General features: G+C 66.2%; 190 protein-coding genes, 3 tRNA genes, 1 other RNA gene, 2 pseudogenes and 1 riboswitch (1 of these 197 only partly in view). Of the genes and pseudogenes, 74 read left to right on the plus strand and 122 right to left on the minus strand.

Going from position 1 to position 230,686, the window contains the following annotated elements; translation table 11 throughout:
- Positions 1-1,125 carry the 5' portion of an MMPL family transporter gene (locus tag EJO69_RS04385; protein WP_211331490.1) on the minus strand. The gene continues 1,113 nt to the left of window position 1, outside the view, so 1,125 of the gene's 2,238 nt are visible here — the first part of the coding sequence; the start codon lies at positions 1,123-1,125; its stop codon lies beyond the left edge, outside the window.
- Between the two features lie 76 nt (positions 1,126-1,201).
- On the opposite strand from EJO69_RS04385, the gene EJO69_RS04390 reads away from it, so the two are divergent.
- The 7 genes from EJO69_RS04390 (at position 1,202) to EJO69_RS04420 (ending at position 7,786) form a co-directional block, all read left to right on the plus strand.
- Positions 1,202-1,777, plus strand: coding sequence for a MarR family winged helix-turn-helix transcriptional regulator (locus EJO69_RS04390; protein ID WP_126039671.1), 576 nt, complete (start codon positions 1,202-1,204; stop codon positions 1,775-1,777).
- Positions 1,770-3,578: an AMP-dependent synthetase/ligase gene (locus EJO69_RS04395; RefSeq protein WP_211331491.1), complete on the plus strand. Its 1,809-nt coding sequence runs from the start codon at positions 1,770-1,772 to the stop codon at positions 3,576-3,578. The genes EJO69_RS04390 and EJO69_RS04395 overlap by 8 nt, the downstream gene beginning before the upstream one ends.
- A gap of 87 nt (positions 3,579-3,665) precedes the next feature.
- Positions 3,666-4,547 carry a DUF1295 domain-containing protein gene (locus EJO69_RS04400; protein ID WP_211331492.1) on the plus strand — a complete coding sequence of 294 codons (882 nt, stop codon included), beginning with the start codon at positions 3,666-3,668 and terminating at the stop codon, positions 4,545-4,547.
- A 25-nt stretch (positions 4,548-4,572) separates the two neighbouring features.
- On the plus strand, positions 4,573-5,019 hold the full coding sequence (locus tag EJO69_RS04405; RefSeq protein WP_126039673.1) for a pyrimidine dimer DNA glycosylase/endonuclease V: 447 nt from the start codon (positions 4,573-4,575) through the stop codon (positions 5,017-5,019).
- A gap of 149 nt (positions 5,020-5,168) precedes the next feature.
- A complete protein-coding gene (locus EJO69_RS04410) occupies positions 5,169-5,825 on the plus strand; it encodes an HAD family hydrolase (RefSeq protein WP_164519868.1) in 657 nt (218 codons plus the stop codon).
- A gap of 90 nt (positions 5,826-5,915) precedes the next feature.
- The gene (locus EJO69_RS04415; RefSeq protein WP_211331493.1) at positions 5,916-6,875 is read left to right on the plus strand and encodes an aminoglycoside phosphotransferase family protein; all 960 of its coding nucleotides are present in this window, start codon (positions 5,916-5,918) and stop codon (positions 6,873-6,875) included.
- 62 nt (positions 6,876-6,937) lie between these two features.
- The gene (locus tag EJO69_RS04420) at positions 6,938-7,786 is read left to right on the plus strand and encodes a DUF1206 domain-containing protein (protein WP_164519869.1); all 849 of its coding nucleotides are present in this window, start codon (positions 6,938-6,940) and stop codon (positions 7,784-7,786) included.
- A 120-nt stretch (positions 7,787-7,906) separates the two neighbouring features.
- On the opposite strand, the gene ssrA is transcribed toward EJO69_RS04420, so the two are convergent.
- The 6 genes from ssrA to prfB form a co-directional block, all read right to left on the minus strand.
- Positions 7,907-8,276, minus strand: a transfer-messenger RNA (tmRNA) gene (gene ssrA, locus EJO69_RS04425).
- A 68-nt stretch (positions 8,277-8,344) separates the two neighbouring features.
- Positions 8,345-8,866 (minus strand): SsrA-binding protein SmpB, encoded by a 522-nt coding sequence (gene smpB, locus EJO69_RS04430; RefSeq protein WP_126039681.1) that lies wholly within the window; start codon positions 8,864-8,866, stop codon positions 8,345-8,347.
- A gap of 115 nt (positions 8,867-8,981) precedes the next feature.
- Entirely contained in the window at positions 8,982-10,403 is a 1,422-nt protein-coding gene (locus EJO69_RS04435; RefSeq protein ID WP_245993769.1) for a M23 family metallopeptidase, read from the minus strand.
- 3 nt (positions 10,404-10,406) lie between these two features.
- Positions 10,407-11,324 carry a permease-like cell division protein FtsX gene (gene ftsX / locus EJO69_RS04440; protein ID WP_126039683.1) on the minus strand — a complete coding sequence of 306 codons (918 nt, stop codon included), beginning with the start codon at positions 11,322-11,324 and terminating at the stop codon, positions 10,407-10,409.
- Entirely contained in the window at positions 11,321-12,016 is a 696-nt protein-coding gene (gene ftsE / locus EJO69_RS04445; RefSeq protein WP_126039685.1) for a cell division ATP-binding protein FtsE, read from the minus strand. Before ftsE ends, ftsX begins: the two co-directional genes overlap by 4 nt.
- Before the next feature lie 81 nt (positions 12,017-12,097).
- The gene (gene prfB, locus EJO69_RS04450; RefSeq protein WP_126039687.1) at positions 12,098-13,231 is read right to left on the minus strand and encodes a peptide chain release factor 2; all 1,134 of its coding nucleotides are present in this window, start codon (positions 13,229-13,231) and stop codon (positions 12,098-12,100) included.
- A 94-nt stretch (positions 13,232-13,325) separates the two neighbouring features.
- Here prfB and EJO69_RS04455 point away from each other — a divergent pair, with 94 nt between their 5' ends.
- Positions 13,326-14,300 (plus strand): phosphotransferase, encoded by a 975-nt coding sequence (locus EJO69_RS04455; protein ID WP_126039689.1) that lies wholly within the window; start codon positions 13,326-13,328, stop codon positions 14,298-14,300.
- Here EJO69_RS04455 and EJO69_RS04460 read toward each other — a convergent pair.
- Together EJO69_RS04460 and EJO69_RS04465 are read right to left on the minus strand one after the other, a co-directional pair.
- Complete coding sequence (locus EJO69_RS04460) at positions 14,275-17,607, minus strand: ATP-dependent helicase (protein ID WP_126039691.1); 3,333 nt, start codon at positions 17,605-17,607, stop codon at positions 14,275-14,277. The genes EJO69_RS04455 and EJO69_RS04460 overlap by 26 nt on opposite strands.
- A complete protein-coding gene (locus EJO69_RS04465) occupies positions 17,604-20,636 on the minus strand; it encodes a UrvD/REP family ATP-dependent DNA helicase (protein WP_126039693.1) in 3,033 nt (1,010 codons plus the stop codon). Before EJO69_RS04465 ends, EJO69_RS04460 begins: the two co-directional genes overlap by 4 nt.
- 102 nt (positions 20,637-20,738) lie before the next feature.
- Here EJO69_RS04465 and EJO69_RS04470 point away from each other — a divergent pair, with 102 nt between their 5' ends.
- Together EJO69_RS04470 and EJO69_RS04475 are read left to right on the plus strand one after the other, a co-directional pair.
- Positions 20,739-20,963 carry a DUF3107 domain-containing protein gene (locus tag EJO69_RS04470; RefSeq protein ID WP_126039695.1) on the plus strand — a complete coding sequence of 75 codons (225 nt, stop codon included), beginning with the start codon at positions 20,739-20,741 and terminating at the stop codon, positions 20,961-20,963.
- Between the two features lie 161 nt (positions 20,964-21,124).
- Positions 21,125-22,684, plus strand: a complete 1,560-nt coding sequence (locus EJO69_RS04475) for a DEAD/DEAH box helicase (RefSeq protein ID WP_126039697.1) — start codon at positions 21,125-21,127, stop codon at positions 22,682-22,684.
- A gap of 124 nt (positions 22,685-22,808) precedes the next feature.
- On the opposite strand, the gene EJO69_RS04480 is transcribed toward EJO69_RS04475, so the two are convergent.
- Together EJO69_RS04480 and EJO69_RS04485 are read right to left on the minus strand one after the other, a co-directional pair.
- Entirely contained in the window at positions 22,809-23,429 is a 621-nt protein-coding gene (locus EJO69_RS04480) for a MarC family protein (protein ID WP_126039699.1), read from the minus strand.
- Positions 23,426-24,262 (minus strand): PHP domain-containing protein, encoded by an 837-nt coding sequence (locus EJO69_RS04485; protein ID WP_126039701.1) that lies wholly within the window; start codon positions 24,260-24,262, stop codon positions 23,426-23,428. Before EJO69_RS04485 ends, EJO69_RS04480 begins: the two co-directional genes overlap by 4 nt.
- 78 nt (positions 24,263-24,340) lie before the next feature.
- Here EJO69_RS04485 and EJO69_RS04490 point away from each other — a divergent pair, with 78 nt between their 5' ends.
- The 3 genes from EJO69_RS04490 to EJO69_RS04500 are packed head-to-tail and all read left to right on the plus strand — an operon-like array spanning position 24,341 to position 27,652.
- The gene (locus EJO69_RS04490) at positions 24,341-25,837 is read left to right on the plus strand and encodes an aminopeptidase P family protein (RefSeq protein WP_425454738.1); all 1,497 of its coding nucleotides are present in this window, start codon (positions 24,341-24,343) and stop codon (positions 25,835-25,837) included.
- 2 nt (positions 25,838-25,839) lie between these two features.
- Positions 25,840-27,096 (plus strand): magnesium transporter MgtE N-terminal domain-containing protein, encoded by a 1,257-nt coding sequence (locus EJO69_RS04495; protein WP_126042335.1) that lies wholly within the window; start codon positions 25,840-25,842, stop codon positions 27,094-27,096.
- Entirely contained in the window at positions 27,089-27,652 is a 564-nt protein-coding gene (locus EJO69_RS04500) for a DUF1003 domain-containing protein (protein WP_126039705.1), read from the plus strand. The genes EJO69_RS04495 and EJO69_RS04500 overlap by 8 nt, the downstream gene beginning before the upstream one ends.
- Positions 27,653-27,720: 68 nt before the next feature.
- On the opposite strand, the gene EJO69_RS04505 is transcribed toward EJO69_RS04500, so the two are convergent.
- Entirely contained in the window at positions 27,721-29,643 is a 1,923-nt protein-coding gene (locus tag EJO69_RS04505; protein ID WP_164519870.1) for an acyltransferase family protein, read from the minus strand.
- 132 nt (positions 29,644-29,775) lie between these two features.
- Here EJO69_RS04505 and EJO69_RS04510 point away from each other — a divergent pair, with 132 nt between their 5' ends.
- Positions 29,776-30,903 carry an Mrp/NBP35 family ATP-binding protein gene (locus EJO69_RS04510; RefSeq protein ID WP_126039708.1) on the plus strand — a complete coding sequence of 376 codons (1,128 nt, stop codon included), beginning with the start codon at positions 29,776-29,778 and terminating at the stop codon, positions 30,901-30,903.
- A gap of 163 nt (positions 30,904-31,066) precedes the next feature.
- Here the strand turns inward: EJO69_RS04510 and EJO69_RS04515 are convergent, their stop codons facing one another.
- Positions 31,067-31,561: a twin-arginine translocase TatA/TatE family subunit gene (locus EJO69_RS04515; protein ID WP_126039710.1), complete on the minus strand. Its 495-nt coding sequence runs from the start codon at positions 31,559-31,561 to the stop codon at positions 31,067-31,069.
- A gap of 187 nt (positions 31,562-31,748) precedes the next feature.
- On the opposite strand from EJO69_RS04515, the gene EJO69_RS04520 reads away from it, so the two are divergent.
- The gene (locus tag EJO69_RS04520; RefSeq protein WP_126039712.1) at positions 31,749-32,378 is read left to right on the plus strand and encodes an O-methyltransferase; all 630 of its coding nucleotides are present in this window, start codon (positions 31,749-31,751) and stop codon (positions 32,376-32,378) included.
- A 46-nt stretch (positions 32,379-32,424) separates the two neighbouring features.
- Here the strand turns inward: EJO69_RS04520 and EJO69_RS04525 are convergent, their stop codons facing one another.
- From EJO69_RS04525 to EJO69_RS04535, 3 genes are all read right to left on the minus strand, one after another.
- Positions 32,425-32,592 (minus strand): DUF3117 domain-containing protein, encoded by a 168-nt coding sequence (locus EJO69_RS04525; RefSeq protein WP_126039714.1) that lies wholly within the window; start codon positions 32,590-32,592, stop codon positions 32,425-32,427.
- Positions 32,593-32,660: 68 nt separating this feature from the next.
- On the minus strand, positions 32,661-33,440 hold the full coding sequence (locus EJO69_RS04530) for an LOG family protein (protein WP_126039716.1): 780 nt from the start codon (positions 33,438-33,440) through the stop codon (positions 32,661-32,663).
- A 10-nt stretch (positions 33,441-33,450) separates the two neighbouring features.
- Positions 33,451-34,986 carry an NAD(P)H-quinone dehydrogenase gene (locus EJO69_RS04535; protein ID WP_245993771.1) on the minus strand — a complete coding sequence of 512 codons (1,536 nt, stop codon included), beginning with the start codon at positions 34,984-34,986 and terminating at the stop codon, positions 33,451-33,453.
- Positions 34,987-35,070: 84 nt separating this feature from the next.
- Here EJO69_RS04535 and EJO69_RS04540 point away from each other — a divergent pair, with 84 nt between their 5' ends.
- Positions 35,071-35,880: a purine-nucleoside phosphorylase gene (locus tag EJO69_RS04540; protein WP_126039718.1), complete on the plus strand. Its 810-nt coding sequence runs from the start codon at positions 35,071-35,073 to the stop codon at positions 35,878-35,880.
- Complete coding sequence (locus EJO69_RS04545; protein ID WP_126039720.1) at positions 35,877-37,544, plus strand: phospho-sugar mutase; 1,668 nt, start codon at positions 35,877-35,879, stop codon at positions 37,542-37,544. Before EJO69_RS04540 ends, EJO69_RS04545 begins: the two co-directional genes overlap by 4 nt.
- Before the next feature lie 202 nt (positions 37,545-37,746).
- On the opposite strand, the gene EJO69_RS04550 is transcribed toward EJO69_RS04545, so the two are convergent.
- The 12 genes from EJO69_RS04550 to glyA all read right to left on the minus strand — a co-directional run bounded on the left by EJO69_RS04550 (position 37,747) and on the right by glyA (position 50,837).
- Complete coding sequence (locus EJO69_RS04550) at positions 37,747-38,355, minus strand: hypothetical protein (RefSeq protein ID WP_126039721.1); 609 nt, start codon at positions 38,353-38,355, stop codon at positions 37,747-37,749.
- A 2-nt stretch (positions 38,356-38,357) separates the two neighbouring features.
- Positions 38,358-39,638, minus strand: a complete 1,281-nt coding sequence (locus tag EJO69_RS04555) for a thymidine phosphorylase (protein ID WP_126039723.1) — start codon at positions 39,636-39,638, stop codon at positions 38,358-38,360.
- The gene (locus EJO69_RS04560; RefSeq protein WP_126039725.1) at positions 39,631-40,038 is read right to left on the minus strand and encodes a cytidine deaminase; all 408 of its coding nucleotides are present in this window, start codon (positions 40,036-40,038) and stop codon (positions 39,631-39,633) included. The genes EJO69_RS04555 and EJO69_RS04560 overlap by 8 nt, the downstream gene beginning before the upstream one ends.
- Complete coding sequence (locus EJO69_RS04565; protein WP_211331494.1) at positions 40,035-41,318, minus strand: ABC transporter permease; 1,284 nt, start codon at positions 41,316-41,318, stop codon at positions 40,035-40,037. The genes EJO69_RS04560 and EJO69_RS04565 overlap by 4 nt, the downstream gene beginning before the upstream one ends.
- Entirely contained in the window at positions 41,315-42,487 is a 1,173-nt protein-coding gene (locus tag EJO69_RS04570) for an ABC transporter permease (RefSeq protein ID WP_245993773.1), read from the minus strand. The genes EJO69_RS04565 and EJO69_RS04570 overlap by 4 nt, the downstream gene beginning before the upstream one ends.
- A complete protein-coding gene (locus EJO69_RS04575; protein WP_126039727.1) occupies positions 42,484-44,013 on the minus strand; it encodes an ABC transporter ATP-binding protein in 1,530 nt (509 codons plus the stop codon). Before EJO69_RS04575 ends, EJO69_RS04570 begins: the two co-directional genes overlap by 4 nt.
- 117 nt (positions 44,014-44,130) lie before the next feature.
- Positions 44,131-45,303: a BMP family lipoprotein gene (locus EJO69_RS04580; protein ID WP_245993775.1), complete on the minus strand. Its 1,173-nt coding sequence runs from the start codon at positions 45,301-45,303 to the stop codon at positions 44,131-44,133.
- A gap of 162 nt (positions 45,304-45,465) precedes the next feature.
- Positions 45,466-46,539 (minus strand): mannose-1-phosphate guanylyltransferase, encoded by a 1,074-nt coding sequence (locus EJO69_RS04585; RefSeq protein ID WP_126039729.1) that lies wholly within the window; start codon positions 46,537-46,539, stop codon positions 45,466-45,468.
- Positions 46,536-47,735, minus strand: coding sequence for a YihY/virulence factor BrkB family protein (locus EJO69_RS04590; protein ID WP_126039731.1), 1,200 nt, complete (start codon positions 47,733-47,735; stop codon positions 46,536-46,538). The genes EJO69_RS04585 and EJO69_RS04590 overlap by 4 nt, the downstream gene beginning before the upstream one ends.
- 168 nt (positions 47,736-47,903) lie before the next feature.
- Positions 47,904-48,698: an exodeoxyribonuclease III gene (locus EJO69_RS04595; protein ID WP_126039733.1), complete on the minus strand. Its 795-nt coding sequence runs from the start codon at positions 48,696-48,698 to the stop codon at positions 47,904-47,906.
- Entirely contained in the window at positions 48,695-49,567 is an 873-nt protein-coding gene (locus EJO69_RS04600; protein WP_126039735.1) for a bifunctional methylenetetrahydrofolate dehydrogenase/methenyltetrahydrofolate cyclohydrolase, read from the minus strand. The genes EJO69_RS04595 and EJO69_RS04600 overlap by 4 nt, the downstream gene beginning before the upstream one ends.
- Position 49,568: 1 nt before the next feature.
- A complete protein-coding gene (gene glyA, locus EJO69_RS04605) occupies positions 49,569-50,837 on the minus strand; it encodes a serine hydroxymethyltransferase (protein ID WP_245993777.1) in 1,269 nt (422 codons plus the stop codon).
- A 117-nt stretch (positions 50,838-50,954) separates the two neighbouring features.
- Between glyA and purU the strand changes: the two genes are divergently transcribed.
- Both purU and EJO69_RS04615 read left to right on the plus strand, forming a co-directional pair.
- Positions 50,955-51,797 carry a formyltetrahydrofolate deformylase gene (purU, locus tag EJO69_RS04610; protein ID WP_126039737.1) on the plus strand — a complete coding sequence of 281 codons (843 nt, stop codon included), beginning with the start codon at positions 50,955-50,957 and terminating at the stop codon, positions 51,795-51,797.
- Positions 51,798-51,849: 52 nt separating this feature from the next.
- The gene (locus EJO69_RS04615) at positions 51,850-52,713 is read left to right on the plus strand and encodes an ABC transporter ATP-binding protein (protein ID WP_126039739.1); all 864 of its coding nucleotides are present in this window, start codon (positions 51,850-51,852) and stop codon (positions 52,711-52,713) included.
- A 65-nt stretch (positions 52,714-52,778) separates the two neighbouring features.
- On the opposite strand, the gene EJO69_RS04620 is transcribed toward EJO69_RS04615, so the two are convergent.
- The 3 genes from EJO69_RS04620 to EJO69_RS04630 form a co-directional block, all read right to left on the minus strand.
- Positions 52,779-53,765: a malate dehydrogenase gene (locus EJO69_RS04620; protein ID WP_126039741.1), complete on the minus strand. Its 987-nt coding sequence runs from the start codon at positions 53,763-53,765 to the stop codon at positions 52,779-52,781.
- A 63-nt stretch (positions 53,766-53,828) separates the two neighbouring features.
- Positions 53,829-55,502 (minus strand): glucose-6-phosphate isomerase, encoded by a 1,674-nt coding sequence (gene pgi / locus EJO69_RS04625; RefSeq protein ID WP_126039743.1) that lies wholly within the window; start codon positions 55,500-55,502, stop codon positions 53,829-53,831.
- Positions 55,503-55,573: 71 nt separating this feature from the next.
- Positions 55,574-56,986, minus strand: a complete 1,413-nt coding sequence (locus tag EJO69_RS04630) for a hypothetical protein (RefSeq protein ID WP_126039745.1) — start codon at positions 56,984-56,986, stop codon at positions 55,574-55,576.
- Positions 56,987-57,136: 150 nt separating this feature from the next.
- On the opposite strand from EJO69_RS04630, the gene EJO69_RS04635 reads away from it, so the two are divergent.
- Entirely contained in the window at positions 57,137-59,380 is a 2,244-nt protein-coding gene (locus EJO69_RS04635; RefSeq protein ID WP_425454739.1) for a 6-phosphofructokinase, read from the plus strand.
- A gap of 47 nt (positions 59,381-59,427) precedes the next feature.
- Here the strand turns inward: EJO69_RS04635 and EJO69_RS04640 are convergent, their stop codons facing one another.
- Together EJO69_RS04640 and EJO69_RS04645 are read right to left on the minus strand one after the other, a co-directional pair.
- Entirely contained in the window at positions 59,428-60,078 is a 651-nt protein-coding gene (locus tag EJO69_RS04640) for a response regulator (protein ID WP_126039749.1), read from the minus strand.
- Complete coding sequence (locus EJO69_RS04645; RefSeq protein WP_126039751.1) at positions 60,075-61,217, minus strand: ATP-binding protein; 1,143 nt, start codon at positions 61,215-61,217, stop codon at positions 60,075-60,077. Before EJO69_RS04645 ends, EJO69_RS04640 begins: the two co-directional genes overlap by 4 nt.
- A 113-nt stretch (positions 61,218-61,330) precedes the next feature.
- Between EJO69_RS04645 and EJO69_RS04650 the strand changes: the two genes are divergently transcribed.
- A complete protein-coding gene (locus tag EJO69_RS04650) occupies positions 61,331-62,677 on the plus strand; it encodes a PspC domain-containing protein (protein ID WP_164519871.1) in 1,347 nt (448 codons plus the stop codon).
- The gene (locus EJO69_RS04655; protein ID WP_126039755.1) at positions 62,674-63,219 is read left to right on the plus strand and encodes a hypothetical protein; all 546 of its coding nucleotides are present in this window, start codon (positions 62,674-62,676) and stop codon (positions 63,217-63,219) included. Before EJO69_RS04650 ends, EJO69_RS04655 begins: the two co-directional genes overlap by 4 nt.
- A 123-nt stretch (positions 63,220-63,342) precedes the next feature.
- Here EJO69_RS04655 and EJO69_RS04660 read toward each other — a convergent pair whose 3' ends face one another.
- Together EJO69_RS04660 and EJO69_RS04665 are read right to left on the minus strand one after the other, a co-directional pair.
- On the minus strand, positions 63,343-66,750 hold the full coding sequence (locus tag EJO69_RS04660; protein WP_126039757.1) for a proline dehydrogenase family protein: 3,408 nt from the start codon (positions 66,748-66,750) through the stop codon (positions 63,343-63,345).
- Between the two features lie 15 nt (positions 66,751-66,765).
- A complete protein-coding gene (locus tag EJO69_RS04665; protein ID WP_126039759.1) occupies positions 66,766-67,038 on the minus strand; it encodes a DUF3017 domain-containing protein in 273 nt (90 codons plus the stop codon).
- A gap of 29 nt (positions 67,039-67,067) precedes the next feature.
- Here EJO69_RS04665 and EJO69_RS04670 point away from each other — a divergent pair, with 29 nt between their 5' ends.
- Positions 67,068-68,111 carry an FAD-dependent oxidoreductase gene (locus tag EJO69_RS04670; RefSeq protein ID WP_126039761.1) on the plus strand — a complete coding sequence of 348 codons (1,044 nt, stop codon included), beginning with the start codon at positions 67,068-67,070 and terminating at the stop codon, positions 68,109-68,111.
- Between the two features lie 15 nt (positions 68,112-68,126).
- Here EJO69_RS04670 and purH read toward each other — a convergent pair whose 3' ends face one another.
- The 4 genes from purH to EJO69_RS04690 all read right to left on the minus strand — a co-directional run bounded on the left by purH (position 68,127) and on the right by EJO69_RS04690 (position 72,924).
- On the minus strand, positions 68,127-69,707 hold the full coding sequence (gene purH / locus EJO69_RS04675) for a bifunctional phosphoribosylaminoimidazolecarboxamide formyltransferase/IMP cyclohydrolase (RefSeq protein WP_126039763.1): 1,581 nt from the start codon (positions 69,705-69,707) through the stop codon (positions 68,127-68,129).
- 22 nt (positions 69,708-69,729) lie between these two features.
- Positions 69,730-69,812: riboswitch (ZMP/ZTP riboswitch) on the minus strand.
- 4 nt (positions 69,813-69,816) lie between these two features.
- Positions 69,817-70,656, minus strand: coding sequence for a PT domain-containing protein (locus EJO69_RS12665; protein ID WP_211331496.1), 840 nt, complete (start codon positions 70,654-70,656; stop codon positions 69,817-69,819).
- A 106-nt stretch (positions 70,657-70,762) separates the two neighbouring features.
- On the minus strand, positions 70,763-71,383 hold the full coding sequence (purN, locus tag EJO69_RS04685; protein ID WP_126039765.1) for a phosphoribosylglycinamide formyltransferase: 621 nt from the start codon (positions 71,381-71,383) through the stop codon (positions 70,763-70,765).
- Positions 71,380-72,924 carry a cell division protein PerM gene (locus tag EJO69_RS04690; protein ID WP_126039767.1) on the minus strand — a complete coding sequence of 515 codons (1,545 nt, stop codon included), beginning with the start codon at positions 72,922-72,924 and terminating at the stop codon, positions 71,380-71,382. The genes purN and EJO69_RS04690 overlap by 4 nt, the downstream gene beginning before the upstream one ends.
- 130 nt (positions 72,925-73,054) lie before the next feature.
- On the opposite strand from EJO69_RS04690, the gene EJO69_RS04695 reads away from it, so the two are divergent.
- The gene (locus EJO69_RS04695; protein ID WP_126039768.1) at positions 73,055-73,426 is read left to right on the plus strand and encodes a hypothetical protein; all 372 of its coding nucleotides are present in this window, start codon (positions 73,055-73,057) and stop codon (positions 73,424-73,426) included.
- 114 nt (positions 73,427-73,540) lie between these two features.
- Here EJO69_RS04695 and sucD read toward each other — a convergent pair whose 3' ends face one another.
- The 8 genes from sucD to EJO69_RS04735 all read right to left on the minus strand — a co-directional run bounded on the left by sucD (position 73,541) and on the right by EJO69_RS04735 (position 84,011).
- A complete protein-coding gene (gene sucD, locus EJO69_RS04700; protein WP_126039769.1) occupies positions 73,541-74,455 on the minus strand; it encodes a succinate--CoA ligase subunit alpha in 915 nt (304 codons plus the stop codon).
- Between the two features lie 11 nt (positions 74,456-74,466).
- Positions 74,467-75,630 carry an ADP-forming succinate--CoA ligase subunit beta gene (gene sucC, locus EJO69_RS04705; RefSeq protein WP_126039770.1) on the minus strand — a complete coding sequence of 388 codons (1,164 nt, stop codon included), beginning with the start codon at positions 75,628-75,630 and terminating at the stop codon, positions 74,467-74,469.
- Positions 75,631-75,737: 107 nt separating this feature from the next.
- Positions 75,738-77,678, minus strand: a complete 1,941-nt coding sequence (locus EJO69_RS04710; protein WP_126039771.1) for an acyltransferase family protein — start codon at positions 77,676-77,678, stop codon at positions 75,738-75,740.
- A gap of 91 nt (positions 77,679-77,769) precedes the next feature.
- Complete coding sequence (locus EJO69_RS04715; protein WP_126039773.1) at positions 77,770-80,316, minus strand: UvrD-helicase domain-containing protein; 2,547 nt, start codon at positions 80,314-80,316, stop codon at positions 77,770-77,772.
- A 20-nt stretch (positions 80,317-80,336) separates the two neighbouring features.
- Positions 80,337-80,672, minus strand: coding sequence for a hypothetical protein (locus tag EJO69_RS04720; protein ID WP_126039775.1), 336 nt, complete (start codon positions 80,670-80,672; stop codon positions 80,337-80,339).
- Between the two features lie 249 nt (positions 80,673-80,921).
- Positions 80,922-81,419 (minus strand): aromatic ring-opening dioxygenase LigA, encoded by a 498-nt coding sequence (locus EJO69_RS04725; protein WP_126039777.1) that lies wholly within the window; start codon positions 81,417-81,419, stop codon positions 80,922-80,924.
- Positions 81,420-81,998: 579 nt separating this feature from the next.
- Positions 81,999-83,537, minus strand: coding sequence for a glutamine-hydrolyzing GMP synthase (guaA, locus tag EJO69_RS04730; protein WP_126039779.1), 1,539 nt, complete (start codon positions 83,535-83,537; stop codon positions 81,999-82,001).
- 6 nt (positions 83,538-83,543) lie between these two features.
- Positions 83,544-84,011 (minus strand): DUF3817 domain-containing protein, encoded by a 468-nt coding sequence (locus EJO69_RS04735; protein WP_211331497.1) that lies wholly within the window; start codon positions 84,009-84,011, stop codon positions 83,544-83,546.
- A gap of 189 nt (positions 84,012-84,200) precedes the next feature.
- Here EJO69_RS04735 and EJO69_RS04740 point away from each other — a divergent pair, with 189 nt between their 5' ends.
- The 7 genes from EJO69_RS04740 to EJO69_RS04770 all read left to right on the plus strand — a co-directional run bounded on the left by EJO69_RS04740 (position 84,201) and on the right by EJO69_RS04770 (position 91,741).
- Positions 84,201-85,964 (plus strand): ABC transporter transmembrane domain-containing protein, encoded by a 1,764-nt coding sequence (locus EJO69_RS04740; protein ID WP_164519872.1) that lies wholly within the window; start codon positions 84,201-84,203, stop codon positions 85,962-85,964.
- On the plus strand, positions 85,961-87,706 hold the full coding sequence (locus EJO69_RS04745) for an ABC transporter ATP-binding protein (RefSeq protein ID WP_126039785.1): 1,746 nt from the start codon (positions 85,961-85,963) through the stop codon (positions 87,704-87,706). The genes EJO69_RS04740 and EJO69_RS04745 overlap by 4 nt, the downstream gene beginning before the upstream one ends.
- Positions 87,707-88,090: 384 nt before the next feature.
- Positions 88,091-88,708 (plus strand): hypothetical protein, encoded by a 618-nt coding sequence (locus tag EJO69_RS04750; protein ID WP_164519873.1) that lies wholly within the window; start codon positions 88,091-88,093, stop codon positions 88,706-88,708.
- The gene (locus EJO69_RS04755; protein WP_126039789.1) at positions 88,705-89,589 is read left to right on the plus strand and encodes a hypothetical protein; all 885 of its coding nucleotides are present in this window, start codon (positions 88,705-88,707) and stop codon (positions 89,587-89,589) included. The genes EJO69_RS04750 and EJO69_RS04755 overlap by 4 nt, the downstream gene beginning before the upstream one ends.
- Complete coding sequence (locus EJO69_RS04760) at positions 89,586-90,146, plus strand: signal peptidase I (protein ID WP_126039791.1); 561 nt, start codon at positions 89,586-89,588, stop codon at positions 90,144-90,146. Before EJO69_RS04755 ends, EJO69_RS04760 begins: the two co-directional genes overlap by 4 nt.
- Positions 90,139-90,879 (plus strand): hypothetical protein, encoded by a 741-nt coding sequence (locus EJO69_RS04765; RefSeq protein WP_126039793.1) that lies wholly within the window; start codon positions 90,139-90,141, stop codon positions 90,877-90,879. Before EJO69_RS04760 ends, EJO69_RS04765 begins: the two co-directional genes overlap by 8 nt.
- A gap of 163 nt (positions 90,880-91,042) precedes the next feature.
- Positions 91,043-91,741 carry a VC0807 family protein gene (locus EJO69_RS04770; protein WP_126039795.1) on the plus strand — a complete coding sequence of 233 codons (699 nt, stop codon included), beginning with the start codon at positions 91,043-91,045 and terminating at the stop codon, positions 91,739-91,741.
- Between the two features lie 29 nt (positions 91,742-91,770).
- Here EJO69_RS04770 and EJO69_RS04775 read toward each other — a convergent pair whose 3' ends face one another.
- On the minus strand, positions 91,771-92,634 hold the full coding sequence (locus EJO69_RS04775) for an SURF1 family protein (RefSeq protein ID WP_126039797.1): 864 nt from the start codon (positions 92,632-92,634) through the stop codon (positions 91,771-91,773).
- A 100-nt stretch (positions 92,635-92,734) separates the two neighbouring features.
- Between EJO69_RS04775 and pta the strand changes: the two genes are divergently transcribed.
- From pta to EJO69_RS04790, 3 genes are all read left to right on the plus strand, one after another.
- The gene (pta, locus tag EJO69_RS04780; RefSeq protein ID WP_245993779.1) at positions 92,735-94,306 is read left to right on the plus strand and encodes a phosphate acetyltransferase; all 1,572 of its coding nucleotides are present in this window, start codon (positions 92,735-92,737) and stop codon (positions 94,304-94,306) included.
- Between the two features lie 17 nt (positions 94,307-94,323).
- Positions 94,324-95,508, plus strand: coding sequence for an acetate/propionate family kinase (locus EJO69_RS04785; protein WP_126039799.1), 1,185 nt, complete (start codon positions 94,324-94,326; stop codon positions 95,506-95,508).
- Positions 95,509-95,661: 153 nt separating this feature from the next.
- A complete protein-coding gene (locus EJO69_RS04790; protein ID WP_126039801.1) occupies positions 95,662-96,807 on the plus strand; it encodes an acyl-CoA dehydrogenase family protein in 1,146 nt (381 codons plus the stop codon).
- 108 nt (positions 96,808-96,915) lie between these two features.
- Here EJO69_RS04790 and EJO69_RS04795 read toward each other — a convergent pair whose 3' ends face one another.
- Positions 96,916-101,250, minus strand: a complete 4,335-nt coding sequence (locus EJO69_RS04795; RefSeq protein WP_126039802.1) for an acyl-CoA dehydratase activase-related protein — start codon at positions 101,248-101,250, stop codon at positions 96,916-96,918.
- Positions 101,251-101,420: 170 nt separating this feature from the next.
- On the opposite strand from EJO69_RS04795, the gene EJO69_RS04800 reads away from it, so the two are divergent.
- A complete protein-coding gene (locus tag EJO69_RS04800) occupies positions 101,421-102,035 on the plus strand; it encodes a TetR/AcrR family transcriptional regulator (protein ID WP_164519874.1) in 615 nt (204 codons plus the stop codon).
- Here the strand turns inward: EJO69_RS04800 and EJO69_RS04805 are convergent.
- From EJO69_RS04805 to EJO69_RS04815, 3 genes are all read right to left on the minus strand, one after another.
- Complete coding sequence (locus EJO69_RS04805) at positions 102,013-102,483, minus strand: GNAT family N-acetyltransferase (RefSeq protein ID WP_126039806.1); 471 nt, start codon at positions 102,481-102,483, stop codon at positions 102,013-102,015. The two genes, EJO69_RS04800 and EJO69_RS04805, sit on opposite strands and share 23 nt — an antisense overlap.
- Positions 102,480-103,604: a glucose-1-phosphate adenylyltransferase family protein gene (locus EJO69_RS04810; RefSeq protein WP_126039808.1), complete on the minus strand. Its 1,125-nt coding sequence runs from the start codon at positions 103,602-103,604 to the stop codon at positions 102,480-102,482. Before EJO69_RS04810 ends, EJO69_RS04805 begins: the two co-directional genes overlap by 4 nt.
- 117 nt (positions 103,605-103,721) lie before the next feature.
- Positions 103,722-104,825, minus strand: a complete 1,104-nt coding sequence (locus EJO69_RS04815; protein WP_126039810.1) for a threonine synthase — start codon at positions 104,823-104,825, stop codon at positions 103,722-103,724.
- A gap of 99 nt (positions 104,826-104,924) precedes the next feature.
- Between EJO69_RS04815 and EJO69_RS04820 the strand changes: the two genes are divergently transcribed.
- Positions 104,925-105,248 carry a carboxymuconolactone decarboxylase family protein gene (locus EJO69_RS04820; protein WP_126039812.1) on the plus strand — a complete coding sequence of 108 codons (324 nt, stop codon included), beginning with the start codon at positions 104,925-104,927 and terminating at the stop codon, positions 105,246-105,248.
- A 64-nt stretch (positions 105,249-105,312) separates the two neighbouring features.
- Here the strand turns inward: EJO69_RS04820 and tsf are convergent, their stop codons facing one another.
- From tsf to EJO69_RS04835, 3 genes are all read right to left on the minus strand, one after another.
- Positions 105,313-106,155, minus strand: coding sequence for a translation elongation factor Ts (gene tsf / locus EJO69_RS04825; protein WP_126039814.1), 843 nt, complete (start codon positions 106,153-106,155; stop codon positions 105,313-105,315).
- Between the two features lie 13 nt (positions 106,156-106,168).
- Complete coding sequence (gene rpsB, locus EJO69_RS04830; RefSeq protein WP_126039816.1) at positions 106,169-107,119, minus strand: 30S ribosomal protein S2; 951 nt, start codon at positions 107,117-107,119, stop codon at positions 106,169-106,171.
- Positions 107,120-107,489: 370 nt separating this feature from the next.
- A complete protein-coding gene (locus tag EJO69_RS04835) occupies positions 107,490-112,979 on the minus strand; it encodes a DUF5979 domain-containing protein (RefSeq protein WP_164519875.1) in 5,490 nt (1,829 codons plus the stop codon).
- Between the two features lie 431 nt (positions 112,980-113,410).
- Between EJO69_RS04835 and EJO69_RS04840 the strand changes: the two genes are divergently transcribed.
- Together EJO69_RS04840 and EJO69_RS04845 are read left to right on the plus strand one after the other, a co-directional pair.
- Positions 113,411-116,011: a LuxR C-terminal-related transcriptional regulator gene (locus EJO69_RS04840; RefSeq protein WP_126039820.1), complete on the plus strand. Its 2,601-nt coding sequence runs from the start codon at positions 113,411-113,413 to the stop codon at positions 116,009-116,011.
- Between the two features lie 179 nt (positions 116,012-116,190).
- A complete protein-coding gene (locus EJO69_RS04845; RefSeq protein ID WP_126039822.1) occupies positions 116,191-116,670 on the plus strand; it encodes a M23 family metallopeptidase in 480 nt (159 codons plus the stop codon).
- Here the strand turns inward: EJO69_RS04845 and EJO69_RS04850 are convergent.
- From EJO69_RS04850 to EJO69_RS04860, 3 genes are all read right to left on the minus strand, one after another.
- Entirely contained in the window at positions 116,657-117,595 is a 939-nt protein-coding gene (locus tag EJO69_RS04850) for a class C sortase (RefSeq protein ID WP_211331498.1), read from the minus strand. The genes EJO69_RS04845 and EJO69_RS04850 overlap by 14 nt on opposite strands.
- 119 nt (positions 117,596-117,714) lie before the next feature.
- Positions 117,715-119,187, minus strand: a complete 1,473-nt coding sequence (locus EJO69_RS04855; protein ID WP_126042350.1) for a SpaH/EbpB family LPXTG-anchored major pilin — start codon at positions 119,185-119,187, stop codon at positions 117,715-117,717.
- 99 nt (positions 119,188-119,286) lie between these two features.
- A complete protein-coding gene (locus tag EJO69_RS04860) occupies positions 119,287-122,802 on the minus strand; it encodes a DUF5979 domain-containing protein (RefSeq protein ID WP_245993827.1) in 3,516 nt (1,171 codons plus the stop codon).
- Between the two features lie 1,265 nt (positions 122,803-124,067).
- Between EJO69_RS04860 and EJO69_RS12825 the strand changes: the two are divergent.
- Positions 124,068-125,957 (plus strand): annotated as a pseudogene (locus tag EJO69_RS12825) (helix-turn-helix transcriptional regulator); the annotation flags it as partial.
- Here the strand turns inward: EJO69_RS12825 and EJO69_RS04870 are convergent.
- The 15 genes from EJO69_RS04870 to EJO69_RS04940 all read right to left on the minus strand — a co-directional run bounded on the left by EJO69_RS04870 (position 125,902) and on the right by EJO69_RS04940 (position 142,067).
- Positions 125,902-126,972 carry a tyrosine-type recombinase/integrase gene (locus EJO69_RS04870; protein ID WP_126039827.1) on the minus strand — a complete coding sequence of 357 codons (1,071 nt, stop codon included), beginning with the start codon at positions 126,970-126,972 and terminating at the stop codon, positions 125,902-125,904. The pseudogene EJO69_RS12825 and the gene EJO69_RS04870 sit on opposite strands and share 56 nt — an antisense overlap.
- Positions 126,969-128,054 (minus strand): DNA-processing protein DprA, encoded by a 1,086-nt coding sequence (dprA, locus tag EJO69_RS04875; protein WP_126039829.1) that lies wholly within the window; start codon positions 128,052-128,054, stop codon positions 126,969-126,971. The genes EJO69_RS04870 and dprA overlap by 4 nt, the downstream gene beginning before the upstream one ends.
- Positions 128,055-128,166: 112 nt before the next feature.
- Complete coding sequence (locus EJO69_RS04880) at positions 128,167-128,481, minus strand: DUF2469 domain-containing protein (RefSeq protein ID WP_126039831.1); 315 nt, start codon at positions 128,479-128,481, stop codon at positions 128,167-128,169.
- Positions 128,474-129,133, minus strand: a complete 660-nt coding sequence (locus EJO69_RS04885; protein ID WP_342769227.1) for a ribonuclease HII — start codon at positions 129,131-129,133, stop codon at positions 128,474-128,476. Before EJO69_RS04885 ends, EJO69_RS04880 begins: the two co-directional genes overlap by 8 nt.
- A complete protein-coding gene (gene lepB / locus EJO69_RS04890; protein WP_126039833.1) occupies positions 129,130-129,897 on the minus strand; it encodes a signal peptidase I in 768 nt (255 codons plus the stop codon). Before lepB ends, EJO69_RS04885 begins: the two co-directional genes overlap by 4 nt.
- A gap of 85 nt (positions 129,898-129,982) precedes the next feature.
- On the minus strand, positions 129,983-130,333 hold the full coding sequence (gene rplS / locus EJO69_RS04895) for a 50S ribosomal protein L19 (RefSeq protein ID WP_126039835.1): 351 nt from the start codon (positions 130,331-130,333) through the stop codon (positions 129,983-129,985).
- 143 nt (positions 130,334-130,476) lie between these two features.
- A complete protein-coding gene (trmD, locus tag EJO69_RS04900) occupies positions 130,477-131,874 on the minus strand; it encodes a tRNA (guanosine(37)-N1)-methyltransferase TrmD (RefSeq protein WP_126039837.1) in 1,398 nt (465 codons plus the stop codon).
- Between the two features lies 1 nt (position 131,875).
- Entirely contained in the window at positions 131,876-132,457 is a 582-nt protein-coding gene (rimM, locus tag EJO69_RS04905) for a ribosome maturation factor RimM (protein ID WP_126039839.1), read from the minus strand.
- Between the two features lie 59 nt (positions 132,458-132,516).
- On the minus strand, positions 132,517-132,756 hold the full coding sequence (locus EJO69_RS04910; RefSeq protein ID WP_126039841.1) for an RNA-binding protein: 240 nt from the start codon (positions 132,754-132,756) through the stop codon (positions 132,517-132,519).
- A complete protein-coding gene (gene rpsP, locus EJO69_RS04915; protein WP_126039843.1) occupies positions 132,756-133,217 on the minus strand; it encodes a 30S ribosomal protein S16 in 462 nt (153 codons plus the stop codon). The genes EJO69_RS04910 and rpsP overlap by 1 nt, the downstream gene beginning before the upstream one ends.
- A gap of 169 nt (positions 133,218-133,386) precedes the next feature.
- The gene (locus EJO69_RS04920; protein WP_126039845.1) at positions 133,387-134,481 is read right to left on the minus strand and encodes an amidohydrolase family protein; all 1,095 of its coding nucleotides are present in this window, start codon (positions 134,479-134,481) and stop codon (positions 133,387-133,389) included.
- Positions 134,478-136,025, minus strand: a complete 1,548-nt coding sequence (gene ffh, locus EJO69_RS04925) for a signal recognition particle protein (protein WP_126039847.1) — start codon at positions 136,023-136,025, stop codon at positions 134,478-134,480. The genes EJO69_RS04920 and ffh overlap by 4 nt, the downstream gene beginning before the upstream one ends.
- Before the next feature lie 191 nt (positions 136,026-136,216).
- Positions 136,217-137,398 (minus strand): signal recognition particle-docking protein FtsY, encoded by a 1,182-nt coding sequence (gene ftsY, locus EJO69_RS04930; RefSeq protein WP_211331499.1) that lies wholly within the window; start codon positions 137,396-137,398, stop codon positions 136,217-136,219.
- A 107-nt stretch (positions 137,399-137,505) separates the two neighbouring features.
- Entirely contained in the window at positions 137,506-140,067 is a 2,562-nt protein-coding gene (locus EJO69_RS04935) for a DEAD/DEAH box helicase (RefSeq protein ID WP_126039851.1), read from the minus strand.
- 2 nt (positions 140,068-140,069) lie between these two features.
- Entirely contained in the window at positions 140,070-142,067 is a 1,998-nt protein-coding gene (locus EJO69_RS04940; RefSeq protein ID WP_126039853.1) for a site-specific DNA-methyltransferase, read from the minus strand.
- A gap of 211 nt (positions 142,068-142,278) precedes the next feature.
- On the opposite strand from EJO69_RS04940, the gene tdh reads away from it, so the two are divergent.
- Together tdh and EJO69_RS04950 are read left to right on the plus strand one after the other, a co-directional pair.
- Positions 142,279-143,352 (plus strand): L-threonine 3-dehydrogenase, encoded by a 1,074-nt coding sequence (gene tdh / locus EJO69_RS04945; RefSeq protein WP_126039855.1) that lies wholly within the window; start codon positions 142,279-142,281, stop codon positions 143,350-143,352.
- The gene (locus EJO69_RS04950; protein WP_126039857.1) at positions 143,349-144,536 is read left to right on the plus strand and encodes a glycine C-acetyltransferase; all 1,188 of its coding nucleotides are present in this window, start codon (positions 143,349-143,351) and stop codon (positions 144,534-144,536) included. The genes tdh and EJO69_RS04950 overlap by 4 nt, the downstream gene beginning before the upstream one ends.
- 40 nt (positions 144,537-144,576) lie before the next feature.
- Here EJO69_RS04950 and EJO69_RS04955 read toward each other — a convergent pair whose 3' ends face one another.
- The 4 genes from EJO69_RS04955 to EJO69_RS04970 form a co-directional block, all read right to left on the minus strand.
- Positions 144,577-145,212 (minus strand): nucleoside/nucleotide kinase family protein, encoded by a 636-nt coding sequence (locus EJO69_RS04955; RefSeq protein WP_126042354.1) that lies wholly within the window; start codon positions 145,210-145,212, stop codon positions 144,577-144,579.
- A 232-nt stretch (positions 145,213-145,444) separates the two neighbouring features.
- Entirely contained in the window at positions 145,445-145,684 is a 240-nt protein-coding gene (locus tag EJO69_RS04960; protein WP_126039859.1) for a thioredoxin family protein, read from the minus strand.
- Positions 145,685-145,718: 34 nt separating this feature from the next.
- Positions 145,719-146,759 (minus strand): permease, encoded by a 1,041-nt coding sequence (locus EJO69_RS04965; RefSeq protein WP_126039861.1) that lies wholly within the window; start codon positions 146,757-146,759, stop codon positions 145,719-145,721.
- Positions 146,759-147,136, minus strand: coding sequence for an ArsR/SmtB family transcription factor (locus EJO69_RS04970; RefSeq protein WP_126039863.1), 378 nt, complete (start codon positions 147,134-147,136; stop codon positions 146,759-146,761). The genes EJO69_RS04965 and EJO69_RS04970 overlap by 1 nt, the downstream gene beginning before the upstream one ends.
- A 225-nt stretch (positions 147,137-147,361) precedes the next feature.
- Between EJO69_RS04970 and EJO69_RS04975 the strand changes: the two genes are divergently transcribed.
- A complete protein-coding gene (locus tag EJO69_RS04975) occupies positions 147,362-148,114 on the plus strand; it encodes a metalloregulator ArsR/SmtB family transcription factor (protein WP_126039865.1) in 753 nt (250 codons plus the stop codon).
- 16 nt (positions 148,115-148,130) lie between these two features.
- A complete protein-coding gene (locus tag EJO69_RS04980) occupies positions 148,131-148,745 on the plus strand; it encodes an arsenate-mycothiol transferase ArsC (protein WP_126039867.1) in 615 nt (204 codons plus the stop codon).
- A gap of 45 nt (positions 148,746-148,790) precedes the next feature.
- Here the strand turns inward: EJO69_RS04980 and EJO69_RS04985 are convergent, their stop codons facing one another.
- Positions 148,791-149,024 (minus strand): hypothetical protein, encoded by a 234-nt coding sequence (locus tag EJO69_RS04985; protein ID WP_126039869.1) that lies wholly within the window; start codon positions 149,022-149,024, stop codon positions 148,791-148,793.
- A gap of 66 nt (positions 149,025-149,090) precedes the next feature.
- Positions 149,091-152,666 carry a chromosome segregation protein SMC gene (gene smc, locus EJO69_RS04990; RefSeq protein WP_126039871.1) on the minus strand — a complete coding sequence of 1,192 codons (3,576 nt, stop codon included), beginning with the start codon at positions 152,664-152,666 and terminating at the stop codon, positions 149,091-149,093.
- A 259-nt stretch (positions 152,667-152,925) separates the two neighbouring features.
- On the opposite strand from smc, the gene gltB reads away from it, so the two are divergent.
- The 3 genes from gltB (at position 152,926) to EJO69_RS05005 (ending at position 160,437) form a co-directional block, all read left to right on the plus strand.
- Positions 152,926-157,422, plus strand: a complete 4,497-nt coding sequence (gltB, locus tag EJO69_RS04995) for a glutamate synthase large subunit (protein ID WP_126039872.1) — start codon at positions 152,926-152,928, stop codon at positions 157,420-157,422.
- Entirely contained in the window at positions 157,415-158,869 is a 1,455-nt protein-coding gene (locus tag EJO69_RS05000; RefSeq protein WP_126039874.1) for a glutamate synthase subunit beta, read from the plus strand. Before gltB ends, EJO69_RS05000 begins: the two co-directional genes overlap by 8 nt.
- Positions 158,870-159,192: 323 nt before the next feature.
- Positions 159,193-160,437, plus strand: coding sequence for an ammonium transporter (locus tag EJO69_RS05005; protein ID WP_126039876.1), 1,245 nt, complete (start codon positions 159,193-159,195; stop codon positions 160,435-160,437).
- Positions 160,438-160,573: 136 nt separating this feature from the next.
- On the opposite strand, the gene dhaM is transcribed toward EJO69_RS05005, so the two are convergent.
- The 7 genes from dhaM to ileS form a co-directional block, all read right to left on the minus strand.
- Positions 160,574-161,263, minus strand: a complete 690-nt coding sequence (gene dhaM, locus EJO69_RS05010; protein WP_211331501.1) for a dihydroxyacetone kinase phosphoryl donor subunit DhaM — start codon at positions 161,261-161,263, stop codon at positions 160,574-160,576.
- Positions 161,260-161,889 carry a dihydroxyacetone kinase subunit DhaL gene (gene dhaL / locus EJO69_RS05015; RefSeq protein ID WP_126039878.1) on the minus strand — a complete coding sequence of 210 codons (630 nt, stop codon included), beginning with the start codon at positions 161,887-161,889 and terminating at the stop codon, positions 161,260-161,262. The genes dhaM and dhaL overlap by 4 nt, the downstream gene beginning before the upstream one ends.
- 2 nt (positions 161,890-161,891) lie before the next feature.
- Complete coding sequence (gene dhaK / locus EJO69_RS05020) at positions 161,892-162,893, minus strand: dihydroxyacetone kinase subunit DhaK (protein ID WP_126039880.1); 1,002 nt, start codon at positions 162,891-162,893, stop codon at positions 161,892-161,894.
- Positions 162,894-163,130: 237 nt separating this feature from the next.
- A complete protein-coding gene (gene ndk, locus EJO69_RS05025) occupies positions 163,131-163,538 on the minus strand; it encodes a nucleoside-diphosphate kinase (protein ID WP_126039882.1) in 408 nt (135 codons plus the stop codon).
- A 51-nt stretch (positions 163,539-163,589) separates the two neighbouring features.
- On the minus strand, positions 163,590-164,027 hold the full coding sequence (locus tag EJO69_RS05030) for a DUF4233 domain-containing protein (RefSeq protein WP_126039884.1): 438 nt from the start codon (positions 164,025-164,027) through the stop codon (positions 163,590-163,592).
- Positions 164,027-165,610 carry a bifunctional folylpolyglutamate synthase/dihydrofolate synthase gene (locus EJO69_RS05035; RefSeq protein WP_245993785.1) on the minus strand — a complete coding sequence of 528 codons (1,584 nt, stop codon included), beginning with the start codon at positions 165,608-165,610 and terminating at the stop codon, positions 164,027-164,029. Before EJO69_RS05035 ends, EJO69_RS05030 begins: the two co-directional genes overlap by 1 nt.
- Positions 165,607-168,810, minus strand: a complete 3,204-nt coding sequence (ileS, locus tag EJO69_RS05040; protein WP_126039886.1) for an isoleucine--tRNA ligase — start codon at positions 168,808-168,810, stop codon at positions 165,607-165,609. The genes EJO69_RS05035 and ileS overlap by 4 nt, the downstream gene beginning before the upstream one ends.
- Positions 168,811-169,133: 323 nt before the next feature.
- Here ileS and EJO69_RS05045 point away from each other — a divergent pair, with 323 nt between their 5' ends.
- The 3 genes from EJO69_RS05045 (at position 169,134) to EJO69_RS05055 (ending at position 172,493) form a co-directional block, all read left to right on the plus strand.
- Positions 169,134-170,306, plus strand: coding sequence for a hypothetical protein (locus EJO69_RS05045; protein WP_126039888.1), 1,173 nt, complete (start codon positions 169,134-169,136; stop codon positions 170,304-170,306).
- Between the two features lie 29 nt (positions 170,307-170,335).
- Complete coding sequence (locus EJO69_RS05050; RefSeq protein ID WP_126039890.1) at positions 170,336-171,232, plus strand: cation diffusion facilitator family transporter; 897 nt, start codon at positions 170,336-170,338, stop codon at positions 171,230-171,232.
- An 88-nt stretch (positions 171,233-171,320) separates the two neighbouring features.
- Complete coding sequence (locus EJO69_RS05055) at positions 171,321-172,493, plus strand: glycosyltransferase family 4 protein (RefSeq protein ID WP_126039892.1); 1,173 nt, start codon at positions 171,321-171,323, stop codon at positions 172,491-172,493.
- Between the two features lie 69 nt (positions 172,494-172,562).
- Here EJO69_RS05055 and EJO69_RS05060 read toward each other — a convergent pair whose 3' ends face one another.
- The 3 genes from EJO69_RS05060 to EJO69_RS05070 all read right to left on the minus strand — a co-directional run bounded on the left by EJO69_RS05060 (position 172,563) and on the right by EJO69_RS05070 (position 175,425).
- Entirely contained in the window at positions 172,563-174,002 is a 1,440-nt protein-coding gene (locus EJO69_RS05060; RefSeq protein WP_126039894.1) for a 4-hydroxyphenylacetate 3-hydroxylase family protein, read from the minus strand.
- Positions 174,003-174,010: 8 nt separating this feature from the next.
- Positions 174,011-174,550 (minus strand): flavin reductase family protein, encoded by a 540-nt coding sequence (locus EJO69_RS05065; RefSeq protein ID WP_126039896.1) that lies wholly within the window; start codon positions 174,548-174,550, stop codon positions 174,011-174,013.
- Positions 174,551-174,687: 137 nt separating this feature from the next.
- A complete protein-coding gene (locus EJO69_RS05070) occupies positions 174,688-175,425 on the minus strand; it encodes an SDR family NAD(P)-dependent oxidoreductase (protein ID WP_126039898.1) in 738 nt (245 codons plus the stop codon).
- 40 nt (positions 175,426-175,465) lie between these two features.
- Between EJO69_RS05070 and proC the strand changes: the two genes are divergently transcribed.
- Positions 175,466-176,287 (plus strand): pyrroline-5-carboxylate reductase, encoded by an 822-nt coding sequence (gene proC / locus EJO69_RS05075; protein WP_126039900.1) that lies wholly within the window; start codon positions 175,466-175,468, stop codon positions 176,285-176,287.
- A 66-nt stretch (positions 176,288-176,353) separates the two neighbouring features.
- Here the strand turns inward: proC and EJO69_RS05080 are convergent, their stop codons facing one another.
- The 6 genes from EJO69_RS05080 to EJO69_RS05105 form a co-directional block, all read right to left on the minus strand.
- Positions 176,354-177,259 carry a siderophore-interacting protein gene (locus tag EJO69_RS05080; protein ID WP_126042358.1) on the minus strand — a complete coding sequence of 302 codons (906 nt, stop codon included), beginning with the start codon at positions 177,257-177,259 and terminating at the stop codon, positions 176,354-176,356.
- Between the two features lie 2 nt (positions 177,260-177,261).
- Positions 177,262-178,062: an ABC transporter ATP-binding protein gene (locus EJO69_RS05085; protein ID WP_126039902.1), complete on the minus strand. Its 801-nt coding sequence runs from the start codon at positions 178,060-178,062 to the stop codon at positions 177,262-177,264.
- Positions 178,059-179,150 (minus strand): FecCD family ABC transporter permease, encoded by a 1,092-nt coding sequence (locus tag EJO69_RS05090; RefSeq protein ID WP_126039904.1) that lies wholly within the window; start codon positions 179,148-179,150, stop codon positions 178,059-178,061. Before EJO69_RS05090 ends, EJO69_RS05085 begins: the two co-directional genes overlap by 4 nt.
- Positions 179,147-180,196 carry a FecCD family ABC transporter permease gene (locus EJO69_RS05095; RefSeq protein ID WP_245993787.1) on the minus strand — a complete coding sequence of 350 codons (1,050 nt, stop codon included), beginning with the start codon at positions 180,194-180,196 and terminating at the stop codon, positions 179,147-179,149. The genes EJO69_RS05090 and EJO69_RS05095 overlap by 4 nt, the downstream gene beginning before the upstream one ends.
- The gene (locus tag EJO69_RS05100) at positions 180,183-181,232 is read right to left on the minus strand and encodes an iron-siderophore ABC transporter substrate-binding protein (RefSeq protein WP_126039906.1); all 1,050 of its coding nucleotides are present in this window, start codon (positions 181,230-181,232) and stop codon (positions 180,183-180,185) included. The genes EJO69_RS05095 and EJO69_RS05100 overlap by 14 nt, the downstream gene beginning before the upstream one ends.
- Positions 181,233-181,442: 210 nt before the next feature.
- On the minus strand, positions 181,443-181,949 hold the full coding sequence (locus EJO69_RS05105) for a coenzyme F420-0:L-glutamate ligase (RefSeq protein WP_126039908.1): 507 nt from the start codon (positions 181,947-181,949) through the stop codon (positions 181,443-181,445).
- Between the two features lie 60 nt (positions 181,950-182,009).
- Here EJO69_RS05105 and valS point away from each other — a divergent pair, with 60 nt between their 5' ends.
- The gene (valS, locus tag EJO69_RS05110; protein ID WP_126039910.1) at positions 182,010-184,646 is read left to right on the plus strand and encodes a valine--tRNA ligase; all 2,637 of its coding nucleotides are present in this window, start codon (positions 182,010-182,012) and stop codon (positions 184,644-184,646) included.
- Between the two features lie 31 nt (positions 184,647-184,677).
- Positions 184,678-186,516: an AMP-dependent synthetase/ligase gene (locus tag EJO69_RS05115; RefSeq protein ID WP_126039912.1), complete on the plus strand. Its 1,839-nt coding sequence runs from the start codon at positions 184,678-184,680 to the stop codon at positions 186,514-186,516.
- Between the two features lie 221 nt (positions 186,517-186,737).
- Here EJO69_RS05115 and EJO69_RS05120 read toward each other — a convergent pair whose 3' ends face one another.
- The 6 genes from EJO69_RS05120 to EJO69_RS05145 all read right to left on the minus strand — a co-directional run bounded on the left by EJO69_RS05120 (position 186,738) and on the right by EJO69_RS05145 (position 191,780).
- Positions 186,738-187,037: a chorismate mutase gene (locus tag EJO69_RS05120; protein ID WP_126039914.1), complete on the minus strand. Its 300-nt coding sequence runs from the start codon at positions 187,035-187,037 to the stop codon at positions 186,738-186,740.
- Positions 187,038-187,044: 7 nt separating this feature from the next.
- Complete coding sequence (gene clpX, locus EJO69_RS05125) at positions 187,045-188,301, minus strand: ATP-dependent Clp protease ATP-binding subunit ClpX (protein ID WP_126039916.1); 1,257 nt, start codon at positions 188,299-188,301, stop codon at positions 187,045-187,047.
- Between the two features lie 118 nt (positions 188,302-188,419).
- Positions 188,420-189,070 carry an ATP-dependent Clp protease proteolytic subunit gene (locus tag EJO69_RS05130; protein WP_126039918.1) on the minus strand — a complete coding sequence of 217 codons (651 nt, stop codon included), beginning with the start codon at positions 189,068-189,070 and terminating at the stop codon, positions 188,420-188,422.
- Between the two features lie 11 nt (positions 189,071-189,081).
- Entirely contained in the window at positions 189,082-189,693 is a 612-nt protein-coding gene (locus EJO69_RS05135) for a ClpP family protease (RefSeq protein WP_126039920.1), read from the minus strand.
- A 149-nt stretch (positions 189,694-189,842) separates the two neighbouring features.
- Positions 189,843-191,456, minus strand: coding sequence for a trigger factor (tig, locus tag EJO69_RS05140; protein ID WP_126039922.1), 1,614 nt, complete (start codon positions 191,454-191,456; stop codon positions 189,843-189,845).
- Between the two features lie 248 nt (positions 191,457-191,704).
- Positions 191,705-191,780: transfer RNA gene (locus EJO69_RS05145), tRNA-Pro, on the minus strand.
- A gap of 87 nt (positions 191,781-191,867) precedes the next feature.
- Between EJO69_RS05145 and EJO69_RS05150 the strand changes: the two genes are divergently transcribed.
- From EJO69_RS05150 to arfB, 3 genes are all read left to right on the plus strand, one after another.
- A tRNA-Gly gene (locus EJO69_RS05150) sits at positions 191,868-191,938 on the plus strand.
- Positions 191,939-192,125: 187 nt separating this feature from the next.
- Positions 192,126-192,605, plus strand: coding sequence for a flavodoxin family protein (locus EJO69_RS05155; RefSeq protein WP_126039924.1), 480 nt, complete (start codon positions 192,126-192,128; stop codon positions 192,603-192,605).
- Positions 192,606-192,726: 121 nt separating this feature from the next.
- On the plus strand, positions 192,727-193,164 hold the full coding sequence (gene arfB / locus EJO69_RS05160; RefSeq protein WP_126039926.1) for an alternative ribosome rescue aminoacyl-tRNA hydrolase ArfB: 438 nt from the start codon (positions 192,727-192,729) through the stop codon (positions 193,162-193,164).
- A gap of 5 nt (positions 193,165-193,169) precedes the next feature.
- Here arfB and EJO69_RS05165 read toward each other — a convergent pair whose 3' ends face one another.
- The 10 genes from EJO69_RS05165 to rpsN all read right to left on the minus strand — a co-directional run bounded on the left by EJO69_RS05165 (position 193,170) and on the right by rpsN (position 200,107).
- Complete coding sequence (locus tag EJO69_RS05165) at positions 193,170-193,904, minus strand: glycosyltransferase family 2 protein (protein ID WP_126039928.1); 735 nt, start codon at positions 193,902-193,904, stop codon at positions 193,170-193,172.
- The gene (locus EJO69_RS05170) at positions 193,901-194,458 is read right to left on the minus strand and encodes a DUF2238 domain-containing protein (RefSeq protein ID WP_126039930.1); all 558 of its coding nucleotides are present in this window, start codon (positions 194,456-194,458) and stop codon (positions 193,901-193,903) included. The genes EJO69_RS05165 and EJO69_RS05170 overlap by 4 nt, the downstream gene beginning before the upstream one ends.
- Entirely contained in the window at positions 194,448-195,335 is an 888-nt protein-coding gene (locus EJO69_RS05175) for a prenyltransferase (protein WP_126039931.1), read from the minus strand. The genes EJO69_RS05170 and EJO69_RS05175 overlap by 11 nt, the downstream gene beginning before the upstream one ends.
- Positions 195,332-195,640 (minus strand): lycopene cyclase domain-containing protein, encoded by a 309-nt coding sequence (locus EJO69_RS05180; RefSeq protein ID WP_126039933.1) that lies wholly within the window; start codon positions 195,638-195,640, stop codon positions 195,332-195,334. Before EJO69_RS05180 ends, EJO69_RS05175 begins: the two co-directional genes overlap by 4 nt.
- Positions 195,637-195,963 carry a lycopene cyclase domain-containing protein gene (locus EJO69_RS05185; RefSeq protein WP_126039935.1) on the minus strand — a complete coding sequence of 109 codons (327 nt, stop codon included), beginning with the start codon at positions 195,961-195,963 and terminating at the stop codon, positions 195,637-195,639. Before EJO69_RS05185 ends, EJO69_RS05180 begins: the two co-directional genes overlap by 4 nt.
- Positions 195,960-197,513: a phytoene desaturase family protein gene (crtI, locus tag EJO69_RS12295; RefSeq protein ID WP_164519876.1), complete on the minus strand. Its 1,554-nt coding sequence runs from the start codon at positions 197,511-197,513 to the stop codon at positions 195,960-195,962. Before crtI ends, EJO69_RS05185 begins: the two co-directional genes overlap by 4 nt.
- Positions 197,510-198,376, minus strand: a complete 867-nt coding sequence (locus EJO69_RS12300; RefSeq protein ID WP_164519877.1) for a phytoene/squalene synthase family protein — start codon at positions 198,374-198,376, stop codon at positions 197,510-197,512. Before EJO69_RS12300 ends, crtI begins: the two co-directional genes overlap by 4 nt.
- The gene (locus tag EJO69_RS05195) at positions 198,376-199,410 is read right to left on the minus strand and encodes a polyprenyl synthetase family protein (RefSeq protein ID WP_126039937.1); all 1,035 of its coding nucleotides are present in this window, start codon (positions 199,408-199,410) and stop codon (positions 198,376-198,378) included. The genes EJO69_RS12300 and EJO69_RS05195 overlap by 1 nt, the downstream gene beginning before the upstream one ends.
- Before the next feature lie 180 nt (positions 199,411-199,590).
- On the minus strand, positions 199,591-199,752 hold the full coding sequence (rpmF, locus tag EJO69_RS05200) for a 50S ribosomal protein L32 (protein ID WP_126039939.1): 162 nt from the start codon (positions 199,750-199,752) through the stop codon (positions 199,591-199,593).
- Positions 199,753-199,801: 49 nt separating this feature from the next.
- Positions 199,802-200,107: a 30S ribosomal protein S14 gene (gene rpsN, locus EJO69_RS05205; protein ID WP_126039941.1), complete on the minus strand. Its 306-nt coding sequence runs from the start codon at positions 200,105-200,107 to the stop codon at positions 199,802-199,804.
- Between the two features lie 239 nt (positions 200,108-200,346).
- On the opposite strand from rpsN, the gene EJO69_RS05210 reads away from it, so the two are divergent.
- The 3 genes from EJO69_RS05210 (at position 200,347) to epsC (ending at position 202,711) form a co-directional block, all read left to right on the plus strand.
- On the plus strand, positions 200,347-200,964 hold the full coding sequence (locus EJO69_RS05210) for an IMPACT family protein (RefSeq protein WP_126039943.1): 618 nt from the start codon (positions 200,347-200,349) through the stop codon (positions 200,962-200,964).
- A 229-nt stretch (positions 200,965-201,193) separates the two neighbouring features.
- Positions 201,194-202,129, plus strand: coding sequence for a cysteine synthase A (cysK, locus tag EJO69_RS05215; RefSeq protein WP_126039945.1), 936 nt, complete (start codon positions 201,194-201,196; stop codon positions 202,127-202,129).
- A gap of 3 nt (positions 202,130-202,132) precedes the next feature.
- Entirely contained in the window at positions 202,133-202,711 is a 579-nt protein-coding gene (gene epsC / locus EJO69_RS05220) for a serine O-acetyltransferase EpsC (RefSeq protein WP_425454742.1), read from the plus strand.
- 78 nt (positions 202,712-202,789) lie between these two features.
- Here epsC and EJO69_RS05225 read toward each other — a convergent pair whose 3' ends face one another.
- Positions 202,790-203,233, minus strand: coding sequence for a ribose-5-phosphate isomerase (locus EJO69_RS05225; RefSeq protein WP_126039949.1), 444 nt, complete (start codon positions 203,231-203,233; stop codon positions 202,790-202,792).
- Between the two features lie 65 nt (positions 203,234-203,298).
- Between EJO69_RS05225 and EJO69_RS05230 the strand changes: the two genes are divergently transcribed.
- Positions 203,299-205,281, plus strand: a complete 1,983-nt coding sequence (locus EJO69_RS05230) for a M13 family metallopeptidase (RefSeq protein ID WP_126039951.1) — start codon at positions 203,299-203,301, stop codon at positions 205,279-205,281.
- A 114-nt stretch (positions 205,282-205,395) separates the two neighbouring features.
- On the opposite strand, the gene EJO69_RS05235 is transcribed toward EJO69_RS05230, so the two are convergent.
- Positions 205,396-206,019: a hypothetical protein gene (locus tag EJO69_RS05235; protein WP_126039953.1), complete on the minus strand. Its 624-nt coding sequence runs from the start codon at positions 206,017-206,019 to the stop codon at positions 205,396-205,398.
- Positions 206,016-206,621: a mycothiol-dependent nitroreductase Rv2466c family protein gene (locus EJO69_RS05240; protein ID WP_126039955.1), complete on the minus strand. Its 606-nt coding sequence runs from the start codon at positions 206,619-206,621 to the stop codon at positions 206,016-206,018. The genes EJO69_RS05235 and EJO69_RS05240 overlap by 4 nt, the downstream gene beginning before the upstream one ends.
- 118 nt (positions 206,622-206,739) lie before the next feature.
- Between EJO69_RS05240 and pepN the strand changes: the two genes are divergently transcribed.
- The gene (gene pepN, locus EJO69_RS05245; RefSeq protein WP_126039957.1) at positions 206,740-209,265 is read left to right on the plus strand and encodes an aminopeptidase N; all 2,526 of its coding nucleotides are present in this window, start codon (positions 206,740-206,742) and stop codon (positions 209,263-209,265) included.
- Here the strand turns inward: pepN and EJO69_RS05250 are convergent.
- Genes EJO69_RS05250 through malQ form a run of 3 tightly spaced genes read right to left on the minus strand, consistent with a single transcriptional unit; the run spans position 209,262 to position 212,056 of the window.
- Entirely contained in the window at positions 209,262-209,684 is a 423-nt protein-coding gene (locus EJO69_RS05250) for a PTS sugar transporter subunit IIA (protein WP_126039959.1), read from the minus strand. The two genes, pepN and EJO69_RS05250, sit on opposite strands and share 4 nt — an antisense overlap.
- Positions 209,681-209,905: a PTS sugar transporter subunit IIB gene (locus tag EJO69_RS05255; RefSeq protein ID WP_126039961.1), complete on the minus strand. Its 225-nt coding sequence runs from the start codon at positions 209,903-209,905 to the stop codon at positions 209,681-209,683. The genes EJO69_RS05250 and EJO69_RS05255 overlap by 4 nt, the downstream gene beginning before the upstream one ends.
- A 15-nt stretch (positions 209,906-209,920) precedes the next feature.
- Positions 209,921-212,056, minus strand: coding sequence for a 4-alpha-glucanotransferase (gene malQ / locus EJO69_RS05260; RefSeq protein ID WP_211331506.1), 2,136 nt, complete (start codon positions 212,054-212,056; stop codon positions 209,921-209,923).
- A 153-nt stretch (positions 212,057-212,209) separates the two neighbouring features.
- Here malQ and EJO69_RS05265 point away from each other — a divergent pair, with 153 nt between their 5' ends.
- The gene (locus EJO69_RS05265) at positions 212,210-213,112 is read left to right on the plus strand and encodes an acyl-CoA thioesterase (RefSeq protein ID WP_245993789.1); all 903 of its coding nucleotides are present in this window, start codon (positions 212,210-212,212) and stop codon (positions 213,110-213,112) included.
- A 79-nt stretch (positions 213,113-213,191) separates the two neighbouring features.
- Here EJO69_RS05265 and ettA read toward each other — a convergent pair whose 3' ends face one another.
- The 4 genes from ettA to EJO69_RS05285 form a co-directional block, all read right to left on the minus strand.
- The gene (gene ettA / locus EJO69_RS05270; RefSeq protein ID WP_126039965.1) at positions 213,192-214,874 is read right to left on the minus strand and encodes an energy-dependent translational throttle protein EttA; all 1,683 of its coding nucleotides are present in this window, start codon (positions 214,872-214,874) and stop codon (positions 213,192-213,194) included.
- A gap of 49 nt (positions 214,875-214,923) precedes the next feature.
- Positions 214,924-215,313 (minus strand): single-stranded DNA-binding protein, encoded by a 390-nt coding sequence (locus EJO69_RS05275; protein ID WP_126039967.1) that lies wholly within the window; start codon positions 215,311-215,313, stop codon positions 214,924-214,926.
- Between the two features lie 98 nt (positions 215,314-215,411).
- The gene (locus EJO69_RS05280; protein ID WP_164519878.1) at positions 215,412-216,872 is read right to left on the minus strand and encodes a GTP-binding protein; all 1,461 of its coding nucleotides are present in this window, start codon (positions 216,870-216,872) and stop codon (positions 215,412-215,414) included.
- Positions 216,872-218,425 carry a GTPase domain-containing protein gene (locus EJO69_RS05285; protein ID WP_126039971.1) on the minus strand — a complete coding sequence of 518 codons (1,554 nt, stop codon included), beginning with the start codon at positions 218,423-218,425 and terminating at the stop codon, positions 216,872-216,874. Before EJO69_RS05285 ends, EJO69_RS05280 begins: the two co-directional genes overlap by 1 nt.
- A gap of 86 nt (positions 218,426-218,511) precedes the next feature.
- Between EJO69_RS05285 and EJO69_RS05290 the strand changes: the two genes are divergently transcribed.
- From EJO69_RS05290 to EJO69_RS12555, 3 genes are all read left to right on the plus strand, one after another.
- Positions 218,512-218,584, plus strand: a tRNA-Arg gene (locus EJO69_RS05290).
- Between the two features lie 143 nt (positions 218,585-218,727).
- Positions 218,728-219,522, plus strand: a complete 795-nt coding sequence (locus tag EJO69_RS05295) for a type II secretion system F family protein (RefSeq protein WP_211331510.1) — start codon at positions 218,728-218,730, stop codon at positions 219,520-219,522.
- A complete protein-coding gene (locus EJO69_RS12555; RefSeq protein WP_164519879.1) occupies positions 219,519-220,154 on the plus strand; it encodes a prepilin peptidase in 636 nt (211 codons plus the stop codon). Before EJO69_RS05295 ends, EJO69_RS12555 begins: the two co-directional genes overlap by 4 nt.
- Before the next feature lie 405 nt (positions 220,155-220,559).
- On the opposite strand, the pseudogene EJO69_RS12700 reads toward EJO69_RS12555, so the two are convergent.
- A pseudogene (locus EJO69_RS12700) lies at positions 220,560-222,293 on the minus strand (BNR repeat-containing protein); the annotation flags it as partial.
- A gap of 283 nt (positions 222,294-222,576) precedes the next feature.
- On the opposite strand from EJO69_RS12700, the gene orn reads away from it, so the two are divergent.
- From orn to EJO69_RS05355, 10 genes are all read left to right on the plus strand, one after another.
- On the plus strand, positions 222,577-223,221 hold the full coding sequence (gene orn, locus EJO69_RS05310) for an oligoribonuclease (RefSeq protein WP_126039975.1): 645 nt from the start codon (positions 222,577-222,579) through the stop codon (positions 223,219-223,221).
- A 14-nt stretch (positions 223,222-223,235) separates the two neighbouring features.
- A complete protein-coding gene (gene def, locus EJO69_RS05315; RefSeq protein WP_126039977.1) occupies positions 223,236-223,775 on the plus strand; it encodes a peptide deformylase in 540 nt (179 codons plus the stop codon).
- Entirely contained in the window at positions 223,772-224,290 is a 519-nt protein-coding gene (locus EJO69_RS05320; RefSeq protein WP_211331511.1) for a fluoride efflux transporter FluC, read from the plus strand. Before def ends, EJO69_RS05320 begins: the two co-directional genes overlap by 4 nt.
- Positions 224,287-224,658: a fluoride efflux transporter FluC gene (locus EJO69_RS05325; protein ID WP_126039979.1), complete on the plus strand. Its 372-nt coding sequence runs from the start codon at positions 224,287-224,289 to the stop codon at positions 224,656-224,658. The genes EJO69_RS05320 and EJO69_RS05325 overlap by 4 nt, the downstream gene beginning before the upstream one ends.
- A gap of 345 nt (positions 224,659-225,003) precedes the next feature.
- Positions 225,004-227,763 carry a DUF4040 family protein gene (locus tag EJO69_RS05330; RefSeq protein ID WP_126039981.1) on the plus strand — a complete coding sequence of 920 codons (2,760 nt, stop codon included), beginning with the start codon at positions 225,004-225,006 and terminating at the stop codon, positions 227,761-227,763.
- Positions 227,760-228,128 carry a sodium:proton antiporter gene (locus tag EJO69_RS05335; protein WP_126039983.1) on the plus strand — a complete coding sequence of 123 codons (369 nt, stop codon included), beginning with the start codon at positions 227,760-227,762 and terminating at the stop codon, positions 228,126-228,128. Before EJO69_RS05330 ends, EJO69_RS05335 begins: the two co-directional genes overlap by 4 nt.
- Positions 228,125-229,639, plus strand: a complete 1,515-nt coding sequence (locus EJO69_RS05340) for a monovalent cation/H+ antiporter subunit D family protein (RefSeq protein WP_126039985.1) — start codon at positions 228,125-228,127, stop codon at positions 229,637-229,639. Before EJO69_RS05335 ends, EJO69_RS05340 begins: the two co-directional genes overlap by 4 nt.
- The gene (locus tag EJO69_RS05345) at positions 229,636-229,989 is read left to right on the plus strand and encodes a Na+/H+ antiporter subunit E (RefSeq protein ID WP_126039987.1); all 354 of its coding nucleotides are present in this window, start codon (positions 229,636-229,638) and stop codon (positions 229,987-229,989) included. Before EJO69_RS05340 ends, EJO69_RS05345 begins: the two co-directional genes overlap by 4 nt.
- The gene (locus EJO69_RS05350) at positions 229,989-230,246 is read left to right on the plus strand and encodes an MrpF/PhaF family protein (protein WP_126039989.1); all 258 of its coding nucleotides are present in this window, start codon (positions 229,989-229,991) and stop codon (positions 230,244-230,246) included. Before EJO69_RS05345 ends, EJO69_RS05350 begins: the two co-directional genes overlap by 1 nt.
- On the plus strand, positions 230,243-230,605 hold the full coding sequence (locus EJO69_RS05355; RefSeq protein ID WP_126039991.1) for a cation:proton antiporter: 363 nt from the start codon (positions 230,243-230,245) through the stop codon (positions 230,603-230,605). Before EJO69_RS05350 ends, EJO69_RS05355 begins: the two co-directional genes overlap by 4 nt.
- Positions 230,606-230,686: the final 81 nt, after the last annotated feature.

A 230,686-nucleotide genomic window follows, 5' to 3' on the forward strand; every position in this document is an offset into this window, starting at 1 on the left:
AACGAAGCGGACTGTCCTGCCCCAGATGCCGCCGTAGGAGAACTGGGACTCGCTATCTGCGCTCGCGTCGTAGGCGGGCACGCGGGGCCAGAATGCCCTCCTGCCGACCAGTCCGAGGACTGCGGGCAGGAGGGTGAGTGCGGCGAGGATGGCGAAGATGATGCCGACGGAGGCGACGGGTCCGAGGACGGAATTCGACTCGAGGTCGGACAGGAGCAGGGTCAGGAGACCGGCGATGACGGTGCCGCCGGAGGCGAGGACCGGCTCGATCGTCCCGCGCCACGCCCTCCTCGTCGCCTGCCACACGTCCTCGTTCTGCAGCAGCTCCTCGCGGTACCGCGAGACGTACAGCAGGGAGTAGTCGGTCGCGGCACCGATGACGAGGATGAAGAGAATGCCCTGAACCTGGCCGTTGAGGAGGAACACGCCCCAGTCGGCGAGGTTCCACACGACGAGGATCGCGCCTGCCAGCGCAAGGACGCTTGTCGTGAGGACGGCTAGGGGAAGGAAGATCGACCGGTAGACGATGAGGAGAATGATGAGGACGGCCGCGAAGGCGACAGCGAGCAGAAGTCCATCGACGCCGGCGAACGCCGCGCCGAGGTCGGCGATGAGCCCTCCCGGCCCGGTCACGTAGGCGGTCAGGCCGCCCGGCAGTTCATCGGCGATCGTCTGCCTGAGGGTCTCGACACCATCGGCGACCTCGACGCTGGAGTCGATGGGCACGAAGAGCTGAACGGCAGCACCATCCTCTGACGGGATCGGTGGCGAGACAGCACCCGTGACATCGAGGTTCGCGATCGTCTGCGCGAGACCGTCGATCGCCTCCATGTCCGCTCCGTCGAGCGTCCCGTCGTCGGCGACGATGACGACGACGGTCGGCACGTCCTCGGAATCATAGAAGTCCCGCGCCAACTCACCGACCGTGGCGGATTCCGACTCACTGGGCAGATAGGCGTTCTGATCGTTGGACGAGACCTCGTCGATTCGCCCGAACAGGGGGCCACCAGCGCCAGCCGCACCGAGCCAGGCGACGATGATGAGCGCGGGCAGAATGACCCGAGCCCACCAGCCTGCGCCGCGACGTGAACTGACTACTCGTCCCTCAGACTCTTCTGTCTTCACAGATGCTTTCCTTTGCCTGTATTCTCACGAATACTTTCGGTTTAATATTATTTACAAGGTGTAGTAAGCTGGCGACATGGTAAACAGCAAACGAGCGACGGCGCAAGGACGGCGCGTCGAGATGTACGCGGTGGGGTCGAACGACCCCGAGGGCAGGCTGCTCGATACGTCGGGGGTGAGCGAGTCCGATATCGATCAGATCAATCGGATCATGCAGGCCTTCAGCGCCCTCCGTGACGCCGAGCGCGCTGCCAGTGAGGCATCCGCAAAGTACATGGCGCTGAGCGAGACCGACATGAGGGCCCTCCACTTCATCATCGTCAGCGAGAACCAGCAGCGGATCGTCACCGCCAGCCTGCTGAGCGGCCACCTCAAGATCTCGCCGGCCACGACGACGAAACTGCTCGACCGGCTTGAGCGCGGTGGCCACATCATCCGCAAGCCGCACCCGACGGACCGCCGCTCCCTCCAGATCCAGATCGCCGAAGAGACCCGGTCCTCCGCCTACGAGACCGTCGGCAGGCTGCAGTCCCGGCGTTTCCATGCCGCCGCCCGCCTCACTCCCGATGAGCGCGAGGTTGTCATCCGGTTCCTGCACGACATGGCGAACGAGATCGACATGAAGAATGCAGATTGGGCGCACCATGACTGACACGCTCGGCGCCATCGACGATGTCTCCACGCCGCTCCTGCAGGAGCTGGGTCACCGCCGCAGCGTCACCGACCTGCTAGTTGACCGCGCGGCCGAGGCCCCCGACCACGTCGCCTTCCGCATCAGGAGTGCTCCCATCACGACGCGGGAGTTCGAGGCGACGGTCAAGCAGGTCGCCAAAGGCCTCATCGCCCACGGCGTCACGGCCGGCGACACGCTCGCCATCCACGGAGCAACGGCCTATGAATGGGCGGTCGCCGACTTCGCAGCGACCTGGGTCGGGGCCATTGTTGTCCCGATCTTCGACTCCGCATCCCCGACCCAGGTTCGCCACATCATGGCCGATGCCAAGGTCCGCTGGGCGTTCGCCGATTCGGAGGAGAAGCGTCAGACCATCGCCGACGCGATCGGCAGGCCCTTCCACGAGACCTGGCAGCTTGACGATGCCTCGATCCGTGCCCTCATCGAGGACGGCGCCCACGTGGCAGAGGACGAACTCGACACCCGCCGCGCCGCCGCGGGTCCCGATGACATCGCGACGCTCGTCTACACCTCGGGCACCGAGGGTCTGCCCAAAGGCGTGATCCTCACCCATCGAAACCTCATCGGCCAGATTCTCAACATCGGCGCCGACTATGCCGAGATCGTGCACGACCAGGGCTCGACCATCATCTTTCTCCCACTCGCCCATGTCCTCGCCCGAGCCCTGCAGCTCATCTGCATCGCGCAGGGCATGACGATCAGCTACGAAGCCGATCCGAAGAACGCGATCGGCGCGCTCGCGGAGGTCCGACCGACCTTCCTCGTCGTCGTTCCCCGCATCCTCGAGAAGATCAGAGAGCGCCTGGCCGGGGCGGCCGACGCGAAGCGGCTCGGCTGGCTGTGGCGGGATGCGGAGGCGACGGGAATAGCCTGGGGGCGCCACCTCGAGCGCCGCCAGACCGACTCGACCCTGACTCCGCCGCGCACGCTCGCGGTGAAGCACCGGCTCTACGATCGGCTGTTCTACCGAAAGGTTCGAAGCCTGCTCGGCGGCAGGATCGACTACCTGCTCAGTGGCGCGGCCCCGCTGGGAGCGACCGTCAATCTGCTCTTCCGCGGCATGGGTATCGAGGTCATCGAGGGCTACGGCCTCACAGAGACGACCGCGCCGCTCGCAGGCAATCGCCCGGGCAACAACTATGCGGGGACGGTCGGCCCTCCGAGCCCCGGCCACACCATCCGGATCTCCCCCGACGGGGAAGTGCTCGCCCGCGGAATCGGGGTCTCTCCGGGGTTCTTCCGCGAGGAGCACAACCGCGACGCATTCATCGACGGCTTCCTTCGAACTGGGGACCTCGGGCGGCTCGACAAGGATGGTCGACTGACGATCACGGGCCGCATCCGCGACACAATTGTCACAGCGGGCGGTAAGACCATCGCGCCGCTGCGCTGGCAGAGCATGGTGGAGGAGAATCCGCTGGTCGCACACGCCCTCGTCGTCGGCGACTCCCGGCCCTATCCCGCAGCCCTCATCCTTCTCGACCCGGACGAGGCCGCCTACCTCGACATCGTTCCCCCGTCGGGTGAGGCGACGATCGTGGATCGGGAGGATCTGGTCGCCCGGATCCTCCCCTCGATCCGCCACGCCAACCTCGACGTCTCGAGCCCAGAACGGGTCAAACGCTTCGCTCTCATCGCGGCGGACCTCAGCCCTGGCAGCGACTTCGTCACGCCGACGATGAAGCTGCGTCGATCTCGAGTTCTGCAGGACCTCGCGCCCCTGATCGAGACCCTCTACACGCACGGCCACTCCGTCTGACCGCAGCCGGTGACAGCCTCACCAGCGCACTCTCCACCTCCGACCGAGTCTCGGGCACGTTCCGCGGCTCCCTCACATGGGATACACGTGAAAAACAGAACCTCCATCATCGTCATCGCTGTCGTCATCCTCCTCGGCGCCTTCATCGCCTGGGCTGGCAGCCAGAATGGCGCCACCCTTGGCGCCATTCCCCTCTTCGCGCTCGTCGTTGCGATCGCCTTCATCATTCAATGGATCGTCTACATCCATGCGCAGCTCAATCGCACGGAGAAGTACTTCGATCTCACGGGCAGCATCACCTACACATCCATCTCGCTCTTCCTTCTCTTCGCTGTGCCTGACCTCAGCACGCGCTCCCTCATCCTCGGCCTCATGGTGATGACGTGGGCGCTTCGCCTCGGCCCGTTCCTGTTCCTGAGGATCAGGAAGGACGGCGGGGATTCGCGGTTCGATGAGCTGAAGAAGACCCCGATCCGTTTCTTCAACGTGTGGAACATTCAGGGCCTGTGGGTCACCTTCACCGCATCGGCGGCATGGATCGGCATGACATCCGCCGACCAGGAGCCGATCGGCTGGCTGTTCTTCGTCGGGGCCGCGCTCTGGCTCGTCGGGTTCACCATCGAGGTGACCGCCGATATGCAGAAGCGGATCTGGCGGAGGAAGCCTGAGAATAAGGGCCGCTACATCACGAGCGGCCTGTGGGCCTGGTCGCGCCACCCGAACTACTTCGGGGAGATCACCCTCTGGCTCGGCATCGCCCTCATTGCCCTGCCCAACCTGTCCGGATGGCAGTACATCGGCCTCCTCTCCCCCGTCTTCGTCGTCATCCTCCTGACGAGAATCAGCGGGATCCCACTGCTCGAGAAGCAGGGCGAGGAGCGCTGGGGCGACGAGGAGGGCTACCGGGACTATGTCGCACGGACCCCCACCCTCATCCCCCTCCCGCCGCGCCGCTCCCCGCAGCGATGACGAACCATCTGACAGGGCACTTCTCATGAGAATCTGGTCGCTTCACCCCCGCTACCTCGACCGGCAGGGCCTGCTGGCGGGGTGGCGGGAGGGTCTGCTCGCGCAGGCCGTCCTTCTCGGCAACACGAAGGGGTACACGAACCACCCTCAGCTCGTCCGGTTCCGCCAGTCCGCAGACCCGCAGGGCACGATCGGCAGCCATCTCCAGGCCATCGCCGAGGAGGCCGGACGCCGCGGCTACCGCTTCGACTCCACCAAGATCATCCGATCGGCAGATCCGGGCATCCGTCTCACCGTGACCGACGGTCAGCTCGACTTCGAGCGACGCCACCTGCTTGCCAAAGTGCTCGCGAGAAACCCGGACGATGCGGAGCGCATCGCATCCCTCCACGCACCGGTCGACCCGCATCCGCTGTTCGATGTGGTCCCCGGAGGCATCGAGGCGTGGGAGCGCGGAACACTCGACCCCTGACCCACCGAACGACGATCGTCATAAGCCCGTCGGAGTGAGGGATAGAGCCGCGCTGTCCCTCGCTCCGGTCAGCGGTTCAGCCGAACTGGCCTCGCAATCCCCATAGAATGGCAGAGGGCTCAACGGACGAGCCCATGTGAGGAGTGAACGTGGTCAAGCTGGGTCAATGTGAAGCGGTTGTCTGGGATCTCGACGGGGTCCTGGTCGATACGGAGCCCGATCTCAAGGCGAGCTTCCGGGCGGCGGCGCGTGCTGTCGGCTACGGGGAGCTCACCGAGGAGCAGGTCTCGAACAGGATCGGCGGGGGAGCGAAGAGGGCTCTCGAGCTGATCTTCGGAGGCGAGCATGCCGAGTATGTCGAACCCGCCCTCGCCCATTTCAAGGATTACTATCCGCGCCACTCCGCTGTGCACTCGGTCCTCTACCCGGACGTGAAGGAGACACTCGAGTCGTTGCACGGTCATGTGAGGTTTGCGGTCGCGACGGCGAAGATCCGCACCGCGACGCTCGAGATCCTCGACACCCTCGGCATCATCGACCTCTTCGACTACATCGTCACGGCTGACGATATGACGCGAATGAAGCCGGACCCCCAGTCCATTCAGATGGTCCAGGCGAGGTTCGGGGTCGCACCCGAGAGCGTCGTCATGATCGGCGATATGGCGACAGATATTCAAGCCGCACACGCTGCGGGCTCGACCGGAATCGGCGTCACGTATGGCTACGGCAGAGAAGAGGATATCCGTGCTGCTGGGGCCGACCTGATCATCTCCACCCCGAAGGAGATTATCCCCCTCATCCGCTGAGCACCGCGCAGCGGCCCACGCCCCGGCAGCGATCGCATGCGACAGGATCCGCACGGACGCGGGATTCAACCAGAACGGCATGGCCTCGACTTGCTCATTCCCGATGATTTCGCCGCGCTCCTCAGGGACCGCCCAGCCGACCGCCTGCTCTCCCCTGCTTATCCACGGCATGGGACAACGGGCGCTGAGTGGCTCGAAGTCCTGCCGGCGATCGTCGCGAAGTCCATGCGGCGCTGGGATCTCATGCTCGATGGCTCCTCGTCGACACCGGTGCGGACCGGGCAGACGGCACTCGTTCTCGATGTGCTCACGCAGTCAGGCGCCCCCGCCATCCTCAAGATCTCGTGGCCGTTCGTCGAAGCTGCCTTCGAGCACCTGGCATTGAGAGAATGGGACGGCCGCGGCATGGTCCGCCTTGAGGCCGCCGAGCCGAAGGACTACGCTCTCCTCCTTGAGCGGCTCGATGCCGACCGCGAGCTCTCGGCGATGGGCATCCTCGAGTCCTGCGAGGTGATCGGCACCCTCATCCGCACCCTCGATCGGCCGGCACACGCCAGATTCGAATCCCTCGTCGAGCGATCTGTCCGCTGGGAGGACGAGATGAAGGCTGCGAACCCTCGCGTGCCCCGCCGCCTCATCGCGCAGGCGCGCTCGCACATGACCGATCTGATCGCTGATCTCACCTCGGGCTCAGCCGACGGCGGGCGCCTCATCGACACCGACCTGCACGATCGGAATGTTCTGGCGCCGCTCGATTCTGGGCGGGGTGACTGGCTCGCCATCGATCCGCAGGCAGCCGCAGGCGAGCCCGCCTTCGCAGTCGCCCCTATGATGTGGAACCGGTTCTCGGAGACGACCCGCGCGCACAGTCCGCGCGCCCACGTCCGCATGAGGGCCGGCATCATCTCCGATGCGGCGGGGCTCGATGAGGACCGCGTACGAGCCTGGACCTTCGTCAGACTCGTACTCAACGCCATCGACGTCGCACACGAGGGCGACAACGAGACGCTCACCCGCTCGATAGCGCTTGCGAAGATGTTCGACCAGTAGGTCCCGACTTCGCTGAAGCAATTCCGTCTCGACAAATGGCGACGTCGGTCTACTCTGATCCTATGGATATCCCCGGGGGAAGCGACTCGCTCGAGCGAGCGTTCAATAAAGCGCACGATGCTGTCGAGGACGCCGCCGACAACCGATGGTTCGAGTACGTCTCCCGCGTCGGCTACGTCATGTCAGGCCTGGTCCACGCAATGATCGGATGGATCTGTCTCCGCCTCGGACTATGGGGGAATTCAGGCGAGTCGGCCGATCAGTCGGGCGCACTCGCATCCTATGCCGAGGCCCCCGCCGGCGCCGCGATTCTCATCATCGGCGGTGTTGCCATGGCAGCACTGTCATTCATGTACCTGCTCGACATCCCCTTCGGCACAGTGGGACGAGCGGGGCGCAAGGCGTTCGATATCGCCAAGGCTCTGGGGAAGTCAGCCGTCTATGCGGCACTTGCGCTGACCGCGCTGAGCTTCGGTCTGGGGGGCGGATCCGAGTCGGGGTCCGCTGCGGAGGAGGCCGCCGCGCCATTCCTCAGCTCGATGCTCGGCAGGGGCCTCGTGCTCGCCGTTGGGCTTGCGATCATCGCCATCGGCGTCTATCACGCCCACAAAGGTGTGACACGTGGGTTCAGAAAGGACCTCGACCCCGCGGGCGACCATCGCGTCAGCGCGGTGATCGACAAGACAGGGCTCGTCGGTTATGTCGCCAAGGGAATTGCCCTCGGCGGGGTCGGCATCATGGTCGCCTGGGCGGCGATCAGCGCCGACTCGGATAAGGCTCGCGGTATGGACGCGGCGTTCGATGAGATGCGGAGCCTGCCCGCCGGCGGGATCCTCCTCGCCGCGGTCGGCATCGGTTTCATGCTCTACGGCATCTACTCAGTACTACGGGCCAAGTATCAACAGATGTGACGCCTGGGCCGGGCGACGACCTGAGCCTGCCTCTCGGCGCCCACGAAATCGAGTGGCGTGTAGGCGCGGACACGCAGAGCCTGGAAAAAGAAACACCCCGGCGCTGAGGCCGGGGTGTTGTGGTGGAGGCGCCGGGAATTGAACCCGGGTCCAACGACGTCGATCAATGACTTCTCCGGGTGCAGTCTGGATAACGCTGTTTTCGGCCCCAGTGCTTGTACAGACTTAACACTGACAGACCTAGCATGCTAAGTGTTCCTCTTACCCCACATACAAAGGTAAGAGGCAGTGGCTCTTAAAACGACGTCAGATCCTGCAGCAAGAGCAGGCTACAGGCTGACGGATTTCGAGGCTCGCTTAGGCAGCGAGGGCGAAATCGGTGCGCTTAGAGTTGGCACCTATTGGTTTGCACAGAATCGTTTACGAGATGACTGTGCATCCTCGACCCGCTTCTCATCAATCTCGACCGTTGTCGAAACCGATCGCCCCCTATTCTGTTATTCAACAGCTCCACCCACGACGGGGTGGACATTGAGTATAACCCACGAACGGTGGCGTTTATTCCCTGCGACCCTTGCGGTAGTCCGACATCGCGCGCCTTGCCTCGCGATCGTCCTGCTGGCGACGGAGAGTCTCGCGCTTGTCCCATTCCTGCTTACCGCGCGCCAAAGCGATCTCGACTTTGGCGCGGCCGCGGATGAAGTAGAGTTCGAGGGGCACGATTGTGTGGCCCTTCTCTCGCGACCGCTGGCCGAGCCGAAGGATCTCGTCGGCGTGGAGAAGCAGCTTCCGCTTCCTTGTCGGCGCGTGGTTCGTCCACGTCCCCGCGACATAGACGGGGATCGTGGCGTTCTGCAGCCATGCCTCACCCGAGCGGTCGATCTCGACCCACGCTTCGGTGAGGGATGCTCGACCTTCGCGCAGCGACTTGACCTCGGTGCCGGTGAGCACGAGGCCCGCCTCGTAGGTCTCGTCGATGAAGTACTCGTGGCGAGCCTTCTTGTTCCGGGCGACGACCTGCCTGGCGTCAGCCTTCTCCTTGTTCTTCAACGCCTGGGATGTGGCGCCTGCTTTGGCCATGATTCCTCCTCAGACACTGGCATATCATCTTAGCGCACGCAGATGGGCGCTGCCATGACAACCCTGGCTTCTGGACCGAGTGCGAGTCCGCGCTCCCCCGGCGAACGCTCTTCCCTCAGTTGCGGCGAGTGAAGCCGGCCTGGGTCATCGGGTCGATGACGGAGCCGTCCCTCCAGATCTCGAAGTGGACGTGGCAGCCTGTCACCTGGCCGGTCTGTCCGGTGAAGCCGATGACCTGGCCCTGAGAGACACTCTGACCCGGCGAGACGGCGAACCCTCCGAGGTGGTTGTAGACCGAGACGTAGGATGAGCCGTTGATGATGCCGTGGTTGATCATGACCTGGTTGCCGCTCGTCCCCGTCAGGTGGGGAGGGCGCGTGGCGGTCACGACGCCGGCAGCAGTTGCAACCTGACCCTCGCCGCAGACAGACCGGAGATCGACGCCGTTGTGCATCCAGTAGCCACCGGTGATCGGGTACCACCGCATGCCGAATGGTGAGGTGACGTAGACGGGCGCGGGAACGGGCGGGACGAAAGCTGTCCTCGCCGGGGCTGGTGCCGGCGCCGGAGCTGGCGCAGGTGCAGGGCCGGGTGCTGGAGCGGGTGCCGGGGCGACGTTCTTCCGAGCCTCCTCCTCGGCCCGTGCACGGGCGGCGGCGTCCCTGGCGTCGGCCTCGTCACGTGCCCTGCGTGCCGCCTCTTCGGCGAGGCGCCTATTCTCCTCATCGATCTCGGCGATGCGGGCGGCGGTCGATTCCCTGTCGTCCTCGATGCGGGCCATCGAGGCTTGGAACTCACTGCGCCGTGCCTCCAGCTCCTCGGCGTGCTCGGCTTCGCTCTGCTCGAGGGCCGTCAGCTTGTCCGCCCGCTGCTGGGCGACCGCCTCCTTCGTCTCGAGCTCTGCGACGATGGCGTCCGCCTCTGCCTGGAGGTCGACGATGTCATCCTCGACGGCGGTCTGGCGGACGAGTCGGTTCTCGTTCATCGCGACCTGCGTCTGCGCCTCGAGGATGAGGGCCGATTCGGTTCGGGCGATGGAATTCGTTGCCGCGAAGGCGCCGAGCAGATCGTCGTTCGAGGCGACCGTCAACCACATGTCGACGCGGCTGCCGACCGTCTCCCCCCGGTATGCGGAGCGGGCCAGCTCGTTGAGCGAGGACTGCGTGTCATCGGAGAGCCGGCTGTCGGCGAGGATCTGATCCTCGATGATGAGAAGCTCTGCGCGGGCCGCCTCGAGCTGGCCGGTGATCCGCTCCTGCTCGCGCTGAGCGGCCGACAGCTCTGAGCGCGCCGTGGCGAGTTCCGCCTGCGCGCCGGGGATCTGGTTCCGGATGCCCTCGAGCGCGAGATAGGCCTCCTGCAGGTCGACGTCAACGCCTTCGAGGGAGGACTGCAGCTCCTCCAGCTGCTGCTCGCTCTGCTCCTGCTGTTCGACGAGACGCTCTCTCTCATCTTCACTGTCAGCGGTTGCCGCTGTACCGGACACGGCGAGCAGGAGGGCACTGGCGGCGGCGATCAATGCGGTGCGGATTCTCATGGATCAGACTTTCGTGTAGCGACGCAGGGCGACGTAGGAGGCGAAAGCAGTGACGACGAGCGCGCCGCCGACCAGCCACGGCGCGAGGCCGATGACATCGTTGGAGTCGATGAGGCGGATGAAGCGGATGGCCTCATCTGCCCCGGAATCGTCGAAGAAGTAGCGGACGGCGCCGTAGAGAGTGCCGACGGAGAGGAGGGACCCGATGAGGGCGGCAAACACGCCCTCAAGGACAAACGGTGTCTGAATGATGCCGTTCGATGCGCCGACCATGCGCATGATGCCCGTGTCCTTCTGCCGGAACATCGCCGACAGCCGGACCATCGTCACGATGAGGAGAAGGGCGGTGAGGATCATCGTTCCGGCGAGCACGGCAGCGATGATCGTCGCTCCGTTGAGGACGGAGAAGATCGACTCCAGCTGCTCTCTCTGGTCGATGACGTACTCGACGCCGGGCTGGCCGCGCAGCTCGTCGGCCACAATCTGGAACTCCTCCGGATTGACGAGCTTGACCCGGAACGACACCTGCATCCCGTCCTCATCAATGGCGTCGACCCAGGTCGTCCCCGCCATGATCTCCCTGAAGTTCTCCAGCGCGTCGGCCTTCGACTCGATATAGATCTCCTCCACGTACGGCGCCATCGCGTCCGACTGAAGGAAGCTGTCGACGGCGTCGATCTGCTCCTGTGTTGCCTCGCCGCCCGCGCACTGCGCGGTCGTGGGATTGGCCGGGCACATGAAGGCGGTGACCTCAACCTTGTCGTACCACTCGTTCTTCATGTTGCCGACCTGCGTCTGCAGGAGCGAGGCCGCGCCGAGGAACATGAGCGAGACGAAGGTGACGAGCGCGAGTGACGCGACGACAACCCTGTTGGACCGTATTCCTTTGAACGTCTGCGAGAGGATGAAGCCGATTCTCACGCTCTGCCTCCCCTGCCGTAGATGCCGCGCTCCTGGTCCGAGATGACGACGCCCTGATCGAGGGTGACGACGCGCTTGCGCATCTCATCGACAATGTCATAGGCATGGGTCGCCATGACGATCGTCGTCCCTCTGCGGTTGATGCGGTCGAGGAGTGCCATGATGCCGCCGGCGGTCTTCCTGTCGAGGTTGCCGGTCGGCTCGTCCGCGAGAAGGAGCTTCGGCCTGTTCACCATGGCGCGGGCGATGGCGACGCGCTGGAGCTCGCCACCGGACAGCTCGTTCATCTTCCGCTTCTCTTTGCCGGCGAGACCGACCATGTCGAGTGCCTCGGGCACCGCTGACTTGATGTGGTGCCGCGGGCGGCCGATCACCTGCATGGCAAGTGCCACGTTGTCGAAGACATTCTTGTCCTCGAGCAGGCGGAACTCCTGGAAGACGCGGCCCACCTGCCTCCTGAGCTTCGGCGTGCGCCTCGGGGAGAGCTCTGCGAGATTCTTGCCGAGGACAGAGATGCGACCAGAGGTCGCCTGTTCCTCGAGAAGGCAGAGCCTGAGGAAGGTGGATTTACCGGAGCCCGAGGGCCCCACGAGGAAGACGAACTCGCCCCGCTGGATGTCGAGACTCACGTCGTCGAGCGCTGGGTGGGCGCCCTTCTGGTAAATCTTCGTAACGTTCTCAAATGTGATCATGCGTCGCCAAGTTCGGTGGGCTGGAATTCAGATTTCAAGCTACCTGAACCCCGTCGACCCATCGGCAAGGCACGCCGTTATCTAATTGTCATCTTCCGAATGCTGGCCCACCCGCCAGCGGATGCCGGCGTCGATGAATCCGTCGATCTCACCGTCGAACACAGCATCCGGATTGCCCGACTCGTATCCGGTCCGCAGGTCCTTGACCATCTGATAGGGATGCGTGACGTAGGACCTCATCTGGTCACCCCAGGAGGCCTTGACGTCGCCGGCGAGCGCCTTCTTCTCGGCGGCCTCCTCCTCCTGCCGGAGGACGAGCAGGCGCGCCTGCAGCACGCGCAGGGCCGCCGCCCTGTTCTGGATCTGCGACTTCTCGTTCTGCATGGAGACGACGATGCCGGTCGGAAGGTGGGTCATACGGACCGCGGAGTCGGTCGTGTTGACCGACTGCCCGCCGGGGCCCGAGGAGCGGAAGACGTCGACCTTGATGTCCGCCTCCGGGATGTCGATGTGGTCCGTGTGCTCGGTCACGGGAATGACCTCGACGGCGGCGAAGGACGTCTGGCGCCGGCCCTGGTTGTCGAACGGAGAGATCCGGACGAGCCGGTGCGTGCCGGCCTCGACGGAAAGCGTGCCGTAGGCGTAGGGGGCGTTGACCTCGAGGGTGGCGGACTTGATGCCGGCCTCCTCTGCGTACGAGGTGTCGAGGATCTTCGTCGGGTACCCGTTGCGCTCCGCATATCGCGAGTACATGCGCAGGAGCATCTCCGCGAAGTCGGCGGCGTCGACGCCGCCCGCACCTGCCCTGATGGTGATGACCGCCTCGCGGGCGTCGTACTCACCGGACAGGAGTGTCTTGATCTCGAGGTCGTCGAGGTCACGGTGGATCTTCGCGAGGTCCGCATCCGCCTCCGCGTAGAGGGCCGCGCCGCTCTCGCCGTCGACGATGGACTCCTCCTCCGCCATCTCGACCATCGCCTCGAGGTCCTCGATCCGCGCGCCCATCGCCTCGATCCTGTTGAGCTCGGACTGGGCGTGAGAGAGCTTCGACGTGACCGCCTGGGCCTTCTCCTGGTCGTCCCACAGGTCTGGGGCTCCCGACAGCTCGGTCAGCTCAGCGATCCGCCTCCTCAGACCCTCGGGGTCTGTCACGAGTCGGATCTGTTCGTACGTCGAGCGGAGCTCAGCGATTTCGGAGGAGTAATCAGTAGCCACGCTTTCCAGGCTACGGCAAAACCTCGCCGTCGGCGTAGCCATCTTCACGGAGTGTGATCTGGCAGGTATCGGCTGTTTCGCCTAAGTTGATCATGTGACTCAGACATCCCTCTTCCTTGCCGCCATCGCCGTTTCAGCGCTGGGGGATGTCGAGATCGTCGCCACCCGCCCACCGTTCGAATCGACCCCCGACTACCACGTCGGCGGTGTCCTCGACTCGCAGGGCCGGCATTGGGTCGTCAAGTACCCGCGCCACCAGCTCGCGGGGACGGCGCTCGAGGCCGAGGCCTCACTGGCCGGTGGGCTCATCGACGCCGTCGATCGAGGAGCGCTCCCCTTCGATGTCATCCGCCCCAAGGCGTTCAGCACGGTCCGCGACGGCGGGCGGGCCATGGTGTACCGCGAGCCCTACGGCCGCAGCATCGACCTCGATGCCCTGACGAAGCAGGGGGCTCAGTCGATCGGGCGTGCGCTCGGCGCCCTGCATGAGCTCGACCCCCAGATCTACGCCTCAGCAGGCGTTCCCATCTATGACGCAGAGGGTCTTCGCCGCCGTCTTCAAACGGAGCTTGAGGACGTGGCACTCACGCGCATGGCCCCGAGCAGCCTGCTGGGCCGCTGGGATGCATGGATCGCCGAGGACCTGCTGTGGCAGATTGAGACGGTTCCGGTCCACGCAGACATGGACGAGGACAATGTCCTGTGGGCGAACGGGCAGGTGAGCGCCATCAGCGGATTCGGCCATGCCCACGTCGGAGACCCTGCCGAGGACTTCGTCTGGCTCGCGAACTCGCTGGATGACGACCTGCTCGATGTCGTCACCGAGTCATATGCCATGTCACGGGGCCGCGGCGGCGACGCCCACCTCCTCGAGCGGGTGCTCCTGCATTCAGAGTTCGCCCTCGCCCGGTGGCTGCTCCACGGTACGCGCATCGAGTCCGAGGAGATCATCCAGGAGGCGCGGGACATGCTCGTCGAGCTCGACGAGTCCATCGCGGCCGACCCTCATGAGATGACCGGGCCGCGATGGCAGATGGAGGAGCCTACGAGCGGAGGCTCGCCCAGCTGACCCCAGCTGCTGCGGTCCTCTCCCCGCGGGACCTTCCTGCTAACCGGACCTGCTCGAGGAGGCCCGCCACTCGCTCTTCGAGCTCCTCACTGCTGATGGGCTCGACGTCGTGGATGCGCCTGCTCGGGTCCTTCTCCCCCAGGTATGCGAATGCCGCTCGAATGTTCTCCGGCGGGGTTCCCGTCACCTTCGCCCACGCGAATCGGTAGAGATGGAGCTGGAGCTCGCGGGTCGGCAGGTCTGCGTCCCTCGGGCGGCGGCCGGTCTTCCAGTCGATGATGCGGACACGCTGCTCGCCGTCGGCCTCCCCGTCGTCGAACACCGCGTCGATGGTGCCCCTCAAGGGGATCCCCGCCACCGTCACGTCGACGGGCGCCTCGATCGCGATCGGGCGGACGCCGTCCCTCACCACATCGAGCTCCTCAAAGGCGGTGATAAGGGCCGACACCGCCGGGTTCTGCAGATCGAGTCCGAGCACCTGCTCGACCTCGCCGGACACATCGATGAGGTCTCCCGTGCGCGGCACCGAGTACTGCAGGGCAATATGCTCATGGACCTGCTGACCGATGCGGGCGGCGACGGCCGGCTCCCCGGGGATCGGGCGCTCGAGATTCCTGCGGTAGTCCTCGGGGCTGGCCGCCATGGCGACAACGCCGTTGGCGGTGAGGTGGCCGAGGTCAAGCTCGTCCGCGTCATCTCCGCCGAGCAGGGCGATGAGATCGGAGAGCGAATCGCGCAGCCAGGGCGAGCGAGTGGAGACCATCTCAACCATCTCGTCGACTGACCTCGGGGTCTGGGCGGCAACCCGGTCGGCTGCCCGCCTCAGGTGTTCGGTCGCACCGCGATCGAGGTCGTCGGGCCAGTGGGCGCTCAGGCTCTCATCCTCGGCCTCCCCCACGACCTCGGGCCATTCGTCGAGGCTCACGCCCATGACGTCCGCGTCGATCCCGAGCAGAAGCCGGGAGGGACCCTGCTCGGTATTCTTTCCCGCGCGGTGCTTCTCGAGATTCTTGCGGCCCTTCTCGCGGTCCTCGTACCAGTAGCCGGCGAGCAGGAGGCGGGACCGTGGTCTCGTCATCGCGACGTAGGCGAGGCGGCGGCGCTCCCGGTTCTCATGCTCGGCCATGTCCTCGCAGTCCCACCTCGTGAATGACTCGGCGAGCTCATCGCGATCCTGCGCCGCCTTCCAGCGCCATTCGGGGAGCGACGCGGCATCGGCCCGCAGCCACTGAGGGACCTTGCCGGGACACCCGACCCACGGCTCCGCCGGATTCTTCGTCAACAGATCGAAGCCTCCCCGGCGGAGCTCCGGGATCGCGACATAGTCCCACTCCAGGCCCTTGGCGCCGTGGACCGTCATGATCGTGACCGAATGCGGATCCTCGAGCTCCTCGTCGGTCACGTCGCCCGACTGCAGGGCGAGATCGGCGAGCGGCAGGTCGTCCGACTCGCTCTTCTCCCTGTCCTCGACCATGTCGAGCCATGTAAGGAATGCGTCCAGTCCCGCGCCCTCGGTCGCCTCCGAATAGCCGGCCGCCATGCGCTGAAGGATCGCGAGGCTCGCGCGGCCGATTCCGCCCTGGACCGATCGGGACGCGACCTCGGTTTCGAGTCCGGTGATTCGGGCCGCCATGCCGACGAGGTCCTCGATCCGCGCGTATCGTGCCTCGGTCAGCGTGCTGAGCCAACCGGCCAGGACAGCCAGGCGCTCACGCCCGGCCGCTGAGAGGTCGGCTCGGTCCCTCAGGGCGAGCGCCTCGACCACACTGAGCTCGCGCTCCTGCTCCTTCCCGGCCCGTCGACGGACGGCGTTGAGCGCCTCGATATCGGCGGGGGCAATGTTGAGGTAGGCCATGAAGCGAGTGAGCTCATCGCCACGGGAGGGACTGATGACGGCGCGCAGCAGCGCTCGGACCGTCTTCGCCTCCGGCTGCGTGATCGCTGATTGGTTCCCGTGGGCGATGTAGGGGATGCCGAGCTCGTCGAGGGCCTTCGCCATCGGCTCGAACGCAGCGCGGGCCCGGCAGAGGACAGCGGCCGACGGACCCCGCCCGCCGTTCATATCCGCATGCTTCTCCCGGTACTCGGCGATATCGCGGGCGATCGCACGATACGACTCGACCTTGAGCGTCTCGAACGAGATATCGACCTCGCCTCCGCTCGGAGTGAAGGGCGACAGCGGCGGGACTGTGAGTCCGGACTGCTGCGAGTGTCGGCGCAGGGGCGCGGCCACGGTGTTGGCGGCGTCGAGGATCTCGCCCCTATTGCGGAAGGCGGTCGACAGCGAGTATTCCGCGACCGGGCCCGCACCGCGGAAGCTCACCTTGAAGGCGGAGAGCGCATCGGCGGACGCCCCACGCCAGCCATAGATGGCCTGGTTCGGATCGCCGACCGCGGTCACATCGTGCCCGCCGCCGAACAGCTCCGCGAGGAAGAGCGCCTGATTGACTGATGTGTCCTGATATTCGTCGAGGAGGACGAGGCGATGCTCGCGTCGGTACTCCTCGACGAGCTGCGGGCGCGCAAGAAGCACACGGTGCGCAACGGCGACCTGGTCCGAGAATTCGAGGAGCCGGTTGGCCCGCTTGTACTCGAGGTACGCATCGACCATGTCGAGGATGATGAGACGCGTCGCGTACTTCTCCCTGTGCTGGAACAGCCGTCCGGCCTTCGTCTTCGTCAGGCGCTGGTAGTCGAGGGACTCCACATGCTCATCGAAGCCCACCAGGGCCTCACGCACCTCATCGGTTGTCAGCTGGTTGTCGAGGACCTCGGCGGATAGGCGCAGGACGTGCTCGATGATCGTCGAGAGCGCACCGTCCAGGCCCTCTGTCGAGCCTCTCCAGCCCCGGACGATGTCGTTGACGATCTGGAAGCGCTCAGCATCGGTGATGAGCCGTGAAGACGGGTCGACACCGACGAGGAGGCCATGCTCGGATGCGATGGCGGAGGCGAAGGCGTTGTACGTCGACACCTGCGGCCGCGAGAGGATGGCCGTCTCCTCATCGAGCGCCGTCGATCCGAGCCGCGCCGCCTTCCGAAGCATGGCTGCCACCCGAGAGCTGAGCTCATTTGCGGCCTTCTTCGTGAAGGTGAGGCCGAGTGCCTCCCCCGGCTCCACGCGTCCCGCAGCGACGCTGTAGACGACTCGAAGAGCCATCGTCTTCGTCTTCCCGGCGCCTGCACCGGCGATGACAAGGGCCGGCTCAGGCCCGCCCATGATGACGTCGAGCTGATCCGATGTCGGCGGGTAGCCGTCGATCTGTTCGAGGAAGCGGGATGCTCCCTCGCGGGTTTCGAGGTTCACGAGAACAGCGCTCCTTCGTCGTACAGCGGGCAGATCGTCTTGACGGTGCAAAACCCGCACCACTCATTCACACGCACGGGCAGACCCGATCCGCTGAGGTCCTCCTTGACACCCGTGAGGAGGTCGTCGACCGCCTGCCGGTCCTCGTCGGAGAGCGGCTTCTGGCTCCTCGTCTTCGGGCTGCCATTCCTGTAGGTCTCGACAGGAAAAACGAGCCGCGCCCCGGCCGAGGGCGTGCCGATGGCCTTCTCAAATGCCCACTGGTAGACCTTGAGCTGCGGGTTATCCTCTGCCTCCGCCTCTGACGGTACTCTGTTGCCCGTCTTGAAGTCGACGATGACGGGACCATCGTCAGAATGCTCGATGCGGTCGATGCGGCCGCTCACCGTGAAGGAGTCCGTGTCGACGCGGATGGCCTGTTCGACATCTGCGGGCGGGCTCGTCGCCAGGTACACGGAAAGGTTCTCGACCTTCGACCGCGCAGCCGCGTACTCCGAGTCCTTCTCCAGACCGTCCTCCATCGTGGCCGCGATGTCTTTCCAGCCCTCCTCGAAGGCCTCGAGCAGCTCGGCCCTGCCGCCGTTCGGGAAGCGCTCCGCGAGATCGTGGATGAGGATACCGATGTCGAGGCGGCGGCGATCATCTGTATCGCTGAAGCCTCGCGAGGTGAGGAACCAGCGCAGCGGGCAGGCGGCCACACTCTCGACGACGGAGGGCGAGAGCCACATCTCCGACCCCCACTTCGCATCGGTGCTCGGCTCGAGGATCGGCACCCAGGTCTGCGGGTCCACCCCGGCGATCGTGTCGTCGGTCCAGTGGGGCAGCGAGGCGAGTATGGCGGCCGCGGCCTCCTGATCCTCCTCACTCACCCCCAGCTGGGGGTCGGACAGGACGGAGCGAAGTCGGCCGACAACGCCGGGGATCGACATCGACAGCTCGCTCGCCTCAACCTGCTCGATGACATTCTCATCGGCGATGAGGTCGATGAAGCGGGAGCGCGACGTCTCCTCAGAATCGACGGCCGTGAGAACGAGTGCCCGCTTCGCGCGCCCCGCCGACGCGGCCAGCATGCGGAGCTCATCGTCGAGGATCGACCGGATCCCGGACGCTCCCCCCGTCAGGCGATCGAGGTGCAGCTCGGCGAGCCTGCCGGCCCCGAAGAGCCCGTCCCGCGCCCGGAGGTTGGGCCACACCCCATCATTGAGATCGGCGACGACGACGAGCTCGAACTCCAGACCGGTCGCCATGGCCGGGGTGAGGAGATGGACGCCGTTCTCACGGCCGGTGCGCGCGATGGAGTCCTCCGCGAACTCCTGGGCCTGAAGATCTTCGACGAGCTCGATCGAAGAGGCGCGGCCATCCCGGTCGACCATGCGCTGAGCCGTCCGGAACATGGTCATGACAGTGTCGAGCATGGCGTTCGCAGCTCTACCGCGGACTCCCCCGGAGAGCGCGAGGACACGCCACTCCTCGGCGCGGCCGGCTGCGTCCCACGCGGCCCACAGCACCGACTCGGCATTCCCGCCCTCGAGGACGGCCGAGCGCGCCGCGGCGAGAATCGCCGCGAGCCGCCTGATGGGCTCAGCCCATCCGTCCTCCGGTGCGTTCTCGAGGAGCGCGCGAACCGGGCGGTCCGTGCCCTGCTCGGCGGCCCACATCGACAACCTGCGACGCAGGCTTCTCAGCTCCTGGGGATCGATGCCGACGAGAGGGGACGCCAGCACGTCGAGAAGCGTCGCGTCATCGAGTTCGTCACCGTTCGCCTCACGGATGATGTCCATGAGTGCACGGATGACGGGAATGAAGCGCAGCGGCTGTTCGCGGGCGGCGGGACGAACGGTGACACCGGCATCTGTCAGCACCCGCTCGAGTTCCGTGTGGGCGCTTCTCGCTCGGGTGATGACAGCGACATCGTCGTACGACAGCCCGCCGCGAACGTGGCTGTGACGGATGATGCGGGCGATCCCCGAGTACTGCTGATCGCCGCTCGGAAAGGTCGTGATCTCGACGGAGTCGGCCACGCCCGCCGGCTGCGGGTTACGGTGCGAGCTGATGCCGGCAACGCCGATGCGGGAGCACAGCGCGTCCTGCAGGCGCGCAAGGTTCCCCCCTGCTCGATGCCGGGTGCGCAGGGTCTTAATCTCGCCGCCGAAGCCCAGACCCTCCCTTTCGCCTCGGGCGAGGCCCGGCAGATGGGCGATGCCGCCGCGGAAGCCCTCGACAGCCGTGTCCGGATCGGCTGCGAGGATAAGGCGGGCACCCTCCCGACGCGCGGCAGACAGAAGCGAAGCGGTCGCAAGCGTCGCGTTCTGGTAATCGTCGATGAGAATCCAATCCCAGCGCGGAATGCTGCCATCGGTCCACGCCTCCGGGGCGGACAGGAGCCTGGCCGCCTGATGGACGAGTCGAGCGTGGTCGAAGCGATCCGCTCCGCCGGTGGCCGTCGCATCCTCGAGGGCGAGGGCGCTCTCGTAGTGGCCGAGGAGCTCGCCTGCGGCCGTCCACATTCCATCGCCGTGCTCTCTGCCGAGTCCGACGAGGTCCGCGCCCGCCATGCCCAGCTCCGCGGCACGAGTGAGAAGGTCGCGCAGCTCTGCGCGGAAGCCGGGCAGGGCCATGATGTCGGGGGTGATCTCCGCCGGCCACGGTATGGCGCCGCCGAGTTCGACGAGGAGCTCACCGATAATCGCGTCCTGGCTGGGGCCGGTGATGAGTTCGGGAGTCTGCCGCTCCCGGTCGGCCGCATACTGCTGGAGGATTGTGAAGGCCCAGGCCTGAGCAGTCCGGACCGCAAGACCCTGGGGCAGCTGGCCGAGCTGCGCTGTGAGGCGCACGCGGAGATCATCGGCCGCCCTGCGACCGGCGGCGAGAATGACGGCGGACTGGCCGGCGTCGGCGATGCGGGACGCGGCCTCAAGGAGAACGGTCGTCTTGCCTGTGCCGGCCGCCCCGGCGATGACGGTCGCGCGTGCCGACAGGGCATGGTCGAGGGCTGCCGACTGCGATTCTTCGAGGACGAGGTTCTCCATATCACCCGACGATACGCGAGGCCTCAGGCCAATCGCCGCCACTTTTCGGCTGGTGACGAATCGCGGCGGGGGCGGCTCGCAGTTTTCCGTACGATGGTGACCATGGAACTGCACATTGGAATTCAGAACATTGCCCGCGAACTCACCTACGACGTCGACATGTCGCCCGAGGAGGTCGAGAACGCCCTCGCCGCGGCGGTCGCCGACGGCGGCATCTTCCGCGTCGAGGATTCGAAGGGTCGCCGGGCCTTTGTCCCCGTCTCGACGCTCGCCTACGTCTCGCTCGGGGAGGACGAGCCGCGCAGGGTCGGCTTCGGTCACGCGTGACACATATTCGTCGTGGGGTGTGGGCCGTGGTCTAGGATGGTTCCGAAGGTTGACCGGTCGTCCGTTGACATCATCTCTCCCGCCGGGTCCCCGGCCCTGCTCCTCTGCGATCGGCTGCCAGCGCGAACAGCGCATCATCCGCCGATCAGCAAAGGTGACGTATGTCTTCACACACTGGAAAAATTGATACCGACGAGGCGGCAGTGCCCGCCCTCAACGAGCCCGCAGCCGACATCGATGCGACGCCCGAGGAGATCGAGCAGAAGTCCTTCGCCGACTATGGCGTGAGCCAGCCGATCGTCGAGGCGCTCGCCGCGAAGGGCATCACGCATCCCTTCCCCATCCAGGCCCTCACGCTGCCGATCGCACTGTCCGGCCAGGACATCATCGGCCAGGCGAAGACCGGCACGGGTAAGACCCTCGGTTTCGGCATCCCCATGATCGAGGCCGTCGTCGGTCCCGGCGAGGATGGCTTCGATCAGCTGCGCGCCCCCGGGGCCCCGCAGGCCCTCGCGATCGCGCCGACTCGCGAGCTCGCGGTCCAGGTCGCCGGCGACCTCGTCAACGCATCGACCAACCGCAACATCCGCATCGTCGAGGTCTATGGCGGCCGCGCCTACGAGCCCCAGGTCGAGGCCCTTAAGAAGGGCGCCGAGATCATCGTCGGTACGCCGGGACGCCTCATCGACCTTCTCAAGCAGCGGATCCTCGACCTCTCGCACGTCAAGGTTCTCGTGCTCGACGAGGCGGACGAGATGCTTGATCTCGGGTTCCTCGAGGACGTCGAGACGATCATGTCCGCCACCCCCGCATCGCGACACACGATGCTGTTCTCGGCGACGATGCCGGGCCCCGTGGTCGCGATGGCCCGCCGCTTCATGACGCGTCCGACCCATATTCGCGCGCAGGATCCCACCGACGACAACCAGACGGTGAAGAACACGACCCAGGTCGTCTACCGAGCCCACCAGCTCAACAAGATCGAGGTCCTCGCCCGCATCCTGCAGGCCCGGGGCCGCGATCTCGCGATCGTCTTCACGCGGACGAAGCGCCAGGCCGCACGCGTCGCCGATGATCTTGAGGAGCGCGGCTTCGCCACGGGCGCCCTGCACGGCGACCTCGGCCAGGGTGCCCGCGAGCGCGCGCTCCGCGCGTTCCGCTCCGGCAAGGTCGACGTGTTGGTCGCGACTGACGTGGCCGCCCGCGGCATCGACGTCGACAACGTCACCCACGTCATCAACTACCAGTGCCCCGAGGACGACAAGACCTACGTGCACCGCATCGGCCGCACCGGCCGCGCCGGTCACAAGGGCACGGCGGTCACGTTCGTCGACTGGGAGGACATGCCGCGCTGGTCCGTCATCAACAACACGCTCAATCTCGGCACTCCTGAGCCCGTCGAGACGTACCACACGTCCGAGCACCTCTACGAGGATCTCGATATCGACCCGGAGGTCACCGGTCGTCTGCCGCGCTCGCAGCGCACGCGAGCGGGCCTTGAAGCTGAAGAGGTCGAGGACCTCGGTGAGACCGGCGGCAAGGCCTCGCGCGGTCGCGGTCGCGGCGGCAGCCGTGGTGGCGAGAGCCGCGGAGGTCAGCGTGGCGGCGGGCAGCGCGGCGGCGAGGGCCGCGGCCGAAGCGGCGACTCAGCAGAGCGTCCCCGACGTCCCCGCCAGCGCCGGCGCACGAAGAACGGCACGCCGCAGGGCGAGCAGGGCTGATCGGTCGTCAGCCGATAGTCGATGAAGGGTGGGTTCCGGAATAGTCCGGAACCCACCCTTGTCTGTTCAACGCGCACCGTCGCCGGCGTCCCCGACCCATCTGTAACGGGTCGCGAAGACCCTCCTACATCTCGGCGATGACGGCGAGAACGCCGTTGACCATGAGCTGAACGGCGATCGCCGCCAGGAGCATGCCGAAGAGCTTTGTCAGGAGGGTGATGCCGCCTTCGCCGATGAGGCGATGGATGAGGACGGAGAACCGCAGACTTGCCCACGTGATGATGTGGACGAGGACGAACGCGCTGATGACCGCGGTGATCGCGGGGACTCGCGTGCCGGCCTCACCGACCGCAAGCATGAAGGCGACGATCGTACCCGGCCCCGCGAGGAGCGGTGTGCCGAGCGGCACGAGCGCGACGTGTGTCTTGCCAGCCGGTTTGCCCGGATCGCTCTCCTCGCCGGTCAGCAGCTGAAGGGCGACGAGCAGGAGGAGAAGGCCGCCGGATATCTGCATCGCCTGGACCGAGATGTGGAGGAAACCGAGGATGTAGGTGCCGAACAGTCCGAAGGTGGCGAGCACCCCGGCCGACACCGCCGTGGCCTGCCACGCTGCAGACGCGCGCTCCTTCGGTGTCATTCTTCCGGTGAGGCTGAGGAAGATCGGGATCGATCCTGCCGGATCCATAATGACGAACAGTGTGAAGAAGGTGGATGCGAACAGGGTGAGATCCAGGACGCTGCTCACGGATTGATGACCTCCATCGACGCCTTGTAGGCGATCTTCTCGAACATCTCGGGTGAGGTGGTGTTCTCCCCCAGACGATTTCGCTTGCCGGTGCCATGGTAGTCGCTCGAACCGGTTCGAATGAGGCCCCGCTCTGTGACAATATCCGCCAGAATATCCCGATCCGACCGCGGGTTGTCTCGATGATCGACCTCGAGGCCGTCAATGCCCAGGTCAAGGCCCTCGACGATGGATGACCACGAGTGTGCCGCACCCCGGCCGACTGCTCGAGGGTGTGCCCAGATCGCCACGCCGCCCGCCTCGTGGATGAGGTCGACGGCCTCGCCCAGCTCGGGCGCCCAGTACGGCCGATAGTACGGAGAGCGCGCGGAGAGAAGCGTCGCGAAGGCATCATCGCGGCTCTCGACCGTGCCACGGGCCAGCAGCGCATCGGCCACGTGGGGTCTCCCGAGCGTCGCCCCGTCCCCCGAGGCATCGAGGACCTCCTGCCACGTGAGCAGACCATCCTCCTCCATCGCCTCCACCATGCTGTACAGCCTGTCGGTGCGTGCCTCGCGCAGGCGGATGCAGTGCTGGGCGATGCCCTCGTGGGGATCGAAGAGATAGCCGAGGAGGTGGACGGAGCGGTGCTCGTACCGTGCGCTGATCTCAATGCCACGGACCAACGACACGCCGGTCACCGTGACGGCGTCGATCGCCTCGCGGTGACCCGCGACCGTGTCATGGTCGGTGAGAGCAACCGTGTGGATGCCGAGGCTCGCCGCTTCGGCCATGAGCTCCTGCGGCGACTGCGTGCCATCCGAGTGCACGGAATGGGTGTGGAGATCGATCACCGAACCAGGCTATGACTTTTTCGCGGGATCTGCCCACAAACGTCGCCAGGACGAACCGTGGGCCGAAGGGGTGACAGAATGGGGTCCATGAGCACTGAGACTGAAGATCGTGGTTCCAACCGTTCGCAGCGCCCCGACAGCAGGGCGTTTCGAGAGTTCATCGGGGAGGACTGGGGGCCGCGCCCGGCGGGACCCGAACGTTCCGAGGCCGCTGACTACACGAAGGAGCGCAGGCGCGCCCTGAGCCGGAGGTTCGAGGGTCAGCGGCTGGTCATCCCGGCCGGCGAGCTCCGTGTCCGCTCGAATGACACCGACTATCGCTTCCGCGCGCATTCCGCCTTCGCGCATCTCACGGGCCTCGGCGGCGAGCTGGAGCCGAACGCGGTGCTCGTCCTCCATCCGGTCGAGGGCGAGGAGCACGAGGCGGTGCTCTATTTCCACCCCCGCAGCCCGCGCACCGCCGAGGAGTTCTGGGCGGACTCCCGCTACGGCGAGTTCTGGGTCGGCGCGCGCCCCTCACTCGAGGAGATGACGACGATGACCGGCATCCGCTCCGAGCACATCAACAGCCTGCCCGACGCGCTGGCGAAGGACCTGGGCCAGGTCCAGCTCGCGGCGATCGCCTCAGTCGATGCGAAGATCGACGCCCAGATCGAGGAGCTGCGCCGGCGCGAGTCCCTCACGGAGGGGCAGACGCTCGACGCGAAGCTGCTCGAGGCGACGAGCGAGATCCGGCTCCGCAAGGACGCCTGGGAGATCGCGGAGATCCAGAGGGCCATCGACGTCACGGCGCAGGGCTTCGAGGACATGATCGCCTCCCTCCCCCGGGCCGTCGACCACTGGCGCGGTGAGCGCGTCCTCGAGGGGGCGTTCGCCGCCCGTGCCCGCGAAGAGGGGAACGGACTCGGATACGACACGATTGCGGCCGCGGGCAACCACGCCAACACGCTCCACTGGATCGTCAACGATGGCCAGGTCAAGGAGGGCCAGCTCGTCCTCATCGACGCCGGCGCCGAGGTCGACTCGCTCTACACGGCCGACATCACCCGCACCCTCCCGGTGAACGGCACGTTCACCCCGGAGCAGGCCGCGGTCTACAGCGCCGTGCTCGAGGCGTGCGAGGCCTCCCTCGCCAAAGCGAACGAGCCGGGTGTCCGCTTCCGAGAGCTTCACGAGGCCGCCATGGTCGTCATCGCCCGCCACCTCGAGGAGTGGGGCTGCCTCCCCGGAACGGCAGAGGAATCGCTCGCACCCGAGGGCCAGTTCCATCGGCGCTGGATGCCGCACGGCACCTCTCACCATCTCGGCCTCGACGTCCACGACTGCGCGCAGGCACGCCGGGAGATGTACCTCGATGCCGAGCTGGAGCCGGGCATGGTCTTCACCATCGAGCCGGGCCTCTACTTCCGCGAGGACGACGAGAAGATCCCGGAGTGGCTGCGCGGCATCGGCGTCCGCATTGAGGACGACATCCTCGTGACCGAGGACGGCGCCCGGCGCCTGTCCGAATCGATTCCTCGCACAATCGAGGATGTCGAGGCGTGGATGACGCGCGTCTGGGCACAGAGGAGCTGACCATGCGGACCCGAGTCTTCGCCGGTCGACTTGCGGGCACGGGCGTCTTCGATCCGATCGGCGACCGGGTCGGCAAGGTCCACGATGTCGTCGTCCTCTTCCGCCTCGTCGGGCCGCCACTCGCGGTCGGCCTCGTCATCGAGGTGTCCGGCAAGAAGCGTGTCTTCCTGCCGCTCACACGAGTCACCTCGATCGCGAACGGCCAGGTCATCACCACTGGACTGGTCAACATCCGACGCTTCTCCCAGCGCTCGACGGAGACGCTCGTCATCAGCGAGATCCTCGACCGCCGCGTCAGCTTCAAGGACGGCAGCGGAAGCGCGGTCGTCATCGATCTCGCGATCGAGGAGTATCGCCGGGCCGACTGGCGGGTCTCGCACGCCTACGTCCGCACCGACCGGGACGGTCCGCACGGCGGGGAGTCCCTCATCGTCCCGGTGGGCGACGTGATCGGCCTGGCGACCGGGAAGGAGGGGCAGGCTGCGACCGCCCTCCTCGCCCGCATCGCCCACCTCAAACCCGCGGACGTCGCCGAGGTGTTCCGCGAGCTCCCCGGCGATCGCAGGCTCGCGGTCGCGACCGCCCTCAACGACGAGCGGCTCGCCGACGTGCTCTCCGAGCTCGGTGACGAGGAGCGCGTCGCCATCCTCTCCGATCTTGACCTCGACCGGGCCGCCGACGTCCTCGACGTCATGCAGCCCGATGATGCCGCGGACCTTGTTGCCGAGCTCCCATCGAGCCACGCCGCCCTGCTGCTCGAGCGGATGGATCCCGAGGAGGCGGAGGACGTCCGGCGGCTCCTCGCCTACGACGAGCGGACGGCCGGCGGTCTCATGACGACCGAGCCGATCATCCTCGGCCCCGACGCCACCGTCGCCCACGCGCTGGCCTCCGCACGACGGACGTCGGTGACTCCGGCACTCGCAGCGACGATCTTCGTCACCCGGCCGCCGCTCGAGAGCCCCACCGGGCGCTATCTCGGCGTCGTCCACCTCCAGCGGGCACTGCGCGAGCCGCCGTCGACGCTGCTCGGGCAGATCATCGATACCGACATCGATCCGCTCAGCCCGGAGGACGGGATGGGGTCGGTGGCGAAGCGGCTCGCGACATACAATCTGACCGCCCTGCCCGTCGTGGACGATTCTCGACTGCTGCTGGGCGCCGTATCGATCGATGACGTGCTCGACCACCTCCTGCCGGACGACTGGCGGACGACCGAGGATGACGAGACCGACATGAGAGTGGAGCGAAATGGCTGATCGTTTCAGTGAACCACTCGAGGGCCGCGAACGCCGCCTTCGCCGGCTCCGCACGCGCAGGGACTCCGATCGGGTCGGGCAGATCGCAGAGACGATCGCCCGCTTCACCGGCACGCCCCGCTTCGTCATCTACCTGACCGTCTTCGTCGTCATCTGGCTCCTGTGGAACTCTCTCGCCCCCGTGCATCTGCGTTTCGACAGCGCCGCACTCGGGTTCACCGCACTCACCCTCATGCTGTCGCTTCAGGCCTCGTACGCCGCCCCCCTCATCCTCCTCGCCCAGAACAGGCAGGACGACAGGGACAGGGTCGCCAACGAGCAGGACCGGCAGCGGGCCGAGCGCAACCTGGCCGATACGGAGTATCTGACGCGGGAGATCGTCGGCATGAGAATGACTCTGGGCGATATGGCGACGCGCGACTTCGTACGCTCCGAGCTGCGCGACATGATCGACGAGCTCGATCGCGAGCGAACCGACCGGCTGCGCGAGCGGGAGGAGCGCATCGCCCAGCTCCAGGCTGAGATCGAAGAGTTGAGGGGCTCGGAGGAGGACTGAGCCTGCTGACGGGCTCCCCTCGACAGCCATGGGATGCGCCGCGACTGGTCACGCCGGATCGGTGCGGCTCACCGAGGATCCACGGCGTCTTTCACCGTGTCGGCGTAGATGCGGCCGCCCTGTCTGCCGGGATGAATGACGTCGCCGGCGAGCAGGTCGGTGTGGTCGGCGATGGCCGAGTGCCAGTCGGCGATCCTCACACGGTCGGGGTGCATCTGCGCAGCTGCCACGATCACGTCGTTGGCGCTGGGAATCCACGATGCTCGAGCGGGTCCGAATGCGGTGGTGAGGATGACGGTCCGATCAGGGCCGGCTGCGTCGAGGATCCTGTCGACGTCGTCCTCTGAGACAGGCCCGTTCGTGGCGAGCGAGACGACGAGGAAGTCGCCGAGCGTACCCTGCGCCGCGTGGAGGGCGATGAGGTCGGGCGCCGTGTGGATGCTGCGGGACTCCTCGGCATCGATGACGATGCCCGGCATCGCCTCCTCCATCGCGGGCTTCGATGCGAGCGTGACGGAGTCGCCGATGACGGTCACCTCGTCCCAGCTGGCTGGAACCGCGGGCGTCTGCGTCGGCATCTCCGGCCCATCCGCAGAGGCATCTACGCTTGGCTCCGGGCTGGTGCGCGCGGTGGGTGCGGCGCTGGGTCGATCTGCGGGTGGCGGCTGCGTCATTGTCCCGCCGATGCTGTCAGGGTCGAGCCGCTCCGGCTCTCCTGCCCCCATGCCGCCCTCCACGATGCCGCTCCTGCCGTCCTCGACGGCCTGCTGGCCGGAGGAGACAGAGGGCGAGACGATGACGGCCGCGACGGCGAGCGCCAGGGCGAAGCCCGGCAGGGTGATGGCGCCGATGGTGGCCGCGGGGTTGATGGCGGCGAGGCTCTGACGTATGTGGGCGAACCACGGACCCACTCCCATCCGCCGTATCGGGTTCTCAACGTGACGGTAGGAGAGGTCGGCGAGGAGCACCGACGCGGTGACGACGAGGGCGGCGGCGAGCAGCGGGTCGAGCAGCGGGTACTGATAGGAGAGCAGCACGTAGAGCGGCCAGTGCCACATATAGATTCCGTACGAGCGCACGCCGACCCATGACAGCGGCGCGCTGCTGAGGAGTCCGCGCAGGGCAGCCGCCGGTGCCGAGTCCACATCGGGCAGGAGGGACCGGATGATGATCAGTGCGAGCAGGCTCGCGACCACCATCCCCCACGGGTACATGAGGGGCGAGTTCTCTGCGATGAGCCCCGCTGCGACAAGTGCGCACAGGCTCAACCATCCCGCCGTGCCCCACAGGCCGGACAGGCGGCTCGGCGATGTCTCGCACTCGACCACCGACCGCTCCGCGGCGAAGGCGAGGCCGGCTCCGACCATAAGCCCCCACAGGTGCGTGTCGGTACCCATGTACGCGCGCGTCACGTCCGTTGCGACAAGGACGGTGTGGAGGGCCACCGAACCGGCGGCGATGGCGAGGGCGGCAGCGATGCGCCAGCGCCTGCGCGTCTTGACGAGTGCGAGGACGATGATCGGCCAGAACAGGTAGAACTGCTGCTCGACGGCGAGTGACCACATGGTGGTGAGGAGAAGAGGGCTCGACTGGTCGAAGTAGGACGAGCTGTTCGCGATCTCGACCCAGTTGTAGGTCGCGGTCAGCGACCCGATGACCTGGCGACCGAGGGCGACGAGAGCATCGCCACCGACAAGCAGCGCGAGGGCGGCAGAGCCGATCGTGGCGAGCAGAGCGGCCGGGAACAGCCTGCGGAACCGGCGCGCCCAGAAATCCTTGAGGCCGCCCCTGCGGGCAAGGAGGAGGCTGGTGATGAGGAATCCGGACAGGACGAAGAAGACGTCGACGCCGATGTAGCCGATCCCCGCCCATCCCGGGATCAGGTGGTAGACGAGGACGAGACCAGCTGCGATGGCGCGGAGCCCGTCGAGGCCCTCGATGTGGCGGATCCGCGCACGTGGTTCGGTCGTGACGACCGCTGCTTGAGGCACTCCATCCCTCCCGTTCCGACAGACCATCGTACCGCCCGGGAGCGGCGATGGCTGTGGCACAGCAAACGTGAGAACGCCTACTGTGAGGCGGGGACCTGGATTACATACGGGTTCATCACTAGAATATTGAGTATGACGACACCCAGCGAGGAAGCAGTACGGGAAGCCCTCGGCACCGTTCTTGATCCTGAAATCCGCCGCCCAATCACCGACCTGGACATGGTCCGCAGCGTCGACATCAACAACGGCGATGTCACCGTCGGCATCGATCTCACGACGCAGGGATGTCCGCTCCGCGGCACGATCTCGACCGACATTGAGAATGCTGTCGGCAAGGTCGCGGGCACGACCTCCGTCGCCGTCGATTTCGGTGTCATGACCGATGAGCAGCGCAAGAACCTTCAGACGAAGCTGCGCGGCGGCGTCCCCGAAGCCGTCATCCCCTTCACTCAGCCGGGCTCCCTCACCCGCATCTACGCCATCACATCCGGCAAGGGCGGCGTCGGCAAGTCGTCGATGACCGCGAACCTCGCCGTGGCGATGGCGAAGTCGGGACTTCGGGTCGGCATCGTCGACGCCGACATCTACGGCCACTCGATCCCCGACATGCTCGGCGTCACCCAGCCCCCGACCCGTGTCGAGGACATGATCATGCCGCCCGTCGCACAGGGCGTCAAGGTCATCTCCATCGGCATGTTCACGCAGGGCAACACGCCCGTCGTGTGGCGCGGCCCGATGATGCACAGGGCGCTCCAGCAGTTCCTCGCCGACGTCTTCTGGGGCGACCTCGACGTCCTCCTTCTCGACCTGCCCCCCGGCACCGGCGACGTCGCCATCTCGGTTGCACAGCTTCTGCCCAACTCGGAGATCGTCGTCATCACCACCCCGCAGCAGGCCGCCGCACAGGTCGCGGAGCGCGCTGGGGCAATGGCCGCCCAGACGAACCAGAAGGTCATCGGTGTCATCGAGAACATGTCCTTCCTTGAGCTGCCGGATGGCTCCCGGATGGACCTCTTCGGCACCGGCGGCGGCGAGCAGGTCGCCTCGGAGCTGACGAGGATCCTCGGCTACGACATCCCCGTCCTCGCCGAGATCCCGATCGAGCAGGAGCTGCGCGAGCAGGGCGACGCCGGTACTCCCCTGGCGGGCACCGACTCCCAGTCCCCCGCCGCGACGAAGATCCGCGAGGTCGCGGATTCGCTCTCGCACAGGGCCCGCGGCCTGGTCGGACGACCGCTCGGTCTCAGCCCGATCAACTGATCTCAGACAGATGCTCCCAGCCGATTGGTTGGGAGCATCGTCATATCAGGGACGCATTGTCCTAGGGTGCTGGACGGCCCTGGTGCCGCACGCGCACTGCGGATGGACCGTGGTGGTCAGCGGCTGAGAGAGGCACCCGCGGGTCGCCGCTGTCGGCGATCGGTCAGGTTGCCTCGTCGTCGAACGGCACGGCCTCGCGGACAGGCTCCGCCTCCTCTGCCTGGACCGGCTGGTCCGCGGCCGCTGCGCCCGGATTCACCGGCGGCATGGCCTGGGACGCAGGAACGTCATTCGTACCCGGCGTGCTGTTCTGGGTGGGCGGTGGGACCGCGGCCGCACCAGCGGCAGCAGCGGCGGGCGCTGCCCGCGGCGTAGAGACTGGCCGGGCGGTGCGACTGGGCACCCGGGCCGGCGGCTCGTCCTTGAGTGCGTCCCGCACGATCCTGCGCGGATCGTACTGGCGGGGATCAAGGCTCTTGAGCTCTTCGAAATCAGGGCCGAGCTCTTCCTTGACCCGGGCCTTCGCACCCGTCGCGATCGCCTTGACCTCCCGGATGAGGCGGCCGAGCTGGGCTGCGAGCTCAGGGAGCTTCTCGGGACCAACGATGACAACAAGGATGAGCGCAATGACGATGAACTCAGTCGTGTTGATTCCCATGCCGCCCATCTTAGCGTGGGCGGGTCATACGGACAGGTACCGAAGGACTAGGCCCCACGCGTCGTGCGCCACATTGTGACGGCTTCGCCCAGACAAAACACGTCCGCCGATATCTCACGCCGGCAAAGGCGCGGGCGGGGGTCGTTTTCCACGTACGATAAGGCAGAGCGACCGTAGGAGGAATGCAATGGCGAGCGATAAGACCCTGTCCTGGGCCTATTCAGAGGAGCAGACAGCGGAGGATCAGATGATGGTCCTCGCGCGGGCTGCGGCCGAGGATCTCGGTGTCTCTGCCGTGTCGCCTGCGACGGGCGCGCTCCTGCGGCTCCTCGTCTCGATCTCTCACTCGCGCACCGCGGTCGAGGTCGGCACCGGCGCCGGGGTCTCTGGCCTGTATCTCCTGCTCGGCAATCCCGACCTCACGCTGACGACGATCGATGTCGAAGCGGAGGCGCAGCGCTCCGCCCGAGAGGTGTTCTCCCGCGCCGGCATTCGCGCATCCCGCACCCGCCTCATCAAGGGCCGATCCGCCGACATCCTCCCGAGGCTCGCCGACCGGTCCTACGATCTCGTCCTCGTCGACGGGGATCCCGAGGAGGCACCCGGTGATGCAGAGGAGGCACTGCGGATCCTCCGACCCGGCGGCCTGCTCGTCATCGCCCGCGCCCTCCTCGATGGCCGGGTGGCCGATCCTGCACGGCGCGAGCCCGAGACAGTCGCGATTCGCGGCCTCGTCCGCGATGTGCTCGACCGCAGCCCGCTGTCGTCACTGCTCCCTGTCGGGTCCGGGCTGCTTCTCGCCCAGACGCAGAGCTGAGCCCGGGTGCCGACCGAGTGGTCAGCGCCCGGGCTCACGTACACTGCTAGTTGACGATTGCGTCGAGAGCGGCCCCGAGTTCGGCTGCTTCTTCGGCGTTCAGTTCGATGACGAGACGCCCCCCACCATCAACGGGAATTCTCATGACGATACCGCGGCCTTCTTTTGCCACTTCGATGGGACCGTCACCCGAGCGGGGTTTCTGAGCTGCCATAGTCTATCTCCTTCAGTGAAGTTCACTTCACAGTTTACTTGAAACTGGCAGAGAGCGGGAGAAGATCGCTATTCGGCGTCTTCGGCACGCGCGCCCCTGTCGCCGCCGTTTCTGGCATGCACGACGGCCTTGAGACCGGCGTGGACGGCCTCGATGGCCTCCTCGGCTGTGTCGACCACGGTGAACAGCTTCTCGTCGCCGGGCGACATCATTCCCTCGGCGAGCACGCTCTTCTCCAGCCACTCGGCGAGCCCGCCCCAATACTCACGGCCGACGAGGATGACGGGGAAGGATTCCACCTTCCTCGTCTGGACGAGGGTGAGGGCTTCGAACAGCTCGTCGAGGGTCCCGTAGCCGCCCGGGAGGACGATGAAGCCGAGGGAGTACTTGACGAACATCATCTTGCGGATGAAGAAGTACCGGAAGTTGATGCCGAGGTCGACATAGTCGTTCATGCCCTGCTCGAAGGGCAGCTCGATGCCGAGCCCGACCGAGATGCCATCCGCCTCGACCGCGCCAAGGTTCGCGGCCTCCATGATGCCGGGGCCGCCGCCGGTGATGACAGCGAAATCGTCCGCGACAAGCCTCGCGGCGATGTCGCGGGCAAGCTCATAGTCCGGCTCCCCGGGGGCGGTGCGCGCCGATCCGAAGACGGAGATCGCAGGTCCCAGATCAGCGAGGGCGCCGAAGCCCTCGACGAACTCCGCCTGGATCCGCATGACCCGCCACGGGTCCGAATGCACCCACGCAGAATCCTGGCCCGGCGCGAGCAGCCTCGCGTCCGTTGTCGAATCCGGAATCTGGTGCCCGCGCAGGAGGATCGGACCGCGTCTGTAGGACCTCATCATCTGCCCCTTTCTACTGATCCAGCGTAACGGACGTGCGCGCCATCACGTTCCGGATGTGGTCGGCACCGATCGACCCCCGGAGCTGGCGCGCGGCTTCAGTGATGGAGCCGGACAGCGACGGGTAGACCGTGAACACCGATGCCACCTCGTCCGCCGTCATCCTCTGCGACACGGCGAGCGCGATGGGGAGGATGTGCTCGGAGGCCGACGGTGCGACGACGACGCCTCCGAGGATGACACGCGTCGACGCGTCGGCGAACAGTTTGACGAAGCCCTCCGTCATGCCCTGCATCTTCGCCCGCGGGTTGCGCGCCAGCGGAATGATCGTGACCAGCGCATCGAGGCCCTCATCGACCTCCCGCTGAGAGACACCGACACTCGCAATCTCGGGCGCGGTGAAGATGTTGGCGGCGACCCCTGTGAGATCGAGCGGCTCCACATAGTCCCCGAGGGCGTGGTTCATCGCAGTCCGGCCCTGCATCGCCGCCACGGAGGCGAGAGGAAGCGATCCGGTGATGTCCCCCGCGGCGTAGACGCGGAAAGCTGTCGTCCGGGACACCCGATCGACCTTAATGTGCCCAGAGTCTTCGAGCGCGACGCCGGCGAGCTCGAGTCCGATTCCGGAGCTGTTCGGGATGGAGCCGACAGCGAGCAGGCAGTGGGACGCCTCGACCTCACGTCCGTCGTCGAGCGTGACGACAACACCGTCCTCGCTCCGTCGCACGGTCTGCGCACGACTGCGGGACAGGATTGTCATGCCACGCCTTCCGAAGACCCGCTCGATGACCGCCGCACCGTCGGGATCCTCGTTCGGCAGGACCCTATCCCTTGAGGAGACGAGGGTGACCGGAACGCCGAGTGCGTTATACGCACCCGCGAACTCCGCGCCTGTGACGCCGGAGCCGACGACGACGAGATGGCGGGGCAGCTCGGTCAAGCCGTACATCTGCGTCCAGTTGAGGATCCGCTCCCCGTCCGGCTTCGCATCGGGCAGCTCCCGCGGTGTCGCGCCGGTGGCGATGAGGACGACCTCGGCTTCGAGGTCACGCACGGTGCCATCGGCGAGCTCGGCCCGGACGACTCGCGTCCCGTCGCGCCCAAGAGTGGAGGCAATCGCGCCACGGCCGTCGAGGACCGTCACGCCGACGGTCAACAGGCGGGCACGGATGTCGTTGGACTGGCGTGCGGCGAGGTCCCGGATTCGGGCGTTGATCGCGGAGAAGGAGGCTCTCCAGGGCTCCCCGGTGGCGACGATGCCGAGCTGGTCCGCGGACTCGACCGAGTACAGCCATTCCGCTGACGCGATGAGGGTCTTCGATGGCACGACATCCGTGAGAACAGCGCTGCCACCCACGCCCTTGTCCTCAATGAGCGTGCAGCGCGCCCCCAATTGAATCGCGGTCAGCGCCGCCTCGTATCCTCCGGGTCCCCCGCCGATGATGACGACCCGGGATCCCTCCCTCACCTGTGAGGCTCCGGGCAGGCGGGATTTCGGCGCTCCGGTCGCGGTCGGTCCTGTCGGCTGTTGCCCTTCGCTGTCGATCACCCACACATTGTGTCAAAGAACGTCGCTGGAGGGGCGTGATCCGTTGTGGCCTCATTCGCGAGGCCGAGAATGTAACGTGGTGCCATGACTTCAGACCCCTATGACCTTGCCTCCCAGGCTGCGGACCACATCCGGCGAGCAGCGGATATCGACGCGATCGATGTCGCTCTCGTTCTCGGGTCGGGCTGGCGCGACGCCGAGGATCTCCTCGGCGATGCAGTCGTCCAACTCCCCGCGGGCGACGTCCCCGGTTTCACGGTGTCCGGCGTCGCCGGGCACGGCGGCACGCTGACAGTGCGCCGACTGGCCGACGGTCGTCGCGCCCTCATCCTCGGCGCCCGCACACACCTCTACGAGGGCAGAGGCGTCGATCCCGTTGCCCATGGCGTACGGACGGCAGCGAAGCTCGGCGCGAAGGCCCTCATCCTCACCAATGGGTGCGGCTCCACCGTGCCCGAATGGACGCCCGGAACCGCCGTCCTCATCCGCGACCACCTCAACCTCACGGGAACCTCCCCGATCCGCGGCGCGAACTTCGTCGACCTGACCGACGCCTACAGCCCCCGGCTTCGGGAGCTCGCGAAGCGTGTCGACCCTGATCTGCCGGAAGGCGTCTACGCACAGTTCCCCGGACCGCACTACGAGACCCCCGCAGAGGTCCAGATGGCACGGCTGCTCGGCGCCGACCTTGTCGGCATGTCAACTGCGCTGGAGACGATCGCGGCCCGCGAGGCGGGCCTCGATGTCCTCGGCATCTCTCTCGTCACCAACCAGGCGGCCGGCTTCGCGCCCGCCCCTCTATCGCACAGCGAAGTGCTCCAGGCCGGCCAAGACGCCTCCGAGAGGCTCGCACGGCTCCTGTCCGACATCGTCAACGAAATGAAAGAATCATGATTGATATCGATTCCTGGATCGCCCACGACCCCGATGCTGTAACACGCACAGAGCTCATCGATCTCAAACAGCGCGCCGACAGCGGCGATTCCGCCGCCCGTGCGGAGCTGGACGACCGATTCTCGGGCCTGCTCGAGTTCGGCACGGCGGGATTGCGTGGAGAGATGGCGGGTGGCCCGTTCAGGATGAACCGGGCAGTTGTCCGCAAGGCTGCCGCCGGCCTCGTTGATTTCCTTCAGGAGAGGGTCGGCCGAGACGCGCTCCTCGTCATCGGCTACGACGCGCGCTACAACTCGCACGATTTCGCCCTCGACACGGCGGCCGTGGCGACCGCAGCGGGGGCCCGTGCCCTCATCTTCCCCCGCCACCTGCCGACCCCCCTGCTGGCGTGGGCTGTTCGCTTCCTCGGCGCCGACGCCGGCGTCATGGTGACGGCCTCCCACAACCCGCCTCGCGACAACGGCTACAAGGTGTACCTCGGCGGACGCGCTGTCGAACCCGAAGCACGCGGCGTGCAGATCGTTCCCCCTTTCGACTCTGAGATCGCCGCTCGGATCGCCGTGACGCCGCCCGCCGACGAGATCCCGATGGCGTCGACCGGCTGGAGCCTCATCGATGAGTCCGTGGTCGATGCCTATCTCGAGCGGACGAAGTCCCTCGTCGCCCCCGCACACGCCTCCGATCTCAAGATCGTCCACACGTCGATGCACGGGGTGGGCGGAGAGACGATGAGACGAGTACTCGAGGGAGCCGGGTTCACCAACGTCCACGAGGTGCCCGACCAGGCCGAACCCGATCCTGATTTCCCGACCGTGAGCTTCCCGAACCCGGAGGAGCCGGGCGCCCTCGATCTCGCGATCGCCGAGGCGAAGAGGGTCGGTGCCGACCTCGTCATCGCCAACGACCCGGACGCCGACCGGTGCTCGATCGCGATACCGACGAGCGATGGCTGGCGCCAGTTGAACGGCGACGAGATCGGCTCCATCCTCGGAGAGCAGATCGCGAAGATCGGCGCGATCACCGGAGGCACGTTTGCCTCCTCTGTCGTGTCGTCCCGACTTCTCAAGGAGATCGCGCACAGCCACGGGCTCAAGCATGCGACGACCCTCACCGGCTTCAAGTGGATCGCGCGCGCCCCGGAGATCATCTTCGGCTACGAAGAGGCGATCGGATTCTGCGTCGACCCCGAAGGGGTGAAGGACAAGGACGGTCTCACTGCTGGCCTCCTGTTCGCGTACGTCACGGCCCAGCTCCGCTCGCGCGGCCTCACCATCGAAGACCAGCTCGATAATCTGGCCAGAGCCCACGGCGTCTATCTCACCGCCCCGGTGACGATCCGCGTCAGCGACCTGGCGATCATGCCGGCCACAATGGCACACCTGCGTGCGAACTCTCCGCAGACGCTCGCAGGCCTGTCCGTCACTGAGGTCTCAGACCTATCTGAAGGCTCACCCGAGCTTCCCCCGACGGACGCCGTCGTCCTCCTCAACGAGAAGGGGGACCGCGCTGTCGTCAGGCCCTCCGGCACAGAGCCGAAGGTCAAGTGCTACCTCGAGGTCATCGAGCCTGTCGGCGAGTCGATTGAGGCCGCCCACGCCGAGGCTGCGCGTCGCATGGCACAGCTCCAGAAGGACATGTCTGCAGCACTGACACTGCCCGCGTGATCAGCTGACGCTTCCCGCGTGATCAGGTGGGGTGTGGGACTCAGTCCCACACCCCACTCGCATGTTGAGGACCGACCTCTCCTGCTCACACGGCCGCCGCGACCATCGCGCCCATGCCTTGTCAGGGATCACGCCGGCTGCGGGAGCACTGCCCACACGACGTGGGTCCAGTTACCGAGGGCCGGATGTCGGGTGGACCTGTTCACAAGGCTGTCGAGGGGAACATCGTAGAGGGCTCCAGCTGACGGCTCGTAAATCCGAAGTTTCCGCTCGCGTGCTGGCCCGGCGGGAGGACGGCGAGCACGACATGACGGGGTACGGCGCGCGCAATCCCCTGGCCGATGTTGCCGCCCGTGTACAGCGGGACCGGAAGCCCCGCCATCGTTGCATGCCACACCGCATGGAGGATCTCCCGTCCCTGCGACGTGCGATCATCGACTGCGATGGAGCGATAGGTGACACCGGGAAAGACCGCCTCCCGTGCCAGGGTCCACGGCGGACTGCCGAATCGACGCGGCCACCTCAGCGGGCCGACTGCGCGCGACCGAACACGGTCGAAGACGTCGAGCTGTCGCTCTGCGATCCTCTCCGGTTGATCGTCGAGCTCAGCCGCCAGCTGAGGGTCTCCTGACGCTCGGAGCATGAGAAGGACCGCCGCACCGCAGGTTGTGCCATCCACCTGGGTGACGACCCTGCCCCCGAGCGTGACGGGGACAGGGTCGATGAGCGATGGGGCTGCACGGACCGGATCTCGGCTTGTCACCGGCCGCTGGAGTGCAGCGACGATCCGGCCCACGTGCAGCCTCGACATGGCTAGCCGATGCGATCGAGAAGCACAGACTGCCGGGTCGACGCGACATTGCTCAAAGAGATGCCTCCGTCGAGGGCCTCCTTCGCCCGCTCGAATCGCTCCTCGTCGTCCGTGTGCAGGGTGAGGATCGGGTCGCCGGCCTTGACCTGCTCACCGATGTGGGCGTGAATGGTGATGCCGGCACCGGCCTGGACCGGGTCCTCCTTGCGGGCCCTGCCTGCGCCGAGTCGCCAGGATGCGACGCCGACCTTATAGGCATCCATGGCCGAGACGACTCCGTTGCTCTCGGCGACGACCGTCTCCGTATGCTTCGAGACGGGCAGAGGCGCGTCCGGATCGCCGTCCTGAGCGCGGATCATGTCGCGCCAGACATCCATGGCCCTGCCGTTGGCGAGGTTCTCCGCCGGATCCACATCGACCCCGGCGAGGACGAGCATCTCGCGGGCAAGTGCCACGGTCAGCTCGACGACATCAGCCGGTCCACCCCCGGCGAGCACCTCGACGGATTCCTCCACCTCGAGTGCGTTGCCGATCTTCCGTCCAAGCGGTACGGACATGTCCGTGAGGAGGGCAACGGTGGCCGTGCCTGCGCTCTGGCCGATGCGGACCATCGTATGGGCGAGCTCGCGGGCCTGATCGATGTCCTTCATGAAGGCGCCGGAGCCGACCTTGACGTCAAGGACGAGAGAGTCGGTGCCCTCGGCGATCTTCTTCGACATAATGGAGGAGGCGATAAGAGGGATCGCTTCGACAGTCGACGTGATGTCGCGAAGTGCGTAGAGCTTCTTGTCGGCGGGCGCGAGACCGCTGCCCGCGGCGCAGATGACAGCACCGATGCTCTCCAGCTGTTCCATGATCTCGTCGTTGGACAGATGCGCACGCCATCCCGGGATCGCCTCAAGCTTGTCGAGGGTCCCTCCCGTATGGCCGAGGCCGCGACCCGACAGCTGCGGCACTGCCACGCCATAGGAGGCGACGAGCGGTGCGAGCGGCAGGGTGATCTTGTCGCCCACCCCACCCGTCGAATGCTTATCAGAGGTGCGCTTCGTGAGCGAGGAGAAGTCCATGGTCTCACCCGAGTCGATCATCGCCTGGGTCCAGGTGGTGATCTCCTCGCCGGTCATGCCGTTGAGGAAGATGGCCATGGCGAGCGCCGACATCTGTTCCTCCGCCACGACGCCGCGCGTGTAGGCGTCGATGACCCACCGGATCTGATCCTCGGACAGGACCTGACGGTCCCTCTTCGTCCGAATGATGTCGACTGCGTCAAACCGTTCAACCATTGCTGTTCCTCTCGACCTTGTCCAGGTCTTCTGGTCCGAACCCGAAGGGCAGGACGTCGGACATGCGCATGATGCCCGCGGGCACCTCGATCTCCATCGTGGGACCGCCGTGCTCCCAGAGGAGCTGGCGGCACCGGCCACAGGGAACGGTGATCTCGCCGTTGCCGTTGACGCAGGTGAAGGCGACGAGCCTTCCGCCCCCGTTGCGAACGAGTTCGGAGATCATTCCGCACTCGGCGCAGAGCGCCACGCCATAGCCGGCGTTCTCCACGTTGCAGCCGGAGAAGATCCGGCCGTCCTCGGACAGCCCCGCCGCGCCGACTGGGTAGCCGGAGTACGGTGCGTAGGCCATTGTCATTGCATCTTTTGCTGCCTGGCGCAGCTCATTCCAGTTGATCATGACTTGATGTAGGGGATATTCTCCGCCGCGGGTGGGCGGGATCGGCCGACAAAGCCGGCGACCGCAAGGATCGTGACGATGTACGGGATCATGGCGAGCAGGCTCGGGTCGATCGGGTTGGTGGCGACGAGCGGGAGGAAGTCGACGATCGCCGAGGCGAAGCCGAACATGAGGGCCGCTCCCATGGCGCCGACCGGGTGCCACTTGCCGAGGATCATCGCTGCGAGGGCGATGTAACCGTTGCCGGCGGAGATGTTCTCCGTGAAGACGGCATTGGCGCCGATGGTGAACGCGGCACCGCCGAGGCCGGCGAGTGACGAACCGAGGATCGTGTTGAGAAAACGCGTCCGGTTCACGTTGATGCCGACGGTGTCGGCGGCCTTCGGATGCTCGCCCACCGACCTCATGCGCAGGCCCCAGCGGGACCGGAACAGCATGATCGTGAGGATGATGATGAGGGCATAGAGGAAGTACATGATGATCGTGTGCCGGAAGAACACTGGCCCGATGAACGGAATCTGGGAAAGCAGCGGGATCTCCCAGACCGGCAGCGAGTAGGCGATCGAGTTCCATGACGGGTTGGCCTTGACGACCGTCCCGAGCAGGAACGAGGTGATGCCGAGCACGAGGACGTTGAGAACGACGCCAACGATGATCTGATCAACCGCGTACTTGACCGAGAAGAAGGCCAGAAGAACGCCGATCAGAGCACCGGCGAGCGGTGCGGCGATGAGGCCGAGCCACGGGCTCCCGAACGCCGAGGCGACGATGATTCCGGTGAAGGCTCCAAACAGCAGCTGCCCCTCGATGGCGATGTTGACGACACCAACTCGTTCACAGACGACGCCTGCAAGCGACCCGTACACGAGCGGTGCGGCGGCGATCAGCGTCGCGGAGAAGAGGAAGGCAAGGGTGACGTACCTGGGGGAACCCGCACCCGAGTAGGTGAGGAACCCGAGAATGAGCGGCATGAGGACCAGCAGGCCGAGCCACAGGGGCTGGTGCTGGCGCTTGAGCGCTCGGACGACCGAATAGGCGGTTGCGGCGGCCATGACGGCGACGAGCACCCAGATGGCCGGGGCAGCGTGCAGGAGCAGGTCCGCACCTCCCCTCGGCCGGATGTCCTTCCACACGAACTGAGTGATGCCGTCCGCGTTGAGTGCGAAATACACCCCGAGCAGTGTGCCGAGCACGTAGATGATCGGGAGCTTCCACGAGATCGGGGCGAGAACCTCGTCCTTGGCGGGGACGGCCTGCGGCCTGTCGACGACGGTGGTCACTTTGCCTCCTGGTGAAGGGTGATGTACTCCCGGTAACCCTGCCCATCAGGCTTGGGGAAGCGGAACAGCCAGCGGATCAGCGGCGGAGCCGCGATAAGAAGAACGATGACGGACTGGAGGATAAGAATCATGTCGACGGGAACGCCCGCGCCCTGCATGCGGGGCGAGCCCGCCTTGAAGGCGCCGAAGAGCAGCCCCGCGCCGAAGATTCCGACCGGCTTGTTCCGTCCCAGCAGGGCGACGGTGATCGCATCGAAGCCGATCGAGCCCGCGGCGCCCTGTGTAAGGCTGCCGAGGGTGCCGAGCACCTGGTTGGCGCCGGCGAGGCCCGCGAGTGATGCGGAGACGAACATCGTGAGGGTGATGACCTTCGAGGTCGACATGCCTGCGGTTTCGGATGCATGGGCGTTGGCGCCAACAGCACGGAGCTCGAAGCCGAACTTCGACCGTTCGAGAAGCCACCACACAAACGCGGTCGCGAGAATGGCAAGGATGAACCCTGCGTGGAGATTGAACTCTCCACCCGGAAGGATGTCTGGCAGGCGCGCCTCCTCGGCGACGGGCTGAGACTTGGGCTGGTTATTGTTCGGCCCCTGGAAGACATCCTGGTTGAGCATGTAGAGCAGGAGGAAGCCGGCGATCGAGTTGAGCATGATCGTCACGATGACTTCGTTGGCTCCGGTTGTCGCCTTAAGGAAACCTGCGAGCCCGCCCCAGAGTCCGCCGATGATGACCGCGCCGATGAGGGCGACGAGCATGTGGACGAAGAACGGCAGATCGAGCGTAAAGCCCAGGTAGGTGGCGGCGATGGCACCGAGGATGAGCTGGCCCTGGCCACCGATGTTGAACAGGCCGGCGCGGAAGCCGAGGCCGATTCCAAGACCGGCGAGGATGAGCGGCGATGCGTCGCGCAGCGTATTAGTCAGCGGCCTGATCTGTCTGGTGAACTCGTCCTGATCCGGATCGAAAATCGAGCCCTTGAACAGTCGCCAGTATGTGTCGAGGATCGATGCGTCGGCGATCCAGATGAAGAAGGCGCCGACGATGAACGCGATGATGACCGCGAAGACGGAGATGATCCAGTTTGAGCGCAGGGCGACGTGAACCGCGGCCCTCGCCTTGAGCGACAGCGGTGCTGACTGCTTCTCTGTCTCAGTCGTGGTGCTCACTGAGCCTCCTTCTGCATGGCTTCCTCCATGGGAACGCCGGCCATCATGAGGCCGAGCACTGAGTTGGGCGTGTGTGCCGGGACGATGCCGACGATCCGACCGCGGTACATGACGGCGATGCGGTCCGACAGGGCCTGGATCTCATCGAGTTCCGAGGAGACGAGGACGACGGCGGTCCCGGTATCCCGCTCCTTGACGATCCTGTTGTGGATGAACTCGATCGAACCGACGTCGACGCCGCGCGTCGGCTGGCTTGCGACGAGCAGCTTGAGGTGGCGGGACATCTCCCGCGCGACAATGACCTTCTGCTGGTTGCCGCCCGACAGCGTCGTGATCGGGTTCGTGACGTCCGACAGTCGGATATCGAACTCATCGCGCAGCGTCTCGGCGTTCTCGAGGACCGCCTTCGGTTTGATCGACAGGCCACGCGAGAACTTCGACGAGCGGTACTGGTTGAGCACGAGATTCTCCGCCACAGAGAACTTGGAGACGATACCGTCCCTGATCCTGTCCTCCGGGATGAAGCCGAGTCCCTCGTCGACGCGCCTGCGCACGGGATGCTTGACGATCGATTCTCCATCGAGTTCGATCGTGCCCGTCGTGGGCTGGCGCAGGCCGAGGAGAATCTCGGTCAGCTCGGTCTGTCCGTTGCCCTGGACGCCGGCAATGCCGAGGATCTCGCCTGCCTGAACCTCGAGATTGATCCGTTCGAGGATCGTCACCTGATCGTCGTTGACGTAGGACAGGTTCTGGAGTGCAAGTGTGACGGGGCCGGGCGCGGGCGGCTCCTTATCGACCTTGAGCATGACGGAGCGGCCGACCATCATGGTCGCCAGTTCCGCCTCGGTCGAATCCGGGGCCGCCTCGCCGACAACCTTGCCGCGGCGGATAACGGTGATCTTGTCGGCGACGGCGCGGACCTCGCGAAGCTTGTGGGTGATGAACACGATGGACGTGCCGGCAGCCGCCAGTTCGCGCATGATCGCCATGAGCTCGTCCGTCTCGGCCGGTGTGAGAACCGCCGTGGGCTCGTCGAGGATGAGGACCTCTGCCTTGCGCGACAGCGCCTTGACGATCTCGACGCGCTGCTGCGCACCGACGGTCAGGTCCTCGATCTTGGCCTTCGGGTCGAGATCGAAGCCGAATCGCTTCGACACGTCCTCCACCAGTCTGTGGGCCTCTTTGACGTTGATGATGCCGAACGCTGGGTGGGTCGGTTCATATCCGAGCGCAACAGACTCAGCGACGGTGAAAACGGGGACGAGCATGAAGTGCTGATGCACCATGCCGATGCCCGCGGCAACCGCGTCACCCGGTCCGTTGAACCTGACGGGTTTTCCGTCGATTCGGATTTCGCCCTCATCCGGGTCGTAGAGACCGTAGAGGACATTCATCAGGGTTGACTTACCGGCGCCATTCTCTCCCAGGAGGGCATGGATCTGACCCGGTTCAACCTCGAGGTCGATATGGTCGTTGGCGATGAGGGAACCGAACTTCTTTGTGATCCCCACGAGCTCAAGCTTCACCTTGGCTGCTGCCTTTCTGTTGTCGGCGGTTCATCGTCGAACAGCCCGTCAGAGATAGGTGGGCGGGCCCCCGAACCATGCATGGCATGGTCACCGGGCCCGCCCTCCCGTTGTGTCCTACGGTGCGTTCGGCGTCTCGACGACGAGCTCGCCGGAGATGATCTGCTCGCGCAGATCCTCGACCTCAGCGATGAGGTCGGCCGGGACCTCGGACTCGAGATCGTGGAACGGAGCGATGTCGACGCCGCCGTTCTCAAGCGTGCCGATGTACGGCTCGGACGAGAAGCTCTCCTCGGCGACATCGGCGATGGCGTCGAGGACCGACGCGTCGATGGCCTTGAGCACGGATGTCAGGATGATGGACGAGAACTCGGATGCGGACTCGTACCAGTCGGAGTCGACGCCGATGATCCACACGTCGCCAGCGGACTGAGCGGCTGCAGCGGCACCGAGGCCGACCGGGCCGGCCACCGGCATGATGATGTCGGCACCCTGGTTGATGAAGCCGTTCGCGAGCTGCTGGCCCTGGGCCTGATCATCGAACGAGTTCGAGAAGGAGCCGGTCTGGGCCTCCTTGTCCCAGCCGAGAACCTGGACGTCAGCGCCATTGGCCTCGTTGTAGGCCATGACACCGTCGTAGAAGCCGTCCATGAAGATCTGGACGGACGGGATCGGCAGACCGCCGAAGGTGGCGACAACACCGGTCTCCGTCATACCGCCGGCTACGTAGCCGGCGAGGAAGGCGGCCTCAGCGGTGTTGAAGAGGAGCGGGCGGGCGTTGTCGGACGGGGTGTTGAAGCCCGAGTCGACGAGTGCGAACGAGATGTCCGGGTTCGCCTGTGCACCTGCACTGGTGGCCTCTTCGAGAAGGAAGCCGACGCCGATGACGATGTCACAGCCCTCGGCCACCATGGCCTGGACGTTCGGACCGAAGTCGGTGTCGGACGACGACTCTGCCGTCGAGCTGTTCACGCCCATGAGGTCAACTGCCTGCTGGAGGCCGTTGAAGGCGGATTCGTTGAATGACTTGTCATCCCAGCCGCCGGCGTCGGAGACGAGGCAGGCGGTGTAGTCGGAGGCATCGATCGATGCGTAGTCGCGGCCGGCATCGGCCTCGGGCTCCTCTGAGTCGGTCTCCTCGGGAGACTCGGTGTCCTCGGCATCCTCAGTGTCGGTGACCTCGGGCGTCGTCGCCTCGTCAGTCGCGTCGGTGTCTGCGTCATCTGCGCAGGCCGAGAGTACAAGAGCAGCGGCACCCATCAGTGCCATGAAAGACGTGGATTTCTTCACGTGTTACTCCTACGGGTAAGCCCATGCCGGTCGGCACGGATTCTCAATCAGCATAACTGTTAACAGGCGGTGAACATGCCATAAATGGACTCTTTCGGCGGTTACAGTTTCATGACGAGCGTGTAACACATTATTGCCGCAGATGACCTCCTCGTCCAAAATCTATCGAAGAGGCTCAAGATCGCCCGTAAGGCCCGTGACGACGCCACTGAGCCCCGAAGAGGCCTCCCTTGTTGTAACAAGTATCACATCGCCGCTGTCGACCACAACCGCCCCAGGGATCCCATGGATGACGATCGGGCGGTCATGCGCGTAGACGACCGAGCCCTCGGACTCGCTCACCATGACCGACTGTCGCGCACCCCCGCGAGAGATGCCGGACTCAGGATCGACGAGGTGGGCGGCGAGCGAGTCGTAGCCGCCGATGTCGGACCAGCCCATCGACACGGGCACGGTCGCGACGCCTCCCTCGGCCGCCAGGGGTTCGGCGATCGCGCGGTCGATGACGGAGATCTCGAGCGAGTCCCACGCGCTCATCGCCTCACCTCGATCAGGCCCGTCCCAGCGCGCGGCGATGCTCCGAAGACCCGCCGCGAGATCCGGCTTGTACCGCGCCAGCGCGTCGAGCAGCACGCCGGCCTTCGCGATGAACATGCCGGCGTTCCACGTGTACTCACCCGATTCAACGTAGGCTGCGGCGGTTGCCAGGTCAGGCTTCTCGAGGAACTCCTCGACCCCAAACACCCCGTCGACAGACGTCTCCGTGCCCTGGCGGATATAGCCGAAGCCCGTATCGGGGCCCGTGGGTGTGATGCCGACGGTGACGACGAGACCCTCCTGGGCCGCGTCGATCGCCCGCCGAACCGCCCCCTGGAACGCCGCAGCATCTGTGATCACGTGGTCGGCTGCGAAGGAGCCGACCACGGCATCCGCGCCATAGCGCTGCTCGACGATGGCGGCGACGAGTCCGATCGCGGGCATCGTTCCCCGCGGCGACGGCTCGATGACGAGATCCTCACGGTCGATGCCGAGCTGCTCGGCAACAGCCTCCGCGTGGGCCGAACCGGTGACGACGATGAGGTCATCGACGAGGGGCTCGAGCCGGTCGGCGGTGGCCTGGATGAGGGTGCGTCCCGCCCCCGTCATATCGATGAGAAACTTCGGGTGGGAGCGCCTCGACAGCGGCCAGAGCCTGGTTCCTGCCCCGCCTGCGGGCACAATGGCGACAAACGTCATGAGAGGTCCTTCTCCCGATCGAGCCTGTAGCTCATCTTCTCATTCTCGAGTTTGAGCCGGAGCTCCCGAATACGGGCGCGTCGCCTCACGCCCTCGACCGTGTCCCATTCGGGCAGGTCCTCTCTCTGCCGGTCCGACAGCTCCGGATCGGCGGTGAGGTCGGGCACGACGATGCCGGTGAACGGTTCGTGGTTCCACGATGTCGTCTGCGGAACCGAGAGGGTGACGTAGTTGGGCGTTTCCTCCGCATGGATGGATTCCGGCACCGTGACCTTCGCAGGGGCGGGCGGGTTGGCGGTGAAGGCCGCCGCCAGGAGGACGATGCGGGAAACGAAGTTGACCCACAGCAGCAGGGTCGCGATGGCGACGAACGAGCCGAGGATCGGATTGTCGGAGACGGAGCCGATGACGGACGTGCCGAGCAGGCGGACAACCGACGTGCCGAGGGCGCCGAGGCCGGCTCCCAGGAGAAGATCCCGCCGGGGCGGCCTCGCCCCGGCGGTGAAGCGGAACAGCAGCACGATGACGGCGAGATCGACGAGGAACGCCACGGCGAGTGAGGCGATGCGAATGAGCCAGAGCGCGACGGTCCCCTCGATGCCGATGAAGCCGAGGATGCTGTCCCCGAGCGTGCTCGCGGCCGAGGTGAGGACCGAGCCGACGAGAACACCGAGGGCGAGCGCCACGAATGCCGCGAGGTCGCGCACCTTGAGCATGACGGCGTTCTCCGGGAGCCGAGCGATGCCGAACATCGATCGGATCGACATCTTCAGCGCGTTCATGACCGACAGCGCCGTCCAGAGGAGCACGCCTGCCGCGATGATCGAGGCCGGGTTGAGCGCGGTGTCGAGGACCAGCGCCTCGGGATCGACGAGGCCGTCCGGGTTCTCGGCCGTCTGGAGGATCCCGGGCAGTGCGTCGTTGACACCGCCGAAGACGGTCTCGCGCAGGTCATCGTTCTGGCCGAGCACGGACATGAAGACGGTGATGCCGATCGTGAGGGCGGCCGCGATGGAGAACAGGGCTGAATAGGCGATGCCGCCGGACAGCATCGGCCCCCTCGCCGCTCCATATCGCTGGAATGCGCGGAGCAGCCGCAGATTCATCAGCTTATGGAGGATCGGTTCCTTCTCGACGGTGGCTGCGCGCGTTGAGGGCACAGCCGCCGGAGCGTCGTAATAGATCTCATCAGCCACGGACCCACCCTAACCAATGAGGGGGCGCATGGTCGTGCGGAATGGGCAATCAACGGGCAGATGTCCCGGCTGGCTTCCCAGCCCGCACGGATCGCCCCGCCCGCGATGTGCCCATGCAGACGCGGCCCCGCATGCGAACTGCCATGCGGGGCCGGTGTGCTGCCGGTACTAGAAACCGGCGATGTCGTAGTCGATGGTCAGCGGTGCGTGATCGGACCAGCGCGACGCGTAGTCATCCGCCCGGCCGACACTCGCGGCGAGCGCCCTCTCGGCGAGCCGCCTCGTCGCCATCTGGTAGTCGATGCGCCACCCGGCGTCATTATCGAAGGCCTTGCCCCTCTGGGACCACCACGTGTAGGGACCCTGCACATCCCCGGCGAGATTGCGATGGACGTCGTCGAAGCGAGAGAACCAATCCTCGAGGTACGCCATCTCCCGATCGAGCACGCCCGAGGTCTTGTTGTGGTTCGGCTTGAAGTTCTTGATGTCCTGCGGACCGCGGACGACGTTGAAGTCGCCCGCCATGAGCAGCTCCCCCTCGATCTCGCCGAGCCGCTCGGTCACCATATCGAGGTGGCGGTACTTCGCCGCCATCTTCTCCTCGTCCGTCGCCGTACCCGAGTGCAGGTAGGCGGAGATGAAGGTGACGGTTGATTCCCCGACGGTCACGTCGGCCTCGACCCAGCGGCCCGAGTCCACATCGGTATCCCCGGTCAGGCCGATGCGGGCGGCGGTGACGTCGAGTTCGGGGCGCACTGCGATCGCTACGCCGGCCCGGCCCTTGATCCGCGAACCCTCCTGGACGACTCTCCAGTCACCGGGCAGGAGGTGCTCGACGAGCTCCTCGGGTGCCCGCACCTCCTGCATGAGGAGGACGTCGGCATTGTTCTCGACGATCCACTCCCCCATGCCCTTGCGCATCGCCGCGCGAATTCCATTGACGTTGACGGTGGTGACCCTCACAGCGTCCTTTCTGCCATCGTGACGACATTCTCGAGGAGCATAGCCCGGGTCATCGGGCCCACTCCCCCGGGGTTCGGCGAAATCCATGCGGCGACGTCCCGGACGTCCGGAGCAACATCGCCCACGATTCGTGCGCGTCCGTCCTCAACAACCCGGGACACTCCGACGTCGAGGACGACAGCACCGGGCTTGACCCAGGACGCCTCGACGAGCCCGGGGGAACCGGCCGCCGCGATGACGACATCGGCCGCTCGGACTCTCTCCGCCATGTTCCTCGTGCCCGTGTGCATGAGGGTGACGGTCGCGTTGATGTCGCGCCGGGTGAGCAGGAGACCGATCGATCGGCCGACGGTCGTGCCGCGGCCGATGACGGCCACGTCCCTTCCGTTGAGATCGATGTCGTACCTGCGCAGCAGCTCGAGGACCGCGGACGGCGTGCAGGGCAGGGGCGACGTGATCGGCTCCTTGACGCGCAGTGCCAAGCGGCCCAGATTGGTCGGGTGGAGACCATCGGCGTCCTTCTCCGGGTCGACCGATTCGAGGACGAGGTTCGTGTCGATTCCCGCGGGCAGGGGCAGCTGGACAATGTAGCCCGTGCACGCCGGGTCCTCATTCAGCCTGCGTACGGCGGCGAGGATCTCGTCCTGCGTCGCGCTTGCCGGCAGGTCCTCGCGGATCGAGGTGATGCCGACCTCCTGGCAGTCCCGATGCTTGCCGGCCACGTACTTGAGCGAACCGGGGTCCTCCCCGACGAGCACCGTGCCGAGACCGGGGACGATGCCGCGCTCACGGAGCGCGGCGACGCGCTCGGCGAGTTCGGACTTGATCGCGGCGGCTGTCGCCCTGCCGTCGAGGATCTGTGCCGTCACCTCAGAGCCCCTCGTAGAGCGGGAACCTGTCCGCGAGCGCCTTGACGCGAGCCCGCAGCGAGTCGATGTCGGCCGCCCGGCCGCTGATGAGGGTCTCGGCGATGATGTCGGCCACCTCGCGGAACTCCTCGGCGCCGAAGCCGCGGGTGGCGAGTGCGGGGGTGCCGATCCGCAGCCCCGAGGTGACCCGCGGGGGCCTCGGGTCGAACGGCACGGCATTGCGGTTGACGGTGATGCCGACCTCGTGGAGCAGGTCCTCGGCCACCTGGCCGTCAAGCGGGCAGTCCCTCAGGTCGACGAGAACGAGGTGGACGTCGGTGCCGCCCGAGACGAGTGCGATCCCAGCATCGGCGACGTCCTTCTCGAGCAGGCGGTCGGCGATGATCCGAGCGCCCTCGAGGGTGCGCGCCTGGCGGTCCCGGAACTCATCGGACTGGGCAACCTTCATGGCGACCGCCTTCGCGGCGATGACGTGCATGAGCGGCCCGCCCTGCTGGCCGGGGAAGACGGCCGAGTTGAGCTTCTTCGCGAGCTCGTCGGTCTTGGCGAGGATCATGCCCGAGCGGGGGCCGCCGATCGTCTTGTGGATCGTCGTCGTCACGACGTGGGCGTGCGGGAGCGGGCTGGGGTGGAGCCCGGCCGCAACGAGACCGGCGAAGTGGGCCATGTCGACCCACAGGTAGGCGCCGACCTCATCGGCGATATCCCGGAAGGCCTTGAAGTCAAGGTGGCGGGGGTAGGCGGACCAGCCTGCGATGAGGAGCTTCGGCTTCTCCTCGAGCGCGATCCGGCGGACCTCGTCCATGTCGATGAGGCCGGTCTCCTTCTGCACGCCGTAGGAGACGACGCGGTAGTTCTTGCCGGAGAAGTTGATCTTCATGCCGTGCGTGAGGTGGCCGCCGTGCGCGAGCTCGAGCCCCATGATCGTGTCGCCGGGTGAGACGAGCGCGTGGTAGACGGCGGCGTTGGCCTGGGCGCCCGCGTGGGGCTGCACGTTGACGTAGTCGCAGTCGAAGACTGCCTTGGCGCGCTCGATCGCCAGGTTCTCGGCGACGTCGACATGCTCGCAGCCACCGTAGTAGCGCCGGCCCGGATAGCCCTCCGCATACTTGTTGGTGAGGACCGATCCCTGCGCCTCGAGGACGGCGCGCGGGACGAAATTCTCCGACGCAATCATCTCGAGCGTGTCGCGCTGGCGCTGGAGCTCGTTGTCGAGCACCGCTGCGATCTCGGGGTCGACCTCTGCGATCGAACTGGTGAGCATATCCATTTTTCCTCCACTGCCGGGCGGGCGAACATCCACCATCGTATAGTCCTCGACGGTCGCGACGTGTCCACCGTTCGAAAAATCCATCGACTGGAAGGCAGAACGGCTACCCTGTGGGGCATGCCATCTATTGTTCTCTCGCTCTCCTGTCCCGACCGTCCCGGCATCGTGCACTCGGTCACCGGCCTTCTCGTCGACCACGGCGGGAACATCACCGAATCGCAGCAGTACGGCGACCCCGACACCGGCCGCTTCTTCCTCCGCATCGAGGCCGACATCCCCGGGTCGATCGACGAGCTACGGGTGCCGGTCGATGAGCTGGCGGCGACGCTCGAGGGGACGATCGACCTGACCGAGTCGGGCCGGCCCATCAAGACGATCATCATGGCATCGACGACCTCCCACTGCCTCACCGACCTGCTCTACCTGCAGCGCATGGGCAGGCTGGCGATCGACGTGACGCGGGTCGTGTCGAATCACGACACGCTTCGACCGATTGCGGAGTTCTACGGAGTGCCCTACACGCACATCCCGTTCTCGAAGGACCGCCGTGACGAGGCGGAGGCCGAGCTCCTGCAGATCGTCGAGGAGACGGGCGCCGAGCTCATCGTCCTCGCCCGGTACATGCAGGTCCTCTCCCCCGAGCTGTGCGAGCGGATGGCGGGGTCGATCATCAACATCCACCATTCCTTCCTCCCGTCCTTCAAGGGCGCCCGCCCCTACCAGCAGGCCCACGATCGCGGCGTCAAGATCATCGGCGCCACCGCCCACTACGTGACTCAGGATCTCGACGAGGGCCAGATCATCGAGCAGGATGTCGAGCGCGTCACGCACGGGCACACTGCCGCTGACCTGCAGGCCATCGGCGAAGATGTCGAGCGTCGCGTGCTCGCCCGCGCCGTCCAGTGGCACGCCGAGGGCAGGGTCCTGCGCAATGGCGAGCGGACGGTCGTCCTGCCCTAGGAGCCGTGCCGTGCCGGCGATCCCCGGCATGGCTGAGAAGAGGAGGGTTTGCATGCCGGGCAGCATCCTCATGCTCGACTCCGTCACGTATCGCCGCAACGGGGTCGACATTCTGCGTGGTATTGATCTGACCGTCGGTGAGGGCGAGCACTGGGTCATGCTCGGCGAGAACGGCTCGGGTAAGTCCACCGCGCTCGCACTCTGCGGCGCCCGCGCGCACCCGACGTCGGGCACGGTCGACATCCTCGGCATGAGGGTCGGTCGTGTCGACCTGTCCCACCTGCGCACCTTCATCGGCCACGTCGACCCCCGGCACCCGCTGCGCGGCGCACCCACGGCACTCGACGTCGTCCTCACCGGCCTGACGGGGACGATCGAGGCACCGATGCGGTGGTCGCCCTCCGATGAGGCGATCGATCGGGCCCGCACCATGCTCGCTGACATGGGCATGGCGTCCCGAATCGGGGCCCGCTGGCCGACACTGTCCCAGGGCGAGCGCGGGCGCACCCTCATCGCCCGCGCCCTCATCTCATCACCCCGACTGCTGCTCCTTGACGAGCCGACGACCGGGCTCGATCTCGCCGCCCGCGAGCAGCTGCTCGATACGATGGACGCCCTGACCGTGACTTCACTGCTCGTCACTCACCACGTCGAGGAGATCCCGTCGACGACGACGCACGCGGCCCTCCTGCGCGACGGACGCGTGAGCGCCTCCGGCCGCATCGGCACCGTCCTGACGGACACGAACCTGACCGCAGCCTTCGACTACCCGATCCGCCTCGTCAGGGACGAGGGGCGCTGGGGCGCCCGGCGCGCCACGGCCCAGCGGGGCCGAACGGCCTTCAGCGAGACAGGCCCGCAGTTGCCGCAGGGCGGGCTCGGCTGTCCCGGCCCGACGAGCCCGACGACATCGTGACCGCACACCCGGATATGGCTGTGCGCCCGGCACTGCCGGGCGCACAGGCGATGTGCTCAGGTGAGTCAGAGGATGCCGAGATCCCTCACGGCGTCGAGCTCCTCCTGTGCGGCGGCGATGTTCCGCTTGATTCCGGCACGGGTCGCGTCGGAGATGTCGAGGTCGGAGACGATCTCCCAGGCCCCGCCCCGCGAGATCGTCGGGAAGCCGAAGATGAGACCCTCGGGGACGCCGTATTCGCCATGCGAGGCGACGCCGGCCGTGGTCCAGCTGCCGTCCGGTGTGCCGTTCACCCAGTCGTAGACGTGGTCAATGGCGGCGGACGCCGCTGAGGCGGCCGAGGAGGCCCCGCGCGCTTCGATGATGGCGGCGCCGCGCTTGGCGACGGTCGGGACGAAGTAGGACGAGAGCCACTCGGCGTCGAGCATCTCGAGAGCGGGCCTGCCCGCGAGCGTCGCGTAGGAGACATCCGGGTGCTGATCGGCGGAGTGGTTGCCCCAGACGACGACCTTCTCGATCTCGGAGATCGGGGTGCCGGTCTTCTCCTTGAGCTGGCTCATCGCTCGGTTGTGGTCGAGCCTCATCATCGCGTTGAAGCGGTCGGCCGGGACGTCCGGAGCGGAGGCCGCGGCGATGAAGGCGTTCGTGTTGGCGGGGTTGCCGACAACGAGAACCTTGACATCATCAGCGGCGTGGTCGTTGATCGCCCTTCCCTGGGGGCCGAAGATTCCGCCATTGGCCGCGAGCAGGTCCGCACGCTCCATGCCCTTCGTCCGGGGGCGGGCACCGACGAGCAGAGCGACGTTCGAACCCTCGAACGCCTGGTTGACGTCGTCGTAGATGTTGACGGAGTCGAGCAGCGGGAACGCCGCGTCGTTGAGCTCCATCGCCGTTCCCTCCGCGGCCTTGACGGCCTGCGGGATCTCCAGAAGGTTGAGGCGGACGGGCACGTCCGGGCCGAGCATGGCACCGGATGCGATGCGGAAGAGCAGCGCGTAGCCGATGTTGCCTGCAGCGCCGGTGACGGTGACGGTTACGGGAGACTTTGCCATCTGTTACAACTCCTATGTCGAATGGTCCCCTGGTGGGGGCAGCCGCCACCAGTCTACTGTCTGCTATTTCTCAGCGGCGGGTCTTGCGTCCCGGAAACGGTGGTAGTAGGCGATGAGGGCCCGCGTGGACGGGTCCTGCTCGCCGAGCGCCTCGTCATCGCCGGCGATCGCCGGGCCGAGGTCGCTCGCCATCTCCTTGCCGAGCTCGACGCCCCACTGGTCGAAGGAGTCGACTCCCCAGACGATCCCCTGGACGAAGGTGATGTGCTCGTAGAGGGCGATGAGCTGTCCGAGGACGGACGGGCTGAGGTAGGGGGCCATAATCGACGCCGTCGGCCTGTTGCCCGAGAAGACGCGCGCGGGCACGATCGCCTCGTCCGTACCCTCGGCGCGCACCTCATCGGCGCTCTTGCCGAAGGCGAGCGCCTTGGTCTGAGCGAAGAAGTTGCCGAGCAGCAGCTCGTGCTGGTCGTTGCCGTCCGTCTCGAAGGGGTATGTCGGGTTGGCGAAGGCGATGAAGTCGGCCGGGATCAGCTGGGTGCCCTGGTGGATGAGCTGGTAGAAGGCGTGCTGGCCGTTCGTGCCCGGCTCTCCCCAGAACACCTCGCCCGTCGCGGTCGTGACCGCGCTGCCATCCCAGCGGACTGACTTGCCGTTCGACTCCATCGTCAGCTGCTGGAGGTAGGCGGGGAAGCGGTGAAGATACTGCGAGTACGGCAGGACGGCATGGGAGGTGGCGCCCATGAGGTTGACGTAGAAGACGTTGAGCATTCCCATGAGGAGGGGGACGTTCTCCTCCGCGGGAGCCTTCGCGAAGTGCTCGTCCATGGCCCTGTGTCCCGCGAGGAAGTCGGCGAAATTATCCGGGCCGATCGCGATCGCGAGGCTGGTTCCCACCGCCGATCCGACGGAGTAGCGTCCGCCCACCCACGACCAGAAGCCGAACGCGTTCTCAGGATCGATGCCGAACTCCGCCACCTTGTCAAGGGCGGTCGACACGGCGACGAAGTGGGTGGCGACAGCATCGTCGCGCACCTCCTCGGGCAGGCTGTCGAGCAGCCAGGCCCGCGCCACCTTCGCGTTCGTCAGAGTCTCCATCGTCGTGAACGTCTTCGACACGATGATGAAGAGCGTCGTCTCCGGATCGAGCCCCGCCAGCTTCTCACCCGCGTCCGTCGGGTCGATGTTCGAGATGAAGCGGACCTCGAGGTCCTCCTGCAGGTACGGCTTGAGTGCCTCGTAGGCCATGACGGGCCCGAGGTCGGATCCACCGATGCCGATGTTGACGACAGTCTCGATCGGCCTGCCCGTCGCGCCGACCCACTCTCCCGAGCGGACCTTCTCCGCAAACGCGTAGACACGATCGAGGACCTCGTGAACCTGGTCGACGACGTTCTCGCCGTCCACGATGATCTCCGATCCGCGGGGTGCCCGGAGCGCCGTGTGAAGGACCGCGCGGTCCTCCGTCACGTTGATCCGATCGCCGCGCATCATCGCATCGCGCCGCTCCTCCACGGCCGTCTCCTTCGCCAGACCGACGAGAGCGTCCCTGACCTCACCGGTGAGGAAGGACTTCGACAGGTCGACATGCAGATCCGCCGCCGTGAAGGAGAACTCCTCGGCCCGACCCGGGTTCTCTGCGAACCATGCCCGGAAGTCTGGGGTGAAGTCCTGCATGATCTCGCCCAGCCTTGACCAGGCGGGGGTGCTTGTCGGATCGATCGGCGACGGAGGCATGGCTGTCCTTCTCACTCGGGGCTAACGGTGTTTCGATTCTCACACATCCCGAAAATCGGCGCCCGGTGTTCTCAGGGGGCGAAGCACCCGTCGAGATCCCCGACGAGCCCCTCGGGTCCCGCCTCGGCCGCCGCGGCGGCTGCATTGAGCACCGTTCCGACGAGGGAGACACTCCACCCCGTGTCGTCCTGGAGGACGGCGAACGCGCCGACAGGCGCGCCCGCCCCCAGAAAGGCGGAGACATCAACCGATTCGCACGTCCCGACGGTCAGCTGCCCGTCCTCGAGCACGACCTCCATCGCCTGACCGGTGAGGAAGGGGTTCGCCCGGAGAGTGAGTGACTGGAGGATGCTGAGCGCGGAATGGTCCGAGACCTCGTCCGTCACAGTCGAGAGGTTTGACAGTGTGAGGAGATCGCCGAGGCTGAGCTCCTGAATCTGCGGTATCCCCGCCAGGTAGAGCGAAAGTCCGAGGCCGCGCTGCTCGCCGATCGGGAGATGTCCGAGCGCGTCGTCCAGCGGCTTCTCCGCGAGCGCCTCCGCGAAGTCCGAGACCGCGGCCTCCGGTGATTCGGAGCGCTGGGGTGCGAGGAGGGTGAGCTCCCCATTGCGCTGGATGAAGTCCTGCCTCGCGGCAGGATCCGTGAAGAAATCGGTATTCGCATAGGCGGCGGCCGAGGCTGCCGGCGAGATGAACCAGCCGCGCTCGTCAACGGTGACAAGGATCAGGGGTGCGGTCGGGGAGAACTGCCGCGAGTACGAGGTCTGCCCGCCCTCCAGCTCCTCCGAGATGGCCTCCGCAAGCTCCTCGGTGTTGGAGACCCCGAGGCGTTCGAGCTGCTCATCCGGATAGTTCTCACTGATGATGTCTGCCGTGATGTCCGCAAAGCCATCGATGTCGACGATCTCGAGGGTGACCGACCCGTCGGTCACGACGGCCGCCGTCATGTCATCGGCCATGCGGACCTCCTCGACGTCCTCGACGACCATCGTCTGATCGATGACGTCCGCATAGCGCCCGAGATTGTCCTGGATGGTCTCGAATGCCTCGCCCTCGCTCATGGCGGGACCGCCCGAGTAGCGCATGAGGAGAAGGGTGAAGGAGGATGCGTGCCGCTGCTCGGCCGGCGACATCGTGTCGAGGACGCCCGGCAGATCAGCATTGACTGCGTCGACGAACCTCGTCACGGCCTCGTTCGAGCTTGGGGCGCCCTCGGCGGCGTCCGATGACCGGTCTGCCCACCACCAGATGCCGAGCGCGATGAGAAGGATCGTGACGACCGCGAGAACGGCGATGATGACGGCTGTCCTGCTGCCCCCGGAGGGGCCGGCCTGAGCAGAGCCGATGGCCTGAGCATCAGTCGCCGCGGCGGGCGGGCCGCCATCGGACCGGCCAGCGGCCGGGGGCCCGGTCGACTCCGGATCCTGCCGGTGGTCGGGCCGCTGGTCAGGGGCCTGCTCGCTGTCGCGTTCGTCGCTGTTCATGTCTGCATTATCGCGCAGCGGGACCACCTCCGGGAACCGAATGGTCGCTGAGCACCCGGCCGCATCGGCCCGGCGCGATCGCGCAGTCCGATGCGGCGCCGACCGGTCGTCCTGCACCGACACGGCCCATCATCGGGAACAATGGGGATCATGGAACCAGTGAAGATTGCCGTCCTGACATCGGGCGGCGATGCCCAGGGGATGAACGCCATTGTCCGCGCCGTCATCCGCACCGCACTCCACGAGGGCGCCCGGCCCTTCGCCATCCGGGAGGGGTGGAAGGGCGCCGTCGAGGGCGGCGACCTCATCCGGGAGATGTCGTGGGGCGATGTCTCGACGATCCTCCACCGGGGCGGGACCATCATCGGCACCGCCCGGTCCGACCGGTTCCGTGAACGCGAGGGCATGCGCGCCGCCGCGAAGAACCTCGTGTCGCTCGGCATCGATCGCATCGTCTCCATCGGCGGCGATGGAACCCTGACGGGCACGAACGAGCTCAAGCTCCAGTGGTCCTCGCTTCTGGCCGAGCTCGTCGAGCTCGGGGAGATCGACCAGGAGACGGCGGACCGACACCCGACCCTGAGGATCGCCGGTGTCGTCGGTTCCATCGACAACGACCTCGTCGGAACCGACATGACCGTCGGAGCCGATTCGGCCCTCCACCGCATCATCGATGCGGTGGATGCAATCTCGTCGACGGCGGAGTCGCACCGGCGCTCCTTCGTCATCGAGGTCATGGGCCGCCACTGCGGCTACCTCGCCCTCATGAGCGCCATCGCCGGCGGCTGTGACTACGTCTTCGTTCCGGAGATGCCCCCGGCGGACGGCTGGGAGGACGACATGTGCCGGGTCCTGCGGGCCGGCCGGAAGGCGGGCCGACGGGATTCGATCATCATCGTCGCCGAGGGCGCCACCGACCGGAGGGGCGAGCGGATCACCTCAGAGCGGGTGGCCCAGGCCCTCGAGGCGGGCCTCGGCGAAGAGGCTCGGGTGACCCTTCTCGGGCACGTCCAGCGCGGCGGGCCACCCTCCGCCTACGACCGGTGGATGCCGACTCTGCTCGGCTACACGGCGACGCTCGAGCTGCTGCGCAGCGACGGCGAGCCCGTCATTATCGGCACGCGCCGCAATCGACTCGTCCGCCTGCCGCTCATGCAGGCGGTGGAGGACACGCGTGCCGTCAAGACCTACACCGCGGAGGGCGATTACCGGCGGGCCGTTGAATCGCGGGGCTCGTCCTACGCGGAGATGATCGACGTCTTCTCGACGCTCTCCTCCCCGGTCCCGCGGAGAGCTCCCTCCGCGAAGCGACGCCGGATCGCCATCGTCCACGTCGGTGGGCTGGCGCCGGGCATGAATGCCGCCGCTCGGACAGCCGTCCGGTTCGGCATCGACCACGGCTACGACATGGTCGGGGTCCAGAACGGACTGCCCGGCCTCGTCGACGGGGACATCATCCCCCTGTCCTGGTCCGACGTCGACTCCTGGTCGGGTTCGGGCGGAGCCGAGCTCGGCACCCGCAGGACCATCCCGCCCGTCGAGGACTTCTACACCATGGGCCGAACCCTCGAGGAGCAGGAGATCGATGGTCTCCTCATCATCGGCGGCCTCAACGGCTACGAGGCGGCCGCGCTCATGAAGGAGGAGCGCCGGCGCTTCCCCGCCTTCCGGATCCCCATCATGTGTGTGCCCGCCTCCATCGACAACAACCTGCCCGGCTCCGAACTCTCGATCGGTGCGGACACGGCGCTCAACACCAACGTCGAGGTGCTCAACAGGATCAAGCAGTCCGCCTCCGCGTCCCGGCGCTGCTTCGTTGCCGAGGTCATGGGCCGCAACGCGGGCTATCTCGCCCTCATGTCCGCCATCGCCTCCGGTGCGGAGCAGGTCTATCTCGCCGAGACCGGGATCACCCTCAAGCAGCTCGAGACCGACACGAAGGTCATGATCGACGCCTTTGAGAACGGCAGGCGCCTCTATCTCGTCGTGCGGAACGAGTACGCCTCAGAGCACTACACGACGGACTTCCTCGCCCGACTGTTCGAGGCCGAGGGGAAGGAGCTGTTCGACGTGCGGCAGGCCGTCATCGGCCACCAGCAGCAGGGCGGCAACCCGTCGCCCTTCGACAGGCTCCTCGCCGTCCGGCTCATTCGGCGGGCAATGGAGAAACTCGACTCCCTCCTCGTCCAGGGCCGGGACGACTGCGCCTACGTCGGCATGGCGGAGGGGCAGATCAGCTGTCACCCGCTCTCTCGGATGGAGGAGCAGTGGGATCCGCGGACGCGCCTGCCGTACGACCAGTGGTGGCTCGGACTGAAGGACGTCGCCTACATCGTCTCCAACCCTCACCACAGCGGACCCGCGGAGGTCCTGCCGATCGTCGAGGACGCGTAACGGACTCGGACACGCTGGTTCTGAGGCCGAGCATCAGCCGTCGCGCCTCAGACGATCCTGCGCGCGGCGGCCCAGCGGGCCAGCTCGTGCCTGTTGGACAGCTGGAGCTTGCGGAGCACGGCCGAGACGTGCGTCTCGACGGTCTTGATGGAGATGAAGAGCTCGCTCGCGACCTCCTTGTACGCCATGCCGCGGGCGATGAGGCGCATGACCTCCTGCTCGCGCGCGGTCAGCCGGTCGAGTTCGTCATCCCGATCGGCGACATCGCCCGATCCTGCGCCGAACGCGTCGAGGACGAAGCCGGCGAGCCGTGCCGAGAAGGCCGCGTCCCCATCCGCCACGCGCCGCAGGGCGTCGGCCAGCTTCTCCCCCGTTACATCCTTCGTCACATACCCTCGGGCACCTGCCCGGACGACCGCGACGACGTCCCGGGCCGCGTCGGAGACGGAGATGGCGAGGAACTTCGTGTCCGGATAGAGGTCGCTGCAGGCGCGGACGACCTCGGCACCCCCTCCCCCGCTGCCGCCGGGCATGTGGACGTCGAGGAGGACGACCTCGGGCTTGAGCTCGCGGGTGATGGCGATCGCGGAATCGACGTCGTGGGCCTGGCCGACGACGTCGAAGCCGCCCACGCGGGCGAGCTCGCCGACCATGCCGGCGCGGGCAAGCGGGTGATCATCGACGATGATGACTCTCATATGTGACCTCGTGGGATTCTGATGTGGACTTCGGTGCCCGGACTTCGTCCTCTGATTGTCGCAGCTCCGCCGTGCCTGTGGGTGCGGGCGAGAATGGAATCCCGCACCCCATGCCGATCGTCCGGGACGGCCTCGATGTCGAAACCCTCCCCGTGGTCGCGGATGAAGACATCGGTCGCGTCCTTCGAGAACTCCGCATAGACGGAGATCGGCGCCGCCCCATGGCGGACCGCGTTGACGACAGCCTCGCGGCTGGCCGCGAGCAGCGCCCTGCTGTGCTCGTCCCGCTCACCGTCGCCGACCGCGACGAAGTCGACCTCGACGCCGTACAGGTCCTCCACCTCGCCGATCATCGTCCTGAACGCATCCGGCAGGGACGACTCGTCCCGGTCGGCCCCGTACAGCCACGTGCGCAGCTGACGCTCCTGGACACGGGCGAGGCGCGTGACGGCGGCGGGGTCCGAGGCCGCGTTGCGGATGAGGGTGAGCGTCTGGAGCACGGAGTCGTGCAGGTGGGCGGCGATATCGGCACGGGCCGCCTCGGAGGCGCTCTCCCGCCGCGCCGCGTCAAGCTCGCCGAGCATCCGCGCAACCGCCGGCCACATCGCGAACGCCGCGATGACGAGGACGCTGAGGGCAACGACGACGGACGTGACCATCGTCTGCGGGTCCTCGTCGCGCACGGCGAAGATGAGGACGCCGATGACGAGAAGCGAGATGCCCGAGAGGAGGCGGATGAGCTGGACCCGGACGGAGCTTCCGCCGATATTCGTCCATGCGAGCGCCGCTCCCGCGACGAGGCAGGCGAGCGAGATGACGACGCCGATGGAGATCGTGATGAGGGACTGGAAGACGACGAGTCCGATCGCGGCCACGACGGCGAGGACAGCGAAGGACAGCAGCCGCGTGCGGGGAGTCGGCGCGAACCTCGGCTCCACCCGATCCGGCACATCGTCGGAGGCCGGCACGGCGATCGTCAGCCACATATAGATGAGGACGCCGGCGAAGCGCGCCAGGCCGAGAAGGGCGAAGACGCCGCGGATGATCCACACGTTGACGCCGATGTGGTCGGAGATGCCCTGGCACACCCCGGTGACGATGCGCCCCGACTGGGGCCTGCGCAGGGGGTAGCGTTCCATGGCTCGATCTTCGCACGAGGCCACCCCCGATGGGACCCATGACCCCGTTTCTCAGGGATAGATCAGGGCTTTCCCCAGTTCCCCGGGTGCCAGCCCGGCGGGAGAATAGACACATGACTGGAGATACATTCTTTGACTCCATCAGATCACTGGGAATCCAGCGACCTGATGACGCGCCGCTCGCCGGCGTCTGCGCGGGACTCGCGAGGCGCTGGAACGTCGACCCTCTCATCGTGCGGGCCGTCTTCGTCGCCCTCGCCTTCCTCGGCGGGGCCGGCATCACCCTCTACGCCCTCGGCTGGCTCTTCCTCCCCGACAGCAGGGAGCGGATCCACGCCCAGGAGCCCTTCTACGGGAAGGTGTCCGCAAGCCTCGTCTTCGGCATCCTCCTCGTCATCATGCCGATGTCCTCCTTCAGCCTCGGCTTACGCGACGTCTACCTGTTCGGCCCCGTCGGCGTCCTGCTGACAATCATCCTCATCGTCGTCATCGTCATCCTGGCGAACAACCGCGAGTCGGGATGGCGCCCCGGCCAGCCCGGCATGGGCGCAGATGCAGCGGCCGCTCCCAGTGGCCCACAGCCCGCCGCCCCGCACGGCGATCAGCCCCCCGCGGCCGCGGAGCCGGACGCGGGTCCGGCAGCAGACCCCTATGCCGGCCCGCACACCAACCCAGCCACGAGCCCAGTCACCGACTCGACCAATCCGAGCGCCGGTGCGCCGATGTCGCAGGACCGCCCGTGGGCACAGCCCTCCCATCAGCCGACCGACCGCTCCGCCCTCTACGCAACGGTGGGCCAGGACATCGACGCACCCGATGAGAGGCCGGTGACCAGCTCCCGTGTTGTCCTGCTCGCCCTTGCCCTGATCCTCATCCTCGCCGCCGGCGTTGCGCTCCTCTACGACCGCGGCTTCGGACCGCTGACGGACTCCAATCTCATCATCGGCGCCTTCGCCGCCGCGTCGATCATCCTCGGACTCGTCGTCCTCATCTACGGCATCAGCGGCAGGCGCGGCGGCGGCCTCTCGGCTCTCGCGATCGTCGTCGCCGCCCTCACCCTCCCCTCCGCAGCCCTCACAGCGGTGCCCTCCGCCGAGCACCACGTCATCATGGGCGAAGGTTTCTGGGCGCCGACCTCGGCGCAGGAGGCCGCGGGCGGGTACTCGATGCTCATGGGAACGCTCGAGCTCGACGTGACCGGGCTCGACGAGGCGGAGATCGACGTGAGCGGCAGGCTCGGCGAGATCACCCTCGTCGCCGCCGATGACCAGAAGGTCGCCATCATCGCCGATTACGTCATGGCCGACCTATCCGGAGCGAACGGCCGGCAGGCCAACTCAAGCGGCTTCCGCGGCGATTCCACATTCTTCGTCGGCGACATCACCACAGTCGAGGAGGCCGACATCGTCATCAACCTCGACCTCATCGCCGGATCCTTCACCCTGGAGAGGCAGTCATGACCAAGCAGCCGGTCGTCGGAACGATCATCATCGGAATACTCGTCATCCTGCAGGGCCTCTGGGCGCTCGCACTCGCCCTCGACCTTGCCCTCGTGAGGGACATCAACCCGACCACTGTCCTCATCGCGACACTGCTCGGACTGGCCGTCCTCCTCATCATCATCGCGCTCTGGCCCCGCCCCTCGACGAGGGAGTCGACCCGGGAGACGATCCAGTTCTCCCCCGTCTCACTCGACCAGGCCGAGGCGGGCATGACCGCCAAGAAGCAGGACATCGTCGCCGACCTTCGGTGGCTCGACTCCGCCGAGGCGGTCACCGTCCCGATCATCACCCAGGCCAGGGCGACGATCCTCGCCGACCCGGCCCGCCTCGCGATCCGCACATCATCGCCGGACGTCGACATCGACACGAGCCTCGCGATGACCTGGGCGGGCCGCAGCGGCAGCCAGAACATCTACCTCGGACCAGGCCTGACAGACCCGGCGCAGGCCCACCTCACGGTCGACGTCGCCGCGGCCGCGCTCACCGTCCGACCACACTGACCACCCACTGACGAATGGTCCGCCCCTGCAGAGCAGGGGCGGACCTGTGTCGCTTCGCGACTCACTCGCGGTTGGCTCGAGGGTGCCTCGAGGTCCCCTCGTGGCGGAGGGGCCGCGGGCAACCTACTTCAGCACACCCTCCAGGAGGGAGGTCTGGTTGCCGAACCTGTGGTTGGTGGCAGAGATCGCCTGCTCCTGGACATACGGCAGGAGCTCAACCCGACCCGCCGGTGTGATCGGGTCGGAGTAGATCCCGACGTCGACGGAGCCGTCGATGGCGGCGGCGAGAGCAACCGGATCCTCACCGATGACGCGGAAGCGGACGCCGTCCGCGGAGACGGACATACCCTTCGCGCGGCTGTGCCACTGCTCGGTCGTCTCGACCGTGATGAGGACACCGTGCTCGGCCATGAAGCGCTCCACCTCGACCGGAAGCATGGTCGCGGTCGACGCCTCGACTCCGGCACCAAGGGCGACAGCGCCCGCGACAGAGGCGAGCAGATCTCCGACCGGCGCGCCCTCGCCGAGGCGGACGACGACGCGCGGGAAGCCGACGTAGCGCAGGATATTGATCTCGACACCGAGCTGGGACGGATCGTGCTCGGCGAGGAACTCATCCGCGAGCGCCCGGTCCATGCCGGACAGGATCTCCTTGGTCCGGGACGGGTCGTCGATCCTCTCCGCCACGGTCGCAGCCGCCTGCAGCACGCGGTGGCTGACCGGGGAATGGTTGCCCGTGAAGGTGGGGGCGACGTGGCCGAGACCGTACAGGTAGTTCGGACCGCCCGCCTTCGTGCCCGTGCCGACAGAGGAGCGCTTCCACCCGCCGAACGGCTGGCGGCGGACGATGGCGCCGGTGATGCCGCGGTTGATGTAGGCGTTGCCGGCGTGGACGTGATCGATCCAGTAGGCGATCTCATCCGTATCGAGCGAGTGGATGCCGGCGGTGAGGCCGAACTCGACCGCGTTCTGCCACTCGACGGCCTCGACGAGGCTGTCGGCCCGCATGACACCGAGGATCGGGCCGAAGTACTCCGTCAGGTGGTACTCGGAGCCCGGCTCGACTCCGGATCGGACCCCGGGGGTCCACAGGTGCTCGTCGATCTTCGTCGGCTTGAGCACCCAGGACTGGCCGGGTTCGAGCTGGGTGAGCCCGCGCAGGAGCTTCGCCCGGGGGGCCTCCGTCAGCGGTCCCATCTCCGTCGACAGATCGGAGGGGCGGCCGACGTTGAGCGAGCGGACAGCGTCGACCAGCTGGTCGCGGAATCTCTTCGAGAAACCTGCGGATCCGACGAGGATGACGAGGGAGGATGCCGAGCACTTCTGTCCGGCGTGGCCGAAGGCCGAGTAGACGACGTCCTTGACCGCCAGGTCGATGTCGGCGTGCGGGGTGACGATGATGGCGTTCTTACCGGACGTCTCGGCGAAGATCCGCAGATCGGGTCGCCATGAGCGGAACATCGCGGCCGTCTCGATCGAGCCGGTGAGGATGACCTGGTCGACCCGCTCGACGACATACTGGCCGAGTCCCTCATCGGCTCCCTCGACGGACTCGTCGAGGTTGAGCAGCTGGAGGACATCGCGCGGCACACCGGCCTTCCACATGAGATCGGCGATGTAGGAGCCGATCCGTCGGGTGAGACGGGCAGGCTTGAAGAGCACGCCGGACCCGGTCGCGAGCGCGGCGAGGACGCCGCCCGCCGGGATCGCGATCGGGAAGTTCCAGGGCGGGGTGATGAGGGTCGTGCCGACCGGGGTGAAGGTCGCACCCTCGAGATCGTCGAGGGCTGGCGCGAGGGCCGCGTAGTAGCGGGCGAAGTCGATCGCCTCGGAGACCTCGACGTCGGCCTGGTCGATTGTCTTGCCCGCCTCGGAGCCGGCCACCTCGATGAGCTCGGCGCGGTGGGCCTCCATCATGTCGGCGACGCCGACGAGGATCTCGGCGCGCTCGACGGACGGGCGTGCCGCCCACTCCCGCCCGGCGGCCGCGACAGCCTCGATCATGTCGTCGAGCTCGGCGAAGGTGCTCTGCGTGTGGTCGCGGACAACGTCGGACCCGATCTGCGAGGTCTCCATACGAGCCGCAATCTGCCTGGCCCATTCGAGGTTCGCAGGCAGCGACGGGTCGGTGTCCGGGGTGTTTGAGAACTCCATGGGGAATCCCGGGTGCTCCTCGAAGCGATTCTGGAGGCGGCGTGGGCCATGCTCCAGACCGTCGGAGAGTGCATGGGCCCGGCGGAAGCGGTCGGCCTCGAGCTCGAAGACGCTGGCGTCCTCGAGGGCGAAGACATTCGACATGAAGTTGTCGGGAGTCGCGTTCTCCTCGAGGCGGCGCACGAGGTAGGAGATCGCGACGTCGTACTCTTCGGGCTTGACGACCGGGACGTAGTAGAGGAGCTGCCCGACATCATCGCGCACCGCATGGGCCTGCGGGGTGGCCATCCCCGCCAGCATCTCGATGTCGACCTCGGTCCCGAGCTCGATGCCGCGATCGCGGCACAGGAGGACGCCATAGGCGAGCGTGAAGAGGTTCTGGCCGGCGATGCCGATGTGGACCGCGTCGATATTCTCGCGCGTCAGCGCGTAGTCGAGCATGGCGATGTAGTTCGCGTCCGTCGCCTCCTTGGACGGCTGAACGGCGAGGCTCCACCCGTGCATGATCGCGTCCACCCGCTCCATCGAGAGGTTCGCGCCCTTGACGACGCGGACCTTGATCGGCGCGCCGCCCGCGGCGCGGCGGCCCTTCGCCCACTCGGTGAGCCCGGCGAGGGCATCGAGCCCGTCGGGCAGGTAGGACTGGAGCACGATCCCGGCCCGGTAGTCCCTGAACTCCGGCATGTCGAGGATCGTCGTGAAGACATCGAGGGTGAGATGGAGGTCCTTGTACTCCTCCATGTCGAGGTTGATGAACGTGTTCGAGTCGCGGGCGACCCGGAAGACGGGGAGCAGCTGGGCGACGGCGTGTTCGACGGCCTCGTCGAAGCCGAAGGCCGCATGGGGGCCGATGACGGACGAGACCTTGAGCGAGACGTAATCGACATCGTCGCGGCGGATGAGCTCAGTCGTCGCGGCGAGCCTGCGGCCCGCCTCGGCGTCGCCGAGCACAGCCTCACCGAGAAGGTTGAGGTTGAGCCGTGAGCCATCCGCTCGGAGCTTCGCGATGGCCGGTCCCAGCTTCGACGGTGTGACGTCGACGACGAGATCGCCGACGAGCGCGGCGAAGATCTTCTGGGCGATCTCATCCGCCGCCTTCGGCAGCAGGGGTGCGAGCCTCCCTCCGCCCTTCGTCAACACACCGAGGTACGGCGGCAGGAATGACGCGTCCTTCGATGAGATCGCCGACAGGTTGTCGGCGACGACCTTTGAATCCTCGGGGCGGATCACCCCATCGACGAAGCTGACCGTGTAATCCAGGCCGCCCGGGTGGTCGAGCACCCGGGACAGCAGGCGAGAGGCATACGGAGTCGCGTACTTCTGAGCGTTGTCGGACCACTCCTGTGCCTTCGCGATCGATCGCGTCACAATGTCCATCTGCCTGATCTCCTTCTAGGCCACGTTCGTGGCATTTCCCCATTCGGCGAGCCCCAGCAGGGCCAGCCCCAATATCGTGAGAGTCGCTGCGTCCCACGCGCGCCCGCGCACATCGGGCACCGCCCCTGTCGGAAGGACGAGGCGGGCGGCCGCAAGGCCGACCATGGTGGCGCCGAGTGCGCGGATGGAAGAGACGGGTCCTGCAATGAAGCCGAGGACGACGATGGCCACGACCCAGAAAAACAGAGCTGTCAGCAGCGCGGGTGCAGGAACCCGGTTTTCTCCCATACGATCAACCTTAGTGGCTTGGAGGTCGATTGATTACGATTTGTGGAACAGGTTTAGCGGGTCTGCGCACCGCCGTCGAACTGCGCGGCCTGGGGTACGAGGGGCGGATCCGTGCCATCGAGCGCGAGGGTGTCCCGCCCTACGATCGGCCGCCGCTGTCGAAGGACCTCTTCGGCGACTATCGCCGCCCTCTCTCCGCCGACGGCCTCGGGCAACTGTCCGACGTCTGCGATGAGATCGTCACCGCCGAGATCGAGAGCCTCGACGGCACCACCGTCATCGCCGGCCCAGATCGCTTCGACTCGGACGTGACCGTCCTCGCCCTCGGGGCCGATGCCAGGCGGACGATCGACGGCGCGCTCAGCCTCCGCACGAGGGCGGACGCCGACCGTCTTCGCACCGTCTCGGGTCCGGTCACCATCGTCGGGGGCGGCTGGATCGGCTGCGAGCTCGCCTCCTCGTTCGCCGCCGCCGGACGCGCCGTCACCCTGGTCGAGATCGCCGAGCACATCCTGCCCGCGCTCGGCCGGGCGGCCCTGCCCGTCGCCGACGCCCTGCGGGCCATGGGCGTGCGGATCACCGACGAGATCCCCGCCGATGCGGGAACCCTCATCGAGGCGACCGGCGCTGTTCCCAACACGCTCGGCCTCGACCTGACGACGGACGGATGGGGTCGCACGGCCATGCCAGGTGTCTTCGCCGTCGGCGACTGCGCCACCATCGACATCGGGCCCGCCGGCGGCCACTGGAACACGGCCCTCCATCAGGCGACCCGTGTCGCACGTGCGATCATGACGGACCCACGAGACGAGCCCATCCCGCTCGTCCCCGACGTCTTCTCGACGATCGCCGGGAGGGAGCTCCTCCTCATCGGCCATCCCATCGGCGAACCCATCACGCTTCCGGACGGCTCGCGCTCACTGTGGCTGAGGGACGGCCGGCTCGTCGGCGGGCTCACGATCGACCGCCCCTCCGATGGTGTCGCACTGCGCAGGAACATCGGGGCCGCTATGACGGCCGAGGCCGCGGCCGACCCGCGGCCTCTCAAGAAGATCCTTCGAGAGACGGCCTGAGGCCGGCCGGAACACTCAGTGGGCGAAGTGGCGCGTGCCCGTGACGTACATGGGGATGCCGGCCGCGTTCGCTGCGGCGATGACCTCCTCATCGCGGATCGACCCGCCGGGCTGGACAACTGCCCGGACCCCGGCATCGGCCAGCACCTTGAAGCCATCGGCGAATGGGAAGAAGGCGTCCGAGGCCGCGACCGAGCCGCGGGCCCGCTCCTCGCTGGGCCTGTCGGACTGCTGGGCGCCGCCCGCTGTCTCAACATCGGAGTCGACCGGTGCGCCGAGGGTGTTGGCCCGCTCAACAGCGAGTCTGCACGAATCGACGCGGTTGACCTGGCCCATGCCGACACCGACGGTGGCACCATCCTTCGCGAGGAGGACGGCGTTCGAGCGGACGGAGCGGACGGCGCGCCACGCGAATTCGAGGTCGGCGAGCGTCTCCTCATCGGCAGCCGGTCCTGCCGCGTGGGTCCACCCGGTCGACCGGTCACCCGGCTCGTCGACGCGGTCCCGATCCTGGACGAGCCAGCCGCCGGAGATCTGGGTGATGTCGCGGCCGGTGAGGTCGGGCTGGACCGTGAGGATCCGCAGGTTCTTCTTCTTCCGCAGCACCTCGAGTGCCTCGTCATCGAAGCCGGGGGCGGCGATGACCTCGGTGAAGATTGGTGCGACCTGCTCCGCCATCGCCCGCGTGACGGTCCGGTTGGCGGCGATGACGCCGCCGTAGGCCGAGACGGGATCGCACGCGTGAGCGCGGGCATGTGCCTGCGCGATGTCATCGGCGACCGCGAGGCCGCACGGGTTCATGTGCTTGATAACGGCGACGGCGGGTCGGTCGTGGTCGTAGGCGGCCCTCACCGCGGCATCCGTATCCCGGTAGTTGTTGTAGCTCATCTCCTTGCCGCCGTGCTGGATGGCGGCTGCGACGCCGCCGCTCCCATCGGCCGACAGCCAGGCGGACTGGTGGGGATTCTCGCCGTAGCGGAGTGAGCGGGTCTTCGGCAGGGCCAGTCCGATGTGCTCATCGCCGACCAGGCCCGCCATCCACGTCGCCACTGCCGCGTCGTAGGCGGCGGTGTGGGCGAAGGCGCGAGCCGCGAGGCTCCTGCGCTCCTCATCGGTGAACCCTCCCCTGCCGACGGCAGCGATGGCGTCCGCGTACTGCTCGGGTGAGGTGAGAACTGCGACGGATGCGTGGTTCTTGGCGGAGGCGCGGACCATCGCGGGACCGCCGATGTCGATCTGCTCGATGATCTCGTCGACCTCAGCACCGGAGGCGAGGGTCTCGGCGAACGGGTAGAGGTTGACGACGACAATGTCGATCGGCTCGATCCCAAGCCTCGCCATCTGCTCGACGTGCTCGGGCCTGCGACGGTCGGCGAGCAGGCCACCGTGGATGAGCGGATGAAGAGTCTTGACGCGGCCGTCGAAACACTCCGGGAAGCCGGTCACCTCCTCAACGCCTGTCACGCTGATCCCGGCCTCCCTCAGGGCGGCCGCGGTCCCCCCGGAGGAGACGATGTCGATACCGGCCTGCGCAAAGGCGCGGGCGAGGTCGATGATGCCGGTCTTGTCGAATACGGAAATGAGTGCGCGAGCCATGGTTCTCCTCGGTGATCACCCACTGCCGTGCCCAGGCGTGCGACGCAGCGGTATCGGCCGCTCCCCGATGGTCCTCCATCTTGCGCGCCAGTCGCGGCCGTGACCCAGTTTAGCGGGTCTGGGACCGTCTCGACGAGGTGATCAAGCCCATCCCACCGACGAGGAGACCAGCACCGATGCCGAGGAGGCCGCCGCTTCCGATGCCGGTCATCGGCAGCTCCACCTGCTCCTGATCCTGCTGCTCCTCCGCGTCCTCACCGCCGACCGGGTCCGCTGCGGGCCGCCCGGTGATGATGATGTCGCGAGCCGCTTCGGCGCCGTTCCCGTGGGAGTCGGTGACAAGGTAGAGGATCCGGTAGGTGCAGGGGAACCCGCCCGGGCACTCGGCTGCGCCGAACCAGTCGCCCCAATCGGAGATGACAGGAGACAACCGAAGGTCGACATCGTCGTGGACTTGGACGCCCTCCCACAGGTCGGATTCGCTCACGTCCGCTCGCGACTGCGCGGTGATGGTCGGGATGGGGGCGAAGATCGGTGCCCTGCTGAAGCCGATGTCGGGTGGGGCGACGGGGAAGGGGTCGCCCAGACCGCCGTCGTTCGACGTCGACTCGTCTGTCGGCTCCTCCGTCGGATCCTCCGTGGGCTCCTCTGTTGGTAGGTCGGTCGGGTATTCGGTGGGGTCCTCGGTTGGAATAGTCGGCTCGTCCGTCGGGTCCTCGTCCCCAGGCGGATCCGGAGTCGGCTCCTGCGTCGGCGTGGCCGACTCTGTCGGGGAGACCTCGACAAGATCGTCAACGCCCGGCAGATCGAGCTCAGTGGCGTCTGACTGGAGGACCGCTGCGTGGGCTGGATCCTCGATCTCTGTCGGCTCGGCCGGGGCGGCAACAGCCGACGCTCCGACGAGCAGTCCTGCAATGACAAGTGCTGTCCCTGAGGCGCTTCCCCTCACCCACTGCTGCATCCTGCTGTATTCCCATCGTTGTTCGTCGCCACACGTGTGGCCCAAAGCCATTCAAGCACGCCGGGTGGCGTTCCGCGCGATGTGGCGCCTGCCGTCACGGTCGGTTGAGGAAGGCCCTGCGGCCCTCGACCCGCCACCCGTCCCTCATCATGGCGCCGACGGTCCGGACAAGCTGCGCCCGCTCGGCGATCTTGATCCGTTCGAGGAGAGTCTCCTCGGTATCCTCCTCGAGCACATCGACAACGCACTGGGCGAGGATCTGGCCCGTGTCCATGCCCTCATCGACGAGGAAGAGCGTTGCCCCCGCGACCTTCACACCGTGGGCGAGGGCATCAGCCGGGCCGTGAATGCCGGGGAAGGACGGCAACAGCGAATTGTGGGTGTTGATGATCCTGCCGGGGAATGTCCGCAGGACGGCCGGGCCGAGCATCTTGAGGAATCCCGCCGACACGACGAGGTCCGGAGTCGGTGCCGCCAGTGCGTCCGCGAGCGCACGATCCCAGTCACTCCGATCGGCGAAGTCCCCCACCTTGATGATTGCGGTGGGAATTCCCGCCGATCGCGCGGTCTCGATTCCGCCGCAGCCGTCGCGGTCGGCGACAACGAGGACGACCTCACATCCGTACTCCGGATCATCGCAGGCATCCATGAGTGCCGAGAGGTTCGAGCCTCCGCCGGAGATGAGGACAGCGAGCCTGCGCGGGCTACTGCTCATGAATCGTCCCTTCGATCGAGCCCGGGCTCTGCAGCCGTCTGGGCGGTGGCGGGTGTGGGCGGTGTCGGCGCCTCACCATAGAATCCCACATCTGCCCAGTCCTGCCCGTCGAGTCCGCGGTCGGACTGTTTCTCGCCGTTCGGTCCGGCGCTGTGCACCGGCGGCTCGGAATCGGCGAGCCCGCCGCCCTCCTCATCCGCCATGCCGCCAGCCGCGCCCCGCGGAGGGCCGCCGCGGCCGGGCGATGCCGGAGCGCTATCCGCAGATGCGTTCCCGACGCGTCGGTCGGGCCAGTCGGGACTGAGGGGGTCGTTCGCGACGGCCGAGACCATGTGAATGTCTCCGCCCAGGGGTTCCGATCCGCCGTGGGAGCTCTTGCCGTTCCGGAGGCCCCTGAGACTGGATCCGACCGATTCCATCCAGGAGCGGTAGGCCGCGACCGAGCTGCGGTGGCCGATGATCATGCCGAGCACGAGCGGGACGCCGATGACGACCGCTCCGTGGAGCGCCATCGTCAACGCCTCGGGGCCGACGACAGCGAGCCGGTCGGGGCCGATCGAGCCCTGGGCGAGGACCGCGAGGAGCGCGCCGATGAGCGCGGTGAACGCGATCTGGATGAGCCCGGTGATGAAGACTTCGACCATGTCGGGAAAGGCACGGGCCTGCCTAATGCCCTGGATGAGGAGTGCGACGGCGACGATGGCGAGCAGCCACGCGCTCGCATCGCCGGGCTGCGGGAGGGCGCCGAGGATGGGGATGGCCGGCAGGGGTGCTGCTGTAATACCGAGTGCGGAGAAGGCCGTGCCGGCTCCGACCGCGAAGCCGGCGCCGATGATGTAGGCGAGCGACCACAGGATGAGAGTGGGCAGGTACGCGAGCTGGAGGAGCCACATCATGAGGCCCGAATGCCATTCGACGATGTAATAGCCGTTGATCTTGAGGATCTCGGACCAGCCGAGCACTGTCGATGTGACGAGTGCGAGGACGGCGAGGACGAGAGCGGTGGCCATCCCGCGACGCGCCAGCATGAGCCCGTCGTAGATGGCGCGCCCCGCGGGGGAGCTGACGATACCGGCCGCGAACCAGTCCGACCTGTTCTTCGACGTGAGAATGGCGAGGAGCGCAACCGCTGCTGCTCCGAGGCCCGCCGGCCAGACGTACGAGCCCGTGGGCGCAAGGAGCCCGAGCAGCGCCGCCGTGCCGCCGGATGCTCCGCAGACAATGAGGACGTCGATCCAGTCCTTGACCGGGTGCCTGCGCAGAAGGGCGAAGGAGGCGAGGTAGGTGAGGAGCGTGATGGTGAGCGGCGGCAGGGAGATGCCGACTCCATCAAAGTGGAGGGTGCCGCCTAAGGCGGTCAGCCACCATCCAGTCGAGACCGCCGCGACATCCTGCCACGTCGTCGATCCGAGCGCCGGCGAGTCTGCCATGAGGGTGTAGGAAAAGATTCCGAGAATGACGACACTGGCCCAGCCGAGGAGGATGGGCTGAACTGCGGCCGCGGCGAGTCGGAGCGGGTGTGTTCGTGTGTCGACAGTCATCGTGACCATCATTCCAGCTCACGCCGATCGGGGCGATGAGCAACGCTCCGAAGATGAGAGGACTCTCATCCAGCTATCCTGATCGCCTCATGCGTGACTGATTCACTGGGTGCAGGCAAGGGAGGATCATATGTCTAGGAAACTGTGGATCGCCGTCGGCTCGCTGGGGGCCATCGGCATTGTCGCCGGCACCGGCCTCGCGTCCGCCGACACACCCGAGGTGAGCGTCCCCATCGTCTCCGAGGCGCCCTCGACAGACGACCCCACCACAAGCACTCCCGACCCGAGCGATGATGCAGCGGACGATCCGTCCGATGAGCCGACTTTCTCGGCCCCGACGGCGCAGACGCCGGCCGCTCCGCAGACCGCTGCTCCGACGGTCGAGAGACCGGTGATGCCCAAGACGGTATCGCCCGCTTCGCCGATCTCCGTCCCGACTCCCGTGAGCCCGCCCTCGCCCGCAAGCCCGATCTCGGCCCAGTCGGTGGAGTCGGCCGACTGAGCCCGCGCGGCGAGGTCGCCAAGCAACCCAGTCGCCGAGCAGCACGGTCGCCAGGCAACCCAGACATGACATGGGGCGGGAACCATTCGGTTCCCGCCCCATCACCGTCTGCTATCAGCCGTTGAGGATCTCCCTCGCGAGATTCGCCGTCTCGGTGGGGGTCTTGCCCACGCGGACGCCGACCGCTTCGAGGGCCTCCTTCTTCGCCTGAGCGGTGCCGGCGGAGCCTGACACGATCGCCCCAGCATGGCCCATGGTCTTGCCCTCGGGCGCCGTGAAACCGGCAACGTAGCCGACAACGGGCTTCGTTACGTTGGCCTTGATGAACTCGGCCGCGCGCTCCTCGGCGTCGCCGCCGATCTCGCCGATCATGACGATGAGGTCGGTATCGGGATCCTCTTCGAACGCACGCAGCGCGTCGATGTGCGTCGTGCCGACGATCGGGTCACCGCCGATGCCGATGCAGGTGGAGAAGCCGATGTCCGACAGCTCGTACATCATCTGGTACGTGAGGGTGCCCGACTTCGAGACGAGACCGATGCGGCCTGGCCCGGTGATGTCGGGCGGGGTGATGCCGACGTTGGACTGGCCGGGGGTGATGATGCCGGGGCAGTTCGGTCCGATGAGCTGGACGCCCTTCTTCTCGGCGTAGGAGCGGAACTCTGCCGTATCGGCGACCGGGATGCCCTCCGTGATGATGACGACGAGCCTCATGCCCGCATCAACCGCCTCGATGACGGCGGCCTTTGTGAAGGCCGGCGGGACGAAGATGACCGATACGTCGGCACCCGTCGCGTCCTTCGCGTCCTGGACAGTGCCGAAGACGGGGACCTCGACAGGCCCGGCCTGCGCGCTGCCCGGGCCGATCGGGACCACGTCGAAGTCGACTGTCTGGCCGGCCTTCTTCGGATTCGTGCCGCCGACGATCCTCGTGCCTGCGTTGAGCATCCGGGCCGTATGCTTGCGACCCTCGGAGCCGGTGATCCCCTGGACGATGACCTTGGAGCTGGAGTCAAGAAAAATTGCCATAGTGCTGTTCCTTATGCCGCGATCTCAGCGGCCCTGGCAGCCGCGCCGTCCATCGTGTCCATGATCGTGACAAGGGGGTGGGCGGCCTCTTCGAGGATGCGCCTGCCCTCCTCCACGTTGTTGCCGTCGAGGCGCACCACGAGCGGCTTGGTCGCGGCGTCGCCGAGGATCTCAAGTGCCTTGACGATGCCGTTGGCGACCTCGTCACAGGCGGTAATGCCGCCGAAGACGTTGACGAAGACCGAGCGGACGTCGGGATCCCCGAGGATGACATCGAGTCCGTCGGCCATGACCTGCGCCGAGGCGCCGCCGCCGATGTCGAGGAAGTTCGCGGGTCCGACCCCGTACTGCTCGCCCGCGTAGGCGACGACATCGAGAGTCGACATGACGAGGCCGGCGCCGTTGCCGATGATGCCGACCTGGCCGCCATCGAGCTTGACGTAGTTGAGGCCCTTCTCCTTCGCCTTCGCCTCGAGCGGATTCTCCGTGTCCCGGTCCTCGAGCTCGTCGTGATCCGGGTGCCGGAAGGCCGCGTTCTCATCGAGGCTCACCTTGCCGTCGAGCGCAAGGATCGTGCCATCGACCGTCTTGACAAGCGGATTGACCTCAACGAGCGTCGCATCCTCCTTGACGTAGACATCCCACAGCTTGAGGATGACGGCGGCGACCGCGTCGGCGTCGGCCTCGGGGAAGCCCGCCTCGTCGACAATCCGGCGGGCCATCGCCTCATCGATCCCCTCATCGGGATCAACGGGGATGCGCGCGAGCGCCTCGGGGCGCTCAACCGCGAGCTGTTCGATCTCCATGCCACCCTCGACCGAGCACATGGCGAGATAGCGCCGCTCGGAGCGGTCGAGGAGAACGGAGAAGTAGTACTCCTCAGCGATGTCCGCACCCTCGGCGATCATGACACGGCGGACCGTGTGTCCCTTGATGTCCATCCCCAGGATCTGGGAGGCGGCCTGTTCCACCTCCTCGGGGGTCCGCGCCAGTTTGACGCCGCCGACCTTGCCACGGCCGCCGGTCTTCACCTGAGCCTTGACGACGAACAGCGCGCTGCCCATGCTTTCCGCTGCTTCGCGGGCTTCCTGAGGGGTTGTGGCCACGATCCCGGCAAGCACGGGTACACCATGCTTGGCGAAGAGATCGCGAGCCTGGTATTCGAAGAGATCCACGGAGGAGGTCCTTCCCATTCACGACAGGTGTCTCGACTTCGAGACACTTTGACCACGGTATCAAACGCGGACGTGACGCGCGCCCCATAACCGTGAAATCGTGCCGCTCAGAGCGAAAGGGACTCCAACGCGACGCGCACCGTTTCGGCGAAAAGGTGCATGCCGCCGATGTCGGGATGGGTCTGGTCGGCCTGGAGGAGGTGCGGCTGGGCGCTGATCGCCGCATGCCAGTCCGCGACCGCCACGTTGGGGTAGTCAGCCGCGATCTCCCGGATGATGTCGTTCGCCGCGTCGATGAACGTCGACTGCCCGTAGATCGTCACGAGGACGATCATGCGGTCTGGGCCGAGCATGTCGATCGTGTCGCGGACGACCTGCGAATCGGGAATGCCGGCGTTCGTCCCGTAGTCGAGGATGACGGCCCGGCGGATCGTCCCCGTGGCGAGACCCTCCTGGACAAGGGCGGGCGCCTCGTGCCACTGCCTGTTCGACTTGGCGATGAAGTTGATCCCGGGGAAGGCGACCTCGAGTCCGTCGGCCGAGGTGACGATGATCGAGTCGCCGATGGCGGTGATCTCCTCACCGCTCGGCATGGCGAACTGGGCCTTGTCGACCTCGGCCGGCGGCTCTTCCGTCGCGCTCGACGTCTCGGCCGGATCTTCGGGCTCGGGCTCCGTCGCCTCCGGCGTCGCTTCACCGCCGCCGGTGGTCGGTTCCTCCGTGGGGCTCCCCGCCACGGAGTCCTCCTCCGGGGGCGCTGACGCCTCGAAGCGCTTCTCGTTCTCCTCGATCTCGAGCTGGACGGAGGACTTCTCGGGGGCGACGGCCACGGCGACACCCGTGCCGATGATCATGAGCCCCGTCGCCGCCGCGATGCCGACGTGGACCGGCCGGCGTGTGAGAAGACTGCTCCTCAGGGAGGCGACGCTTGCACGAAAGCCGTTGACCCGGATCGGGGTCTCGATGTGGCGGTGGGAAAACTCGCAGATCGCTGCGGTGATGGCGACGGCTGCTGCGGATCGCGCCCAGAAGAGCGCTGTGCCCGGGGCGGCCGGCACGATCAGTCCGACCATGACGAGAATGGGCCAGTGCCACAGGTAGATGGCGTAGGAGCGTGTCCCGATCCACCCGAAGACACGGTTCTCGGACGCCCGCGCGATCGGCGAGCCCGGCGCGATCATCGCGCCGATGACGAGGAGGGTGAGGATCGAGGAGAGGAGGATGCCGCCGCGGTAGGCGAAGGCCGACTCGTCGCTCAGCGTCGCCATGAGAGCGAGGAGGCCGATGAGCGCACCGAGCCCGGCGACCTGGCTCCACCGGCTCCAACGGCCGGCCAGCCACGTGCCCGAGGCCGGTGACCACGAGAAGGCGAGGGCGATGCCGAGAGCAAGGCCGAAGAGGTGCGTATCGGTGCCGTAGTAGACGCGTGTCGCATACTCCGGGTCATAAAGGATGGCCATGAGGAGGGCCGAGAGCCCGGCGAGGCCGACCGCGATGCCGACCCGTGCCCGCCATCCCTTGACGAGGACGATGACGAGGAGGAACAGCGGCGGCCAGATGAGATAGAACTGCTCCTCAACCGCCAGCGACCAGAAATTCTTGAACAGCTGCGGGGAGGTCTGGTTGAAATAGGAGCTTCCGTTGGCGATCTCGAGCCAGTTCGAGGAGAACGTGAGGGCTCCGAGCACCTGTCGGCCGATGCCGACGAGGAGGTCTCTGTTGATGAGCCCCGCCACCGGCACGACCGTGAGGACGAGAAAGACGAGCGCCGGCAGGAGCCTGCGCGCGCGCCGCTTCCAGAAGCCCTTGAGATCGATGCCCTTCGTTTTGCGCAGCTCTCGCAGCAGGAGGGTTGTGATGAGGAAGCCGGAGACGACAAAGAAGACGTCGACGCCGAGGAAGCCGCCGGGCAGGGCGGTGGGCGTGATGTGATAGATGACGACCGCGCCGACGGCGAGCGCACGCAGGCCGTCCAGGCCGGCGATGTAGCCGCCCGGGTCGGCCATGTGGTGGCGTCGGCGTCGAGTGCCCGGCTCAGCTGCTGTCAAAGCCGCTCCTCCCCTGATGAGGTCACTCTAGTTTGCAGGGATGACCAGCGCGAGAGGCCCGCGGCGCGCCGCGGGCCCGTGGGCGCTCGGACTACTTGGGCAGGCTGAGGGGCGCCATGCCGAGCATGAGGCGCTTGGACTTGCCGTCGAACTCGATCGTCGCCACCATGTTCGCGCCCCTGCCCTCAACGGCACGCACGGTGCCCGCACCGAACTTCCTGTGGATGAGCGTGTCACCGGGCTTGACCGAGGCGAGCGCACCGAGCTTCTCCTCCTCCTCCTGAGCGGCCTCAGCCCGCTTGCGCTTAAGCTCCTCGGCCGCCGCCGCCTGCTCGGCGGCCTTCGCCGCCTCGGCGGCCGCAAGCTTCTCCCGGTCCTCAGGACTGAGCGCCTCGGCGGCCGCCTTCTTCGCGGAGCCGCCGTCGAGACGGCCGGACCCGCTGTCGAGACGACCCGGCTTGACCGAACCGCCGGTGCGCGCCCCGTCGAAGCTCGGCTTCGAGTAGCGGGTCGAGCTCGAGCGGCGAAGCACATCGGCGGACGAGTGGGCGCGGCGCCAGTCGACGAGCCCCTCGGGGATCTCATCGAGGAACCGGGAGGCGGGGAGCTCCTGGGGTGCGCCCCACTGGCTGCGCACCGAGGCGCGGGTGATGTAGAGATTCTCGCGCGCCCTCGTGAGGGCGACATAGGCGAGGCGCCTCTCCTCGGCCAGTTCGACCGGGTCGGCGAGCGATCGCATGTGCGGGAACGTGCCGTCCTCGAACCCGGTGACGAAGACGACCGGGAACTCGAGGCCCTTCGCTGTATGAACCGTCATGAGGGTGACATCGCCCTCGTCGGCCACGTCGCCATCCGGCAGCTGGTCCGTGTCAGAGACGAGAGCGACATGCTCGAGGAAGTCACCGAGAGTCGCGTCGGGGTTCATCTTTTTGAAGTCGGCCGCGACGGCGTGGAGTTCGGCAAGGTTCTCGACCCGTGCCTCGTCCTGCGGGTCATCGGACCGGCGCAGCTCTTCGGTGTAGCCGCTGCCCGCCATGAGGGAGTCGAGCACGTCAGCAGGCGCTGACCCGCTCTCCGCCTTCTCGCGAGCCACATGGAGGATCGTGCGGAAGTCGATGATCGCCTTCTCCGCGCGCGGGGTGAGCCCGTTGACCTGGCCCCGGGGCGACTCGGCCGAGCCGACGTCGTCGAGGGCCGCCCCGAAGGACATGCCGTGACGCTGGGCGTGGAACGCCACGGCGTCCTCGGCCTTCGCCCCGAGTCCGCGGCGCGGGGTGTTGAAGATCCGTCTCATCGCCACCGTGTCATCGGGGTTGGCGACGACCTGGAGGTAGGCGAGCGCATCCTTGATCTCCTTGCGCTCGTAGAAGCGCGTGCCGCCGATGACCTTGTAGGGGATGCCGGCCCTGATGAGCATCTCCTCCAACGCACGCGACTGGGCGTTCGTCCGGTAGAAGACGGCAATATCGGACCAGCGGCGCTTCCCGCTGAGAGCCTGGAGCTCTTCGACGAGGAAACGCGCCTCATCGTGCTCGGAGTCGGCCACATAGCCGACGACCTTGTCGCCGGCGCCGGAGTCGGTCCAGAGCCGCTTGGCGCGCCGATTCGGGTTGTTGGCGATGACCGCATTGGCGGCGGAGAGGATGTTCTGTGTCGATCGGTAGTTCTGCTCGAGCAGGATCGACTCCGCATTGGGATAGTCATCCTCGAAGGATTCGATGTTGCGGATCGTTGCGCCGCGGAAGGCGTAGATCGACTGGTCGGCGTCACCGACGACGGTCAGCTCCCCCATGCTCTCGCCCCGGCCGGTCAGCTCACGGATGAGGACGTACTGGGCGTGGTTCGTGTCCTGATACTCGTCGACGAGGATGTGGCGGAACCGGCGCTGGTAGTGCTCGAGGATCGCCGGGTGGGACTGCAGGAGGCCGACGGTCGTCATGATGATGTCGTCGAAGTCGAGCGCATTCGCGGCCCGCAGGCGGTTCTGGTAGCCGCGGTAGGCGGCCGCGACCGTCACATCCGCCTCGTCATTGATGCTGCGCGCGAAGTCCTCGGGGTCGATGAGCTCGTTCTTGAGGTCGGAGATCCTCCGCAGAAGGCCCTTCGGGGTCGACACCCGAGAGTCAATGGCCTCCTCCCTGCACACCTGGTTCATGAGGCGCAAGGAGTCGGCCGAGTCATAGATCGTGAACGTCGACCGCATGGCAAGGGCCTCATGCTCGGCCCTGAGGATCCGCACGCACGCGGAGTGGAACGTCGAGATCCACATGCGATTGGCGACTGGGCCGAGGAGGGCGCTGAGGCGTTCCCTCATCTCCTTCGCGGCCTTGTTCGTGAACGTGATCGCGAGGATCTCGCCCGGCTGGGCGCGGCCCGTCTCGACGAGGTGAGCGATCCTGTGGGTCAGCACTCGCGTCTTGCCTGAACCGGCGCCGGCGATGACGAGGAGGGGGCCGCCCCCGTGGACGACGGCTGCGCGCTGCTGCGGGTTGAGTCCCGCGAGAAGTCGGCTCTCGCCCGCCTCCGGCGGGCCCCCGGACGGGACCGGCGAAGGTGCCTGCGGCTGGGACGCGGCGGTCTGGGCGGCGACCCGCTGCCGCAGTCGGTCAAGTGCTGAGAGAGGAGGCTCTGTTGTCATAGGGCTACTAGGATAGCCCCTCAGACGAGGACTGCGATGGCGACGTTCGCCGCAACGAGGCCCGCGATCGCACCGAAGAAGGGCTTGTCGAGCTCGTCCTTCCTATTGCCCCAAAAGACCAGGCCGGTGATGGCGAGTGCGATGACGAGCTTGATGGCGATCTTCACATGGTTGACGTCGTAGTCGCCCATCTCGAGCACGCCGACGAGCAGGATGCCGGTGATGAGCGCGCCGAGCGCGCCGTGGAGAAGACCCGCCGGCATGACGCGCTGACGCAGGCCGGCCAGTGCGGTTCCGAAGACGACCGCCCAGCTGAGGAGGTGGAGGATGAGAAGAAGAGAGCGCAGAATATCCATGATTCCCACACTATCCGCAAGCCCAACCGGTCCCGAAATAGGACCTTAGGCCCACGGCGAAAGGTGGGGGACGCCACGGGCCCGGCGGTTCCGGTGAGCCGACCGCGAGAATTCCCGCCTCGCTGAGCCGTAGGCCGCCGATTGACGATCGCGCGCCACTGATCGCGCGCCACTGATCGCGGCAACTCCACCAGATTCCGGGGAACGCGAAAGCGCGCGGCCGAGGCCGCGCGCTTTCAGGTGGTCGGATCAGTAGGTATCGGCGCGACGGTCCGCGACGACATCCTCGGCCCTCCTGGAGGAGGAGAGGAAGGTGGCTCCGGCGAGGAGCATCCATGCACCGACGCCGATCGCGAAGAGCGCGACGCCGAAGGAGAGAACGGAGGTGAAGAGCGAGGAGCGGAGGAACGACGCGTTCATCATGGTCGTGCGCTGCGCGTTGTACTCTGCGGCCGCCTCCTCATCGCCGGCCTCTTCAGCCTGGCGGGCGAGGCCACCGAGGGTTGCGTAGGTCTCGCCACCGGTGATGTTGAGGGCGTGCTCCTGAATGATCTGGGCCTGAGCGAAGGCGGAGATCGGGCCGGCGACCTGGTCGCCTGCCGCGAAGTCGGCGTCCTCGGCCACGGTGATGTTCTCAGCCTTGAGCTGGTCCGAGACGACGAACCACGCCGCCGCGCCCGTGCCGATGAAAAGGACTCCGAAGATCAGAGTGACGATGCCGGTGATCTTTGCGAGCTTGGTGTTCATTACTTCCTCCTTGAGCGGCGGATGTGCCGCTCTTCTGCTGTAAAGAGCCAGCCCTTGCTTGCCCTCTGGTTCCCAAATCTAGAGACTCCGCGAACCTGCAACAAGTATACAATTGTTACCGCAACACAGTCGTTACGTATATCCGCATGCTGTGAGCGTTTTCTCCGACTCGCTGTGCCGACACTCACGTTTCAGGTGCTTATGGTACTCATTTTTATTCAGTCAATTTTGGGCATATCGGGCCTTTCTCTGCATATTCTTTGAATAGTCTGCAGACCTACCCGATAGACCAAAGTCCCACTTTTAGGTGATCCTTCCAACTCGCAAATCCTTGCGCTGACAGTGCGAACGGCGTGTCACAGGATCGGGCAGCCACCGCTGGCCGTCGCTTCATCAATATCCACTGATAATTCTGCTCTGAACTGCGCATTCACCAACGCCTCGCCGCGGCCGCCATGATCCGGGGCCTGTTGAAGCCGGAGCGGCCTGAGCAGACGACGAGCAAAGCCGACAGCCTTCGAATACGGAGAACCGCCCCTGCGAATCGCAGGGGCGGTTCAGGTCAGCGGAGGTTCCCCGCTACTCCCACTCGATGGTGCCGGGCGGCTTGGAGGTCACGTCGACGACGACGCGGTTGACCTCGGAGACCGTGTTGGTGATCCGGCTGGAGATACGGGCGATGACGTCGTAGGGCAGGCGCGACCAGTCCGCCGTCATCGCGTCCTCCGACGAGACGGGGCGCAGGACGATCGGGTGGCCGTAGGTGCGCTGGTCACCCTGGACACCGACGGAGCGGACATCGGCCAGAAGGACGACGGGGCACTGCCAGATCTCAGAGTCCAGGCCCGCCGACGTCAGCTCCTCGCGGACGATGAAGTCGGCGCGGCGAAGGATGTCGAGGCGTTCTCGCGTGACCTCGCCGATGATGCGGATGCCGAGGCCGGGACCGGGGAAGGGCTGGCGGCCGACAATCGCCTCGGGGATGCCGAGCTCACGGCCGACGGCGCGAACCTCATCCTTGAAGAGCTCGCGCAGCGGCTCGCAGAGCTCGAACTCGAGATCGTCGGGAAGGCCGCCGACGTTGTGGTGGGACTTGATGTTGGCCGCGCCCTCTCCCCCGCCGGATTCGACGACGTCCGGGTAGAGGGTGCCCTGAACGAGGAACTTGACGCTCCCCTCCTCCTCCGAGACGAGGCGCGCGGCGCGCTCGAAGGATCGGATGAACTCGCGGCCGATAATCTTGCGCTTCTCCTCGGGTTCGGTGATGCCGATGAGCGCATCGAGGAAGATCGACGAGTCGTCGACGGTGATGAGGCGGACACCGGTCGCCGCGACGAAGTCGCGCTCGACCTGGGCCCGCTCGCCCGCACGAAGGAGCCCGTGATCAACGAAGACACACGTGAGCTGGTCGCCGACCGCCTTCTGGACGAGCGCCGCGGCCACGGCGGAGTCGACACCGCCCGACAGCGCGCAGATGACCTTCTCGTCCCCGATCTGAGCCCTGATCCGCGCCACCTGTTCATCGATGATGCTGCCGGTCGACCAGTTGGCCGTGAGGCCCGCACCTTCGTGGAGGAAACGTTCGATCAGTGCCTGACCGCCGGGCGTGTGGCGCACTTCGGGGTGCCACTGGACGCCGTAGAGGCGGCGATCCGGGTCCTCGAACGCCGCGACCGGGGCACCCGCCGATGTGGCGGTGACGGAGAAACCCTCCGGCGCCTCCGACACGGCGTCTCCGTGGCTCATCCACACCGTGGCCTGGCCCTGTCCGAGCAGGCCTCCGGACGTCTCGATATCGGTGTTGCCGTACTCGCGCTCGCCCGTCCTGTCGACGGTGCCGCCGAGGGCGTCCGCCATGGACTGGAAGCCATAGCAGATCCCCAGGACCGGAACCCCGGCGTTGAGGATCGCCGGGTCGAGACGGGGTGCACCCTCTTCATAGACAGAGGACGGCCCGCCGGAGAGGATGAGGGCGGCCGGGTTTCTGCCCAGAAGATCGTCCGCCGCAACAGAATGCGGGACGATCTCCGAATAGAAGCCTGCCTCACGGACTCGGCGAGCGATGAGCTGTGCGTACTGTGCGCCGTTGTCGACCACATAGACGGTCTGATGATCCATGTTCTCCTACTTTCCGCGCTCGGACTTGAGGCGCGAGATCTGTGCGCGCCGGAGGGCACGGCCCTCGGCAGCATCGAGGACGTTCGGGAGGTCCTCATTGAACCAATGCGTCGCCCTGCGCTCGAGAACGAAGGACAGAACGGGGACAACGCCGGCGATGACGAGATAGACCATCCGGCCAAAGCTCCACCGCATGACGGACCACAGGTTGAAGACTGCAACGACGTAGACAACATAGATCATGCCGTGGACGATCGCGATCCACGTTCCGAGGACCGGCGCGTGATTGCCATTGACGTCGATGATGTACTTCAGCACCATCTCCACGACGAGGAGAAGGAGCCAGGCACCTGTCACGTAGGCCATGAGCCTATAGAAGGTGAGTGAGAGAGATGCCTTCGTCTCGGAGTTGGCTCGCACCAGGCGCGCCTGGCTGAGATCCTCGTCGGTCGGTTCGGGCAGAGTTGCGGCCACGCGGTCCATCCTTCAGTCGGCGTCAGCGGTCCTGGCCCATTCTACGACGCAGAGGGTCCCATGGCCGACTTCCACCATGTGGACTATGCTGTCGTGGTGTTTTCGTTCCCCCGCGTCGTTGATAAGCCGCTCCCGGTCGGCCGCCCTCGGGCGATTATGACTGATTTCTACACCTCCTCTCGTTCAGAGATGACGCTCGCTGTCGTCTCCCGTTCGATCCAGGAGGTCATCGGCGCGCTCACACCTGTCGTGCTCGGCATCGCCCTCGATGCAGGCATGGAGAGTGGAGCCACCTCCGCCATCTGGATCATCGCGGGCTGGCTCGCGCTGCTCGCGCTCATCCAGTCGCTCACCATGGCCTACGGCCACGGCGTCGAAGTCCTGCTCTGGCTGCGCACCGCCATGCGCTCGATCAACCAGGTCCACGGCCACGTCACCCGCTCCGGTCCTGCCATCCTCCGCAGGAGGTCAACCGGCGAGGTGGTCGCGACGACGATGAGCGACTCCGAACACGTCGGCAATCTCGTCGAGGTGACCCCGCGCCTCATCGGCTCCGTCATGGCCTTCGGCACAGTCGCCGTCATCCTTCTCATGCAGCACACGGCCCTCGGTCTCGTCGTTCTCATCGGCGTGCCCGTCATCACCGCGGCAGCCGCTCTCCTTATCCGGCCGCTGCAGAGCCGCCAGCAGGCACAGCGCGATGAGCAGGGGAAGCTCACCTCGCTCGGCACCGATACCGTGGCTGGACTGCGGGTGCTCCGCGGCATCGGCGGCGAGGCCCAGTTCGCGTCTCGCTACGCGGAGCAGTCTCAGCGTGTGCGCCTCGCCGGCAACGAGGTCGCCCGGCTCCAGTCGTGGATCGATGGACTGCAGATCCTCATCCCCGGCGTGTTCACCGCGTTCGTCATGTGGCAGGGCGCCCTGCTGACAATGGACGGGAATCTCACCATCGGTCAGTTCACCGCTCTCTTCGGGCTCACCATCTACCTTGTGCGCCCGCTCCAGATCGTCATGATGGTCATCACCCAGTTCGGCCGCGCCCGGGTCGGCGCGCGGAAGATCTTCAACGTCCTGCGGATCACGCCGATCTCCGGGACGCTCGATGAGCGGATCGCGGCCGAGAGCGGCGACGTGTCGGAGGCCGCCGATCAGAGCCCGTTCGACGGGCCGCTCGTCGACGGCCGAACGGGAGTGCGCATCGAGCCAGGAATCATGACCGCCATCGTCTCCAGCACCCCGGAGGACTCTGCGGCGCTCGCCGAGCGGCTCGCGCGCATCGACGACGAGCAGGCCGACGTCACGGTCTCCGGCATCGACATCCGCACACTTCCGATCTCCGTCGTCCGGGAGAACATCATGCTCACGCGCGCGACCCCGGAGCTGTTCGGCGGTCAGCTCCGGGCCGTCATCGATGCGAGGCGGCCCTACGACGTCGCCGACCGTCCCCTCGTCGAGGCGCGGGCGACGATCTACGGCCCGTCTGCCGTCAAGCCGTTCCACCCCGATGAGGAGCGCGATGAGCAGCTGCTCGATGCGCTCTCGGCGACGGATGGGCACGATGTGCTCGCCTCACTCGACAACTCGCTGTCCGGCGAGGTGACGGAGAAGGCGCGGTCCCTGTCCGGCGGACAGCGCCAGCGCGTTGCACTGGCCCGCTCCCTCGTCGACACTCCGCGCATCCTCATCCTCGTTGAGCCCACCTCGGCGGTCGACTCCCACACGGAGGACAGGATCGCCGAACGGCTCCGCGAGCGCCGGGCCGGGCGGACCACGGTGCTCACAACCGGCTCGCCTCTCATGCTCGACCGCGCCGATGAGGTCGTCCTCGTTGAGGGCGGCCAGGAGGTGGTCCGCGGCTCGCACTCGGACCTGCTCGCCCGAGCCCGCGGCGGTGACCGCGCCGCGCAGCGCTACGAGTGGGTCATCACCAGACAGACAGGGGCAGCGGAATGAACCAGGTCCTTCCCATCGCGGGCAATCGCGAGGTCATCGCCTACGCGAAGGAGATCATCTCGCGCCATCGGTGGCGCTTCCTCGCCATCGTCATCATCCACGCGCTCGCCTCGGTCAGCGCGCTCGCCGTGCCGTACATCGTCGGCCGCATCATCGATGCGGTGGTCGATGGGACGACTCGCGGCTACATCAACGGTGCCGCCCTCATCGTCGTCCTGTCCTACCTCATCTATGCCTTCCTCACCCGCGAGGTGCAGCTGCGGACGAGGGTGCTCGGCGAGCAGGTCTTCGCCGAGGTGCGCGAGGAGTTCCTCGATACGGTGACGACCCTGCCGCTGTCGACCGTTGAATCGGCGGGCACGGGCGACCTGCTGTCCCGCACGACGAACGATGTCGACCGGATCCAGTGGGTCATCCGCTTCGGCCTGCCCGCCCTCATCACCTCCGCGATCACAATCATCGTCACAGTTGTCATGGCGATCGTGGCCTCGCCGCTCGTCTCGCTGGCCTTCCTCCTCGGCATGCCCTTCATCGTCATCTCCGCCTACCGCTACCTGTCCCGGGCACGGGCCACCTACCTGTGGGAGGCGCAGGCCTGGGCGACCCTCAACTCCGTCGTCGCCGAGTCCGTCGACTTCGTCGGGACGATCGACGCGATGGACCTGGGCAGGGCCCGCAGGTCCCGGATGAAGTCCGTCCTCATGGGTGACGCGTGGGACGCGAATGTGCGGGCGACGAAGCTGCGGATGGAGCTCTTCTTCTTCCTCATCTTCGGCTGCGCCGTACCGACCGCCGCGGCGGTCGTGTGGGGCGCCCACCTCGTCGGGGCCGGGTACGCGACGATTGGCATGGTGACGACGGTGGCCCTCTACACGGCCCAGCTGCGCAACCCGCTCACCGAGTTCCTCATGTGGCTCGACGAGCTCCAGGTCGCGTCCGTCTCCCTCGCCCGTATCGTCGGCGTCCGCCTCGTCGACACCGACAGGACTCCCTCTGGTGCCCGGCCCGCCGACGACAGGATCGTCGCAAAGGACGTCCGGTACGCCTATCGGGAGGGTCGGGACGTTCTGCACGGGATCAGCCTCGAGCTGGCTCCGGGCGAGCGCCTCGCGATCGTCGGCCCGTCGGGGGCCGGCAAGTCGACGTTCGGACGGATGCTCGCCGGCATCCACCCGCCCACGGGCGGGACGGTCACCGTCGGCGGCGTGCCCCTCGTCGATCTGAGCGAGGACGAGCTCCGCAGCGAGGTCGCCCTCGTCACGCAGGAGCACCACGTCTTCGTCGGCACGATCGCCGACAACCTGCGCCTGGCGAAGCCGGGTGCGGATGATGAGGAGCTCATCGCCGCCCTCGCCTCGGTCAACGCCCTCCCGTGGGTGACGGCACTGCCGGAGGGGTTGAAGTCTGAGGTCGGCTCCGGCGCGCTCGTGCTCAATCCGGCTCAGGCCCAGCAGCTGGCGCTCGCGCGTCTTGTCCTCCTCGATCCGCACACGGTCGTCCTCGACGAGGCGACGTCCCTCATCGACCCGCGCTCCGCGCGGACGCTCGAGGCGAGCCTGTCGGCCGTTCTCGCCGGTCGCACGGTCGTTGCCATCGCCCACCGGCTCTACACGGCGCACGACGCCGACCGTGTCGCCGTCATCGAGGATGGCGTCATCCAGGAGCTCGGCTCGCACGATGAGCTCGTCTCCCAGGGCGGTGCGTACGCACGGCTCTGGGATACGTGGCACCGAGAGAGATAACATGCCTGACCAGGTCTAACACGGTATATATTCGGTGTACTATTTCCGAAGGGACGCGCATCATCAGCGCGTCCCTTCAGTGTTTTCTCAGCCATCTCAGATGTTTTCTCCAGTCACCCTGTTAATTTCTCTGGCCTCCTCGCTGGCCCACAACTGCATAACCTTCGCATCGGCATCGACGTCGCGACGACCGTCGAGGATCAGGCCGGCGAGGCCGTCTCGGTCCTGACCGAGGCCGACAGCGCACAGCCCTTCACCGCCGAGGTCACCATCACGTTCCCCGAGACCGCCCCCGACGGTTCGGACTGGAACCTCGATCTCCAGGGCGAGACGCTCGACCTCACGAACCTGCAGCTCGAGCTCACGCAGAACGCACGCTGACCGATGGCGAACGCACTTACCGTGAACGGACCGGCAACCGCCGGTCCCTTCCGGCGTGCTGCGTTCGCCAGTGCAGCACTGGTCGCGTTCCTCGTTCTGCTTCCGCAGAACCCGACGCAGGCCCGCTTCTTCGACGCGCAGAGCGTGTCGGCCGCCCCCGTCGTCACGGGGCACCTGACCGTCGACGCTGTCCCCGGTACCGTTGAGGCGATCCACACCACCCCCGAGGAGGCGCGTTCCGTCTCCGAAGAGGAGCTGTCCACGATCGTCATGGCTCCGGGGGACAGCGCCGAGATCGCACAGAACGTCGTCCTCTCGGCCACGGGTTCGACTCTTGCGGTCGACCTGGTCACGAGTGTCGATCAGACTCCCATGCCCGAGGGCATCGCCGTCCGCGAGGTCAGCGTCTCGGCGATTCCGACCCCGACGTCCACCACAGGCACGCCGCTCGCCCAGACGGCCACAGGCGACGTCATCCTCGAGTCCCTCCCCGCGGAGGGTGACCGGTACTTCCGGATCAGCTATTCACTCGAGCACGATGGGACGGTGTGTGCGCAGGAGTGTCACAGCACCGGCTCGCTCCCCCTCGTCACGGTCGACGCCGTACAGGTGACCCGATGACGGCGAAGCTCACGTCGGGACTCGCCGCCCTTCTCCTTTTCGGCCTCGCTCTCGTCGCCCTCTCCCCTTCGGGCGCCAGCCTCGCGCGATGGTCCGACAGCACCACCCTTGTCCAGTCCGACCTGACGGCAGAGCTCGCCCCCGACTCGCGCGGCGTAACAGTCGAGCCGGTCGACCTGCCGCCGGCGCCTGGATCCCAGCATTCGACACCCGGGTTCTCGTTCAACAATGGCTCAGCCGTGAGCCCCGCGGTCGTCAGACTGTCGAACCTCCGACTCGACCAGAGCTCGGGTGGCCTGAGCGCACAGAGCTACATCCAGCTCGCGCTCGCCTACGATAATGGGCATGGCCCTCGCACCTGCGAGGTGCTCACCGGGGAGCTGCGCGGCGGCACCGCCGATCCGGGCTCCTACACGTTCCTCACAGAGCCGATCAGGGGCAATGCGGTCCACACGGGCAAGGGATACTCCTTCCGCCCGAGCCTCTCGCTCGAGGTGCCCGCCGGGCAGACCGCCTACGTGTGCCCGCTCATCCAGTACAACGACGATCCCCAGCCCGGCAGGGCCGGCGGATTCCCGATGCCGAAGTTCGACGGAACCTCGACCGACATCATCCTCACCTACAGCCACTCCTTCGAGGCACAGGACGGCAGCGGAACGTCGACGGCCCGATTCTCGCTGGCGAATCCCCTCGTGGTAGGCATGCGCTCAGCCGTCGAGCCTGAACCGACAGAGGCAGTGCCCGCGCCAGACTCCCAGAGCCCTGCCTCCACTCCGCCGAGCCATGAGGACGACCCCGCTGCCGGACAGCCCTCCGAGACGGGCGCGGCTGTGGATCCCGCTCCGGAGGAATCGACAGCCGCCGGGCGGGGCGCGTCATGACCACCGACAGCACCCGCAGGCAGGCCGGGCCCGTCACCTGGATGCTGCGGGTGGTGTGGACCATCCTCGCCGTCTTCGTCCTCATTATTCTGCTTGCCAGCGTCGCCGTTCCTGCCGTGCGCGGCTGGGTGCCGCTGACAATCGCCTCGGGATCGATGGAGCCGACCTATCCCGTTGGGTCCATGGTGATCGCCGACCCCGTCACCCAGGAGGAGAGCAGGTCTCTCATGACGGGCGACGTCATCACCTTCATGCCCTACCCCGACGACCCCACGCTCGTCACCCATCGGATCATCGGCATGAGCAGGGGCGTCGATGGAACGGTGTCCTACACGACGCAGGGGGACGCCAATTCGGTCCCGGATCCCGACCCCGTCAACGACTTCCAGGTGAGGGCCGTGGTCAAGTACCACATCCCTCGCCTCGGCTACGTGGCAGGCTGGCTCTCCGGGCATCAGAAGCAGGCGCTGGTCTACGTCATCGTCGGCGGCCTCTCCCTCTATACGATCTATCAGGTATCGGCAGGAATCCGTGAGAGAAGGAGGAGCCGTGCGTAGGTTCATGCCGGCAATTCTCCTCGCCTCGCTCGTGTCCCTCCCGCTCGCGTCGGTTCAGCCGAGTCGTGCCGCGTCCGCGCTGCCTGTCTGCGCGGCGGAGCCGGACCTCTCCCACATCACCATCGCAACTCCCCCATCGGACCCGGTCCCCCTCAACCAGGCGGGTGCCCTCGACCTGTTCTCGAACACTCTCGTCGAGGGCGACATCTACCACCGCACGCTCACGCTCGAGAACACCGGCCTCGTCGACATGGCGCTCAGCGCCCACGTCAAAGGCGTCGACGTGCCGGAGTTCTTCACGACCGATCCCACGCCCGTCACCTTCAAGGTCGACGATTCCAGCTGGATCATCTCCCCCGGAACCGGTGAGCAGGTCAGCTTCAGGCTGGAACCGCTTGATGCGGGCGAGCGCAGGGAGGTCGATGTGTCGATGTCCCTTCAATGGAGCGACGACCTTGTCAAGAAGCCCGAAAGCCTGTCTGGCATATACGGCCTCTCCGTGGGGGCCACCGTGTACTGCGAGGCCCCCTCAACCGCCGCGAGTCCTGAGTCCGGGCCGACGCCGGACGTCGGCTCCGGCAACACGACAACGGAGGATGGGCTGGTGTGGACCGGGGTCAACGTCCGCTCGCTGTCGCTCATCGCGGCCGGGCTCCTCGCCCTCGGGCTCTTCATCAAGCGGCGGAGCAGATCCGAGCGCGACTCCACCGCGCAGGCGAACCTCCCGTCTTAGTTGTGCCAGCTGTGAGGCCTCCACGGTCGGTCTCGTGGTGACCGAGTCCCCCACTCGCACAGGACTCTCGTCATCTCCTCAAGCCAGGTAGGGGGTCGCGGGGCGGCGGCATCCCTCTGCCTTACGTCTCGACAGCCCGGCGTCGACATGCCATCATCGTGCGATGACAGTGAGTGACAAGGACGCGACCGTCGACGACGACAGATCAACTCCCTGGCTCGCCGCATTTACGACGGAGATGGCCCTCGATGTCGGACTTGGGTTGGCGGCCTACTGGATTGCGGTGATGGCCGGCTGGGACCTTGTCTACGCGCTCATCCTCGGAGGTGCGGTCGCGGCGCTTCGCGCCGTCTGGACCGCATGGCGCTCACGCACCGTCGACACTTTCCTCCTCCTCGTCGTCCTCACTTTCCTCCTGACCGTCGCGCTGTCCTGGTGGTCCGGTGATGTCAGGGTGCTCCTCTTGAGAAGCGCAGCCACCAGCGGAATGTTCGCCGCAGTGGCAGCTGGAAGCCTGCTCTGGGGAAGACCGCTGATGCTCTTCATCATCCGACGATTCGCGGCTCCCGGCCCGGCCGGTCGAGCCGAGTGGGACATGCTGTGGCGGGAGAGCACTCCGTTCCGCTGGCTGCACCGCCGCGTCACGGCCGTCTGGGCTGTGGTCTATCTTCTGTCCACGGGCGGCCAGGTCCTCACCATCCTCCTCGTACCGATGGAGATCGCCGTCCCCCTGCTTCGCATCGCGTCCCCCGCTGTGACGGTGGCGATGGTCGCCTGGACCGCCTGGTACATGTCCCGCGCCGAGCGGAACCTCAACCGCCCGCTGCGGGATTCCGAGGCCGCTGCCGCCGAATCCGGCTGAACACCGGCCGCCCAGCGGCTCAGTGCGGCTCAGTGCCGAGACTGACGCTCAGCAAGCTCGTCCGCCCACTCCTCCAGCATCTCGTCTTCCCTCCGACGTAGGACCGCACCGCGGAGGACTCGGAACCAGATGAAGAGCGCGAACCCGGCGAAGATCACCCATTCGACCGCGTAGGCCGCGTTCTGCAGGTTGAATCCGCCTTCCTCGATCGGACCGGGCGGCGGAGCGTGCCGGACGCCGTCAGAGGCCTCCTGCGGCTCCACATCGATCGGATTCCCGGCCGCGTCGAGTTCGGCGGCGTCCTCGTCGACACCGAACTCGACGATATAGCCGGAGAGGATAGGGCCGCCCCAGGCGTTGACGAGCTCGGCTGCGGAGACGGAGAGCGCGGTCGTCTCTGTCAGTCCCCCAATCGAGTCCTCCGGATCGGCGAGGTGGCCGAAGATGGTCTGTTCCCCGTCGGGAATCGGTGGCAGGTCCTGCCCCGCGGGCACCCAGCCACGCACGACGGGCACGCTCCCGCCCGCGTCGGGCCCGTCTGACAGGACGAACTGGGCGAGGATGAGGTCGGCAGCCTCGCCGCCGACCGAGCGGTCGATAACACGAAGCTGGTCGACGAACGTTCCCGTCGCGTAGACGGGCCGGGCATATTCCTCGCTCGTCATCGTCGTCTGCAGGCGAAGGACATCGTGCATCGCCTGGGCCGGCTCGCCGAGCCTCTCCTCGTGCTGGGCGATAACTCGGTCGGCGCCGCGGGATGTCGCCCGCTCGAGCTGCCAGTAGCCGAGTCGGATGCAGACCGCGGCGGCGAGGACGAGAACGATGAAGAGGACAATCATGCGGGGGGTCAGTGCTTCGCGGACCCAGATGTTCGTTCGCCCGTCCGTTTCCATGGGTAGATACTATGTCACATTTGCCGCTAGTCAGCCCTCGCCTGGGACTTATGGCGGATAATGGTGGGGTACTGGAGCGTTTTCGGGAAGGAACAACGTCGTGACTGACTCTCTCTATCTCACATCGACCGAGCAGACCACCGGGGGCATCGGCATCGCTCGTCAGATCCTGGAGATACTCGGCAGGGCCTACGCAAACGTGGGCGTCTTCCGGCCCTACGTCAACGGCGCTCCCGAGGATGATCCGATCGTGAGCGAGTTCGGCGCCTGGCACGGCACCACCCGGGACCACTACTTCGAGGACGAGGCATCCTCCCTCAACACGATCATCCGGGCCTACCGGAAGAGGGCGCTCGACTACGATGCCGTCCTCATCATCGGCCACACCGAAGGCGATCCAGTCAACCCCGGCCTCATCGCCCGCTCCGGCCGCACGGCCGCGAACCTCGGATCAACCGTCGCCCTCGTCGTCGACGGGGCTCGGCGCAGCGCCGACCGTCTCGCCGGCTACGTCGACCTGGCACGGGTCGAGATGTCGGGCTCTCGAGTCAAAGTGAACTCCGTCTTCGTCGTCAACCCGCCGGAGGGCGTCGAAGAGGAGATCGCCGAGGATCACCCGGACATGCTCGTCTTCACGCACGGCGCGGACGAGCGGGTCCTCGAGGCGTTCCGCGAGAAGCCCACCCTGCGCACCCCCCTCATGTTCCAGACCGAGCTCATGGAGCGGGCGAGGGTCGAACGCCGCACGATCGTCCTTCCCGAGTCCGAAGACGATCGCGTTCTCCAGGCCGCGTCGATCATCCTCGCGAACGATGTCGCCGATATCGTGCTCGTCGGAAACCGCAACGAGGTGCTCGCCCGCGCCGCGGAGCGGGGCTACAGCCTCGAGTCGGCTCGTTTCGTCGACCCGTCCGATCCCGCCCATCTCGACCGCTACATCCCCGAGCTCGTGAGGCTGCGCCAGAAGAAGGGCATGACCGAGGAGCAGGCGCGCGAGAAGCTCACGGACGTGTCCTACTTCGGGACGATGATGGTGCATCTGGGTGACGCCGACGGCATGGTGTCCGGCGCGACGCATACCACCGCCGAGACGATCATCCCCTCCTTCCAGATCATCAAGACGAAGCCCGATACCTCGATCGTGTCCTCCGTCTTCCTCATGCTCATGGCCGACCGGGTTCTCGTCTACGGCGACTGCGCGGTCAACACCAATCCGACCCCCGAGCAGCTCGCCGATATCGCTGTGAGCTCGGCGGAGACCGCCGTCCAATTCGGCGTCGACCCCCGGGTCGCGATGCTCTCCTACTCGAGCGGCGCCTCGGGCACCGGCGCCGATGTCGAGGCCGTCGTCGAGGCGACGCGGCTCGCGCGGCAGAAGAACCCGAACCTCCTCATCGAGGGACCGATTCAGTACGACGCTGCGGTCGACCCCGCGGTGGCACGGAAGAAGATGCCGGAATCGCCGGTGGCCGGCAGGGCCAATGTCTTCATCTTCCCCAACCTCAATGCGGGCAACATCGGCTACAAGGCCGTTCAGCGCTCCTCCGGAGTCGTTGCGGTGGGCCCGATCCTCCAGGGCCTCAACAAGCCCGTCAACGATCTTTCCCGCGGCGCCCTCGTCGACGACATCGTCAACACCATTGCCATCACCGCCGTCCAGGCCCAGAACTAGCCCGAAAGGCACCTCAATTGACAGTACTCGTCATCAACTCCGGCTCCTCCTCCATCAAATACCAGCTCGTCGATCCGGAGTCGGGTGACGCGATCGCTGTTGGCCTCGTCGAGCAGATCGGTGAGGTCTCCAGCCGCGTCAAGCACACGTACAACGGCGTCAAGCACGAGTTCGAGCAGAGCCTGGCGGACCACGGCGAGGGCCTCCGGTTCGTCCTCGAGCTGTTCGAGAGCGTCGGCCCAAACCTCTCCGAGGCCGGGATCGTCGCCGTTGGCCACCGCGTCGTCCAGGGCGGCAAGCACTTCGACGGGCCCACCCTCATCACCGAGGACGTGCGCAACGTCATCGAGGAGCTCGCACCCCTCGCCCCGCTCCACAACCCGCCGAACCTCCGCGGCATCGACGTCGCCCGCGATCTGCTCGACGTGCCCCACGTCGCCGTGTTCGACACGGCCTTCTTCCAGACCCTCCCGGAGGAGGCTGCACGCTACGCCCTCAACCGTGAGGTCGCCGATCTTTACGGTGTGCGCCGTTACGGCGCCCACGGCACCTCTCACCAGTATGTCTCCCAGAAGGCGGCGGAGTGGACCGGTCGCGACGACCTCAAGCAGATCGTCCTCCACCTCGGCAACGGCGCGTCCGTCTCCGCGGTCGTCAACGGGGAGGCCGTCGACACGTCGATGGGCCTGACACCCCTCGAGGGACTTGTCATGGGCACCCGCACCGGTGACATCGACCCCGCCGTCATCTTCCACCTCAGCCGGGTCGGCGGCATGAGCATCGATGAGATCGACGATCTCTTCAACAAGAAGTCCGGCGTCAAGGGCCTCGCAGGTGAGAACGACATGCGGGCGGTGTGGGCGATGGCGGACAGCGGGGATGAGAATGCCCGTGAGGCGCTCGACATCTACATCCACCGCCTCGTCAAGTACATCGGCTCCTACGCCGCGGTCATGGGCGGTCTCGACGTCATCACCTTCACCGCCGGCATCGGCGAGAACGATGATCTCGTGCGCGCCGAGGTGCTCGAGCGGCTAGCCCCGTTCGGGTTGACGATCGATCCCGAGGTGAACTCCGAGCGCGGGGACCACATCCGGAGGATCTCGACGGACGAATCGTCGGTCACCGTCCTCGTCATCCCGACGAACGAGGAGCTCGCCATCGCACGCCAGGCCATGGACGTCGTCGCGACCCTCGCCTGATCTCGAGAGTGGGAATGCCGCCGGTGATCCGGCGGCATTCCCCTATCCTCTCGCCGCTGCTTCGGCGTGGTTCCGCTATCGGCGTCGATGCCGCGGGGCCCGCACCTCGGGGTCCCGATAGAGTGGGAGTGACCCAGTAGAAAGCGTGTGACCGTGACCTTCCTCAGCCCTGACCTGCTCGACCGCATCCATTCCCGCGCCGAGGAGACGGATCGACTGAACTCCTTCCCCCACGAGGATCTGGCGGAGCTGACCGCCGCCGGCTACCTCACGGCCTTCGTCCCGCAGGAGTTCGGCGGAGCGGGGCTCACCGCCGAACAGATCTGTGCGGAGCAGACCAGGCTCGCGCAGGCGGCTCCCGCCACGGCCCTCGGCATCAACATGCACCACATCATCGTCGGCCTCGGCCGCCACCTCGTCGCGAGCGGGATCGACTCGGGGCGGCAGATCCTCGAGGGCGCCATGAACGGCGACATCTTCGCCTTCGGGATCTCAGAGCCCGGCAATGACCTCGTCCTGTTCGGATCGATGACGGAGGCCCGGCCGGACGGCGAGGGCGGCTACTCCTTCCATGGCCTCAAGGTCTTCACGTCGCTGTCGCCCGTGTGGACGAAGCTCATGACGTTCGGCCGGGATGATTCCGGGGACGATGGTCCGCATTCAGTCTTCGCGATCCTCGACCGCGAGCGCGGCGGGTTCACGGTCAGGGACGACTGGGACACGCTGGGCATGAGGGGGACGCAGTCGAATTCGACGATGCTCGAGGGCGCGCACGCGCCCGCCGAGCAGGTCCTTCAGCGGGTGGAGCCCGGCCCGTCGAAGGAGCCCGTCATCTTCGGCATTTTCTCCTACTTCGAGGTGTTCCTCGCCGCGACGTACCTCGGCATCGGCAACCGTGCGATCGAGGTCGCGGCCGAGAAGGTGAAGACGCGTCGCTCCGTCCTCCACCAGGATGTGTATGCCAACGATCCCGACATCAGGTGGCGCCTGGCAAGCGCGGCGCTTCGCATGAACTCCGCGGCAGCCGAGGTCACGCTGCTCGCACGCGATCTCGACGCGGGGCGCGATCGTGGCGACCTCTGGTACCCGCAGCTGTCGGCGGCGAAGAACGCCGCCTCGGAGGCCTCGCTCTATGCCGTCGAGCAGGCGATCCGCTCGACCGGTGGATCCTCCTACTCGAATTCGAACGAGCTGTCCCGCCTCTACCGGGACGTCCTGGCCGGTCTCTTCCAGCCCTCCGATCAGGAGTCCCTCCACTCCTCCTGGGCGAACGTCGTCCTCGGCCCCATCACCGAATGAGTGCGTGAGGCCGTGCCGCAGAGCGTGGTGTTCGGCTCAGGGTCTGCTCTCGTCCTCGATCCCAGACCACGGCTATGCGGAGGAGCAGGACACCGCGCCCACGCACGCCTACTCCGAGGCTCCGGCGCGGAGGCTCGGCATGCCGAGCGGGACCGCGGTCGACGGGGTGGCCTCCCATTCCTCCTCCGACTCGTGGCCGAGGAAGGCCGTCGAGATCATGAGCTTGATCCGGTTGAGCTGGTTGACGGGTGAGGCGCCAGCGTCGTAGTCGATGGAGACGATGTTCGCGTTCTCATACCGATTCCGCAGGGCCCGGAACATGCCGCGGCCGACGACGTGGTTCGGCAGGCAGGCGAAGGGCTGGGCGCAGATGATGTTCGGGCAGCCGCGTTCGATCATGTCCATCATGTCAGCCACGAGGTACCAGCCCTCTCCCGCCTGATTGCCGAGCGAGACGATCTCCTGCGCCTTCTCGCGCAGCTCCTGGATGGTCGAGCCCACCTCGAACCGTTCGGAGTCGAGGAAGGCGCTGCGGGCGACGTTCTCGTACTGCTGCAGGATCCACAGTCCGATCGTGTGGAGGTTCGCCTGCTTCTGCGTGAGCGAGCCGAGCGTGTCGTGCTTCCACTGGGCGGTCGCAAGTGAGTTGTGGAAGAACTGGGCAAGGGATGGCAGCTCCGCCTCGCAGCCTTCGGCCTCGACGGTGCCGACCACATTGTTGTTGGCATCCGGGTCGTATTGGACGAGGATCTCGCCGACGATTCCGACGCGGGGTTTTCGGGGGATGTTGTGGAGTGGAAGCTCATCGAAGTCGCGGACGATTCTCCGGACGAGCCTCGTGAACGTGAGGCGCCGACCGAGCGTGGGCGACTGTCCGGTCTCGAAGAACTCCCGTGCGATCTGGTCCCACCGCTCATACAGCGCCGTGGCATTGCCGTCGATCTCGTAGGGTCGGGTGCGCAGCAGCACCTTCTGCAGAACGTCGCCGACCGTGGTCGCCTGGAGGATGCGGTGGATGAGGGGGATGGACATGGTGAAGCCCGAATTCTCCTCGAATCCCTGCGCGGAGGCGGCGATGACGGGGACCTGCGGATAGCCGGCATCCCCGAGCCCCTTTCGGAGGAGGGCCGCGTAGTTCGTCGCGCGGCACATCCCGCCCGTCTGCGTGATGATGACGGCCGTCGCGTCCGGATCCTCGATCCCCTCGGTGAACTGGGAGATGAGCTGGCCGATGACGACGATGGCGGGATAGCAGGCGTCGTTGTGGACGAAGGTCAGACCCGTCTCGATGGAGTCGCGGGAGGCGTGCTCGAGCAGCCTGACCCGGTAGCCCGCCCGGCGCAGCGCGGGCGCGAGGAGCCGGAAGTGGATGGGTGCCATCTGCGGCGCGAGGATCGTGTACTCCTTCTTCATCGCCTTCGTGAATTCGACCGCCGGGTACCTCTCGTGCAGGCGGGCGGGCGCGCTCTCCTCCGGGCAGGTGGAGATGTTCGCCGACTCCATCCGCTCATCGGCCGCTGCCGCGAGCGAGCGGAGTCTGATGCGGGCGGCTCCGAGGTTGGAGATCTCATCGATCTTCAGGCCTGTGTAGACATCCCCCTTCGCCTCGAGGATCTCGAGAACCTGGTCGGAGGTGACGGCGTCCAGCCCGCACCCGAAAGAGGTGAGCTGGACGAGCTGGAGGTTCGGTGCGTCCCCGACGGTCGACGCCGCCTCGTAGAGGCGCGAGTGGTAGGCCCACTGGTCGCGGACCCGCAGGGGACGCTCGAGATCGCCGAGGGCGACCGCATCCTCCGTCAGCACCGCCATCCCCAGCCCGATGATGACATCGGGGATTCCGTGGTTGATCTCCGGGTCGAGGTGGTAGGGCCGGCCGGCGAGAACGATGCCGCGGATACCGTGGGCGGCGATGTAGTCGAGCGTCTCACGGCCCTTGTCGAGGATGTCCTGCCGGTATGCGGCGTCCTCCTCCCACCCGGCTTCGCACGCAGCCCGGGCCTCGCCCTCGGTGACCCCGAAGTCGGCGAGGAAATCCGCCACCCGTGTCGGGAGGAGCTCCCTGTCCAGGAGGGAGACGAAGGGGGAGATGAAGGTGACGTCCTCACCCGCGAGCCTCTCCATGTTCGTCCGGAGCACCTCGGGATAGGTGGCGACGATCGGGCAGTTGAACGTGTTGTCCTGGCCGGCCGAGGTCTCCTTCTCGTAGGACACGCACGGATAGAAGATCGTGGTGACGCCCTTGTCGAGGAGCGATTCGATGTGGCCGTGGGCGAGCTTCGCCGGGTAGCAGACATTCTCCGAGGGGATCGACTCCATGCCCTGCTCGAACAGGTCGTGGCTCGAGCGGCCTGACAGCATGACCCGGAAGCCCAGCTCGGTCAGCACCGTGAACCAGAACGGATAGTTCTCGTACATGCCGAGCACGCGGGGAATGCCGATGTCGCCGCGATGGGCCTTCGCTTCGGTCAGCCTGCGATAGCCGAAGGTCCGCTTGTACTTCCAGTCGACCATGTTGGGGATCGGCGACTGCGGCGGACGCCTCTCAAGCGATGCTCCGCGGTCGCACCGATTGCCCGAGACGTGGCGCTGGCCGGTCGAGAAGTCGCTGATCGTCATCTTGCAGTGGTTCTGGCAGAGCCTGCACACCTTCGTCGTCGTAACGACCGAGAGCCTCTCCAGCTCCTCAAGCGGCAGCACGTGCGGCCCGGGCGAGCCGTCATCATTCCGCTTCGCAGTCAGGGCAGCGCCGTAGGCGCCCATGAGTCCGGCCAGGTTCGGGCGGACGACCTCACGCCCGGTCAGCAGCTCGAAGGTCCGCAGGACCGAGTCGTTGAGGAAGGTGCCGCCCTGGACGACGACCCTCTCCCCCAGATCCTCAGGGCTCGTCAGCTTGATGACCTTGTAGAGCGCATTGCGGACGACCGAGTAGGACAGTCCGGCCGCGATGTCGGCGACCGAGGCGCCCTCCTTCTGTGCCGACTTGACGGAGGAGTTCATGAACACCGTGCATCGCGTGCCCAGATCGACCGGGGCTGTCGCCTCGGTCGCGACACTGGCGAAACCGTCGATGCTCTGCCCCATCGTGTGCGCGAAGGTCTGGAGGAACGATCCGCATCCCGACGAACAGGCCTCGTTGACGGAGATGGAGTCGACCGCGCCGTTCCTGATCGTCAGGTATTTCATATCCTGACCGCCGATGTCGATGACCGAGTCCACCCCCGGCATCATGTGCTCCGCGGCCCGGTAATGGGCGATCGTCTCGACCTCGCCGTCGTCGAGGCCGAGCGCGGTCTTGACGATGCCCTCGCCGTAACCGGTCGCACACGACCGTCTGATCGTCAGTCCCGGCGGGAGCTCGCTCTGGATCCGCCGCACGATGTCGACAGCCGCCGTCACCGGATCGCCCTCGTTCGAGGCATAGTGGGTGAAGATGATGGAATCGTCCTCGTCGATGAGGACGGCCTTGATCGTCGTCGACCCGGCGTCGATACCGAGATAGCAGGCGCCCCGCGCCTCCGTCATCTCCTTCGTCGGAATGACGGCCCGGGCATGCCTGCGATCGAAGTCCTCCTTCTCCTGGCGATCCGCGAAAAGCGGCCTCAGCCGGTGGGATGTCAGCCCGGTGCTGTCGAGCGTCAGCATCCGATCGAGCAGGTCGCTGATCCGGGTCGTCCGCCCGTCGGCCAGGAGGGCGGCGCCGATCGCGACGTACAGCTGTGCATTGCCCGGTGATGTGAAAGTCTCGACCCTGTCGAGGACACGACGGAACGCCTCGCGCAGCTCGGGCATGAAGTGGAGCGGCCCTCCGAGGAGCATGACGCTACCGCGGATAGGGCGCCCAGCCGCAAGGCCGGCGACCGTCTGGAGCGCGACCGCCTGGAAGACGGAGGCGGCGATGTCCTCATGGGGCACGCCCTGATTGAGGAGCGGCTGGACGTCCGTCTTCGCAAACACCCCGCAGCGCGACGCGATCGGATAGAGCTCCGTGTATCGAGACGCGAGGTCGTTGAGCCCTGCCGCGTCGGTCGCGAGGAGCGACGCCATCTGATCGATGAAGGCGCCGGTGCCACCGGCGCACGTCCCGTTCATTCGCTGCTCGGGCGTTGGGTGAAGGTAGGTGAGCTTCGCGTCCTCACCGCCGAGCTCGATGATGACGTCGATATCGGGATGCATGCGCCGTGTCACCTCGGTCTGGCCGATGACCTCCTGGACGAACGGGAGGTCGAGCTGTTCCGCGAGCTGCATGCCGCCCGAGCCCGTGAACGCCGCCTGGACTGGAAGGTCGCCGAGCTCCCGGCTCACATCCTGCAGCAGTTTCGCCAGTTCTGCCCGCACGTCGGCATTATGGCGCCGGTAGTCCTCGAAGAGCAGCCGACTGCCGTCCCACACCACCGCTTTGACCGTGGTCGAGCCGACATCGATTCCGAGCTTCAGATCAGTCATCACACTTCCTCCGCCCTTCACGCTAACGACCCGCGGGCTAAACTTTCATTCATGATGAAATTAGACGGCCGACCCGTTTCTGGGCCCGAGAATGTGTCGATTGCGAGGCCCTCCTGCCCCCTCCTGAAGCAGGGCGCCCGAAACTTTGGGCCGAAGGTCCCGGAGCTGTCGTGAGCCGGACGAGGGGGCCGCGGGCCGCCCGCGGGGAGGTCAGACAGCGGCTGTTGACGGCCGCCCGGGCACGTTTCTGGCAGCACGACTACAGCGCGGTGACGATGAGGCAGATCGCCGGCGACGCGGGTGTCGATGCCGCCCTCATCAACTACTACTTCGGCGGCAAGGCGAACCTCTTCCGCGAGTCGATGTCGCTGCCGGAGGATCCCGTTCAGCTGGTCCTCGACCTCTTCAAGGGCGACCGCACCACCCTCGGGTATCGCGCGCTCATGACGGCGATGGAGATCTGGGAGCTCGGCGGGATGTCGACGACCGTCAAGGTCCTCATCCGCTCACTCCTCGGATCCGACCAGACGCTGAGCGACTACCGGGACTGGGTCGATTCAGCCATCGTCACACCCGCGGCATCCCTTCTCGGCGGCCGCAGCGCCAAGTACCGGGTCGAGGCCGGCCTCGCCCACATCGTCGGGCTCATGCTCGTGCGCTACATGTCGGAGGCCGAGCCGATAGCGAGCATGCCGCGCGAGGAGCTCGCGCGGCTTCAGGCCCCGATCGTCCAGGCGCTCTTCACCGGGCAGTACGGTCCGTCTACCGGACCATTCGGTGGATGAGGGCTCCCCCAAGGCGCTCCGACTGTTCGCTGACCCCATCGCGCTCAAAGCCGTGGGTGCGGTAGAAGGATTCGGCGGCACTGCCGTCGAGCACCCACAGCAGGCACGGTGCGGTGCCGATCGCGTAGTTGAGCAGGCGGGCGCCGATGCCGCGCCGCTGAACGGCGGCGAGGATGTAGAGCGAGGTGAGCTCAAGTGGCCGCACGTCACCGGGGCCAAGCGCCCGCGCCGCCGCGAAGCCGACAGTCTCGCCCTCCCAGGTCGCAATCCAATGCGTCGTGGCCCCGTCGGCCAGCGCCTCCGGATAGATCTCGAGCATGCGCTGCTCCTTGCCGGCGATCAGCTCCTCGTCGAGCAGGCCGGTGAAGGACTCCCTCCACGACTTCGCGTGCACGCGTGCGAGCGCCTCCGCATCGAGCACCGTGGCGGCCCTGATTCCCAGACTCATTCATCCTCCGTTACGTGTCCGTCAGCATCGATCAGCGTAACGGAATCCGGCGACCCGTACGTGCCCGGTTCCAGCCTGGCACCGGTGTCGACGATGCAGCGGCGCAGCTGAACGCCGGCTGGCACGTGCACCTCGTCGAGGAGGATCGACTCCTCGATGATGGCGCCGTCCTCAACGACACAGCGGGTGGCGAGCACACTCGACCGCACGGTCCCGCTCACGCGGCACCCCGGGGCCACATAGGAGGTGTCGATGCGGGCCGACTCCTCGATTCGAGCCGGGAGGAGGGGCGGCTGGGCGGAGTAGATGGGCCAGGCAGGATCATCGAGTTCAGCCCCCGAGCCATCGAGCAGGTCCATGTGCGCCTGCCAGTAGGCGCTGAGGGTGCCGAGGTCCTTCCAGTAGCCGCGGAGCCGATACTCCATGACCGTCCGGTTCTCGACGTACCAGGGCAGCAGGTCATCGCCGTAGTCGCCGAGCTCACCCAGGTCGTCGTGGAGGCTGTCGAGTGCCTTGACGAGTGCCTCGGCGGTGAAGCAGAAGATCTCGGCGGCGACGATAGTCGACTTCGGATCGTCCGGCTTGTACCAGAAGTCTGTGACACGGCCGCCGTCGACCTCAACGACGCTGTAGCGGGAGGGATCCTCGGACACCTCAGTCGTCACCATCGTGAGGTCGGCACCGGAGTCGACATGGTCGGCGATGACGCCTGCGAAGTCGAGGGTGTAGAGATGATCGGCGGACAGGACGAGCACGAGATCGGGTGCATGCTCCTTGATCCGGTCGTTCTGCCGCCACAGGGAGTCGCTGTTGCCCTGGGAGAACCCCGCCTTCTCGTCGTCCCCGCTGAACGGTGGAAGAAGCACAAGACCGCCGTGGCTCCGGTCGAGATCCCATGCCCGACCGCCGGCCAGATACTGGTTGAAGGAGTGGGGCTGGTGCTCCTCGACGATCCAGACATCCGACAGGCCGGAGTGGACGAGGTTGGACAGCGACACGTCGATGAGGCGGTAGGAGCCTGCCATGCGCAGCGCTGGCTTCGCACGTGTCTCTGTCAGCGCCCCCATGCGCGAGCCGCTGCCACCGGCGAGAACTAGGGCGAGTACCTTCGGAGCTGACATGGAGAACCCCTTCTGTGGACCTGTGCTGGACATCGTATTCCAGGCGGCCGCACCGCGCATCGGGGCGGCGTCCGGCGTCGAGCCGACCCGGCCGTGGGCGGGCGTTCCCGCAAGGGATCAGCCTCCCACCAGCAGCTGCCGGATCCTGTCGCCTGCCTTCATCCCCGAGCCGGTCAGGAGAATGACGGTGCGCTCCCCCGCTGTGATCTTCCCGCTGTCGAGGAGCATGCGGTGGGCGGCCGCGGCCGTGGCGCTGGTCGGCTCGACGTAGAGCCCCATGCCGCACAGTTCCGCCAGCGCGGCCACGATATCCGCCTCCGGGACTGCCGCAGACCCGCCTCCGTGGAGCGCCTCGATCATGTGCGCACGTCGCAGAGGTGCGGCGATCGCCGTCCCTTCGGCGACCGTCTCGATCACCGGCCGCTCCTCGTCCCCTGTCAGTGCGGCATCGACGGGCGAGCAGTTGAGCGGCTGCGCTGCGAACAGCCTGGGCATGGCCGCGATCGACCCTGCCCGCAGGAGCTCGGTGAAGCCGAGCCAACAGCCGAGCAGACTGGAGCCGGCACCGACCGGAAGAATAATGTTGTCCGGCGCCTCAAAGCCCAGATCCTCCCACAGCTCGTAGGCGAGCGTCTTCGTCCCCTGGAGAAAGAACGGCTGCCAGTTATGACTGGCATAGAAGGCGTCGCCATCGCGACGAATCGCCTCATTCTCAGCCTCGTGGCGCGGGCCGGGGACGAGGACGACGTCGGCACCATAGGCACGGACCTGGGAGATCTTGCCGGGAGAGGTCGAGGCTGGGGCGACGATCGTCGCCCGGAGTCCACCCGCCGCCGCATAGCCTGCTGCCGATGCTCCGCCGTTGCCCGAACTGTCCTCAACGATGTCCGTGATGCCATGCTGGCGCAGATAGGAGAGCATGACGGATGTGCCGCGGTCTTTGAAGCTGCCTGTCGGGTTGAGGAAGTCGAGCTTGAACAGCACACGGCTTCCGTGGAGATCCGATTCCACCAGCGGAGTGAGTCCCTCGCCCATCGTGATCGGACGATCGATCGAGACCGGCAGCGCAGCCCGATACCGCCACAGGGAACGGACGTCCTCGATCTCAGTCGGCCGGATGGCGGGGCCCGGTTCGATCCACAGCGGCCGCCCCGCCTCAGAGCGCCATCGAGGTTCAGCAAGAGGAAAGCGCGCACCGTCGACGGGATCGATATAATCCATGTCTCGATTCTAAAACACGCCTATTCTGGTAGGCGACAGACCCCGCCCGGTGATACAGACACTGCCGGCGTGGACGAGACCGAATGAGGAGCACAGCCCATGACCGATCATCTGCCCGACGTCTATGTCGCCTTCCGTGAACGCTTCCCCGAGGTTGCCGAGAGCCAGGACGCCCTCGCGGCCAGCATCGACAGCGCCGGCCCCCTCGACGAGAAGACCACGAGGCTCATCAAGCTCGGCATCGCCCTGGGAGCCCAGGCGGACGGTGCCGTCCGCTCAAACGTGCGCAAGGCCCTCCAGGCCGGAGCATCCGAACAGGAGGTCGAGCAGGCCGTCCTCCTCGGCCTCACAACGCGCGGCTTCCCCGCGACCGTCGCCGCCTGGCAGTGGATGAGCGAGGTCATCGACGAGTCCACGCGCTGATCCGCGACACAGAGAGGGGCGCCCCGCAGCTGCTGCTGCGGGGCGCCCCTCGTGGTGCTCGAGACTACTCGGTGCCGACGCGGACGCGTGCGAAACCGGTGACGGTCGCGCCAGCGTTCTGGGCGATCTGTCCGACCGACATCTTCGGGTCACGTGCGTAGGGCTGATCGAGAAGGACAACCTGCTTGAAGAAGCCGCCGAGACGACCCTCGACGATCTTGGCGATCGCCTGCTCGGGCTTGCCCTCTGCGCGGGTGACCTCTTCAGCGATGCGACGCTCGTTCTCAACAACGTCAGCCGGGACGGAGTCACGGTTGAGGTAGGAGGGGTTGAGCGCGGCGATGTGGACCGCAATATCGTGCGCGATCTCAGCGCCGGCCGCGTCGGTGGCGACGAGGACGCCGACCTGCGGGGGCAGGTCGGTGGCGGTGCGGTGCATGTAGGCGGCGACGTGCTCGCCCTCGACGACTGCCACGTTCGAGATCTCGATCTTCTCGCCGATCGCGGCCTGCATGGCGTTGACCTTCGACTCGACGGTCTCACCCTCGGAGTCGGCGGCGAGGACCTCGTCGACCGTGCTCGCGCCGGCGGCGACGGCTGCGGCGAGAACCGAGTCGGCGAAGGCGATGAACTTGTCGTTCTTCGCAACGAAGTCGGTCTCGGAGTTGAGCTCGATGACGATGCCGCGGGCCTTGTCACCCGAGGTGTCGACGTTCGAGACGACGAGGCCGGCGGAGGCCGTGCGGCCCTCGCGCTTGGCGATGGACTTGAGGCCCTTGAGTCGGAGCAGCTCCTCGGCCCTGGCGGAATCGCCCTCGGCCTCGGCAAGAGCGTTCTTGACGTCGAGCATGCCTGCGCCGGTCTTGTCGCGCAGTGCCTTGATATCAGCGGCGGTGTAGTTTGCCATGGATAGTACCCTCTCAGGCCTGGTCGGTGCTCTCCGCGGGGGTCTCCTCCGCGGCGGGCTCGGTCTGTGCGTCGGCGGCCGGCTCGGCAACCTCGGCGGGCTCTACTGGAGCCTCGGACGGCTCGGTCTGCGCGGGCGCAGCCTCGGCATCCGCCTGCACGGGCGCAGCCTCGGCGTCCTGCGCGGCGACGGCCGCGTCGTGGGCGTCAGCCTTGGCGAGCATCTCGCGCTCCCACTCGGGCATGGGCTCTTCCTCGGTCGCGGCTTCGCCACCGGAGCGCTGGATCTTGCCGGCGGCAACGGCGTCGGCGACCACGCGGGTCAGCAGCGAGACGGAGCGGATCGCATCGTCGTTGCCGGGGATGCGGTAGTCGACCTCGTCCGGGTCGCAGTTCGTGTCGAGGATGGCGACGACGGGGATGTTGAGCTTCTGCGCCTCGGCAACCGCGAGGTGCTCCTTCTTCGTGTCGACGATCCAGATGGCGGAGGGAACCTTGTTCATGTTCCGGATGCCGCCGAGGGTGCGGTCGAGCTTCTCCTTCTCACGGGACATCATGAGAAGCTCCTTCTTCGTCAGGCCGGAGCTGGCGACGTCGTCGAAATCGACGAGCTCGAGCTCCTTGAGGCGCTGAAGGCGCTTGTGGACCGTGGAGAAGTTGGTGAGCATGCCGCCGAGCCAACGCTCGGTCACGTAGGGCATGCCGACACGGGTCGCCTGCTCGACGATCGTCTCCTGGGCCTGCTTCTTCGTGCCGACGAAGAGGATGGTGCCGCCGTGCGCGACCGTCTCCTTGACGAAGTCATAGGTGCGCTCGATATCCTGGACAGTCTTCTCCAGGTCGATGATGTAGATGCCGTTGCGCTCGGTCAGGATGAAGCGCTTCATCTTGGGGTTCCAGCGACGGGTCTGGTGCCCGAAGTGGACGCCGCTCTCGAGGAGCTGGCGCATGGTCACGACTGCCATGAATAGCCTTTCGTTGCGCGTACTGCGCGGTTTCCAGTTATCTGACGCTCGCCGGTCGGCTGCGTCCCTAGTGCCCGGCGACAGGGGACCGCGATGCGGACTGGACCTGCCGGTGTATTCGGACACGCGAAGTCACCCGGATGAACCGAATGCCCACCCATCGTACCGAACCGGCGGCGTCCACCACCATGCTCGAACCACTCCCATCATGTGATCCTCGTCCTCAAAAGCCCGATGCGTTGCGGATTGTCCCCCACCGAACTCTGATCGAGCACCCTGACCGCACACGTACTGGGCGACCCGTCACTCCTGGACGGCCCGAACGACGAAGCGGCGCCGGATGGCCACCCGGCGCCGCTTCAGTCACCGACTACGCACTCCTCCTGCGGAGCAGGTAGACGCCGGCAGCCACGAGGAGCAGGGCCGCCCCGAACATGACTCGAACATCAGCGCCCGTCCACGGCAGATTACCCACCGGTTCGGCATCGAAGGTGTTATCGAGCGTCATCGACACCTCCGCTCCGGCGGTGCCGGTGACGACGATGGTGGCGACGCGGCCCTCGGACTCAAGGTCGATGGCCGACGAGTCGGCCGACCACTGCGCACCGGTCCACCGGACAGGAGTGTCGGCGTCGCCCTCGGTGAGGACGACCTCGGTTCCGAGCGGAATTCCGCCGATGACGACCGGCTGACCGGCGATCAGCTCGACCTCAGCGATCTTCTCGTTCCCGAGCAGATCGGTCCACTGTGCGGTCACGGGGAAGACCGTGTCGGCCGGGACGTCCGCGGCACCGTCACCCGAGAGCACCTTGACGAGGGTCAGGCTGCCGAGCGACGCGGAGGCTGCGTTCGTCAGCGTGAGGCTCGGGTCCTGGGCGGCGCTGATGGTGAGCGTCGCTGACCCGTCCCCGTGGATCTCAAGGCCGTCGACGGCCGTCCACGCCGGAGTGGTCCACGTGAAGGCGGGGCCCCCGGCGATGGCCTCCTCGGTCAGGGTGACCTCGGTGCCATGGGGCAGGTCCTCACCGAACGCGATGGGAGTGCCATCGGTCGGGAGGTCGATCGTCCGCGATACCTGCTCGGCGCCCTCTCCCATCCAGCTGGCGGTCACCCTGACGGTGTCCGGCACGTCGGGATTGTCGAGGAGCACGCCCGAGATCTGCTTCGCGAGCGTGAAGGTGCCCGGCGCCCACGTCGCCTCGTTCGTCACGGTGACGAGCGTGACGTCGCCCTGGAGGTCGGAGACCACGACCTCAGCGGTGCCGTCCCCGCCGTCGGTGACATGTGTGCCGCCGATGACGATGGAATCCCAGATGACGGTGTCGAAGCCGGGCCGCTCACCCTCGGTGAGGGTGACAATCGTGCCGGCAGGAAGGTCGACACCGAGCGGGGTGGGCTCGACCGCGTTGATGAGGAGCTCACGCGACTGCTCCTCGCCGTCCACAGTCCATGTCGCCGTGACGGGGAACTCCGTCTCCGGGGCGACCTCGTCGGCGGCTGGACCGGCGATGGCCTTGAGGATGCTGAGGCCGGCAACCGACACCGCCGCATGATTCTCGAGACTCACGGAGGCATCCGCGTCACGGGTGACCGAGACGAGCGCGTCGAGTCCGTCGATCTCGACGCTGTCGCCGCTCCAGATCGGCGTCGACCAGGCGATGCCCGAATGATCCTCGAGCGGAACCTCGGTCAGTCTCACCTCGGTGCCGATGAGAAGGTCGACACCCAGCGGTACCGCAGTCCCGTCGGTCGGCACCGTGAGCTCGGCGCTCCCGGGCTTCCCATCCTTATCCCATGAGGCGAGGACGGTGACGGACTCCGGGACGGCCGGGTTATCGGCCTGCTCGCCGGTCACCGTCTTCGAGATCGAGAACGTGCCGACGGTGCGCTCAACACTGTTCGTGACGGTGACGCCAGCAGGCGTGTCCACGGCCTCGACAGTGAGCACGCCGGGCTCGATGACAGGGGTGCCCCACGTGAGGATGTCGTCGTCGACGAGCGGGGACTCGGTGACGGTGACGACCGCACCGATCGGCAGGTCATCGATGATGGTCTGCTCCCCCGTGATCAGCTCGACCGTTCGATCAGCCTGCTCGGGGACGTCCGCGCCGAGGCCGGTCGTGTCGATCGTGACGGTGACCTCGAAGGTGCGATCCTCCTCGACGAGGTCGGCTGCCCCGCCGACGATCTCCTTCGTCAGAGCGATGGAGCCGAGCTCGGGCGTGTTCGTGAGGACGAGTGCGACATCCTGGCCGGGCATGTAGGCCACAGTCGCCGTCATGCCATCCTCCGACACGGTCACACCATCAGTGGGGCCGAAGACCGGGTCGCCGAAGACCACACCGGGGACCTCGGGGAACGTCGGCTCGGTGAGAACCGCCGTCCATCCCGGCCCGAAGGAGTTCGATGCGGTCACAGGACCTCCGCCGAGCGGCACCTCGAGGTCATACTCCGATCCGAGCACGCCGTCGGGGTCGTACTCGGCCACGTGGACCGTGAACGACGTGCCCTCCGGGACGAGATCAGCGCCCGCCGTATCGGCAAGTGCTTTCGTCAGGGAGAACGTGCTCGGCGCCCAGGTGGCCTCGTTCGTCACGGTCACGGTCGTGACATCGTCCTGCTGATCGGAGATCGTCACCCGAGCGACGCCATCACCCAGGTCGGATACTCCGTCACCGGAGATCGTGATGGCGCCCCAATCGACGGTGTCGATCCCGGGGCGCTCGCCCTCGGTGATCGTCACGACCGTGCCTGCCGGCAGGTCGACTCCAAGAGGCGTCGGCTCGACCGCGTTGATGAGGAGATCGCGAGACTGCTCGCCATCGCCGTCCGTCCACGTGGCCGTCACGGGGAACTCCACATCAGACCCCACGTCGCCGGCGGCGTCGCCTGTCACGCTCTTCATGAGCTCGACTGTGGCGGTCGACGTATCTGCGCGGTTCTCGATCGTTACCGTCGCATCCCCATCCCGCCTGACAGGCACCGTGAACGAGGCACCCTCGGTGGCGTACCCGCCGCTCGACCACGTCGGGGTACCCCACGTGATGCTCGAGCCGTCCTCGAGCGGGACCTCAACGAGCCTCACGCGGGTGCCGATGAGAAGGTCGACGCCGAGCGGTACCGGCGTACCGTCCGTTGGCACTGCGAGCACCGTGGAACCCGGCACGCCCTCCTCGTTCCACGAGGCCTCGACGGTGACCGTCTCCGGGATAGCGGGGTTATCGGCCTGCTCGCCGGTCACGGTCTTGACGACCGACAGGCTGCCGACCGTGCGCTCGACCGAGTTCGTCACAAGGACCTCGGTGGGAATGCTGACGGTCTCTGCTCCGACGACGACGCGGGCGGGCGAGAAGACAGGCGGCAGCCACGTGAGGATGTCGTCGTCGACAAGACCGGTCTCCGAGAACGTGACGATCGCACCGATCGGCAGTCCGTTGATGGTGATCGGCTCGCCCGGGGTGAGTGTGACCGTCCGATCGTCCTGGTCGGGAACATGCGCCCCAAGTGCGCTCGTGTCGATGTGGGCGATGACGTCGTAGGTCCTCGCCGGAAGGACGATGCTCTCATCGAGCACGTCGACGTCCTTCTCGAGGGTGAGGGAGCCGAGCCTCGTCGAGTTCGTCACCGTCACCTCGACGTTCCGGCCGGGAGTCAGATCGACCGTCGCCGTGCGACCGTCAGCGCTGACCGCCACATTCTCCCCGCCGCTGAAGACGGGGTCGCCGAAGGCGACGCCGGGGACCGACGGGAAGGTGGGCTCGGTCAGCACTGCCGTCCACCCACGACCGCGGGCGTTCAGGCCGGCGACGGGATCGCCGCCGAGCGGAACCGCCAGGTCGTATGTCGCCTGCGGTGTGCCGGTCGGGTCGATCTCAGAGACGCGGACCGTGAACGATGTGCCCTCGGGGACGAAGTCCGCGCCCGGGGCGGTCATGTCGAGGTCCTTGGAGATGACGACGGAGCCGCGGGCGACGCCCGTGCCGCTTCCGCTGCCGCGGTTCCACTGGGTGATCGACTGGGAGAAGGAGACTCCGGTGCCGACGATCGCGTTCCCGTACTCGGTGCCCGGGGCATCCATGCCGCCACTCGCCGTGCACGTCGTGTACGTCAGGAGGTACTGGTATTCCTCGCTGAATCCCGTGGCCGTGCCGCCGCCGGGCATGGGCAGCGCCGGTGCGGGGATCGTCATGATGATGTCGCGACCCTCCTGGCGCACCTGAGTGGACGCAGTGAGATCCACGGTGGCGAGTCCGCCGTTGGAGATCTGGTCGCGCGCCGTAACTGCGAGATTGAGCCTGTCGGCCAGATCCCCGTCTCCGGCGACGCAGGCGTCATGGCTCGCCGTCAGGGTATCCGTCAGCGTGAGATCACCCTCGACGTCGGTGAGGAGCTCACCGGGGATGCGGACGGTCCAGTTCATGGTCGTCTGCGGAGGATGATCGACGCCGTCGATGCTCACGACGCTGCCGTTGAGCTGGCCGCTCTTGCCCTGGCTTCGGCTGGGAACGCGAGTCGACCCCGTCGTCACGCTTCCATTGACGTCGACGGCGTTCGAGTAGGAGGTGCCCGCCGCCGGCAGTCCCTCCTGGCTCACGTACGTGCGGTAGGTGATGACGTAGCGGTGGTCCGACGGCTTGAAGGCGAAGTCGTCGGACGAGATGTCGAATCGGACCGTGAACGAGTCCGCGCCGCTCGTGAGGACTGTACTCGTGAACCGGTCCGTCACGACGCGATCGCGCTGACTGCTCGGGCCGTAGCGTTCGGTGATGGCGATGGTCGAGATCGTATCGGGGCCAACCTCGTGGCCGGCGCCCAGCACCTCGGTCAGGGTGAGGGAGTCGTGCCCGACCAGCGCATCGCCCGGCACCGTCACCGTCCAGGCGATGGTGCCGTTGCGGGACGCGCCGCCGAGAACGCTGCCGCTTTTCGAGATGGTGCCGTGCCACGGCCTGTTCGTCACCCCGATGACGCCCGAGCTCGAATTCCACGCGGCGATGTAGGCCTCGTTGCTGTATTCGGTATTGGCAGGGTCGATCTGCCGGTCGGGTGTGCAGGTGTCATAGGTGATGCGGTAGATGACGCTCGAGTCGAATCCGGCATCGGGCGCCTCAAGATCGATGGTGAAGACCTGCGGGCTCTCGGACGGGGTGAGTTCAACCGCTCCGGTGAAGGCGCTCGTCGAGTCCCCGCGGACAGTCTGCACACGCAGGTTCGCGGGTTCGCAGAGGACATGGTTGGCGCTCAGGGTGTCCTGGATCGTGATCGATTCTCGGCCCTGGAGGTTCGAGCCGGGGATGTCGATCTGCCACGCCATAGACCAGTTGTTCGCGTTCATCGCACCGGTCTTCGACCATTCGTCGGGCAGGATGACGCCGTCGCCGATGCCGCCCTCACCCGGGACCCGGACCGGGGTATCGATCCCATTGAGGTCGAATACGATCTCGACTTCTGTCGTCGTCTGCTCGACGCCCGCTTCGAACTGGAATTCACCGCGAACCTGCTCGGGGTAGTCCGCGACGATATCGGTCAGCGTGCAGACGAGGTCGTCGGCGGCCGGGTCGCTCACGCAGGTCGCCCACGTGACATCCTCGCCGTCACCGGTCAGTCCCGTGAGGCTGAAGATCACCCCGGTGTCGAAGCCGAGTTCCGGCGGGAGCCCGATGCGGAAGCTGTCGCCCGGCTTCGGATTCGCCTCAGACGCATCCCATGTTCCCGCGACCCCGACGGTGTCGCCGACGATCAGCTGCCCACCGGGTCCTGACCCTCCCCCGAGGGAGATCTGGTCAACCCTGATGGCGGTGTTGGGTGCGGCGGATGCGTGGGTCGGCATCGCTGCGATTGTCATCAGGGCGACCACCATGGCTGCCACCATGGCGATCAATCGGCGCACTGCGCCCTGTCGGGATGAGCCGTCGACGTGACGGTGCATCGGTCCCATAGATTCCCCTCGTTTCGGTGTGGTACGGGTGTTCTCAGCGGCGCGGAGGTGATGCGGGTGCGCAGCTCCTGTCCGCGGCCGCCAAGTCTTGGCCGGAGATGGCTCGCTCCACGCCGGGCTTTCGGCCCAGCAGGCGGCGCTGATGTCAACAGCGTTCAGACGGATCAGATGCTCGACGATCTGCGCCCGCCGTTCAAACGAGATGACGCGAGACGCCACGAAATCATCAAAAAATGGGTAGGAGGGCAGCAAACGCTGACGAGGTGGGCTTCGTTCTGCCTCGCAAGCGGCGAGGGGAAACGCAGCGTGCACGGCGGACGCGCAGAATCGCGCCACATTGTTAGCATGGGGCCATGGCACAGCAGCCCCTCCATCGCCTGGCGACGACGCCGTGGTTCCTCACCGCCATTCCTGAGACTCGCTCTGATTCCCTGCCGCGCCCGCGACTGACCGACATGCTCGACGCCGCCGTCGAGGATTCCGCCATCACCATCGTCGAGGCGCCATCGGGCTTCGGGAAGACGACTGCCCTGGCGACCTGGGCGCACGCGCGGACGAGAACGGCGTGGCTCACACTCACCGATCAGCACCGCACCCCACTCCCCCTTCTCGCGGGAATCATCTCCTCGCTCATCCGGATCTACCCCGACAACGCCGTGCTGGAGGCAGGGATGCTCCGTGTTCGGACCGGAGAGGTGCTGCTCGACTCCGCGATCGAACGGATCATTGATGCCATACCGGAGGGATCTCCCACCGTCGTGATCGTCGATGATGCGCAGGAGACGACGCGGGAGGCTCTCGTCGCGGCCGCAGTCCCTCTTGCTCGACACAGCAGGGGCCACCTTCGCTTCATCATCGCCGGCACCTCCTCCCTCAGCCGCTCGCTGAGCCGGGAGCTGGCGAAGGGAGACGCGCACCGCCTCGCGCCTGACGCCTTCGCCTTCACCCATGAGGAGATGGTGGAGATCGCTTCGCGGTGGGGCGTCGACGACGAATCCCTCCATGAGGCGGGCCGATGCCTATGGGAGGAGACGCGCGGGTGGCCGGTCGCGGTGCAGCTGCTCTTGAGGACGGGGCACCTCACCGAGACGAGCCTCGTCGATCCCGAGGCGCCGAATATTCTCACGGACTATATCGAGCACGAGGTGCTCGGCGTGCTGTCGACTGAGCTCCGCGAGTTCATCCTCGATGCGACGTCGAGCGACCGCGTCAGCGCCGACTACGTCGTTCACCTGACCGGTGACGGGCACAGCCCTGCACTCCTCGACGAATGCAGGCGCCTTGGGCTGTTCCTTGAGCTGTTTCAGAACGACGATGGCAGGACCTCGCTGCGCTGGCACACGCGGTTCGCGCAGAGCTGTCGGGAGATCGCCCGCCGGCGTGACCGCGGCCGCTTCCATCGCAACCACCGGCGAACGGCCCAGTGGCTCGTTCCCGACTTTCCATCCGCAGCCATCTCCCACGCTCTCGAAGTCGATGACGAGGACTTCGCGCTGGCGATGCTGGAGGACGTCTGGCTCCAGATGATCACGACGGGTCAGGCCTCGGTTCTCGAGAGCCGGTGCCTCGACGTGCTCAAGGGCGGCGCGACGACACCCAGCCTTCTCTACATCCGGGCGTGCTGCCGGGAGATGGAGAGCGACAGCATCGGGGCCCAGATGCTCAAGTCGCGAGCCGATGATGGGCTCGCCGCGCTCGCCGGGGATGAGCAGCGCCGAGCACATATCACTCGCACGTTCGCAGACCTGCTCCTGGCCAGCAGTCCGGAGCATCTCCAGACAGCGCTCACGGAGGCGGAAGAGCTCCTCACAACCGCCCATCTGGGTCCGAGCCTCTTCATCCACGGCACCTTTATCGCCGCATGGAATCATCTGAAGCTGCGGAGCAGGCCCGCCCACGCGCTTCGACTCATGACAACGGCTGCCGCGAGCGCGGAGAAGGCGGGTTTCACCGCAGTCTCTCAGCGCGCGAATTCGCTCATCGCCCCCGCCCTCACCCTCTCCGGTCGGTTCACAGCCGCCATGGAGATCCTCGCCGCCACGCCGGAGTCGGCCGGCCAGGGCCCCTGGGATCCGTTTGAGGGGAACCTCAATCGCTGGTCGAGAGCCTTCATCTCCTTCTGGCAGGGCGATATCGAGAAAGCGCTCGCCGGGTTCAGGTCGATCGATGCGACCGAGGCCCCCGCGTCCTCCGATGCGGGCGTCGCCCGCATGTACTTCGCCTTCGCCGCCGCACTGTCAGGCGAACGCGACCTGCTCGATGAGGCCGCCCGGATGGTGGGGAAGCTCGACGATCGGGAGCGTCACGGCCTGCCCTGGCCGACATACAAGAGTGTGGCCTCGGCGGCTCTTGAGTGGGCTCGCGGCGATAATACGGCCGCGACGAGAACCCTGTCCGATATGAGAGAAGGTCCGGGAGCGACGACAACCCGGATCATCGGAGCCGCTCTGTGGCGTCGGTTGGGCCGCCCGGACAGAGCTCTGCAGATGCTGGGCCGGATAGACCAGGACGTCCTCGTCAGCTTCAGCCGAGCCACCATGCAGGTCACTCTGGCCGTCATCGCGTGGCAGCGAGGGCAGGCGGACAAGGCGCATGAGATGCTCGAGCGAGCCCTCGACGTCGCGTCGGCGGAGGGAATCACCGCCCCTTTCCTGTGCCTGGACCAGCCCGCCCGTGAGCTGATGACGATGCATGCGGGTTGGGGGACCAAGCACGAGGAGTTCGTCGCACTGCGGCTTGGGGAGGATGCCGCCCGAGCGGATTACGCTGGGCCCGCAGCCCTTCTGTCGGAACGGGAGCTCGATGTGTACGGATTCCTCGGAACCACGATGACGCCCGAGGAGATCGCACAGGCCCTCTTTGTCTCAACCTCGACTGTCCGCACGCACCAGCGCTCGATCTACCGCAAGCTCGGAGTCACCAACAGGCGAGACGCCGTTCGAGCAGGATTGTAGGCAGTCCGCTCAAAAGGGCTCGCAGTACTGACACCCACAGGCCAGCCGGAGATAGGACGGAATCGGTCACGAGACGCAGCACTGCGGGATTTTACGTCCACACGGTGCTTCCGCGAAGCGGTTTCCACTGAGGCGCACCCTCCGCGGACAGGTCTGCGGTGCGCCGGGAGACTGGTGTCATGAAACTCTCCGCCTTCATCGCCGCCGCCATCCTTCCCTTCGTGCCTGCGCCGTACACGCCCACCGACACGTTCGACTGGCCCCTCCCGTCGAAGACGGTTCTGCGCGAGTACGACCAACTCGACAACAACTGGCTGCCTGGACACCGCGGCGTCGACATCGCCGGCACCCCCGGCGAGACAGTCCACGCGGCGGGCGCCGGCATGGTCGTCTACGCGAGACGCATGGTCGACACCAACATCATCTCGATCGAGCACTCGGACAGGTTCCGCACCACGTACCAACCCGTCCGAGCCACGGTGAAGGAGGGCGACATGGTGGAGCTGGGTGACATCATCGGCACCCTGGACGATGGACACTGCCTCGTCGGCGCCTGCCTCCACTGGGGCGCGAAGCGGGGCGACATCTATTACGACCCGCTCTCTCTGCTCACTCCGGACGAGGTCAGAGTGCGGCTGTATCCGGTCAGTGATCCGTGATCTCGTCCGACTCGGACGGCTCAGGGGTCGCCTCGCCCGCACCATCGGTCCGCACGATTCCTGAGCGCCACACGAAGGTCGCGAGGGCGATGAACGAGACGGCGAGTATCACGCTCCACCAGGGGAACTTCGGGATGTCCGGGACTGCTGTCGCAGCCTCGGCGTCTTCGACAGGCGTCGGTGTCACGCGTTCGGCAGTGACGAGGATGCGGTGCGAGTTGATGCCGAGCGGGGTGCAGGTGACCAGTGTGACGAGATCCCGGTCCTCGACCGCGAGGATGGCCTGGGTCTGGTCGGGCTCGACCACCTGAACATCGATGACCTCATAGGCGAGGACCTGGTCGAGGACCGCAACGGTGAATGAGTCGCCGACCTCCGACTGGTTGAGATTGTCGAAGAGAGTCGCCTCCGGCAATCCCCGATGAGCGGTGAGGACTGACCGCGTCCCTACTCCGCCGACAGGGAGCGACGTCCCTTCGAGATGCCCGACGCCCCTCTCGAGGGTTTCGTCGCTCGTGCCGTGGTAGATCGGCAGGTCGATCCCAAGGCTGTCGTAGCGGAGCCTGCCCATGAAACCACCGCCGGCAAGGTCGAGGATCTCCTCGTAGACGAAGGGACTGTCTGCGCCGCTCCCGCCGCCGGTCGCGATGTTCGCATTGGCCTCGAAGATCGCGCCAGAGGCGAGCGCGTCGTTGTATGCGTGTGCGAGGGCCAGCTGCGCTCGGCGCGCGTCCGAGCTGTTGTTGGGAGGTTCGTCGAGCCGCGCCTGCGCCGCTTCGATGGCTCGGGACTGCTCTCGCTGGGAGAACCAGGAGGCCGCCTGCGGGTAGAGGATGATGGCGATCCCACCGAACATGACAAGACAGGCGATCAGCTGCAGCCATGGCACCCGCCAGCGGCGTCCTGTCGACTGTTCCGCGTTCATGTCTCCTCCTCAGAGAGCTGCATCACACCTTGTAGGTTAGCGGACAAAAGACTGGTGGCGGCGCTTGCGCGCCACCACCAGCCTCTGATCAATCAGCAGTTAAGGGAAGTGCCGAAGGATCAGGCATTGTCGCGGCGCCGCGAGAGAGCGAGTGCTCCACCGCCGGCTCCGACGAGAGCGAGGCCGCCCAGGGTCAGCAGCAGCGTTCCCTGTGCACCGGTCAGCGGGAGGTCCGGACCGTCCTTCTTCGCGTTGACGACCGTGACGGTCGTGAGTCCGTTGACTCCGGGCTTGATGTTCACCGGGTTGGTGATGACGCCAGCCGTATGGCCAGCGGGGACTATTGTCTCGTAGAGGCAGTAGTCCTTGCTCGGGTTGGTCTGAGCGGTGTTCGAGTTGGCGATCCACAGGCCGAGCGGCGAGGATGCCGGGGTGGTGTAATCCCACTGGACGAGGCCGGTGGAATCAGAGACGCCCGTCGCGACCACGCCGGTGGCCGGGGCCGTCGCAGGGCAGGTGGCTGCAGTCATCTCGAAGACCTGGAATTCGGCTCCCTTAAGGGGCTTGACGGGGGTCGAATCGTCGTTCTTCTGAATCTTCAGCTGGCCCCAGTAGGTGTAGGGGATATCGGTTCCGACCACTGCAGTGCCATTGAACTTGCTGTTGTACGTGTCGTTGGGAATGTTGCCATCGCCCACGTCCAGAACCTCGGTCTTGAACGAGATCGTCATATCCTTACCCATATTGGCGTCGAGGACTGCTCGACCGTCTTCGGTCAGCGTCCACACAACGTCGCCGGACACTGTGTAGTGGTCGCCCTCCGTTGCCAGCGTGGTGCCGATCGTGAGGACCGTGCTGCCCGCCACGTAATCGAGCCTGGAATCGAGAACATCGGTGATGACGGCCTCCGTGAACGTCTCCTCGTTGTTGAGGGTCGGAATCGGGACAGTCAGCTCCCAGGTCACGTCCGAGCCGACGACGAGGGCATCCGGACGCTCCGTGATGATCTTCGACGGCTTGTCCATGAGCTGGTTCTTCGGGTCGGCTACGACGTCGTAGTTCCAGCCGGCTCCGGCCTCACCCATGGAGGTCGGGATCGAGACGTAGAACTCGGGCACCGGGGAGACGATGTTGTTCGGACCCGGGTCGGTCTCCTGCGCGACGTAGACGCCGACGGGCAGGTCGAAGATCACCTGTCCATCAACGGTTTCGTCGACGTAGGTCACACCCGTGAGGCAGAAGTCCCCGCCGGGCAGGGCCGGGGCCGAAGCGAAGAGGCCGTCGAGACCGTCCCAATCGGCAGCGTCCGTCAGGTCGATCGCCGTACAGGTGCCCTCGACCGATCGGCCGACTTCCCAGATGGTGAATTCGACGCCGTCCAGCAGGTCCGCCGTGTCAGGCATTTCGCCTTCGCCGACGGGACTGCCAGCGTACTTGTTGATCGTCAGAGTTCCTTCGGTCGGTGCCCCGGGCTGATCGGGGCCTACATCAGCGGAGGCCGCTGTTCCAGCTGCGACGAATCCCGCGAGCGAGAGCGCCAGTGCCCCTGCTCCTGCAGCGAGACGCCGTAGCGCGGTGTGTGTGGTAGTCATCTCTACCGCTTCCTTTCTTCACCCTCCACCGGAGTGCTGAGGGGCTGGTGTTACGTGGTGGCTATCCGGCACAGGGCCGTGTGGTGGTGAGCAGGCTGCTCATGATGCGAAGTACGAGCCCTCCTTACGGTTCTTACGGAGCTGCGCGTATCCTGCGCCGCCCAGGCCGAGGAAGAGGATCCCTGCCCCCATGAGGGGGAAGAACTCGCGGCCGATGCCGCCTGTGAGAGGGAGAACCGGGCCTTCTCTCTCGATATTGACGATCGGGTCGAGATTGACCTCAAGCGAAGCCGGGGAGGTCTTGCCGATCGTGAACGTGACGTCGTCGTCGCTCAGGTAGTAGCCGGCCGGCGCCTTCGTCTCAGTGAGCGTGTAGTCGCCCCACGGCAGGTCTTCGAGGAGGAAGGCTCCGCCAGTCGGGTCCATATCGGGCCCCGTGCAGGGCGCCTCCGTGCAGTCCGTGATCGCGAGCGCCTCGCCCTCGTTGAAGAGGCTGGGGCCGGTGAGCGTCCATTCCGAACCGCTGAGCAGGATGTCCGCCGCGTCGACCTTGGTCCAGGTGACGCTGCCGAGCTCGCGCTTGGTCGTGTTGGTCACGGTGATCTCCGAGGGGATCTCCGCGGCATCGACCGGGGTGCCGAGATCCGGGTCGCCATCCCAGCTGTAGGACGGGTCACCGTCGACCGGCACTGCGGGCAGTCCTTCTTCATTGACCACCGAGCATTCCGCGCCGAGAGGGATCTCGTCCGTCGCGCTCGACGTCCAGGTCTCGCCGTCGACGATCGGGCCCCACGTGCCTGAGACGGTCTCGTCGTCGAGGAGCTCGTCGGTGAGAACACACTGCCAATCGCCCGAGTACTCGAGGCCATCGTCGGCCGTTCCCACGACCTCCTTCGTCACTGAGAAGGAGCCGTAGACGCGGTCCACTGTGTTCGTGACGGTCAGGGTCGAGATCTCCTGCGTCACGATGGTGCCCGAGCCCGTGACAGCTGGGGCGCCCCACTCGTATGAGGAGTTGGGAAGTCCCGTGCTGCCGGTCGGCGGTGTCTCCATTGCCGAGCACTCCGCGCCGGCGGGAATCATATCCGCGGCGGGCATGCCCTCATCGGGTGTCAGAACAGCGTCGCCCGCACCGGTGGACAGCCACGTGCCTGACGCGACGGTGGAGCCGTCGAGGGTACACGTGTAGGTGCCGGAGAATTCAAGCTGAACAGGGCTGGGCAGGGTCTGATCGAGCACCTTCTCTATTGCGAGCTGCCCCACCATCGGCTTGTTCACGTATGTGCAATCGACATTGTCTCCAGGCTGCACATCGGTCAGGATCTGCTCATCTGCGCTCGTAAGATCCGTGACAGTTGTCGACCCGTTGAGGTGGGTGATAGTGCATTGGCCGCTGAGGAATTCAAACCCGTCCTGTTGAGTTTCGGAAACCACCAGGTTCGCGCGGTCCGTGTACGAATCGAACTTGAGCTCCCAGCGCGACTTCCCGTCCGAATCGGTTGCTTGAGAACCCGCAGATGGCGTCTGCGCCACGGCACCCTCAGTAGAAGTCGCCGTCGCAGCGACCAGCCACGCTTCCTGCGGTTGCGGATTCTCACCAAGCGGGTCAGTGACCTGCTTCTGGATTGTCACGTCCGCAACCAGAGGGGCGTTATGGAATCGGCATAGTACGGATTGTCCGCCCGGCGGAATAGTAATGGTTCCGAAGGTCCCATTTCCACTGGCAGAGTGATCTTGCACGCCGTCGACTTCACAACGGAAGCTCGACGCGTAGTTCGTCAGATCGGTCGTACCTGCTGCAATTTCGGAAAAGGTGAGCGGGACGCCTCGCACCGTGGGCAATGGGCCGATGCGCTCGCCCTGAAGCCCATTGGCAGTGCCGGTCGTGGTGGTCTCGCCGATTGTCTGCGTACCTTGTGCCAGCCTCAACCTAAACTGATCCGAGCTGTTTACCCTACCGTTCTCGACGAACTTTTCGATCGTTATCGTGGGGGGCGACGAACACGTGGCCAGATCCGTGCTGCTCAAACCCGAGCTCGTGACGGTGGTCGAACCACTCCAGTTCGGCATGTTGTACGAACGAATCTGACCTCCCGACCCCAGGTAGGCCTTGCCGCTGGCATCGAAAGCGACACCGTTGACATCGCTCATCGTCGTCACAGTCGCGGACTGGGAGGACGTAATATTGCCGCCGGACGCAGCGACGAAGTTGTCCCTTGTCACACTGAAGACCGTTGTGGTGCTTCCCGAGCCACGGACTATGAAAAGGTTCCCTGCCGCATCGAACGCCATGTCACCATTTGCACTGGAAGTCGCGGAGGTCCTCACCGTTCCCTTCAGCTGGAGTGAGTTGAATCCAGGATTGTATTCGTAGATTTTGAAATCACCATTGCTGGTGAAACCACCGAAATAGTAAAGGCCTGTAGAAAGATCAACGGCGCCAGCGACCAGGTTTGTGCCCGTATTGCCCCCGAGAGCGGACGTGCTCCTACCTGTTGATGTCCAAACCCCCGCTGTGACGTCATATGTGTAGACCGTACCGTTCGCCGATGTGCCCGAGCTCGACGTGCGCTCGATTGCGTAGATAGTGTTTCCTCCCGTGGAGATTCCAAGACCGTTGAAGTTCGAGACACCTGACGCCGCCGTTCCGAGAGTGGATACCGTTCCGTTCGGGCTGACCTGCTGAAGCTGGCCTCCTCCCGAAATCGCGTAAACATATCCAGCGGTGCAGACGGGGGCCGTCTGCTGCTTTTGCACTTCGAAGGTTGCTACCTCGTGCGTCTGGTCTCCTCCGAGATAGTTCCAATCCGCAGTGTTGCTGTTCTCGCCGCCGAGAGTCTTCCAGCTGGAGGGTTCGACCCAGTCATAGCCCGCCGGCGCATCGACGGCCCTCACTCGGTAATTGTCACCCTCGACAATCCTGTTGGACTCGTTACGATTCGTTCGGTAATGCTCGAGCAGGAACTCGCCGCCGTCTGTGTCGCGGTCCAAAACGTTGCCGAACTGACTCGAAGAGCACGGTCCCACACAGTCGATGATTGAACCTGCACTGGTGCCCGTCGTCCATGTCCAGCCCAACCAGCTGCGGGAGCGGTACTGGAATTCGAAAGACGCCCCGGCAACGAGCTCTCCGGTGTCGGCATCCTTCACGTCCCAGTAGATGTATGGAGGAGTCGCACCGTCCGGTCCAACGGCCATCGGAGATACCTCTCCATCCAACTCCGATTCGCTATCTGCGCCTGCAACGGGAACATCGTCATCTGACGCGAGAGTCTCGGAAAGATCGGGCTCCGTCCGCGACGCCTGCTCAGATGGGACCGCAGGTGCGGATTCAACGTCGACCGGCTCCAACGGTGCCGGCTCAACAGGTGCGGGCACAACGGTCTCCGTCGGCAGCGGCTCGGGCTCGGCGGTCTCCGTCGGCTCGGTCACCGGTTCGTCGAGCGTGGCCGCCTCGACCGGTGCCTCGAGCGCAGTCAGGTCTGACTGTGGAGGCTGGCTTTCATCCGCGATGGCAACGCTGGCCGGGGCAAGCCCCAGTCCCAGCGCCAGGGCGACCGAGAACGCCGCAAATCCCTTCGCCAACGCGCCTTGTCGTGTCGATTTTCGGCTCATTTCACACACCTCGAACTCTGCTCTTGGGCTTCTGTGGTGGGCGTGACCTGCGGAAGAGTCCTGGCATGCGAACCCTGACTGTTCAGGCGTCGGAAAGATGGCACAGCGAACACTGCCGTGGTGGAGTCACATCGATGCCACAGGCTACGATTACGCATGTCGCAAACCCCCTTCAGCTGCGGACTATGTGCGTTGGTGGCGAGGTCGGTCGGTGGCGTCTGGGACCTTCACTCCGTCGAGAGATCCACGTAGAAGTCGAATGTTCGGCTCCAGACCAGACATCGGCCGGCGACCTCGCCTTGCCTCGAATACTCCGAGAAGCGGGTGAACTGGACCACTCGATTCGGCCGAAATCGCCAGGAATTCATTGGGTTCTGATGATGTTCGGACTCTCGAGCGTGGAGTTGCCGAGAGCCCCGTTGATGACCGGGCTACCATTGATGAGTGGGCCTTGAGCGGCCGAAATACAGGACGGCGCAGGTTGAGCACGCACGTGCCAGATGACACCCTCGCTCGCGAACAGTGTTCACATAATGCACTTTGGCGCGCTTTAGGGGTGGATTGTGCCCATTGGGCGGTGTACGGTGGCTCTACCCTCGATCGACAGTGAGTCACCGATGTCCCACGATCATCTGCAGCACCTTATTCCCGTCCCGTGGTTCCTTCTCACACCTCCCGACCCGGGCTCGCATCTGCTCGACAGGCCCCGCCTGACTGAGCTCATCGAGTCCTCCATCGAGCGTTCGCCGATCACCGTTGTGGAAGCGCCTTCCGGTTTCGGTAAGACGATCGCGCTGGCGGCGTGGGCTCAGCAGCATGGGGACACAACCGCATGGCTGACACTTCGCCCTCTCGATAGGATCCCGATACAGCTCCTTGCGGACGTCATCGCGGCACTCCTGCACGTCTACCCGGACAACTCGGCGCTCGAGTCAGAGATGGCACGGCTGAAACATAGGAAGGAGCCGTTCCACTCCGTGTTGGAGGCCGTCATCGGCGCGCTTCCCGAGAATGCGCGCACGGTGATGGTGATCGACGACGTGCACAACTCGAGCCGAGAGGCTCTGTACAGTTCGGTGGTTCCACTCGCCCGCTACAGCCGTGGCCGTCTACGCTTTGTCCTCAGTGCCACACGGTCTGTCACCCGGTGGTTGACGAAGGAGCTCGCCGCCGGGGATAGCGAATCCCTGCCACCCGGAGACTTGAATTTCACCCGCGACGAGGTCCTCGAGCTCACCCGCCGCGCCGGCATTGATATTGAGTTGATGCACGCCAAGGGCTTCTGCGTCTGGGAGGAGTCCCGAGGTTGGCCCGTTGCCGTCCAACTGCTCATCAAAGGCGGATTTCAGGGCAGCGCGATTCCGACTAGTCCCACCGCGCCCAACATTCTCACCGACTACATCGAGTCAGAGGTGCTTGTTTCGCTGCGGCCTGAGCTGCGGAGCTTTGTTTTGACAGCGACCGCCAGCAACTGGGCGACGCCCGAGTTCATCGCCTATCTGACCGGAGATCCCCACAGCGCCGCCCTGCTCGAGGAATGCCGGAACCATGGTCTTTTCCTCGAACTTCACCAGAGCCGCAGCGGCAATACGCGAATGCGCTGGCATTCCTCATTCGCTCAGAGCTGCCGGGAGATCGCCAAACGCACCAATCCCCAGCACTTCGATGACATCCAGCGCAAGGCGACGGAGTGGGTCTCGACCCTTTACCCGGCGGCGGCGATCCAGCACGCCGTTCTCGTGTCAGACCCCGACTACGCAATCGAGACTGTTGAGCGCCTATGGCTTCAGATGATCACAACCGGACATGCCTCCATTCTGGAGACTCGAACCCTGCAGGTCTCCAATGAGCACAAGGCCACACCGAGCCTTCTCTATATCCGAGCGTGCTGCCGCTTCCTCCAGGGGGACCGCAAGGGCTCCGAAATGCTCAAGGCACGGGCAGATCACGGCCTCGCCCAGCTATCCGGCGAAGCACTCAAGCGCGCCGAGGTCGCCCGAGCCTTCGCTGATCTCCTGCTTCTCGACAGTCTCGAGGAACTTGACGTGGCGTTGGATGCCGCTGAGGAGTATTTGGAAACCGTCCAACTCACCCGAAGCCTCAGCGTTCACGGCACCTTCCTTGTCGGCTGGTCGCACCTCAAGCTCTGCCGCAGGCCCGACCGAGCAATTGGACTTCTGAAATCCGCCGCCTCAAACGCCGAAAAGGGCGGCTATTCCCCCATCGCCCGACGAGCGCAGGCCGCCCTCGCTGCGGCATACGCCCAAGCCGGAGATTTCACGGTTGCCGCTCAGATGCTCAATGCCTGCAGCGATGCGCCCGTATCATCCGGTCCTGATCCGTTCGAGGGAAGCTTCAACTCCTGGTCAATCGGCTTTATTGCGTTCTGGCAGGGAGACACCGCCAAAGCCCTTGAGATCTTCCGCGATTTGGACGAGACGGGTGGCCCCACGTCCACTCTCGCCGGCCTGTCGAGGACGTACTTCGCCTACGGCGCAGCGCTCTCAGGCAATCCAGAGAGTCTCGATGAGGCGTGGAGAATGATGGAGCGCATCCCCACCGAAGCGAGACACGACTTCCCGTGGCCGGCGTATCGGTGTGTGGCTGCCGCGGGTCTCACCTGGGCGCGCGGCGATCGCCGCGCGGCCATTAAGACTCTCGCAACCCTCGACAGCCACGCGCTGGACCTCTCAACCCGCGTACTCGGATCCGCACTCTGGCGCCGGTTGGGATTCCCAGACGAGGGCATGCGTATCCTCAAACCATTGGAGCAGGTCGAGCTGGCCAGCTTCAGCAGCGCGAGCAAGGACTTCACCCTCGCCTCCCTTGCATGGAGTCGAGGGGAGAAGGACACCGCCCACGCCATCCTCGAGCGCTGTCTGACAACGGCGGAGCGGGAGGGAATCAACAAGCCCTTCATGCGGATGGACGACGCGTCAAGGACCCTTCTGTCGGAGCACGCTACGTGGGGGACGAAGCACGAGAAGTTCATCGCCGCCCGACTCATCTCCGACTCTGCGCGAGCGGCCGGGCACTCCAGCCCCGAAGACCTGCTCTCCGAGCGCGAACGCGAGGTCTACGCCTACCTGCGGACAACCCTCACAGCCGAGGAGATCGCGCATGCGCTTTTCGTCTCCCCCGCCACAGTGCGCTCCCATCAGGCCTCGATCTACCGCAAGCTCGGAGTGACGAGCCGCCGAGAGGCGATCCGGATCCGAATCTGACCGGTTCGCGCCAGGTGTCACGCGCGGGGTGGGCCTGACCGAACGCTGAGCGCAGCCGCTCTGGAGAGACGTGCGTGTATCGCTGTGTGGTACCAAGAGAGCTGTGCCCGAGGAATTCCTGAACGGTTCTCAGGTCCGAGCCGCCCTCCAGCATGTGAGTCGCTGCCGAATGCCTCAGGTCGTGCGGAGCGGTGTCGGCGACTCCCGCGGCAGAGCTGAGCCGGTGGAGGATCCCCCGCAAGGTGCGGGGGTCGAGCCTGCCGCCGCGGTCTCCCAGGAAGAGCGCATCGGTCGGCGTGACGATGAACTGGCTTCGCACGTTCAGGTAGGCATCGAGCGCAGTCCGTGCGGGAGCGCCCACGGGCACGACCCGTTGGACGCTGCCCTTACCGAACACCCTCACGCTGTCCGACTCGAGGTCCGTCGTGTTGAGCCCTGTGAGCTCGCCGATCCGCAGACCGGACGAATAGAGGAGCTCACACGCGGCCCAGTTCCGGATCTTCGATCGGTGTCCGCTTTCGGCGACGTCCTTCGCGTAGTCGAGCAGCCGTCCGGCGTCCCCAGCTGTCAGGACGTGCGGCAGACGGGACTCGGGCTTGGGACTGGCCAGCCTCGCCCCCGCATCCTGGTCCGTCACTCCCCTGTCGGCCAGCCACGCGGTGAAGGCTTTGATGGCGGCTGATCGACGAGCCAGCGAGGACCGCGAAGAGCCCGCACGCTGCTGGGCAGCGAGCCACGACCGCAGATCGGCGATCTCGAGGTGGCCCAGCCCCAGGTCCTCAAGCGTGCTCGACGCCGGGTCGACATTGACGAGGGAGGCGAGATAGTCGATGAGATTGCGAGCATCGGAGAGGTACGCAGACACCGTGTGATCCGACAGCCCGCGGCGCACGGAGAGCTCGCGCTGATAGGCATGGAGCAGGGAGGACACTGCAAGGGAGCTCATACCGCCACCCTAGTCCACCGGCCGGCGATGGATCTGGCCATGCCGATCGAGCGGAGGAACTCGAGCGACGAGACCGTCTCAGAGGCGGTGAGTCCGGCGTCGCGGGCCACGCCTGGCAGCGAGCGGATCGAGGCCGGTTCAAGGGCGTTCCACACCTTCTTGTCTCGTTCGGGCAATCGATCATAGGACGAATCAGGTGTTGCGGGGAGCTGATCCGGCTCGATCGACCCCAGCAGTTCGAGCACATCCTCCGGGCTGGTCACGCAGATGCCGAAGTCTCGCAGCAGCTGGTTGGTGCCGCTGCTGGCCAGAGACGTGACCGGTCCCGGCACGGCGCACACGTCCCTGCCGATCTCGGCCGCCCGCCGCGCGGTCGCGAGCGCACCCGAGCGAAGCGCCGCCTCAACGACGACAGTCGTCCGTCCCAGTGCGGCGATGATGCGGTTGCGGGAGAGGAATCTGTGACGGGCAGGTGCCGCTCCGTGCGGCTGCTCGGAGATGAGGGCGCCGCCGGCAACGATGATCGTCTCGACGAGATCGCGGTGTGACGTTGGATAGATCCGGTCGATCCCGCCCGCGGCGACGACAATCGTGCGACCCCGCCGCGACAGAGCGGTTCGGTGCACGGCGGCATCGATCCCGTAGGCCCCGCCGGAGATGAGCACGTGCGATGAGCAGAGAGCCGCCGAGAACCGGGTGGCGATCTCCACGCCGTATCCAGTCGCAGCGCGCGCTCCGACAATGGAGATGCCCGGCATGGTGAGAATGCCGGAATCACCGCGCACCCACAGACCAATCGGGGCGAGGTCTCCAAGATCATCGAGTGACGCGGGCCAGTGCTCGTCTCCCGGGATGAGGTAGTCGGCGCCGTCCGGGAAGTGCCCGGCGAGCATGCTCGCCTCCAGGCCCGCCAGCCGCATTCGCCACCGCTCCGCGTGGATGGTCAGATTGAGTCGGCCTGATGCGAGGTCGTCGAGGGCCTGCTCCGCGCCACCCGCGAGGAGCTGCTGAACCGGGTCTCCGGGCTCGCAGAGATAGGACCAGATGGCGCGAGCCATGCGCTCGCCGGTGAATATCGTCATGGGTTCGCCTTTCCGCGCCCATGATCACCCATGTCCTGCGCCCCGCTTCGCTGCGGAGGAGGAATGCTGGAGGAAAGTGATCGGCCCGTCCTATGTGGACGGGCCGATGTGACTACTTGTCGAGACCAAGGTCTTTCATAATGTCTGACTTGTTCAGCTCTTCGACGTTGACGTCCTTGAAGGTGACGATCCGCACCGACTTGACGAAGCGCGTCGACCGATAGATGTCCCAGACCCAGGCGTCGTTGAGCGTGACGTCGAAGAAGACTTCACCGTTGTTGGATGACCGAATCTTCACGTCGACATCGTTCGCGAGGTAGAAGCGCCGCTCTGTCTCGACGACGAAGCGGAAGAGATTGAGGACGTCGCGATACTCGCGATAGAGCGCAAGCTCCATATCGCCCTCGAAGTTCTCCAATTCACTCATGTACGACTCCTGGTAGTTTCCACGCGGTTCGGTGATGATCGTGAGGTCCGAGGCGGGTCAGCGCCTCGATGTGGGACCGTGACCCATAGCCTTTGTTCGAGTTCCAACTATAGCCCTCTGCCCCATCCAAACCTGACATGAGGGCATCCCTCTCAACCTTGGCGAGGATCGAGGCTGCGGCGATCACAGTGCATGTGAGATCGCCTTTGACGATCGTGCGGACGGGCGGCACCGCGGACTCCGTGAACAGATCATCCGCGGTCAGCCAATCGGCGATCCCATCGAGGAGAACAAGATCCGGCACCCGGGGAAGCTGGGCGAGGGCGCTCATCCCCGCTTCTCTCAGTGCGGCGATGATGCCGAGCCTGTTGATCGTCGCCACGCTCCCGTAGCCGACAGCGCCCGGCGCCCATGCTCTGATCGGGGCGACGAGATTCTCGCGCTCCGCTGTCGAGAGAACCTTCGAATCGGCGAGGCCATGAGGCGGTGCAGGAGTGTCCGGCGTGATGAGAACGGCTCCAACGGCGACGGGGCCGGCAAGAGCCCCGCGGCCCACCTCGTCCATCCCGACGATGCAGGGGGGCCTGCCGAGACGGCCGGTGAGTTCCGACAGTACGCTCTGTTCGACGTCAGGGGTGGCGAATCGGATCACGGATTGGGAACGTCCTCGAACACGGTGGAGCTGTCACCGAGCCCGCCGAAGCGGGACAGTGGATACATAATGAGGGAGACGCGGCCCTCGACGTTCTCGATGGGGACGAATCCTCCGCCGGGCGCACCCATGTGTGCCCGGGAGTCCTCTGAGTTCGATCTGTTGTCACCCATGACCCACAGGTGGCCACTTGGCACGATGACCCGGAACTCCATCCCCGACGGGACTGTTCCTTCGCGGATGTAGGGCTCGTCAATCGGCTCGCCGTTGACAACGATCTGTCCGCCCTCGCTGCAGCAGGCCACCTCGTCGCCTCCCACGCCGATGACGCGCTTGACGAGATGCTGACCCGAGTTGCGCGGGAGGAGACCGATCGTCTCCCCGACCGTGTAGAGACCGTCGACGAGCGCGGAGCGCTCCTCGTCATCCTGATCGGCGAGCCACCCACCCGGATCGACGAAGACGACAACGTCGCCCCGTTTGATGTCCCCAACCGAGTCTGCGAGCTTGTTGACGATGATCCGGTCCCCGATTTCGAGCGTGTTCGTCATCGACGAGGAGGGGATGAAGAAGGCCTGGAAGAAGAAGGTCTTGATGAGGATGGAGACGACGAGGGCGAACGCGACGACGGCCGCCATCTCGGCCAGGTACGACCTGATGCCGGAGCGGCGAGCCTCTGTGATCTCGTTCTGCGACGGCTCGGCCTTCTCAGCGGGAGCGTAGCTGGGCGGCATCTCACCGTCGGGTATCTCGTCCTCAGCCATCTGTCCTCCTGCCCCACCAACTCTAACAACCCTCACGGGGCAAAGAATACGACCCGCCGGATGTTCCAGCGGGCCGCGTTCGATGTCACCTGTCTGTGCGCTTCTCGCGGATCTTGGCAGCCTTGCCGTGGCGATCGCGCAGGTAGTAGAGCTTGGCGCGACGGACGCGACCACGGGTGATGACCTCGACCGACTCGATCGACGGCGAGTGGAGCGGGAAGGTCCTTTCGACGCCGACGCCGAAGGAGACCTTGCGGACGACGAAGGTCTCACGGATGCCGGAGCCCCGGCGGGCGAGGACGACACCCTGGAAGGCCTGGACGCGCGAGCGGTTGCCTTCAACAATGTTGACGTTGACCCGGACGGTGTCGCCTGCGCGGAAGTCGGGGATGTCAGTCCGGAGCGACTTGCTGTCGACGATATCGAGGTTATGCATATTTCTCTTCTATTCCCGCCCGTGCACACAGGTCACAAGCGATTATCAGGGCAGGCGCACCTGCCGAAGATGTGGATGTCTCGCCCATGCACGTCCCCCTGTGGCAGGACCTGCGCACTGTTCCGGCGAGTGATCAGCGCGTTCTAGTATGACACATCGAGGGTTCGCGCCATAACGACGTCGTCGTTATTCTGCTCACCCACCATGAACTGCCGACGGCCGACGAGCTCGAAGCCAAGCTTGCTGTAGAGGCCCTGAGCACGCCTGTTGCCGGCGTTGGTGCCGAGCCAGATGTAGGGGCGCTCCCACTCCCGCGTCTGCGCGGACAGCGCCTTGAGGGTGGCGGTCATGAGCTTGCCCGCCAGGCCCGATCCGCGCCACTCCTGGTCGAGATAGAACTTCGACAGTTCGATGAGGGGGCCGATACGCTCGCCGTCGGACAGGACCGCATCGACGGGCGCACCGTCCTCGATTCCCGCGGCGCCGTCGCCCTCGGGCAGCAGCGACAGCGAGTAGGCGATGAGCCGGCACTGCTGGTCGCGCAGTCCCACGAGGACGTGGCGCGGCGAGGCGATGTAGCCGGCGAAGGCCTCCTCCGACAGGTTCCCTGCGATGAAGGCCTCGATATCCTCGGCAGCCATCGTCTTCGGGCACGCATCGGGAAAAGTCCGCGCCGCGAGGTCGGCATAATCAGAGGCGAGTTGTCTCTTGTCCGTGATCTCGAGGACAGGCTTGATCGGGTGCTCGCCGAGCTCGGGCTTGGCGCGCCAGTACCACCCGTGCTGTCCGAGTGCGGCGCGGTCCCGCCGGTCGAGCTTTTGGGCGTCGAGCGCGGCAATCATGTCGGGCCTGCGCAGGGCCGTCCGCCGGAGCGCCTCGTCACGCCGCCAGCGCGCCACGCGCCCATGATCTCCGGAGGTGAGGATCTGGGGAACCGATTCACCGCGCCAGTCGAGTGGCCTCGTATAGGTCGGGTATTCAAGCAGCCCGGCACTGCCGTGCGACTCTTCGACGAGCGACTCCGGGTTGCCGATGACGCCGGGGACGAGCCGTGCGACGGCCTCGACCAGCGCAAGGGCGGCGACCTCTCCCCCGTTGAGAACATAGTCGCCGAGGCTGAACTCGAAGACCTCGACCTCCTCGCGGGAGGCGTAGTGCTCGGCCACCCGACCATCGATGCCCTCATAGCGGCCACAGGCGATGACGATCTGATCGCTGTTCCTTGCCAGGTCGGTGCAGATCTCTTGGCTGAGCGGATAGCCGGCCGGGGTGGGGATGGCGAGGATCCGGCGCGGGTTCTCCCGGCCAAGATCGATGTCGAACGCGCTGTCGAGCGCCCTGCCCCAGATGTCGGCCCGCATGACCATGCCTGCTCCGCCGCCGACGGGCGTGTCGTCGACCGTGCGGTGCCGATCTTCGGTCCAGTCCCGCAGGTCATGGACGGCGATGTCGATCGCGCCGCCCTCGCTCGCCTTCCCGACCAGCGACAGCTGGAGAGCATTGAGGTAGGCCGGGAAAACCGAGAAGATGTCGAACCTCATGTCAGGCGTCCCGGCCGGACTCGTCGGGCTCGTCGGAATCGTCCGAGTCGTCACTGCCATCGGCGACGACGATCTCATCCTCGGAGAACAGTCCCGGAGGCGCATCGATGACGACGCAGCTGTCGTCGATGTCGACCTCGACGACGATCTCTTTGACGAAGGGCACGCGGGTGACTCGGCCATCGGGCTCCTCGACAACGAGGAGGTCCTGGGCCGGCATCGGCTCCAGCCCGGTCACGGTTCCCAGCGTGTAGCCGTCGGGATCGAGTGCCTCGAGGCCGACGAGCTCATGCTCGTACCAGGAGTCGGACTCGCGGTCCTCCTCCTCGTCGGTCTCGATGACGAGGGCGACGCCGCGCAGGCGCTCCACGGCCGTCCGGTCTGTGACGCCGTCGAACGCGACGAACCAGGAGTCCTTATAGACTCTCGCCTTCGTGATCGTGAGCGGCCCCGCCTCGGCAGGATCGGTTTCAAGCACCGACCCGACGGCGAGCCGCTGCTCGGGAGAATCTGTCCGAACGTCAAGGCGAACCTCGCCCCGCAGGCCATGAGGCTGGCCGACCACCGCTACCCGTAATTGCACCATCTCAGGGTACAAGAAGGGGCCGACACGATGGGAATCGTGCCGGCCCCCTCACAGTGCTATGCCTGGTCAGTCTCGACGACGTCGACCCGGACTGAGCCGCGGGCGACGAGAGCTGACATGACGGAGCGCAGCGCGCGTGCCGTCCTGCCGGAGCGTCCGATGACGCGGCCGAGGTCGTCCGGATGGACTCGGACCTCGAGTGTCTCTCCGCGCCTGCCGCGCTTCGAATCGACACGAACATCGTCGGGGTTATCGACGATGCCGCGCACGAGGTGCTCGAGAACATCGGCCAGCATCAAGCGTCCTCAGCCGGTGCTTCTGCCTCGGCCGACTCCTCGGCTGCTGCCTCTGCTTCGGCCTGGGCGGCAACCCTGGCCTCGGCCTTCTTGGCGCGCTGCTTCTCGGCCTCGTCCTGGATCTTGGCGATAGCCTCGTCGCGAGCCTTGGTCTTCTCGTCGTCGGAGATCTCCTTGACCTCGAGAGCACCTTCGGTGTTGCCCTTGCCGCGGAATTTGGCCCAATCGCCGGTGATGTGGAGCTGGCGACGGACGGCGTCGGACGGCTGTGCGCCGACCGAGAGCCAGTACTGTGCGCGCTCGGAGTCGATCTCGATGAGCGAGGGCTCCATGAGCGGGTTGTACTTGCCGATCTCCTCGATGACGCGGCCGTCACGCTTCTTGCGCGAATCGACGACGACAACACGGTAAACCGGCGCATGGGTCTTGCCCATGCGCTTCAAACGAATCTTAACTGCCACTTGTGTGGTCACTCCTGGTTCTGAGTTGTGGATCGCGCGCGTCTCGGTGGGGCCAAGATGCTTGTTCTCCGGGACACGGCGTGAGCTGGAGAGAGGGGCCAGAGAACACGCCGGGTACAGCGACCAATTCTGCCAGAGAACCGGCCTCCGCCCAAGCGCGGAACCACGTTCAGTCCGTGGCCTCACTCACGAGCCTGCCGTCACGGATGATGGCAAGGGGGGAATCGAGAACACTCATGTCCGACCTCGGGTCGTCCGAGTAGACGACGACGTCGGCTGCGCTGCCCTCCTCGAGCGCGCTGAAGCCGAGCCTGCGCCTGCCCTCCCAGGAGGCGGCTGCGATGACCGCCGATGCGGGGATGCCCGCGTCGACGCAGGCCTGCAGCTCGCTCGGGAACGTACCGTGGGAGAGCGTGCTGCCAGAATCTGAGCCCATGAGCAGGCTGATTCCGGCATCCGCCATTGCCGCCATGTGCTCGACGCGGTTCTCGTACATCCCCATCATTCGCCTTGCGTACACGGGGTACTTCGCACCCGCCTGCTCGGCGATCGCTGCGAATGTCGCAACCTGGTTCGCCGTGGGGGTGACGAGGATGCCGCGTGCAGCGACCTCCTGCATCTGGTCCGGGGTCATGCCCGTCCCGTGCTCGATGTCGTCCACGCCGGCCTCGAGGAGATCATCGATCGTCTCGGTCGCGAACGTGTGGACGGCGACCTTCGCACCCGCCTCGTGGGCGGCCTGGACGGCGTCGATGAGGATCTCGCGCGGCCAGAGCGGCTCGAGGTCGGCATCGGCGCCCTTCGAGCGTTCGATCCAGTCCCCGACAAGCTTGACCCAGCCGTTGCCGCGCCTCGCCTCCTCGACGATGACGTCCGGCAGCTCGGCCGGCTCGATGTCCCTCGAGACGCCGCGGATGTAGCGCTTCTGCCGTGCGATGTGGGTGCCGCAGTGGATGATGTGGGGCACGTTCGACTCCGCGTCGATCCACGTCATGTCGGCGGGCACACCGAGGTCCCGCACGAGGGTGACTCCCGTCGCGAGGACGGTCGCCGCCTGGGCGAGGGCCTCACTCCGTTCGACGACGATGTCGGCCCCGAGGCCAATGTGGCAGTGGACATCGACGAGGCCCGGCATCGCCACTCCGCGGATGGTGTGGGCGCGGTCCGCGCCCACGGGCCTCGTATAGGTGATGGTGCCGCCGTCGATCCAGGCGTCGGATGCTACTCCGTCGCCGTGCAGAACCGTGCCGGTCAGGTGGATCATCGGAGGAACTTCGCGAGCTCGTCGAGGTTCGGTGCCTCGCCGGAATCCTTGCCGACACCGAAGGCGGAGCCCTTCGGTGCGTTCGCGGCCTTCTGGGCGGCCTCACGCTCCTGCTGAGCGCGCTTCGCCGGGTTGCCGGAGCGGCCCTTCTTCGTGGCCGACTTGCGCTTCTTCGACGCGGCGGGCTGACGCGCCTTCGACCGCTTGCCCATCCCCGGCATCGATCCCATGCCGGGGGCTCCCCCGCCGCGGGACATGTGCTGCATGAGCTTCTTCGCCTGCTCGAACCGGTCCATGAGGGAATTGACCTCCTGGACCGTCGTCCCGGAGCCGGCGGCGATGCGGCGGCGGCGAGAGCCGTCGAGAATCTTCGGCTCGTTGCGCTCCTTCGGAGTCATCGAGCGGATGATCGCCTCGACACGGTCGACCTCACGCTCATCGAAGTTCTCCAGCTGGTCGCGGAACTGGCCCATGCCCGGCATCATGCCGAGCATCTTCTTCATCGATCCCATCTTCCGGATCTGCTGCAGCTGGGCGAGGAAGTCGTTGAGGGTGAAGGAGCCCTCCGCCATCTTCTCGGCGAGGTCCTCGGCCTCCTTCTCGTCATAGGCCTTCTGCGCCTGCTCGATGAGGGTGAGGATGTCGCCCATGTCGAGGATCCTCGACGCCATGCGGTCGGCATGGAAGCGCTCGAAGTCGTCGAGCTTCTCGCCGGTCGACGCGAACATGACGGGCACGCCGGTCACGCCGCGGACCGACAGGGCGGCACCGCCCCTCGCGTCGCCGTCGAGCTTCGACAGGACGACGCCGGTGAAGCCGACACCGTCGCGGAAGGCGATGGAGGTCTGGACGGCGTCCTGACCGATCATCGCGTCAAGGACGAAGAGCGTCTCGTTCGGCCTGACGGCGTCACGGATGTTCCGGGCCTGCTCCATCATCTCCTCGTCGATGCCGAGGCGGCCCGCGGTATCGACGATGACAATGCTGTAGTGGTTGGCCTTCGCGTGCTCGACACCGCTGCGGGCGACGTGGACGGGGTCACCGACACCGTTGCCCGGCTCGGGTGCCCACACGTCGACACCGGCCTGCTGGCCGACGATCTGGAGCTGGTTGACGGCGTTCGGGCGCTGGAGATCGGAGGCGACGAGGAGGACCTTGTTATCCCGTTCGCGCAGCCACTTCCCGAGCTTGCCGGCGAGGGTGGTCTTACCCGCGCCCTGGAGGCCGGCGAGCATGATGACCGTGGGCGGATGCGAGGCGAAGTGCAGCTCTCTCGTGTCGCCGCCGAGGATCTCGACCAGCTCATCATTGACGATCTTGATGACCTGCTGGGCAGGGTTCAGCGCCTGCGACTTGAGCGACTCGGCTGCCTTCTCTCGGACCGCGGCCGTGAACTCGCGGACGACGGGCAGCGCCACGTCCGCTTCGAGCAGGGCGCGGCGGATCTCGCGGATCGTAACGTCGATATCCGACTCTGAGAGCCGGCCCTTCCCTCGCAGCTGCTTGAAAGAGCCGGTTATCCGATCAGAAAGTGATGTGAACACAGTCTTCCTATTCCTTCGACTCCGTCCAGCGTAGCCGTTTGGTTGGTTCATCCACTACCCGAAGGAGCGTGATGTGGGGGGGGTCGATGCGGGCGGCCCGGAGCCGCGACCGTCCACCATTCTACTGCGAGTGGACGGAGGCGATTCGCCGCCTCCGTCCACTGACGTTCGCAGTCCCGCAGGGCGTGGCTTCAGGAGATCAGCGCGTCGACGAAGCCCTCGGGGTCGAACGGTGCGAGATCATCGGCGCCCTCCCCGAGGCCGACGAACTTGACAGGCACACCGAGCGTGCGCTGGACGTTGATGACAATCCCGCCCTTAGCTGTGCCGTCGAGCTTCGTGAGGACGATGCCGGTGATGCCGACAACCTCGGAGAAGATCTTCGCCTGGGACATCGCATTCTGCCCCGTCGTGGCGTCGATGACGAGGAGGACCTCCCGGACGGGGGCCTGCTTCTCCATGACCCGCTTGATTTTGCCGAGCTCATCCATGAGGCTGCCCTTGTTCTGGAGGCGGCCGGCCGTGTCGACGATGACGACGTCGGTCTCGCGGCGGCGGCCCTCAGCGACTGCCTCGAAGGCGACGGACGCGGGATCGGCTCCCTCGATGTCGGAGCGGACGACGTCGACTCCGACTCGCTCACCCCACGTGGCGAGCTGGTCGGCCGCGGCGGCGCGGAAGGTGTCGGCCGCGCCGAGGAGGACCGTGCGATCCTCAGCAACGAGGACGCGTGCGAGCTTGCCGATCGTGGTTGTCTTACCCGTGCCGTTGACGCCGACGACGAGGACGGTCGCGGGGTGCTGGCCGCCGTCTTCGCCGATGCCCGGCGTCGTGTCGAGCGTGCGATCGAGGGAGGGGTCGACGAGCGCGAGGAGCTGCTCGCGCAGGATCTCGCGGACGACAGCCGGATCGGTCGTGCCTCGCACCTTCGTCTGCGTGCGCAGGTTCTCCATGAGCTCATCGCTGGCCTCAAGGCCGACATCGGCGACAAGGAGGGTCTCCTCGATCTCGTCCCAGTCGTCCTCGGTCAGGTCACCGCGGGAGAGGATGGCGAGCAGGGCCTTGCCCATGCCTCCCGAGCGGGCGAGACGGGCACGCAGTCGCTCCATACGCGAGGGGACGGACTCGGGACGTTCGAGCGTCGCCGTGAAGGTTTGTGGATCGACCGGTTCATCGCCGAGCGGGACCTCCTCAGCGGCGACCTCGGCCTCGGCCCGTTCGAGGGCCTCCGCCTCCTCCTCGGTGAGGACCGGGGTGATGGATTCGTCGAGCCGGAACGTGTCGGACTTCTTCTTCCTCGACCCGGCGTACAGGCCGATGCCCACGACAAGGACGAGGACGACGGCGAAAATGATGATGAGAGTTTCTGGCATGGCTTCAGTTTCCCCCATTGCGACCCGTGAGTACACCGGGACGACGTCCTGGTGTCACGAATCGGTGACTCGGTGACAGGTCATGTCGCGTGCGGGATGACGCGCGACTAGTGGGTGTACCTCTTCGTCACTGAGGGGTTAGCCATGATCTTCAGATCAGCCCAGGACTCTGCGGACTTCACATCTGACTCGAAGGCGATGAGATACCCCCAGGACGTGTTGTCGAAGTCTGGGTGGCTGATCAGCTCATTGACGAGGCTGACGGCCGCGTCCTTCTTGCTTTGGACAGTCTCATCGTCCACGCCACGATCGGACTTACCTTCGATGATCCAATGGATGCCCTCGCGGTCGAGTGCAACGAAGTCTGGGTAGTAGTTGTCCCGAGTCGAGTACGCGATCGAGGCGCCGTCACGCCGGTAAAGACGCTTCCACCAGACGATGTCACTGGAGTAGTTCAGCATCAGTGCAAGCAGGTACTCACCGCTCCACGAATCGAATGTTGCGACTGGGAAGAGACCCTTTGACCACTCGCCGTAGAACCCGCGGACCTGGAAAGCGGCCTGCTGGTCCTCCTCGAGAAGCGCGCGTACGTCCTCACCTATAGGAAGTGTGAATGTCTGGTCAATTGGAAGGCGAACCGGACGGATGGTTATCTCAGTCCGAGTGCTGCTCGCATGCTCACGAACTGCCTGAAGGATAAGCGTCTCGAGCTCGCTGACTGCCGAATCCTTCGCCTTCTCCGTCCACTCCGCGATTGGAGACGCTTCCATGAACTCCGGAATGATCCGTTTCTGCAACTGGGCAACGTTCGTCTGGTTCTTCGTCACCTGGCGCAGTCCGAGAACACGACGCGTCAGTTCCCTGACGACATCGTCCTTGTTCACGGGTGCGCTGGCGACCTGAGCATCCTCGATACGTTCTGTCTTGAGCGACGAGTCGCTTTCGGATGCAACGAGCTTCTGCCGCTGAAGCACCTCACCTGTATCCCGCACCCGCCTTGCTGCTGCTTGGATGGCATGGTCATGCACCTCGGACAGCCGGAAGGGCGCAATCGTCTCTTCCATGGTTGATGTGGGAAACAGGAAGGTGGTCCCTTCGAATGCCGGGTTGATACGGATTTCGAGCGGTTCAACCGGGGGTGCCAATTCGATCTCTTCGCTATCCTCAAGCTCCACGGCCTTGATAGTCACAACCGTATCCCCAGCTTCAAGCTCAGCTCCTCCATCGAGTCGAAGATCCGGCTCACTCTCACTCCAGGCACGCTTCTCGGCCGCCATGTCTCGTTCAGCCGACGATGGCACGTAATCAGTTCCCTTCGGTTGGGGCTGGGCATGGGCAGCCAATTCCTCGCCGGACAGCTCACCGTCGACAGCCTCATCCAAACCAAAAGTCTTAAGGATGTTCTCGTCATCGAGCAGCTCCGCGAACGATGTATGGGCGAGAATATCGAGCTGATCGATCGTAGGAACTCCAGTTCTCGTGCCGAAGGGCAGTCGCAACCCGCGGCCCATCGTCTGTTGGGTCAGGACTTCGGAGGCCATTGCTCTGAGCGTGCACATGACCGCAATACGCTTCGTGTCCCATCCCTCCTTGAGCTTGTCGACGGAGACGACGACTCGAATAGGCGAATCCGGACTGTCCAGCCCGTCGAGCATCTTCCGCGTCTCTTCGCCATCGTGCTGATTGTCGACCTGGAGGACTGACATTTCCGAGGCATAGCCAGGACCACGAAGAAGCTCCGCGGTCTGCGTCGCGTGCTCGACGTTTGCGCACACGACGAAGAGGGCAGGCTTCGTCTCTGGAGCGTCCGGGTGATCGTTCCGGAAGGCAGCGTACGCAGCCTCCTTATTGCGGAGAAGTGACATCGCATCCCTCAGCTGGCGCTCTTCGGCCTGCTCGCCGTGGTAGCCCGACTTGCGATAAACGAGCACTGGAGTCTTGACGAAACCGTCGCTGATCGCCCGGTGGAGCGGGTAGCGGTAGATGACGTTGTCTCCACGGGAAGCTGATGCAGTCAGCCCAATGGTCGCCGCGGGCGTAAGGTCCCTCAGCGCCTGATTGAACGCCTTCGCACTCGCTCCATAGAGGTGGGACTCGTCGGCGATGACGACGAGATCATCCAGCTCCCGCAGAAACTCGTACAGCGAACCGGCATCCTCCTGGAACTTTCTGATTTTCGTGCGCTGGGCATCCATCGTCGCACCGGTCGAGCTCGTCGTTGACCTTGGGGCGACGAGCTGGTGCACGTTGAAGATGTAGACCATGGACGGGTCTGAGGCGCTCTCAAAGAAGTTCCCCGCCTGCCGCACCCGCCACGCATCGTATGACTGCGGGCTGACGACCTCGGGGTGGACCGCAAACCCACGAACATAGCGATCGAAACCGAATGAGAAGTTCTGAACCGTCTTGTTCTGCACAACGAGCGAAGGCGTGACGATCATGACGTTATGGATGCCATGGCGCCGGAAGTACTCAATTGCCGCCGCCATGAGGTAGGTCTTGCCTGCCCCGGTTGCCATGTTCATGACAAGCGGGTCCAGCGGATCGAAATCGCCGGTCAGCTGGAAGATCAGCTGCCGCAGTCCCTCCTTGTTCGGTGCGCGCAGGTCAAACTCTTTGGCGATCTGGTCGATCATTCCCTGGTCAAGCGAAATCGGAAGCGTGGCCATCGTCAGTCCTCCTCCGAATAGCTGAAGATGTCATCGGGAATATGCACCGCACGACAACCCTGCCCCAGTGAGCGGATGTACTGACGCACGCCATCCTCAATCTCTGTGGCTGCAATCGTGAGTCCTTCGTCGGCGTCCAGGTGCGCGACGAGATCATCAACCTTCCGCCGGTCGAGCCGCCCCTCGACGACAGCGAGTCGCATCGACCCGCGCACACCCTGGAAGTGAGGATGCTCCGGAGTCAGGCGGAAGTTCAGATTCGCAGCAATCGAGTTGATCAGAACCTCACCGGTCGCGGCCGCCGTCAGCACGACAAGTCCAACCTCAGGGTCGTAGTCAAAGCAACTTGGTGAAAGACGCGCCGTTCTGAACGCTCCTCCTCCACGCCAGTTGATCGCATCCGGATACTTCCTGGTCTTCACACGCGCCTTCAGAGCACGAATATCCTCTGAACTCTTGAGCTCATCGGAATCTCGGATCGCCTTATTCAAGAGAGATGTCAGCTTCTGTGCCTCTTCAGCCGTGAGGCCCTCAGGCAAACCTTCCTCTGTCGCATCGACTCTCTCCCCGGCCGTGACAGTGATTCCGCCGGGGTCCTCACCTCTCACAACCTTCTCCAGCCTCAGTTGCGTGAAACGCCTCAAGGTATCTTGCACCAACTCACACGTGATCCACCGGCGGCCCGTCTTCTGTGCGACAGCAGCCGTAGTTCCTGATCCGGCGAAGACATCGAGAATGATATCGCCCGGCTCTGTGGCGATATGGATAATTCTCTCAAGAAGCCGCTCAGGCTTTGGCGTGGAGAAGGGAATCTCGTCCGGGAATAACGCCTTGATTTCCGATTTCGCCGTGCGATTATGCCCGACCTCCGTGTTTGGCCACCATGTCCGAGGAGGTTGACCCTGCGCGGGCGGATACGCCTTGCGTCCGATGCCACCGGTCCCCCCTTGGCCTCGCAGAACTAGAGTTGGCCAATCGCCGTCGGCAAGACGCTTTCGAGCTGCGAGCCTGGCTTCGTCCAACGGAATACCCAAGACAATTGCCGGCACGTCCTTTCGCACTTCCTCAAGAGCAACTCCACATCGACGCGCGCGTTCTTCGGCGTCGTCGATCTGTCTAAGCTCGTACGGCGCCCAGCCGCGCATGATGTCGAGAACATCGGTTTGCCCAAACGTCCAGTGTCGGCCGGGTGCAGGGTAAACTAAGTGCCCAGTTATTGGATGCTGTATCGCGTAGACCATTCCCTGGTGCGTTGATGCACCTGGGGCAGTTGGGTCCCCATCCCACCATGCCCCGAGCTGGTCATTGTCTGGATTGGAGAATCTGGCGTTTTCTACCGCAGTCCGCTCCATCCTCTTAAGCCTTGTCGAAACAGAACGGCCATAGACCATTATCACGTCGTGATCTGAGGAGAAGCCTCTCGCGTCCGAACGAGGAGAATCGGCCTTTTGCCATACGACTTCCGCTTTGAAATTCTCTGCCCCAAACACTTCGTCCATCAAGACTCGCATCCGATGGTTTTCAACGTCGTCCAGATGCACCCAGATCGACCCCTCATCCGAGAGCAGCCTTCGCAGGTGGATGAGACGGTCCCGCATCATCGTCAGCCAGATGGAGTGCTCGAGATTGTCTTCGTAGTTGGCGAAAGTCTGGGCAGTGTTAAAGGGCGGATCGATGTAGATGCACTTAACCTTGCCAACGTACTTCTCTGCGAGTTCAGGAACTCTGGTCAGGGCTTCCAGGACATCGCCCGACTCTCCGAGAATTAGAAGGTTGTCATCCGTCGGTTCGAGGTCGGCTCGGTCGGAATACGTCCTGCCCTCCTCTTTAGGGGCCTGAGTGCCCACAACCGCCTCACCATAGATAAGAGTATGAGTTTCGCAGTACCGGGGATCCCGCGGGTCGACCCAGGTGTAGCCGTACTTTCCGGTTTCTGTTGGGATGAGCGCCTTGTCCTTGTTGAACCAAGTCAGCTCGAGCTTCTGCGGTCTTCTACCCAACTGGATCTCCTTTGATGTTCACTGCCATCTGGACTTTATCAACTGCATCGGCCAGATTCCGGCGGACCCTTTCCCCTGATCCCCCCGAGGTCAATCTCAAGTCGCACGCAAGAACGTCGCGGCCTCTACGCAGCGCTAGGCGTGTTCGCTCCCCCGCGAAGATCCCGCCCCTTTCCCGCTAGTGTGGTCCCATCGCTACAAGGAGGTAGGTATGCGTGCTCTCATCAAGCCGGCCAGCGGGCCCGGCTTGGAGCTGACAGATGTTCCCGAACCCTCGCCCGGAACCGGCGAGGTCAAGATCAAGGTTCAATGGGCGGGGCTGTGCGGCACCGACCTCCACATCCTGTCCTGGGACGATTTCGCCGCTGAGCACGTCTCCCCCGGACAGATCATCGGACATGAATTCTTCGGTGAGATCGTCGAGCTCGGCGACGGAGTCGAGCAGGATGATCGCGCCGATGTCCTTCGGGTCGGCGACCTCGTCTCCGTCGAGGGTCATGTCGTATGCGGCCGGTGCCGCAATTGCCGCGGCGGGCGCCACCACATGTGCATCCGCACCTCCTCGATCGGTGTCGATCGGGACGGCGCCTTCGCCGAATACGTGACCGTGCCCGCACACAATGTCTGGGTGCAGCCCCCGGAGATCGATCCCGAGCTGGGTGCGATCTTCGACCCGTTCGGCAACGCCGTCCACACGGCTTTCCAATATCCGCTCACCGGCGAGGACGTTATCATCACCGGGGCGGGCCCGATCGGCATCATGTCCGCCCTCATCGCCCGGCACTCCGGTGCGCGCCATGTCGTCCTCACCGACATCGCCGAACCCCGACTGGAGCTCGCCCGGAGGGCATTCGAGGACTACGGGGCCGTCGAGCTCGTCAATCCTGCCGAGGAGAGCCTCGCATCGGTACAGGAGCGGCTTGGCATGAGGGAGGGCTTCGATGTGGCGTTCGAGATGTCGGGCAGCCCGAGGGCGATGGCCTCCATCATCGACAGCCTCACCCACGGCGGGAAGATCGCCATGCTCGGCCTGCCCGCCTCGCCGTACGAGATCGACTGGAATCGGGTCATCACCCGCATGTTCACGATCAAGGGCGTGTATGGCCGGCAGATGTTCGACACGTGGTACACGGCGACGACGATCCTCCTCTCCTCGGAGCCGCTGCGCGAAGCGCTCCGCACCCTCATCACCCACAGATTCCCCGCGGCCGAATGGGAGCGGGCCTTCGAGGCAGCCGCATCCGGCTCCGCAGGCAAAGTCCTCATCGATTGGAGAAACGCATGATGAATTTCGGTGACCAGCTGAGAGACGAGCTGGACCAGATCGAGGCAGCCGGCCTGACGAAGCGCGAGCGGCTCCTCACCTCACCGCAGGGCGCCCACATCATGACCATCCAGGGACCTGCCCTCAACTTCTGTGCCAACAACTATCTCGGCCTCGCCAACCACCCCGACGTCGTCGCCGCCGCCCATCGCGGCCTCGACGCAATGGGATTCGGCACGGCCTCGGTTCGCTTCATCTGCGGCACCCACGCCGAGCATCGCGAGCTGGAGAAGGAGATCGCCGACGTCGTCGGAATGGAGGATGCGATCCTCTTCCCGTCGGCCTTCGACGCGAACGGGGCCCTGTTCGAGGTGCTCCTCACCGACGAGGATGCCGTCATCTCCGACTCCCTCAACCACGCCTCGATCATCGACGGTGTCCGCCTGTCGAAGGCGAAGAGATTCCGGTACGAGAACAGGAACATGGAGGAGCTGGAGCAGCGCCTCCAGGACGCCCAGGGCTCCCGCCGCATCCTCATCGTCACGGACGGCGTCTTCTCCATGGACGGCTACTTCGCACCGCTCGAGCAGATCACCGCGCTCGCTGAGCAGTACGGCGCCGTCGTCGCAGTCGACGACTCTCACGCGACCGGCCTCATCGGCCCCTGCGGCGCGGGCACGCCCGCGCGTGCCGGTCTGACCGATCGGGTCGACATCATCACCGGCACGCTCGGCAAGGCGCTCGGCGGAGCCTCCGGCGGTTTCGTCGCGAGTACGGCCGAGGTCGTCGCCCTGCTCAAGCAGCGCGGCCGTCCCTATCTCTTCTCGAACGCGGTGGCGCCATCCCTCGTTGCAGGCGCACGGACGGCTCTTCGCATCGCCCGCGAGGGCGATGATCTGCGCGAGCGTCTTGCGGAGAACGCCGAGCATTTCCGTGCCCGGATGACGGAGGCTGGCTTCGACCTGCTCCCGGGATCGCACCCGATCGTCGCCGTCATGTTCCCCGGCGAGGACGGTGCGCGGCAGGCGAGCGCGATTGCGGAGGACATGCTCAAGCTCGGCGTCTATGTCATCGCGTTCTCGTACCCGGTCGTGCCCACGGGTCGGGCCCGCATCCGCGTCCAGCTCTCCGCAGCCCACTCGACAGCCGATGTCGATGCGTGCGTCGATGCCTTCATCGCCTCCCGCGACCGGGTGGCCGGCTGATTAGAGTGCTGGCCGGACAGTCGTGCCCGGTTGCTCCCCCTCAGTCGAGGGTGATGATCCTGTCGGCGCGGTCCCGATGCTGGGCGACCAGCTCGGCATTGGCCTGATCGGGACCCAAGGTCCACGCGCGCGCCCGCTCGGGATCTTTGCCCGACTCGATGTGCCGCGCGATGAGACGCTCGACCCGTATCTCCTCGGGCACCTCGACGTACCAGACCTCGTCGAGCAGTCCCCGGACGCTGGACCACAGCCCTTCGTCGAGGAGCAGGTAGTTACCTTCGGTGATGACGAGAGGAGTGTCGGCGGGGACGCGGATCGCGCCCGCGATCGAGTGGCCGATTCCTCGCTGATACTCGGGCGCGTAGATGTCACCCGGTTCGTTTCTGATCCGCCAGAGCATGGCCATGTAACCGTGCACGTCGAACGTGTCGGGCGCACCCTTGCGGTCGCGCCGACCCAGCCTGAGGAGCTCATCATTGGTCAGATGGAACCCGTCCATACCCGCGACAACCGCCCGGCCGTCGAGCGCAGCGACGAGCCTGCCTGAGAGGGTCGACTTGCCGGCTCCGGGGGCACCAGTGATGCCGAGAATCGATCGGTTCGAAGCCATTTCCTCGGCAAGCTGGACAAGCTCCGACAACCCCTCACCGGTACGGAAATCAACGTGCTCCGGCATCTGCCCCTCCGTTTCTCTGGTATCGACCGGACCATTATCCCATTGAGAGATGGGAAGAGAGGGCGCGTCGGGAGCGTCAGCGATTCGCATTGTCAGATGCGAATCGCCACCGCCCGAAGGTCTGCCTCAGGACACCGCTGGCCTGGAATCGAGCACGTTGGGGCGGCTCGACCTTGCAGGGCGAAACGAGAAAGTTCCCTGCTCCCGAGGGGGCAGGGAACTCTCGGAGAGGTCAGGCGAGTTCCGTCAGGAGCTCCTTGATCTCTGCCGCCTTCGGGACACGGCCGGAGACGAGAACTTTCTCGTCCACCACGAGGCCCGGTGTCGACATAATGCCGTACGAGGCAATCTCGGAGTAGTCGGTGACCTTCGTGATCTCCGCCTCGAGGTTCATCTCGTCGAGGGCCGCCCTCGCGTTCTTCTCGAGATTGACGCAGTTCTTGCAGCCTGGGCCGAGGACTTTGATGTGCATGATGATCCTTTCGATCAGTTGGTTGGTTTGATAGTCAGACGAACATGTTGAAGGCAAAGCCGATCACCATGATGGCGAGGCTGACCGATCCGAAGAAGATGACGAGCAGCCTCGGCTTGAGGACCTGCTTGAGCAGGATGAACTCGGGCAGAGACAGCGCGACCGTCGCCATCATGAATGAGAAGACCGTGCCGAGCGCCATTCCCTTATCCCACAGCGCCTCGGCAATGGGAATGACGCCTGCGGCATTGGCGTAGAGAGGTGCCCCGGCGAATGTGGCAAGAACGACCGCGAACGGATTGTCAGGTCCGGCGTGTTCCGCGAAGAAGTCGGTCGGCACCCAGCCGTGGATACCTGCACCGATTCCGACGCCGAGGATGACCCACTTCCATACTCGACCGAAGATGTCCGCGGTCTCTTCCTTGGCGGCGTCGACTCGCTCGCGCAGGGTCGGCTTCGCCCCGTCGACACCCAAGCGGCCAACGGGAGAGTTGAAGACGAATGGCTCCACCCAGCGGTCCAGATCGAATCTGCTGAGCACGGCGCCGATCACGACTGCGGCAGTGAGTCCTGCGGCAATGTAGGCGATCGTGTTCGCGAGCCCGAACGTGTCGGCCAAGAGCACCACGGCGACCTCGTTGACCAAGGGCGACGCAATGAGGAACGTGAGTGTCACTGCCAGGGGAATTCCTGCGCCGACGAATCCGATGAAGAGGGGGATGGAGCTGCAGGAGCAGAAGGGAGTCGCAGCCCCGAAGATCGCCGCGAGCAGAAGCGCCGCCCACAGGGGCTTGCTCTCGAGGAATGCTCGGATGCGCTCCGGTCGAAGCGTTGTCCGCAGCAGTCCGATCGCAAAGATCATTCCCGCGAGGAGGAGGAAGATCTTCGCGACGTCATAGAAGAAGAAATGGAACGCGCCTACAGTCCGGTCGTCCAAATCCAGGCCGAGCCACTGGGCGAAGATGACGTCCCAGAGAACCTCGTTCAGGGCGTAGAGGCCTACCCAAGCGGCGGTGCCGAGCGCGAGACGAGCTGCGAGGCGGCGGCCGGTGACAGCGCTCGTGGTCGTTGCCATCAGCGACTCACCCCACCCTGGGGACTGTTGACGACCTGCTCCGAAGAGCAGGCGGAATCGCTTTCGTCAGCAGAATTCACAGGCAGCGCGGCGATCAGGGTGTCGTAGACGCCCGGCGCAAGAGCGTAGTCCATCCAGCGACCTCGTCGCGTCGCCGTCACCAGGTTCGCGTCGCGCAGGACCTTGAGGTGGTAGCTGAGTAGATTCGGCGCTACGTCCAGGGCTTCCTGGAGGTCACAGACACATTCGTCCTTCAGGCTGAGGCGTCGGAGGACCGACCATCGCACGGGATCAGAGATCGCGCTGAGGATCCGCAGGGAGTCCTCCATCGCATGAGGGGGATCCCGCCTCATTTCAACCACGATTGAATCAGTCATGTTTGAACAGTAGACCTGGACCGGCCGCCCGTGAGGGGACGAAAGGCCTGGGCATTGTCGGGCTCGTACGGCCCGGTCCAGACCCCTCGTGAGCGGGCACGGACAGCGTTGGCCAGCGGATGCATCGCCTCCAAGAGAGCAGCGCGGCGGCGCCGCCGACGATGGCTCACACCATGTCCGAATTACGCATCGACAAATATCGATACGTTGTTCTATCATCGAGCCATGACCTGTAAACCTGAGCTGTACACCGCTCCGGCGGTGGCGGACAGCGACGCTGCGCGGCCGCTCGCCGAGATCTTCAAAGCTCTCGGCGATGTCACTCGCCTTCAGCTTGCGCTCTTCGTTCACAGCTCTGCCCCGTCACCCGTCTGCGCCAGTTACATCCCCGAAGCCTTCGGAATCTCGCAGTCCACCGTCTCGCACCACCTCGCGAAACTGGTCGATGCGGGGATCCTCGGCAGGGAGAGGCACGGCAAGTGGAGCTATTACTCCATCTCCCCCTCGTTCGATACGAACCTTCTCGATCTCGCCCACACCCTCGTGGGTCACGAACACCAGGAGTCACCCATGACCGATAAGCCGACCACGATCCTCTTCGCCTGCCGCAAGAACGCCGGACGCTCGCAGATCGCGGCCGCAATCGCGCAGTCGCTCGCACCTGAGCATGTGACAATTCTGTCCGCCGGAACAGAGCCCGCCTCCGAAGCCCATCCCGAAGCCGTCGCCGTCCTCGAGGAGATCGGCCTCAAGCCGACCTCCACCCCCTCCAAACTCGATCCCGCCGACGTCAAGGCTTCCGACTGGGTCATCACCATGGGGTGCGGCGAGAGCTGCCCGATCTTCCCGGGTACTCGCTACGAGGACTGGCCGATCGACGATCCTGCGGATCAGCCGATCGAGACGGTCCGCAGAATCCGCGATGACATCCGAGCCCGCGTCGAGGATCTCCTCGAGCGAGCTCTGGTCACGGCCTGACACGGTCGGACACGACATGACAGAGGAGCGCCCCGGCTTCGTCACCGGCATCATCGACGACCTCACCTATGTCTACAGCGATAGCTTCTCCCCACAGGAGGTGCAGGAGACCGTCATCGGCGTCTGGAACCGAGCGAAGGACGCGCCAATCGCCCTTCACCTGCCAGTTCTGATCCGCAGCCGCTCACGGGAGCTTCTGATTGCCCGCGCACAGGCAGAGGGTCGAATCCCGAAGAGGATTCCCGAGATTCTCTTCATCTGCGTCCGCAACGAGGGCAGATCCCAGCTGGCCGCGGCGCTCGCCGAGCACCTCTCGGGACACCGGGTCCACGTCCGGTCAGCTGGCACCCACCCGACGGGAGAGGTCAGCCCGATCACCGTCCAGGCGCTTGCCGAGCGGGGCATCTCGCTCGATGCTCCGTACCCCAAGCCCGTGCACACGAGCGTGGTCGATGCGGCTGATGTCGTTGTCACCATGGGGGTCAGGCAGGATGAGGCGGCCTTCCCTGGGAAACGCTACGAACACTGGGATGTCCCAGACCCCGCGGGTCAGCCGATTGAGGCCGTGCGGGACATTCGGGATGACCTTCAGGCTCGGGTGACGAGGCTCCTCCGGGAGATCCTCGACTGACGACGCATCAAGATCGTCCACTGTGCCTCCCACCGGGAGGCACAGTCAGCTCAGGCGCTTCCTGTCATCTGGAGTGAAGAAGTCGCCGAGCGAGACGTCGTCGATGCTGTCCTCGAGGCTGCCGAGCTCCTTGTTGCGGAAAGCCGTGTAGGACTCCTGGACGAAGCTGCGCGACTCATCCCACACCTGCGCCGCGTCGGGGTCGCGGCGCACGAGCATGACGACCGCGACGATGAGAGCGGCGAGGCCGAAAGCGGCCATGATCATTCCAAGGGTCACGGTCCTAGTATGGCCGTGACCTCGGGTTTTATCGACCTGGGGACGCGCCGAGTGACCAAATTGTCATCAAACTGCCTCATTGGGCCGCAGATCCTTCAAACGCTGTGAGATGACGGTCGAGACGCCGTGCTCCCGCATCGCCACCCCGTAGATGGTGTCGGCGATCTCCATCGTCCGCTTCTGATGGGTGATGACGATGAGCTGCGAGGAGTCCTGCAGCTCCTTGAACATCGTCAGCATCCGGCCGAGGTTGATGTCGTCGAGTGCGGCCTCGACTTCATCGAGGACGTAGAACGGCGACGGTCGGGCTTTGAAGATGGCGACGAGGAACGCCAGCGCCGTGAGCGACCGCTCGCCACCCGAGAGGAGCGACAGTCTTTTCACCCGCTTGCCGGGAGGTCTCGCCTCAATCTCGAGTCCGGCCGTCAGCGGATCATCGCCCGTGAGAACGAGTCTGCCCTCCCCGCCGGGGAAGAGCGTGCTGAACACGTGGACGAATGCCTCCTGGACATCTCGGTAGGCGTCCGTCAGCACGGACTGCACCCGCTCATCGATGTCGGCGACGATCTGGATGAGGTCGGCCTTCGACCTGCGCAGGTCATCGAGCTGGTCCGACAGATAGGTATGCCGCTCCTCCAAGGCCGCGTGCTCCTCGAGGGCGAGAGGGTTGATCCTGCCGAGCCGGGCCAGCTTCTTCTGCGCCTGGTCGAGCCGCTTCTGCTGCTCCTCGCGCACGTACGGCACAGAGCCCTCGTCGGTCGGAACATCGACGAGGGGGCCGAACTCGGCCACGAGCTCATCGGCGCCCATGCTGAGGTCGGCGCGTGCCCGCTCCTCGAGCTGGTCGAGGCGGATCCGCTGTTCGGCGCGAGCCACATCGCGCCTGTTCACCGCATCATCCACCTCGGCGATGCGGGCATCGACCTCATCGAGTCGCCTGCGCGCCTCGATGAGGGCCGCGTCCCGGTCCGCACGGCCGGACTCCGCCTCCCGGCGCAGCCGTGCCGCCGTATCTCGAGCGGATTCGACCCGCTCGAGCGTGCGTCCCGCGAGTTCGGCGACCTGGAGTGCGATGCGGGCGTGGTGGGCGCGTCGGGTCTGGCGGCGCTGCTCCTCGATGAGCCGCGCCTCCTCGGCGCGAGCATGGCGCTCAAGCGCATCGGCCTTGCCGGAGATGACGGAGACGCGCTCCTGGGCGATCCTAAGCGCGAGGCGTCCTTCCGTCTCGCCGGATCGGGCCGCGACCGTCTCGGCGTGGCGCGCGGTCTTCCTCTCCTGGGCGTGGGCGAGCCGCTCCTCGAGCTCCTTCGGGTCCGTGTCCTGTGCCTTCTGGTCCGCCTCGAGGGAGGCGAGCTCCTCCCTCCGGGACGCAAGCTCGAGAGCGATCTTCTCGAGCCGCGCCGTATTCCTCTCAACCTCGGCGCGCGCCGCGGTGAGCGACTGGCGCAGCACGCCAAGCTCGGCTGTGGACGCCGCCAGCTGCGAATCCCTCGCGTGCATCTCAGCCCTCGCAGCCGCCGCCCGGCCCTCAATGTCATCGAGGTCGGCCTGGGACTTCGCGACCCGGACCCCTGCCGCGGCAAGATCCTTGACGGCCGTCTCCGCCTCGGCGCGGGCGGCGCGTGCCGCGGCCTGTCGGGCGAGGATCGACGCCTCGGCGACTGCGCCGCCGCTCGCGGCATCCGGCCCGATCGAGTCCCCATCACGGGTGACGACCCGCGGTGCGCCGGCGGCGACGAGCCTGCCCGCGAGGGTGAGATCAGCGGCGAGAATAGTGCCCGCGAGCGCGCGGTCGAGCCCCGGCCATCCCGTCACCGCGTCGGACGCGAGTACGGCGTCACCCTCGTCGATGCCGACGGACGCAAGGGCGGCCCGCGCAGCGTCATCGAGGGTGCGGTCGGAGGCCCCGACTGTCTGGTCGGCGCCCTGTCCTGCGGTGGTCCTGACAGCGATGACGACGCGGCCGCTCTCGCCGTCGCGGACGTGGCGGATGGCGGCGATGGCGGCATCGACGTCCTCGGCGGTCAGGGCCTTGGCGGTGTCGCCCAGCGCCGCCTCGGCGGCCGCCTCCCATCCTTCCGCCACGTCGAGGGATTCACGGAGCCAACCGGTGATGCCTGGAACACTGTCGAGCACGCCGGCCGACCCGTCCTCGGGTTCGAGGGAGAGCATGAGGGTCTCAGCACGGGTCTGGGAGATGTCGCGCCTACCCCTGGCCTCCGACTGCTCGTCGCGGGCCTCGGCGAGTGCCTGCTTGGCGGCGGCAAGCATCCCCGCGAGCTCCTCGTAATCCTTCGACAGCTCGTCGTTTCCGCCGTCGTGGGCGACGATCGCCTCCTCGGCGGCGGCGACCTTCGCCTGGGCGTCGGCCTCCCGCTCGAGTGCCGACTGGCGCGCTGATTCGACGCGATCCTTCTCCTCGGTGAGGGATTCGACCCGGGAGGCTGCGGTGACGATGCGGCCGGACAGCCGGGCCGCGTCCTCCCTCCGATCGGCGATCGCACGGGACAGCGCGGAGATCTCCCTATCGAGCTCACGCTCGACGTCCTCGGCCTTCGCACGCCTGTCGACCGCCTCCTGAAGTGCGTGTTCGGCGCGCTCCTTCGCGTGCTGGAGGTCTGTCTCGTCGGCTCGGATGGAGGCGGCGCGGGAGCGGAGCTCCTCCGGGCTCTCCCTGCGCTGGGATTCGGGTTGGACGGAGAGCGCGCGTGCGCGCTCCCCCGCAAGGCTGACGAGCGACGTGAAGCGCTCAGCCTGCGTCGACAGACGCTGCCATGACTCGGTGAGGTCGGCGATGACGGGATTCGCTTTCGCCCTCTGCTCCTCGAGCTTGGCGACCTCGTCTCGCACGGCGCTGCGCTGGGCCGCGAGTGTCTCACGCTCTGCCCGCAGCCTCGACTCGTCCTCGACTGCCGCGCTGAGGCGAGCCTGGACCTGGGCGATATCGTCGGCGAGCAGGCGGGCCTGCGCGTCGCGCACCTCGGCCTGGATGACCTGGGCGCTGCGGGCGGCCTGTGCCTGGCGTGCGAGGGGGCCGAGTTGCCTGCGCAGCTCGGCTGTGAGATCGGAGAGCCTGTTGAGGTTGCCCGTCATCGACTCGAGCTTGCGGAGCGCCTTCTCCTTGCGCCGGCGATGCTTGAGAACGCCGGCGGCCTCTTCGATGAAGGAGCGGCGCTCCTCAGGGGTCGCCTGGAGGACGGCATCGAGCCTGCCCTGGCCGACGATGACGTGCATCTCCCGCCCCATGCCGGTGTCGGAGAGGAGCTCTTGGATGTCAAGCAGGCGGACCGGTGAGCCGTTGATCGCGTACTCGGACCCGCCCGAGCGGAACAGGGTGCGGGAGATCGTCACCTCGGTATAGGAGATCGGCAGCGCCCCATCCGAATTGTCGATGGTGAGCGAGACTTCGGCCCGGCCGAGGGCGGGGCGGTTCGCTGTGCCGGCGAAGATGACATCGGCCATGGAGCCGCCGCGGAGCGTCTTCGCCACCTGCTCACCCATGACCCACGCAAGGGCATCGACCACGTTCGACTTTCCCGACCCATTCGGGCCGACGACACAGTTGATGCCGGGCTCAAAGGTCAGTGTCGTCGCGGTCGCAAAGGACTTGAAACCGCGAAGAGTCAGCTGTTTGAGATGCACGCGTCCAAGGATATGCCAGAACTGGGGCGCGGGCGGGTTGATGGCTCGGCCGGTCACGTCCCTGCTTGTGGCTGGCGCCCGCCGCTCCGCCTGCTCGCAGCAGTGGACGCTCATGCGCGTCTCAGGAGGCCCTGCTCCCATATCGGCCATGCCCGCGCTCAAGATACGGCCAACCCTCTCCGCAAATACTGAGCGCCAGCTCTTTTCGTCTACCCTTACTTCGTGTCAGACTGTTCTGGGACAAACTGGGAGGTTCCCCATGGATCGGTCATCACTTCCCCAAGCGGAAGCCCTCTTTGATCCTTGTTTCGACAAGGATGCGTGCGGGATCGCGATGGTTGCGACGCTGCGCCGCTCGGCTGGACACGATGTCGTCGAACGCGCTCTCAGCGCCCTTCGCAATCTCGAGCATCGTGGCGCCGTCGGCTCCGACGCGGGCACCGGTGACGGCGCGGGCATTCTCACCCAGGTGCCGGATGACCTCTTCCGAGCACTATGCGATATGGACCTGCCTCCGGCAGGCGGCTACGCCACCGGCCTCATCTTCCTTCCCACCTCCACCGAGGAGCGAGCCGCCTCAATCTCGGCGATCGAGGCCCTGGCGGACGAGGAGGGGCTGACCGTCATCGGGTGGCGGGACGTGCCGATCGATCCGTCGCATCTCGGCACCCAGGCGCGTGAGGCGATGCCGCATATCTCCCAGCTCTTCGTCTCCCATCCCGACGGACTGTTCGGCGTCGACCTGGACCGACGGGCGTTCCGCCTGCGGAAGCGCATGGAGAACACCGTCGACGCCTACCCGGTCTCGCTGTCGAGCAGGACCATCACGTACAAGGGAATGGTGACGACGCTGCAGCTGGAGCCGTTCTACCCAGACCTCTCCGACCCGCGCTTCGCCACGAGGTTCGCCATCGTCCACTCCCGCTTCTCGACCAATACGTTCCCCTCGTGGCCCCTGGCCCAGCCGCTGCGGATGATCGCGCACAACGGCGAGATCAATACAGTGCGCGGGAACCGGCAGTGGATGAAGGCCAGGGATTCTGACCTTCAGTCGGATCTCCTCGGCGATATGGCGCCATTGCTCCCGACACTGTCGGCTGCGCTCTCGGACTCCGGGTCGTTCGATGAGGCCCTTGAGCTTCTCACGCTCGCCGGGAGGTCACTGCCCCACGCCGTCATGATGATGGTGCCCCAGGCATGGGAGTCGGCGACCGACCTTCCTCGTGAGCTGCGGGACTTCTACGAGTTCCACTCGCTCCTCATGGAGCCGTGGGACGGCCCCGCGGCGATCTGCTTCACGGACGGATCCCTCGTCGGCGCCACGCTCGACCGCAACGGTCTGCGGCCGAGCAGGTGGATGAGGACGACGGATGGGCTCGTCATCTGTGCATCCGAGACCGGCGTCCTCCCCGACATCCCGCCGCACATGATCGAGGCGCGCGGGCGCCTCAAGCCGGGCGAGATGCTCCTCATCGACACGGAGAAGGGGCTGGTCCTCGACTCCGACCAGGTCAAGCTCGAGATCGCGACGATGGAGAACTGGGGCGAGTGGCTCGAGTCCTCGAGGATTGACCTCGCGGACCTGCCCGACCGTGAGCACGTGGCCCATACTCTCGCGTCTGTTGTGCGGCGCCAGCGCACGTTCGGATACACGGAGGAGGACCTCAAGGTCCTCATCGGGCCGATGGCGACAACGGGCGCGGAGCCTGTAGCCGCCATGGGCTCCGACGTTCCGATCGCCGTCCTCTCCGCGCGCCCTCGCCTGCTCTTCGATTACTTCTCCCAGGCCTTTGCCCAGGTGACCAATCCGCCGCTCGACTCGATTCGGGAGGCCCTCGTGACCTCGCTCCGTTCGGGGATCGGCCCGGTCCGCAACCTGCTCTCAGCGACGCCCATGCACGCGAGTCAGATCATCACGAACTTCCCGGTGCTGACGAACGACGAGCTCGCGAAGATCAAGCGGATCGACCGCTCCCCCGGCTCCCGGCGCACCGTCACCCTGTCTCTCCTCTTCACAGGCTCACTGGAGGAGCGCCTCACCGAGCTCTTCGACGAGGTTGACGAGGCGATTGAGGATGGCGCGCACTACATCGTGCTCTCCGACCGGGATTCGGACAGCCTTCGCGTTCCGGTGCCGTCGCTTCTCGCCGTCTCTGCCGTCCACCAGCACCTCATCCGCACCGGTCGTCGGATGAGGGTCGGCCTCGTCGTCGAGGCCGGCGATGCCCGGGAGGTCCATCACATCGCGCTCCTTCTCGGCTACGGGGCGAGCGCGGTCAACCCCTATCTCGCCATGGAGTCGGCCGAGCAGCTCTCGCACACGGGAGAGATCCAGGTCGATCCCGACACCGCGGTCGCCAACCTCATCCAGGCCCTCGGCAAGGGCGTCCTCAAGATCATGTCGAAGATGGGGATCTCCGCGATCGGCTCCTACATCGCCGCCCAGACCTTCGAGGCGGTCGGACTCTCCCCCGAGGTCATCGACCCTTACTTCACCGGCACGCCCTCTCGGCTGGGCGGCATCGGGCTCGATCAGATCGAGAAGGATGCCCGGGCTCGCCACGCGTTCGGCTACCAGGCGGAGACTGCGGCGCACGCCCACCGCCGGCTCACCCCGGGTGGAGAGCACCAGTGGCGCCCGGACGGCGAAGTCCATCTCTTCACCCCCGAGACGGTCTTCAAGCTCCAGCACGCGACACGGACCGGGCAGTTCGACATCTTCCGCGAGTACACCCAGCTCATCAACAATCAGGCGCGAGAGCTCAAGACGCTCCGCGGACTCTTCGCGTTCAAGGCGCGCACCCCGATCAGCATCGACGAGGTCGAGCCCATCGAGTCGATCATGGCCCGTTTCCAGACGGGGGCGATGAGCTATGGCTCCATCTCAGCCGAGGCACACGAGACCCTCGCCGTCGCCATGAACCGGATCGGCGGCAAGTCGAACACCGGCGAGGGCGGAGAAGATCTCGAGCGGCTTCTCGATCCCGAGCGGCGCTCGGCGATCAAGCAGGTCGCGTCCGGCCGGTTCGGCGTCACCTCGATGTACCTCACCCACGCCGATGACATCCAGATCAAGATGGCGCAGGGCGCCAAGCCGGGCGAGGGCGGCCAACTGCCCGGGAAGAAGATGTACCCGTGGATCGCCGCGACGCGCGGCTCGACGCCCGGCATCGGGCTCGTCTCCCCGCCCCCGCACCACGACATCTATTCGATTGAGGATCTCAAGCAACTGATCTTCGATCTCAAGAGGGCGAACAGCCGCGCCCGCATCAACGTCAAGCTCGTCGCCCAGTCGGGCATCGGAGCCGTCGCCGCAGGCGTCGCGAAGGCGAAGGCCGATGTCATCCTCATCTCCGGCTTCGACGGCGGGACGGGCGCGGCGCCGATCAATTCGCTCGGGCATGCCGGCATCCCCTGGGAGATCGGACTGGCCGAGGCGCAGCAGACTCTGCGCATGAACAGGCTGCGGGGCCGGGTCACCCTCACGGTCGACGGTTCCCTCAAGACCGGGCGGGATGTCATCATCGGTGCTCTGCTCGGCGCCGAGGAATTCGGGTTCGCCACGGCACCGCTCGTCGTCTCGGGCTGCATCATGATGCGCAAGTGCCATCTCGACACGTGCCCGGTCGGGGTCGCCACGCAGAATCCTGAGCTGCGGGCCCGGTTCTCGGGCCAGCCGGAGTTCGTCGAAACATTCTTCCGCTTCATCGCATCCGAGGTGCGGGAGATTCTCGCCGAACTCGGCTTCCGCACCCTCGATGAGGCGATCGGCCGCGCCGATGTCCTCGAGGTCGACGAGGCGATCAGGCACGTGAAGACAGACGGTCTCGACCTCTCTCCCATCTTCGCCGTCCTCGGCGACGGGCCACTCCGCCGCACGGAGCCGCAGGATCACGAGCTGGACGACCAGCTCGACAGCCGGATCGAGGCCGACGTCTGGTCGGCGATCGCCAACGAGGGCAGGTACGAGGGGTCCTTCTCGATCAAGAACACGGACCGGGCGATCGGAACGATGCTGGGCGGGGATCTCACGCGGCGCCACGGCGACAACGGTCTCGGGCCCGGCACGATCACCCTTCATCTCGACGGCTCAGCGGGACAGTCCCTCGGCGCCTTCCTGCCCCGCGGGATCACGCTGCGCCTGCTCGGCGACGCGAACGACTATGTGGGCAAGGGCCTGTCCGGCGGGACGATCACGATCGCCCCGCACCCCCAGTCGCCCCTCACCGCCCACGAGAACGTCATTGCCGGGAACGTCATCGGATACGGCGCGACGAGCGGCAGGATGTTCCTCCGCGGGATCGTCGGCGAACGCTTCCTCGTCCGCAACTCGGGAGCGACCGCGGTCTGCGAGGGCGCGGGCGATCACGCACTCGAGTACATGACCGGCGGCACCGCCGTCATCCTCGGACCGACGGGCCGCAACCTCGGTGCGGGCATGTCGGGCGGATGCGCCTACGTTCTCGACCTCGACGAGAGGCTCATCAACCGCGAGGCGCGCAGCGAGCTCGCCTGCCAGCAGCTGACCGCCGCGGATATCGATGAACTCTCCGACCTGCTTACGGAGCACGTCAACGCGACGGGGTCGGGACTGGCCTCAGAGCTCCTCATCTCACCCGATTGGCACCGCTTCACGAAGATCGTTCCGAAGGATTGGGCCCTCGTCACGCAGGTGCGCTCCGAAGCCCGCGAGCGCGGCGAGGACCCGAACGGGGCGCAGACGTGGGCACAGATCCTGGAGGTGACCCATGGCTGACTCGCATGGTTTTCTCACATATCGCGAGCGCGAGCTCCCGCCGAACCGGCCCGTGCCCGTCCGCATCGCCGACTACCGCGAGATTCGGGAGCGCCGCACCGACGGCGCCCTCCTCAAGCGCCAGGCGAGCAGGTGCATGGACTGCGGCGTGCCGTTCTGCATGGCCGGGTGTCCTCTGGGGAACATCATTCCGGAGTTCAACGATTATGCACGGCAGGGCCTGAGCGGGCTGGGTGCGGAGAGGCTCCTCGCGACGAACAACTTCCCCGAGTTCACGGGACGGATCTGCCCGGCACCCTGCGAGTCATCCTGCGTGCTCGGCATCAACCAACCGCCGGTCACCATCAAGGCGATCGAGCGCGCGCTCGCGGATGACATCGTCGAGAGGGGGATGACGCCGCAGATCCCCGGACGCCTCTCGGACAGAAGCGTCTGCGTCGTCGGCTCCGGACCGGCCGGCCTGGCGGCCGCCCAGCAGCTGACCCGGGCGGGCCACACGGTCGTCGTCTATGAGCGGGATGACCGCCTCGGCGGACTGCTGCGCTACGGGATCCCCGACTTCAAGCTCGAGAAGCACATCATTGATGCTCGGCTTGATCAGATGAGGGCGGAGGGCACCCGGTTCCGCACCGGCGTCGAGATCGGCGTCGACCTCTCCTGGACGGAGGTGCGGGAGCGCTTTGACGCCGTCATCGTCGCCACGGGCGCCCTGGCCCCCCGGGATCTCGACATCCCCGGCCGGCATCTCGACGGGGTCCACCAGGCCATGGAGTTCCTGACCGGCTCCAACCGGGAGGTCGCAGGCGCCCCGCCGCAGGGGCAGGTGCGCGCCGACGGGAAGCATGTCGTCGTCCTCGGCGGCGGCGACACGGGATCCGACTGCATCGGCGTCTCACATCGCCAAGGAGCGGCCTCCGTCACGAACGTCGCCATCGGCATCCGCCCGCCGGATGAGCGGGCGCCCCACGAGCCGTGGCCCATCGATCCACGGCTCTTCGAGACGCAGCCCTCCCACGAGGAGGGCGGCGAACGCGTCTTCCTCACCTCGACGGTCGAATTCGTTGACCGGGGCGACGGCTCGGTCGGCGCGATCCGCGTTGCCGACACCCAGATCCTGCCGAACGGCCAGCGCATACCCACACCCGGAACCGAGCGAGATCTGCCGGCCGACCTTGTCCTTCTCTCACTCGGCTTCACGGGCACCGATGCGAACATGTCGGGACTGGATCTCCCCGTCGGCCGGGGCAGCCTGATCGCGCGATCCTCCGACTACTCGACGGATCTTCCAGGCGTGTTCGTCGCAGGCGACGCGGGGCGGGGCGCCTCCCTCGTGGTCTGGGCGATCGCCGAGGGCCGAGCCGTCGCGCACGAGGTGGACGCCTACATCTCCGGCTCATCGTCCCTCCCATCCCCCACCTTGGCCACTTCTCGCGGCCTCCACCTGTAGACCAGGTGCAGGCGGGTCAGTCAGACCGGCAGTCGCGACGTCGGTCGGCCAGGAAGTCGGGCAGACAGTCGGACAGTGGGGCAGGCGCGAGCCTGCGCGCTCGCCGTGACCGGGTACTGTCCAAGCCCCCACCACACCTGACTCGATCAGTCCCATATTGTGGACATCTCTTTACTTCGACCTGGTGATAATTTTACGCTTCCACGCATCACACATACGGCATCAGCCGCAGTGATGAACGACCGGCCACACCGCGTCCGGTCGAGATGCGGAGATCGCGGAGTTAACAGCTTCACGCCCTCCCCCATCGAATAGGAGTTCCCATGGACCCTGGAAGCATCGCGTTCGGCGTCATCGCCACAGCGCTTGTCCTCGTCATGACACCCGGCGTCGCCTTCTTCTACGGCGGCCTCGTCCGCGCCCGCAGCGTCATCTCCATGATGATGCTGTCCTTCGCCACCCTCGGCATCGTCAGCGTGCTGTGGATCCTCTACGGCTACGCCATGTCATCCGTCGGCTCGGAGCTCGGCTTCGCCGGCAACCCGTTCTCGGACTTCGCCCTGTCCTCGACAGTCGCCTCTGATACCGCGAATGTCGACCTCGTCGGGGTCGCCTACGGCGCCACGTTCGCCATCATCACCGTCGCCCTCATCTCCGGCGCCATCGCCGACCGTGCACGATTCGGGCCCTGGATCGTCTTCGTCATCGCCTTTGCCACCCTCGGCTACTTCCCCATCGCCGCGTGGGTGTGGGGCGGCGGATGGGTCGAGGCGCTCGGCGGCTGGCTCGGTGCCCCCGGTGTCATCGACTACGCGGGCGGGCTCGCAGTCCACACGAACGCCGGCGCGGCCGCCCTTGCCCTCGCCATCGTCCTCGGGCCGCGCCTCGGCTTCGCCAAGGGAAGCCACCGTCCCCACAACGTTCCCTTCGTCGTCCTCGGCGCAGCGATCCTCTGGTTCGGCTGGTTCGGCTTCAACGTTGGGGCGGAATGGACGAATGAGATGGAAGGGGCTGGCCTCATCGTCATCAACACGCTGGGATGTACAGCGGCGGCCATCTGCGGCTGGCTCGTCATCGAGAAGGTCAAGGGCGGGAAGCCCTCCGCCGTCGGTGCGGCCTCCGGCGCCATCGCCGGACTCGTCGCCATCACCCCAGCCTGTGCGAACCTCACCCCCGGGTGGGCTCTGCTGCTCGGTGTCGTCACCGGCGCCATCTGCTGCTGGGCGATCGAGCTGAAGTATCTCTTCCGCCTCGACGACTCCCTCGACGTCGTCGGCATCCACCTCGTCGGTGGCCTCATCGGCACCATCTACGTCGGCTTCTTCGCGATCGACACCGGCCTCTTCACCGGCGGCGGCTTCGGCCAGGTCGCCGTCCAGGTCATCGCCAGCGCGGGAGTCTTCGCCTACTCGTTCTGTCTCGCCTACGTTCTCGGGAAGACCATCGACAAGACGATTGGCTTCCGGGTGGACGACGCCTCGGAACTCGCCGGAGTCGACGTCACGCTCCACGGCGAGATCGCCTACGAGCTCTCAGACGCCCGCTCAGACGGCGCAGGCTCCCCGTGAGCCGCGCTGGGGCAGTCGGCTCCCCGTAGGGAGAGCCGTCCAGCGAAGAAGCCGGTGGGGGGCTGATGCTGACTGCATCAGCCCCCCAACAGGCCTGTACTACTGGGACCAGGTGACGGTCGAGGCGCCGCTCCGGTCAGTCGAGCCCGGCCGAGATCGCGTCGGCGATCCGGTCGACTCCGCTCCAGCACTTCGCATCGTCAGTCGTCACCGCGACGGCATCGCCCTTCTTGATGCCGAGCGACATGATCGACATGATCGAGTCCGCGGGAACACCATTGAGGAGGATCTCGCCCTCGAACTGGCCGGCGAGGGCGGCGATCTGCGCGGCGGGACGGGCATGGAGGCCCGCCTCGTCCGCGACGATGACCTCCCGCTTGAAGACCCCATTGGGATCCTCCCCATCGCGCTCCGGCTTGGGATCCGTGTCGATCTTCTCGACGAAGATCGCGGCGGAGGCGATTGCCGCAGCCGCCGCCTCCCACAGGTCGGCGCCCTGCTGGGCAGAGACGGAGGCGGCCACGGTGCCCTCGACGAAGGGGGCATCCTCAAAGACGACCTCATGATCGTCGTCCGCCTCGAGGACCGCCTCGACGGTCATCGTGGCGGAGCCGATGTCGGTGAGCACAAGTACGGAGAGGCCCTTCGAGCGCAGATCCTTGATCGCACCCTCGATCTTCTCGTAGGACGTGCCGATGGAGCCGTCGTCCAGACCACCCGCGGGGATGATCGAGACATCGGGTGCCATCTGGCCCGCCAGCTCTGCGAGGCCCTTGGCCAGCAGATCCGAGTGGGAGACGAGGACAAGACCGACGCTGATGCTCACTGCTCTCCTGCCTTCGCAGCCGCCTCAAGGATGTAGGCGCTGGATGTCGCTCCGGGATCGCGGTGCCCGATCGAGCGCTCTCCCAGGTAGGAGGCGCGCCCCTTCGTCGCCTTCATCGGACCGGTCGCGACCGCGCCGGCCTGTGCCGCGTCGGCCGCTGCACGAAGGACGGCCTCGGGTGCGAGACCATCATCGGCGGCCTTTTCGGCTGCCCTGACGGCCGGCGCCCATGCGTCGACCATGGTCTTCTCGTTCTCGTCGGCCTTGCCGCGGGCCTGAATGCCCGCGAGCCCTGCCTCGAGCATGGCGACGATGTCGCGCGGGCCGAGGCTCTCAGCCGTCACCTCTTTCGAGGCGCGGAGGAAGGCGGTTCCGTAGAGGGGCCCTGCGGCACCGCCGACGGTCGACATGAGGGTGGTGGCGACGAGCTTGAGCACGTCGCCCGCGTGCGCCGGATCGGCATCGGACAGCTTGGCCTTGACTGCCGTGAAACCGCGGTCGAGGTTCTCGCCGTGGTCGCCGTCGCCGATGGCGCGGTCGAGCTCGATGAGCTCCACCCGATGCTCGGAGGCCATCTCAATGCAGCCTTCGATCCAGGCGATCGCCCAGTCTTTGCCAAGTGTCATGTTCACATTCCCTTTCGGTACGCCACCGTGTTCACTGGTGCATCATACAGATCGATCATCTCATCGTCCGCTCGAAGGATCGTGACCGAGCAGCCCTGCATCTCGAGGCTCGTGATGTAGGAGCCGACGAGGGAGCGGGTGACATCGACGCCGAGATCCTTGAGGCGCTTGGCGACGCGGCCGTAGACGATGTAGAGCTCGGACAGGGGCGTGCCGCCCATGCCATTGACGAAGACGACCGTCTTCTCGCCGCTCGTGAGGTTGAGATCCTTGAGGATCGGATCGACCAGCTGATCGGTGATCTCGTCCGCGGTTGCCATGGGGATGCGATGGCGACCGGGCTCGCCGTGAATGCCGATGCCGATCTCGACCTCATCCTCAGCAAGGTCGAAGGACGGCGTCCCCGCGTGGGGCACGGTGCAGGCCGACAGCGCGACGCCCATCGAGCGGACGTTATCGATGACGCGCTGGGCGATCGCGGTGACCGCCTCGAGGTCATCGCCGCGCTCGGCTGCGGCGCCGGCGATCTTCTCGACGAGCATGGTGCCGGCGACGCCGCGGCGTCCGGCCGTGTAGAGGGAGTCCTCGACCGCGACGTCATCGTTGACGATGACGGAGGTGACCTTGATGTCCTCAGCCTCGGCGAGTTCGGCTGCGGTCTCGAAGTTGAGCACGTCGCCCGTGTAGTTCTTGACGATGTGGAGGACGCCCGCACCGCGGTCGACATCCTGCGTCGCCGCGAGGATCGGATCCGGGGTCGGCGAGGTGAAGACGGCGCCGGGGACGGCGGCGTCGAGCATGCCGTAGCCGACGAAGCCCGCGTGGAGGGGCTCGTGGCCCGATCCGCCGCCGGAGATAAGGGCGACCTTGCCGTCCTCCTTCTTCTCGGCTCGTGCGACGAACATGGGATCTTCGTGGACAGCGACATGCTCGGGGTGGGCGAGGGCGAAGCCGCGGACCGACTCGAGGACGACGTTCTGCGGATCGTTGATGAGCTTCTTCACTGGGACTCCTTTGAACCAGATGGACAGTGTGCCACTCCACACTATACGCCCACTCGGCACCGCGGGGCAGGGTAGAGGGGCGCTCAGTCCACGGCTGAAACCCCTTGTCACGGCCATGTCTGGGGATGCAGCGACACGTTCGAGCGCCCCCGTTCGCCGCGCGGCAGGCACGCATTGAGCGTCGCCGGACCAACGACGCGGTCCCCTCCCGTGCGGGAGGGGACCGGTGTTGCTGCGCTAGAACCAGAGAGCGATCTCGCGCTCCGCGGATTCGGGAGAATCAGAGGAGTGGACGATGTTCTCGATCTGACCCGTTCCCCAGTCGCGGCCGAGATCCCCGCGAATCGTTCCGGGGGCGGCCACGGTCGGCTCCGTCGATCCGGAGAGCGAGCGGACGGCTTCGACGACGCGGGCGCCCTCGAGAATGGCGGCGACGATCGGGCCGGCGGTCATGTACTCGACGAGCTCGGGGAAGAAGGCCTTCTCCCGATGTTCGATGTAGTGCTCGCCGAGGAGCTCCTCGGTCGCGGTCACCATCTTGAGGTCGACGATTGAGTAGCCCTTCCGTTCGATGCGGGTGAGGACGTCACCGACGAGGCCGCGCTTGACCCCGTCCGGTTTGATGAGCAGCAGTGTTCTTTCCATGCCCACCAGCTTAACGACAGCCATGTGATCGAACCGGCACTTTGGGCCCGGCTAGTCGCCCGATACGTCCTGTTCGTCCTGGTCTTCCTGCTCGGCCTCCCAGGCGGCCTGCTCGGCACGCCTCTGCTCCCGCTCCCGGTCGAGCCTCATGCCCCAGTAGATCGAGGCGGACCACAGCACGAGGAACGACAGGCCCACCGCGAAGCCCGCTGGCATCCACACCCCGGTGACGAGGACAACGGTCTGCGCAAAGGAGCCGAGGATGATGCCGGCCCGCTGGGAGCGGCCGAGGACAATGGCGGCGATGAGGAGAACGAGCATCCCGATCCCCGTCAGCGCCCACACCGTCCCCGGAGCCGCGAGGCGCAGCCCGAAGGCCGCGACGCCGGCGAACAGGACGACGAAGATCTCAAGGATCAGCATCGTCATCGTGAACTGGGAGAGCGCCGAGCCCTTGGGGATCGGTGCGGTCCTCGGGTCTCGCGCCACTACAGACTCCTCGTCGCCTTGCCGAACAGCTCCCGCACCCGGCTCGCGAGCTCGATCGAGCCGATGGCGAGGACGGCGGGCGCCGTCATCTCCTCCCGGTTCATCGACTCCGCGAGCGAGGCCGCCATGTCGACCGCCTCGAGCAGGTCGTACTCCTCCCGGACCCTCTCCTCACCGAAGACCTCCTCGGCGATCTGCCGGGCATCCTCAATCGGAAGGGCCCGCGGGTTGCTCAGGCTGGTGACGACGACGGCGTCGAGCAGGGGCTCGAGGATGCCGAGCATCGCCTCAACGTCCTTATCCGCCATCGCCGCAAACACACCGACGATCGGGCCGTGGAACGTCTCCTTCATCGCCGCGGCCGCGGCCGCGAGGCCGGCGGGGTTGTGCCCGCCGTCCGCGACGACGGCGGGCGAGGAGCGGACCAGCTCGAGACGCCCGGGCGACTGGACCGACATGAGGGCGTGCTCGATGACGGTGCCGTCGAGCGCTCCGCCGCCGAAGAACGCCTCGACCGCCGCAATCGCGAGAACAGCGTTGCGGGCCTGGTGGTGACCCAGGAGGTTGAGCGGGATCTCCCGGTAGGAGGCAGCGGGCGTGCCGACGCTGATCATCTGCCCGCCCACGCCGGGCGTGCGATCCTCGAGGCGGATGTCCCGACCCTCGAAGAGAAGCCTGGCTCGGTGGCGGGAGACGGCCTCGGCGAGGATCGGCAGGACGTCCTCGTGCTGGGCGGCGGAGACGACGGTCGAGCCGTCCTTGATGATGCCGACCTTCTCGGAGGCGACCTCGGCGCGCGTCGTCCCGAGGTAGCGGGCGTGGTCGACATCGATGGTGGTGAGGACGGCGACGTCAGCGTCGATGACGTTCGTCGCGTCCCACAGTCCGCCCATGCCGACCTCGATGACGGCCACATCGACCGGTGCATCGGCGAATGCCGCGTAGGCCATGACGGTGAACAGCTCGAAGGTCGACAGCGGCGGCCCCCCGTGCTTCGCCGAGGCGGCGTCGACCATGGCGACGGCCGGCTGAACCTGCTCCCACACGTCGATCCACTCCTGACGGGAAAGGATCCGGTCGTCGATGGAGATCCGCTCCCTCATCGTGTGCATGTGCGGTGACGTGTACCGGCCGACCCGCAGGCCCTTCTCCGCGAGCAGCGCCGCGATCATCCGCGACGTCGACGTCTTGCCATTGGTGCCCGTGATGTGGATGGTCCGGTAGGAGTTCTGCGGGGTGCCGAGGATATCGAGGCAGTCGACGACCCGCTGGGTCGACGGCTGAACATCGTGCTCGGGAGCGCGGGACATGAGGTCGGCGGCAATGTCCGCCATCTTCTCCTCCAGTCCCACCTCCTCGGCAAGCTCCGCTGTCGCGTCCGGCTCGGCGATGACATCGGCGATGACCTCGGAGTCGCCGAGCAGGCCGGATGCCGCGATGGCGGCAACGGCCTCCCCATACTCCTGGTCGGCATCCTCCTCGGCGCGCACGTCGGTGACCTCGAGCTCCTCACGGTCGCCGATGTGAGGGGCAGTGCCCTCTGCATCGCCCAACGGCGAATCCTCGTGCCTGCCGCCGTTCACGCTGACTTCTCCGTGATGACGGCGAGCTCGCCCTCGAGGATCTCGGTCTCAACCGCCAGCGTTTCGGCCTTGATGAGGTCGAGGTTGGCCTCGACTGCGCCGCGCTTCTCGGCGGGGACCGTCATGGTGAGGCGGATCCGGTCGGCGACGTGCAGTCCGGTCGACTTGCGGGTGTCCTGGATGGCGCGGATGAGGTCGCGGGCGTAGCCCTCCGCGAGCAGATCCTCGTCGAGCTCCGTGTCGAGGACGACGAACGAGCCCGAGTCGAGAACGGCTGCCGCATCACCCTCGGCGGCGTTGACGACCGTCGTGAGGACGAACTGGTCCGGGGTGAGCGTGACCGGCTCGTCGAGCTCCATGACGACGTTCTCACCATCCCGGTGCCAGGCACCCGACTTCGCGGCCTTGAACAGGCTCGACGTCAGCTTCCGCAGATCGCCGGGGAGCTCGCGGGGCTGGACGGCGAGCTCCTCGGAGACCGCGAGGCCAGATTCGGCGGGGCGCGTGACCGTCACGGTCTTGACGTTGACCTCGGCGGCGATGAGGTCCGCAAACGGTGCCAGATCGAGGGTCGTCACGCATTCGAGCGCCCGCAGCGGCTGGCGCACGCGGAGCTTCTCGGCCTTGCGGAGCGAGTGGGCCGCCGAGACGACGGACCGGACCTCGTCCATGACCTCGACGAGGACGTCGTCCTCCCAGGAGGCGGGAAGCTCGGGCCAGTCGGTCAGGTGGACGGAGCGTCCGCCCGTGAGGCCTCGCCAGATCTCCTCCGAGACGAGCGGCGCGAGCGGGGCGATGACCTTCGTGAGGGTCTCGAGCGCCGTGTAGAGCGCATCGAAGGAGCCAGTGTTCTCCTCCCAGAACCGGTCGCGCGAGGTTCGCACGTACCAGTTGGTGAGCAGGTCGAGGAACTGGCGGATCCGCTCGGCCGCGTTCGGGATCTCGTACTTCTCGAGGTCGGCGCGGACCGCGTCTGCCAGCCTCTTCGTGGACGCAAGGAGGTAGCGGTCCATGACGTCGAGCCCGGACGGGTCGGTCACGAGCTTCGCCTCATAGCCCGCACCCTTATTGCACGTGCCCGCGTAGAGGGAGAAGAAGTAGTAGGTGTTCCACAGCGGCAGGAGAACCTGGCGGACCGTGTCGCGCAGGCCCTGCTCGGTGACGATGAGGTTGCCGCCGCGGACGATCGGCGACGCCATGAGGAACCACCGCATCGCGTCCGCGCCGACCTCGTCGAACATCTCGTAGACATCGGGGTAGTTGCGCAGCGACTTGCTCATCTTCTGGCCGTCGTTGCCGAGCACGATGCCATGGGAGACGGACGTGCGGAAGGCCGGCTTGTCGAACAGCGCCGTCGCGAGCACGTGGAGGGTGTAGAACCAGCCGCGGGTCTGCCCGACGTATTCGACGATGAAGTCACCCGGGTAGTGGTTCTCGAACCAGTCCTCGTTCTCGAACGGGTAGTGCACCTGCGCGAACGGCATCGACCCCGAATCGAACCAGACGTCGAGGATGTCCTCGATCCGGCGCATCGTCGACTGGCCCGTCGGATCGTCCGGGTTCGGGCGGGTGAGCTCATCGATGTAGGGCCGGTGCAGGTCCACCTCGCCCTTCTCGTTCATCGGCAGTCGGCCGAAGGCCTCCTCCAGCTCCGCCAGCGAGCCGTAGACGTCGATGCGGGGGTAGTTCGGGTCATCCGACACCCAGACGGGGATCGGGCTGCCCCAGTAGCGGTTGCGGGAAATCGACCAGTCGCGGGCCCCTTCGAGCCACTTGCCGAACTGGCCGTGCTTGATGTGGTCGGGAACCCACGTGATGTCCTCGTTGAGCTCGACCATGCGGTCGCGGAACTTTGTGACCGACACGAACCACGACGTTACGGCCTTGTAGATGAGGGGCTCGCGGCAGCGCCAGCAGTGCGGGTACGAGTGGACGTAGGAGGCCTGGCGGACGAGGACCGGGCGATCCTCACCCCGGCGCTCCATGGGGCCGGTGCCGTCCCGCAGGTCGCGGATGATCGGCATGTTCGCCTCGAACACCTGCATGCCCTCGTAGTCGGGCACAGCGGAGGTGAAGACGCCGCGGCTGTCGACCGGGACGACGGGGGCGATGCCGGCCTCCCGGCACACGAGCATGTCGTCCTCACCGAAGGCGGGGGCGAGGTGGACGAGGCCGGTGCCGTCCTCGGTCGTGACGAAATCGCCGGCGATGATCTGAAAGGCGTTCGGTCCGGGCGCCTCGGACTCGCCGACGAAGTAGTCGAAGATCGGGGCGTAGCGGCGGCCCGCGAGGTCGCTGCCCTTGAGGGTGTCGACGACCTCGGGGTCCTCCCCGAGCTCCTTGGCGTACGCGGAGACAAGGTCGGCGGCGAGGATGACGCGCTCGCCGGCGAGGTCGCCCTCGGCGGGGGCGACGACAGCGTAGTCGACGTCGGGGTGGACGGCGACGGCGAGGTTCGACGGCAGCGTCCAGGGTGTCGTGGTCCAGATGAGGGCGAGCTCGCCCGTCTCGAGCCGCATGCCGACCGTCACCGTCTGGTCCTGGCGGTCCTTGTAGACATCGTCGTCCATCTTCAGCTCGTGGTTGGACAGCGGCGTCTCGTCGTTCCAGCAGTAGGGCAGGACCCGGTAGCCCTCGTAGGCGAGGCCCTTGTCGTAGAGGGTCTTGAACGCCCAGAGCACCGACTCCGTGTAGGACGTGTCGAGGGTCTTGTAGTCGTTGTCGAAGTCGACCCAGCGGGCCTGGCGGGTGACGTAGTCCTCCCACTCCTTCGTGTACCGCAGGACGGACGAGCGGCATTCGGCGTTGAACACGTCGATGCCCATCTCCTCGATCTCGTCCTTCGTCTCGATCCCGAGGAGGCGCTGCGCCTCGAGCTCGGCGGGCAGGCCGTGCGTGTCCCAGCCGAAGCGGCGCTCGACGCGGCGGCCGATCTGCGTCTGGAAGCGGCCGACGAGGTCCTTGACGTAGCCGGTGAGCAGGTGGCCGTAGTGGGGCAGACCGTTGGCGAAGGGCGGTCCGTCGTAGAAGACGAACTCGTTCGAGCCGTTCTCACCCGCGTCTCTGTTGTCGATCGACGCCTGGAAGGTGCCGTCCTTCTTCCAGTAGGCGAGGATCTCATCCTCGAGTGCGGGGAAGCTGGGGGACGCCGCGACATCGCCGTCGCGGTGAAGGGGGTAACGCACGGACTTCTCAGTCATGGACAGCCATCTCCTACTCGGTCTGCGCCGGGACGAGCGGATCGGTTTCGATCCTCCCGCGGTACCACCCCGCTTGCCGCATTGCGGCCGCTTCATTAGGAGACGATGACGGGTCCAACCGTCCGGTTCTACTGGGCGCGGAGCCGTTCTTCCGGATGCTCGCCGGTGATATCCCTCGCGGGCCGGGTCATAGCGTTCGCCAGTCTACAGCGTCCCGGCCATCCACTTCCAGGAGGATCCCTCCCGATCTGTGTCACACGGACGCAGCCCGCGGGGGTCGAGATGCCGCACAGCAGGACCCGGCGCATGCCAGAATTGTGCCCATGATCATCGCACAGATCGCACTGCCCGCCTCCGCCGCCCCGTCGCGGGCGATGACGGAGCTCCGCCGCATCGTCGAGCAGAACGTGGCCGAGATCGACGGGGACGCCGAGACCGTCTACTCGCCGGAGATGTTCACTCGGCACTACCGCAGCCAGCACACGTGGAGGGTCATCCACCTGCTCGCCATCGACGGCGAGATCGGCCCGCGGATGGAGTCCTCCTATGGCCTGCCGCTGCTCGCCGGCTCGGCCGAGGGGATTGCCCTGTGGGGCGATGACCCGGCCACCCCTATCTCTCTCACCCCCGAGGCGCCCTGGACCGGGGAGGTCATCGGCATGGCGAGCGTCGAGGCGCCGCTGCGAGAAACCGTCGACGCCGCCTACGTCGACATCAATGCGGTCCTCGGCCGCGAGGATGCGTACAGGCCGCTCTGGGAGGCCGCGAAGGCGATCTGCCTCGCCGAGGGCCGCACGAAGATCACCGCCTATGCGGATCACCCGTTCGGCGATGAGCTGTCGGCACCCAGCTCCGAGCTGACGCTGGCGCGGACCCGATACTCCAACTTCCTCGAGAGCGCGGGTTTTGAGCTGACCCAGACGGAGACGTGCAGCAGGCTCCCCCTGCCCGCCGATGAGACCATCGCCGCCACCCTGACGGCCGAGGCGCTGGAGAAGTCGGGCGGGTACCGGACCGTGTCCTGGGCAGGGCCGACCCCGGAGGAGCACCGCCGGGATCTTGTCACCCTCATCAGCGCCTTCCACCTCGACATGCCGGCGGCCGGCATCGTCGAGGCCGAGGTCAACTTCGACATCGATCGGCTCATCGAGGGTGATCGGCGTCTTGAGGCGCTCGGCATCGTCTCGCTGACGACGGCGGCTCAGCACATCGAGTCCGGCCGCCTCGTCGGCCACACGCGGCTCGACCTGCTGCCGGGCTCCCGTGCCGTCGTCCAGGAGGACACCCTCGTCCTCAAGGAGCACCGCGGGCACCGACTGGGGCTCCTCATCAAGATGGCGAATCTGCGCCAGCTCAACGCGATCGCACCCGAGCGGACCTTCATCCAGACGTGGAACGCCGGGGAGAACGCGTGGATGTGGGCGATCAATGAGCGGATGGGATTCCGCCCTCACAACGGGGCGGGCCAGTGGCAGAAGGACATCGCCGCCGGCTGAGTTGCTAGGATGCGGGTGGGAGGGAAGCCATGCATCACGCACACGCGGTCGAGAACCGCAGGCGGCTCATCATCGCCTTCACCGCCACATTCACCGTCCTCATCGCCGAGGTGATCGGCGCGCTGTGGACCGGCAGCCTCGCCCTGCTCGTCGATGCTGGCCACATGCTGACCGACACGGTCGGCCTGTTCATGGCGCTGGTCGCCACTCATCTGACAATGCGGCCCGCAACGAAGACGCGGACGTGGGGGCTGCGCCGGGCCGAGGTTCTCGCCGCCTTCTTCCAGGCCTCGATCCTCTTCGCGGTCGGTGCCTTCGCCCTCTTCGAGGGCGTGCGGAGACTGTTTGATCCAACCGACATCGAGGCCGGCGGCCTCCTCATCTTCGGCATCGTCGGCCTCGTCGCCAACCTTGTCTCCCTCGCCGTACTCAGCGGGGGCCGCTCCTCGAATCTCAACATGCGGGCGGCGTTCCTTGAGGTGCTGAACGATGCGCTCGGCTCCGTCGCCGTCATTGCCGCCGCCCTCATCATCACCTCGACCGGGTGGACGCAGGCCGACGCGATCGCCGGCATCCTCATCGCCCTCTTCATTCTTCCGAGGAGCCTCATCATCATCAAGGAGTCGATGTCGATCCTCCTCGAGTCGACGCCGCGGGGCCTCGACCTGGAAGAGGTCCGCGCCCACATCCTCGCCCTCCCCCACGTGCTCGCAGTCCACGATCTCCACGCCTCGCTCATCGCCTCGAACCTGCCGACCCTGTCGGCCCACGTCGTGCTCGATGAGTCGTGCTTCTTCGACAATCACGCCTCCCAGATCCTCGACGCCCTGCAGGAGTGCGTGCGGGACGACTTCGGGATCGAGCACACGACATTCCAGCTGGAGACTGCGGCACACACCCACCACGAGTTCGAGACCCACGACTGAGTCCTGGACACCATCCCTTAACCGACCGGCCACGCAATGACCCTCGAGGCGTCGCCAGGGTGACACATCGGCTCCCTAGCGTGGACCTGTGCGCATAGCAATATTCACTGAGGTATTCGCCCCGAAGATCGATGGCATCGTCACACGGCTCACCCACACGGTGACCGAGCTCGCCGACCTGGGCCACGACGTCTGCGTCGTCGCACCCGGCCCCGGCCCGGACAGCCACGGCGGCATTCCCGTCCTCCGGCTGCCATCCGCCCCCTTCAAGCCCTGGTACCCCGAGGTCCGGGTCGGCCTGCCGACCTTCGGCGTGCACGCCCAGCTGCGCCGCTTCAAGCCTGACATCATCCATGCGGTCAATCCCGTGGCCGCGGCGGCCTGGGGGATCCTCCTCTCCCGCACGCAGCGGCTGCCCCTGCTCGCCTCCTACCACACGGCCCTCCCCCAGTACACGGAGGATTTCGGGCTGCCGGCGCTGCGCAGACCGTCCGAGGCGTGGATCCGCCAGCTCCACAACCGGGCCGACGTCAACCTGTGCCCCTCGGAGCCCATGGTCGAGGAGGCTCGCCTGCTCGGTATCGAACGCGTCGGCCTGTGGCCGAAGGCGGTCGACACGGAGCGCTACCATCCGTCGAAGTTCTCGTCGGCCATGAGGGCGAGGCTGACGGATGGGAATCCCCGCGATCCCCTCATCCTCTATGTCGGGCGCCTCTCGGCCGAGAAGAACCTCCTCTCCCTGCGCCCGGTGCTCGATCGCCTGCCCGGCACCCGGCTCGCCTTCGTCGGGTCAGGACCGTACGAGGGTGAGCTCAAACGGGCCTTCGCGGGGACCCCGACCGTCTTCACCGGGTACCTGCACGGCGAGGAGCTCGCCTCGGCCTTCGCCTCCGCGGATGTCTTCGCCTTTCCGTCGCTCACCGACACGCTCGGCAATGTGGCCTTCGAGGCGATGGCGTCCGGGACTCCCGTCGTTGGGGCGAACGCCGGGGGAATCCCCGACATCGTCCAGGACGGCCTCAACGGCTACCTCATCGACCCGTCCGACGCCGGCGCGTTCGCCGACCGCATCAACCGCATCCTCAGCGAGCCCGATCTGCGCGGCGCGCTGACAGCCGGGGCGCTCGCCTCAGCCCGGGGCAGGTCGTGGCGGAAGGCGACGATGACCGTGGTCGACGCCTACGAGGAGGCCGCACGACGGTCGCACGTCGAGCGCGGCAGCGCGCTTCCCGCCGGGGTCGAGCTGCTGATCGACGCGTAGCCGATCAGTGCCGTTCACCGCTCAGGCGGCCAGCGCAGCCATCCATCATCAGCCCTGCCGGGCCGCGGGTCAGTCCTCTCGCGACCTGTCGAGGAGCCGCTGGACGAGGTCCCGATGGGACGCGGTGTCGGCGCCGGACAGGTAGGCGCTCGCCATGCGGAGCGGATCGCCGTGGTAGTAATACTCGAAGAGCGCCTGCCGCCCCGCGAACGAGGACACGGCCGCATCGAAACCGAGGTTGAAGAGCCTGACCCGGTCGCTTCCCGGCAGGGTCCTCCCGTGGAGGTAGCGATCGACATCGGCCTCGAGCTCACCGTGCAGATCTCCTTCGAACGGGAGGGCGGTGAGGCCCGATGCGCCGAACTTGCGGATCGTCTGGGACAGGGACTGGAAGTACCGCGGGTACCACGTGCGGACCGCCGCGAGCGGCTCCATCGCCGGCTGGAAGAAGCCGAAATCATTGACGAAGCCGTCGGCCTCCGCGGCCCGCAGGGCGGACCTTCCCATCTGGACCGCGACGAGGGCCTGGGCGATGTCGTCCTGGACGTGGCCGTAGGCGTCGATCCCGATCGCCTCCGCCATCTCCTCCATGAGGCCCGCATAGAACTCGGTCTTCACCGTCGTGCGGGTGACGGACTGATGGGCCATGAGCGCCGTGGCACCCGTGTGGGTGAACATCGTGTTGGACTTGGCGGGATGCCCGAGGAGGAACACACGATCCCATGGGACCATCACCTCGGTGAAGATGCAGACGGCGTCGATCTCCTCGAACCGCGCGGCGAGCGGCTCATCGACGATCGAGGTTCCGCGGCGCATCGGCCTGCGGCACAGCAGGGTGAGCCCCTCGATGTCGGCTGGGACGGCGAAGGCGAACGAGTACGGCATGTCGTCCATGCCGCTGCGGAGCACCGTCTGCGGCATGACGAGGATCTCGTCAGCGATCGGCGCGTTCGTCGCGATCATGCGCGCCCCTGATACGACGATGCCCCGGTCGTTCTGTGAGACGACGCGCAGCGTCGTCTCTCCGCCGCCCTGCTCCGAGGTCGACACCGAGCGGTTGGTCTGGGGTGAGCCGACCGTGGACGTGAGGAGGAGGTCGTTCGCCTTCACCCAGCGGGCGTAGGCGAGGATGTTCGCCTCGAACTGCGGGTCCGCATCCGCGAACCACGCACCGGCCTGGCTGAAGGCGGTCAGCGCTGCGTTGAGATGATCGCCGGTCCTGCCGAGCATGCCACCCGAGTACTCGGCCCGGATGCGGGCGGCCTCCCGGCGGGCCACGAGGTCCGCCTCCGACCGGGGTACTCGGAAGGAGGCCGCATACCGCTCGCCGTCCTCGACGACGGTCAGACGCTCATCCTCTCCCTGCATGTCGTACAGCTCGGCGTAGGAGGCGATGACACCGGCGAACGCCGGGTGGTCGGCGACAGATTCGACCCTCCCGTCCATGTGAACATCGGGCGTCATCGCCCGCAGGGCGGCGACGTAGTCGGCACCGGTGCGCACTGCCATGGAACTCCTTAGATGAGGTGCTCGCGGCCGAGCACGGTCTCCGAGATCTCGGTGAAACGCGAGCCGTTGAAGCCGAGCGGGTCGCCGCGCCGCGAGCTGAAGGACTGGATCTCGCCGAGGACGAGCGTGTGGTCGCCGCCGTCATAGTGCGCCCACGGAGTGCACTCGAACCAGGCGAGAACGCCGGCCAGCCGGGGGGTCTCGGCGCCCTCGATCCACACAGGTGAGGCATTCGGCCGTCCCGCGAAGTGCCAGGCCACATCCTCCTGGGATGAGCCGAGCACGTTGACCGAGAACGGTCTGTCGAGCAGGAGGTCGTGGGAGGAGGCGGAGCGCTGGATCGAGACGAGCAGGAGCGGAGGGTCGAAGGATACCGACGTGAAGGAGTTGACGGTGATGCCGCGGGGGCCGCCCTCGGCCTCGAACGCGACGACGCAGACGCCGGTCGGAAACCGCGAGAACGCGGTCCGCAGACGCTCGCGCTCGGTCGGCTCGCGAAGCGGCCGCGGCTCGCTGCGCACCCGCAGCTGATCGACGAACCTATCCATTCCCATCATCCTCTCCTCCCCCGACACTGCCAGCACCCGCCGGTGGGACACAACAGCTCCCAGCCACGGGCGGAATCGGGTCGCGTGAGCTCGCGCGGTGCCGGTGTGGCGCGCACGCGAGGCAGTGCCGCTGCCGGTCAGTCGCGCGCGACGAGCGTGTTGCTCGCCTGGGCGACGGGGCGCATGACGAGGGAGTCGATGTTGACATGGGCGGGCAGTTCGAGCGCCCACATGATCGCCTCCGCGACATCGTCGCCCACAAGCGGCTCGGCGACACCCTCGTAGACCTTCTCGGCCGCCTCGGCTGAGCCGAGCCTGTTGAGGGAGAACTCCTCGGTCCGCACCATGCCGGGCGCGATCTCGATGATACGGATAGGCTCGCCGACGAGTTCGAGTCGCAGGGTGTTCGGCAGCATCCGCTCGGCATGCTTCGCAGCCGTGTACCCCGCACCGCCCGGGTAGGTGTCGTGGGCGGCGGTCGAGGTGAGGAAGACGAGCGAGCCGCCGCCCCTCTCCCGCAGGTGCGGCAGGAGTGCCTGGGTGATGCGGAGGGTGGCGAGGACATTCATGTCGTACATCGCCTGCCAGTCCTCAACCCTGCCGCTCTCGACTCGGTCGGCGCCGCGGGCGCCGCCGGCGTTGTTGACGAGAGAGTCGACTTCGAACTCGCGGGCCCTCTCCGCGAGCGCGGCGACATCCGCCGCATCGGTGAGGTCGGCGGCGAACCAGTTGCAGCCGGTCTCATCCGCGAGCGCCCGCAGGCGGTCCTCCCGCCGGGCGGTGGCGAGCACCTCCCAGCCGGCGCGTCGCGCCCTGCGGACCGTCGCCGCTCCGATGCCGGTGGATGCTCCTGTGATGAGTACGCGTTTCGCCATGTCGCCAGTCTGCCCATATTCCCTCGGTTAGGCTAGCGACATGATTGGATTCTTGGGTTCCGGAAACATGGCTCGCGCGATCGTCATGGGTCTCGTCGCAGGCGACTATGACCCCAGCGAGATCGTCGTCTCGGCGCGCGATCCGCGCAACGCCGAGCGTCTTGCGCATGCCGCGGGTGTCGATTTCGCGGGCTCGAATATGGAGCTCGTCGACATGATCGGCACGGACGGCACCCTCATCCTCGCAGTCAAGCCCCACCTCATCCCCGGCGTTCTCGAGGAGGTGCGCGACGCCCTCGAGGGAACCTCGATCCTCGTCGTCTCTCTTGCGGCCGGCACGTCGCTCGCCATGCTCGAGAAGAGCCTGCCGGAGGGTCAGGCCGTCGTCCGCACCATGCCGAACGTCAACTCGCAGATCGGTGCGGGCATGACCGGCATCTGCGGCAATGACCACACGACCGAGGCTCACCTCGACACCGTCTTTGCGATCTTCGATGCGATCGGCGAGGTCGCCCACATTGCTGAGCGTGAGTTCCCTGCCTTCACGGCGCTGGCGGGATGCTCGCCGGGCTACACGTTCGAGTACATCGAGGCACTTGCCCGGGGCGGGGTCGCCAATGGCATCCCGAAGGCCCAGGCCGTCCGGATCGCCGCCCAGGCTGTGCTCGGCTCTGCGCAGATGGTGCTCGAGCGGGCCTCTGACGGCCTCTCCCCCGCGAACCTCCGCGACACGGTGAGCTCGCCCGGCGGCACGACCATCGCCGGCATGATCGCGATGGAGGATGCGGGGTTCTCGGCCGCGGTCGTCCGCGGCGTGCAGGCTTCGGTCGATCGCGATCTGGAGATGCAGAAGGAGTCCTGACTCCCCCGGTGGAGGATCCGTCGGCTCGTGGCCGGCGGACCTGGATCCTGCGCTGAACCCGGAGCCTCAGCCCCTCATCGCCACACCCTCGCGCCAGTAGCCCATGAAGGCCACCTGACTGCGGTCGATGCCGACCTCGCGGACGAGATGGCGGCGCAGGCCGGTGACGATGCTGCTCTCGCCCGCGATCCAGTAGTACGTGCCCGAGGTGGTCGCTCTCGGCGTGATGGCCTCACCGGAGGCCGAGTAGGCTGGCGTCTCCCAGATGAGGTCGGAGGACTCCTCCGACTCAGCGGAGTGCTCCTCCTGCTCGGCAATGTGCCAGCCGAGGGCCGCGGCGAGCAGGTCACCGCGGGCCGCCCCATCCCGCGGCAGCCACCGGACCTCGACCGAGGCGGGTCCGTCGATGGTGAGCCGGTCCGCACTGGTCGGGACTTCGATGAAGGCTCGTCCCCCGGTGACGGGAGTGTCGTGGGCAGCGAGGTCTTCGAGGATGCGGGCGATCGCGGGTGCGGCCGTCTCGTCGCCGAGGAGGACGATCTCACGGGCCCCACCCGGATCGAACTCGAATCCTCCTGACGCGGGTCCGTCGCAGGGGGCGACGATGAGTAGCTCCTCGCCCTCCGACGCGGCGGCTGCCCAGTCCCCCGCGGGGCCGCAGGCACCCTCGTGAAGGGCGAAATCGACGACGAGGCGGGTGCCCTCGCTGCCGCGGATGACACCCCTGATCGAATACGTCCGCATGCTCCCCCGCTCCTCCTCCGGCAGGGCGAGCCACGACCGGTACCACTCGGGAGAGTCGAGGACGGGCAGGCGCCCGGACGCGGGCGGGAGGATGAGCTTGATCCTCTGGTCATAGACGGGGCTCTCCGCCTCGAGGGCATCGAGATCCGGCCCGGTGAAGACGATGCGCCGGAAGGAGGGGGACAGATCGGTGGCCGTGCGGACGGCGGCGCGCAGCGGGGCGTACATTGTCACTCCTCCCCTGTGTGGTGGCGGCCGATCGGCATGACGAGAGGCGTTCCCGAGACCGGGTCGGGATGGACCTGGCAGCGGATCCCGAAGACTTCCTCAATGTGAGTGGGGGTGACGACGTCCTCCGGTGTGCCCTGGACGAGGATGGCGCCGTCCTTCATCGCGACGAGATAGTCGGAGTAGCGGGCGGCGAGGTTGATGTCGTGGAGGACCATGACGATCGTTGTTCCCTGCTCCCTGTTGAGGTCGGTGAGCAGGTCGAGGATCTCGAGCTGGTTGGCGACATCGAGGAACGTCGTCGGCTCGTCGAGGAGGAGGACCTCCGTCTCCTGCGCGAGGGACATGGCGATCCAGACGCGCTGGCGCTGGCCTCCCGACAGCTCATCGACCGCACGCTCCGCGAGCGCGGTCGTGTTCGTCGCCTCGAGGGATCGGGCGACCGCCTCGTAGTCGCGGGCCGACCATCGGCCCATGAGGCCCTGGTGGGGGTGCCGGCCTCGACCGACGAGATCGGTGACGACGATGCCCTCGGGGGCCACCGGTGACTGCGGCAGCAGGCCGAGGATCCGGGCCAGCTGCTTCGCCGAGCGGGACGAGAGGGGATCACCGTCGAGGAGCACCTCCCCCGCACCCGGGGTGAGCAGCCGAGAGAAGGCGCGGAGCAGTGTCGACTTCCCGCACCCATTGGGGCCGACGATCGAGGTGATCGCGCCGGGTGGGATCGTGAGGTTCATGCCGTCGATGACGTGGCGCTCCCCATATCCGAGCGAGATGTCTCTGGCGGCGAGAATGCGGGTCATAGCGTGCTCCGATTCGAGCGGATGAGGAGGTGGATGAGGAAGGGCGCGCCGAGCGCGCCGGTGATGACGCCGACCGGGTACCGGGTGCCGAGGGCGTACTGGCCGACGAGGTCCGAGGTGAGGATGATGAGGGCTCCGATGAGGGCGGAGGGGATGAGGAGGCTCCCGCCGGGGATGAGGCGGGCGGCGATCGGGCCGGAGAGGAAGGCGACGAAGGCGACCGGCCCGCATGCCGCCGTGGCGACGGCGATGAGGATGACCGAGCAGACGATGAGGCTGACCCGGGCGAGGGTGACTCGCACGCCGAGGGCGGCCGCGCTCTCGTCGCCGAGCCGGAGCAGGTCGAGGCTGCGGCCGAAGGAGAGCATGACCGGCAGGAGCAGGCAGGCCGTGACGACGAGCGGCAGTGTCCGCTCCCATGTCGCCCCGTTGAGAGACCCGGTCAGCCACCGCGTCGCACTCGGCAGGTCCCACGTGTTCGCCTGTGACAGGGCGTAGGTGACGACGGAGTGGAGCATGGCGGCGACGCCGATGCCGATGAGGATGAGCCGCGTCCCGACGAACCCGTCCCGGTAGGACAGGAGGTAGATCGCGAGGGCGACGAGGAGGGAGGCGATGAGGGCGAGTACGGAGACCTGCGATTGGCTCATGCCGAAGATGACGATGCCGATGACGCCGGCGGCCGAGGCTCCGGCGGAGATGCCGATGATGTCGGGAGAGGCCAACTGGTTGCGGAGCATCGTCTGGAAGGTCGCGCCCGCGGCGCCGAAGGCGAGGCCCGCGAGGAGGCCCATGGTCGCCCTCGGCAGGCGAAGCTCCCCGACACTGTAGCTCGCCCCCGGGACCTGCTCGCCGCCGATGACCCGCAGGATCTCGGACGGGCTGTAGACGATCTCGCCCCACATGAGGCTGACGACGTAGACGGCGGCGACAAGAAGGACGAGCACGGCGGTCATGAGGGTGCTGCGGCGCTGGCGGGAGCGACGGGCGGACCGGATCTCCGACGCGGACTCGGACAGCGCCGGCGCGGTACTCTCGGGCCTTCCCGCCTGCTCGACCGCCCCGGCTTGATGGGTGCGCAGGGTCATAGCTCTCTCACCCGCTGGCGTCGGACGATCCAGATGAAGACGGGAGCCCCGATGATCGGCATGATGATGCCGACGGCGATCTCGCTCGGCCGTGTGAGGACGCGGCCGAGGGTGTCGGCGCTGATGAGGAGGGCCGCGCCGGCCAGCGCGGAGAACGGCAGGAGCCAGCGGTGGTCCGTGCCGACGAGGAGCCGGCACAGGTGCGGGACGATGAGCCCGACGAAGGCGATGGGGCCCGCGAGGGCGGTGGCGACGCCGCAGAGGATGACGGCACCGAGCGAGCTGATGATCCGGGTGCGGAGCACCCGCTCCCCGAGACCGGTCGCCATCTCGTCCCCGAGTGCCAGGGCGTTCATCCCCCGCGCCGAGAGGAGACAGATGATGGCCCCGGCCGCGAGGAGCGGACCCGCCATGGCGAGCCTGTCCCACGAGGCGCCCGCGACGCCGCCGATCTGCCAGTGCCGGTAGCTGTCCATGACGTCGATTCGGGGAAGGAGGATCGCGGAAATGAGGGCCGCGAGCGCGGCCGAGGTGGCCGCCCCGGCGAGCGCGAGCTTGAGCGGTGTCGCGCCCTCCCGACCGAGGGACCCGACGACGTAGACGAAGACGGCCGCGGCGGCCGAGCCGAGGATCGCCAGGACCATGATGGTGACGGGGTTGACGACGCCGAAGAAGGTCATGCCGATGACGACGGCGAGGGAGGCACCGGCCAGGACTCCGAAGATCCCGGGATCGGCCAGGGGGTTGCGGGTCACGGCCTGCATCGTCGCCCCCGCGATCGCGAGTGCGGCGCCGACCGCGACGCCGAGGACGGTGCGGGGCAGCCGAGCCGCTGCCGCGGCCTGGTCAGCCGTGTCGGTGTAGCCGAGCAGTCCCCCGACCGCATCCGACACGGTGATCGAGCGGACGCCGAACATGATCGAGCAGGCGAAGGCGACGAGGAGGAGAGCGGCGAGCAGCAGGAGGAGAAGGTGGCGGCGCGCCCCGCGCCGAGCGGTGGGGGCGGCCGCCGTCAGCTGGCCGGGCATCGCCTCAGCTGCCCGCATCCTCGAGCAGCGCGAAGTAGTCGCCGATCCCCCAGCCCACCGAGAGCGGCGACGGGTTCGCGGCGGCCGCGAGCGGGCCGCTGCCGAGGAAGGCGACGCGGCCGTCGGCGATGGCGGGGATGCGGGAGAGGAGCGGATCGTCCTGCCATGCCTCGAGGCTGGCCGCGTTCTCGGCCTCGTCGTCCGCGCCGTAGGTGATGAACAGGTCGACGTCCTCGAATGCCTCGGGATTCTCGGCGGAGATCTCGATGTAGAAGGACTCGGACTCAGCATTCTCCGCGAGAATGTCGGCCTGGTCGAAGCCATTGTCGAGGAGGAATCCGACACGCGGATCGAGCGGGGCGTAGATGCCGATCTTCGACGTGTCGGAAGGGTCGATGAAGACGAAGAGAGGCTTCGTCCCCTCAAGGGACGTGCGCTGGGCGAGGGCCGCCTCGATGTCGGCATTGATCGAGTCGATGAGATCGTGACCCTCCTCGGCAAGGCCGAGGGCGGTGGAGTTCATCGTGATCATCTCGTCGAGGGAGGTTCCCCACGCGACATCCGGGTACGCGACGACGGGTGCGATCCTGCTGAGCTGGTCGTAGTCGTCCTGCGTGAGGCCCGAGTAGGAGGCGAGAATGACGTCCGGGGCCGTGTTGTTGACGGAGTCGAAGGGGATCGAATCAGTGGCGTCGAAGAGGACGGGAGTCTCGGCGTCGAGCTCGGCCAGCCGGTCTTCGACCCACGGGAGGACCCCGTTCCCATCGTCGTCACCCCATGTCGCCTTCTCCATGCCGACGGGAACAATGCCGAGGGCGAGGGGCACCTCGTGGTTGCTCCACGCCACGGTGGCGACGCGCTCGGGCTTCTCCTCGATGGTGGTCTCGCCAAAGGCATGGCTGATCGTCACGGGGAAGCCCTCGTCAGCCGCAGGATTGGTGCTGTCCGCGTCGCCCGCGCCCGGGCTGTCCGCATCAGAGCCGCCAGAGCATGCGGCGAGCGTGAGAGAGAGTGCCGCAGCGGCGAGAGCTGCAGCAGGTCGGCGTGTTGTCATGGGTGCTCCAGTGGTGGAATCCAGCACGCTGGCGATCCAGCGAGGCCAACCCCTCAGGTTAGGCTTGCCTAACTTTACACAGAATTACGCAACGCTCATAGGACGTAATTCCCAAGTAGGTCGACTGATGGTGGGGCCCTCGGCGTGCTCGCGGATGCTCGGCGGCTGAGACGCCGCCCCAGAGGAAATCCGGGAGCTGACGCCGTCGCGCTAGTCCTGGTCCTCGTAGGTGAGCAGGTGCCCGAGGCCGCGGATGGCGACGACCGGGTGGTCGGGGTAGGCGTTCATGAGCACGTCCGCCATGCGCGCCAGATCCTCGCGGAGATTCGAGGATCCGACATGGGCATCGACGCCCGCCGCAACGACATCGCCGGTGATGATGACACCCGGCCGTCCGCCGAAGCGGGCATCCAGCCCCCGCCTGATCTCCCGGGCGCTCGCGACCGGATCCTCGGGTGGGAGGACGGCGATGCCACGGGGCGTATTGCCCTCGCTCAGCGCCCCGGCCGCGCCGGCCTTGACCATGCGGCCCTCGCACTTGGCGACCAGCTTGCGGGCGATGACGATGATGTCGCCGCGCATGATCCCCACCCGACCGTCCGGCCAGACGAGCCCATTGAGGGCGGGAGCGATGAGGGCAGGGACGTCGTCCGTCATCGTGGCCTGCGGGATGCCGGGGACGGCGACTGCGAGAAGCGAGGACTGTGGTGCATGCATGTGTTCATGGTGACATAGCGTGCGCGAAGGCCCCGTCCCGTTTATGGAACAATTGGCACCATGACTGAGAACGCTTCTATCGTCGCCGCGGTGAATGCTCCCGACAGGGTGAGCCTGGATGGACTGGAGACCAAGTGGGGTGCCGTATGGGAGGAGAACGGCACGTACACCTACGAGCCGACCTCACGTGAGAACACGTACTCGATCGACACTCCCCCGCCCACGGTGTCGGGTTCGCTCCACGTCGGTCACGTCTTCTCCTACACCCACACGGACGTCATCGCCCGATACAAGCGGATGACCGGCAAGCATGTCTTCTACCCGATGGGCTGGGACGACAACGGCCTGCCGACCGAGCGTCGCGTTCAGAACTACTACGGCGTCCGCTGCGACCCGTCGCTGCCCTACGAGCCGGACTTCGTGCCGCCGCACGATGGCGGCGATGGCAAGTCGATCAAGTACGCCGACCAGAAGCCGATCTCGCGCCGCAACTTCATCGAGCTGTGCTGGAAGCTCACCGCCGAGGACGAGGCTCAGTTCGAGCACCTGTGGCGCACACTCGGCCTGTCAATCGACTGGAAGCAGAACTACCAGACCATCGGCGCGAAGGCCCAGAAAGTCGCCCAGGCCGCGTTCCTGCGCAACCTCGATCGCGGCGAGGCCTACCAGGCGCAGGCCCCCGGCCTGTGGGACGTCACCTTCCAGACCGCCGTCGCCCAGGCCGAGCTCGAGGCCCGCGAATACCCGGGCGCCTACCACAAGATCGCCTTCCACGGTGCGGGCGAGGATGTCGTCATCGAGACGACCCGCCCGGAGCTCCTCCCCGCCTGTGTCGCCCTCATCGCCCACCCGGATGACGAGCGCTACCAGCACCTGTTCGGCACGACCGTCACCTCGCCCGTGTTCGGGGTCGAGCTGCCCGTCCTCGCCCACCCGGCCGCCGAGAAGGACAAGGGCGCCGGCATCGCCATGTGCTGCACGTTCGGTGACCTCACCGACGTCCAGTGGTGGCGCGAGCTGTCGCTGCCCATGCGATCGATCCTCAACCGCGACGGCCGCATCCTCCCCGAGACCCCGGACTGGATCGCCGCTCCCGAGGGTGTTGCTCTCTACGAGGAGATGGCGGGGAAGACCATCTTCTCCTCCCGCAAGGCCGTCGTCGAAAAGCTCGCGGAGACCGGCGAGATGATCGGCGAGCCCGTCACTACCCAGCGCATGACGAACTTCTTCGAGAAGGGCGACAAGCCGCTCGAGATCGTCACCTCGCGCCAGTGGTACATCCGCAACGGCGGGCGCCCCTACACCGAGGCGAACGGCCGGGACCTTCAGGCGAACCTCCTCGAGGCCGGCACGGAGCTCGAGTTCTACCCCGACTTCATGAGGGTGCGCTACGAGAACTGGACCCGCGGCCTCAACACCGACTGGCTCATCTCCCGCCAGCGCTTCTTCGGCGTCCCGATCCCCGTCTGGTACGCGGTCGATGAGTCCGGCGACCCGGACTACAGCCGCGTCATCGTTCCCACCGAGGACCAGCTCCCCGTCGACCCCTCGAGCGACGTCCCCGCCGGCTTCACGGAGGACCAGCGGGGCGTCCCCGGCGGCTTCGTCGGGGAGGTCGACATCATGGACACGTGGGCGACATCGTCGATGAGCCCCCAGATCGCGACCGGCTGGCTGACGGACGAGAAGCTGTTTGAGGCGACGTACCCGATGGACCTGCGCCCCCAGGGCCAGGACATCATCCGCACCTGGCTCTTCTCGTCGATGGTCCGCGCCCACCTCGAGTTCGGCGGGCTGCCCTGGAAGAGCGCCGCGATCTCCGGATGGATCCTCGACCCGGACCGCAAGAAGATGTCGAAGTCGAAGGGCAACGTCGTCACCCCCATGGGACTGCTCGAGAAGCACTCCTCGGATGGGGTGCGCTACTGGGCGGCCTCCGCCCGCCTCGGCACCGATGCGGCGTTCGAAGAGAACCAGATGAAGATCGGCCGCCGCCTCGCCATCAAGCTCCTCAACGCCTCAAAGTTCGCGCTGACGATGGGTGGGGACACAGTCGAGTTCAACCCGGCCAAGATCGTCCTCGACATCGACCGCGCCATGATCGCGAAGGTCGCCCGCGTCGTCGGCGAGGCGACCGAGGCGTTCGAGGCCTACGACCACACGAGGGCCCTCGAGGTCACGGAGTCGGCCTTCTGGTCGTTCTGCGATGACTACCTTGAGCTCGTCAAGGACCGCGCCTACAACAGAGACGGTCTCTTCACCGCCGAGCAGAGCGAGTCGGCGCGCGCCGCCCTCGCCCTCAGCGTCGACGCGTTCGTCCGCCTCCTCGCCCCCGTCCTCCCCTACGCCGCCGAAGAGGTCTGGTCCTGGTACGCCGAGGGCTCCGTCCACCGCGCGTCCTGGCCCGTGCCAGCTCCCCTGGAGAAGGCTGCCGGCGGCGCCGACGAGAGTCTCCTCGGCATCGCCGGTGAGGCGCTCGCCGCGCTGCGCCGGGTGAAGAGCGAGAATAAGGTGTCGCAGCGCACAACCTACGCCTCAGTAGTTATGATGGCTCCTGAGGCCCAGCACGAGCAGATCAACGCAGTCCTGCATGATCTGCGGCAGGCCGCACACGTACGGGGACCACTCGACATCGTCGCGGGCGACTCCATCGCCGTCGCACAGTATGAGCTGGATCCCGCACCCGCGAAGAATTGAGACCAGCCCCTGACCGGGCGGGAAGGCAGAAATGACGGATCACGACCGCCCAGTCAGCTACGCGGAGGCCCGCGTCAGAATCGAAGATGATGACAACCTGGCCAAGCTTCTCCAGCGACGCACGGAGGAGAGGGCCGACCAGGTGCTCATCCAATTCAAGTCGGCGCTCGGCGAGCGCTGGAGTCCGATCACCTACCGACAGTTCGAGGATTCGGTCCGGGCACTGGCCCGAGGGTTCATCGCCCTCGGGATCCAGCCCGGCGACCGGGTCGGCATCATGTCCGCAACCCGCTACGAGTGGAGCCTCACCGACTTCGCGCTGTGGTACGCGGGCGCCTCCGGCATCCCCATCTACGAGAGCTCCTCGCGGAGCCAGGCGGAATGGATCCTGTCCGACTCGGGCTGCCGCTTCGTCATCGTCGAGAACACCGCGCTGCGCGACACCGTCAAGCCGCTCCTCGACACGATTGAGAGCCTCGAGAAGGTGTTCGTCATCGACGATGACTGCCTCGGCGACATCGTCGCCCTCGGCGAGGGCCTCGACCGCGACGAAGCCGACCGCGAGATCGACTCCCGCATCGCCCACATCAAGGCCGATGACATGGCGACGATCATCTACACCTCGGGGACGACGGGCCGCCCCAAGGGCGTTGTCCTCACGCACAAGAACCTGCTCCACGTCGTCATCAACGGCCCGGCCGATCCCGAGCTCAACAAGATCATCGCCCACCCGAACGCCAAGACGCTCCTGTTCCTGCCGATGGCCCACATCTTCGCCCGCTTCGTCTCCATCCTCGCGATCGAGGCCGGCGCGATCCTCGGCCACTCCCCCGACACGAAGAACCTTGTGGCCGACATGCAGTCGTTCAAGCCCACGTTCGTCCTCGCAGTCCCCCGGGTCTTCGAGAAGGTCTACAACGCGGCCGACGCCAAGGCCAACGCCTCGAAGATCAAGGGCCCGATCTTCCGCCGCTTCGCCAAGGTCGCGATCGGCTACTCCCGGGCCCTCCAGACCCCCCAGGGCCCGAGCCCGTGGCTCAAGGCCCAGCATCACCTCGGCGAGAAGCTCGTCTACTCGACCCTCAAGGAGCTGCTCGGCGGGGAGCTCAAGCACTCGATCTCGGGTGGCGGTCCTCTCGGTGAGAGACTCGGTCACTTTTTCCGCGGCGCCGGCATCACCATTTACGAGGGTTACGGCCTGACGGAGACCTCGGCACCGACGACGGTCAACCGCCCCGGCAACCTCAAGATCGGCACGATCGGCCCCGCTTACCCGGGCGCCCTCGTCACGGTCGACACGGACGGCGAGATCCTCGTCAAGGGCGACCACGTGTTCCCCCGCTATCACAACAACGAGGAGGCCACCCGCGAGGCCTTCACGGAGGACGGCTGGTTCAAGACCGGTGACCTCGGCTCACTCGATGAGGACCTGTTCGTCACGATCACCGGCCGCAAGAAGGAGATCATCGTGACGGCGGGCGGCAAGAACGTTGCGCCCGCGGTCCTCGAGGATCGGCTCCGCGGCCACCCGATCGTCTCCCAGGTGGTCGTTGTCGGCGACAACCGCCCCTTCATCGGCGCCCTCATCACCCTCGATGCGGACATGCTGCCCGGCTGGCTCTCGAACAAGGGCCTGCCTCCCATGACCATCGATGAGGCTGCCGAGAACCCCCAGGTCATCGCCGCCCTCGACCGCGCCGTGAGCCGAGCCAATGAAGCGGTCTCTCGTGCGGAGTCGATCAGGAAGTTCAGGGTCCTCACGACCGACTTCAGCATCGACAACGACTACCTCACGCCCTCGCTCAAGGTAAAGCGCCACAAGGTGCTCACCGACTTCGAGAACGAGATCGAGAAGATCTACGCGAAGTAGAATTTCTCAGCGGGAAGGGTGGTGGCGCACAGCGCTGCCACCCTTCTCCGTCTCTGACAACGTGCTGGGACATGGGCGGGGATGATGAGATGCGTGGTGGCTTCGGCGTGGACAGTCCCCTGCCACCCAAGTCGCCAGCGGTGCCGCATGCCGTCCGTGACCATCCTGCGCTCGAGGACACGTTTGACGACGGAACTCGATAGGGAGAGTGTGCGGGCGGCTCAGGAGCCTTTCGCGAAGTCCTCGTGGTGACGGATGACCTCGGTGACGATGAACTTGAGGAACTTCTCCGCGAAAACCGGGTCGAGGCCGGATTCCTCCGCGAGGGTCCGCAGGCGGGCGATCTGACGCTCTTCACGCTCGGGATCGGAGGCCGGAAGGCCGAGCTCGGCCTTGAGCCTGCCGACCTGCTGCGTGCATCGGAATCGCTCCGCGAGGATGTGGATGAGTGCCGCATCGATATTGTCGATGCTCTCTCGGGCTGTGCGCAGACCCTCAGGGATGTCCTGCGGCTCGTCCATTACTCTCCTAGGCAGACTTCTTCGAACGCTTGAGCACGAAGGTGGGCTCCCCACCGTCGAGCACCTTCTCGTCAATGATGACGCGTTCGATGTCGGTCCGCGACGGGATCTCAAACATGAGCTCACGCAGCAGATGCTCGAGGATCGAGCGGAGTCCGCGCGCACCCGTGCCGCGCTCGAGGGCCTTCGCGGCAATGCCGGCGAGAGCGCCCTCCGTGAACTCGAGCTGGACGCCGTCCAGATCGAACATCTTCTGGTACTGCTTCGCCAGAGCGTTGCGCGGCTCGGTGAGGATCCTGACGAGGTCGTCCACCTCGAGGGCGTCGACGGTGGCGATGACGGGGAGGCGGCCCACCAGCTCGGGGATGAGGCCGAACTTGTGGAGATCGTCAGGCTCGACATCGCTGATAAGGGCGCCGGGGATGTCCGAGGAGGGCAGATCCGAGCCGAAGCCGATCGACCGGCGGCCGCTGCGGGCCGAGACGATCTCCTCCATCCCCGCAAACGCTCCTGCGACGATGAAGAGAACGTTCGTCGTGTCGATCTGGACGAACTCCTGGTGGGGGTGCTTTCGCCCGCCCTGCGGCGGCACAGAGGCGACCGTTCCCTCAATGATCTTGAGAAGGGCCTGCTGGACGCCCTCGCCTGAGACGTCGCGCGTGATCGACGGGTTCTCGGACTTGCGGGAGATCTTGTCGATCTCGTCGATGTAGATGATGCCCTGGGCGGCCTTGTCCGTGTCACCGTCAGCGGCCTGGATGAGCTTGAGGAGGATGTTCTCCACATCCTCACCGACATATCCGGCCTCAGTCAGCGACGTCGCGTCAGCAATCGCGAAGGGAACATCGAGCATGCGGGCGAGGGACTGTGCGAGGTAGGTCTTGCCGGTGCCGGTCGGGCCGATCATGAGGATGTTGGCCTTGCCGATCTCGACGGCGTCCTCGCCCTTCTTCGGCACCTCGAGTCCGGAGCGGATCCTCTTGTAGTGGTTGTAGACCGCGACCGACAGCGTGCGCTTGGCGCCCTCCTGGCCGACGACGTACTCGTTGAGGAAGTCGAAGATCTCCTTCGGCTTGGGGAGCGCTTCAAGGGAGAACTCCGGCTCTTCATGGCCGAGCTCTTCTGCGATGATCTCGTTGCACAGCTCGATGCACTCGTTGCAGATGTACGCGCCCGAGCCCGTGATGAGCTTCTTGACCTGGCGCTGCGACTTCTGACAGAACGAGCACTTGAGCATGTCCGCTGCGTCTGCGGTTCGAGCCATGAGCGTACCTCCCCCTGAACTGTGACTAACTCTAGCGAGAACAGCGCGGATGCGCGAATGCACCACGCGGAAACGGGAGCCCGCAGGGGCTCCCGTTCACGTGAGGCTGTCAGCGATGTCAGGCTTCGATTCTGGGCGTCTTGCGCGAGGTGAGAACCTCATCGACCAGACCATATTCCTTCGCCTGCTGAGCGGTGAGGATCTTGTCACGATCGATATCGCGAGAGACCTCTTCCTTCGTCTTGCCGGAGTGGTCGGCAAGTGTCTGCTCGAGCCAGTCCCTCATACGGTCGATCTCGTTCGCGACGATCTCGATGTCCGAGGCCTGGCCCTGGACGCCCTGCATGGCGGGCTGGTGGATGAGGACACGGGCATTCGGCAGCGCGAGACGCTTGCCGGGGGCACCCGCGGCGAGCAGCACGGCGGCCGCGGAGGCGGCCTGGCCGAGGCACACGGTCTGCACCTCGGGCTTGATGTACTGCATCGTGTCGTAGATCGCCGTCAGAGCCGTGAAGGAGCCGCCGGGCGAGTTGATGTACATCGTGATCATCGCGTCGGGGTCCTGCGACTCGAGGACGAGCAGCTGGGCCATGACATCATCGGCCGATGCGTCATCGACCTGGACGCCGAGGAAGATGATGCGGTCCTCGAACAGCTTCGCGTAGGGATCCTGGCGCTTGTAGCCGTAGGGCGTACGCTCCTCGAAGGTCGGCAGGACGTACCGCGCCTCCGGCATCGCCGGCGCCTTCATGGACGGAAAGTTCAACATGTGCTCCTGATTCACTTGGTGCCACCGCCGCCCGACACGAGGTCGGAGGTTTCGACGACGTGGTCGACGAAGCCGTACTCGAGCGCCTCCTGGGCGGTGAACCACTTGTCGCGGTCCGAATCCTCGAGGATCTGCTCGACAGTTTTGCCGGTCTGCTGTGCCGTGATCTCGGCCAGCTCGCGCTTCATCTTGACGATGAGGTCCGCGTTGATCCGGATGTCCGCAGCCGTGCCACCGGCACCGCCTGAGGGCTGGTGCATGAGGACGCGCGCATGCGGGGTGATGTAGCGCTTGCCGGGCGTGCCGGACGTGAGGAGGAACTGGCCCATGGAGGCCGCCATACCCATCGCCACGGTCGCGACGTTGGGCTGGACGTACTTCATCGTGTCGTAGATCGCCATGCCCGCCGTGACGGATCCGCCCGGCGAGTTGATGTAGAGGTAGATGTCCTCCTCGGGATCCTCTGCCGCAAGCAGCAGCATCTGCGCGCAGATCGAGTTGGCGATGTCATCGCGCACCTCGGAGCCGAGCCAGATGATCCGCTCCTTGAGAAGGCGGTTGAAGATGTGGTCGCTGAGGCCAAGATTATTGGCCTGGCCCTGCGCCGTGGGAAGTGTGCTCAATGGACAGCCTCCTGAATAGTCCTTGCGTTCACTCGAGGTTAACGCACCTTCAGAGAGAGACCTTCCCTCCCCTTCGTTTGTTTCGCTGATGGCGCATATGGTAGGCGCCCGCAGGGATTTCCCCGCGGGCGCCTCACCGATCGATCGGACTACTTCTCGTCCTCGTCGACCTTCTCAGTCTTCTTGGCCGGAGCCTTCTTGGCAGGCGCCTTCTTGGCCGGAGCCTTCTTCGCCGGAGCCTTCTCGGCCTCCTCGTCGGCCTTCTCAGCCTTCTTGGCCGGTGCCTTCTTCGCGGGCGCCTTCTTGGCCGGAGCCTTCTTGGCGGGGGCCTTCTTCGGCTTCTCCTCGGCCTCAGCCGGCTCGTCTGCAGACTCCTCAGCCGGGGTCTCGTCGGCTGCCGGGGTCTCGTCGGCATCGACAGTCACGTCCGCCGGTTCCTCGGCGACCGCGGCAGCGGCCTTCGCGTTCTCCTCGACCGCGTCCTCGTTCTCGTCGATGACCGACGTGACATCGACAGGCTCGCCGTCGGTGTCGACGACCTTGACCTCGCGCAGGGCGAGGATGAGGGCCTTGTTGCGGGTGAGCTCACCGGCGAACGCGCTGACCTGGTTGGTCTGGACAGCGGCCTGGAGGAACTGGTTCGGGTCCATGCCGTACATCTGTGCCTGCTGGACCATGAACTCAAGCAGCTCGTCCTGGCCGATGGTGACGTCGAGCTTCTCGCTGACGGCCTCGAGGATCATCTGATCGCGGAAGCCCTTCTCGGTGTCCTCGCGGATCTCATCGCCGTGGGGGTCACCCTCTTCCTTGCCCTCGGCCTCGAGGTGACGCTTGATCTCGGCGTCGATGACGCGGGCGGGAACCGGAACCTCGACGAGCTTGTTGAGCTCCTCGAGAAGCAGATCGCGGGCGCTGTAGACGACCTCGGTGGTCTTGTCCTTTTCCGCGGTCTCGCGGAGGTCGGCCTTGAACTCGTCGAGGGTGTCGAACTCGGAGGCGAGCTGAGCGAAGTCGTCGTCAGCCTCGGGAAGCTCCGATTCCTTGACCGACTGGACCGTGACGGTCACCTCGGCCTCTTCACCCTCGTGCTCGCCGCCCGCAAGGGTGGACGAGAACGTGGCGGTCTCGCCGGCCTGGAGGCCCTCGAGGGCCTCGTCGATGCCCTCGAGCAGCTGGCCGGAGCCGAGCTGGTAGGAGATGCCGGAGACAGAGTCGACGACCTCGTCGCCGATCTTCGCCTCCATGTCGATCGAGACGTAATCCTTCGGTTCGACCGCGCGCTCAACGGACTTGAGGGTGGCGAAGCGCTCGCGCATCTCCGTCAGACGCGTCTCGACGTCCTCGTCGGTGACGACGGGCTTCTCAACGGTCACGGTGATGTCGGAGAACTCGGGCAGAGTGATCTCGGGGCGGGTGTCGACGGAGATCTCGACGACCAGCGTGCCGCCGGGCGTGCCCTCCATGTTCGGCCACTGGGTGATGTCGACCTCGGGCGGGCCCATCGGCGCGAGCTCGTGCTCGGCGATCGCGGACTGGTAGTAGCCATCGAGGGAATCGTTGACTGCCTGCTCGACGATGGCGGGGCGGCCGATCCGGCTCTCCAGGACGCGCGTCGGGACCTTGCCACGACGGAATCCGGGGATGTTGATCTGCTGGCTCAGCTTCTTCGCCGCCGCCTCGACGGCCGGCTTCAGCTCCTCATACTCAACCTCCGCGGTGATCTTCACCCGGGTCGGCTCGAGCTTTTCAACATTGCTCTTCACGAAAGTTACTCCAGTCATTGGCGGTGTGGCAGGCAGCCACTCACGATCTCCCTGCAGCGTGTGCAGACATACCGCGTTATTCTACGACACAGGGGCAGTCAATTCACACTGCATCTGCCGGTTGCCTACGCCACTGCAGAGCGGCGTACAGCACAATCTCGCACCGTTGCGAGTCTCCGACCATCCCCCGGCTCATCCTACGCACCGCGCTGAGTGGCAATACGCTCCATGGACGCAGCGATCACATCTGGTCGGGGTGGCGGGACTCGAACCCACGACCTTCCGCTCCCAAAGCGGACGCGCTACCAACTGCGCCACACCCCGATGCCGCCTGCGCAGCAGGACTCATCTTATGGTGAGGCCGCGGCCGATTGGAAATCAGTCCCACGATATTGCTATTCTCAGAGCCGTGCGGGTGTAGCTCAATGGTAGAGCCTCTGCCTTCCAAGCAGATGGTGCGGGTTCGATTCCCGTCACCCGCTCCGCAGCCCCGATGTATCATCGGGGTTTTTTCGTGCCATCGAGACCGACTGCTGAACAGCCGTCATCGGCACGGCGCTCCCGGCGCTCATCGTGCCCCTGACCTGCAGATTCGGACCACATGACCCTTGTACGGGGATGCTGAAGGGCATACTGTGGCGCCACAGCGGCAGCACATGGAGGTGCGAGATGAAGGCCATGGTCATCTATGAATCGGCCTGGGGCAATACAAGGACAATCGCCGACGCCATCGCGGAGGGCCTCGACACGGATCCTCCGATCAGCGTCGAACACGCTGACCCACTCTCAGGGCTCAAAGTCGACCTCCTCGTCCTCGGAGGTCCGACGCACGCCTTCGGCCTCTCCCGGGCGAGCACCCGGGAGGACGCACACCGGCGCGGGGGCGAGCTGCTGAGAACCGGCCTGAGGGAGTGGATTGAGGAGGCCTCCTCCTCATCTCTCAGGGTGGCGATCTTCGACACGAAGGTTCATCGGCCCAACCTCCCCGGGTCTGCCGGCAAGAGCGCCTCGAGGAAACTGCACCGCATCGGATGCCGAGTGGTCGCGGGCCCCGAGCACTTCCTCGTCGAGGACTACGGCGGCCCGCTGCTGCCCGGCGAGGTGGACCGTGCTCGCGAGTGGGGCCGCGATCTCCGCGGGGTCACCTGAGCGGTGCACCTAACCACGCTCGCTCCACCGGGAGCCCTGGGAGCGTGCGCCGCCGGACCATGCGCAGGTTCGCCGGCTCCGGGTATGGTCAGTCGTGTTCAACCGCTGACATTGGAAGACCATGGACGACCTGCATATCCCACCCGGACCCGGCTCGCCGGGCGGTATGGTCGTGCCTGCGGCCGACCTCATCGAGCAGTTCTCCCGGTCATCCGGCCCGGGCGGCCAGGGCGTCAACACGGCGGACTCGCGCGTCCAGCTGTCACTCGACCTGGCAACGACGACGGCGCTCACGGACATCCAGCGTCAGCGGGCGCTCGCACGGCTGTCGAGCCGCCTGACCGGTTCCGTCCTCACAATCACCGCCTCGGAGCATCGGTCGCAGCTGCGCAATAGGGCGGCCGCGCGCGAACGGCTGTCTGCCCTTCTGCGGGAGGCACTCATGCCAGAGGTGCCGCGCAGGCGTACGAAGCCGACCGCGGGTTCGCGGCGGCGCAGGCTCGAGGGCAAGAGGATGAGAGCCGAGATCAAGCGGAATCGGCGCAGACCGCTTCCCTGACGGAGTCACTGTCCCCGCCCGGGCAGTCGGTGCAGCCACCGCTCCCAGGGCGGCATCTCCCGCCAGTTGACGCTGATCGTGTTGAAGCCCCTGTCCATGCGGCGCCGCCACTGGCTGCCGATGTGAACGGACCGGCCGGATACGTCGACGAGGAGATTCGGGACGAGGGCGATCTTCGCGTCCGGTCCAAGGACGAAGGCGAGATCCATGTCATCGTGCAGCTCAGGGTCATCCCTGTGGATCCGGTGTGAGACCTCCTCCCAGGCTGATCTTCGGATTGCCATCGAGGATCCCCAGAGGAGATGGTGGCCGGCGGCAAGCCCGCCGAAGGCATAGTAGGCGCCGAGGTACAGGACCGTCAGCATTCTGCTCGCGGGCCCAGGAACGTCGTAGAAGCGGCCCCATCCGGTGACCGCTGGGGAGTGGGGGCGGGCCGCGAGCGCCTCGATAATCGACTCAACCCAATCGGGTCCGACGATTGAGTCCGCGTCACAGCGGGCGATGATGTCACCGCGTGCCGCGTCGTAGCCGGTTGCCGCGGCAAAGGGAATTCCGATGCGGCTCTCCTCGATCACGCGGGCGCCGTAGCGCCTGGCGACCTCGGCCGACCCGTCCGTCGAGGCGTTGTCGACAATGATGATCTCGGTCGGCGGCGTGCTCTGCTCCGTCAGCCGGCGCAGGCAGCGGTCGAGGAGGATCTCGTCGTTGCGGACGGGGATGATGACGCTGACGGTGGTCACTGCGGGCCTCCCCGTCGGCGGGCGAGGAGGATCCCGGCGATGAGGGAGCCGGCGACGCCGGCCGTCATGTCGCTGATCGTGTCGTCGTAGCCGACTCCGATGGACTGCTCGAGGTAGGTGTGGCCGAGCCACTCCCCCATCTCCCAGATGACGGCGAGCAGAGCGCCGAGCGCTGTGGTCACGATGACGATGGTGTCGCCCGGAATCCCGCGTGGCAGGCGGCCCGTGCGCCACAGGACCACCATGACAAGGACGGCGAGCAGCCCGTTGGCGGCGACGTGTACGACGAGATCGAGCCACGCGTACGTGTCATACCAGTCGAGGAGGGAGGCCCAGGCGGCCCCGATGAGGGTGAGACCGGTGAGGATCTGGAGGACGGCCGGCAGGGCCGCGACCCGGGCGACTGCCAGCCCGAGGAGGACGAGCGCCATGAGGGCGACGGCGACGCCGTCGAACCAGAACGCGGCGATGAAGGAGGCGAGGCCGGCGAGAGTGACGATCTCAGTCCCCGCCCGCGCCCACGCGGGGCCGTGCACGCGAAGCTCAGAACGCAAGGGCGATCCAGATGAAGAGCTGGGTGACGAGGAAGCCGGTGAGCAGGTTGAGCCAGATGAAGCAGCGCCAGGCGGCGTTGGCCCTCTCGCACTCCTCGTCGCTCAGATTGAGATAGGGGGCGACGTTGGCGATGTAAGGGATGACGAGAAGCGACGACAGCGCCCCCGGCCATCCCGTCCCCAGCAGGAGCAGTCCTGCAAGGAGGTAGGCCGCGGCGGCGGCGCGGACGGTCCACCGGGCACCGAGCCAGGTGGCGATGGAGGCGATGCCGCCCTCCCGGTCTGCCTGGATGTCCTGTACGGCCCCGAACGCCTGGGATGCCATGCCCCAGAGGAAGAACGCGATGAGGGCGATGGTGATGGGAGCCGTGAATTCGGCCCCGGCGAGCGCGATGCCGAACACGGCGGGGCTGACGAAGTGGGTGGCGGACGTCGCGGAGTCGAGGACCGGCTTCTCCTTGAACCGCAGGCCCTTGGCCGAATAGGCGACGACCGCGAAGACGCTGATGAGGAGGATGACGGTGGACAGCGCGTTGCCCATGATGATGAGGGCGACGATGAAGGGCAGGTTGGTGAGGACGGAGGCCTGGAGGGTGAGCCGGTGCCAGCGGGTCGAGAGGACGACGCCCTCGATGCCACCCTTCCTCGGGTTGCGCAGGTCCGATTCGTAGTCGAAGACATCGTTGACGCCATACATGAGCAGGTTGTAGGGGATGAGGAACCAGAGTGTGCCGATGATGAGCTCGGCCGTGATCCCCCCGCCGACCATGAGGTAGGCCGCGGCGAAGGGATAGGCCGTGTTGATCCAGCTGACCGGGCGGGAGGACCCGATGAGGTTGGCGAGCCCCTCTCGGAATGGTGAGCGGTCCGGAGTCATCGGTCCCCTTTCTCGGCGGTGAGGGCCGCCAGCGATGGAAGTAGGAAGCCCGCAGCAATGGGCCAGGCGAGATCCTCGACCGGGGCGTGCCAGAGCCGGATACCCAGCAGATGGCCATCATCGAATCGGAACAGGTCCGACAGGATCATGAGGGAGTCGAAGATGATCGTCAGCACGACGAGGATAGCAATGGTGAGAGCGGTCGCCATCCACCAGCGCGGGCCGAGACCGAGTCGGATAGAGACCAAGACAGCAACCGCGGCGGATGCTGCGACGAAGGCCGCGGCGACGACAGCGTATGTCACGTGTCCCCCCGGCGGTCCATGGCGAGGCCAATGAGGGCGTGGAGCACGAGGGTGATGTAGCAGAGGAACGTGATGAAGAGGAGCTCCTCGATCGGAAGCTCGGGGGCGAGGAGGATCCCGGTCATCGCCTCGCTCTCTCCGCGGTAGTAGAAGCCCATCTCGATCGCCACGACATCCCAGACGAGGAAGAAGGCGATGCCGAGGAGGAGGGCGATGGCGCCGCGGCGGGGGGCCCGCCACAGGACGAGCCGGAACCGCGCGTCGATCATCGCCATGCAGCCGATCAGCAGGAGTAGGACGCCGCCGTAGACCAGCGCCATCATCCGAGCGATGCCAGCGGAGCGGACGAGGTGTCTCCCCGCAGCCGCTTCGCGACGAGCTCGGCGCTGATAAGGCACATGGGCAATCCGATACCGGGGATCGTGCTCGACCCCGCGTAGTAGAGACCCTCAACCCTGCGCGACTGGTTCGTGCCGCGGAACATCGCGCTCTGGCGAAGCGTGTGCGCCGGTCCGAGCATGCCGCCCCGCCACGCGAACAGGTCCTCGGCGAAGTCGCCGGGCCCGATCGTGTGCCGCACGACGATGCGGTCGGCCAGGTCGGGGATGTCCGCCCACTCCGCCATCTGACCGATCACCTCATCGGCGATCCGCTCGACCGAGGAATCTCCCGTCCCGTCGGGTCCGCCCTTGCCGATGGCGGGGGCCGCCGGCACTGGAATGAGGATGAAGAGGTTCTCGTGCCCCTCCGGCGCCACCGACGGGTCCGTCGCGGAGGGTTTGCACACGTAGGCGGACGCCGGTGACGGCATGCGACCCTCCCGGATCGCGGCGAAGTTCTCGTGCCAGTCCCGGGTGAAGAACAGCGAGTGGTGCGGCATCTGCGGCAACTCACCCTTGACTCCGAGGAGAACGAGGACGGCGCCGGGGCTCGGCGTGCGCCTGTCCCAGTACCTCTGCGGATAGGTCCGCAGCTCCTTCGGCAGGATTGTCGTCTCGAGGTGGTGCAGGTCGCCTGCGCCGACGACGATGTCGGCCTCGTGCCGGTGCTCCACGCCATCGGCGTCCCGCCAGACGATCCCGGTCGCGCGTGCCCGCCTGCCCCGCTCGGTGAGGATCTCGGTGACCGTCGCCCCGGTCGTGATCGTCGCACCGGCCTCGAGCGCCCTGCGCTCGACGGCGCTGATGAGGGTGACGAAGCCGCCCTGCGGGTACATGACGCCGCCGGTCAGGTCGAGGGCGCTCATGAGGTGGTAGAGGCTCGGCGTCAGGTCGGGAGAGGACCCGAGGAAGACTGCCGGGTAGCCGAGGATCTGGCGCAGCCGGTTGTCTGTGAACCTGCGGCCCACGAAAGTCTCCAGCGACTGCGTCAAGAGAGGAAAGAGCTTGTTCAGCCGGGTGAGGACGTCCTTCGAGAGGAGGTTCGCCGGGTTCGTGAAGCTCGTGTAGAGGAAATGCTTGAGCGCGAGATCGTAGGACTCTTTCGACGACGCCAGGTACTCCCGAAGCTCGGCCCCAGCGCCCGGCTCGACCGCCTCGAATGTCGCAATGTTCGCCTCGGCGTCGCGCGCGATGTCGAGGACTGTCGCACCCGAGTCCTGTTCGGAGAACACCCGGTAGGCGGGGTCGAGGACCTCGAGGTCGAGCTCCTCCTCGGCGGAGGACCCGAAGAGGCTGAAGAAGTGGTCGAACGTCTCGGGCATGAGATACCACGAGGGTCCCGTGTCGAACCGAAATCCGTCGATGGTGAGCGAGCCGGCACGGCCGCCCACCTCATTCTTCTTCTCGAACAGCGCCACGCTGTGCCCATCGGCTGCGAGGAGGGCGGCGGTGGCGAGACCTGCGATGCCGCCGCCGATGATTGCGACCCTCATTGTGCTCCCATCATGGTTCGGGCGATGATCTTCGCCTTGACCGGGTTCGGAACCCGGACTCGTGTCGTGAGAACCTGTTCGGCCGGGGTGGCCCGCAGCCTGCGGGACAGCTCCTCGAACAATCCATGCGCCGCGCCCACCGCGCGCCGGCTCCTGCGCGGCAGCTCGGCAATCGCCAGCGCCGCGGCCGCCAGATCGGCGTCGACGTCGTCGAGGATCCGGTCCTTCTCCGCCTCGGTCAGGTGCTCAGCATCAACGCCGGCGAAGTACGTGCGGCCGAGGTCCTTCCTGTCGCGCGCGAGATCGCGCATGAAGTTCACGTTCTGGAAGGCCGCACCGAGGCGCTGCGCCGCAGGGGCGAGCCTGTCGTAGAGGGAGTCGTCACCGGCGACGAACACGCGCAGGCACATGAGGCCGACAACCTCCGCCGAGCCATAGAGGTAGCGGGCATGACTCTCGCCCGTATGCTCCGTCACCGACAGGTCCGCCCTCATCGAATTGAAGAATGGGTCGATGAGGTCCCGTCCGATTCCGTACTGACGGGCCGTGAGGGCGAAGGCGTGGACGACGAGATTGGGACTGCCGCCGACCTCGACGGCACGGTGGACGTCGGCCTGCAGCTCGCTGAGCATGGCTCCCCGGGCCTGCGGGTCCCAAGGCTGGCGATCATCATCGACCAGTTCGTCCGCGACACGGACGAGGGCGTAGATGCAGCGGACATGCGTGCGGTCCGGCTCGCCGAGCAGCCGAGTGGCCCACCCGAAGGAGGTCGAATAGCGGTCGATGATGACGGCGGAACTGCGTCGTGCAACGTCATCGTAGAGCGACGAGGAGGGTGCCCTCCTCGACCCGCCACGCGCCATCAGGCCACGCCCACGGATCGCACGCCCGACTCGCCGGGCAGGATGAGTGCGATCGCCTTCCGCACAACATCGCCCGCCGCCTGCGGCAGCGACATCGCCTCGGCAAGGGCAGCCTCGCGGTATTCCTGCGCGAGTGCGGTCACCGAATCCCGAGCGCCGCTCTCGATGAGAAGAGTGCGGGCCCGGTCGGCCTCCTCCGCGGTCAGCTCGCTGCGGCCCACACACCGGGACAGCTCCTCCCACTGCTCGGAGTCGCGGGCGAACGCCATGAGCCCCGTGAACTTGCCCTCGCGCAGGTCGGAGAGTGGATCCTTGCCGGTCTGATCGGCGGGGGCGAAGACGCCGTCGATGTCGTCGAGCAGCTGGAAGGCGATGCCGAGGCTGCGGCCCGCGCGGCCCAGACCGACGACGATGTCCTCCTCGGCACCAGCGAGGATCGCTGCCGCCTGCAGCGGCAGCTCAAAGGAGTAGGCCGACGTCTTCCAGGCGGCGATGTCGATGATCTCCTCGAGCGTCGCCCCCGTGAAGGAGACGCGGACGTCGGCGAGCTCACCGGCGGCACTGCGCCGCAGCACGTCATCAAGGAGGTCGATGAGGCGGTTGAGCATGCTCCGGGAGGCGCCGCTCGTGGCGATGACCTTGAGAGCCCCGAGCAGGGCGAGATCGCCGGCGAGGATCCCGGCGGATTCTCCGTAGCGCTTCGCCCGCTCCGGCGAGGCTCCCGCGCCGTCGGCATAGGCCGAGAACTGGCCGAGGACGTTGGGCCTGCCGCGCCGGATCTCATCGCCGTCGATGACGTCGTCGTGGATGACGAAGGCCGTGTGGAGGAGCGCGACGGCATCCGCCGCCGCCGCGGCGAGGTGCTCATCCTCGCCGCCGAGCGCGGCATACATCGCCAGGAGGAGCCGCGGCCTGAATCTCTTTCCCCCGCTCGCCTGATCCCAGATCGCGCTCCACAGGTTCCTGTCATGCTCGTCGAGACTGCGCCTCAGAGCATCATCGAAGAAGCTGTTGAGCGAAGATGGCTGGGACATAGACGCCTCGTCTCGTGGGCCAGAAGGGGTTCATTTCTAAGCGTGCCTCATCGCACACTCAATGACAAAGGCCACAGCGCCTCAAAATAACGGCATACAATTCGCCCTGAGGCTCCCAGAGCGTCAGACGACAGCAAAAAGCGGTGCCGAGGATACTCGGCACCGCTCTTCACATGCGATTCAGTCGATCGCGCCAGTCTGGTAGGCCTTCGCCAGGCGGCGGGGAATACGAACCTCGCGACCCTGGACCGTGACCGTGACGAGCTCGGTCATCTGCGCCTTCCACTGGGACCGGCGGTTGCGCGTGTTGCTGCGCGACATCTTATGCTTGGGAACTGCCATGACGCCGCTCCTTTCCTAATTCAGGCGGCCGGGGCCGCGGACAAAATGTTTACCAGGAGGACTTGGTGACACCCGGGAGCTCACCGCGAAGCGCCATGTGGCGCATACGAACGCGGGAGAGACCGAAGGCGCCGATGTAGCCGCGGGGACGGCCATCGATGGCGTCGCGGTTACGCAGGCGGACAGGCGACGCGTCGCGGGGAAGGGCGTGCAATGCGGCCATCGCCTCATCGCGCTCCTCCTGCGTCGAGTTCATATCCACCGAAGCCTTCTTCAACTGTGCGCGACGCTCTGCGTAGCGCTCGACGATCTCGCGGCGCTGCTTGTCACGCGCAATCTTCGACTTCTTCGCCATGCTTACCTCTCTTTGCCGGAGCACTCTGCCTCGGCAATACTCTTCAACGTGCTGGACCTGCCGGGAGTTTCCTCGCGCGATGGGGATCACCCGGAGGGACAGCGGTCCGACAAATCATCGTAACGCAGGACAGTGGGAATGCCCTAGTTGTCTGCGCCACGAAATCCGCGCAGTCCGTCACACTCCACGAGCATCGCGCTGGTGCTCGTACGACCCCACTGGCGTCCTAGAATAGCCGAATGGCCCGCACGATTCGAGACAGTGTGAGAACCGAGCTGGTGATCTCCCGCTCCCGGTTCATCACCCACCTCTCCCCTGCCGCGGGACCGGATGAGGCGCGGCAGGTCGTGGCGGAACTGAGGGCGGAGTTCCCCGATGCGAGGCATCACTGCTCCGCCTGGATCGTCCAAGTGCCCGGCGAGCAGGACCGCGAGCACTCCTCCGACGACGGAGAACCCTCCGGCACCGCGGGCCGCCCCATGCTCGACGTCCTTCGAGGTCACGGCCTCACCAACATCGCGGCCGTCGTTGTCCGCTACTTCGGCGGGATCCTGCTCGGCACCGGCGGCCTCGTGCGCGCCTACTCTGACTCTGTGGCCGGGGCGGTCGAGGCGGCCACGCTCTGGACCGTGGCGGAGGTTCCGCGCTGGGAGCTGTCCGCGCCGGTCGCCCTCGCGGGCCGGCTCGAGGCCGTGCTCCGCGCCGAGGGCTGGGACGTTGAGGCGGAGTGGGCTGCGGAGGTCACGCTGCGCGTGACGACCGCCGACCGCGCCCGTTTAGCCGAGATCGCCGCCTCTGAGCTGGGGCGCGATGTCGACCCCCGCCCGGCTGGCACTGTCCAGCATTTCTCTCGGTGAGTGAACGGACTTGCCGAGTGTCGTGGCTCATGAAACGATGACACCAGACAGTTAGCTGAATCGTGAACTATCTTCGGGAGGCGAATATGGGCGCATCGCTCATCGTTCTTGTCTCCTGCGCCTGTCTGAGCTGTCTGTAGAGTGCCGGGCCCTAGGGTGCGCTCATGCACGCCCGGCACTCCCCCTGCATCTGCAGCCTCAATCATTCATCGCCTCCGAAGGAACAGTTATGTCTCGAATCGCATCTGACGCCACCGCACTCATCGGCAACACCCCCCTCGTCCGCATCAACAAGCTCTTCCCGGGCGCCAGGGCCAATGTCCTGGCCAAGCTCGAGTTCTACAACCCGGCCAACTCGGTCAAGGACCGCATCGGCGTCGCCATCGTCGACGCGGCCGAAAAGTCCGGCGCGCTCAAGCCCGGCGGCACCATCGTTGAGGCCACCTCCGGCAACACCGGTATCGCCCTTGCCTTCGTCGGGGCAGCCCGGGGTTACACGGTCGTTCTCACGATGCCGTCCTCGATGTCGAAGGAGCGGCGCGCGCTGCTCCGCGCCTACGGCGCCGAGCTCGTTCTCACCGAGCCGTCCGAGGGCATGAGGGGCGCCGTCGAGAAGGCCGAGGAGATCGCCAAGGAGCGCGAGGGCGCTGTGCTCGCCTCGCAGTTTGCCAACGAGGCCAACCCCGCCATCCACGAGGCCACAACCGGCCCCGAGATCTGGGCCGACACGGACGGCGAGGTCGCGGCACTCGTCTCGGGCATTGGCACCGGCGGCACCATCACCGGCGCCGGCCGCTTCCTCCGCTCGAAGAACCCGGACGTCAAGCTCTTCGCCGTCGAGCCGGCCGAGTCCCCCCTCCTCTCCAAGGGCAAGGCCGGCCCGCACAAGATCCAGGGCATCGGCGCGAACTTCATCCCCGAGGTCCTCGACACCGAGCTCTACGACGAGGTCATCACCGTCCCGACTGAGGATGCCTTCACGTGGGCGCGTGCGGCTGCGACGAAGGAGGGCCTCCTCGTCGGCATCTCGTCCGGCGCCGCGCTCAAGGCCGCGGGAGAAATCGCGGATCGCGACGAGTTCGCGGGTCAGAACATCGTCGTCATCATCCCGTCCTTCGGCGAGCGCTACCTGTCGACGCCGCTGTTCGAGGGCCTGGTGGACTGAATGATCTTCTCGCTGGGCGCATCCCTCACCACCCTTCTCAAGGAGGATCTTGAGGCGGCGCGCAGGCGTGACCCCGCTGCACGGACCTCCCTTGAGGTTGCTCTCGCCTACCCGGGCGTGCACGCCCTGTGGGCACACCGCATCGCCCATGCCATGTGGACGAAGTCGGACCTGCTCAAGCTGCCCGCCCGCCTGCTCTCGCAGGTGGCCCGGTCGATCACCGGCATCGAGATCCACCCCGGTGCGAAGCTCGGCCGCCGCATGTTCATCGACCACGGCATGGGAGTCGTCATCGGCGAGACCGCTGAGGTCGGCGAGGATGTCATGCTCTACCACGGCACGACGCTCGGCGGTGTCTCCCTCAGCAAGGGCAAGCGTCACCCGACCGTCGGCAACCGGGTGACGATCGGCGCCGGCGCGAAGGTCCTCGGCCCGATCACCCTGGGTGATGACAGCCAGATCGGTGCGAATGCCGTCGTCATCCGCGACGTGCCCGCAGGGGTCACCGCCGTCGGCGTCCCAGCGAAGAATCGGTCGGTTCCCGTGCTCGAGCCGGCCATGGATCCAGCGATCTGGATCTGACCGGATACGACATCGCCCCGCCTGACAGGCGGGGCGATCGTCATTGTCTGGCCGACGGCAGATCACCGTCGGTTGGGGTCAGCCCTCGTACTCGGTGAGGAGGTCGATGCGGTCCTGGTGGCGCTGCTCGCCGGAGAACGGCTCCTCGAGGAAGGCGTCGACGAGTGCGAATGCCTCCTCCTGGGAGTGCTGGCGGGCGCCGATGGCGATGACGTTGGCGTTGTTGTGCTCGCGGCCGAGGCGGGCGGTCGCGTCCGACCACGCGAGGATCGCGCGGACGCCCTTCACCTTGTTGGCCGCGATCTGCTCGCCGTTGCCGGAGCCGCCGATGACGACGCCGAGGGAGCCCTCGTCGGCGACAACGGCCTCCCCCGCTGCGAAGCAGAACGGCGGATAGTGATCGAGCGCGTCGTAGTCGTGCGCGCCATGGTCGACCACCTCGTGGCCGGCCTCCTGCAGGTGCTTGACGAGAGCCTCTTTGAGCTCGAAGCCCGCATGGTCTGTACCGATGTGTATACGCATAGCTCCCAGCATAACCCGACCCGAATCGGTTCAGGTGCGACCACTGGTCCCCCTAGACTGGTCGAATGACTGATCCCATACTCGACAGCGTCCTTACCGACGCCAAGCAATCCGTCCGCATCCAAGACGACCTCTTCCGCTGGGTCAACGGCACGTGGCTCGACACCCATGAGATCCCCGCCGACCGTCCGAGTGACGGCTCCTTCTACCTCCTCAATGAGCAGTCGGAGGAGCGGGTCAAGGCCATCATCGACGAGCTGTCACAGGGCAGCCCGGAGGGTGACGCGAAGAAGATCGCGGACTACTTCCGCTCGTACATGAATCTCGATGCGATCAACGAGGCCGGCATCGCCCCTCTCGAGGGCGACCTCTCCCTCATCCGCTCCGCCGACACGAAGGAGGCGCTGGCCGGGGTGACCGGGACGCTGATGCGCACCGGCGTTCGCGTCCCCTTCAGCTTCGACATCGACGCGGACCTCAATGATCCGGACACGTACGTCCTGTTCGCCGCGCAGTCTGGACTGTCCCTGCCGGATGAGGCGTACTACCGCGCCGAGCAGCACGCACCTACCTTCGAGGACTTCCGGGCGTTCGTCCCCGAATTCCTCGAACTCGCGGGCCTCGTCGATGACCCTGAGGGCGCCGGCGCCCGGATCGTCGGCTACGAGACTGCACTCGCCTCGCACCACGCCGACGTGGTGACGACCCGCGACACCGACAGGATCAACAACCCGATGCCGTGGTCCGACTTCGTCGAGTCCGCGCCGGGCTTCGACTGGGACGCCGCCCGCGAGGCTCTGGGCGTGCCCGCCGACCTCGTCGACCGCGTTATCGTCCTCACCCCCGACGCCCTCGCGGGCGCCGCGACAGTCTGGTCGGAGACCGACCTCGATACCCTGAAGGAATACCTGTCCTGGCAGGTCCTCCTTGCACGCGCCTCCTACCTGACCGAGGAGATCGACAACAAGAACTTCGAGTTCTTCCGCAGGAGGCTCACGGGAACGACCGAGCAGAAGGAGCGCTGGAAGCGCGCCGTTGCGGTCGTCTCCGGTGTGCTCGGTGAAGCACTCGGAAAGATCTATGTCGAGCGTCATTTCCCGCCCGACCACAAGGCGAAAATGGAGCAGCTCGTCGCCGATCTGCTCGAGGCCTACCGGGAATCGATCCAGGGTCTGGATTGGATGGGCGAGGAGACGAAGGTGCGTGCGATGGAGAAGCTCGCCACCTTCAATCCGAAGATCGGCTACCCCGACAGGTGGCGGGACTACGCAGCCCTCGAGATCACCGATGACCTGCTCGGCAACGTGCGGGCCGCGAACGCCTTCGAGACCGACCGGGCGATCGCCAAGCTCGGTAAGCCGATGGACCGCGACGAGTGGTTCATGCCGCCTCAGATGGTCAACGCCTACTACAACCCGGTGTGGAACGAGATCGTCTTCCCCGCCGCGATCCTCCAGCCGCCCTTCTTCGACCCCGACGCGGATGACGCCTGGAACTACGGCGGCATCGGGGCCGTCATCGGCCACGAGATCGGCCATGGCTTCGACGATCAGGGTTCGAAGTACGACGCGACGGGACGCCTCAACAACTGGTGGACAGATGAAGACCGTAAGGAATTCGAGAAGCGGGCCGACGCCCTCATCGCCCAGTACAACGCCTACACACCCGCCCAGCTCGAGGACTCCGAGCACCACGTCAACGGCGCCCTCACGATCGGTGAGAACATCGGTGACCTGGGCGGTCTGACGATCGGGCTCAAGGCGTACGAGATCGCCCTGCGCCGCGCAGGGTACGCGGGCCTGGAGGATGCCCCTGTCATCAATGGCGTCACCGGCGCCCAGCGCGTCTTCTACTCCTACGCCCGCATCTGGCGGTCGAAGTCGCGCGACGAGATGGCGATCGTCCTTCTCTCGGTCGACCCGCACTCGCCCGCCGAGTTCCGCTGCAACGGCGTCGTCAAGAACCTCACGAGCTTCCATGAGGCGTTCGACGTGACCGAGGGCGACGAGCTCTACCTGCCGCCCGCCGAACGGGTCGCCATCTGGTGACCACCGGGCGGGTCATGGTGATGGACAAACGGGTCACGGTGACAGCCCAACGGAGCACCGACTGAGAAGGGTGTGGCGCGGAGGATCACCTCCGCGCCACACCCTTCTCGTGGGTCAGTTCGACTGAAGCGATGCGAGCATCTGCCGCACATCCTCGAGGTTCTCCTCGAAGATCTCCGGTGTCGCCGAGAAGGCGACCTCCTGCAGTCCGTCCTCGGCGAAGATCGGGTAGACAACCTGGCGGATCTGCACACCGTCGGCATCCCGCGAGACGATGATGCCCTCGACCGAGGTGCCCTCGACCTCGATCGGGTCGGCCTCGTCGACCGTCACGCCCTCACCGGTGAAGACATTCCCCGTCGCCGAGCGCCACTCCTCGTAGCTGGTCGGCACGCCGGAGATCGTGTTCGGAGCCCACGTGCCGATGATGTTCGCCGCGAACTCGGCGTTGTTGACATCGGAGACGAGCAGGACGGTCATGTTGACCGTCTCGTCGAGCGGGGCGGGGTACGCCTGCCAGCCGTCGGCCAGAGTCAGGCTGTATCGCCCGTCGGTCGACGTGGCGACGCCATCCTCAACAACCATGACGTCGCCGGCATCCTCAGTCGGCTCCTCGGCCGCCGCCGAGTCGTCGCGCGTGCTCTCCTCGACGGTTCCGTTCGCCGGCTCCTCATCGGATGAGCAGGCCGCGAGCCCGGCGAGGGCGATGATCGCGGTCGCTGCCAGTCGTCTCATCATTCGAAGGACGGACCCTTCTCGCGGGAGCGCTTGAGCTCGTAGAAGCCGGGAACGCTGGCGACGAGGAGCGCGCCGTCGTAGAGGCGCAGCGCATCATCCCCGCGAGGGGCGGGGGTGACGACCGGCCCGAAGAAGGCATTGCCGTTGATGGAGATGGTGGGGACGCCGACATCGTCGCCGACCAGGTCGGTCGCCCCCTTGAGGTCGGTCACGATCCCCTCATCGAACTCGCCGGCCTCGGCGCGCTCGACGAGTGAGACATCGAGATCGAGTGCTTCGAGAGCCTCGACGATGGCGGAGCGCTCGTTGAGCCGCTCACCCGGGTGGAAGCGCGTGCCGACCTCGGTGTAGAAGCGGCCGAGCGTCTCGTTGTCGTAGGTCTGCCCGACGCCGACGGCGACCTGCGCACCGAGGCGGGCGTCCTCCATCATCTGGGCGTAGCGCTCGTCGAGATCGCGTCCCTCGTTGAGCTTCGTCAGGGAGAGGACGCGCCACGTGACGTCGACCTCGCGGTTGGGGACGATCTCTTCAGCGATCCAGCGGGATGTCATCCAGCACCAGGGGCAGGAGGGATCGAACCAGAATTCAATAGTGTCAGCCATGTGACCATCGTCCCCCACGAGCGGCCCTCGGACAAAGGGGGCGCGCTCCGCGGTCAGCGTATTCTCGCGCCTGGCAGTAGTGTGGAGGTCATACTCCCATCACCCCGAAAGGACATTCATGCCAGGAGAGAACCTGACCAGGTCGGAGGCCATCGAACGCGCCGCAGCGATCGCGACCGAGCGATACCGGATCGAACTCGACCTGCGAGGCGATGACACGTTCTCCTCGATCACGACGATCGAATTCGCGGCCACGGCGGCCGAGACCTTCGTCGACCTCATCGGCACCGTCAACTCGATCATGCTCAACGGCGAACAGATCGATCCGTCCGTCCACGTCGATTCCCGCATCCACCTCACCGGGCTCCGTGACCACAACACCCTCGTGGTGGACGCGACGTGCCGGTTCATGAACACCGGTGAGGGCATGCACAGGTTCGTCGACCCCGTCGACGGGGAGACCTACCTCTACACCCAGTTCGAGGTCGCCGACGCCCGCCGCGTCTTCGCGGTGTTCGAGCAGCCCGACCTCAAGGCCGAGTTCACCTTCGACGTCACTGCACCCAGCCACTGGCAGGTGTTCTCCAACTCCCCCACGCCCGAGCCGACCACCGTCGACGAGACATCGAGCCGCTGGGAGTTCACTCCCTCGGAGCGGATCTCCTCCTACCTCACCGCGATCGTCGCAGGCCCTTACAGGGGCGGCACCTCGGAGCTGGTCAGCTCCGATGGCCGGACCATCCCGCTCGGTGTCTACTGCCGCGCCTCGCTCGCCGAGCATCTCGATGCCGACGAGGTCATGGACATCACGAAGGCTGGCTTCGCGTTCTTCGAGAAGGAGTACAGTCACCCGTACCCGTTCCGCAAGTACGACCAGATCTTTGTTCCGGAGTTCAATGCCGGCGCCATGGAGAACGCGGGCGCCGTCACCATCACGGAAACGTACGTGTTCCGCTCCCGGGCCACCGGCGCCGTCATCGAGCGCCGCGCGATCACGATCCTCCACGAGCTCGCCCACATGTGGTTCGGGGACCTCGTGACGATGAAGTGGTGGGATGATCTGTGGCTGAACGAGTCATTCGCCGAGTTCATGTCCCATCTCGCGCTCGACGAGGCGACCCGATGGAACCAGGCATGGCAGACCTTCCTCGCCTCAGAGAAGTCGTGGGCGATGAATGCGGACCAGCTGCGCTCGACCCACCCGATCGTCTCCGGCGTCAGCGACCTCGAGGAGGTGTGGGCGAACTTCGACGGCATCACCTACGGGAAGGGCGCATCCGTCCTCAAGCAGCTCGTCGCCTATGTCGGCCGCGAGACGTTCATGGCCGGCCTGTCGGAGTACTTCACGAAGCACTCGTGGAAGAACACCGAACTGTCCGACCTGCTCGCGGAGCTCGAGACCGCCTCCGGTGTTGACCTGTCCGAGTGGTCGCGCCTGTGGCTCGAAGAGTCCGGACTCACCCTCGCTCGACCTGAGATGACGGTCGAGGGCGGGACCATCACAGGGTTCTCGGTCGTTCAGGAGCTTGGCAACTCTGCGAACCTGCGTCCGCACCGCATGGGCATCGGCCTCTACGATCTCGAGGACGGCCGCCTCATGCTGCGCCGGCGCGTCGATGTCACCGTTGCGGGCGACCGCACGGCGGTCGACGAGCTCGTCGGGGAGGCCTCCGCCGATCTCGTCCTCCTCAACGATGGCGACCTCGCCTACACGAAGATCCGTCTCGACGAAACGTCGCTTGAGACGGCGGTCCGCCACATTGGGGCGTTCGACGACCCGCTGGCCCGCACCCTCGTCCTCGAGGCCGCCTGGGACATGTGCCGGGACGCGGAGATGTCGGCCTCGTCCTACACGGAGCTCGCGCTCGCCGCGATCGAGACGGAGGATCACCCGACCGTCCTGCGCATGCTCCTCCTCAACGTCGCCCAGGCCGCGACGATCTACTCGAGCCCGGCCCACAGGGACTCCCTCGTCGTCACGGTCGCGGATGCTCTGTTCGCCATCGCGGACCGCGCGGAGGGCGGGTCGGAGCTGCAGTTCCAGGTCGCACTCGAGGCGGCCCGCCGCGCGAAGAGCGACAGCCAGCTCGATCGCATCGACTCCTGGCTCGACGGAGCCGAGCTCCCCACCGGCTTCACGCTCGACACGGATGGCCGGTGGACGGTCATCCAGAGCCTCGCCGCTGCCGGCAGGATCGATGAGACTGCGATCGAATCCGAGCTGAAGAACGACGACACGGCGACGGGCCGCGAGGCCGCCTGGCGGGCGAGGGCCTCTCTCCCGACCCCCGAGGCGAAGGAGAGCGCCTTCGGCGCCCTCGTCGCGGGCGAGCTGCCCAACATGCAGCAGCGCAGCGCCCTCTTCGGGTTCCAGGCCGGTGACCACCGCGTCCTTGAGCCGTTCTTCTCCCGCTATCTCGACTGCCTGACGACGGTGTGGAGCGAGCAGACGTACGAGATGGCGCAGCAGCTGGCCACCCGCATGTTCACCCCGTCGATCATCGGTCGCGGCATTGATGTCGAAGGGGCACTCGACGGCTGGCTCGAGGAGCATGAGGATGCGGCACCGGCACTGCGCCGGATCATCATCGAGCACGGCGACTACACGCGCCGCGCCCTCGCCGCGCAGGAGGCCGACGCCTAGACAGTCCCGAGCAGGGAGCCGAGATCGACGTGGGTGCCTGGTGCCGCCATCTGGCGCCAGGCACCCACCTCATGTTCGGGGAGAGTGATGAGGATGATAGAGGACAGCTTGCCCATCCTCGCCCTGTCCATCTCGATCAGAGGGGTGCCCACCTCGACGCGTGCACCGACCTCGGTCAGGCAGGTCAGCGCATCGCTCTTGAACGTGTCGATGCCGGCGTGGACGAGGCAGGGACCGATGATGACGGCATGGGCACGGGCCGCCGTCACCGTGCCTGCGACCGGCGAGCAGACGGTGACGACGCCGGTTTCGTCGGGTTCGACCGCAGCTCCCGGCCCCAGCAGGAGCTGGGCGAAGACAGGATCGGGGACCGACTCGAGCTCGAGCACGGTCCCCGATAGAGGCGAATGAAGGTTCACACCATGTGTTCCGCGACGTCTTCGGCATCGGGGCCGACGACGATCTGGACAACGTTGTTCTGCTGAACGACGACGCCGTGGGCGCCGGCTTCCTTCAGCTCGTCCTCCGACACGGGGTCCAGCGCATTGACCTCGACACGGATGCGGGTGATGCAGGCTTCGACACGCGTAATGTTCTCCCTGCCGCCGAGGGCGGCAACGAGCGAATCAGCTTTCTCCATGATTCCTCCTTGGTCTCAGAGTAGCCGGTTATCGGGTCCAAGTGCGCTCCTGAATGCAGTGAGAAGCGACGTGACGCGAGCGTGTTCCGGGATGTCGCCGACGAGGACGACCTCCTCTGTGCCATCCGCGAGAGGAATCCGCCAATTCGGGTATTCCTGGTCGGTTCCCGGCTGGTTCTGGATGCGGCGCTCGCCCACCGCGTCGACGAGCGAGACCGACAGGAAGGTCGACGGGGTGCGGGCGATGTAGCCATGCAGCGCCTCGACGATCTCGCGCTCGGTCGGCTCCTCTCCGACGAGCCCATACTCACGGAGCCGGCCGATCGTCTCATTCAGCTCACGCTCGGCCGACGCACGGACCTCCTCGATCGGCTGGGTGAAGAGTCCGAGCCGGTCACGCAGGTCGACATGCTCCCCGGCGATGTAGCCAGCGGCGGGAGGCAGATCATGTGTCTCGACCGACGTAAGGACCTCGGGTCGGTAGTGCTCGGGCCGGAGCGGGAGACCGTCGCCGTCCTTCTCGAACCAGAAGACGGAGGTGCCGTAGATGCCGCGGGCCTTGAGGTAGTCGCGCACCCACGGTTCGACAGTCCCGAGGTCCTCGCCGACGAGGATCGCGCGGGCCCGATGGGCTTCGAGAAGGAGGATGCCGATCATCGCCTCGTGATCGTAATTGACGTACGTTCCTTCGGAGGCCTTGGCGCCGTCCGGGATCCACCAGAGCCGGAAGAAGCCGGCGATGTGGTCGACGCGGAGCATGCCAGCGTGGCGGAGGACGGTGCGGATCATGTCGCGCAGGGGCTCGTATCCGCTCTGGGCGAGGGTGTCGGGGCGCCACGGCGGCTGCGACCAGTCCTGGCCGTGCTGGTTGTACATATCGGCGGGCGCACCGACCGTAACGCCGCGCGCGAACGCCTCGGGATTCGACCACACGTCCGCACCGAGGGGATGGACGCCGACGGCAAGGTCCGTGCAGACACCGATGTTCATGCCTGAGGTGCGGGCGGTCTCCTGGGCACGTTCGAGCTGCTCGTCGGCGATCCACTGCAGCCACGCCCAGAAGTCGATCCGGTCCGCGAGCTCGCGCCTCTCGCGCGCGACAAAGACCGAGTCGGCACCCTCGAGATTCTCCGGGAAGCCCTCGGGGTACTTCTCGCACAGTGCGCACCACAGGGCAAAGTTCTGCAGACCCTCGCCCTCCTCCTCGAGATACTTGTCGAGCGCCGCCTGGCGGGCGAAGGACCGTGGGACGCTGAAAATGACCTCAAGCGCCTCGCGCTTCGTCTGCCACACCTCGTCGCGATCGATGTGCTCGTTGCGCAGTGACGCCGCGCGCTGCTCCTCGCCGCCCCAGTCGATGAGGGAGCGCTGGGGGCCCGTCAGGTAGGCCGTCTCGAGGATCGCCTCAGGGCGAATGTAGATGGGGTTGATGAACCGGCGGGACACGGGCAGATACGGGGAGGGCGACATGTGGCCGACCGGCTCTGCTGCGTGGAGCGGGTTGATCTGGAAGAAGTCCGCGCCTTCGCGGCCGAAGATCGCGACAAGGTCGGCGAGGTCCGAGAAGTCTCCGATGCCCCAGGATTTGGAGGAGCGGACGGAGTAGAGCTGTGCGGCAACGCCCCAGGCTCGCGTCGTCTCCAGTTCCGGGTCGTGGAGCCGGTCCGGGGTCATGATGAACGGGCATTCCGCCGTCGTGCCATCATCGAGGACGGCGCGGAGGGTGTGATAACCGAGGGGGATGTCTCCCGGCAGGCGGAACGAGGCCTGCCCTGTCGGCTGGCCATCGATCTCCCTGTCGGCCGCCCAATCCTCAGTCTGCGACAGCGGCCATTCCCCGCCATCCTCGAGGATAACGGCCACGCGGGCCTTCTCCCCGGATGGCAGGTGCACCTGAACGGTTCCCTCTTTGTTCTGTCGGTGGACCACAGACGGTGGCAGGACAGAGCGCCACGCCTCGAGGTCGCGTTCGAGCACTGCCGCGCTCGCCGCCTCCTCCGTGCTTGCATCGACACCCATGGCCGACAGCACCTTGGTGAGCACCTCGTCGGAGATGTCCCGTTGGACTCCGTCATATCCCCAGAACTGGGTGGAGATCCGATACGCTGCCGCGAGCTCCGTGAGGGTGGATCGAGAGGGCGGGACACTCATAGGGGCAGCCTTTCGCGACGACATCGTGCTTCCTGTTCATTCTCACACAAAAGATCAGGTCCCCCGCGCATTCCCACAGCCCGTGGGCCACGCCCCGGCCGAGGAGGGCGGACGTCGACTGAGGTCGGCTAAAGTTGGCCGAGGAACAGGAGAATGATGGACAAGAAGATCTACGTGCCCGCAAGTACAACTGAGCCGCTCGCCTCCCTTCTCAATACTCTCCGTCTCGAGCGGCTTGGGGACGGTCATTACCGAGGCAACGACAATCTGCCTCAGCTCTCGAAGAGGGTCTACGGCGGCCAGGTCCTTGCTCAGGCCGTTGTCGCAGCGGCCGACACGATCGACAACTGCGACGAACGACCGATCCACTCGAAGACCGCCGCCTTCCTCGCCCCCGGCGATGTCGATAAACCGATCGACTTCGAGGTCGAGGTCATCAACGACGGCCGCTCCTTCGCAACCCGCCTCGTCCACGCAAGACAGGAGGGCCGGATCATCTTCACGGCCAGGGATTCGTTCCAGCTCCGCCAGCCCGGCTTCGATCACGCCGACGCGGCCCCCGACACTCCCGGTCCCGACAATCTCCCTTCGTCGGTCGATCTCTTCGCATCCGTCGACCACCCCGCGGCACGGTTCATGTCCTCGACGAACGCTCTCGACATGAGGCATGTCGAAGGTCAGATCTACCTGCGGCCGCCCGCCGAGGCCAGGCCCACGACCCACATCTGGTTCAAGACGCGCTCACCGATGCCGGAGGGCGTGTGCCAAACCCTCAGCCGCGCGGTCCTCGCCTATGCCGCCGATCAGTTCATGCTCGAGCCGATCCTCCACGCCCACGGCCTCTCGTGGATGAGTCCGGGACTCTCGGCGGCGACCCTCGATCACACGACGTGGTGGCACCGGGACGTCGACCCCTCCTCGTGGATCCTCGCAGAGCTCCACAGCCCTTCAGCGCAGGGCGGGCGGGGGCTCACGCTCGCAAAGTTCTTCCAGGACGGCAGGCTCGTCGCCACGATGGCCCAGGAGGGCATGGTCCGCTCGCCCGAGATGAAGTGACCGGCGGCGACGCAGCGCATAGACGATGAATATGGGGGATGCCCGCTCGATATCGAGCGGGCATCCCCCATGTCAGCCGTCAGTCGCGCGTGAGCTTGCGGTAGGTCACCGAGCTCGGGCGGGCCGCATCGGCGCCGAGGCGCTCGACCTTGTTCTTCTCGTACGAGTCGAAGTTGCCCTCGAACCAGTACCAGTTCGACGGGTTCTCCTCGGTGCCCTCGTAGGCGAGGATGTGGGTGGCGACGCGGTCGAGGAACCAGCGATCGTGGGTGACGACGACGGCGCAGCCGGGGAAGTCGAGCAGAGCGTTCTCGAGCGAGCCGAGCGTCTCGACGTCGAGGTCGTTCGTCGGCTCATCGAGGAGCAGGAGGTTGCCGCCCTGCTTGAGCGTGAGAGCGAGGTTGAGGCGGTTTCGCTCACCGCCGGACAGGACGCCGGCCGGCTTCTGCTGATCGGCTCCCTTGAAGCCGAAGGCGGAGACGTAGGCGCGGGACGGCATCTCAACATTGCCGACCTGGATGTAATCGAGCCCGTCGGAGACGACCTCCCACAGCGTCTTATCCGGATCGATGCCCTCGCGGGACTGGTCGACGTACGAGATCTTCACGGTCTCGCCGATCTTCAGATCGCCGCCGTCGAGCGGTTCGAGGCCGACGATCGTCTTGAACAGGGTGGTCTTGCCGACGCCGTTCGGGCCGATGACACCGACGATGCCGTTGCGGGGTAGGGAGAACGACAGCCCGTCGATGAGAACGCGGTCGCCGAAACCCTTCTTGAGGTCGTTCGCCTCGATGACGACGTTGCCAAGCCTCGGGCCGGGCGGGATCTGGATCTCTTCGAAGTCGAGCTTCCGAGTCTTCTCGGCCTCAGCCGCCATCTCCTCGTAGCGATCGAGACGCGCCTTGGACTTGGCCTGGCGGCCCTTTGCCGAGGAGCGGACCCAGTCGAGCTCGTCCTTGAGTCGCTTTTGGAGCTTGGCGTCCTTCTTGCCCTGGACGGTCAGTCGCTCCTGCTTCTTCTCGAGGTACGTCGAGTAGTTGCCCTCATAGGGGTAGAGACGACCGCGGTCGACCTCAGCGATCCACTCCGCAACGTGGTCGAGGAAGTAGCGATCGTGGGTGACGGCGATGACGGCGCCGGGGTACTTCGCGAGGTGCTGCTCGAGCCACAGGACCGACTCGGCATCAAGGTGGTTCGTCGGCTCATCGAGGAGCAGCAGATCGGGCTGCTCGAGGAGGAGGCGGCACAGCGCGACGCGGCGGCGCTCGCCGCCGGACAGGTTGGTGACCGGAGAATCGGCGGGCGGGCACCGCAGCGCGTCCATCGCCTGCTGGAGCTGGGAGTCGAGGTCCCACGCGTTGGCCGCGTCGATCTCGGTCTGGAGCTTGCCCATCTCGTCCATGAGGGCATCGAAGTCGGCGTCGGGATTCGCCATCTCTTCGCCGATCTCATTGAAGCGGTTGACCTTGGAGAGGATGTCGGCAACGCCCTCCTGGACGTTGCCGAGCACCGTCTTCTCCTCGTTCAGGGGCGGCTCCTGGAGAAGGATGCCGACCGTGAATCCGGGGGTCAGCCGGGCCTCACCATTGGACGGGGTGTCGAGCCCGGCCATGATTTTGAGGATGGTCGACTTGCCGGCGCCGTTGGGGCCGACCATGCCGATCTTGGCGCCTGGCAGGAACGCCATCGTGACGTCGTCGAGGATCAGCTTGTCGCCGATCGTCTTGCGGGCACGAACCATCGAGTAGATGTACTCAGCCACATTTCTCCCTTGTAAACGAAATTTATTCCGTCCCAAGGTTACCGCAGGATCAGAATTGGGCGGACTCCTCCGCCGCGGGCGGATTCCTCGTGTAGGCGACGGTGCCTCGGCCGATCTCCACCCCGACGGAGTCAGCCCGGATGATGAGGTCTTTCCTTGTCTGCGCCGGGTCATCCTTCGCCTGATAGGTGTCCGTCTCGAGCCTGCCGCGGATGAGCAGCGGGATACCCTTCTGCACCGACATCGCGCAGTTGCGTGCAAGCTCACCGTAGGTTCTCACCGTGAACCACTCCGTGAACTGCTCCCGCGCCTCGCCCACCCCACGCCAGGACGTCGACCCGACTCGGAAGTAGGCGTACGGCTTCTTGCCCTCGTTCTCGATGAGAGCGGCGTCTGCACCCGCGAACCCCATTACTGACACGTTGATCTCGTTGTTCATGTGTCCTCCTTCCCCATAAGAGAACCGCAGGCGATGAGTGAGACGGATGCACGGAAGCCCCTCTGTTGAGGGGCTTCCGTGATGTCGTGTCTGGGTGCTCAGGCCGCTGCTGTGGCCAGCGCCTCCCGGGTGCGCCTGTGCTGGGTGAGAACCACCTGCGCGGGCTCGCCGAGGTCGGTTCGAAGGGTCTGAAGGATCTTCTCCTGCACCGCGCGTTCATAACGGTCGGCGGCCCGCACCGCGGATGACCTGCGGACGGATCTGGCCATGACGATTGCCCAGATGCCCGAGAGGATGAGGACGCCGGCCGCGATCCAGCTGGCTGCGGTGTCGCCGAAGAGAATGGGAGCGCCAACCACCGCGGCGACCCGAGTGCCGATCCCGGCAAGGATAAGGAGCACGCCCAGCCAGATGAGGATCGTCGAATTCCTCGACGACGGCTTGGAAACCGGGACCGAGTCGACGGCTTCGGCGACGTCCCGGCGGAGCTTCTCAGGTCCAGCGACAGAGTCATGGATTCCCTTGGCCCACGTGGGCGGGAGATCCCGCTCGACGGAGTCCAGCCAGGTCCCCCGGATCGCGGTAACGGTCGACGTCGCAGGCTGTTCGGGTTTGGCCAGCGCGAACTCGCGCCAGGACTCACCCGAGGCCCTCATCGAGGATCCAACCGCTCCGATTCCTGCGGCTCGCGCGAGCTGCTGGGCGACGGGACGAAGACTGTCGTCCGACACCTCGGCCTCAGACTCTGCCACCGAGTCCCACAACCGCCCGGCAATTGCCGCGATCTCGGCCTTGGCCGTCACCGTGTTGATCGACGTGCGACCGACCGCGGAGGCGATGTGAATCTTGATCTCGTCGATTCCCTGATGGTCGAGGGCCGAGGCCGTGATGACGGGAATCCCGTCGAGACCGTCGGCCTTGAGCACGTCCTTGACGTCGTCGACGATGCGCTCACGCTGGTCGAACGGGACGGTGTCGATCTGGTTAAGGACGACGATCATCGAATCCTTCCGCCGAGCGAGGCCCTGGAGATAGCCGGCGTGGAGTGCCTGGTCGGCGTACTTCTGCGGGTCGAGCACCCAGATGAGGAGGTCGACGACGGGCATGAGCTGGGTGACCTGGACCGAGTGCGAGACCCGGATCGAATCATGGTCGGGCAGGTCGAGAAGGACGAGACCCTCGAATTCCGGCTCCTCATCGGTGAGCAGCGAGCCCTTGCGGATGCGCCGGTCCTCGTCGACGCCGAGGAAGTCGAGCATGGGCTCCGCACCCTCGCCCCAGGCGCACGCGGCGGCCCGCTCGGTCGTGGGACGCAGCTCGCCGGAGTCGGCGAAATCGAGGCCCGAGATGGCATTCGCCATGGTCGACTTACCCGAGCCCGTGCCTCCGACGAGGGCGACAACCGTCAAGTCCATGCCCAACCCCATACGGTGCTTGACCGCCTTGAGGTCGTCGGCAGCCCTGGCAAGCCGGAACGGTTCGATGTAGCCCGCGCCCTGCTCGATTGCGCTCTCCAGCGCTTTTCGGCGCGTTTCGACCTCTGCACTGACGTCGTTCATCACTTCTCCCATACCGCTTCAACAAGTTCTCGCGCCCGGATCCGAAGGACCGAGCTGTCCGGCAGCTCCAGCTCATCGATAATCGCAGCATACGCGGCGACGACTGTACCGATTGCCTCGTCACAGCGCTGGCGAAGGGCCCTCTCCACGCGGGTGACCCCGCCTTCGGCTCCGCCCGAGACAAGTGCCGACCGAACGCCGGGGATGCCTCCAGCCCCGGCCCGCAGAAGATCAGCAAGGCCCTGCTGCGACACCTTCTTCGTGATGGGGCCCTTGACGCGGCCCGCAGCGGCACGTGCGTCCCGATGCCATTCCTCGATCGCGTGCTCGACGGCGGTCGCGATGTCCGTCTCCACTCGGATACCGCTGGTGTCGACGTACGACATGGACCAGCTGCAAGCAGCCCGATCCCGGGTGTCGATCAACGCCTGGGTCAGCGCAATCCGCAGAGCGTCATCGATGGCGGATGCGATCTCCGCCGCCGCACGGTCCCTCTTGGCCACGGAGCGGCTGGGGAATAGGAGGGCTCGGCCGCCTGCGAGCGAGGCAAGCGGGCCGCCGGTCGAGGCGAGCGACAGCCACTGCGTTGTGGGGGCGCCAGCGGCGAGCCGCCCGACATCAATCGCCGTCATGATCGCGGCAGCCGGCTCGACCCCTGCTTGGGATGCTGAGTCGCGCAGGCTCTGCGCGGCATCGCTCTGCGCAGATGCCGCATCGGCAAGATCGAGAAGCTCCCTGCGGATCGCAGGCATAAGAGCGCGGGATGTCCTCGCGACAAGCGATTTCGAGGCTCGCGTCGAGCGCATGAGCTCAAGCCATGATCTGAGCTCGGCAATGCTCGACGGGTCGAGGTGGCCTTCGATGGGACCGGCGTCATCCATGATGAACAGCGGTGACTGCCCCATGCCGGACTCCGCCATGCGCTTGAGCAGATCGACACGAACGGGCGACTTCGCGCGCTCCGGGACTCGGTTGAGGACGACGGCCGTTGTCATGCCCCGGTCGAATGCCTCCGTGAGTGTCGACCACGCGATGAGGTCGCCATAGCGCGCGGCGGTTGTGACGAAGATCCACAGGTCGGCCGCATTGAGCAGCTTCTGGGAGAGGACTCGATTCTCGTCCTCGATCGAGTCTAAGTCTGGAGCATCAATAAGGGCGATGCCGGGAATCGCGTTCTCAGTGATGACGACCTCGCACATGCCGAGCAGCATATGGTCCGTCATAGCCATCTCATCGTCCGGGTGGAACGCGAGTACCGGGGTTCGAGTCGTCGGTCGGATGACGGAAGCCTCCGACACTTCCTCCCCTAGGAGGGAGTTGAGGATCGTCGATTTTCCAGCCCCAGAGGAACCGCCGAAGACGACGATCGCGGGGACGGCCTCTTGGAGCAGATGCGGCAGTAGCCGCGTCGAGAGTTGGGTCTGCAGTGCGCGGTGCGAGTCCATGAGCTCGTTGATGCCGGGGACTGCGAGGGGAAAGGAGACGTCCTCAAGCGCCTCGAGCGTTTCGACAACGAGGCGGGCAAGTCTGGAGGCGGCATAATGGGAACTCACACCCCTATTCTTATCGCAAACCGCCTTGCGTTGGTGGACCGCCCCCGCCGCGTCGGTGCGCTAAGATCTAACGGGCGCAAGCCCACGCCTCCATAGCTCAATGGATAGAGCAACGGCCTTCTAATCCGTAGGTTGCAGGTTCGAGTCCTGCTGGGGGCACTACAACCCGTCAACGTCGACGCGTTTATTTGCCGCAGGAACCGTACTTCTATCCCACATTGTGAGCGCGAGCTTGTCGAATGTTGCCCGTGGGATTTGTGACCGCGATATGCTGATGGCGTGGCTTCACCGACACGAGGCAGGTGCGTGCGAACCTCAACCGAGGCGGCTCAGCCCTGATCGACGTCGAGGACAAGGAGGAGAGCGGGCCCGGCCCGCTCGTGCGACTCGCCCGAGCACTCACGCCCGACACTATTGTCCGCGTCCTCGAGCGGCAGCATATGTTGGCGGGCAGCCCGCAGTCATGGCCGGTGGATCGACTGCTCGTCCTCAAGCTCCTGTGGATCCCGTACGCCATTGTCGAGTCCATTATCGTCCTGCCCGTGTTCGGCACGCCGCTCTTCAGTGCGATGTGGGTGGTTAAGAGCATCATCGTCTACTTCCTGCCCGAGCTGCTGCTCAACAGCGAGGGGACGAAGCGCAACGAGCGCATCCAGCTTGAGCTCGCCGACACGCTCGATCAGATGACGATCGCGGTGGAGGCGGGACTCGGCTTTGATGCGGCGATGGCGCGATCGGCGAAGAACGGTCGCGGCCCCCTCGCCGAGGAGCTGAGCCGCACCCTTCAGGACATTCGGATCGGCCGCTCTCGTCGACAGGCCTTTGAGGCGCTCACGATGCGCACGACCGTCGTCGACCTGCGCCGCTTCCTGCGGGCTGTCATCCAGGCTGATGCCTACGGCATCTCCATTGCCGACGTGCTGAGGACGCAGGCTGGGGAGATGCGGCTCAAGCGCCGCCAGCGTGCGGAGGAGAAGGCACAGAAGCTACCGGTCAAGGTGCTCGCGCCGCTCATGCTCTGCATCCTTCCTGTCCTCTTCATCGTCATCATGGCGCCCGCGGTCATCAACATGATCGGGGCGTTCTCAGGGCTGTGAACTCGTGGATCGCGCTCGCTGCGGCCCTTGCCTGTGCAGCATCCGGAGCACTGCTCGTCGGGCAGATTCGTCCCTTCGTTCAGGACGCGTCCAGGTGGGCCCGCTCCCCCATCCTCCCAGCAGTCCTTTCTGGAACGGCCGGCCTCGGAGCGGCGGCCCTTGCGGACGGATGGGCGGAGCTCGCCGCCTTCGCGGCGGTCGGCGTGGGAAGCTCGCTCCTCATCGTCATCGACCTCGCCGTCAACCGACTGCCCGACCGCCTCGTCGCCGCAACCCTGGTCGCGCTCGTGGCGGGACTCCTTGTGGCGGCTGCGACGGCGGGCGACTGGTCCTCCTTCGGGCGGTCGCTGCTAGCCGCGCTCGCCCTCTGTGCCGGGTATTTCACCCTCGCGTTCATCTCCCCGTCGGGCCTCGGGCTCGGTGACGTCAAGTTCGCCGCCGTCGTCGGTGCCTTCCTCGGCTGGTTCAGCTGGCAGCACGTCGCTGTCGGGACCCTCCTCGCCTTCGCCCTCAACTTCGCCATCGCCCTCGGCGTGCTCCTCAGCAGGAGGGGCGGTCGGCACACCGACATCCCCTTCGGTCCCTGGATGGTCGCCGGCGCCATCCTCGCCGTCCTCATCCTCGGACGCTGAATCCGGAGGCGTCAGCGCTATCCCGTTGAGATAGTCCTGGGGAACGCGCAGAACATAGAAGTTTTCGACAGGGTAGTTGCCGGGGGTCGAGCGGATCCCGCCGGTCCGCGCCACGAGGATGTCGAGCTGACCGAACCGCTGCCAGCGGGCAATGTCGAACACCGGCTCCCAGTACCTGAGCGAATCATCGGTCAGAGCGAGCGAGGACCACTGCTCGCTGCCCACGCGGGAGCTGAGGAGCGTGGCAGCACTGCCGTAGAAGTCTCGGTCGCGCACGATGAGGTGGACGATGGCATCGGCGCCGCTGCCAGTCACGAGGATTTTGGGCCGGCCCATGATGGCGAGCTTGCTACCCGATGTGTAGTGCGTAAAGTCCGTCTGCCTCAGGCGGGTGTTATGGACTGTCCATTCGCCCTCATCGAGGTACATGACCATGTACTGGATCGGTTCATCCGGCTCGGGCCGCCAATACGAGACGACAAACGGGTTGTCGGCATCGTCGATGGCCATCGCCGTCTGGTTCATGAGTTCGCTGCCCTCGGGGATGGCGACGATGAGCTCCGCCTGCTCCGCGGTGATCGGCGTACTGTACGTCTCTCCGGTCGACGTCTCCCATGCTGAGCCTGTCGCGTCGACGGACCGGGCGTACATAAAGTCGTGGTTCGTGTAGATATCGGGGGTTGTGCGCCAGTTCCAGGCGACGTGCAGGCGGTCCTGCGAGTCGACGGCGGCCTGCCAATAGGGCGACTTCCCCTGACTGCGACCGTCGATGAGGTTGGACTGGACCTGCGTCCACTGGCGGGCAGCCGTGTCGTAGTGATTGACGACGAGGTTGCCATCACCCGACAGGCCGGAGCGGTAGAGCATGTAGAGGTTGCCGTTCGCCTGCTGATGGAACTCGGGGTAGGTGACCTGGTTCTCCTGCAGTCCGGTCAGCGGCTCGATGGGACCGAGGAACATCGACCACGGCTCGAGCGATCGCGCGTACTGCATCGGCTGCCCGTGCATGCCCCACGAGACGTGGAGGTACCCGTCGCCGTCGACGGCGATCGAGATCGAGTTGTGCCCGTCGAGCACCTGACCGGAGTACTGCGTGATGTGGCGCTCCCATTCCGTGCCGCGCGTGAGGTTCTTGCGTGCGATGACGAGGTTGGCCTGCGGGTCGTAGTAGGCGACGGTCTGGATCTCGTCGCCGCTGTCCGTCCGGGCCGAGGTCACGATCGGCGTCTTCGAGAACGCGGTGGCGTTGACAGAGTTGACCGCCCAGCCGGGGCCGATCTCGTCGCCGACGCCGACCGGGAAGCCGAGGTCCGCCGGCGGCTCCGAGGCCGTGTTCCGCTGGATCTCCGGGGGTGCCTTCATTCCCGGGTGCTGATTGTTCTCGGGCAGCGTCGGCTGCGCATTGTCGTTCCGTCGGACCATGAACGTATCGGTGCCGTTCCCGTCCCAGTCTCCGAGGAACACCTGATCCCCGGCCCTGCCGTAGACGAACTCGTAGTCGGCGATGCCGCTTGTGAGCTCGTTGCGGACGTAGAAGCGGACACCGCGGACCACGGCGAGGCTGTCCGTCCCGTCGCTGTCCCAGTCGCCGACCAGGACACCGTCAGCGGCGCGGCCGTAGTTGACGACCCTGTCGGCCCAACCACTCCTGTTCGAGTTGACGATGAAGTACGCGTTGCCGCGGCGAACTGTGATCGTGTCGGTGCCGTCACCATCCCAATCCCCGACGACAACGCTGTCCCCGCGGCGGCCGTAATGAATGGTGTCGGTGCCTGCGGCACCGACAAGGTCGCGCCGAAGCTCGAACCTGTTGCCGCGCCGCACCGCGAACGTATCGAAGCCATCGCCGTCCCAGTCGCCGACGTGAATCTCGTCGCCCGGCCGACCGAACGTGAACTCGACCGGTACCTCGCCGCCGCTCACTGAGTTGTTGACGATGAAGCGGTTGCCGCGCCGGACCGCGAGGGTATCGATGCCATCGCCGTTCCAGTCGCCGACGAAGACCTCATCCTCCGCCCGCCCGTACCGGACGACAAGGTCGGCTTCACCGCCAGCCATTGAGTTCTTGAAGTAATAGGTATTGCCCGCCGCTCGCTTTGGAGCCGCCACGGACTCGGCGGGGGCGAAGAGGACAGGCATCGCCGTGAGGACCGCGAGCCCCCAGAGCAGAAGTCGATTCACAGAACACCAACAGCTTTCATTCACGTTCAAATTGCGTCTTTTAACATCTTTGTCTGTTTGACTATGAGGTTAACGCTAGGTGACGTCTCGGACAGAAGATCCGTCATAATCGTGACGATCTGCACGTCAACGTTGTTGGGTACGCAGATCGTCAGAGATCTTCACGACGTCCCGCAGAGGGCGGCGGCGGCCTCGTGCCATACTGATCAGTGGCCAGCACGGCCTCAGAATCGTGGAAGGTTTGTACGTGAATCAGCTCACCAACCCCATCGTGTGGATCGATTGTGAGATGACAGGGCTCGACATCGTCAACGACGGTCTCGTCGAGATCTCCGTCGTCATCACCGACTCCGATCTCGTCCCGGTCGACGAGGGTCTTGATCTCGTCATCAAGCCGACGCCGGAGGCGCTGGCCTCGATGGGCGACTTCGTGAGGAACATGCACACGGAGTCCGGCCTCATCGACGAATGGGATGAGGGCCTTGACCTCGCCGAAGCTGAATCGCGAGTCCTCGAGTACCTGCGAGAGCGCGTCCCCGCGAAGCGGGCCCCGCTCGGCGGCAACTCGGTCGGCACCGACAAGGCCTTCCTCGAGCGGGACATGCCCGCCGTCATCGACCACCTCCACTACCGCGTCATCGACGTCTCCACCCTCAAGGAACTGGCCCGCCGCTGGTACCCGCGCACCTACTTCGCCGCCCCGGCGAAGTTCGGCAACCACCGTGCGCTCGGCGACATCTACGACTCGATCGATGAGCTCCGCTACTACCGCAGCGTCCTCATGCCCGAAGGCGATGGCCCGTCGTCCGAGGAGGCACGGAAAAAGGCGAAGGCGATCCTCGACTCGCGCACCCAGCTCTCCGTCCAGTCCTCCACGGAGGCCTGAGGACCGACCCGCACATGATCCATCCCATCGTCATCACCGGTGATCCGGTGCTCCACTCCCCCGCCGACCGCGTCACTGAATTCGACAGCGCACTCTCCGACCTCGTCGAGGACATGGTCGAGACGACCATTGCCGCGCCCGGCGTCGGCCTGGCCGCACCCCAGATCGGCATCGGGAAGCAGATCTTCGTCTGGGTCTACGGCGACCAGGATGAGGCGCCGCCCCGCGGGGTCGCCATCAACCCCCAGCTCTTCATCGAGCCGATCCAGCCGGATACACCGACCGCGGCGGACCGGGAGGGGTGCCTGTCGTTCCCGGACGAGAAGTTCGCCCTGCTCCGCAGCCCCAGGGCGATCCTGCGCGCGCAGGATGTGACCGGCCGAGCCTATGAGCTTGAGGCAAGCGGCTGGTTCGCTCGGATCCTCCAGCACGAGTACGACCATCTCCAGGGCACCCTCTACGTCGATCGCCTGACTGGCAGCGATGCCGAGACTGCCTCGCGCATCACCACCGAGCGCGGTTGGGGGCGCCCGGGACTATCGTGGATGCCGTGACAAGGCCAACCGCCCTCGAGGACCACTCCGACGCTGCCCTCTCGATCGAGCCACACCACGCGGTGCATGACTCGCGCACCCGGATCTTCGAGGACGCGACGAAGCGGCCGGTTCACCTGCGTGCCCGATTCATCCTCCTCGTCTTCCTCGGCGGTGCTCTCGGCACCGCGGCGAGATATGGTCTCGGATTTCTTCTTCCCGTCGACGCGGGCATCCCCTGGTCGATCCTCGTCGCCAACCTGGCCGGATCGTTCCTCCTCGGGATGCTGCTCGAGTCCCTCATTCGACGCGGACCGGACGTTGGGCTTCGTCGCGCGATCCGGCTGTTCGTCGGGACCGGCTTCCTAGGCGGCTTCACCACCTACAGCGCCCTCGCGGCGGATACAGCGAGTCTCATGGGAGATGACGGGGTGGGGCTTGGGCTTCTCTATGCAACGGGAAGTGTCCTCCTCGGAATCGCGGCGGCAGGCATCGGCATCGCCGTCGCCTCCCTCACCCGGAGGGCACGGCGGTGAGCGCGCTGCTCCTCGTCTCCCTCGCGGGCGGCCTCGGTGCGAGCGCCCGGTTCGTCCTCGACGGCCTCATCCGCGCCCACAGCGACGGCCCGACACCGCGAGCGACGATCATCATCAACGTGACCGGCTCGTTCCTCCTCGGCCTCCTTATCGGCGTCACCGCAGGCGTTCTCCTTCCCGCGAGCGCCCTGCTCGTCGTGGGCACCGGCTTCCTGGGCGGGTATACGACCTTCTCGACCGCGAGCGTCGAGACCGCCCGCCTCATCCAGAAGCAGGAGATCGGCCCGGCCCTGTTCTCAGGCCTCGGCACGCTCGTTCTCGGCACGGGCTCGGCGGCGCTGGGCCTGTGGTTGGGCAGCCCCTCCTGACGGCTGTCGGGCGTCGTGCGAGCCGAACTTGGGTGGCTGCACTCGCCGCTCGGCCTCGTTGCCAATGTCTCATCGCCGCGTCGCGCTCAGCGTAATCTCCTCCGTGACTGTTGAATCGCGGCGCACTATCCGGCTAGTGTTCTGGCTGTGACTTCTCCGTTCAACACATGCCTGCTGCCGTGGTTCCCCACGAGCAGGGCCGCCACGCACGGCGGCACGAACGGGTACACGACGTCATGGGGGCCCCTCCTTGCAGGGTCCGCCCCCTCAGCGGCCGCCTCCTGATCAGTCGACCGATTGCCCCCGGGTGTCGGTTCGAGTAGACCGTCGATCCGAGGTGGACCCATGCTTGTCGCGAGCTCAGCGATTCTTCTCATCACCACGTTGGCCGCCCCTCTGGCAACCCGTTATCTGGGCAGAGGCGCCGGCTGGCTCCTCGCGCTCCCGCTCGCGCTGACCGCGGTCCTTCTCGGATCCTCCGGCGCATGGGAGGCTGGATCCGAGATCAATGAGGTTGTGCCGTGGATGCCCACGCTCGATGTCGGCCTCGCGCTGCGACTCGATGGCCTCTCGCTCCTCTTTGCGCTACTCGTCCTGCTGATCGGCGCGGGAATCCTCATCTACTCGACGAGGTATCTGGGAGCCAAGGGTCGGCACGGGTCCTTCTATCTCCTCATGACGGCCTTTGCGTTCGCGATGCTCGTTCTCGTCCTCGCGGACGACCTCGTCCTGTTCTTCGTCGCCTGGGAGGCGACGACGCTGTGCTCGTTCTTCCTCATCGCACGGTCGGGACCCGACGCTCGCGAGCCCGCCATCCGCACCCTTCTTGTCACGGTCGCGGGCGGGCTCAGCCTCCTGACTGCCGTGTCGATCATGGCGGTCCGCACGGGCACGACCCGGATCTCCGAGGTGCTCACCCACCCCTTCTGGCAGGACGAGCCGGGGTACGCGATGGCGGCCATGGTCCTCCTCGCCGTCGCCGCGTTCACGAAGTCCGCCCAGTTCCCCTTCCAGGCGTGGCTGCCGGACTCGATGGTGGCGATCACCCCCGTCTCCGCCTACCTGCACGCGGCCGCCATGGTCAAAGCCGGCATCTACCTCCTTCTCCGCTTCTCGCCCGTCTTCGCGGGCAATGACGTGTGGACGGGCATGCTCGTCATCAGCGGTCTGATCACGGCGCTCTTCGGCGCCGCAGCAGCGCTGCGCCGCTTCGACCTCAAAGAACTCCTCGCCTATTCGACGATCAGCCAGCTGGGTCTTCTCGTCGCCATGATCGGCGTCGGGACGACCGAGTCACTGACGGCGGCCGTCCTCCATACGGTGAGCCACGCGCTCTTCAAGTCGGCGCTGTTCATGCTCGTCGGGGCGGTCGACCATCAGGCAGGCACGAGGGACATCCGGCATCTCGCGGGCATGGATGTGCGCATGCCGCTGACGACGGTCACGCTCGCCCTGGCCGCGGCGTCGATGGCCGGCATCCCGCTCCTCCTCGGATTCGTCAGCAAGGAGCTCATGTTCACGGCCTTCCTCAACGCACCCGGTGCACGGCCCATCGTCTTCGCCCTCGTCGGGGCCGCGGCCATCGCGTCGATGCTGACCTTCGCCTATTCGGCCCGTATGGTGCTCGGGCTGCGGACCGGCACCTCAGGCCCCGTTGTGCGGGAGGCCTCGCCGGTGCTGTGGGGCGTCCCCGCCGTCGCGGCGATCCTCGGACTGGTCTTCGGCGCCATGCCGGCGCCGCTCGACGGGATCATCGGATCCGCCGCGAGCGCAGCGAGCGGCGAGGTCCTCGATCCCCACCTGGCACTCTGGCACGGGTGGAATGCGGCCTTCGCCGTCACGCTTGTCGTGCTCACCGCCGGCACCCTGCTCGTCGTGGGTCGACGCCGGGTGGAGGTGCTGCTCGCACCAATGAACCTTCCCCTGTCGGGCCTGCGGGCCGTCGATCGGATGCGGGCGGGGACGATTGCGCTCGGTGGTCAGATGGGCAGGCTGACCGGCACTCGGTCGCCCTGGGTTCACCTCGGGATCCCCGTCGTCTCGCTCGTCGGCATCGCCATCGCCGGCACCATCGGCATCCGGGAGCTCGCGCCGGCACCCGCGCCGAGGTCACAGCCCGCGGATTGGGTGCTCGTCGGCCTCATCGGCCTTGCCGTCCTCTCGGCGATCCGTGCCCGGACCCGCATCGCCGCCGTCGTCGTCACGGGTGTCGTCGGCTTCTCCATGACGCTGTGGTTCTTCGTTCTCGGAGCGGCTGATGTCGCCATGACTCAACTGCTCGTCGAGATCCTCACGGTCTGCGTCATGGTCCTCATCCTCAGTCGCCTGCCCAACCGGTTCGAACCGGCCTCGACGCGTCGACGAATCGGAGCGGGGACCATCGCCGTCAGCGCCGGCTTGGCGACAACCCTCGGGGTGTGGGCGCTGACGGGGCGCCGGGAGATCTCGCCCGCCGCGGAGTATCTCATCACCGAGGGCGAGGCCGTCACCGGCGGCAGCAACATCGTCAACACGATTCTCGTCGAATTCAGGGCCTTGGATACGCTCGGTGAGCTCACCGTCCTCGGCGTCGCGGGCCTGGCGATGGCGGCTCTGCTGCGGTCCCGGGCCCCGTCCGAGCCGCTCACGGCCGAGTTGGTCGAGGAGACTCCGCTGACGGATGGGGCTGCCAACTCCGTCTTCACACGCACGATCACCCGCGTCATCGGCCCCGGCATCATCCTGTTCTCGCTCTTCCTGCTTCTGCGCGGCCACAATGAGCCGGGCGGCGGCTTCATCTCCGCGCTCGTGGGCGGTGCCGGTGTTGCCCTGCTCTACCTGTCGGCCCGCTCCGATGAGTCGGCGCCGATCCGAGCCCCCTACATGGGACTCATCGGCGCAGGCATCCTCATCGGCATCGGCACCGGCCTGCTCGGGTTCATCGACGGATCCTTCCTGGCCCCGATCAGCATCGAGGTCGCCGGGACGAAGCTCGTCAGCTCGCTCATCTTCGACGTCGGCGTCTATCTCGCGGTCATCGGCGTCATCTACGCCGCGTTCAATCTTCTCGGAACACGCAGGCCGACCGACGCAGACCACGTCACACCAGTGAGGACTCAGCCATGACCACAGCTCTCATCGCCGGACTGCTCATGGTCGGCGCCGTCTATCTCATCCTCCAGCGGGAGATGCTCCGCATCGTCCTCGGCTTCGTCCTGCTCAGCCAGGCCGCGAACGTCGTGCTCTTGGCCGCCGGCGGGACATCGCGTCGCGAGCAGCCGTTCGGGGCACCCGACGTGGCGACGACGGCGGATCCATTGCCGCAGGCGTTCGTCCTCACCGCGATCGTCATCGCCTTCTCCATCACCATCTTCATGCTCGCGCTGTCGATCATGGGCGGCTCGAACGATACGACCGCGGATCCGGGCGACGGTGGGGATGAGGCGCCCGTGGGCGCGGATGATTCCCGCGAGTCGGGAGGTGCCGCGTGACCGCCTCACTCATCCCCCTCTTCATCATCGTCCCGCTCATCGGCGCGGGCCTCCTGACGATGATCTCGAACAGCCCCCGGCTGCACGCCGCGGCGGCGATCGCCGTGCCGCTGGCCTCGACCATCGGCGCCGTCGGCATGGTCTGGCTCTTCACCTCCGAGGGACCGGTTGCCCACGGGGTGGGGCTGTGGCCGTTCGGGATCTCGATCCCGCTCGCCGCCGACATGTTCAATGCCCTCATGCTGACCGTGACCGGGCTCTTGACGGTGGTATGTGCGTGGTTCGCGCTCGCGACGGGTATCGGGTCCTCGCGGTTCTTCACACCCATGCTGCTCGTCCTCCTCGCAGGCGTGAACGGGGCCCTGCTCACGGTCGACCTGTTCAACCTGTTCGTCTTCGTCGAGGTCATGCTCCTGCCCTCGTACGGGCTGTTCGTGCTCTCGGCCCAGCGGGAGGCACCGCTCACCCGCATCGCCGGCCTGCGGCTCTACGTCACCCTCAACCTGCTGACGTCGACGCTGCTCCTCATCGGCATCGGCTTCGTCTACGGGACTGCCGGGACGGTCAATGTCGCCCAGCTCGCCGGCGCGGCGACGGACGATCCTCTCGTGGCGATCTCCATGGCGGTCTGTCTCTTCGCGCTGTCGATCAAGGCCGCGATCGTGCCCGTGTACGGCTGGCTGGCTCGCGCCTATCCGTCGACCTCACCCGCGATCACGGCCCTCTTCTCGGGCCTCCACACGAAGGTCGCGATCTATGCGATCTACCGCCTCTACGCCGTCGTCTTCGACGGGGATGCGCGGTGGCTGTGGATCGGCGTGCTCCTCTTCAGCGCGACGATGATCATCGGCGTGCTCGGCGCGGTCGGAGAGTCGACCACCCGGTCGATCCTGGCCTTCCACATGGTGAGCCAGATCGGCTACATCCTCCTCGGCGTCGCCCTCTTCACGCAGGCCGGGCTGACCGCCGGGATCTTCTACCTGCTCCACCACATGATCGTCAAAGCCTCCCTCTTCCTCTCGACGGGCGCGATCGAGGTCCGCTACGGCACAGGCAGAATCGGCGCGCTCTCCGGCATCGCCCGGCGCGAGCCGCTCATCGCCGTCGCCTTCTTCGTCGCGGCGCTGTCGCTCGCAGGGATCCCGCCCTTCTCGGGCTTCGTCGCGAAGCTGTCCCTCATCTTCGCCTCCGTCGAGGCCGAGCAGATCGGAGCCGTCATCGTCATGGTCGCCGTCAGCCTCATCACGCTCCTCTCCATGTTGAAGATCTGGTCGGGCGTATTCTGGGGGAAGCCGAGCAGCTCTGAGACACAGGGCGGCGGTGGGACAGCCACACTGGTCGAGGCGGATACTCGCCGGCGCGTCAGCCTCAACCTCGCCATGCCGGCCGTCGTCCTCGCACTCATCACAACCGGCCTGGGACTCGGCGCGGAGCTTCTCCTCCACCTGTCCGACATCGCCGCCGCTGGTCTACTCGACCCGTCGGCCTTCATCGCGGCGGTGGCCTCATGAGCTGGCTGACGTGGCCGTTCCGGCTTCTTCTCTTCATCCTGTGGTTCGCGGGTCAGATCATCGTGACGAACGTGGCGGTGCTCCGCGATAACCTCACCCCCGGCCAGGACTCGACAACGGGAATCGGCCGTTACGACACGCGCTGCGCGACCGACTGGGAGCTGACCCTGCTGGCCTCCCTCATCACCCTCACCCCCGGCACCCTCACGCTGGGCACGCAGAGTGAGGGCGGGCAGCGCACTCTCTTCGTCCACAGCATGTACAACCCTGACGCCGACGATCTGCGCGCGGATCTCGCCGTCCTCGAGAACCGGATGCTGCGCGCTGTCCGGAGAAGGGAGCGGAGCTGATGGCAGGATTCACCATCGCGATCGTCGTGCTCGCACTCGCGGGAGCGACGTCGCTCTATCGCATGCTCGCGGGCCCGACGGATGCGGATCGGGCAGTCTCTGCGGATCTCGTGTTCTTCGGCATCGTCGGCCTCATCGCCCTCGTCGGCGTTCGCTTCAGCCACGGGTTCACAGCCGACCTCGTCGTCATCGCCGCACTCGTGGGCTTCCTCAGCGCACTGTCGCTGGCTCGGGCCCTGACAAGGGGGAAGAGATGAGCACCCTCGCTCTCGTCGGCAACATCCTCGCGGTACTCGGGTCGCTCGTCTTCGCGACGGCCGCACTTGGGCTCGTCCGCTTCCCCGACACCTACACGCGCCTCTCAGCCGTCGGCACCGCCGGTGGCCTCGGAATCATCCTTATCATCACCGGCGTCGTGCTCTACGACCCGAGCCCGACCGGGTTCATCCTGCTGCTCCTCATCATCGGCCTGCAGCTGTCGACCTCCTCGATCGGCAGCATTGCGATCGGCCGCTCCGCCTACCTGACGGGCTCTCCCCTGGTCCGGCCCCACTTCAACGAACTCGACCAGGAGCCGAGCGAGGCCAGCCCGAACACTGAGTCGGAAAACGGTTGAGGATCACTGACCCTGCGAGGCCAAGCGTAGTGAGAGAGGACGCGCACCCACCGAGGCCTAACCTGCCTTCCTGGGTACGAG

Origin of the sequence: Flaviflexus salsibiostraticola (genome assembly GCF_003952265.1) — a bacterium.
GTDB lineage: Bacteria > Actinomycetota > Actinomycetes > Actinomycetales > Actinomycetaceae > Flaviflexus > Flaviflexus salsibiostraticola.

Excerpts from the sequence above, each read along its gene's own strand:
- guaA (WP_126039779.1), bottom strand. The coding sequence starts at position 83,537 with ATGGATCATCAGACCGTCTATGTGGTCGACAACGGCGCACAGTACGCA.
- EJO69_RS04760 (WP_126039791.1), top strand. The coding sequence starts at position 89,586 with ATGACCACCGACAGCACCCGCAGGCAGGCCGGGCCCGTCACCTGGATG.
- EJO69_RS04815 (WP_126039810.1), bottom strand. The coding sequence starts at position 104,825 with ATGGATTATATCGATCCCGTCGACGGTGCGCGCTTTCCTCTTGCTGAA.
- EJO69_RS05175 (WP_126039931.1), bottom strand. The coding sequence starts at position 195,335 with ATGACTCCGGACCGCTCACCATTCCGAGAGGGGCTCGCCAACCTCATC.
- EJO69_RS05185 (WP_126039935.1), bottom strand. The coding sequence starts at position 195,963 with ATGATGGCGCTGGTCTACGGCGGCGTCCTACTCCTGCTGATCGGCTGC.
- EJO69_RS05095 (WP_245993787.1), bottom strand. The coding sequence starts at position 180,196 with ATGCGGGCAGCTGAGGCGATGCCCGGCCAGCTGACGGCGGCCGCCCCC.
- pepN (WP_126039957.1), top strand. The coding sequence starts at position 206,740 with ATGCCAGGAGAGAACCTGACCAGGTCGGAGGCCATCGAACGCGCCGCA.
- EJO69_RS12300 (WP_164519877.1), bottom strand. The coding sequence starts at position 198,376 with ATGGCGCGTGGCGGGTCGAGGAGGGCACCCTCCTCGTCGCTCTACGAT.
- ndk (WP_126039882.1), bottom strand. The coding sequence starts at position 163,538 with ATGGAAAGAACACTGCTGCTCATCAAACCGGACGGGGTCAAGCGCGGC.
- def (WP_126039977.1), top strand. The coding sequence starts at position 223,236 with ATGATCCATCCCATCGTCATCACCGGTGATCCGGTGCTCCACTCCCCC.
- EJO69_RS05070 (WP_126039898.1), bottom strand. The coding sequence starts at position 175,425 with ATGGCGAAACGCGTACTCATCACAGGAGCATCCACCGGCATCGGAGCG.
- EJO69_RS04420 (WP_164519869.1), top strand. The coding sequence starts at position 6,938 with ATGGATATCCCCGGGGGAAGCGACTCGCTCGAGCGAGCGTTCAATAAA.
- EJO69_RS05080 (WP_126042358.1), bottom strand. The coding sequence starts at position 177,259 with ATGTACGCCCCGCTGCGCGCCGCCGTCCGCACGGCCACCGATCTGTCC.
- EJO69_RS05045 (WP_126039888.1), top strand. The coding sequence starts at position 169,134 with ATGATCATCGCACAGATCGCACTGCCCGCCTCCGCCGCCCCGTCGCGG.
- EJO69_RS04975 (WP_126039865.1), top strand. The coding sequence starts at position 147,362 with ATGACCTGTAAACCTGAGCTGTACACCGCTCCGGCGGTGGCGGACAGC.
- EJO69_RS04615 (WP_126039739.1), top strand. The coding sequence starts at position 51,850 with ATGCCGGGCAGCATCCTCATGCTCGACTCCGTCACGTATCGCCGCAAC.
- lepB (WP_126039833.1), bottom strand. The coding sequence starts at position 129,897 with ATGGCTGAGGACGAGATACCCGACGGTGAGATGCCGCCCAGCTACGCT.
- EJO69_RS04725 (WP_126039777.1), bottom strand. The coding sequence starts at position 81,419 with ATGAACACCAAGCTCGCAAAGATCACCGGCATCGTCACTCTGATCTTC.
- ftsY (WP_211331499.1), bottom strand. The coding sequence starts at position 137,398 with ATGCCAGAAACTCTCATCATCATTTTCGCCGTCGTCCTCGTCCTTGTC.
- crtI (WP_164519876.1), bottom strand. The coding sequence starts at position 197,513 with ATGAGGGTCGCAATCATCGGCGGCGGCATCGCAGGTCTCGCCACCGCC.
- EJO69_RS05240 (WP_126039955.1), bottom strand. The coding sequence starts at position 206,621 with ATGGCTGACACTATTGAATTCTGGTTCGATCCCTCCTGCCCCTGGTGC.
- EJO69_RS04435 (WP_245993769.1), bottom strand. The coding sequence starts at position 10,403 with ATGAGAATCCGCACCGCATTGATCGCCGCCGCCAGTGCCCTCCTGCTC.
- EJO69_RS04540 (WP_126039718.1), top strand. The coding sequence starts at position 35,071 with ATGACTTCAGACCCCTATGACCTTGCCTCCCAGGCTGCGGACCACATC.
- tsf (WP_126039814.1), bottom strand. The coding sequence starts at position 106,155 with ATGGCAAACTACACCGCCGCTGATATCAAGGCACTGCGCGACAAGACC.
- gltB (WP_126039872.1), top strand. The coding sequence starts at position 152,926 with ATGGATCGGTCATCACTTCCCCAAGCGGAAGCCCTCTTTGATCCTTGT.
- EJO69_RS04620 (WP_126039741.1), bottom strand. The coding sequence starts at position 53,765 with ATGGCAAAGTCTCCCGTAACCGTCACCGTCACCGGCGCTGCAGGCAAC.
- EJO69_RS05255 (WP_126039961.1), bottom strand. The coding sequence starts at position 209,905 with ATGGAGAAAGCTGATTCGCTCGTTGCCGCCCTCGGCGGCAGGGAGAAC.
- EJO69_RS04855 (WP_126042350.1), bottom strand. The coding sequence starts at position 119,187 with ATGACTACCACACACACCGCGCTACGGCGTCTCGCTGCAGGAGCAGGG.
- EJO69_RS04515 (WP_126039710.1), bottom strand. The coding sequence starts at position 31,561 with ATGGGAATCAACACGACTGAGTTCATCGTCATTGCGCTCATCCTTGTT.
- EJO69_RS04650 (WP_164519871.1), top strand. The coding sequence starts at position 61,331 with ATGACTGGAGATACATTCTTTGACTCCATCAGATCACTGGGAATCCAG.
- EJO69_RS04835 (WP_164519875.1), bottom strand. The coding sequence starts at position 112,979 with ATGGTGGTCGCCCTGATGACAATCGCAGCGATGCCGACCCACGCATCC.
- malQ (WP_211331506.1), bottom strand. The coding sequence starts at position 212,056 with ATGAGTGTCCCGCCCTCTCGATCCACCCTCACGGAGCTCGCGGCAGCG.
- EJO69_RS04640 (WP_126039749.1), bottom strand. The coding sequence starts at position 60,078 with ATGAGAGTCATCATCGTCGATGATCACCCGCTTGCCCGCGCCGGCATG.
- EJO69_RS05085 (WP_126039902.1), bottom strand. The coding sequence starts at position 178,062 with ATGACCCGCATTCTCGCCGCCAGAGACATCTCGCTCGGATATGGGGAG.
- EJO69_RS04920 (WP_126039845.1), bottom strand. The coding sequence starts at position 134,481 with ATGATCCACCTGACCGGCACGGTTCTGCACGGCGACGGAGTAGCATCC.
- dhaL (WP_126039878.1), bottom strand. The coding sequence starts at position 161,889 with ATGACACTTGGCAAAGACTGGGCGATCGCCTGGATCGAAGGCTGCATT.
- rpsB (WP_126039816.1), bottom strand. The coding sequence starts at position 107,119 with ATGGCAGTCGTGACCATGCGCCAGCTCCTCGAGAGCGGCGTCCACTTC.
- EJO69_RS04820 (WP_126039812.1), top strand. The coding sequence starts at position 104,925 with ATGACCGATCATCTGCCCGACGTCTATGTCGCCTTCCGTGAACGCTTC.
- EJO69_RS04655 (WP_126039755.1), top strand. The coding sequence starts at position 62,674 with ATGACCAAGCAGCCGGTCGTCGGAACGATCATCATCGGAATACTCGTC.
- EJO69_RS05335 (WP_126039983.1), top strand. The coding sequence starts at position 227,760 with ATGACCACAGCTCTCATCGCCGGACTGCTCATGGTCGGCGCCGTCTAT.
- EJO69_RS05005 (WP_126039876.1), top strand. The coding sequence starts at position 159,193 with ATGGACCCTGGAAGCATCGCGTTCGGCGTCATCGCCACAGCGCTTGTC.
- tdh (WP_126039855.1), top strand. The coding sequence starts at position 142,279 with ATGCGTGCTCTCATCAAGCCGGCCAGCGGGCCCGGCTTGGAGCTGACA.
- EJO69_RS04395 (WP_211331491.1), top strand. The coding sequence starts at position 1,770 with ATGACTGACACGCTCGGCGCCATCGACGATGTCTCCACGCCGCTCCTG.
- EJO69_RS05275 (WP_126039967.1), bottom strand. The coding sequence starts at position 215,313 with ATGAACAACGAGATCAACGTGTCAGTAATGGGGTTCGCGGGTGCAGAC.
- EJO69_RS04465 (WP_126039693.1), bottom strand. The coding sequence starts at position 20,636 with ATGGAGAACCTCGTCCTCGAAGAATCGCAGTCGGCAGCCCTCGACCAT.
- EJO69_RS05230 (WP_126039951.1), top strand. The coding sequence starts at position 203,299 with ATGACTGATCCCATACTCGACAGCGTCCTTACCGACGCCAAGCAATCC.
- EJO69_RS04585 (WP_126039729.1), bottom strand. The coding sequence starts at position 46,539 with ATGACGTTTGTCGCCATTGTGCCCGCAGGCGGGGCAGGAACCAGGCTC.
- EJO69_RS04955 (WP_126042354.1), bottom strand. The coding sequence starts at position 145,212 with ATGCCGGAGCACGTTGATTTCCGTACCGGTGAGGGGTTGTCGGAGCTT.
- EJO69_RS04970 (WP_126039863.1), bottom strand. The coding sequence starts at position 147,136 with ATGACTGATTCAATCGTGGTTGAAATGAGGCGGGATCCCCCTCATGCG.
- EJO69_RS04690 (WP_126039767.1), bottom strand. The coding sequence starts at position 72,924 with ATGACTGTCGACACACGAACACACCCGCTCCGACTCGCCGCGGCCGCA.
- EJO69_RS05355 (WP_126039991.1), top strand. The coding sequence starts at position 230,243 with ATGAGCACCCTCGCTCTCGTCGGCAACATCCTCGCGGTACTCGGGTCG.
- smpB (WP_126039681.1), bottom strand. The coding sequence starts at position 8,866 with ATGGCCAAAGCAGGCGCCACATCCCAGGCGTTGAAGAACAAGGAGAAG.
- EJO69_RS04880 (WP_126039831.1), bottom strand. The coding sequence starts at position 128,481 with ATGAGTGAATTGGAGAACTTCGAGGGCGATATGGAGCTTGCGCTCTAT.
- ftsE (WP_126039685.1), bottom strand. The coding sequence starts at position 12,016 with ATGATCACATTTGAGAACGTTACGAAGATTTACCAGAAGGGCGCCCAC.
- EJO69_RS04775 (WP_126039797.1), bottom strand. The coding sequence starts at position 92,634 with ATGGAAACGGACGGGCGAACGAACATCTGGGTCCGCGAAGCACTGACC.
- EJO69_RS04980 (WP_126039867.1), top strand. The coding sequence starts at position 148,131 with ATGACAGAGGAGCGCCCCGGCTTCGTCACCGGCATCATCGACGACCTC.
- EJO69_RS04405 (WP_126039673.1), top strand. The coding sequence starts at position 4,573 with ATGAGAATCTGGTCGCTTCACCCCCGCTACCTCGACCGGCAGGGCCTG.
- EJO69_RS05155 (WP_126039924.1), top strand. The coding sequence starts at position 192,126 with ATGAAGGCCATGGTCATCTATGAATCGGCCTGGGGCAATACAAGGACA.
- EJO69_RS05235 (WP_126039953.1), bottom strand. The coding sequence starts at position 206,019 with ATGATGAGACGACTGGCAGCGACCGCGATCATCGCCCTCGCCGGGCTC.
- pgi (WP_126039743.1), bottom strand. The coding sequence starts at position 55,502 with ATGCCTCCGTCGCCGATCGATCCGACAAGCACCCCCGCCTGGTCAAGG.
- clpX (WP_126039916.1), bottom strand. The coding sequence starts at position 188,301 with ATGGCTCGAACCGCAGACGCAGCGGACATGCTCAAGTGCTCGTTCTGT.
- EJO69_RS04390 (WP_126039671.1), top strand. The coding sequence starts at position 1,202 with ATGGTAAACAGCAAACGAGCGACGGCGCAAGGACGGCGCGTCGAGATG.
- ileS (WP_126039886.1), bottom strand. The coding sequence starts at position 168,810 with ATGACTGAGAAGTCCGTGCGTTACCCCCTTCACCGCGACGGCGATGTC.
- EJO69_RS04525 (WP_126039714.1), bottom strand. The coding sequence starts at position 32,592 with ATGGCAGCTCAGAAACCCCGCTCGGGTGACGGTCCCATCGAAGTGGCA.
- EJO69_RS05330 (WP_126039981.1), top strand. The coding sequence starts at position 225,004 with ATGCTTGTCGCGAGCTCAGCGATTCTTCTCATCACCACGTTGGCCGCC.
- trmD (WP_126039837.1), bottom strand. The coding sequence starts at position 131,874 with ATGAGGTTCGACATCTTCTCGGTTTTCCCGGCCTACCTCAATGCTCTC.
- cysK (WP_126039945.1), top strand. The coding sequence starts at position 201,194 with ATGTCTCGAATCGCATCTGACGCCACCGCACTCATCGGCAACACCCCC.
- EJO69_RS05050 (WP_126039890.1), top strand. The coding sequence starts at position 170,336 with ATGCATCACGCACACGCGGTCGAGAACCGCAGGCGGCTCATCATCGCC.
- EJO69_RS04745 (WP_126039785.1), top strand. The coding sequence starts at position 85,961 with ATGAACCAGGTCCTTCCCATCGCGGGCAATCGCGAGGTCATCGCCTAC.
- EJO69_RS05115 (WP_126039912.1), top strand. The coding sequence starts at position 184,678 with ATGACGGATCACGACCGCCCAGTCAGCTACGCGGAGGCCCGCGTCAGA.
- EJO69_RS05060 (WP_126039894.1), bottom strand. The coding sequence starts at position 174,002 with ATGGCAGTGCGCACCGGTGCCGACTACGTCGCCGCCCTGCGGGCGATG.
- purU (WP_126039737.1), top strand. The coding sequence starts at position 50,955 with ATGCCATCTATTGTTCTCTCGCTCTCCTGTCCCGACCGTCCCGGCATC.
- EJO69_RS04520 (WP_126039712.1), top strand. The coding sequence starts at position 31,749 with ATGGCGAGCGATAAGACCCTGTCCTGGGCCTATTCAGAGGAGCAGACA.
- EJO69_RS04770 (WP_126039795.1), top strand. The coding sequence starts at position 91,043 with ATGACAGTGAGTGACAAGGACGCGACCGTCGACGACGACAGATCAACT.
- purH (WP_126039763.1), bottom strand. The coding sequence starts at position 69,707 with ATGGCTCGCGCACTCATTTCCGTATTCGACAAGACCGGCATCATCGAC.
- rpsN (WP_126039941.1), bottom strand. The coding sequence starts at position 200,107 with ATGGCGAAGAAGTCGAAGATTGCGCGTGACAAGCAGCGCCGCGAGATC.
- rpmF (WP_126039939.1), bottom strand. The coding sequence starts at position 199,752 with ATGGCAGTTCCCAAGCATAAGATGTCGCGCAGCAACACGCGCAACCGC.
- EJO69_RS05195 (WP_126039937.1), bottom strand. The coding sequence starts at position 199,410 with ATGTCCCAGCCATCTTCGCTCAACAGCTTCTTCGATGATGCTCTGAGG.
- EJO69_RS04810 (WP_126039808.1), bottom strand. The coding sequence starts at position 103,604 with ATGTCAGCTCCGAAGGTACTCGCCCTAGTTCTCGCCGGTGGCAGCGGC.
- EJO69_RS04950 (WP_126039857.1), top strand. The coding sequence starts at position 143,349 with ATGATGAATTTCGGTGACCAGCTGAGAGACGAGCTGGACCAGATCGAG.
- rplS (WP_126039835.1), bottom strand. The coding sequence starts at position 130,333 with ATGCATAACCTCGATATCGTCGACAGCAAGTCGCTCCGGACTGACATC.
- EJO69_RS04645 (WP_126039751.1), bottom strand. The coding sequence starts at position 61,217 with ATGGAACGCTACCCCCTGCGCAGGCCCCAGTCGGGGCGCATCGTCACC.
- EJO69_RS04530 (WP_126039716.1), bottom strand. The coding sequence starts at position 33,440 with ATGATGAGGTCCTACAGACGCGGTCCGATCCTCCTGCGCGGGCACCAG.
- dprA (WP_126039829.1), bottom strand. The coding sequence starts at position 128,054 with ATGACGATATTCACCGGCGAGCGCATGGCTCGCGCCATCTGGTCCTAT.
- EJO69_RS04510 (WP_126039708.1), top strand. The coding sequence starts at position 29,776 with ATGACGACACCCAGCGAGGAAGCAGTACGGGAAGCCCTCGGCACCGTT.
- EJO69_RS04755 (WP_126039789.1), top strand. The coding sequence starts at position 88,705 with ATGACGGCGAAGCTCACGTCGGGACTCGCCGCCCTTCTCCTTTTCGGC.
- EJO69_RS04495 (WP_126042335.1), top strand. The coding sequence starts at position 25,840 with ATGCGGACCCGAGTCTTCGCCGGTCGACTTGCGGGCACGGGCGTCTTC.
- EJO69_RS04490 (WP_425454738.1), top strand. The coding sequence starts at position 24,341 with ATGGGGTCCATGAGCACTGAGACTGAAGATCGTGGTTCCAACCGTTCG.
- EJO69_RS04630 (WP_126039745.1), bottom strand. The coding sequence starts at position 56,986 with ATGAACAGCGACGAACGCGACAGCGAGCAGGCCCCTGACCAGCGGCCC.
- EJO69_RS05225 (WP_126039949.1), bottom strand. The coding sequence starts at position 203,233 with ATGCGTATACACATCGGTACAGACCATGCGGGCTTCGAGCTCAAAGAG.
- EJO69_RS04500 (WP_126039705.1), top strand. The coding sequence starts at position 27,089 with ATGGCTGATCGTTTCAGTGAACCACTCGAGGGCCGCGAACGCCGCCTT.
- EJO69_RS05065 (WP_126039896.1), bottom strand. The coding sequence starts at position 174,550 with ATGGATAGGTTCGTCGATCAGCTGCGGGTGCGCAGCGAGCCGCGGCCG.
- EJO69_RS05210 (WP_126039943.1), top strand. The coding sequence starts at position 200,347 with ATGGCCCGCACGATTCGAGACAGTGTGAGAACCGAGCTGGTGATCTCC.
- EJO69_RS04750 (WP_164519873.1), top strand. The coding sequence starts at position 88,091 with ATGGCGAACGCACTTACCGTGAACGGACCGGCAACCGCCGGTCCCTTC.
- glyA (WP_245993777.1), bottom strand. The coding sequence starts at position 50,837 with ATGGATATGCTCACCAGTTCGATCGCAGAGGTCGACCCCGAGATCGCA.
- EJO69_RS05100 (WP_126039906.1), bottom strand. The coding sequence starts at position 181,232 with ATGACAACACGCCGACCTGCTGCAGCTCTCGCCGCTGCGGCACTCTCT.
- EJO69_RS05130 (WP_126039918.1), bottom strand. The coding sequence starts at position 189,070 with ATGTTGAACTTTCCGTCCATGAAGGCGCCGGCGATGCCGGAGGCGCGG.
- EJO69_RS05280 (WP_164519878.1), bottom strand. The coding sequence starts at position 216,872 with ATGAACGACGTCAGTGCAGAGGTCGAAACGCGCCGAAAAGCGCTGGAG.
- sucD (WP_126039769.1), bottom strand. The coding sequence starts at position 74,455 with ATGGCAATTTTTCTTGACTCCAGCTCCAAGGTCATCGTCCAGGGGATC.
- EJO69_RS04860 (WP_245993827.1), bottom strand. The coding sequence starts at position 122,802 with ATGAGCCGAAAATCGACACGACAAGGCGCGTTGGCGAAGGGATTTGCG.
- EJO69_RS04550 (WP_126039721.1), bottom strand. The coding sequence starts at position 38,355 with ATGTCGAGGCTGCACGTGGGCCGGATCGTCGCTGCACTCCAGCGGCCG.
- EJO69_RS04470 (WP_126039695.1), top strand. The coding sequence starts at position 20,739 with ATGGAACTGCACATTGGAATTCAGAACATTGCCCGCGAACTCACCTAC.
- purN (WP_126039765.1), bottom strand. The coding sequence starts at position 71,383 with ATGAGCAGTAGCCCGCGCAGGCTCGCTGTCCTCATCTCCGGCGGAGGC.
- EJO69_RS04665 (WP_126039759.1), bottom strand. The coding sequence starts at position 67,038 with ATGGGAGAAAACCGGGTTCCTGCACCCGCGCTGCTGACAGCTCTGTTT.
- proC (WP_126039900.1), top strand. The coding sequence starts at position 175,466 with ATGATTGGATTCTTGGGTTCCGGAAACATGGCTCGCGCGATCGTCATG.
- EJO69_RS05000 (WP_126039874.1), top strand. The coding sequence starts at position 157,415 with ATGGCTGACTCGCATGGTTTTCTCACATATCGCGAGCGCGAGCTCCCG.
- EJO69_RS05345 (WP_126039987.1), top strand. The coding sequence starts at position 229,636 with ATGAGCTGGCTGACGTGGCCGTTCCGGCTTCTTCTCTTCATCCTGTGG.
- EJO69_RS05105 (WP_126039908.1), bottom strand. The coding sequence starts at position 181,949 with ATGCATGCACCACAGTCCTCGCTTCTCGCAGTCGCCGTCCCCGGCATC.
- EJO69_RS04660 (WP_126039757.1), bottom strand. The coding sequence starts at position 66,750 with ATGGACATTGTGACGCGATCGATCGCGAAGGCACAGGAGTGGTCCGAC.
- EJO69_RS05265 (WP_245993789.1), top strand. The coding sequence starts at position 212,210 with ATGATGGACAAGAAGATCTACGTGCCCGCAAGTACAACTGAGCCGCTC.
- EJO69_RS04635 (WP_425454739.1), top strand. The coding sequence starts at position 57,137 with ATGGAACCAGTGAAGATTGCCGTCCTGACATCGGGCGGCGATGCCCAG.
- EJO69_RS05350 (WP_126039989.1), top strand. The coding sequence starts at position 229,989 with ATGGCAGGATTCACCATCGCGATCGTCGTGCTCGCACTCGCGGGAGCG.
- EJO69_RS04560 (WP_126039725.1), bottom strand. The coding sequence starts at position 40,038 with ATGATCAACTGGAATGAGCTGCGCCAGGCAGCAAAAGATGCAATGACA.
- EJO69_RS05120 (WP_126039914.1), bottom strand. The coding sequence starts at position 187,037 with ATGGACGAGCCGCAGGACATCCCTGAGGGTCTGCGCACAGCCCGAGAG.
- EJO69_RS04555 (WP_126039723.1), bottom strand. The coding sequence starts at position 39,638 with ATGGTTGAACGGTTTGACGCAGTCGACATCATTCGGACGAAGAGGGAC.
- valS (WP_126039910.1), top strand. The coding sequence starts at position 182,010 with ATGACTGAGAACGCTTCTATCGTCGCCGCGGTGAATGCTCCCGACAGG.
- arfB (WP_126039926.1), top strand. The coding sequence starts at position 192,727 with ATGGACGACCTGCATATCCCACCCGGACCCGGCTCGCCGGGCGGTATG.
- EJO69_RS04840 (WP_126039820.1), top strand. The coding sequence starts at position 113,411 with ATGGCACAGCAGCCCCTCCATCGCCTGGCGACGACGCCGTGGTTCCTC.
- EJO69_RS04870 (WP_126039827.1), bottom strand. The coding sequence starts at position 126,972 with ATGAGCTCCCTTGCAGTGTCCTCCCTGCTCCATGCCTATCAGCGCGAG.
- EJO69_RS04850 (WP_211331498.1), bottom strand. The coding sequence starts at position 117,595 with ATGAACGCGGAACAGTCGACAGGACGCCGCTGGCGGGTGCCATGGCTG.
- EJO69_RS04960 (WP_126039859.1), bottom strand. The coding sequence starts at position 145,684 with ATGCACATCAAAGTCCTCGGCCCAGGCTGCAAGAACTGCGTCAATCTC.
- EJO69_RS04695 (WP_126039768.1), top strand. The coding sequence starts at position 73,055 with ATGTCTAGGAAACTGTGGATCGCCGTCGGCTCGCTGGGGGCCATCGGC.
- EJO69_RS04845 (WP_126039822.1), top strand. The coding sequence starts at position 116,191 with ATGAAACTCTCCGCCTTCATCGCCGCCGCCATCCTTCCCTTCGTGCCT.
- EJO69_RS04475 (WP_126039697.1), top strand. The coding sequence starts at position 21,125 with ATGTCTTCACACACTGGAAAAATTGATACCGACGAGGCGGCAGTGCCC.
- EJO69_RS04795 (WP_126039802.1), bottom strand. The coding sequence starts at position 101,250 with ATGACTGATCTGAAGCTCGGAATCGATGTCGGCTCGACCACGGTCAAA.
- EJO69_RS04720 (WP_126039775.1), bottom strand. The coding sequence starts at position 80,672 with ATGGATATTCTGCGCTCTCTTCTTCTCATCCTCCACCTCCTCAGCTGG.
- EJO69_RS04965 (WP_126039861.1), bottom strand. The coding sequence starts at position 146,759 with ATGGCAACGACCACGAGCGCTGTCACCGGCCGCCGCCTCGCAGCTCGT.
- EJO69_RS04545 (WP_126039720.1), top strand. The coding sequence starts at position 35,877 with ATGATTGATATCGATTCCTGGATCGCCCACGACCCCGATGCTGTAACA.
- EJO69_RS04715 (WP_126039773.1), bottom strand. The coding sequence starts at position 80,316 with ATGACAACAGAGCCTCCTCTCTCAGCACTTGACCGACTGCGGCAGCGG.
- EJO69_RS04910 (WP_126039841.1), bottom strand. The coding sequence starts at position 132,756 with ATGCTGGCCGATGTTCTCGAGCACCTCGTGCGCGGCATCGTCGATAAC.
- EJO69_RS04935 (WP_126039851.1), bottom strand. The coding sequence starts at position 140,067 with ATGGCCACGCTTCCGATTTCGCTTGACCAGGGAATGATCGACCAGATC.
- EJO69_RS04805 (WP_126039806.1), bottom strand. The coding sequence starts at position 102,483 with ATGAGTCTGGGAATCAGGGCCGCCACGGTGCTCGATGCGGAGGCGCTC.
- EJO69_RS04740 (WP_164519872.1), top strand. The coding sequence starts at position 84,201 with ATGACGCTCGCTGTCGTCTCCCGTTCGATCCAGGAGGTCATCGGCGCG.
- EJO69_RS05090 (WP_126039904.1), bottom strand. The coding sequence starts at position 179,150 with ATGACCCTGCGCACCCATCAAGCCGGGGCGGTCGAGCAGGCGGGAAGG.